Origin of the sequence: Polynucleobacter sp. MWH-Spelu-300-X4, from assembly GCF_018687515.1 — a bacterium.
GTDB lineage: Bacteria > Pseudomonadota > Gammaproteobacteria > Burkholderiales > Burkholderiaceae > Polynucleobacter.
The window spans coordinates 115,344-346,029 of the sequence record NZ_CP061294.1 but is presented as its reverse complement, the minus strand read 5'-3'; the positions used below and the strand labels follow the sequence as shown (position 1 = coordinate 346,029).

Sequence of the window (230,686 nt, the reverse complement as noted above, 5' to 3'; positions counted from 1 at the left end):
GAAACAAAGTTTTTCTCAATCAAACGCTGGTTGTTGTCGTGATTGCGTTTAGCCAAGATGTAATTAGCATCCGCTTGATCAAAACGAGCCTGCCATTCACGTGGGTCAATACGAGCAATCACCTGACCTTTCTTAACTTTGGCATTAAAGTCGACATAGATTTCTTGAATCATGCCCGAAACTTGGGTACCTACCTGCACCGACTTCACTGGATTTAAAGTGCCGCTTGCGCTAATACTCACGACCAAAGGACCTTCTTCAATAGCTACTGTTTTATAACTAGGTTGGTTCCACCCCAAGAGGCTAGCAGCCATCTTCCATAAAAAATACACCATCATGAGCGATAGCAAACTCCATAAGGTGCGACGCAACCATACGTGAGCATGAAGCTGACTTTTTACCCAAATTACATACTTACCCATTTTTTGAACCATGCTTTCATCTCATGCCTACAGCAATTATTTAAGGGGTTATTAACCAAGGCTTCTATTGTGATACAAAAAAATGATTCTGTTCAAACCACTGAAAGTAAAATAACTATCTAAATTATTAGCAATACATCCCATACTAGAAATAGCCACATGGGATTCAACAAGGAATACAGATGAGCCACGATTTTGAAGCCCTTCGTTATAAATTAATTGAACAACAAATCCGCCCTTGGAATGTGTCCAATTTAGAGGTTTTAGAAGCCTTGCGCCAAATTCCTCGCGAGACCTTTGTGCAGGAGAATCAAGCTGTTTTGGCCTTTGCCGATACCAAATTACCGCTTCCACAAGCCAAAACCCCTAGCCAAACGATGCTAGAACCGAAAATGGAGGCCCGTCTACTTCAAGCTTTAGCAATTAAGCGCACAGATAAAGTGCTAGAGGTGGGTGCGGGCTCAGGTTATATGGCAGCACTTTTAGCTAATTTTGCTAAATCTGTAACCTCGGTTGATATTGATCCTGAGATGGTGACTCTTGCTAAATCCAATTTAGCAAGAGCTTATATTTCCAATGTTCAAGTGGAGGTGGGTGATGCCTATACCGGCTGGGGCGATCAAAGTTACGACGTCATCTGTGTTTCTGGTGGCATGCCCAGCCTATATGAGGGTCTTAAACAGCAATTAGCCATCGGCGGTCGCCTAGTAGCATTTATTGGGGAGGCTCCTGTGATGAATGCTGTTTTAGTGACACGTCATGATGCGACTCGCTTTAGCGAAGAAGTGCTATTTGAGACGATGATTGCTCACATTCAGTCACCCAAAGTCAAGCACACCAGCTTCGATTTTTAAATATATTCTTAAGGGCCTGCAAAGGCCCTTCGTTTGGTGCAAAATGTCCCTATGAAAGCAAATATTTTGAGACAAAAGAAGATTGTTTTAGCCATGGCCCTTGCATTGGGCACACAAGGTTTTAGCGCAGCAGCTTGGGCACAAGATAAAGCTAATGGATCTAGCACTCCTAGCGCAGTTAGCGCTAAAGAAGTTGCCCCCACTCCTGCATTAGCTAACAATGATTTGTTATCACTCTATCGTGAAGCAGCGCTAAATGATCCTGTTTTTAATGCTGCCAAATATGGTTACTTAGCCGGCAAAGAAAAACTTTGGCAAGGGCTTTCTGTTTTATTACCCCAAGTTTCTGCTGTAGGTAGTGAAACTAAAAATAATGTGGTTAATAAAGCTACCTATGCTGAAAGCAGATACCTCAGCCGCGGATGGACCGTTAAATTAACTCAACCATTATTTAACTGGGATAAATGGGAGCAATTTAGACAGGGTGACATGGCCTCAGCAATTGCTGAAGCGCAATATGCTGCGGCAGAACAAGATTTAGTATTACGCGTGACAGAGGCTTATTTCAATGTGCTAAATGCACAAGATACTTTGAATCTAGCGCGCAATAAAAAAGTACTCATCAATGAACAATTAGAACAAGCTAAACGTAACTTTGAAGTAGGTACCGCTACGATTACTGATACGCACGAAGCTCAATCTCGTTACGATTTAGTGATTGCCCAAGAATTAGCCGCTGAAGCAGATGTGTTAATTAAGCGCAGCGCCTTAGAGCAATTAACCGGCAAACCCATTGGCAATATTAAAACCTTGAGTACACAAGCCAAGATCGAAGTGGTTGCTAAAGAGAGAAAGATTAAGCTCAAAAACAACACAAAACCTACCAAGGTGAATATTGAGAATGCTGTTGCTGTACAACCAGACCAAACGATTCAGGATTGGGTAAAACAAGCTGAAGAAGTGAGCTACAGCATCATCGCTAGCAAGTTAGCTTATGAAGTAGCTAATAAGGATACAAATCGTGCGATTGCAGGTCATGCACCTTCTGTTGATTTAATTGCGCAACGTGGCTACAACGACGCAGAAGCAGTCACTGGTCAATTAAGAACCTATAACAATCAAGCCATGATTCAAGTAACGGTGCCCTTATTTGCTGGTGGTTATACACAATCATTGGTACGTGAAAAGTCAGCGTTAGCGAGCAAGGCTTTAGCTGATTATGAAAATACTCGTCGCAGCATCGCTCAAGCAACACGTCAAGCTTACCTAGGCTTTAATAACGGTTTAGCACAAGTAAAAGCTTATGAAGCAGCTGAGATCTCAGCATTAAGCGCTCTCGAATCTAATAAACTAGGTTACGAAGTGGGTGTGCGCATCAATATTGACGTGTTAAATGCGCAAGATACTTTATTTACTACACGTCGCGACTTAGCCAAAGCTCGATATGACACCATTCTGAATGGGTTAAGACTTAAAGCTCAAGCTGCTGTTCTAAGCGATGAAGATTTGCAGTCTGTGAATGCACTCTTGAAGTAATAATCATTTAATTAGCGTGGAATGAAAGAACCACACTTAAGCAAAGACCGACTTGAATAAAGGATAGTCCCACCATCCATTTAATCAAGTCGTTTTTCATGGTGCTCTGCGAATTAAGCAACTTCGCTTCCAAAATATACAGATCTGTTTTGGTTGCAAGATTTTGAAAAGAATCCCTAACTGCCTCCGTTACTCCCTCTGCTTGATTCTGAGGCATCCCTACAGCGGTTAATTGTTTTTTAAATTTCAATGTATCAAATTGCGCGGTCATTGTGAGTCTCTTTTATATTTTTTAGAGACTCATTCTAAAACAAGCAAATAATCTTCTTATAAAAATTAGTATTAATTTTTCGCCTTCAACTTAGCAAAGGCTTCCGCAAAAGCCGTATTCCCTTGTGGCGCCGATGATCGATACGATCCCTGTCTATCTGACCCACTGGTATGAGGTCTTTGACGAGATGCATCTGCCCGAGAATCACCTCCTGATGCCTTACTAGAAGCGGCACTTAGTATAGAGTCATTTAACTTCATCGTTAAACCAATACGGCGACGCTTGGCATCTACCTCAAGTACTTTCACTTTCACAACCTGACCAGCCTTCACAACCTCATGAGGATCTTTCACAAACTTATCCGCTAAAGCTGATACGTGCACTAAACCATCTTGATGAACGCCAATATCAATAAAAGCACCAAAAGCGGCCACATTAGTCACCACCCCTTCTAAGACCATACCAGGTACTAGTTGTTGAATGTCTTCAACGCCCTCTTCAAAGGTCGCAGTTTTAAATTCTGGACGAGGATCACGCCCTGGCTTTTCCAACTCTTGTAAAACGTCTTGAATGGTTACTAGACCAAATTGGTCATCAATGAGTTCTGTTGGAGCCACTTTTTTAATGAGCTCTTTATTACCAATGACTTCCAAAACAGGCTTACCAATTTTTGCAAGAATTTTCTCGACCAATGGATAAGATTCTGGATGAACCGATGATTGATCAAGCGGGTTATCTCCGCCACTGATGCGCAAGAATCCCGCTGCCTGCTCAAAAGCTTTATCACCTAATCGAGGCACTTCTTTTAATGCCGCGCGATTATTAAATCGGCCTTTACTATCTCTAAAGCTGACGATGTTTCTAGCTAATCCAGCATTCAAACCCGATACCTTTGATAGTAATGGCACAGATGCTGTATTTAGATCAACACCTACAGCATTCACACAATCTTCCACAACGGCGTCTAAGGTTCTAGATAACTGGAACTGATTAACATCATGTTGATATTGACCAACCCCAATCGCTTTAGGCTCAATCTTCACTAACTCTGCTAATGGATCTTGCAAACGACGCGCAATCGACACCGCACCACGCAGCGACACATCCAAGTCTGGGAATTCTTGAGCAGCTAGCTCCGATGCAGAATACACAGAAGCACCTGCTTCTGAAACTACAATTTTTTGTAGAGCTAAGTTTGTTTTACCTGCAACTAACTTCATTAAATCTTTTACTAAGCGATCGGTTTCTCGACTCGCCGTGCCATTACCAATCGCAATTAAAGAAACTTGATGTTTAACGCATAGAGCTCCTAAAACAGCCAATGAACCATCCCAATCTTTGCGAGGTTCATGAGGGTAAATTGTCGTGGTTTCTAGCAACTTACCGGTTGCATCTACTACAGCAACCTTACAACCCGTCCGAATACCTGGATCAACACCCATTACGACACGAGGACCCGCTGGAGCTGCCAATAAAAGTTCATGCAGATTGCGTGCAAATACTTTAATCGCTTCTGTTTCAGCAGCTTCACGCAATTGCGTAAACAAAGCCATTTCTAATGAGAGTGCTGTTTTAACGCGCCAGGTCCAACGACATACTTCTGCCAACCATTTATCTGCAGGTCGACCCAAGGACTCAATGCCCATGTGCTTGGCAATCATGGTCTCACAGGGGTGTGGCACCAAAGCCTCTTGAGATTCTTCTAAGGAAAGTCTTAATTGCAAAACACCTAATTGACGGCCTCTAAATAAAGCTAAAGCACGGTGTGATGGCACTAAACGAATAGGCTCTGAATACGTGTAGTAGTCACGGAACTTTTCTTCCTCAGCCATTTCTTGACCATCAACCACTTTGGAGTTCAGGATACCTTGACTCCAAAGATGGTTTCGCAACTTGGCTAATAAATCTGCTGTTTCTGAGAATTCTTCAGCCAAAATGTCTCTTGCACCATCAAGCGCTGTTTTTACATCGGGCACTAAGGGTTGGGTTCCTTCATCGCCTGACTGAGATTTTTTAATTTGCTCTGGCGTTAAAGCTACATAAGCAGCTGCATCAATATTGATATATTTGACAGCTTCCTCTTGAGGGTCTAACTTGGGATTAGCCATCAAATCTCTTGCTAAAGGCTCTAATCCTGCTTCATGAGCAATCATGGCTTTGGTACGACGACGCGGCTTATAAGGCAAATATAAATCTTCTAAAGCCTGCTTAGTTTCAGCTGCAGTAATAGCTTTAACCAAAATGTCTGTGAGCTTACCTTGATCATGAATAGACTTCAGAATGGCGATACGACGATCTTCTAACTCTCTTAAGTAAATAAGGCGCTCTTCAATGGCACGCAATTGTGTGTCATCCAAACTACCCGTCACCTCTTTACGATAACGTGCAATAAAAGGAATGGTAGCCCCTTCATCCATCAGCGCAACCGTCACAGCAATCTGCTGTGGTCGCACATTCATTTCTTTAGCGATTTGGTTATTGATACGAAGAGCGATTTGCTCAGGCGTATCAAGATGTAATGCAGTTGTTTCAGTTGTGTTAGTTATGGCAGATGAAGTCATAAATTAATAAGCGGTAAAAAAATAATACAAAAAAATTATTCGATAAGAGATGAGTAATATGGGTCAACCCAATATCACTCAATAGAACATGAAAGCAATGAGTCTATTGCAGCCAATACCTCTTTGACATCAGGCGCCTGCCCTTTATCGCCCAGATTATGAATAGAGGATGACCAATAGCCCTCGGTTTTCCAACGAGGTGAATCACAATAGAGTTCAATAGTTGGTCTATTAAGGATAGCTGATAAATGAGTAAGTCCAGTATCCACACCAATGGTTAACTTAGCACCAGCCACTAGACCAAAGGCATCTGCAATCGAGAAAGCATTTGGCACAATGGCTTTAGCGCTTGCATCCTCATTATCAGAGTTTCTAGTAACTGCCTTATTTATTTGTTCCATTAAGGACTGACTCGCTTCTTTTTCTTTGTCATTACCCCAAGGGAGTATCACCTGAATACCCTTAGCAATTAAGGCTTGACCAACTTCTATCCAATAGTCATTTGCCCAACGCTTTGATGCACCAGCTGTCGCATGAAAGCACATGGCATAAGCTTGGGTGACATCAAAACCCAAATCAATACGCGTTGATGCGAAACCTAAATGAGCAGCCTCTAATAAGGATTGCACATAAGTGTCTGGGTAAAACTTGGGGGGCACCACTGCTTGATCCGGCACAGGGATATCCATGGCGGCTGCAGCCACCCAACGAGAGCGATCAACGGCATGACAATGAAACGGCACTTGTACGGAATCGGTATAAAACTTTCTAGCCCATGGCTCATATCCAGAAAACTCTGTTTGATTGGCTAAACCAAATATCTGAGCTGTCTTTTGCGAATTTGCTAATCGAGCAACCCAAGCAGACTTTAATAAGCCTTGGGTTTCGATAATGAGATCATAGGCAGTGGTTTGCAAATCAGCTGTAAACGCGATGTATTCCTGAATGCTTTTGATGAATTCACCACGTTTAAGCGCTTTTCTCCAGCGACGAAACGCCAAAGGAATAATACGGTCAATTCCTTTAAATTCAGCAGTTGTTTTTAGCGGCTCCAAAAGCCCCACATAAGCTTCTTCTACTACCCAATCAATTTGGGCGCTCGGATACTGAGCTCTTAGATCCCAAACAATGGGTAAATTATGTAAAACATCCCCTAATGAGGACAATTTAACGATCAAAATCTTCATAGAGCCTATTTTCGCCTAAACCAGGAACTAAGAGGTAGTTTTTACGTTTTGCCGGCCTGAAAAGATTAAAATCACGACATGACTACACAAACGATTCCAGCATGCCCAGTTTGTGGCATGGAAAACACCTACCCTGATGGCGACAATTTCATTTGCCCTGATTGCTCACACGAATGGTCAGCAGTTGCAATTCAGGAAGAAACTGAAGAAAAGCGCACTTACAAAGATGCGCACGGCAATATCCTGAATGATGGCGATACCGTGACACTGATTAAAGATCTCAAGGTCAAAGGATCTTCTTTGGTCATTAAAGGTGGTACCAAGATTAAGAACATTCGTCTAGTAGACGGTGGCCATGACATTGACTGCAAAGTAGATGGTCAAAGCATGTTGCTGAAATCTGAGTTTATGAAGAAGGCTTAATGAATTTAATCTATGAATCCATTAGGGTTCATAGATTGCCATCGCCAACTATCTTCACACATACGATTGAGATCGTATTCAACTGCCCAATCTAGTTTTTCTTTAGCTAAAGAAGCATCTGCGTAAAACGCAGCGATATCACCAGGTCTTCGATCAACAATTTGATAAGGTATGGTTTTATTTGATGCTTGCTCAAAGGATTTAACTAAATCAAGAACACTATATCCTTTGCCTGCTCCTAGATTAACTGTCAAAGATCCTTTGCCAGCAAGCAAATAGTTGACGGCCTTAACGTGACCACGAGCTAAATCAACCACATGAATATAATCACGAACCCCTGTGCCATCATGCGTTGGCCAATCCCCACCATAGACCGATAAAACCTCCCTCTTGCCAACAGCAACCTGCGTGACATAAGGCATCAAATTATTTGGAACACCTCTAGGATCTTCACCAATCAGACCGCTTACATGAGCACCCACTGGATTAAAGTAGCGTAAATAAGCCACTTTCCATTGAGGGCAAGCTACTTCCACATCACGCAACATTTGCTCACTCATATATTTTGTCCAACCGTAAGGACTCGTTGAGCCTAAAGGCATCCCCTCTTGATAGGGAATAGGATTGTCAGGGTGATAAACCGTAGCGGATGAGCTGAAAACAAAATTTGAACAAGCCTTATCACGCATAACTTGAGTCAATGTTAACAACCCACCTAAGTTATTTTGATAATACTCAATTGGCTTCTGGACAGATTCACCAACCGCCTTTAAGGCGGCAAAGTGAATAACAGCATCAATAGAATATCTTTCAAAAATTTGATTTAATAACTCGGTATTTCTGACATCACCCTCAAAAAGTAAAGGCTCTTGATTGGTAATCTCACGAATACGCGCAAGTACTTTGGGGTTGGAATTTGAGAAATTATCAACTCCTACAACTTGATGGCTGGCATTAATCAACTCAACCCATGTATGAGAACCAATGTAGCCGGTCGCACCAGTCAAAAGAATCATTAAATTAGCTTCTCCACCAAAGATAAGGCTGATGCAACTACCTGATCCATATTGTAGTAACGATATTGCGCTAATCGACCGACAAAATAGACGCCAGATTCAGAATCAGCTTTTTCTTGGTATTTCTTATACAAAGCTTCATTATTAGGATTAGGCACTGGATAGTATGGATCACCCTCTGCTTTTGAGTACTCTCGAACAATCGATGTTCCAGAAACATTTTGCCCCGTTAAATGTTTAAACTCAGTAATTCTCGTAAACTTTTCTTCATTAGGGTAGTTCACTGTCCCAACAGTTTGCGTAGACTCAACACTTGCGAGATGTTGATGCTCAAAACTCAAACTTCTGTATGGTAAACGGCCATAACAATAATCATAAAAGGCATCCACAGGTCCTGTGTAGATAAGTTTTTCATAACTCCATTGATCTCTATCAGCCAAAAAATCAACATTCAAATTAACATCTATATTGGCAGAGTCCAATATCTTTTCAAACATAACCGTATAGCCTTCTGCCGGCATAAATTGATAGGTATCCGTAAAATAACGATCATCATCATTAGTTCTTGTTGGAATACGCGCAGCAACTCCGGCAGACAATTCAGATAAATCAAGATTCCATTGCTTCTTTGTGTAACCTCTAAAAAACATTTCGCACAATTCTGGACCAACACTATTTAGAACAACATCTTCACTAGTTTTTACTGAATCTTTAGGGATGCGTTTAGCATCAAGAAATGCTTCAACATCTTCTTCTTTTAAATTCAAACCAAAAACTTTATTAATGGTTAACCTATTAATTGGAATAGGGTAATACTGTCCATTAACCCTTGCTAAAACCCTATGCTCATAAAAACGCCAATCAGTAAAATGAGAAAGGTACTCAAAAACTTTCTTACTATTAGTATGAAAAATGTGGGGGCCATAAGGATGAATTAAGACGCCATTCTCATCCTTTTCATCATAGGCGTTTCCACCAATATGTTGACGCTTATCAAGCACCAATACTTTTTTACCTGCGTCGGCCAACTGCCGAGCACACACAGCACCAGCATAACCAGCACCCACAATTAAAAAATCGTATTTTTTAGTCATAAACTCTATTTAAAATATTGTTTCAATTGCTCTCTAAATCTTTGAGGCTCACCCTTAATTAAACTCCGGTAATGATCAAAAGCTAAATAATGTTTAGGAAAATCATTAAACACATCTTTGACTAAAAGCCCAAACTGCTCAACAAAATCACTCTTAGAACTATCCAACTTATATTTAGGCTGAATTGGTAAGTCAATATTATTCTGGGCTGCTCCTAACTTACCTGTAATTACACAACAACCATGCATTGCCGCCTCACGCGGCATACGATCACGCCCAGGGTGATGTCCAAAATCAATATATAACTTAGCAGTTGAAAGTTTTTCACTTAACTGAATACGGTTAAACCCTTTTAAAGCAGTAAATTTAATTTCAGGGAACGCCCTCATTAACAATTCAGTTACTTTCTTACCCTTAACTGGGTTATATAGGATCTCATCAACTCGACCACTAAACCCAGGATTAATACCATCCGTCAAAAACTGTTCATTAATCGGCTCATAAAAAGGAACCACCTTCAAACCTTTGGACTCTAAATATTTTCCTGAATAATCACTTTGCGAAAAATGAATCAAATTCTTAAGTGCTTTTACTCCGGCCAAAGGTCTTTGCCCCTTAATAACTCGCTTTAGGTATCTAATTTTGTCACGCAAGGGGCTAATATGCCGGCGTTCTAAAAAATTATCTAAAGATAACCACCAAATAGCAGCCTTGGCATGGGTAACCGATAAAGCCATAGTGGGATTAACTTCAGGGAAAACAATAAGCGTACCCTCCTTATCTTCATACTGGCTAACAGGAGTATTAAATCTTGCATAAGGTAAAGGAACCTCATGATTTCCCCCTAAAGGTAAATACACAATATAGGCATCCAGATCTAAGCCTCTTAATACATGTACCAAATAATGCATAGCCTCTGGCCCACCAGTAACAGCTCCACCAGGGCACATAACAAGTATTTTTTTAAATTGATGATTGTTTGTTTGCATAAAAATACTAGATTTAAGTTAATTTCTCATACATTAAGGCATAATAATTGCTAATTACATCTTAGTCACTTACAAGCTACTCGCTCTCAAATCTTTAGAAAAATAATTTCTTAAAATCGTGGAAAATTTCAGAAAAAAATATTTGCTGGTAATTCTGATTTCATGGTTTCCAATTAGCTTTTTAATGATCAGGCATGGAGTGCATATTTCACTATATGCAATCTTTTTGCTATATGCCTATACGTCAATTAAAGGTATAGCCCCCAATTTACCCAGTAAAGAATCAATTTGTGTTGCGGCTTCTTTAGCTAGTATTTTTATAGCCACAATTACACAGCAAATAATCAGTACGCATGCCGACTTTAGCGCTTGGGATGGTCCATCGAGATTATTAATTGCAGGCCTAGTGCTACTTTATCTGCGGCAACAAAATATCAATTACACAAAAATTCTAGAATTTGCAATTCCCGCAGGCTTGATATTGCTCTGCATTTACCTAAGCATCAACTCAAAATATTATTGGGGACATCGCTGGGCTAATCTTTTTGTTGACCCCAATAGTTTAGGGAGTCAATCTACTATATTGAGCATGATTTGCCTACTATCTATTAGACTGACATCACAGTCATATATTAATATTTTAAAAATTATCGGGGCCATTAGTGGCTTTTATATCTCCATCAAAGCTGAATCAAGGGGTGGCTGGGCAGCCATACCATTAATGACTCTTTGCTGGTTCTTGATTCAACTAAAACAAATAAACTTCTGGTCTAACAAGAAGCACACCATAAAAATTATCAGCACATTAGCGCTATTAATTATTGGCATTACTGCTATAGTCATCTTCATTGATCCTGTTAAAAACCGCTTAGTGCATACGGTATTTGAAATAAATACTTGGTTTAAAGATCCCACCATTTACACATCAGCTGGAACTCGAATGAGCATGTGGATAGTTGCAATCCAGCTTATTCAAGAAAATTTTTGGGGATATGGTGATATTGCTATTAAAGAGATCTTAAGCAATCACCCCTTACACACCAGTATTTATTTGCATGGCGTCAACGATATGATTATGAATGGTCCTCATTCAGATATATTAAGTAAAGGCCTCTCTTTAGGTATCGCTGGAATTGCCGCATACCTCTTAACCATACTCACCCCAATTACTCTATTTTTCTCAAAAATTAAATCTCAAGATCTAGCCATTCAAAAAGCTGCTCATATAGGACTACTATATGTCACGGGCGTATTGGTGGTAGGTCTATTTAATGAAACACTCTCTTTAAAATATTTATGCTCTTTCTACGGCTTGATGATTGCTTGTTTAGCAGCTCAAGTCTTATACAAACCAAACATTGACCCAACTAGCAAAGCGCTGTAAACCCATGAACCCACAAGACTATTCCATTACTTTTGCTTGTTATAATGCAGTTCATTACACAAAGCTATGTGTTGATAGCTTTATCAAACATGGTACGCCCTTAGATCGTTTGATCGTGGTTGATAATGGATCAAGCGATGAAACTCGCGACTATCTGCAAACATTACCTCTAGGTGGTCGTATTTTTAATAAACAAAATTTAGGTTGTGGTGTTGCCTGGAACCAAGGAGCTTTAGTTCAACAAGCGGAATGGTCCATCATTATGAATAATGATGTATTGGTTTCGCCACAATGGGTTGAATCGCTGATTAATGCCGCCAAGAGAAATAATTTAAAAATTATTTCTCCAGCATTGATCGAAGGTCCACAAGACTACGACTTCGATGAATTCGCTATATCAGCCTCTTCAACAATGAAAGATGCCTTACGCCTTGGTAACCCTCATGCAGTGTGCCTAGCAGTTCACGAATCAGTATGGATGGATATTGGTTACTTCCAAGCAATGCCTAAACTTTGGGGATACGAAGATACGATGTTCTTCCATGCTGCAAAAAAGGCTGGCATTCCTATGGCAACTACTGGTGCCTCTTGGTTACACCACTTTGGATCTATTACGCAATCAGAAATGAAGCGTGAAAGAGGTCTGCAAGAAAAACAAGGTCTAGGTGGAAGACATAACTATCGCTACCTGAATCAAAGCTGGCTGGCCAGAAAAATTCAGAAACGCGAAAAAGTTAATAACTTAAGAAACTGGCGCAAACAAGAATTAGCACATTACAACATGACTATGCATGGTGTTCGTGAAAATGGCGAATTTAAGTGGCTTTAATTAACCCTCAAGAATCTTAACTAACTCTTGAGTATTTCTCACCATAGAAAACTTATTAATCACAAATAAATGCCCCTCTTTAGCCCAGGCCTGCATTTGAGGAAGATGCCCTAACGCCCAAATTATTTGTCGGGCCCATTCATTTGAATTGTTAGCCTCAACCAATAAACCTGTTTGTTCATGAATCAAGGTTTCAGGAACACCATCCACACGACTTGCGATAGTAGGAATCCCTAAATATTGCGATTCAATTTGAAACATCCCTAAAGGCTCCATTAAAGAAGGTAATATAGCCAGCGTACTAATTTTGAGCAAAGCGGAAATAGGCTGCACCATACCTGCAAAGTAAACATGTTCGTGAAGATGTAACTTTTCAACCAAGCTTTGCAACTCTTCTTTAGCCCCACCCTCACCAGCAATCACATATCTCACTTCAGGAAATTTTTGAAGAATTTTTGGAAGAGCCTGAAGAATCGTGGCATGCCCTTTTTCACCGCGCAACATAGCTCCATGAGAAATAATGGGGCCCGGATGTTCATCTAACCATATCAATAAATCTGGATTTAATCGACCGGTTGCCTCATCTAATTTTTGAAAGTTAATACCCGGATATAAGACACCAATTTTTGACTGATTAATTTTTTTATTCTTAAGTATTTTTTCTCTAAGATGCTCGCTAGGGGTATAGGTCTTATCAAATAACCAGTTATACGGGAAAGATGAGGGCATACCGGGTTGATAAGTTCTCATCCGAATAACTTGAGGGCGAACTTGAAATAAACCAATCAATTTTGCTGCAATAGCGGCGATAACTGCATCATGCCCACTATGACAAATTAATGCGGTTGGTTTTAATAAATAAATTGTTTGAATAACTAATCGAATACTTGGGATATGTAAAGCATTCCTAAAACCAACTGCTTGAACATCTATCCCTTGAGCAATTGCAAAATCATGAATACGGGCTTGAGGTCGACACAATAGCTTTGTTTTCCAACCTAAATTATTCAACTCTTGCATTTGCTGCAATAGCTGTAATTCTTGTCCGCCAATATTTTTAGAGCTCTCTAAAAATAAAACGGTTTTAGAATCTAAAATCATTATGCAAACTTAGAGGCTGCAGCCCAAGATAAGCCTGATTGATCTTTGGGATTAAGAATAGGTGACACATCCATTTTTGGCCACTCAATATTCAAGGTGGCGTCATTCCAAACAATACATTGCTCACTAGTGGCATGCCAATAATCAGTGGTTTTATACAAGAACTCCGCTTCATCCGATAGGACCAAGAAGCCATGAGCAAAACCTTCAGGTATCCACAATTGCTTTTTATTTTCAGCCGATAACTCCATACCAACCCATTTACCAAAAGTTGGTGAGGACTGCCGAAGATCAACCGCGACATCAAAGACTGCACCATAACAAACACGCACCAATTTTCCCTGCGTTTGCTCCATTTGATAATGAAGACCTCTCAAAACGCCTTTTTTAGAGGATGAGTGGTTGTCTTGTACAAATGTAATAGGTTGTCTTATTGCAGCAGCAAAGTCTTTTTCATTAAAAGACTCAAAGAACCAACCACGATCATCCCCAAATACTTTAGGTTCAATCACTAATACATCAGGAATTGCCGTTGGCGTTACAGTGATGGGCATTAGATTTTCTCCGTCAACATTTTTTCCAAATATTGACCGTAGGCATTCTTTTTGAGAGGTGCAGCCAGTCTTAAAACATGTTCTGCATTAATCCAGCCCTGGCGATAAGCAATCTCCTCTGGGCAAGCGACCATTAAACCTTGGCGCTTTTGTAAAGTGGCAATAAACCCCGCTGCATCTAATAAAGAATCATGTGTACCCGTATCTAACCACGCATATCCACGGCCCATGATTTCAACTTGTAGCTGACCTAATTCAAGATACTTGCGATTAACATCGGTAATTTCTAGTTCACCGCGCGCGCTTGGCTTGATATTTTTAGCGATATCACAGACTTGTTGATCATAGAAATATAAACCGGTTACAGCATAGCTACTTTTAGGTTTAGCTGGTTTTTCTTCAATAGATAACGCTTTAAACGCATTATCAAACTCCACTACGCCATATCGCTCTGGATCATTCACATGATAGGCAAACACAGTAGCTCCCGAAGTTCGGGCGTTAGCGGCATGAAGCTGATTCACTAACTCATGGCCATAGAAAATATTATCGCCAAGCACTAAAGCTGATGGATTTTTACCAACAAATTCTTCACCAATGATGAATGCCTGCGCCAAACCATCCGGTGATGGTTGCACAGCATATTGAATATTGATTCCCCATTGAGAACCATCACCCAATAACTCTGTGAAGCGCGGTGTATCTTGTGGCGTTGAAATCAACAAAATGTCTTTAATACCTGCCAGCATTAAAGTGGTTAATGGGTAATACACCATCGGTTTATCGTACACAGGCATGAGTTGCTTTGATACTGCCTGCGTCACTGGATAAAGGCGTGTACCAGAACCACCAGCAAGAATGATGCCCTTACGGTTTTTAAGATTAGTCATAGGTGTTTTATTTGTGTTTATTTTCTATTTTGTTATCTTAATAGAGTTAGCGAAAGTCCAATCAATATTTAGTATTCAACTGATCTTCATTAACTTTTGAGAGAGGCTGTCACATATTCTTTGACATAAGCCGCTACTTGTTCTTGCCAATGTGGATAGGTGCCCGTAAATGCCATTTCTGATAATGCTTGTTTGAGTTTTTGATTACTCAAACGAGAGTTATAAGGTCGTTTTGCAGGAAGTGGGTAGTCTGTCGCTGGAATTGCTTGCATATTTTCAGGTTTCACTTCAATACCTTCACCTGCTAAGGCTGCCGTTTCAATAGCAAATACTGCTAACCCATGCCAAGAAGTTTCACCATCAGGTACTGCATGATAAATACCTGACTCCACTCGTGAGCCGGTTAGCTGTATACCCACTTCTGCTAACCATTGTGCTGAACTAGGTACACCAATTTGATCAGCTACCACTTTTAATTGATCTCTCTCACCCGCCAAACGCAACATGGTTCTGATGAAATTACCACCATCACCATAAACCCAAGAAGTTCTTAAAATGAAATATCTAGAAAATTTATCTTTATAGCTTGTATGACCAGAGTCTTGAGCCAAGTTAAAAGCTTCCTCAATGGCTTGCTCACCTGCCAATTTACTTTGGCCATAAATACTTAGTTGTTCAACAGGTCCTGTTATATCTTCTTCTGAGTACGCTGTTTTCTTGGTATCTGCAAAAACATAATCTGTGGAGTAATGCACCAAAATACCATGAGCTACATTGGCGATGTAATACGCCATAACCTGTGGTGCTTTTGCATTAATAGCAAACGCGATCTCTTGTTCAGTTTCTGCTTTATCTACAGCTGTATAAGCTGCAGCATTAATAATGACTTGTGGTTGATAGCGATTAAGCATATCTCTAATAGCCGATGCATTTGATAAATCACAATCAGAGCGCCCCAGAAATACAACAGGTACTTGTAGATCTTTTAAACAAACCTGCAATGCTTTTCCTACTTGACCATCGCGACCAAACACCACAATGGGCTTACTTTGATCTAGCAGTTCAAATGATGAGAAAGACATATTTATTTTATCGGTAAGTTTAGTTATATTGTTTCTTAACCCAGTCACGGTAGGAGCCTGTTAACACACCCTCCGTCCACTCTTGGTTATCTAGATACCACTGTACTGTTTTCTGTATACCCGTCTCAAATGTTTCAGCAGGTTTCCAACCTAACTCGCGCTCTAATTTAGTGGCATCAATAGCATAACGACGGTCATGCCCTGGGCGATCTTTGACATAGGTAATTTGTGTTGAATATTCAGAACCATCGGCTTTAGGTCGTAATTGATCCAAGATACTGCAGATTGTATGAACCACATCAAGGTTGGGCTTTTCGTTCCAACCACCGACGTTATAAGTTTCGCCTAATTTACCAGCTTCTAATACACGACGAATCGCTGAACAATGATCTTTCACATAGAGCCAATCACGAATTTGTTGACCATCACCATAAATCGGCAACGGCTTCCCTGCGAGCGCATTCAGAATCACTAAAGGTATTAACTTTTCTGGAAAATGATAAGGGCCGTAGTTGTTAGAGCAATTGGTTGTTAATACTGGCAAACCATAAGTATGGTGCCAGGCTCTGACCAAATGATCAGAGGCTGCTTTAGATGCTGAGTAAGGACTATTCGGCTCATAAGGATTTGTTTCTGAGAAAGCAGGATCTGTTGGTGATAGCGATCCATACACTTCATCTGTTGACACATGCAAGAAACGAAACACTTGTTTCTCATTTTCAGGTAACTCAGTCCAATAAGCACGAACTGCTTCAAGTAAATTAAAGGTACCCAAGACATTAGTTTGAATAAAGTCCCCGGGGCCATGAATCGAACGATCAACATGAGACTCCGCAGCAAAGTTAACAACCGCACGAATTTGATGTTTTTTTAACAAAGAAAGTACTAAGTCATAGTCGCCAATATCACCTTGTACAAAAACATGACGAGTATCTTGTTCTAATGACTTGAGTGTGGCTAAGTTACCGGCATAAGTTAACTTATCTAAATTAACAACACCTTCAGCAGCAGGATTAGCTAACCAATCCAACACAAAGTTACCACCAATAAAACCTGCGCCACCAGTCACTAAAATCATAATGTTTATCTATTTAATAATTAGAAGTATTTTCTCATAAACGAGATAGAAAATAGGCTTTAAATTCAGACAACAAAACCTAATTAAATCTGGTAAGGCTATGCTTATCAAGCCTAAGTCAGGCTAAATGAAGCACCACTCCCCACCCTTCGAAATGAGAATTAGTCCGTTTTGTAAAATTAACTTAAGACTCGAGAGTCTTATTTTTCAGACGCCAATCTTGTTGCTTTCTCAGTTCATCAAGCACTTTAAAAAATGCTCTCGATAAATCTTGATATGCCCGAATCGGACCAGCGGATTCCATGAATGCTTTTAAACGACGATCACGTATGAGATTTTGAATATTGGTAATTTCTTTAAGATGTTTGTGAACATACAAAACTGATTCAGACCGCTTGATCATATTACCTAGTGATTTAGCAACATCTTCTGCAGAAAGTTCAGGCTCATCTTCTGTCTCACCAGCCCAACGGATAAATCTTATTTGCATCGCTGAACCTGAATGAAACTCAAAAACCTCCCTCTTTAAATGCATGTACAGATCTTCATCGTCTCTCTGAATTTGATTAATTTCTTCTTGCTTGAGCGTTCTTTTTTCAGCAGCTCTTGCCCAATTTAAATACCGTTGATGTTTTGCCACAAACCCCTCAGTCATGGCCGACAAGTCTTGCAATAACCAGATGATTTCCTCTTTTCTAGGTAAACCTGCAGCGAAATATTCCTCAGGAATTAGCGTTGCATTAAGAACACCATACAAATATTGATTTTCAACTCGCTCAAGACGTAACTTCTTCCATGCCAAGAGACTTATTTCATGAACTAGTGATGCTTCAACAACTCCAATAGGCTGAAAATCATCTATAAACATTTTATGAAGTTCTTCAAAATCCTCTTGGCGCTCACCTGGCAAAATTTGTTGAACAGAGTAGGCGCCAGTTTTTAGAGAATTCTTTGAAGATGCTAATTTTCCTAATTGTGTCTTTGGTCCACCTGTTCGATTACCCCTTGCCATATAAGTGCCTTATTTTTTAAAGCGAACTCCAGGCCTATCATCTGGAGCGCCAATGAATTCAACCCCAGCTTCCTCTAAGGCAAGCTGAATAGCACTTAGAACCCTAACCTGTCCGGTTGGTACGCCGTCTATAGTCTCAAATCTCCTCACTGTAGCTATACCTACACCAGCAGAATCAGCCAAGTCCTGAGCTGACCATTTCAACAGAGCTCTAGCCGCCCTTATTTGATCACTTGTAATCAATCGCTTTACAATCTATTTTGATTGCTTTAATATCAATTTATGACGTTAAAGCTAGGTTTATTGATATGAAACATACTAATCCAAAAGACCTTTTAAATCAAACAATTAAAAGAATGGATGGCGCATACGCCGACTCAACAATTAGAGCCTACCGTGTAGATTTTGAACATTTCATCAAATACTGCGAAGAGTTAGATGAAAGCCCTCTACCTACTACCCCAGAAACTATTTGTTTGTACATAAAGAGCCTTGTTCAAGATGGTAGAAGCTCTGCAAGCATAAGACGAGTCATGGCAGGCATGACAACCATTCATAAGTTAAATCGTTTTCCAGATCCAACCAAAGATCCAGATGTCATATTAGAAATAAGACGAATGCATCGAAAAATTGGACGATATCAAAAACAAGCTTTTGGTATTACTGGGGAAATATTAGAGAAGTTGCTACTTGCAACTGAGGCAGGCAATCGAGGTGCCAGAGATCGCGCACTTTTATTGGTGGCCTATGACACCATGTGCAGAAGAAGTGAATTAGTCTCTCTATTGATAGAGGATATTAGATACTCAGAAACTAATGGGGTAACTAAGGCTAGCGTTCTAATCCGAAAGAGTAAAACAGATCAATTAGCTAAAGGTAGAAGATTAAATCTAAGCCAACAAGCAACTGAAGCAATTAACTTATGGTTAGAAAGACTCAGAAATCCTAAAGAAGGGCAACTATTCAAAGGAGTTAATCGTGGTCAAAAAATTACTGGATCGCTAGGATCAGGTCAAATTAGTCGTATCTATAAAAGGTTAGCTAAACGAGCAGGATTAAATAAAGAATTAATTGAACAGATTAGTGGCCACTCATTACGAGTGGGACATGCTCAAGATATGGTGAATTCCGGTGAAAGTATGCCCATGATTATGAGCAAAGGTAGATGGTCAAAAACTGACACTGTGATGAGGTATGTGGAGCATATTAACTATAGACATAATTAGATTATGAAAATTGATGGTGGGCAGGCGACTAGTTTTGAACCAACTCTCTCAACGCCCGGGTTCTACTGGGAGTCAGTGAATAAAGATTCTGGGATTATCCAGTTCTCAGTAAACACACACTCAGACTTAGCCCCTACAGTGATCTACTCATAACAACCGGATCGGAAAATTGCAGATGCGACAGTGTTCATGCCTTCCCAGCTTGGGTCTTCAATATCTGAAGCATCTCAGCAGCCAATGATGACCGGTCATAGTGCTTAGCACCCAGAGGACCATTGGCTTTAAACCGAGCGAGCAATTCTGGATCGTCAGCCAGACGCCGAAGCCCATCGACAAGCGCTTCAGTGTTTTCGGGTTCAAACAACAAGCCAACGTCTTCCCGCTCCACAATGTCCGCGGACTCACCTTGAACACCGTGCAGCATCGGAATAGCCATGCCCATGCATTCAAATAACTTGGACGGGATAACCGTCGTGAAGAGTTTGTCTTTCTTCAGATGGATAATCGACGCGTCTAGTAGCGACCAGTAGCGCACCACTTGGTCCTTAGACACCGAGTCCACAAAGATGACGTTGTCCAGCCCTTCTGTTTCTGCGCGTTGGCGAAGGGAGGCTTTATTGGCACCATCGCCCAACAGAATAATACGGAACCGGTCCCCGTCGGGGGTTGCTTTAAGAGCCTTGGCGGCATCAAGCAGAGTGTCCAAGGCATGTGCCAGGCCGTGAGTGCCGATGTAGCCAGCCACAAACTTGCCTTGCAGACGGTGCAGTAGCAGCAATTCGGTGTCTTTGTCTCGTGGTGAAAACCGGCTGATATCCACTCCGTTGGTGACGACGCGAATCTTGTCACCGTTCACGCCGCGCCGCATCAGCGAAGTGCGAAACGCATGGGTGACTGACACAATTACACTGGCTTTACGATAAAGGAAAAGCTCAACTTTCTCCAGCAAGTCCAACACTTTTCTCTGCTTCATCGCACCAACCACGCGGATGGATTCAGGCCAGATATCACGCAACTCAAAAACCCAAGGCACTCGTTTAATCAGACTTGAGGCGTAAGCCGCACAAACTGTAAAGAACTGCGGCGATGTACCCACCACAATGTCCACACGGCGTACAAACAGACTAGCCAAAAAACCTGTGAGCATGTAGCTCAGATAGTCTAATGTGCGCTTGGAAAAACCCTCATTGGCTGTAATGTAAGTCCAAACACGGATCACTCGGATGCCCGCAACAATTTCTTGTTGCCAGAGACGGTTACAGTAGCCATCAAAAACCTTACCCTTAGGAAAATTAGGCGCACCGGTGATCACCGTAACTTGATGCCCAGCTTTGACCCACTCGCGGCAGTGCTCAAAGGTTCGGCTTGCGGGCGCATTGACCTCAGGAGGGAAATTGTCCGTCAGAAATAATATGTGCACGTTATTGAGCCCAAATAGCCGAACTCAAGATGAACCTAGTGCGCCGCAGAAATCTAATGCGGCCTTTGAGCTAAGTTGCTTCTGGACGTCTGGCGCAAAAAACTGACGATGCCTTACCAATACGGCAATCACATCTGCGCTTCCTAGAGCCTGCTCCAATCCCACAACAGTGAAGCTGTCATGTGAGTCGATATTCGGTTCCACTGCAATCACGTCGTAGCCTTGTGACTGCAAGGCCAGAGCAACATGCAGGGCTGGGGACTCTCGTAAGTCATCAATATCTGGTTTAAACGCCAAACCTAAACAAGCAATGGTAGGTTTCTTTCCAGATTTTGCTGTTGCATCGGCCGCAGCGATCTTGATTTTGTCGATGACCCAATCGGTCTTGCGGTTATTGACCTCTCGTGCAGTACGAATGAGCTTTGCATTTTCAACATCGCGCGCAACGATGAACCACGGGTCAACTGCAATGCAATGCCCACCCACACCCGCACTAGGCTGCAGGATGTTGACACGAGGATGACGATTAGCAAGTTGAATCAAGTTCCAAACATTGATGCGTTCTTTGTCACATATCAGCGACAACTCGTTGGCGAAAGCAATGTTGACATCGCGAAAGCTATTTTCAGTCAGCTTACACATCTCGGCGGTCTTAGCTTCGGTTTCAAGAACCTCACCACGCACGAAGGTACGGTAGAAATCTGCTACTACTTTGGTAGCAGCGGGGGTCACGCCCCCCACTACGCGATCATTTTCAACCAACTCGGTCATAATCTTGCCCGGCAAAACGCGCTCAGGGCAGTAAGCCATGTGAACTTCTTCGACCTTTACACCGGCTTCGCTCAGTACCGCTTGCATTTTTTCAGTGGTGCCAACTGGCGAAGTTGATTCCAAAATTACCAAGTCGCCAGGTTTTACGAACGGTGCAATGCTGCGCGTCGCAGCAAGTACGTAATCGATGTTGGGCTGAGGAATCGCACCACCTTCATGAAAGGGAGTTGGCACGCAAATCATGTATACATCACCTGCCTGCGGCAATGTTGACGCCTTCAATCGACCTGCTGTGACAGCAGATCGGACGAAGGCGTCTAGATCAGGCTCAACAATATGAATTTTCCCCTGATTGATGGTGTCAACAGCATGTTGACTGATATCCGTTCCCACAACCGTGTAGCCTTGACTAGCTAGCAAGGCGGCTGTCGGCAATCCTATATACCCAAGACCGACAACACTGATTAACTTGTTCTTCATCAATACAGTCCTATGTTTAATTCAAATATTTCGAAGTACAGCCAAAATTCGATCACAAGCTCTTCCATCACCATAGGGATTGTGAGCATACGACATTTTCAAGTAGTGGGCTTCATCTTCAAGTAGTCGCGATACCCCCGCGATAATCCGCTCTTTGTTTGCGCCTACCAACTCTACCGTTCCCGCATCCACAGCTTCGGGTCTCTCAGTCACATCTCGCATCACCAGAACGGGTTTACCCAAGCTGGGGGCTTCTTCCTGAATACCGCCGCTGTCCGTCAAGACTACATAGCTGTGTTTGAGCAGATATACAAATGGCTCATAATCAAGTGGCTCGACCAAATGCACATTCGAAAAATCTTCCAAAATGGTCCGAACTGGCTTTTGAACATTGGGGTTCAAATGAACAGGGTAGACAAAATGCAAATCATCAAACTTGAATGCCAGTTCGCGTAGGGCTTCACAAATTTGTAGAAACCCATCACCAAAGTTTTCGCGTCGATGTCCAGTGATCAAGACAAACCGGCCTGACTGCCAGTTGAACGGCAAGGTTTGGTTTAGCGACTGAGTCAACTTAGCAGATCGGTCACCATCGGCATCGATACGGTTCAGCACCCAATAAAGCGCATCAATCACCGTGTTGCCTGTTACCGTGATGTCCTCATCATCTACGCGTTCAGCGATCAAGTTGGCACGGCTAAGTTCGGTCGGTGCAAAATGCCATCGCGTAACCCTGCTCGCTACTTGCCGATTGAACTCCTCCGGAAAAGGTGCATAAAGGTTGTGAGTGCGTAGGCCCGCTTCAACATGCCCTACCGGCACACCTGCATAGAAACCAGCCATGGCCGTAGCAAGCGTCGTCGTGGTATCACCGTGCACCAAAACGGCATCAGGCTTGTTCTTGTCAAATACCCCTTTCATGGCTTGGAGAACGTTTGCGGTCACATCAAAGAGATCCTGCCCAGGCTTCATGACGTCCAAATCAATATCTGGCACGATATCAAAAATTCTTAATACCTGATCCAACATTTGACGGTGCTGTGCTGTCACGCAAACTTGAACATTAAAAATTTCTGGTTCGGCTTTGAGCTTATGCACAAGCGGCGCCATTTTGATAGCCTCTGGTCGAGTTCCGAAGACCAGCATGATGTTCTTTTTTTTACTCATCAATACTCCACGAAATTTCTACAGTCATATTGTTATCAGCTTCAATTCGGACAGCCAAACATTGACTTTTGAGGCGAATGCCAAACTCAGGTGCAAAATAACTCTGCTCAATGCTCGCTGCACCACTCAAGACAAAAAGTTGAATCTCTTGTCCGGAATCAGGTAGGTGAAGCGAATATCTACAATGATCTAAAGCAGTAACTTTTACATCTGGATGAAAATGGAAGAACGCAATGGCAGTTTCAAACTCGCCCACGACTCGATCGTGCACGACAAGCTTTCCAGGGTGGAATTGCCATGACCGTTTGTGCACAGGTTGTCCGTGCAAGCGCTTATAGCCATCGTGCGCGCAGTTCACAACAACTGATTGGCCGACTTGTTCAACCTCCAAGTCGATTGGATAAGCACGCCGGGCCACCCGAAATCCGGACCAAACCTCTGATGAGTTCTTGCCATTAATTGTAAGAGTGTTGTGTGCCTTAGTACCCCGTTCATCTAAACGTACCGGCCCATTGCCATATTGTGATGTACCTCCATTAACAAAAACTCGCTCACCGAATAACGAAAGCTCAAAAGACAGAGTGTCCGCATGCGAATGACCAGGGAGATAGTCTGGACCGATAGGTGCAACGTCAAGGAATGCGACCGCATTCAAAGTCTCTAACCGCATGTATCCGGTATCCGAAAATCGGCTTACGGTAAGTGTGCTAGATGATTTATCTATCTGGTCGGTAGAAATCCCAAGCTGGCATGCGTAGGCATTAATTTCCGCAGGAGATGGAGCAATTCCAATGGCGGCATCGTTAAAAAAGGTAATCTCGCCATCGGGGTGGCACATTGCCTGAAGCCAATCCAGCATCTTGATGGCTATAACACGCCACTCATCTACTCGTTCGCAACCAACCACGCCAGGATATGCAGTCGCCAAGTTGATCAAGTCGAGCAGGTCCTCCAGAAAAATGGCGTGGTACATCGGGCTACGCTCAAAATTTCCCCCATCTGGTAGCACTTGCTCGGGCAGCTCCTGAGTAATGATACCCAGACCAATCCCCAACCATTTCTGAGCCTCAGCACCCTCAAAAAAAAGCCCAGCAAACACCAGCGCTTTTGCATTGGCGAATAGATGGTTACCAAGAATGTGCCATTCAATTCGACGTGAGAGCCAACGCGTTTGGATGGCCAAGCTCTGCAAGCCCTCATCATCTAACGAGTGACCGGCTAGCAGGTATTTCACCCAATTAACAATTCTCAAAGACGTAGGGTACGGCTCCCAGCCTGCGCCCTGTCCTGGCTGATTTTCAATAATCCATCGTTTGATCAATGCTTGATGCCAGCCAACGCGTGCGGCGGCACCTGCTGCGTTCAGGTCATCGAAGTAGTGTTGGTTATATCGCCAGAGTTTTTCGCGCTCTGGACCGTCCCAACCGATTTCGGAAAGGCGCCCAGTTTCATTCAGAAAGCTGAAATTATCGCCGTCAGTAAGACTCTTATGCCGACGTGCAGCGGTCACCCAATGGCCGGTTACTACACGCAAATCAGGCCACGGAGAAGATTCCACACGAGGACGGGCAAGTCGGTACCAAAGACGCCTGTAAATTTGACCGGGCTTTAGGTAACGCAGCGTATGGATGTAAAGAGCGAGTTTAGAAGCCAAAACAAGTCAAATGCTTTTACTGTGCAATTTCGATGGAAACCCGACTTACTTCCAGTATTTCATCTATAGGTATCGGCGAAGCCCCGCCTGTAGAGACCGCATCAACAAAAACTTGTGCACAAACCTTCTGTCCTTTATCCTGCCGCCACAAATTCATTTTTTTGAAGCCAGGCCATCCAAAACCTGTCAACTTTCGATAGTTATCGAGCTGCAAAACACGTCCAGCTGCAAAAACTTCAAGTCGCTCTTTGGGGAAAGCTTTGGTTCCGTTCGCAAAATAGTGCACCGTGCCTATGGAACCATCATTAAATTTCAAGTTAATGGTCACCGTGTCATCGGTTGAGGCATCCATAAGTACCCGGTTATAACTCACTATCGGGCTTCCCGCCAAGAACCGCAACAGATCAATGAAATGGCAAGCTTCGCCAATAATCCGGCCACCGCCAACTTCGGCATCTTGAGTCCAATGGTCGGCAGGAATCGCCCCCGCGTTCACAGTTATGATGAAGCTTTTGGGTCCAGATACTCCGCTCAGCAGATGCTTTATTTTTTGAACCTGTGGAGCAAAACGTCGGTTAAAACCGACCATCAGAATAGGAGGATCTGCCAACAAACCGCAAGCCTTACTGTATGAAGACTCAATGTCGCTCAGCTCAGCAAGGGTGAGACACAAAGGCTTTTCAACAAAGATATGCTTGCCCACCTCCAATGCCTGCAAAACAAACCGAGCGTGGCTGTTATGCTGCGTCGTGATAACAATGGCATTGTTGGTGCTGTCAGAAAAAAGCCTGCTAGTATCAGTCGTGGTCTCGTCAAAACCAAATTTACGCCCCGCATGCAAACCACTTACCCCGGCGCTAGAGGCCACACTTCGCAAGTGGGCTCCCGCATCCTTAAAAGCGGGGATCAGCACAGCCGTCGCATAGTTACCGGAACCGACAAAGCTCACCATTGCCTTATTAGTATTTACCACCGATGAAGTCACCCTAGCGATTCTCAGGCTCACAGTCCTCGCTGCCGGAGTGATCTCTAGACCCGGATAGGCAAACAAAATACCAAGAGAAGACTCTGCGCCTCCGACCAAGTTGTATGCCTTCTGCGCTTCGCCGATGGCAAAGCGATGCGAAATCAGAGGTTTCACATCCAGACGACCATCGGCCATCATATCCAGCACTGCCTCAAAATTGCGCTGTTCCGTCCAACGAACAAAGCCCACGGGGTAGTCCTGGCCTTTTTCTTCATAGTTCGGGTCGTAACGGCCTGGGCCATAAGATGATGAAACCTGAAACGTCAGCTCCTTCTTGAAGAAGTCATCCCGCGACAGTTCAAGGCCGGTGACCCCCACTAAAATAATACGACCTCGTTTGCGGCACATCAACGCAGCCTGGTGAATTGGCTCACTACTCTTAGTAGCCGCCGTGACAATCACTGCATCCACGCCTCGACCACGAGAATAGAACTCTGCTATTTTGACAGGATCCTGGCCAGAAGCCAAATCAACTACCTCGGCACCGAACTGGCGTGCCAGCGCCAACTTCTCCTTGTCGAAGTCCAGGCCGAGCACGCGGCACCCATGGGCGCGCAAAAGCTGCACAGTCACCAATCCGATCAACCCGAGGCCAGTGACTACAACCGTCTCACCAAGGGTTGGTTGAGCCAACCGGATACCTTGCAAGGCAATAGCCCCCAGCACAGCAAAAGCTGCCTCTTCATCGGATACTGAGTCCGGCACTTTGGCACATAGGTTGAAAGGCACACTTACCACCTCAGCGTGCTTGCCATTGGAAATGACCCGATCACCTTCAGCAAATGCCGTCTCGCCAGCGCCGACTTTTGCTACGCGACCCACATTGCAATAACCCAAAGGTAAAGGTTGGTCGAGCTTGCTGAAAACCGCCTCAATCGTGGGCTGCAGACCATCTGTCTTAATCTTATCCAGCACCATTCGGACTTTATCTGGCTGCTGACGGGCTTTTTCGATCCATCCCGCTTTACCAAACTCCACCATCATTCGCTCAGTACCTGCGGATACCAAGGTATGAGAGGTTTGGATGAGTAGCTGACCACGCTTCACACTAGGCACTGGAATTTCTGCCAGTTCAGTAACGCCTGTTTTTAGGCTTTGCAAGATCTGCTTCATTTCCCACTCAAATACTATTCAATTCATTTACTACATTACTAATTAACGAATCTTCCAATCCGTACCATATTGGTAGACATAAATGTCTATTTGCAATCAATTCAGGATCAGGGCCTAATGAATAGTCGTAAACAGGTGATGTTCGAGATTTCAATTTATCGTAAGAAAAATCTTGGTTAGAAAGAACTATAAATTTATAATAATTACCTCGCTGTCCATTAATATTTTGGGCAATAAAATTTATTCCCTTATTTTTACAGATTTCAATGTATCTTTGAGCAATTAAAGATTTATTTTCAATAATATCTTCCGAATACTTGCAAACAGAATAAGATAATAGTGCCTGCACTTCAGAAACTCTAAAATTACATCCAATTAATTGGCGTTGATCAAATCTATCATAAATATTGAACCTACTAAGAAAATCATATAATTCACTATTATTTGATACCCACAACCCTCCTTCACCACCAGGAATAGATTTAGTAGCGTATAAAGAATAAATGCCAGCATCACCAAATGTTCCCGTATGTTGACCATTTAATGTTGCACCGTATGAATGAGCACAATCTTCAACTAGAATAACGCCAAAAAAATTACAAAGCTCAGCAATACGTACTATGTCAGGATTTGCAATCCCTCCAATATGAGTAAGCAAAAACACAGTTTCACGAGGATATTTTAATGATCTCAAATAACACTCGACCTGCTCTGCCGAAGGCATCAATGTAGCCAATGAACACGGAATAGAATCTAACACCTCAAGACCAGAGGTGTGAGCCATGACCTTGACGCCATACATAGTATTGCTCTGCACAAATACATACTTAAGGGATTTCAGTTGCTTTAACCCCATAAGTGTTGCCAAGATAGCGCTTCCGTTGGAATTAAAAGAAATGCAATGCGCAGCTGAAGTATATTTGCACGTTTGTTCAGCTAGAAGCTTATTCCATTTGCTCTCAGCCAAATTACCACTATCAAATATATCTTGAATATTTTCATAAAAGAAATTTTGAGCTTTGGCAGGAATCTTAATCATCCCCATTTTTTATCCTTAAAGTTTAATGAAGAAACAATTTTTTGCCATTGGCAAAAATCTAAAACATCAAAATTAGCAAAGCTAGTTTTTGAAGACACTGAAATAGGGGGGTTTTTATTGTAAATTCTACGATAAAACTCAGGGGCCAAACTAAAAAGTAAAGAAAACTTACCCAAAATAATTGAATAAACGCCGTCGTGTACTTTGTTTATATGATACAAATAATTTCTATTTTGCCCATTTGAAGTAAGCTCTTTTTTTAATCCGATATAAGAATCGACCACATTTATTTCAGGGTTTCTAGACATATGCTCTTTAATACAATAATTAAGATAATCATGAATATCAGATTCATTTTGAACAGTTATCCCACCTGCTAGACCATAACCATTTAACTTATTAATTAAATTTATACAATTTTTAGTTTTGTAATCTAATTCAACGAAACTCTCTTTTTTTGGAGATAAATTTTCCACAACAAACATTGGAGCATAACTAGTTTTAATAGACTCATTAGTAAATTTAGAGTTTTTATCTGCCGCACATAGTACAATATTCCTAGAATATATAATTCCACCGCTAGTTACAATCTCATAGACATCATTAGTAATTTTTTTATAGTTAAATAATTCAGTATCCAAAGAAATTTTTCCGTTATTTAAAACAAAATTATTTAATAAATCTCCGAGTAAAATTCTTGAATTCATTGTTATATCAGTACTTATCTGATGAAAAAATGAGACCCCATCACGAATAACAATATCAGGTTTTATTTGATGATAATCAAGTAACCAACTTTTAAAGTTTATAGATCCTCCACGTTTCCGCAACCAATCATGCGAGGAAATTTTATTTATTTTCCCAATAGATTGATTAACAAGAATATTCCACAAAAAATTAAATTTTCTATTTCGGTAATAAAAATTAATATTATGATTATTAAACCAACCATCGCCAATTACTGCTAGCCCTGTCTCCGTTGCAATAAAATTATTTCTTATAAAGTCAGAATAAAAAATAAATAGATCATCAATTGCTCCTAGTAGGTAAGATGTTGTATATGAAGCATCTGGAACTAAAGTAAATAGTGCTCCTGTATGCAACCATTCATGAAACCCTCCAGATGTTTCACCTGCCAACTTATTATTTTTTTCAATCAACAAAATAGAATTTTCAGGATTTCTTGATAAACATTCAGCGATACTAATTCCAGCGGCCCCTCCACCAACGATCACAAAATCATAAATATTAGATGAAATCATATAAAAATAATTATTTAATATCGCAGGACATTATCGTCTCAGATAAGCCTTTATCAATTGAATAAAAATTATACTCCCCAAATAATTTAATAAAAGCTTCTCTATCACATGAAGAAAATTCTGGATCACTTGGCGCCAGGGGTTTATATACTGGTATTATATTTTTATTCATTATCAAATTTATTTTATTAAATAAATTATCAATGCTAATTGAAAAACCAGTACCTAAATTTGAAATGTAATTTTTTGGGTTTTTATTTATAATGGACAATGATGATAATAATATATGTGCAACATCTTTCACATAAACAAAATCACGAGTTTGATATCCTCCATTTATAAAAATATCCAAGTCATTTTTTAATCTCTCAATAAAAATTGAAATAACACCTGAATAAGGACTGCTTGGATCTTGCCTAGGTCCATACACATTAAAAAATCTAAAGCCAAAACTTGGTACATTATATAAATAATAAGATACTTGGCAGTATAATTCCATCACATATTTATCGACAGCGTAAGGACTTAATAAATCAATAGCTTCAGACTCTTTAGAGATCGGTAAATTACCATATATTGCAGAACTTGAAGCGTATATTAATGGTGTTTTTTTTAACCTACAATATTCTAAAACTGCCAAAGATGATTCTAAATTATTTCTAGAGCTATTTTCAAAATCATCAACAGACTGAGGAACGCTAGCCTGTGCAGCAAGGTGAAATATTGCATCAAAATTGCTATATCTAATTTCCTTAAAATCCTGTATTTTTATTTTTTTAAACTCTATTCTTTTATTTTTTATATCTAAATTAGATAATTTACCAGTGGATAAATCATCAACCACAGTCACTCGCCCACCCGATTCAAGTAATAAGTCAACAAGATGGGATCCTATAAAGCCAGCGCCACCAGTTACAAGGTAGTGATTCAAAACTTTTTCTCCCATGGAAAAATATAGTATGGATAACCATTTTTATTATTATTTTTCAAAAAATTAATAAGATCTTTAGATTTACAAAAATATAAGTTTAATCCATTAATATTTTTATGTTTTAGTATTCCATTGCGTAACAATACTCTTTTTAAATTTCTTTCTGAGTATCTAATTGACCAATATGGCAATCTCTCATATATACGAATTAAATATGTTGAGTCACTATCTTTTACTCTAAAGTTTTTAATCCCATACCAATTATTAACAGGCCACTCATCAGGAAATGAATCTTCAACGACATGAATCATTGTCATGCTATGTGTTGGATCAACTCCTAGAAAAATGATTGTAGCATCGATACTATAACAAAAATACCAACCAGAATTAATCCCACATGGGTAAATAATATCCTTAATATTCTTTTGAATAACTTTATCTGCATAGTGTCCAACACCGACCATTGCGTTGATAGGGATATTACTTCTAACTGAATTAGGAATTTTGAGTAAAATTTTTGATATTAAACCAGTCCCAGTTGGAGTTTTATTAATATTGTATTCATAAATATTTTCATCAATATTATTTTTTTTTGTAAATTTAAATTCTTTATTTTTTATAATAGGAATAGCTGGCGCAAATACAGTTCCTTTGGGGCCAACTAAATTTATGAGTTTATCGACAAAAACATTAGGAGAAATACCAATTTTTTGGAGTTCGGTTGAGCTACTATGAATTAAGACTGAATTACTATCTGATAAATTAATTGAGATTAAATCCATAAGCTCATCAATTTTTGTTGAATTATATTTTTTAGATTTATCAGATGAAAGATATTTTTTTATTTTAAAAAAATATCTATTAAATATATTAAATTTACGAAGTATTAACCTTAAAAAAAATTCTAAAATTGGTGAAAAAGATAGTATGTTCTTAATCATTTAAAAACTTTAGGGTAAATGTTATTAATTAAAAATTCCATTTGTTTGAATTGGTCAAAACTCGCAATATCATGTTCATTTGGAATGAATTTATTATCAGACTTACTTATATCATGCAAAATTTTATTCAAATTCGAATGATTAATTTCACCAATTATGTAAACACTTTTTTTCATATTTTCAGTAAGTAAATCTATCCACTCTAACTGAGTTGTTATAACCTTTGCACCACAAAATATAGCTTCGTAAACAGATCTCGGAGAAGAATCTGAAGATGGAACTGAAATTACAGCTAAAGAATTAGACATATAGTTATATAAAGTTATTTTATCAACTCGCCCAACAATAATATCTCCATTAATTAAATTTGAATGTATTTTATTTAAATAATCTTCATGAAGGAATGGGTACACAAAATCAATATTATATTTTTTATTTGAATTATTACGAGCTATTAAAAATTTATTTATTTGATATAATTCAGTTAATGCTCTTATACTTAACAATCTATCAGATTTATTAAATTTATTAGAACTACATAAATTCAAAATTGATTGCACATCAATCCCATTTTGAATAATAAAAATATTTTTCACTGAAAAATCAGTTTCTAAAATTATTTTTAGCAAATTTGAATCAACTGTTACAGCTTTTGCACCTTTTACTGAAAATTTTGATAGGTATTTATAGATTATTGACTGCCTTGGCCTTACTAAATAATCACTACCCATAGGAGTAGCAACAAATGGTACCCTAGCAATTGCGCATATTAATATATAATAAAAAGAATGAGCATGGAAGACTATGCCATTTTTATTTCTTTTAATCCAAAATTTTCTAATCTGCCATGATTGAAATGGCACCGCTGCAAATTTAATCAAATTTCTATATCGATCACTAATTTTTGATTGCTTATTTAGCATTAAACAATCAATAGTAAAAATTGGGTCATCCGAAAATTTTTTAATTAATCTATTATGATTTTCACTCTCAAATAAATCACTAAATAATTTAACTGAAATATTTTTATTATTACTTATATATTTGATTGTCTTGTACCAATCTACAACATGATACGAACGTGCGTCACCAATTAAAACTATTTGATTCATTATCTACACACTTTTATAAACTTTGCTGGAATTCCAGCATATAAAGAATATTTTTCATCCATTTTTTTATTTAATAAAGAATTTGAACCTAAAATACTACCTTCTGGCAATCGTGAACCAGATAATATTGTTGTAATAGCACACACCCAACAATCTCGCTCTATATATATTGGAGATTGCATTCCTTCTCCCTGCAGAGAAATAGGCATCGTGCGTAACCTATATTCATGTGCCCCCCCAATAATATTTACTCGATCAGCTAATAATGCAAAATCACCAATATATATATTCGAAAAGCCAGTAGAATTAGTAGTAATTCTAGTCTCATCTCCAATAAAAATATTTTCACCAAAAATTATATTTCCTCTGGGAAATATTCTAACATTTTTACCAATATATATATTTTTTGGAATTTTACTAGGTGACTTTAGAAAATCAAAACTAAAATACCATCTATAAAATGATAGTAAAAATTTTCTGATTTTTAAAATTTTAATAATCATACATGTAAATTTAAAATTATCAGTTAATTAATTTAACCTTGCTCTCTTATATAAAAAAAATTATCACATTGGCCACAAAATTTATAAGTACCAAATCCAGAAATACCTGCAGGAATAAATGATTTTTTCTTCGATTGGATCTTAATCAGAGATTTTTTTGATAAATCAAAATTATACAGATAATAATAATTCATATTAAATGCGTAATTTTTACTAAAGTAATTGAAAACACTTCTATTTTTAAATTTTTTCGGCTCTACAACAGTTGAGAAATAAATATTATAATTACTTTTGAAAGAATAAATTGAACTTGATTCTAAAATAGCTAATTTAGATATAGATTTATTTTTAATATCTAAAGCAATTAAATAATTTTCATCTATCTGTGAATCCGTTGCATATATTAACTCGTCATTATACAAATAGCCCCAAGCAGCTCTATAAATTTGACTTCCCACTTTATAAGGGATGGGTTTGCTATAATTAAAGTAATCCTCCATTTTTATTATATATATACCAACCCTTTCCCCAAAATCTCCTGTTAATATAAATAATTGTTTTCTCTGTAAATCCGGGATAATTGAATGGATATGATTAATGAAGTTTTTATCAAAATTAGAAATTTCAATTGTAGTATTTTTATCTGAATAATACGCAAACAACTTAACAGGGCCCATAAGATCATTTCTCTTATACTCGCCAAAATATATTATAAATTTATTTTCATTATATCTTACCACTGAAAAATCTAAACATTTACATTGATTGAATGTTATTATTGTCTTTATTATCCAGTTGTTTGAATTATTGTTTTTATATAGCCATTTTATTTCGCGGTTAGAAAGTATAAATAAATCATTATTTGATTTTTTAACCAATTTAATACTTCCATGTAATAATCGGAATATTATTGGAAAAAAAATGCCTATATAACTTAAAAAAATGCCACATGAGCGGTATATTACCTTGTCATTTACAAGTAATTTACAATTATCATAATTTATTTTCATCTAATAATTCCAATCAACTTTTGATAAAATTATCATAGTTAATAATGGTGTTAGATAACCAGAACAAAAACCATAGCCAGTTAAACCAGAAATTGATATAAATAAAATTAATAAATTTTTCTTATAAAAAGAATAAAGCAAAGCCGTAATTGGAAATAATAAACCGCCATAACCGAAAGAATAACTTAAGGCGGATATATCAGAATCAAAGAATTCAACATTTACATTATTTATAACATTATCATAAACTTCAATTCGTTCACTTAATGAATCAAAATCAGAAAATAATCTTGTAATAAAAACATTATTATCAATCAAAAAACCATGATAGATCAAATACATAAAAACTGTTAAGCCCAAAAAGATTCCCAACTTAAATTTATTTCGCAGCACTACGATCATAGAACTTACCATCATAGTTCTACTTATATTTGTAAATGCCGACAGTATTTGAGAAATATAACTAACGAAAAGTACAACTCTATTTTTACTGTTTGCAATACAAGTGAATGAAAAAATACCAATAATAAATGCTGTCAAATTGGGATTTCCCCAAAAGCCAATAGTCCTTGAATAATATGTATCTGATAAAAATCCTGAATCTTTAAATACTGGACTATAAAAATCGACTGGTGTGAAATTTAAAAAATTTGTAACAGATGTTAATATCAACAATATAATTATTGAATTTATATTGATTTTCATCTTTTCCTCAGTAGCAATCAATGTCAGCCAATAATTTGATACATATATATATATAAATCCAACATATTTACTTTGATTCATGCTAAATATAATTGTTATAAAAAATAATATGGCTGCAATCAATATCTTATATTTTATTACCCTTACCCTAATATCTTTTTTAAATATTAGTATTGATATGCATGCTAGCTGCAATTCTATTGTATGCGATAAAATGCTGAAGGCACAAATAATTATTCCAAATGTGTGAAATATAGATTTTATATTTTTATTTGATATGGAAATCATTTTTTTTTATTTTAATAAATATAAACTCAACGATTAGCCATAGTAAAACACTAAAGAAAACTTTCCCTTTATATATTAAAAAAACTGTTGGCAACAATGCCAGTCTATGTAATACAATAACATTGTATTTATCGAGTTTTAAAAAATCATATTCTTTATTAACAGAATAAAATCTTATGATAAAAATCAATAGGATACTAAAAATAAACCCGATTTCCATATCTTTATCAAATGTTAAAATTATACTTCCCGATATAATTGTTAAAATAACAAATAATTTAAAATAAATATTAATTTTTTCTGAAGTAAAATTTCTTCGAATTATTGGAAAATATGTATAGAATATTGAGTGAATTGTTAAAATATATCCAATTGCTCTAATCTCTTTTGGACTCAATATACTCAATAAATGATGATAGTTAACCCATATTATAAACATAAAAATTGCTGATGAAACTGAATAACCATCAAAATTAATTAATATCCATTCAAGCTTTATTTTTTTATTATAAAATCCATCAACTATTACAGTTAAAATTATTGCAATTAATATATATAACACATTCTCAGAAAAAACTTCAGCCAAAAAAATTCCATTTATTATTATTATCAACCTTAATAATGCTGAAATTATTTTAGATATAAAATCTGTTTTAATTGACTCCGAATACCGGTTAGTAGTTGATAAATAAATAGATATTGCATACCCTATTACATTCGCAATTATTATTTCAGGCACCACAATTAAAATTATTGATATTTTTATATCTATTATTGTTTTTATTGTTAAAATTAATATGCTTGATAATGCAAGGTAAGCTACTCTATTGTAAAATAACTCGCGAAGATGGATACTTCTCTCCTGAACGATCGCTCGTGTTCTATATCCAAGATCCGCACAAATTGATGCGATTCCAAATGCAATCATATACTCTGAAAAATTAACTGGGTATATTGATAATAAGTAAAAATTTACTATGTAGGCTACTAATGACCCACTTACAATGATAAGTGGATATATATATTTTTTTTCTGGCATTAATTTATTTTAATTATTTTTTTGTTATATATTACTGAGTCTAAATTCATGCCTGACATAATCGTCTTTCCATATTGTTCAAAATTCATCCCACGCCTAATTTTAGCTTCATTTGTTATATCTACTATATAATCACATGATGCAATATATTTGCCGAGTACTTCATATGAGTAGCCTTTCTCTACATATATTTTTATTTTTTTTGACTCTTGTATTATTTTGGGTATGTCGCTCATACTATCAACAAGTACATTCAGCTCAACTTCACTATCACTAACAATTTTTATTAATTTTTTAAGTTTTTCAAACGAAATTCTTTGATCGTCAAGTCGACCATAAATTAATAACTTTTCATCACTATCAAAACCCCTATATATTTCAAAATTTGAATCTGGGTCAGAGATATATTTTGATAAATCTGAAATTTCTATTTTCTCTTTTAAAAACAATTTGTTGATTTCAGAGATATAACCAAATGGCTTCGCCATCTTTTTAAGATACCAAGTTATCAGATAATTTATTACTATAAAAAGAAAATATTTAAAGATATTTTTTAAGGATTTTTCTTTAATTTTTAAATATTTTCTTAAGCCAATATACTCACGCCCCAGAAATTGATTAGCGCAATGTATGCCGACATTAATATTCTTACCAAATATAAACCCAGCTGTAATTACAGCAATTGTTCTGAAGTCATGCCTAAATGTATTTATTATAATTTCATCATTTTTTTCTATTTTTCTTACATACTTAATGACCTCAATAAGACTTCGGCTTCCAGAATAAATTTTTATATTTATTTTCTTTTCAAGATATTTCTTTATAACTTCATGGTGCTGTGTTAATTCAATACTATGGTACATCTTAGGTTTGGTATAAATATTAAATATTTTTAAGTATTAGTCTATTGCTATTTATTATCTTGGCGCAAGTTAATCCATTCAACCATACGTGCTATACCATCCTGTATATTGATCTTAGGCTCCCAAGAGAATATTTTTTTTGCTTTATCTATATCAGCAATAAAAACACGCTGATCACTTTTACGAGCTGGTAATTTCATATATTCAAGATTTATTTCGATTGATTTTTCAAGTAATGCAAATAATTCTAGTAATGACAAGCTATTTTCAGAGCCACCACCGATGTTGAAAACTTGTCCAGAAGCTTTATCAATATGAATCAATGCATTTCCATAAAGCTGTTTCATATCCTCTGCATGAAGCACATCTCTGACCTGCTTCCCGTTCCCCGATATTGTAAATTTATCTTTCAGATTTCCCTTGCTAGTTTCTAGTGCCTTCATACAAAACCAACCTACCCAACCTTGATCATAAGTAGCAAATTGCCTCCCTCCATACATTGACGAGTGTCGGAAAACTACAGTCTTTATTCCAAAGGTGCGGGCATAGTCAAGCATATATTGTTCAGCCGCACCCTTAGAACATCCATATGGTGAATGAAAATCCAATTGCGTAAGCTCATCAAATCCATTTGGCTTTTCTACGCACTTATATCGTGTTGTAGTTTCAACATAAGAATACTGCTCTAAATCACCATACACCTTATTCGTTGAAGAATAAATCACTGCTGCATTTGGGCAATATTGGCGGACTGCTTCTAGTAAATTTACAGTTCCAAGAACATTAACTTCAAAATCCATTCTAGGATTCGCAATTGATGTTGTCATTGCTACTTGACCAGCCAAATGGAAGATCGCATCAGGCTGAAAATCCTGAATTACTCTAGTAATGTCATTCTGATTTCGAATATCTCCATGTTCAAATTTAAAATTACCTTGGGTTTGAAGCCATATTAGATTTTCTCTTGATCCATTTCTATATAGGCTATCAAACACAACCAATTCATCTCCACGAGCCAGTGCATCAGAAGCAAGATTGCTCCCTAAAAAACCACAACCGCCAGTAATCAATAATCTCATTTCGCCACATCCATTTCAATTGTTTTTTTGATTCCCGCTTCAAGATCAAACTTTGGAATCCACCCCATACTTTTTAGCTTATCTATATTAGCCACCATACACATAACATCATTTTCACGATAGGGTATTTGACCAAATAAAAGCTCCGTTTTCGAACTGGTCAATTTATGAACTGTTTCTACAAAATCTCTCAAACAGGGGGCTTCACCTGATCCCAATTCAATATGTTGAGCCTTCTCTAATTTTGATAAGTTTTCTAAAATCGTTATGTAAGCATCAACTACATCATCAATATAAACAAAATCCCTTGTTTGCTCACCGAGCGATAAGGGTAATTTGGATACGTTATTCCTGCATGCATTAATTACATACGAAGTAAATTTAGAGGCACTATCCCCCGGCCCATACATGTGCTGGAGTTTAATATTAATAAATTGGGTATTTCTATTTGAGTGCTTAGTTTCATAGATCCCCAACTCTTGAAACTGTATTTTTGTTAGAGCATACAAACTTACATCCCTAGATAAGACAGTCCCGGTATTGATAAAAGAAACTTTTTTCTCAAGGCTATTGATGACATTTAATATCAATGCACCGAACCGAAGATTGGAGTCAATGATTTTTATTATCGATTCTCCATTTCTCCCATAACAACAAGCAGTGTGAATGACGATATCAGGGTATACTTCTCTAATAAATTGAGTAATTTCCTGATCGGTCTCACATCTCCCTATCTTGTAGATAGATAAATCAGTTAATCGATAAAGATCGGTATTTTTTCTAACCAATAAAGATACCTGATGATCCATTTCACCAAGTCTACGTGCTAGAGCACTTCCCAAAAAACCACCTGCGCCAGTAATAAGAATATTCAAAACACTTCTCTTAGAAATTCACACCTAAGTAAGCCTCAATTTTCTCAACCACAAACTCCAACATCTCTCTGGTTAAAGCTGGCTGAACACCGATCCAGAAAGTATTATTCATTACTGTATCAGTATTAATTAATTCACCACTCACACGATACTTAGCGTTAATCATATAAGGCTGTCTTGTTAAATTACCAGCAAATAACAAGCGAGTCCCAATTTTGTTTTGATCTAAGTAGGTGGTTAAATCCAGGCGAGATACCGGACAGTCATCTTTCACCGTAATCGGAAATCCAAACCAAGAAGGATCAGATCCCTCAGCGATCTCAGGAAGCTGCAAAAATTCCTCGCAAGAGCTAAGACGCTCTTTTAAGAATTTGAAATTATCTTTACGAGCTTGAATAAACGCCGGTGCTTTTTCCAATTGTGCCAAGGCACATGCTGCCTGCATATCGCTAATTTTAAGGTTGTAGCCCAAATGGCTGTATGTGTATTTATGATCATAGCCTTCGGGCAAATTACCCAGCTTCCAGCAAAAACGCTTTCCACAAGTATTATCTTTTCCAGGAGGGCAGTAGCAATCACGACCCCAATCTCTAAAGCTTTCAGCAATTTGCTTTAATTCAAAATTGTTGGTAAAAACAGCACCGCCCTCACCCATGGTAATGTGGTGCGCAGGGTAGAAGCTCAGAGTTCCAATGTCGCCAAAAGTGCCAACCATTTGACCTTTGTAAGTACTACCTAAAGCATCACAACAGTCTTCTATAAGCCATAGATTGTATTTCTTGCATAGTGCCATTACGACATCTAAGTTAAAGGGATTTCCCAAAGAGTGAGCTAACATAACGGCTTTAGTTTTTGGACTAATCGCTACTTCAATTTTTGAGGCATCAATATTATGCGTGTACTTATCTACATCTACAAACACTGGGATTGCACCAAACTGAATGATGGGGTTAACAGTTGTAGGAAATCCTGCAGCAACACCAATCACTTCATCGCCTTGCTTAATTGCGCGATCACCCAGCTTTGGAGAAGTAAGTGTAGAGAAAGCTATTAAATTAGCAGATGATCCGGAGTTCACGGTAATGGCGTGCTTCACCCCAATAAATTCAGCTAGTTTTTTTTCAAATTGCTCGTTAAAGCGACCCGTGGTAAGCCATCCATCTAAGGAGGCATCCACCATATTTTTTAGCTCTTCACCACCAATTAATTTTCCAGATGGAGGGACAGCTGTTTGCCCGGGCTCGAATGCTTTTGGAGAAAACTCAATGGAGGCATATTGATCAACTAGCGCAGCAATTTGCTTGCGTAATTTTTCTTGCTCTAGTTTTTTAGTGTCGATAGTTTGTGCATTCATTATTTAAAACTCATATATTGATTTATTTGTGCGAGACTTACCTTTTGCATATTTTCGTTTAGCTGATAGGCTCTTTGCCATTCAACAATTTTTTGTATAGCAAGATCTATATCCCACGCCGGAATCCAGCCTAATTGGGCACGCGCCTTGGAACAATCTAGCTTCAAAAGATTAGCTTCATGCGGTTGTTCAAGCCCTTCCTTCTGCCAACGAGCCGAACTACCCCAATAAAAAATCAAAAGATCAATCACTTCTTGTACAGAGCGATTATCTTCATCACGCGGGCCAAAATTCCAACCCGAAGCAAAAGTTGACCCTTGCTCATAAACCGCTTGAGCCAAAATCAAATAACCAGAAAGGGGCTCTAAAACATGCTGCCAAGGACGCGTGGCTGAAGGGTTCCGAATCATTAACGGCTTATTTGATTCAAAAGCCTTAATCGCATCAGGTACCAAACGATCCTCAGACCAATCACCGCCACCAATGACATTGCCAGCTCTTGCAGAGGCTACTTTATTAATTGAATTAGAACTTGAAAAATAAGATTGACGGTATGCAGAAGTAACTAGCTCTGCACAACCCTTACTATTACTGTAGGGGTCGTAGCCACCCATAGGTTCATTCTCGCGATAACCCCAAACCCACTCTTTATTTTCGTAACATTTATCCGTAGTTACGATCACAGTAGCTCTCACTGAATCAATACTTCGCGTACTTTCCAAAACATGGACTGTACCCATTACATTAGTAGCATAAGTCTCCACTGGGTTAACGTAGGAATAACGCACTAATGGCTGAGCCGCCATATGAATAACTACATCAGGCTTTGCTTCTGACATCGCTTTTTGCAGAGATACTAAATCACGGATGTCAGCGATATGAGACGTCTCTATTAAAGAATCAATCTCTAATACATCAAATAAATTAGGCGTCGTATTGGGCGCCAATGCATAACCTGTAACGTTTGCCCCCATCGAAGATAACCACAAAGACAACCAACTACCCTTAAATCCAGTATGCCCAGTTAAAAAGACTCTTTTGTCTTTCCAAAACTGTGGATCAACTTTAGCGCTCTTCATTACCAAGATTTCCAAGGTGCATTACCAGAACCCCAAAGTTCCTCTAAATAATTTTTATCGCGTAAAGTGTCCATTGGTTGCCAGAAGCCATGATGTTGGTATGCCATCATCTCAGACTCTTGAGCTAAATTTTCTAAAGGCTCTCTTTCCCAAATAGTGGCGTCATCTTTAATTAAATCGATGACTTTAGGAGAGAGAACAAAGAAACCACCATTAATCATCCCGCCATCGCCTTTAGGTTTTTCTTTAAAAGATGTTATGTGGTGATCTTGATGAATATCGATAGCGCCAAATCGACCCGGCGGATAAACGGCCGTCAGTGTTGCTTTCTTACCATGACTTTTATGAAAATTAATGAGGTCAGTAATATTGACATCACTCACACCATCGCCATAAGTAAAGCAAAAAGCCTCTTCTTCTTTTACATACTGAGCAACGCGTTTTAAACGTCCGCCCGTCATAGTCTCGGGGCCCGTATCAATTAAAGTGATTTTCCAAGGCTCTGCATAACGATGGTGTACTTCCATTTTGTTATGAGCCATATCAAAAGTGACATCAGACATATGTAGAAAATAATTAGCAAAATATTCTTTAATGACATATCCCTTATACCCACAGCAAATGACAAAATCATTAACGCCATGAGCTGAATAAAGTTTAAGGATATGCCACAAAATTGGCATGCCACCAATCTCAATCATGGGCTTAGGTTTACTTTCAGTTTCTTCTGAAATTCTTGTTCCCAAACCGCCCGCTAGAATAACTGCCTTCATAAATGACTCTTTGAAATAATTTAATTACTTAATAAAACTCACGCCTGCTAATGCCCGATCCGGGGTGCAGTCTCTGCATCTCAACATAGACTCACTCTGCTCACTCATAACGCACCACCTCACGAGATGCCTGAGATACATCGCTGGTCGCCAAGGCTTGCTGTTCGGCTACAGCCACTTCTTGCCTCAAGGACTCAATCTCCTCACGAAGCTGCTGGTACTCCTGCATTTTACGTTTCAAAAAGGTAGCTGTTAAGGCTGTTTTTTCTGCGACGCCCTTGGGAGTTAATAAATAAGCATACACCCACTTATTTTTGTTGTTCCTGAAGTTCTGTATTTTGATAAGACCTGTGGAAATCAAGGCATTTAAGCAGTAATTAACCCCACCCAAGCTCACCCCCAAAGACTGAGAGAGCTCTCTTTGGGTCAAATGGGGATTGGATTCTAGCAATCGTAAAACCCGGAACTGGAGTTCAGTTGGCATTAGAAGGTATTTTTTAATTGTTAGTAATAATTAACAGAATTATTGTAGGCACGCTACCGCCCTGTCTAATCAAGCGACATTTGAAAATATTAATTAATTTTTATTTAAAAATCATATAGTTATTAACTATATGTTGCATAAAACATGTTTTAAAAATTTCATTAATGATGAATTTTTATGCGTTCAATTATGAACATTATAACTAATTAATGGAGTATTTAATGTATTTCTGCATCGCAAAAATTACAATATCGCCATGGAATACTTAATTCTGGCCTTTTTCTCAAGTTTGCTCGTCACCTTGGTTTTAATCAGGTACCAGCATCTTCACGAAAAAATCTCCCATGACCATGATTTATCTGGTCCACAAAAGTTCCATACCCATGCCGTCCCCAGAATTGGAGGCATCGGCATCTTCTTAGCACTCCTCATCAGTGGGGTCGTAGCACTTAATTTTTCAAATCCTGAAAAAGGTACTTTATTGCTTCAATTAAGTGCCTGCGCACTCCCAACGTTCTTCATTGGCCTCACAGAAGATCTCACTAAAAAAATTGGTGTGAAAATCAGGTTGTTAGCCACAGCGAGTTCCGCCCTTTTAAGTGGCTACGCGTTAAATGTCTGGGTCACCCAAATACAGATACCCGGTATTGATTGGCTATTAAGTATTGCTATCATCGCTATTATTTTTACAGTGATTGCCGTCACTGGTTTAGCCAATGCCTACAACATCATTGATGGCTTTAACGGCCTAGCCAGCATGATTGCCATCATTAGCTTATTAGCGATTGGTTATGTCGCCTTTAAAGCCAACGATCCAATCCTTGCCTCCATAGCTCTCATAGTGATTGGTGCTATCAGCGGGTTCTTTATTTGGAACTACCCACGAGGTCTTATTTTTTTAGGAGATGGTGGGGCTTATCTCATTGGCTTTTTAATTGCGACACTATCCATCTTACTAGTCAATCGAAACCCCAGCGTCTCTCCTTGGTTCGCCTTATTGGTCAACGCCTATCCTATTTTTGAAACACTCTTTACGATTTGGCGACGAAAAGTTCATCAAGGCAAAAATCCAGGACTTCCTGATGGGGCACACTTTCATTCGCTAATTTATAGAAGAATGATTCGTTGGGCTGAAGTCAGTGAATCCCAAGCAACTGCCTCATTTGCAAAAAATGCTAGAACCTCACCGTACCTTTGGTTACTGTCCAGCTTAGCTGTTTTTCCTGCGATTATTTGGTGGCAAACCACTTGGATCTTGCAATGCTTTGCGCTATTGTTCTGTGTATCTTATGTCTGGGTTTACGGCGCTATTGTGAAATTCAAGACCCCTAGTTTATTTAAGTTTTTCAAATAACCAATTTCTGGTTAGGTGATTAATTAAGCGCCTACTTTTTTCAGTTGCGGTAAGTTGATTTCTAGCTTCTGAACCGTTCCTAAAAGCTCTACTAAAACCAAAGCTCTCGATAAACCATCCGGTAATGTTTGCAGTTTTTTAAAGAACCCAAACAAACCTTTAAAAGGGCCTTGCGTAATTTCTAGCATCTCGCCTTGTTTAAATAACTCATGCAAAGGCTCTTCTTGAGTACAGCGTTCTTTTAAACAATGGACAACCGCATCAGGAATGGATACAGGCTCTACGCTGGCGCCAAATCTGAGTAGCTGGGCTACCCCTCGAGTGGAGCGTATCGGAAACCAATTACTCGTCACATCCGATAGCTTAATAAAAAGGTATCTCGCAAATAAGGGTTCAGTCACTAACTTAACTTTAGTCGATTGTCTTTTTTGAACTTGGCAAGTCGGCAAGAAGACTTCAAATCCTTGAGCTTGCAGATTCTCTAGAGCCCTAAACTCTTCTCGCACTTTCGTATGAATGACATACCATTTCATAAAACTATTTTTTAAATTAGTTACGATAAGCAACTAAAGCTTTTCGACCCATTGCCCATAAAATACCAAGAAAGATACCGCCCAATAAACCAACGAGTAAGCCAATTAATTTCTTAGGAGATACTGGTCTATCAGATACATAAATCGGAGAAATCAATTTAGCACGACGATTCTCACCAGCAGTAATGAAATCATTTAAATCCATAATCTCATCCGTTAACTGCCTCACCTCATCTCTTGTGGCTAAGTAAGCTGCAGATAAAGCGCTATTAGATTTATCTGCCCGAGCAATCACAGATTTAGATTCCTTCAATTTAGTTTCATAAGCCATTACTTTTTGTTTTGCTTCTTCCAAAAATGGTTCTTTAATAGCTTTCTGAGTCACTCGAATTTTCTCAAAAATACTCTCTAAACATTTCGTCACTTGCTCAACGGAAACATCCTGAATTTTCACCTCAAGAACAGAGTTATTACCCTTCAATTGAGTAGCGTTAATTTTCTTAACCAATATTTCTGACGCATTTGGCTTTCCAGAAAGTGAGCAAGCCTCAATATTAGCCTGATCGTAAATACTCGGCATCTTTAGGCGAGCTATCAGCACCAAAGGATCTTCAATATTGATGCCTAAAGGACTCACATTATTTTTACCAGACCCAGATGCTAATTGAGACATTTGCACTTGCATCGTTCCCTCATAAGAATTTGGAGTTACCCATATATAAGCTACTGCACCCGAAATACCTAAAAAGGTTGTTAACAGAATTGTTTTCCAAGACGCTATAAAGAAATCAAGAATATCTTTAATTGAGATTTCATCTTCTTGTGCTTCATTTAAGAATTGTTCTGACATAGCGTAATCAACCTAATGAGTTTTTATTGAAACATTTCTAATTATTATAACTTTAAGCGGCGCCAAAGCTCCCCGAGTATTTCATGCCAAATCCATCGATTTCTCTGAAAACCTTCATTACTAGGGTAAAAATCAAGGGGATTGAACTGATCTTTCTGATAAAAGCCTGTAGGAGCCTCTATTACTTGCAATCCCTCACTCTCAAAGAATTCTTTGGCTCTGGGCATATGCCAAAAGTGAGTGACTAAATAAATCTGATTAATATGTTCTTTTTTTAATATATTTGCTGAAAATTTTGCATTTTCTTGGGTCGTGGCTGATTGATATTCAATCCACTTAGCTGGAGAGCCCAATTCATGTTGAAGTACTTGAGCCATTAATTGAGCTTCAGGAATATCTTTAACACTCACTCGATCAGGTGCTCCACCTGTTACCAATACTGGTAAGTGAGTTACTTTTGCGAGTCTTGATCCTAATCGCAACCTCTCCATAGTGCTCGCACTAACATCTTGATTTTGGTACTGAGGTACATCTATCGCACCTTTTCTTCTACCACCACCCAAAATAACAATGGCTTGAGCTTTCTTATCTGATTCATGAATACTATTAATGTTTCTGATGCCACTGACACTTTTGATATCACTGAAATTTAAGGGCTCAGGCCAATGCATGAAGTGATCAGCCATGTGTGTTAATTGAATAGCCACAAAATTCGTACTGGTTACCCAAATCATGGCCACAGCCAACAGGACAACTGCTTTTTGAGATTTCTTGTAATTGTTAAGACAGATAAATGCTAAAACAATTAAAACAATCCAAATACCTGGCGGCATCAAAAGCTCAGCAATTAGATTCCTTAATGCCCAGGTAATCGACCAGGTGGCCATGATGAATATTTGGTCTTAGTTATAGTTTTGGTTTTAGATTGGTATTAACTTAAGTATTTATTGCTGTCAGTTTTAATTACCGGCCACGATCGACATGACTGCCATCCGTACGGCAATACCGAAGGTTACTTGTTTTAGGATGACGGCTTGCGGGCCATCAGCTACTTCGGAATCAATTTCGACCCCGCGGTTCATGGGGCCTGGGTGCATCACGATGGCATCAGGTTTAGCTAGCTTGAGTCTTTCAGGAGTTAACCCCCATTGCTTATAGAACTCATCACCTTCAGGAACCTGCCCTGCTTCCATACGTTCTTTTTGGATTCTGAGAGTCATCACCACATCAACACCTTTTAGACCTTCTTCGATGTTGTTGTAGATTTTGACGCCCATCATATTGAGATCTTTAGGCAATAAACTCTCTGGACCAATCGCCCGGATCTCTGGGCAACCCAAAGTCGTTAGCGCATGAATATTCGACTTAGCCACACGACTATGAACAATGTCGCCAATGATGGCCACTTTAATCTTGGTGAAGTCTTGCTTGAAGTGAAGCATGGTGTACATATCGAGTAAACCTTGCGTCGGGTGTTGGTTGGTACCATCACCCGCATTAATTACGTGCACATGCGACGGTAAATGAGCCGCTACTTCTACTGCAGCACCCGTTGTTTTATGACGCACCACAAAGATATCTGCTTGCATCGCCACCAAATTATCAATGGTATCTAAAAGTGTTTCACCTTTAGCCGTCGATGAAGTTTGGATATCTAAATTGATAACATCTGCTGATAGACGTTTAGCAGCGATCTCAAAAGTTGTTCTCGTTCTTGTGGAATTTTCGAAGAAGAGATTGAAAACATTTTTTCCGCGAAGAAGAGGTACTTTTTTTACTTCACGATCAGACTCACTAACCGCTACGAACTGCTTGGCTGTATCTAAGATATGAAGGATATGTTCTTTAGATAATCCCTCTAAGGTGAGTAAATGAGTGAGCTCACCTTGTTCATTGAGCTGGAGTTGGCTGGCAGTCTTAGCAGTCTTTGTCATCTTAGGTGGATATTTTAGTCTTTTCTGGCTCTATTTTTTATTATTTTCTTTGGTTTTTTCTTTAACTTTTTCTTTGATTCTTTTTGGTTTTCTGGATTCTTTATTTGGCTTCCGTTGTGAACAGGAATTTGCCATCATCTGCCTGATCTAAAACCAAAATTTGGTCATCAGCCACATTGACCTTGGCGCCTTTGAAAGTCGCATCGACGGGTAACTGTCTTCTATGACGATCAGCCAATACCGCCAAATCCACTTTAGAGGGTCTACCGTAATCAAATAACTCATTAAGGGCTGCTCGAACAGTTCTACCCGTATCCAAGACATCATCAACCAAAATAATGTGAGCCCCCTCCACATCAAATGGGAGCTTAGTGGCCATACCTTCAGCACTATTAAAAGCTTTTACACCTTTGTCAGCGTAATCATCACGGTGGAATGAGACATTAATGACACCATAAGCTAGCAGGTTTAAATCTTTAGCCAAACGTTCAGCTACCCAAGCACCACCGCTAGCCAAACCGGCTAATTGAAAGTTGTCACCCAAACTTTTCTGTTTTTTTAATTGATTGAGCAGAGCTTGATACAAGTCTTCTGCTTGAGGCATATTGGTCGTCATAAAAGAACTCATCGTTTTATCTTTATTTGGTAGATTAGTTTAGATCCGTTACAACCCATTATCTTGCATTGTTAATTTAAGTCTTTTTATTTTTTAAACAAAAGGTCACGCCAACTAACAAAATCAATTCCAGAACGCTCAAAACTTTCGTCGCCCCCATAGATTAATCTCAACTTAGCAGCCTCATCACCAGCAAATTGACCAGATTTTTTGCCTAATTTTACATAGTCGCTAGTTACTGTAGCACCTGATTTAATTTCTATAGTTTGTAATTTCTGAATAATCTGCTCTTCTTTTTTTTCTGTTATTTCATACACAAGATCTGCCTCAACACCATTACTATCTCGCCAAAAATGAATATCAGCGGAGTTACCTTGGTTATAAAAATTTTTCAAATGCTCAATAACAATATATGTCTCAAATAAGGCTCCGCGCATCGGGTGAATGTTTAGCATCTCCTTATCCCTAATACCTAATAGCCAAGCAGCCAACCCTGTATCAACAAAATACAATTTAGGAGACTTAACTAAACGTTTACCAAAATTACGATGATAAGGAGTTAGCAAATAAATTAAATCACTTGTCTCCAAGATAGATAGCCAAGCACTTCCTCTTGAAGCTGAAATGCCAGCCTCACTGGCTAATGCACTTATATTTAACAACTGCCCTGTTCTCGCTGCACATAATTTAATAAATCTTTGAAACACTCCAACATCGTGCACATTAATTAATTGCCTAACATCTCTTTCAATATAGGTCGTCATGTAACTAGCGAACCAATCTTGATGAGATACCGTACTTTCTAAATTATTTTTATGTGTCGTGTAGATAGCAGGATAGCCACCTCTTAAAAGATGTTCATCTAAATTGACACCTTCCTTAAACAAGCTTTTTATCTCAGGCCACTGCAAAGGTAACAAACGACTCATACCAATACGCCCGGCTAAAGACTGACTAATGCCAGCTAATAAACTAAATTGCTGAGACCCTGTTACAACAAATCTTCCAGGTCGTCTATCTTGATCAACCATTCCTTGTAAATAAGAAAATAAGTCTGGCCAACGTTGTGCCTCATCGAAAATAGCACCGTCTTCGAATCTTTTCAAAAATCCCCTAGGGTCCTCAAAAGCAAATGCTCTCTCATCAGGCTCCTCCAAGCTCACATAAGGCTTATCCCCAAATAATTCTCTGACCAACGTAGTTTTGCCTGATTGTCTTGGCCCGGTCACTCCCAAAATTGGGAATGTTTTGGAAAGTCGTAATAAGGTAGGGGTGATATTTCTATAAATCATGAGGATATTTTACCTTAATTTTTATGTAAATACACTTTTTAAAAGTGTATTTACATAAAAATATTAAAAAAATACTTATAAATCAATGTATTTAATAAATTAAACCTCTAAATACTGCTGCAGAATTAGCTGCGCTGCCAATGCATCATTGCCACCATCAACCGATACAGAGGTATAGCGCTCATCCACCCAAACCACTTGTTTTTGAAATCTCCCATTTAACTGATTACCAAAGCGCTTAGCTTTATGGGTCATGTCATGTTCAGCACCATCAGGATGTTTGGGCAAACCTACGATCAATATTTTTGGCTGCCACTCTTGAATGAGTTGCTCAATGGCTTTCCAACGTTCATCCTGATTTTTTTGCTGGATGATGGTGAGTGGCTCAGCTGTTTTGGTGATCGTATTGCCTACAGCCACTCCAATGCGCTTCTCACCATAATCGAACGCCAATAGTGTTTGAGTTGCTGTCATTAAGCGTGCCCAGCCTCACTAGATAAGAAACTAGCATCAATACCTAACAAAGCTAAAACTTTGTCATATTTATCTTCATTTGGGGTTTCAAAAATAATTTGAGCCATCTCATCGGTAGGCGCCTGAATATTCAACCAACCATTGCGGGAAATTTCATCTTCCAACTGGCCAGCACTCCAACCTGCATAACCCAAAGTCATTAAAAATCGTTCAGGACCATTTCCAGAAGCTACCGCTTCTAAGACATCTTTGGATGTGGTCATAGCTAAACCACCAGGAACTTTTAGAGAAGAACTGTAATCTGTTGATGCTTTTTGCTCATGCAATACAAAACCTCGATCGGTTTGTACAGGACCGCCAAAATAAACCGGTTTTTTGGCCAAAGGCTGAATCTCTAGCTGAAGATCAATTTTGTCAAAAACATTGGCCAAATCAACATCAGTCGGTCGATTAATCACCAAACCCATGGCGCCGTTATCGGTATGGTCACATAAATAGACCACTGTGCCAGCAAAAGTGTCATCCACCATGCCTGGCATCGCAATTAAAAATTGATTCGCTAAGTGTTTAGCATCGTCATGTTGAGTCATGCCTAAATTTTATCTGATTAAAGAAAAAAGCTAATTAAGAATTAAGCGATAGAGAGCGGGAAAATTAAGATATATTTTTCTTCAATTATTTTTTTGAAGGAATCAGAAATTTCAGAGAAAAGAACCAAATCAACCCTATATGGCAAATCTGACTCTGAGAACTCTTCAGCCAAAGCCGCCAATTTTTCTTGCCCAACTTCTAAAGAGTCTTTAATGAGCAAATCGAGATCTGAAAACTTCTTAGGCTGTCCGCTAACTCGAGAGCCAAATGCAAAGACTTGCTGGTAAATCAAATTGTTATTCAAGATATTTTGAATAATTGTCCACTCACTCTCGCTAACCAAAAGTTCTTTAGGCTTCAATTACTTTGATCTCTGGGTTAATTTCTCAAAAAGAAATTGTGCTTCTTTTAAAAATTGAGGAATGAATGTCACAACCTTTTCAGCAACTTCTTGGTCATATGTGTGGCTTGTCCTAGCTCTTTGATCTCGATAAACTCGCCAAATGGGCCAATCACCCAATAATAAACCTTGCTCATTAGCTGTTCTAATCAAGGTCTGAAAATCCATCTGATCAACTTCATCCGGATTAGCGCTCGTCATCTCAAGATATCTTTTTAACATCTTATGAGACAACTCATAGGTAAATTCAAAACGCTGGATTAAGCCATCACGTATTTGATCATCCGTTGTGTCAAGCTGAAAACGCAACAAACCACTTTCCAATTTTGATATAGCTTTTTGCAAAGAACTCAAATCAAGAATAGTCATGGCATTTGGATATTTGAATGAATGTTTTATTGTCACATATCTTTGCTTAATCAATACATATTTCCACTAAGGCAAATACCATTTATTAAGATGTTATTGACTATATTACTAGTAATAGCTCTATACAATAGCGTTAAAGGATATTTAACCATATGACAACTCTCTCAGGCTTAGTCTGGCTACGACGTGATTTAAGGCTTCACGATCACCATGCCTTGCGTATGGCACTCAAAACTTGCCAACAAGTCTGGGTAGCTTTTGTTTTTGATACGGACATCCTGTCTCATTTGTTAGAACGCGGTCTTACTAAAGATCGCCGTATTGATTTTATTTGGCAGTCTCTTCAAGAAATCGATACCGAGCTTCGTAGCAAAGGCGGTGGTCTGATTGTTCGCCATGGCAAACCCACTGAGATTATTCCTCGATTAGCCATCGATTTAGGTGTTCATCATGTATTTACGAATAAAGACTATGAACCAGCTGCTATTGAACGCGATAGCCAAGTATCCCTTGCTTTAGAAGAACGTGATATTGGTTTTCATAGTTACAAAGATCATGTCATTTTTGAAAATAAAGAAGTACTCACAGGACAAGGCGGGGTCTTTTCTGTTTTCACGCCCTATAAGAATGCCTGGCTTAAAAAATTAGAGGCTTCCGACCTGGATGCACATGCCGTCGATTTAGACCATGGCAAATTCTCACCTATTCCCAAAGCCTTAGACATCCCTTTCCCGTCACTAGCATCCATGGGGTTCGAGTCCACTGGAATTGAGTCTTATTTACCTGCAGGCATGTCCGGTGCCTCTGAGTTTTTTGAACACTTCTTAGAGCGTATTGACCACTATCACGCAACCCGAGACTTTCCTGCAGTTAAAGGCCCTAGTTACTTATCGGTTCATTCGCGTTTTGGTACGATTTCTATTCGAGCCTTGGTGCGTGAGGCACATACTCGTATGTTAGCCGGCAGTATGGGAGCAACTATTTGGTTATCAGAACTCATCTGGCGTGATTTTTATTTCATGATTTTGAGTAATCACCCACGCTTAGCACCTTTGGCATTAAGTTCAAAAAATAAGTCTTTACTTCATGGCACGATGGGTCATGAATCTTTTAAACCAGATTATGACAAAATCGTTTGGGAAAGTGGCCCTAAAGCACAAAAACTATTTAAAGCTTGGTGCGAAGGAAAAACTGGCTACCCTTTAGTTGATGCAGCGATGCATCAACTCAATCAAAGCGGTTATATGCATAACCGCTTACGTATGGTGGTTGCTAGTTTCTTAGTGAAAGACTTAGGGATTAATTGGCGTTGGGGTGAACAATACTTTGCTGATCATTTAAATGATTTTGATTTCGCAGCTAATAATGGTGGATGGCAATGGGCTTCATCTAGCGGTTGTGATGCCCAACCTTATTTCCGCATCTTCAACCCCATCACTCAATCAGAGAAATTTGATGCGGAAGGTAAATTCATTAAAAAGTATTTGCCTCAATTGGCGAAACTATCCAAGAAAACAATACATGCACCTTGGTTAGCGGGTGATATTGAATTAGATATCGCAGGTATTCGTTTGGGACGAGATTATCCTCATCCAATTATTCAGCACGATGAAGCCAGAAAAAATACTTTGATTCGTTATGCGGTCGTGAAAAAAGAGTAATTCTTTGAATAATTACTGCCACAAAAATTATTTATCTTCTAAATAATTTAAAACGTGGGTAATATTTGACAATTTTCCATCAAGAAATTCTGTTACTTGATCATTTGTAGCTTCAGCGAACTCAATATCAAACACAGCGCTCGCAGGAACAAAATACCCAATAAGCTCTTCACGGCTAGAAATGGCTACTGGCTGATTTCCAATCTTTGCAATTAATTGATGCACATCCGCTAGCTCTGATAAATCAAATGTTAGAGTGGTTAACGCAGTATTCATATCAGCTACTTTTCAAAATTAGACTCTAATTTTATAAACCTACTGGTTTTTGTAATCCTGGTACCTGCATAAATTCGGGCTTTTTACCCAAAGACATCGCCGTTAACTTACCACCCCATACGCAACCCGTATCAAGACCTACCGCATTTTTTTTCTTTAGTAAGCCCAAAGTAGACCAATGACCAAATATCACTTTGGCATCTTGAGTTTTGCGATTAGGCACATTGAACCAGGGCATATAACCGCGTGGCGCATCCCCAGCACCTTCTTTACTCTCAAACTCCATCACACCTTTAGCTGTGCAAAAACGTAAACGCGTAAATGAATTAATAATGACTCTTAGGCGCTCCGTGCCTTTGAGTTTGTCATTCCATTGGTTGGGTGTATTGCCATACATTTCCACTAATGATTTAGCATAATTCTTATGACGCAATACTTTTTCTAGTTCATGGGCCAATTCTAAGGTTTTAGTAATGTCCCATTGCGGCAAGATGCCTGCATGCACAAATAAAGTATTAAAGTTTTTCTGACCGCTATACAAAGTCATTGGGCGATGTCTTAACCAATCAATCAATTCTCTTCGATCAGGTGCTTTTAAGATGTCATCCAAAGTATCCAAAGATTTAGGTCCTCGAATACCTGCATCACGAGCCAATAAATGCAAATCGTGATTACCTAAGACACACTCAGCCTTACCAGCTTCTTGCAAAGCTTTGAGTGTTCGCAATGCACCTAATGAATCCGGTCCGCGATTAACCAAATCACCTACACAAATGATCTTGGCATCTTTAGGTAATTTTTTAATAAGTTGCTTAAGTTGTTGTCCACAACCCTGCACATCCCCAATCGCGAATATCTTATCCATGAGCTCAGTTTAAGACACCATTGCTGCAAAAGATTTTTCTGCGGCTATAAACATAGCATCTAACACCGCATCATCATGCGCCAAAGAAATAAACCCTGCCTCATAAGCAGAAGGCGCTAAATATACGCCGTTATCTAACATTAAGTGGAAGAAGCGCTTGAAAGCTTCAATATCACTGGCAGTCACATCCGCATAAGAAGTAGGAACCGCTTTGGCAAAGTACAGGCCAAACATACCACCCACGCTATCGACGGAGAAGGTCACGCCTGATTGCTTAGCTCTCACTTCTAAACCCGTCACAAATTTCTTTGTGTGGTTGCTTAAGTTTTCGTAAAAACCAGGTCTCGTAATAATGTCTAAATTAGCTAACCCCGCAGCGACTGCCAATGGATTACCAGATAGCGTGCCAGCTTGATAAACATTACCCAATGGCGCTAATTTATTCATAATATCTGTGCGACCACCGAAAGCAGCCATCGGCATACCACCACCCATGACCTTACCTAAGCAAGTTAAATCAGGTTTGATGCCATGTAAGCTTTGTGCACCACCTAAAGCAACTCTAAAACCCGTCATAACTTCGTCATAAATCAACACAGCGCCATCTTGAGTCGTTAAATCTCTCATTGCTTTCACAAACTCGCTACTCGGCTGAATCAAATTCATATTGCCAGCAATGGGCTCTACAATCACGGCTGCAATCTTGCCAGCGTGCTGTTTAAAGGCCAACTGAAGTGCTTCCACATCGTTATAAGGTAGAACCAAGGTGTGCTTTATCAAGTCTTGTGGCACACCACCTGAAGAAGGGGCATTCTGAGTATTGTCAGCGAAGGTCAACATGCCTGAGCCTGCTTTAACCAATAAGCTATCTGCATGACCGTGATAACAACCTTCAAATTTCACAATCAAGTCACGCCCTGTAAAACCACGTGCTAAACGCAAAGCGCTCATGGTCGCTTCCGTACCACTTGATACCAAACGAATCTGTTCAATGCTAGGCACTAACTGACAAATCCGCTCAGCCATTACTACTTCGCCTTCTGTTGGCGCACCAAAACTGAAGCTATGAGCAGCAGCTTCTTGCACCGCTTTCACAACTTCAGGGTGTGCATGCCCCACAATCATCGGCCCCCAAGAACCAATACAGTCGATATAACGTTTACCATCAGCATCCCAAAAATAAGCCCCTTGCGCGCGTGTTACAAAACGAGGTACACCCCCAACTTGGCGAAATGCACGCACAGGAGAGTTCACACCACCCGGTGTGGTTTTTTGGGCTCTTAGGAATAGTTCTTCGTTTTTACTCATTTCAATAACTTTATCGGAATCTCTAAAAATACGGTTTCAAAAACTTCAAAGCCACCCGAAGGTGGCTTGTTATGTTTTGATGACTTAGATGACAGTCATCTCAAAATCTTCTTTACGCGCACCACACTCTGGACAAGTCCAGTTCATCGGTACATCTTTCCACAATGTACCTGGGGCAATACCTTCCTCAGGCAAACCAGCCTCTTCTTCGTAGACCCAGCCACAAATCAAACACATATAAGTTTTAAATTCCATGATCTCTTTCCTATTTTCCCTATATTCTACTAGGGCTCAAGAAATAAGAAGAATTTTTAGATAGTAACTCTTTGAGATAGTTTGAGTTAAGTCAAGCGCGGTAACCAATACTCGCCGATAGACACTAAATTCGATGGCAAATATCGATCCACAAAAGTCATTAAGGTAATAGCGCCAATCATCATGCCACCCAGCATTTTTGTTTGTCGGTGCAGCACATCTGAAATCTTTTTATCTAATCTAGCCTCCAAGCAAGCAATATCCAACTTAGTTACATAGTCAGATGAATCATGACAATTCCTCAAGCCATCAGAAATAGCTTTTGCTTGGGCCTCAGGCATACCTTTATCTTGTAGCGTCTTGAGGAATGTGTATGTATCAAAATTTGTCATTGAATTCTCACGCAGTTATTTACAAATTTTATAAATAATTGCCAGTCAAATCAAATCGATAAAAATGATTACTTATATCCTTACACTAAACAATGCCATCAAGCCTTCTATTCTGGCTTTCTCATATCAAATCTAAATAAACGGCACTCCAAGGGGCCGTTATATAGAGGTGTGCGTTTAGATTCTTTCATGCGCAACTGCCCAGGCAAACCCATATCAGCGGTTAATACATCAACTTGCCAACCACCAAAGTTATCTTTGAGGTGTTTACCAAACTGATTTAAAAACTCCATGAACTCTGGAGAGTTATTGTTCTTTGGCAATGCATCTCTAGCGCCGCGTCCCTTGATCTCTAAACGCTCACCATAAGGCGGGTTAAATAACATCACGCCCGGTTCAGCAAATGGTGATTTAGCTACTAAGGCATCAATTTGTCGCACATTGGATAACACACCCGATTGAGCGGGCAAACCAGCACGCTTCCAATTATTTTTAACAATGGTGATCATGTTCTCATTAATGTCACATGCAGCCATTTTGAGTTTATTGGCATTAGCCAATCCAGCTTCAATATTTTTCTTAGCCACATCACATAAACCTTGCCATTGCTTTTTAAGGTCTGGCGTATTAAACGGTTTGAGTCGTTGAAAACCAAATCCCTGATCCGCTCCGACTAAATCAACACGTGTTGGACGATAGCGCATAAATTTGGTTTGCGGATTGCTAACCTCAGATTTCTCCGCTTTAGGAGAAGCCTCTACTGCCTTTTCAGGAGTAGCATTTAATAAGCCTGCACGAATAGATCCTGATGGAATACCTAAACCACGATAAGCAGCTTCAATTAAAAAAGTACCACTACCGCACATAGGATCGAACAATGGTCGCTCAGGCGTCCAACCCGTTAAAGCCAAAATACCAGCCGCTAAATTTTCTTTTAGTGGTGCAGCACCTTTATCGTCACGCCAACCCCGTTTAAATAGTGATTGGCCACTAGTATCCAAGTAAACCGTTGCATGCGTCGCTGTCAAATGCGCTTGCACACGCACATCGGGCAACTCCGTATCAATACTTGGGCGTGCACCTTTAACTTCTCTTAATCGATCACAAACCGCATCTTTAATTCTGAGGGTTACGAAATTTAAACTAGTCAGAGGTGAGCGATGTGCCGTTAAATCTACACGCATGGTTTGATCAGGTGTAATCCAATCTTCCCAAGATAAAGAACGTACAGCTTTATAAACATCATCTTCTTTGCGATAAGTGACATGCGTCATTTGCAGCAAGCAACGACTAGCAATACGAGAATGTAAGTTAATCGCTAAAGCAACCGCCATTGGCCCCGCCACACCTAAACCACCGGTATTGTTTAAAGGCGGAGGATCAATCACCCAAGCACCCAAAGCTTTTACTTCAGGTCGTTCAGCAATTTCTTTTAACTCATCAGCTAAAGGAATTTCTAGTCCACGTGGACAAACAATAAAAAATTTCATCGTAAAACCTCTTAAAGGTAACTGGTTAGAAAGGTTTTACAACCACAAGAATACTAATGATCAAAAAGATCACCACTGGTAATTCGTTAAACCAACGAAACCAAATATGTGAGCGTTTATTTTGACCAGCTTTAAATTTTTTCAATATCGAACCACAAGCATGGTGATAACCTAACAATACAAATACCAATGCTAGCTTGTTATGCATCCACAATGAATTAGGGCCTTGACCAATACCGTAGTACAACCAAAGTATTAAACCTAAGATGAGTGCCGGCACCATCAAAATCGTCATAAAACGGTATAAACGATGAGCCATCCCCAGAAGGCGTTCTAAAGCTTGGGGGTTAGTCTCTTGAGCGAGATTAACAAAGATGCGCGGCAAATAGAATAAACCCGCAAACCAGGAAGCCACAAACAAAATATGTAAGGCTTTCACATAAAGGTAACTATTACCCAAATTTAAACTTAATGTTTCACTCATCTCAACCATCCCTTTAGGTTTGAATGGAACTGTATTTTTAGATCCATGCTCCTCATCATTCATGCTGAATGATGAGGCTATTACTTATTGCCAACATTAACTGCTAATTAAGTCCTAACTTCGCCCTGACCAAACACGATGTATTTCATAGAAGTTAAACCCTCTAAGCCCACAGGGCCACGAGCGTGCAACTTATCATTTGAAATACCAATTTCAGCGCCTAAGCCATACTCAAAACCATCGGCAAAGCGAGAGCTAGCATTGATCATCACACTCGCGCTATCCACTTCTCTTAAGAAACGCATACCAGCTGAATAGTCTTCAGTAATGATGCAATCTGTATGGTGGCTACCATAGTGATTGATATGTTCCATGGCTTCATCCATATCTTTCACTAACTTAATAGACAAAATAGGAGCCAAATACTCTGTGGACCAATCTTCTTCTGTAGCATCAACTAAATTTTTAATACCTGCCGCTTCCAAAGCTTGTTTCGTTTTTTTGCAAACTCGCAACTCCACGCCTTTGTGTTGATAAATTTTGCACAAAGGTAATAAAGAATCTTTAACCGCTGCTTCGTGTACCAACAAAGTTTCCATGGTGTTACATGGGGCGTAGCGCTGTGTCTTGGCGTTATCACAAACCTTAATAGCTTTAGCAGAATCAGCCAACACATCGATATAGGTGTGACAAATACCATCCAAGTGTTTAATCATTGGCACGCGAGCTTCAGCCATTAAACGCTCAATTAAGCTCTTGCCACCACGAGGTACGATCACATCGATGTATTCGTTCATGGTGATCATAGCACCCACGGCTGCGCGATCAGTCGTCTCAACAACCTGCACGGCTTCCGCAGGCAAACCAGCAGCTGCCAAACTTTCTTGAATCAATTTAGCCAAAGCAGTGTTCGAGTCAATTGCCTCAGAACCACCACGCAAAATCGTGGCATTACCTGACTTTAAACAAAGTGCAGCTGCATCAATCGTCACATTAGGACGAGATTCATAGATGATGCCAATGACACCCAATGGCACACGCATTTGCCCCACACGAATACCTGATGGCATCGTTCTAATATTGGTCATTTCACCAATAGGATCAGCAAGCTTAGCAATTTGCTCTAAACCTTCTGCCATAGTGGCAATGGTTTTATCCGTTAGCGTTAAACGATCAATAAAAGCGGCATCTTGGCCATTCGCTTTAGCGCGTTCCACATCTTTGGCATTAGTAACTTTTAAGCTTTCAGCGTTTTTTCTAACTAAATCAGCCAAATGAAGTAAAGCCTGATTTTTGGCAGCGGTGTTGGCACGAGCCATCGCACGAGAAGCATTCCTCGCTTTTTGCCCAATTGCCTTCATCAAGGCAACGGCATCCGTATTGGTGGTGTTTTGATTACTCATAGGCCTTACTTTAAAGGAAATATCACTTTTTATTAAATCACTGATTAAGCTGCCACCAACTCTTGAAATACTCTCACTCTCGGCGCTATCTTTTTAGCCAGTGTTCGTTGCGCAATTCGAATATCGTACTCAGACTGTAAGTTGATCCAAAACCTTGGATCCATTCCAAAAAACAAACCTAAACGCAATGCTGTATCTGCCGTAATCGGGCGATGTCCGTGCACAATTTCACTAATGCGGCTAGGGGGCACATCAATATCAGCCGCTAATTGACGAGCCGTAATCTCCATAGGCCTCATAAAATCCTCTAATAAGATTTCGCCTGGATGAATTTCATCTAATAATTTGGTCATACTACCCCTCTCACACCTTTAGTGGTAATCCACTATCTCAACCTGATAAACACCATCTAGTTTCCAAATAAAACAAATGCGCCATTGATCATTAATACGAATACTATGCTGACCTTTACGGTCTTTCTTTAATGGCTCCAAATGATTACCTGGAGGAATTTTTAAATCTTCCAATCTTGTTGCTGCATGTAATTGCAATAACTTTCGCCTAGCCACCCTCTCGATATTTTTAAAACGCGCTACAGATTTACTCAAAAAAAGAGCTTGCGTATCAGAACATAAGAAAGAATGGATCATGAGATATATTATTCCGGATAACAGATTCTGTCAAACAGAATTTAAAGTTGTTTAAACGAACAACCGTCCCAACATCCTAAGACCATCCCAAGGGTCGCCTGGTAGTTTTTCAAGGATAGGCCCAGATCCCTTCTGAATCTGTAAACCCTTCGATTGTTTATCCAAGCCACTAACCACCATTAAAGCTTTGGTTAAACGGTCGGCACTTAATCGCTGCAATGCTTGTGGAATGAGTTTTTCTTTATTGCCCCAAATACGGTTGACTTTCATAAGCATCTGCAAGTTATCCCCACGGTCGACTGCCTGGCGTAAACGATTTAATAGACGCACCTCTTCGGTAACAGTCCATAAAATCAACACCAAAGCTTCACCCTCACCTTGCAAGCCATCAACCATACGATTAAATCTTGCTAAATCACCCGCTAATAAAGATTCGGTTAATTGGAATACATCGTAACGCGCCACATTTAAAACCGCATCTCGAATATTCTCTTCCGTGAGATCACCTTCTGGATATAGAAGGCCTAGCTTTTGTATCTCTTGATGAGCCGCAATCAAATTACCCTCTACCTGATTGGCCATGAACTGCAAAGCACGCTGACCAGGCTCACCAGCTTCAACCTGTTGTTTTTGTCTTTTTAGACGCTGCGCAATCCAACCTGGCAAATAACCACGCTCAATTGGATCAATACGTACTGCCGTACCCGCTTCATCCAAAGCTGTAAACCAAGCTGATTTTTGCGTCTGAAAATCTACCCTCGGTAAAAATAAACAAGTCACTGTATCAACAGGCTCTTTTGCTTTTTTTTGAGCAGCTACCTGAGAACAAAATTGTTTAATCGCATCAGCACCGTCACGCCCAGGTTTACCTGTTGGTATACGCAACTCCACATAACGCTTATCGCCAAACAAGGACATCGTTTGACCAGCATTCATGAGTGCTGACCAATCAAAACCTTTTTCATACACCATGACTTCACGCTCAGTATGACCATGAGCTACCACCATGGCGCGCAATTGATCTTGCAATTCCATCACCAACAAAGGTTCATCACCCGTTAAAACATAAAGGGGTTCTGGGCCATTTTTCTTAGCCTGCGCTAAATGCGCTTCAAAAGCATCTGCTTTTAGCATCTTACTTCGCTGGTGGTGTTGGGTTTGCTACTGGAGGGATGATTGAAGACCCTGAGGACGATTCGGCAGGAAGCTTCTTAATAGAAGCTAAGCGACGCATTAACTGAACAACGATATCCGTACGCATATTCGCCACATAATCGTTCACTTGCTGATCAAAGGCTTGAATATTTGATTGGTTAAATTCGAGATCGCGCATTTGATAGATATCAGACTCAGGCATGATTTCAATACCTGTAACCGGATCAAAAGTTCTAAAAACAATTCTAGAGATAATGCGATAAGAGGTAATTTGACCAGCCGTGTTGTAAGCAAGCACTTGTTTCGCATTTTGCTCACTCATGATCTCTAAAACAAGATCAGACTCTTTAGCTGCTTCAACCACCTGAATATCATTAACATTAAGCACCATCACCATCATGTTTTTGAGTTCAGGGGTCAAGGTACCGCTAATCAAAATCTTTTTATACGGCAGCTCGATTTTGCCGCGAATACGCCAACCGCAAGCGCCCAAACTAGCACTTAAGCCAAAAGCTACTGACAACATAGCCAAACCACCCAACCAATGACGCCTGGTCATTGATGTCGCTGGCAACTGGTTGTTTGAATGTTGAGTCATAAGAGCTTTAAATATGATTTTTATTACTGTAAGCGATTTAGCCTATTTTGATCCAATTAAGCCACAATATTTACCAAACGGCCTGGCACCACGATAATTTTCTTAGGTGCAGCACCATTTAAGGCTTTAACAGCGGCATCACTTGCCACAGCCAAAGATTCAATCGTTGCTTTATCGGCATCAGCAGGCACAACCACTTGGCCACGTAACTTACCGTTCACCTGAACCATCAGGGTAATTTCATTTTGAACCAGAGCAGACTCATCCACTTCTGGCCATGGAGCATCTAACAACTCGCCAAACTGCGCCACGTAGCCAGCCGACTGCCACAAAGTAAACGTAATATGTGGCACCACCGGGTAAAGAACCCGCAACAAAATACCAAAAGTTTCACGGCGCACTTCAGGACTAACTGTTTTTGCCTGTTCTACTGCATTTAACATCTTCATTGCTGCAGAAACAACCGTGTTGTACTGTTTGCGTTGATAGTCAAAGTTGGCTTGCTTTAATACACCATGTAACTCTAAACGTAGCGCTTGATCTGCTTCAGACAATTGTGTTGGCAAAGTATGTGCCGCCTGCCCAACCTCTTGCGCATGCGTTGCACCAAATACCCAAAGACGACGCAAGAAACGTGAAGCACCTTCTACGCCAGAACTAGACCACTCTAATTGCTGCTCTGGAGGCGCGGCAAACATCGTAAACAAACGAGCGGTATCAGCACCGTATTGATCAATCAATGATTGAGGGTCAATACCGTTGTTTTTACTCTTAGCCATTTTCTCCACGCCACCAATCTCAACTTTGGCGCCCGTGGTTTTGTGTTTGGCTGATAGAGGACGACCTTTATCATCTGTTTCCACCACAACATCATCAGGATTAACCCAAGTCTTACGACCATTAGGTTCATCGATGTAATAGGTGTCATTCAAGACCATACCTTGCGTGAGCAAGTTACTAAATGGCTCATCAAACTTCACCAAACCTAAATCACGCATCACCTTGGTCCAGAAGCGCGCATATAACAAGTGAAGAATCGCGTGCTCAATACCACCGATGTACTGATCCATTGGCATCCAGTAATCATTACGCGTATCGACCATGCTATTTGCATCAGGGCCTGTATAGCGCATGAAATACCAACTGGAATCCACAAAAGTATCCATAGTGTCTGTTTCACGGCGAGCAGGTTTGCCACACTTAGGGCATGTGCATACCAAGAAATCTTCGCGCTTATTTAGTGGATTACCTGAGCCATCTGGTACACAATCTTCTGGCAACACTACTGGCAAATCTTTTTCAGGAACAGGCACTTCACCACAGCTAGCGCAATGAATGATCGGAATCGGTGTCCCCCAGTAACGTTGACGAGAAACGCCCCAGTCACGTAAACGATAGGTTGTTTTCTTCTCACCTAAGGATTTAGCCGCGATATCGGTAGCAACTGCATCAACCGCTTGCGCGTGAGACAAACCATCATATTTGCCGCTATGAACGGCCACTACTTTTTCTTTATCGGCATACCACTCTTGCCACTTGGTCGCATCAAATGTTTCACCAACAATGCTCATCACTTGTTTAATCGTGATGTTGTATTTCAAGGCAAAAGCAAAGTCGCGCTCATCATGCGCCGGCACACCCATCACAGCGCCATCGCCATAAGTCATCAATACATAGTTACCCACCCACACTTCAACAGCTTCACCAGTCAAAGGATGAGTCACTTTTAACCCAGTTGGCATGCCCTCTTTTTCTTGAGTCGCCAAATCTGCCTCAATCACACTACCTTGCTTACATTTCTCAATGAAAGCCGCCAAAGCAGGATTGGTCTTAGCCGCGTGAGAAGCTAATGGATGCTCAGCAGCAACCGCGCAGAATGTAACCCCCATGATGGTGTCAGCACGTGTTGTGAACACATACATCTTGCCATCTTGAATCAAACTGCCAGTATCGTCTTTAATGTCATGTGTAAAAGCAAAGCGCACGCCAAAACTCTTACCAATCCAGTTTTGCTGCATGAGCTTCACACGCTCAGGCCAACCTAAACCTTCTAAACCACTTAATAACTCTTCAGCATAAGCTGTGATGTTCAAGTAGTAGCCAGGGATTTCACGCTTTTCCACCAAAGCGCCTGAACGCCAACCGCGTCCATCAATTACTTGTTCATTAGCTAATACTGTTTGATCGATGGGATCCCAGTTCACTACCTGAGTTTTACGATAAGCAATACCCTTTTCCAACATCTTTAAAAAGAGCCATTGGTTCCAACGGTAGTAATCAGGTTTGCAAGTAGCAACTTCACGAGACCAATCAATCGCTAGACCCATCGCATCCATCTGCTTTTTCATATAAGCGATGTTGTCGTAAGTCCAAGCAGCCGGCGGAACATTGTTATTCAACGCAGCATTTTCAGCGGGCATACCAAACGCATCCCAACCCATCGGCATCAATACGTTATAGCCTTGCATACGCAACTGACGTGTCATCACATCATTGATGGTGTAGTTGCGTACATGACCCATATGTAACTTACCGGATGGGTAAGGCAACATGGAACATGCATAGTATTTTTTCTTTAACTGCCCCTTCTGATCTTTAGCATGTTCATGAACACGATAAACATCACCTGCCTTCCACTGCGCATTCGCAGCAGACTCAATGGCACGGTGATCATATTCTTTACTTGGGGCTGTAACTTCTGAACTCAAAACAAATACCTTTAATTCTTAAATAAACGCTGAACTTAATTTTTTCTAGAATGGATAGATCTATTTAGATTTTGATATTTTTCAAATCCAACACATCTTGCATATCAAATAAGCCTTTGGTTTGCTTAGCCAAGAAACGACCGGCTCTAACAGAGCCTTGGGCATAAGACATACGACTTGCTGATTTATGAGTGACCTCTATACGCTCACCATCACCACAGAACATCACTGTGTGATCACCCACAATATCGCCACCACGAATAGTCGCAAAACCAATCGTACCTTCTTCACGAGGGCCTGTATGACCTTCACGCGCATACACAGCGCAATCATTTAGATTCTTACCTAAAGCTTTGGCAATCACCTCACCCATCCCTAAAGCGGTACCTGACGGGGCATCTACTTTATGTTTATGGTGAGCTTCCACAATCTCAATGTCATAACCCTGATTCAAAATCTTTGCAGCCACTTCTAATAATTTAAATGTGGCATTAACACCCACGCTCATATTAGGAGCAAATACGATAGCAATTTTGTCACTCGCTTTTTTTAGCGTTGCTTTTTGTTCATCGCTAAAACCAGTTGTGCCAATAATCATCTTCACACCCATCTCAGCTGCTACAGCTAAATGAGCTAAGGTTCCCTCAGGTCTTGTGAAATCGATTAAAAATTCAGCATCCTTCAAACCTTCCTTTAAGTCAGCGGTAATTTTGATACCGGTGTCCTTACCCAAGAATGCGGCAGGGTCTTGTCCTAAATAAGGACTTCCCGGAATATCTAAAGCACCCACTAACTGAGCATCAGGAGTATTTAAAACGGTCTCAATCAACATGCGACCCATACGACCTGAAGCACCAGCAATCGCGAATTTCAAAGTAGCCATTCTCTTAATCTCTATTCTTCTTTATTTTTCTGTATTTCTTATCTGTTTTATTTTTTTACTGCTTATCTATCTTTAGTTTCTAGTGTCGCCACGTGGAATACCAAGACCCTGGGTTGGGTTAGGCACAGTAGGAACCTGTTGAGTCGTAGTCTTGCCATCATCCAACTCTTTTGCAACAGGTGGACGCTGTGGACGACGAGCACCTTTAATACCGTCAATTTCAGCAATTAACTCGTACTCGGTTGGTAATTCATCAGCATCAACCTTAACCAATAGGTCTTTTTCAAAGTAAAGCGTTACGCGACGTTGCTCGACTAACTGAGTATCGCCACGCTTGTAGGCAAAAATATAGTCCCAGCGGTTGGCATGCATAGCACTTGTTAAAAGTGGGGTTCCTAGAATGACCTTTACTTCTTCACGGTCAGCCCCTAATTTCACCTTAGCGAGCTGCTCTTTGGAAATAAAGTTACCTTGAACCATATCGGGACGGTAAGGCTTAAAAACAGCTCCTAGCTTGCTTTTAGAGCCTTCTGAGATGGTTGTGAAGTTGCTGCAGGCGCTTAGAAGACCGCAAGCAACGAATACAAGGGCTCCTAGGCGGATGCCTGAGCTATTTTTTAGGGTTTTTAAACAAATTTGCATGGTAAGCCGTATCATGAGGAAAATTGATTTTAGCGCTATGACAAACACAGTATCTCCAAATAATTTAAGAGACATGGGTCTCAAGGTTACAGCCCCTCGGATGAAGATCCTGGAGTTCTTTCACCAGAACCGCCACAAACACTTCAGCGCCGAAGATATCTATCATGCCATGGTTGCCGAAGGCATGGATATCGGACTAGCGACAGTCTACCGTGTTCTGACCCAATTTGAGCAAGCCGGACTACTTTTACGCAATCATTTTGAATCTGGCAAAGCCGAAGGTAAGGCTATTTTCGAGCTCAACGAAGGGGATCACCACGATCACCTCGTTTGCATCGAATGTGGGCATGTTGAAGAGTTTGTAGACCCCGTCATCGAGAAAAGACAGCATGAAATCGCTGCAAACCTCGGTTTTGAAATCGTTGACCACGCCCTAGCTATTTACGGCACCTGCCATCAAAAGAACTGCACTAAGAAGAAAAAGCTTAAATAACCTTGTTTCATAGCAAAGCAGTAACTAAATCTATTTAATGATTGATAATTGCTGCCTCCGGGTAAAGGTTAGGTAATAAAAATTGCAAGCTATCCAAAGGGAAAGCAAATTGGACAGGCGATTTATGACCATCACTCATAACAAGCCCTGTCTCCAATAACCGTGAAAGCAATGACCTTGCCGTACGTTCGCCAAGCCCTGTCATCTGTAAAAAATCACCTCGCTTAGTTGGGCCAGCTAAATAAAGGTGATACAAGGGTGCAATAGCTTCCTTGCGAATTGCTTTATCTTGACTAGCCCGAAAAAAAATAAGTGCTTCAATATGCCTTCTCATCTCTGAAAGATTAAGCATTTTTTCCATAAACCCAACTTGGTCATTAGCAATGCCAATAAACCACTGGCACCACTCCCATAGCGTTTTTTCACTCAAATTACCCCTGCCATCCAGATCACCCTGCCTTGGTTGATCAGCTGCAGCAAGATACGCATAATAATCATCACGCTGACGGGCAAGACCCCGATTCATTGACCACAAACCCTTAGTTAAAGGCAATAAAGCTAAATGGGTTTGTAGACGAACAGCCCTACCATTTCCATCTAAAAATGGATGGACCCACATCATGCGCTGGTGCGCACAGGCAACTCTAATTAAACTTTGATTACTGCTTGCTGGTTGAGCATAGATTTGATCCATTCTTTTCAAGAAATCTGGGACACTCGTCCAAAGTGGTGGATCATGCCTACCCACAGTAACATTTTCTTGCCTCACTAGACCCGGCTCAATAACCCGACCTTCTTCAGTAGTCCTGTCTTCAGGTAACAAGCGCCCATACAAAGCTCGATGCGCCTCAAGCAAAATAGATGAGCGCAAGGTATTTTCCAACCCAAGACCACCAATCTTCTCAAGCTCTTTCTCAGCATTAATATAAGCGATTGCAATTCTCTGTAATTTTGCCGTACTAGGCATATCAGAGAAATCTTGAACCAAGGCCCGCTCAATATTCGCGGGATGTGTGCTTTGCCCCTCAATCCGATTAGAGTAGTACGAGTTCATGGAACGCACCAACCCCTGGATAGAACTGATAGTGCTTGAATGAATGCCGCCACCCAAGCGCGAAGACTTTTCCGCAACCTCTAAGGCTTGATCCTGCAATACATCAAGCTTCCTTTGTGGCAACAAAGGTTCAAATTGATGAATCTGGGAGTAATGATGAGTTATTTTATCAGCCATTTTTGCCGGTTAATTTTCCGGTTTAAATTTTAATTTATTTATAATAATAACAATAACTTAAATGAATAACAACGATTAATATAAATTAATTTTTGCCGGTTAATTTTCCACCTCAAATAACAAAACTCTTAAATAAAAATACCCCCTATTAACAGCTGTTAATAGGGGGTATCAAGATTCACCAAACCACTACGGCAATTTACTTAGCTTCCATTAATGCTTTTGTGGCATTCAACATCTGGCAGCTATAGCCCCACTCGTTGTCATACCAAGAAAGAATTTTCACCAATTTGCCGTCTTTAGATACGCGTGTTTGCGTGCTATCAAAAATACTTGGACGTGGGTCATGATTGAAGTCTACTGATACCAAAGGTAATGTGTTGTAGCCCAAAATACCTTTTAGAGCACCAACACTTGCCTTTTGAATCACGTCATTTACTTCTTCAACACTAGTAGCTTTTGTTGGCGTAAATGTTAAGTCCACTACAGATACGTTAATGGTTGGGACACGCATCGCAAAACCATCAAATTTGCCTTGTAATTCTGGCAATACCAAACCAACGGCTTTAGCAGCGCCTGTCTTAGTTGGGATCATGCTCATCGTTGCTGAACGAGCGCGACGCATATCCTTGTGATACACATCCGTTAATACTTGGTCATTGGTATAAGCATGGATCGTCGTCATCAAACCAGATTCAATACCAATTGAATCCAATAACGGTTTTACAACTGGCGCCAAACAATTGGTTGTGCAGCTTGCATTAGAAACAACTTGATCCGTCGCTTTTAAAACCTGATGGTTCACGCCATACACAATCGTTGCGTCCACATCTTTTTCACCTGGCGCAGAAATCAATACTTTCTTAGCACCTTGAGCGATGTGCACCATGGCTTTTTCTTTAGATGTAAAAGCACCAGAACATTCCAAAACAACATCCACACCTAAATCACCCCAATTGGTTTCCAATGGGTTGCGTGTTGAGAACATCTTGATACGGTCCCCGTTGATGATCAAATGATCGCCATCAACCGTTACAGTGCCAGGGAAACGGCCATGAGCAGAGTCATACTGAGTCAAGTGAGCATTGATATCAATACCGCCCAAACCATTGATGGCCACCACTTTAATGTCATCACGCTTCTCTTCGTAAATCGCACGAACAACCATGCGGCCAATACGACCATAGCCATTAATCGCAACTTTAATTGTCATAACTAACTCCCTTGATCTCTAAATATAAATTCTTTAAATACACTGACGCACAGTAGTAGCAACCGCATCCGCCGTTAAGCCAAAGTGTTTATATAAAACACCCGCTGGTGCAGATTCACCAAATGTATCCACACCGTGAACTGCCGCACAAGCGTATTTCCACCAGTAATCAGTAACACCTGCTTCAATCGCAATACGTGGCAAACCAGCTGGCAACACAGAGTCTTTATAAGCCTTTGTTTGTTTATCAAACACGGTTGTTGATGGCATCGAAACAATACGCACAGCAATACCTTCTTTTTTCAACAACTCAGCAGCTTCTAATGCAATCGCGATTTCAGAGCCTGTTGCCATCAATACAGCTTGCGCATGCTTGTCATCACGCAACACATAACCACCTTTGTAAATCGCAGCTACTTGCTTCGCATCACGTTTAACGAATGGGCAATTTTGACGGCTAAAAATTAAACTACTTGGACCATTAGCACGCTTCACAGCGCTTGCCCAAGCCACCGCACTTTCAGTGGTGTCGCATGGACGCCAAACATCCATATTTGGAATCAAACGCAAACTTGCTACGTGTTCCACAGACTGATGCGTTGGACCATCTTCACCCAAACCAATCGAGTCATGGGTGAATACGAAAATGCTACGAATTCTCATGAGCGCTGCCATGCGCAATGCATTACGGCTGTAATCAGAGAACGTTAAGAAAGTCGCACCAAATGGAATGTAACCACCATGCAAAGCAATGCCGTTCATGATGGCGCTCATACCAAATTCACGCACACCGTAATTGATATGGTTACCCCATTGATTGGCGCGAACGGCTTGGCACTTACTCCAGTTTGTTAGGTTCGAACCCGTCAAATCGGCCGAACCACCCATAAACTCTGGCAACGCTGGCGCTAATGCCTCAATCGCATTTTGACTGGCCTTACGCGTCGCTATTGTTTCCGCTTTTTCAGCACAACTCGCCAAATAAGCTTCAACTGTTTTATCAAAATCAGCCGATAGCGTGCCGTTCATGCGACGCTCTAATTCATCTGCTTCTTTTTTATATTTCGCACGATAAGCTGCAAATTGGCTATTCCAATCTGCTTCTAATTTTTGTCCCTTGCCGGTTGCATCCCACGCCGCATAAACATCAGCTGGGATTTCAAATGGCGGGTGATTCCAACCAATCGCAGCACGTGTTGCTGCAATCTCTGCGGCACCCAATGGCGCACCGTGAACTTTATCCGTACCGGCTAAATTAGGAGAACCCTGACCAATCGATGTTTTGCAGCAGATAAAAGTTGGCTTATCACTCTTCTTAGCAGCTTCAATTGCCTTGGCAACAGCGTTTGCATCATGACCGTTCACATTTCTAATCACATTCCAACCATAAGCTTCAAAACGCTTAGGTGTATCTTCAGCAAACCAGCTCACCACTTTGCCGTCAATAGAGATACCGTTGTCATCCCATAACGCGATTAATTTATTTAACTTTAATGTGCCGGCGAATGAACAAGCCTCGTGGCTAACACCTTCCATCAAACAACCGTCACCCATAAACACATAGGTGTAGTGATCAACAATATCTAAACCTGGCTTATTAAACTCTTGTGCCAATAGTTTTTCAGCCAAAGCCATGCCAACCGCATTGGTAATACCCTGACCTAGTGGACCAGTCGTCGTTTCCACGCCCGGCGTAATTGCATACTCAGGGTGACCTGGTGTCTTGCTATGCAACTGGCGGAAATCTTTCAAGTCTTGCATCGATAGGTCATAGCCTGTGAGATGCAATAAGGAATACAACAACATCGAGCCGTGACCATTCGATAAAACGAAACGATCGCGATTGATCCATTTTGGATTTTTAGGATTGTGGTGAAGATGTTCACCCCAAAGACCTACCGCAATTTCAGCCATGCCCATTGGCATACCTGGATGACCTGAATTAGCTTGCTGAACGGCGTCCATAGCCAAGGCGCGAATGGCGTTAGCCATATTTTGTTGCTTAGAAGACATTATTTTCCCTGCGGCACATTATTGAATTCGAGCCGATTTTTAAGTAAAAAGCCCGAATCCTTCAAAGAGTGACATTTTATCATTGGCGCCACCTCCCTTATCATTGTTTTATGTCACATTTTTATCTTCCTGGCCCTTGGCCAAAACCTGGGCAAGACTTCACCGATGAAATGGTCTTGGACGCCAAATTGGCGCACCATTTAAGGGTTCGTCGCTACCAACTCAATGAAACCTTTAAGGTTTTCGACGGCAAGGGCTTAAGCGCCAATGCTTGCTTGACGGTAATGGATAAAAAATCAGCGGCAGTTCGCTTATCGGAAATTCAAGAAAATCTGCGTACAGAAACCAAAGTCCCCATTACCTTGGCTCAAGGCATTGCTGGCGGTAACAAAATGGACTGGCTCATTGAAAAATCGGTTGAACTAGGCATTAGCCATGTCATCCCTTTACACACAGAACGCTCCGTTGTCCGATTGGATGGGGAGCGAGCTGCTAAAAAGCAGGTGCACTGGGAAGGTATTTTGATTGCCGCCTCAGAGCAGTCAGGCAGAACGGTGCTTCCTAGTATTGAAGCAGTCCAAAACATCCCTCTTTGGCTCTCCAGTTTGGACCCTCATGACAATAGCCTGCGGATCATGCTCTCACCTAGAGCTGAAAGTAGCCTATTAAGTGTTGTCAAACGTTGCACACCTCAAGCTCTAACCATCCTAATTGGCCCAGAAGGCGGGTTAAGTGACTCCGAAGAAGAACAAGCTAAAAGAGCTGGATTTACTCCTGTTTCAATGGGACAGCGCATCCTACGCACAGAAACTGCTGGCATCGTGGCCTTATCTGCGATCCATACGATTTGGAACCAGTTCTAAATTAGTTTGAAAGATTATTTTTAAACAACAAAAAAGCCGCTATTTAGCGGCTTTATTTTTTAGAGTTAACGTCTTTTACAGTATTTTTTACGCAAATGAGTAGAAAACACGGCAAGATACGCGACGATCAGCCCAGAACTCAACAGCATCACGGAACACATCTAAAAGTGTTTCGCGCGCTTCTTTGTCAAACTTATGCGTGCAAGGCAAACCTTCTAAAACAATCACAAAACCAGGTTGAGGACCGGAACGGTCAATCAGGGTTGTTAATGAATTGAGTAAACCATCAAAGTTTTTAGCTTGCTGTCTTGGGAAATAAAAGCCATTAGCAATACTTTCCAAAACTTCAGATTTAGTTAACGCATGGGTACTATTGGCGTAAATAAAATGCTGCCCCAATTCTCCAGCGGCTTCTACAAGATCTTCTGTACGGAAAGCTCTAATAGATTGAACAATATTGGTGCGCACCGCTCTTAAAGAAGCCGTTGGGCCGTCTTCACGAGCTGCCAACGCAATGCGCCAAGTTGGCGTTTTGGCAGGAGGTGCAGTTGAAGCGGACGAAGTCAGATCGCCCAAAAGAGGCTGACCATAAAGGTTGTTTTCTGAAATATTCGTCGTCATGATGGGGGCTAGAGTACCCTTTTTAGCCCCCAAAAACAAGTGTCACAAAGAGTTAATTATAGTAAGTCTTTGTTTTATATATAAATATAAATATGTGAGCGCACGCTCACTATCACTTTTTATGACTTATTTTTGCTGCGCTGCCTCCACAACAGCCAAGGTTGTCATATTCACAATACGACGTGGTGTCGCAGACGGCGTCAGGATATGAACTGGTTTTGCAGCACCCAATAGAATTGGGCCAATCGCAATACCGTTACCAGCAGCTGTCTTTAACAAGTTATAAGAAATATTAGCAGCGTCAATATTTGGTAAGACCAAAAGATTCGCGTCCCCAGTCAAAGTAGAGTCAGGCATGATGTTTTTACGAATCGCCTCATCCAAAGCGCAATCACCATGCATTTCACCATCAACCTTCATATCAGGCGCTTTTTCTTTCAAGATGGCTAACGTATCACGCATTTTTTGAGCAGAAGGTGCTTGGCTAGACCCAAAATTAGAGTGCGATAACAAAGCCACTTTCGGTTCAATACCCAAAGCACGCAATTCTTGCGCAGCCAAAATTGTTAACTCAGCCAACTGTTCTGCAGTCGGATCAACGTTAATGTGCGTATCCACCAAGAAAACTTGTCGGCCTGGCAATACCAAAGCATTCATCGCGCCATAAGTTTTTGCTCCAGGCTCATGCCCGATAACTTGATCGATGTAATGAAGATGTGCGCCTGTCTGACCAATCGTGCCGCAAATCAAACCATCCGCTTGACCTTTGTAAACCATCAAAGAACCAATCAAAGTATTGCGGCGGCGAACCTCTAGACGCGCATAAGATTCTGTAACACCTTTACGCTCCGTGAGCTTTTGATAAGTTTGCCAATAATCGCGATAACGCTCATCAAACTCTGGATTACAAATTTCAACATCAACACCTGGTGTCATACGCAAACCGAAACGCTCAATACGACGAGCAATCACAGCAGGACGACCAACCAAAATAGGATTAGCAATCTTTTCATCGATCACCACTTGAACTGCACGCAATACACGCTCATCTTCACCTTCACAGAAGACCACGCGTTTTTTAGCCATTGGCACTTTTTTCGCTACGGAGAACAACGGCTTCATTAAAGTACCTGAGTGGTACACAAATTGTTGCAACTGATCTTTATATGCCGTGAAATCTTTAATCGGACGAGTCGCGACGCCAGATTCCATCGCAGCTTTTGCCACCGCTGGGGCAATGATCGCAATTAAACGTGGGTCAAATGGTTTTGGAATCAAATACTCAGGGCCAAACGATAAATTACTAGCCCCATAAGCAGAAGCCACCACATCGCTTTGCTCTACCTGAGCCAAATCAGCAACCGCATTCACCGCGGCAATTTCCATTTCGCGAGTAATGGTCGTAGCGCCCACATCTAACGCTCCGCGGAAAATGAATGGGAAACACAAAACGTTATTAACTTGGTTTGGATAATCCGTGCGGCCTGTTGCAATAATCGCATCATCACGAACAGCCTTCACTTCTTCCGGCAAAATTTCAGGCGTTGGATTAGCCAGCGCAAAAACCAATGGCTTAGCAGCCATCTTCGCAACCATTTCAGGCTTTAATACGCCACCAGCAGACAAGCCCAAGAATACATCCGCACCTTCAATCACTTCTGCCAAAGTACGCTGAGTAGTTTCTTTCGCAAACGGCTCCTTATCCGGATCCATCAACTCTTTACGACCTTTGTAAACCACACCAGCCAAATCGGTTACCCAAATATTTTCAATAGGCATACCCAAATCAACCAATAAGTCTAAGCAAGCTAAAGCTGCCGCACCAGCGCCAGAAGTAACTAGTTTTACTTTTTTAATATCTTTACCAACAACCTTAAGGCCGTTACTGATTGCTGCGCCAACCACAATCGCTGTTCCATGTTGATCATCGTGGAAGACAGGAATCTTCATGCGCTCACGCAACTTGCGCTCAATATAGAAACAATCCGGCGCTTTAATATCTTCTAAGTTAATACCGCCAAATGTTGGCTCCATGGAGGCGATGATTTCAATTAACTTATCTGGGTCTTTTTCATTGATCTCAATATCAAAGACATCAATGCCAGCGAATTTTTTAAATAAAACGCCCTTACCTTCCATTACAGGCTTACTAGCCAAAGGCCCAATATCACCCAAACCAAGCACAGCAGTACCATTGGTTACCACACCAACCAAATTGCCACGAGAGGTATAACGGAACGCATTTGCTGGATCCACCACAATCTCTTCACAAGCCGCTGCCACGCCTGGCGAATAAGCTAAGGCTAAGTCACGCTGATTGGTTAATTGTTTTGTGGGAGCAATCGCAATCTTTCCCGGTGTTGGGAACTCATGATATTCAAGAGCTGCTTTACGTAAATCCGCCTTCTGTTGCTCACTAGAGCTTTTGGAATTTTTATCTGAAGCCATTTGTCGTTTAAACCTTCATCAATCCTTGGTATGTTGCAACCTGTCTCTGTTTTACCCCTTGTGGGGACTGTTATTTTTATTACTTATTGTTGTGATTCTATTCCTGTTCGCCAAAGAGGTAATAAATTACAAAAATAATGGTTTTTGAGAATCTTCAAATTAGTGTTTTTACCCCCTACAATGACTCATGGCTTCTTTGAATGATTCTTTAGGCGAATTTGACTTAATTAAACGTTTTTTTAAACGTGATTTACCACCTAACCCGTTGGTAACACTGGGGATTGGTGATGATTGCGCCCTCTTAGAGAATCTACCCTCCACATCCAATTGGGCCATCAGTACAGACATGTTGGTAGAAGGTCGACACTTCTTAGCCCATGCAGACCCTTATTTTTTAGGTCATAAATGCTTAGCCGTGAATCTGTCGGATCTAGCAGCTATGGGAGCAAAGCCGATTGGATTTACTCTATCACTTGCTTTGCCACATGCCAACGCCGATTGGTTAGAACCTTTTTCTAAAGGACTGTTAAGTCTTGCTGATGAGCATCATTGCACGCTAATTGGTGGAGACACCACGGCAGGACCTCTGACCATCAACATCACGATTTTTGGAGAAGTCCCTAAAGAAAAAGCCCTAAAACGTAGCAACGCAAAAATTGGGGATGACATTTGGGTTTCTCATACAGTTGGTGATGCAAGGCTTGCATTAGGCGCATTACGCCAAGAATGGGCACTACCCTCAGAAGAATTGGCCTTAGTTACACCACGCATGCATGCACCCACACCCCGAGTAGCTCTTGGACAACATCTATTAGGCCATGCACATGCAGCTATTGATATTTCCGATGGCCTACTCGGTGATCTAGCGCACATCCTTAAACAATCAAATGTCAGTGCAGATATCAACATAGACGATGTACCAGCTTCTGAAACACTCCAAAGTAAATCTGTGGAACTAAAACGCTTATGCACACTCATGGGTGGAGATGACTATGAGCTTTGTTTTACAGCGCCAAGTTATGAAGCTAGTTATATTTCTCAAGTTTCTGAAAAATTAAATCTAAAACTTACTCAAATTGGCAAAGTTACTGAAGCCAATGCCAATCAACTCATTCGGCTCATTGACCAAGAAGGTCAACAACTGCCGCCTAACTTAGCGAGTCAATATCTAAAATCGTTCGACCACTTCAAATAATTAAATTTGTAATTGCTAGCGCAATAAAAAAGCTCCTGTATAGGAGCTTTTTTATTTTTGCTTTTATTTAGATGCACTGTCTATTGGTTAACGCATCCAACCTTTTTTATAGAAATACGCTAAAGGTATTAAGGCTGAAATAAGCATCATCACAAGCGCAAATGGGTAACCCCATGTCAAGTGCAACTCAGGGATGTGTTCATAGTTCATACCCCAGATACTAGCTAGTAAGGTTGGCGGCATTAAGGCAACAGACACAACCGAGAAGATCTTAATAATTTTATTTTGGTTAATGTTAATGAAACCAACCGTCGCATCCATTAAGAAGTTGATCTTATCGAACAAAAAAGCCGTATGGTTTTCTAAAGAATCAATGTCTCGCAAAATCTGACGCGCTTCCTCTTGCTGTTCATCAGATAATAATTTGCTGCGCATCAAGAATGACAAAGCACGTCTCGTATCCATCACATTGCGACGCACACGACCATTCAAGTCTTCTTCACGAGCAATGGTTTCCAAAATATCAGCCGCATCCGCATCTGTGACGTTATCAGATAGCACTTGCTTACCAGCCTCTTCAAGGTTCTCATAAACCTCTTCCAATGCATCAGCTGAATACTCAGCATCTGTGGAGTAAAGATCCAATAAAACATCTTTCGCATTACGTACTGAACCAGGACGTAAACGAGCGCGTAAACGCACTAAACGGAATACAGGTAAATCTTGTTCATGAATCGAGAACAAAATGTTGTCGGTCAAAACAAAAGCCACACGAACGTTACGGGAATTTTCATCATCATCCAAGATGAAATCCGTACGGATGTGCAAATGGCCATCTTCCGCCTCAAAATAGCGCGCAGATGCTTCCAAGTCACCTAAATCTTCCAATTCAGGCAAAGAAACGCCAAAAGCTTCCTTAATCCATTGAAGCTCTTCTTCTTCAGGGTCGACCACATCAATCCAAATTGGATTATGGTGCTCTAATAGTTCTTTACGGTCATCTACCTGCTCTTGGGCTAGGCGACCTTTTTGTAGTACGAATAGGTTAATCATGCCGGGGCTCCGATCTTGTTTTTCAACTATTTCAGTTGAGGAGTTGGCCAGTTGGGTTCGCGGAGTTTATCCTATAGTCTGAGAAAACTAAAGCACTCTAACTGCGATTAATGAAAGATTAATGAAATACCGATGAAAAATCGCCCACTTTTCACAGAACAACTGGCTAATGCCTGGAGTCAACAAGACAGCATGCTATGCGTGGGCTTGGATCCAGACCCTAAACAATTCCCCGCATCCCTTAAGGGTGAAGGCGGCGCCATCTTGGCCTTTTGCCGAGAAATCGTGGATGCCACAGCTGATTTGGTCTGTGCATTTAAACCACAAATTGCCTACTTTGCAGCCCACGGAGCTGAAGATCAACTAGAGCAACTGATTGATCATATCCACCGCCAACACCCACAAGTGCCGGTTATTTTGGACTCCAAACGTGGGGATATTGGCAGTACCGCTGAGCAATACGCAGTAGAGGCCTTTGAACGCTATCAGGCAGATGCCGTAACGGTTAACCCATACATGGGCTTTGATTCTGTTGAGCCCTATCTTAAATACGCCAATAAAGGGGTTATTGTTCTTTGCAGAACATCCAACCCTGGCGGTTCAGATTTGCAATTTTTAGAAGTAAATGATCCCAATCACTCAGGTGAACTTCTGTATCAGCGTGTCGCGAGATTGGCTGCAAGCCAATGGAATAAAACTGGTCAATTGGGATTAGTTGTTGGCGCAACTTTCCCAGAAGAAATTGCCAAAGTTAGAAGTATTGTTGGTGATATGCCTTTATTGATTCCAGGTATTGGTGCTCAAGGTGGCGATATTCCGTCAACAGTTAAAGCGGGTACGGTAAGCAATGCACCAGGGACTGGCATGATCATCAATTCATCTAGAGCTATTTTGTATGCAAGCAAAGATACTAACTTTGCCGAGGCCGCCAGAAAAGTTGCCCTCGCAACCCGTGACGCTTTGCGAGCAGCTAAATAATCTATGCGCATCATTCCTCAAGCCTCTTGGGTTTGGTCACGACCTGAACGCGCTCTAGCATTTGGCTTTGGATCTGGCTTATCGTTATTTGCCCCAGGCACCATTGGCACTCTTTATGCCTGGGCCATCTATTTAGGCTTTCACGCTTTTCTAGAAAGCACCACCATCGCTTGGATTATTGGTATTGGTGCTATCGCAGGTATTTGGATTTGCGGGAAAGTAGGAGAAGAATTAGGCGTACCAGATCATGGCGGTATCGTTTGGGATGAGTTCGTTGCGTTTTGGATGGTGTTATTTATAGTCATGCCTACTAATTTCTGGGGACAAATTTGGGCATTTTTATTATTTCGCTTCTTTGATGCTGTGAAACCTGGCCCCATCAAAGCTATCGATTTATTTTTTAAAAATTGGCAACCACCCGTTGAAAGAGTAGATCAACCCAGAACTATTCCCACTTGGGCAATACGTGGCTTTGGCGTAATGATTGACGACGTGGCTGCAGCCATCTTCACATTAATGGTTATTGCCATCGGAATGCGACTATGGTGAAACCTGTTGTCACCAAGCTCGCTGAAGTTTTTCTAAAGAATCAATGGCGACTCTCTACAGCAGAGTCTTGCACCGGTGGTCTTGTCGCAGCAGCACTCACCACCTTAGCAGGATCGAGCGATTGGTTTGAGAGAGGTTACGTTACTTATAGCAATGAAGCAAAAACGCAAGATATTGGCGTAGATTCAAGGCTCATCCAACAACATGGTGCGGTTAGCGAAGAAGTAGCACAAGCGATGGCACAAGGAGCCAAAAAATCTAGCTCCTCTCATATCGCTCTATCTATCACAGGCATCGCAGGCCCTACCGGTGGCAGCGCAGAAAAACCTGTTGGTACCGTTTGGTTTGCATGGGCACTTCAAGATGGCTCAGTTGTTTCTGAGAAGAAATTATTCCCCGGTGATCGCGAAGCGATTCGATCACAAGCCTGTGACTACAGCTTAAATAGGCTTTTAGAATTTTGTAAATAAGTACTGGTAAGTAGCGGGTTAGTTAAGCGCTTATTTATTTAATCATTTATTCATTCTTTCCAGAATGAAATCAATTCTTGCTGAAAAATTAACACGCGCCTTAGAGCAATACTTCACCTTGTCATAACACTTAGGCGCCGGCAAAGCCGTTGCCAGAGATACCGCTTCTTCCATGCTTAACTGGGAGGGCTTTAATGCAAAGTAATGCTGTGAAGCCGCACCAACACCAAAGATACCCTCACCCCATTCAACACTATTGAGATAAATTTCAAAAATACGCTCTTTAGGCAAAGCTACTTCTAGCATCACCGTAATTAAAAACTCTTGACCTTTGCGTGCGTAACTCTTTTCGCTGGAGAGGAAGAGATTTTTAGCTAACTGCTGAGTAATGGTTGAGCCACCCCTTAAGTGCTTATTGTTTTTTTGATTTCTATCCCAAGCATCTTTCATGGCCTGAGGCTCAAAACCAGCATGGCGATAAAAATCACTATCTTCGCTAATGGTGATGGCACGTTTTAGATAAGGGGATATTTTTTTAAAATCCACCCACTCATGCTGTATCTCACACTTATCAAGATAAGGAATGCTCCAACCACACAAACGATAACGTTCAGCACGGGCAAAGGCAGTGGAATCTGGATTAATCCAACGCCAAGAAAGAATTTGTAAAAAGAAGAACGCCTGTAAAGCCAAAAAGGCTAGAAAAAATACCGTGAGGAAATAGCGTAAATATTTCACAAATATTTTATTTAATAAGTGGCTCTCGCCGCAACAATCGCCGCATTAATATCCAAAGACACTTGAGGCTTTCTCCATGTTATGAAAGCATCAGCTGCTTGCTCTACCAGCATACCCAAACCATCAACCGCCCTAATACCCAACTCAGCAGCATCTTTCATAAAACGCGTATCTTTGCCATACACCATGTCATAAGCAACTGATTTTGAATGCATCAATTTAGCCAACACATCTTTAGCGATAGGCGAGCTATCTCCCAAACCAGTAGCAGTAGCGTTAATAATTAAATCAAATTTTTGGGGCTCTGAAAAAGCCGCCAAATCTTCCATGCGCAAAGGCTTTAAAGATGGAAATTGCTGGGCCATCTGCTCTGCTTTTGAAAAAGTTCTATTAGCCAAGGATAAATCTGTAACACCCTCGTCCATCAAAGGCGCTACGACACCTTGCGCGGCACCGCCAGCACCTAAAATTAAAACCTTGGCACCGGATAACACTTGCCCCTGTTCTTTTAGGAGGCGCTTCAGATCCAAGATCAAACCAATACCGTCCGTGTTGTCACACCACAACTCACCATCTTGCATCCAAAGCACATTAGCAGCTTTAGCTAATTCCGCACGAGGTGTTTTCTTTTGGCCTAATTCATAAGCTTCCAATTTGAATGGCACCGTAATATTCATTCCCTTACCGCCGCGAGCAAAAAACTCAGTCGCTTTTTTCTTAAATTCATCCAACTCAGCAAAAATACGTCCGTAATAAATAGGTTCATTTGCTTGTTTAGCAAAAGTCATATGAATAATAGGGGAACGACTATGCGCAATAGGGTGCCCAATCACCGTATAAACATCTTTACCCGGATAGTCTTGCGGATTAACTTGATCTACTGTTGGTGTATTCATGCAAATAAGAAATAAAAGGTTTTATTCATTGTAAGGTTTTTACCGAGCCATTTTCTTTACTTGAGCTCAGCACCCTCACGCGTAAATTCAAAAGTGGATACCCAATCCAAAATATCAATCTGCTTTCTCATCCGATCTGTGAATCGACCAAATGGAGCAGCTGATCGAATAATAGCAATTGCTTGGCGATCTAACTCTTGATTGCCTGAAGATTTCATAACAGAAATCCCGTCCTTCACTAAGTGTCCCTGCTGATCAACGCTCACCATCAACACCACACTACCGTACAAAGCTTTCCCCTGAACCCTCGGGAAATGGGTTGTACCAAAAGCTTCAATTTGTTTACGCATCGCATCATAGTAATGAGCAAAAACAACAGCTTTTGCACTAGTTGCGGTTACAGCAGCACGCCTAGGTTGCTGACCATCTTTTTGAAGCCGTTTCGCAATTTCTGCTTCTAAAGGATTAGATTCTTTTTGAGATTGAGAGCTTTGGCTATTAAGCGTACTTTTATCACTAAAACGCCCCTCTTTGATTTGAGAAAGTAAGCGCTTTTGCTCAGCTTGCATCTTTTCCAATTGATTAGCCAACTGAGGATCAGCTCGACGCAATGCACTGGCTTGTGCATCTTTCAGTTCACCACCACCATTTAAATCAGCCTGAGCCAAACGCTTGGCATTTGCAGGCGCTTTAGCACTATTAGCATTAACCAAAACAACACTTAAAGGTGTTTTTAAACGACGTGCATGCTCATCATCTTGATGCCATTTAATGCCCAAAAAAACCATATGCAACACAAAAGATAGCCCCAATGCATAAACAATGGGCTGCTTCCACTGCGTCAAATTAGCAGCAACAAAACTATTCTTTGGGTTCATCAACGGAAACATGGCCATCTATTACTGCTGGGGCAACCTCAACATCTTCCACATCAGATCCAACAGCATCAACCAAACCAAGATAACGCACACTAGCCTCCAAAGCTAGAGGGTCTATATCCAATACCTCAACCTCAGCTCGCGCGCCCCTAGCTTGATCAGCTAACTCAGGAACTGTTAAACGCAAAGGTATCGGCTCCACACGAGCCTGACCGTCTTTTAGATGCCTCACAATGCCACGCCAAGGTAAACCCAATTGCTTCAAATACTGCAAACACCAATATCGTTCCATTTGATTTTGATGTTCACCATAAGCAGCATAAGTGCCATCAAAATCTGCAGCAATCGCCATTAAATCTGCGTCTTTTGGCTTAAAGGGTGCAACCAATTTAGCAGTCACACCATTCTGAGCCATAGCAATTAATTGCCATTGATTCACCAAATCAACATAGCGTCTTAAAGGTGATGTACACCACGCATAATTTTCAACACCTAAACCCTCATGCGGACCTGGCATGGTTTGCATACGTGTTCGTTGTGGGCCCCAACCTTTTTGAGTACGGTAAATACCTGGCACACTATGGGCCGCTAATTGATTACCCCAAGTACTGTTACAAAAGATCATCCACTCGGCAACAATCGAATCCATAATCGATCCTCGCTGACGCGGCGCAATCTCAACAACACCATCTACCACTTTAAAGTTAAAGTCTTTGGCTAACGCCTGAGGGTCGGGCAAACCCAATGCCTCAGCACGCAAACCACTTGCTACCCGCTGCTCTTGTCGTCTTGCATGTAACTTTTGTGCTGAATTCCACAACAATGCCAACTCTTGTTGATAGGGTAGTTGTTTAATATTTTGCTCTGATGAAAGCGCCTCTTCCGTTACAAGATTCTCTAAATCATCTAAACGTAAATTAGCACCCATGGGAATACGCTCAACTTTCGTTATTGGCGCATGAGGACCTTCCGCAATGGGTACGCCATCGGCATTAAGCGTGACATATAAAGAAACTGCTGGACGCAAAGGTTTAGCCTTGCTCACATCATTTGCCGCATGCAATGAAAAGATATCAATAACATGATCAGGCAGCATGGTGATCTTGCCACCAGGGTAATAAACGGTCGATAACCTTTGACGGGCAATCGCATCCAACTCGCTAGCGCGCTGAATCGCCAAAGCTGGTGCAGCGATATGAACACCTACTTTAAATAACGTACCTAAGGTTTCATCATGAATCTGCGTAACAGAAAAAGCATCATCAATTTCAGTGGTTGTTGCATCATCAATAGAAAATGCTTCCACTTCAGCTACCGGTAGCTTTTCTAAAGCCGCATCCCAAGCCGCCTGCTCATCAGCTTGCAACTGCACTTGAAAACCCGTGCCCTTTGGAAAGTGCTCTTTTAAAAATTTACCTTCGTGATAGGCTAAAGCCGAACCTAATACGCCACACTTCAGGAATAATTCTGCAACACCACCCTTTAAACCTTGGCTAGCATTTGCAACGGCTTTATAAGCAGTCGTATTTTTGTCCGGAGAAAATAGCAAGGCATTTACTTGAGGAGCAATTTCTTCCGGTAATTGACCTTGCCTTAAGTCGTTCTCCCACTGTTCTTGCTTAGCCAACTCCAGTTTCTTTCTTTCAACTGCTTGGATGGCTGCTTTTAATTGATCTTCTGGTGCACGTAAAAATTGTCCACGACCTTTACGTCTGAAATAAATGGGCGCACCCTGCAAAGCAATCGCTAAACCTGTTTTTTGAGCGACATCCGATGATTCACCAAAATATTCTTTAGCTAAATCTAGAAAATGGAACTCACCTGAGCCTGCGCACTCCCAAAGAAAATCTAAATCGATCTCTTGAGCAATAATTTGCGCTTCTTCTAGCATCTTGGTTGGATGCGCGTGTTCAAATTTAAGCCAAACATCTTTAGTCTTTAATTTGCCACGTTTACCACCAAGCGTTTCAACAGCCAATGCCTCTTTTTCGGAGTTCACATCACCTGATAACAGCGTGGCAATTTTGATATCGCCACCTTCTTCATGCAACAAATGCATTACAAAGACATCCCGCCGCTGGCTTCTAGCGCAATACCATTGATATAACTAGATTCATCACTAGCCAAAAATGCATAAACATTCGCCAACTCTTCAGGTTGACCTAGACGACGCAACCAAGAACGCTCTTGCATACCCTTTAGAACATCTTCCGGAATGGTTGCCAAAATACCGGTTTCAACAAAACCTGGGCATACCGCATTCACACGAATTCCTTTAGGGCCCAACTCACGCGCCCAAGTCATGGTCATGCCAATCACACCAAATTTTGTTGCCGCATAATTCGTTTGGCCAAAATTGCCATATAAACCAACCACGCTTGAAGCACTCACAATAGAGCCTTTACCAGCCTTCAACATATGTGGCACAACCGCTTGCGTGCAGTTAAATACGCCCTTTAAATTAACATCTACTACTGCGTCAAACTGTTGCTCAGTCATGTTAACCAAGCGCGCATCTTTTGTAATACCCGCGTTATTAATTAAGACATCAATGCGACCATGACGAGCCATCAACGCAGCCACCACCAAATCAATACTTGCTCTATCCGTTACATTTAGAACATAACCTTCCGCGCGACCACCAGCATCCACAATTTTTTTAACTGCTGCATCAACCTGTTCCTGGTTCATGTCGCAAATAATCGCTAAAGCACCTTCATTAGAAAATTTCTGAGCAGTTGCGAAACCAATGCCATTAGCGGCACCTGTAATGACGCAAACTTTATTCTCCAAACGCTTTGCTGGATTAGTCATATTTAGTCTCTTTTAAATTAATTTTTAATGTATAGGTTGTTAAATAAATTATTGGAGTTGCTCTAGTAGTTTTTTATGCACACCACCAAAACCACCATTACTCATTACCAAAATATGATCACCAGGTCGCGCTTGTTGTTTAACCGCAGCGATCAAACTATTCAAATCATTAAATGCTTGCGCCTTATTACCTAATGGAGATAAAGATTCCCCAAGGTCCCAGCCCAAAGCATCCTTACCCTCAGATGCCCCATAGCCAAACACTAAATCGGCATCTCGCAAACTATCAGGCAACTGGCTTTTCATAACACCCAATTTCATCGTATTAGAACGAGGCTCTAATACCGCCAATAAACGAGTGCCTTCAGCCCTACCTATTCTTCGGCGCAAACCATCTACCGTCGTTGTGATTGCAGTTGGGTGATGTGCAAAATCATCGTACACGGTGATGCCATTGACACGGCCAATCACTTCCATACGGCGCTTCACGTTTTTGAAAGACCCTAAAGCTTTTGCAGCATCTTTAGGTGACACCCCAATATGATGAGCAGCAGCGATGGCCGCCAACGCATTAAGTTGATTATGGCGACCAGTAACTGATGCATCTTGATCCCAGACAACTTCCGCAACTTCTTGGTTTTTATAAAAAACTCTAAATCCATCATTTTGCGTATCTTGCAAAGCCCAATCAGACTCTGAAGCTTCTCCGCCAAATTTTTCAGCAACAGACCAGCAGCCACGCTTTAAAACACGCTCTAAACTTTCTTCAGCAGCATTGACGACTAAACAACCACTACCCGGCACTGTTCTCACCAAATGATGAAATTGGGTTTCTATGGCAGTGATATCGGCAAAGATGTCGGCATGATCAAACTCCAAATTATTCAGAATTGCCGTACGTGGTCTGTAATGAACAAACTTACTGCGCTTATCAAAGAAGGCCGTATCGTATTCATCAGCTTCGATCACAAAATAATGCGCTTTTGCTGTTGGAACTTTGCTACCCAATCTTGCCGATACATCAAAATTATTAGGTACCCCACCAATCAGATATCCAGGCTCTAAACCGTTAGCCTGCAAAATCCAAGTCAACATGGCTGTTGTGGTTGTTTTACCGTGCGTGCCAGCTACAGCCAAAACATGCTTACCCTGCAAAACCTGCTCACCCAACCATTGGGGTCCAGATTGATAAGGCAAACCTTGCTCCAAAATAGCTTCCATCAATGGATTGCCACGAGAAACCACATTACCGATAATAAAAAGATCGGGGTTGAGGGCAATTTGATCAGGTGAAAAACCTTCGATCAATTCAATACCTTGCGCCTCTAATTGAGTGCTCATTGGAGGATAAACATTAGCGTCGCAACCTGTCACTTTATGACCAGCCTGACGTGCGATGGCGGCAATCCCGCCCATAAAAGTACCGCAAATACCTAGAATATGAAGATGCATGGCAAGATTTTATCTAATGATGAGTGCAAAATAAGCCAAATTATTGAAAAACAGAAAGAAAGATTGTGAATAAACGCCAATGGGCTTTGCTAATTTCCGCCGGACTTATTGCCGCCATCCTCGGAATCGGGTTATCTAGCTTTAAACATAGAACAACTGAGGCTAAAGATCAGGCTGTTGAGCTCTTCTTAAAAGAAGAATTAAAGGGGCCCGATGGCGCTATTCATGTAACAAAGGAATGGCGAAATAAAATTTTGGTGCTTAATTTTTGGGCATCCTGGTGCCCTCCATGCGTAGAGGAAATGCCAACCCTCGAAAAAGCTTATAGCCTATATAAAGATAAAAATGTTTTATTTGTCGGCATCGGTGTCGATTCACCATCTAATATTCGTCAATTTCTAGAAAAAACACCGATTAACTACCCGATCACAGTAAACCCCATAGAAGGCGTTAATTGGGCAAAAAACATGGGAAATCCAAGCGGAGGGCTACCTTTTACCGTTCTAGTGGATGGAAAAGGTGTCATTAAAAAGACAAAATTAGGAAAAATAAGCGAAGATGAGCTCAAATCATGGCTAGATAGCGCTATACTCCCATCCAAGTAAAAAACAACAGGAAGGGAATCATGGACTTACGAAAACTTAAAACTTTGATCGATTTAGTAGCCGAATCTGGCGTATCAGAACTAGAAGTTACTGAAGGCGAAGACAAAGTTCGCATCGTTAAGAATCCAGCCCCCATCCTAGCAGCACCTGCTCAACAAGTTTATGCACCAGCTGCAGCACCTGCTGCCGCAGCTCCCGCAGCTGCACCGGCTCCAGTTGAAGCTGCTCCAACAGCACCAACAGGTCACCCAGTTAAATCTCCAATGGTTGGAACTTTCTACCGTTCACCAACACCAGGCGCAGATGCGTTTGTGAAAATTGGCGATACAGTTAAAGAAGGTCAAACACTTTGCATTATTGAGGCGATGAAGCTTCTCAATGAAATTGAATCTGATAAATCTGGTGTAGTTAAAGAAATTCTTTGCGAGAACGGCCAAGGTGTTGAATTCGGTCAAGCTCTTTTTATTATTGGTTAATTAAAGAGGTTTCCGGATGTTTGAAAAAATCCTTATCGCCAATCGCGGCGAAATTGCTCTACGCATTCAGCGCGCCTGTCGCGAAATGGGCATTAAAACAGTAGTTGTCTTCTCTGAAGCCGACCGCGATGCTAAATACGTTAAGTTAGCTGATGAAGCTGTTTGTATTGGACCAGCTCCATCAGCGCAAAGTTACTTAAATATGCCTGCAATTATTTCTGCAGCTGAAGTAACCGATGCGCAAGCTATTCACCCTGGTTATGGATTCTTATCTGAGAATGCAGACTTTGCTGAGCGTGTAGAGAAATCTGGCTTTGCTTTTATCGGCCCAACAGCAGAATCCATCCGCATCATGGGTGACAAAGTTTCTGCAAAACAAGCCATGATTAAATCAGGTGTACCTTGCGTACCTGGCTCTGAAGGCGCACTGCCTGATAATCCAAAAGAAATTTTAGCGATTGCTAAAAAAGTAGGTTACCCCGTCATTATTAAAGCTGCCGGCGGTGGTGGTGGTCGCGGTATGCGCGTTGTACATACCGAAGCACACTTACTTAACGCGGTTAATATGACTCGCGAAGAAGCAGGTAGAGCTTTTGGCAACCCAGAAGTCTATTTAGAGAAATTCTTAGAGAATCCTCGTCACGTTGAAATTCAAATTCTTGCGGATACGCACAAGAATGCGGTTTATCTAGGTGAACGTGATTGCTCTATGCAGCGCCGTCACCAAAAAGTAATTGAAGAAGCGCCAGCCCCTGGTATTGACCGTCGCTTAATCGCCAAAATTGGTGAACGTTGTGCTGAAGCATGTCGCAAAATTGGTTATCGCGGCGCAGGTACTTTCGAGTTCTTATATGAAAACGATGAGTTTTATTTCATTGAAATGAACACTCGCGTTCAAGTTGAACACCCAGTCACAGAGCTAATTACTGGTATTGATATTGTTCAACAACAAATTTTGATTGCTGCTGGTGAAAAACTGGCTTTCCGTCAAAAAGATATCGAATTCAAAGGCCACGCCATTGAGTGCCGTATCAATGCGGAAGATCCAGTTAAATTTATGCCAAGCCCAGGTCGTATTCAGTCTTGGCATATGCCAGGCGGCCCTGGTATCCGCGTTGACTCTCATGCCTACGCTGGTTACTTCGTGCCACCAACTTACGATTCTATGATTGGTAAATTAATTGCTTATGGCGCAACCCGTGAACAAGCTATTCGCCGTATGCGCATCGCTTTGTCAGAGGTAGCAATTGACGGCATTTTGACCAACGTACCGCTTCATCGTGAATTAATGCTTGATCCTAAGTTTGAAGTAGGTGGCACAAGTATTCACTACCTTGAGCACAAACTCGAAGAACAAGCAGCTTCACGCCGCGGTAACGAGAAGTAATAGTTACTTAGGCAAATGGCATTTCGTGAATTAGTTTTTACGGTACCCGAGGATCTTGCAGAGAGCCTTGGGGATGCCTTAATGGAGCTAGGCTCCTTATCTATTTCTGTTAGCGATGCCGCCGCCGATACGGAACAAGAAAAACCTTTATACGGCGAACCCGGATTAACGCCTGATCGCAATGCTTGGGAACAGTCACAAGTTATAGCACTGTTCGATGAACAAGGCCTTAACGCCCAAGAAATCCTAAATGAATTAAGTGAAGCGGGTTTTCAAGTTGCTCCACCTACAGAAAGATCTGTCGAGGAACAAGACTGGGTTCGATTAACCCAATCTCAATTTGATCCAATCCGAGTAGGTCAACGTTTATGGGTTGTGCCCTCATGGCACGAAGCCCCCAACGATCCTAACGCTGTTTGTTTAGCAGTTGACCCCGGCCTTGCTTTTGGTACAGGTAGTCACCCAACCACGAAGCTATGCATGCAATGGTTAGAGGAACATCCAGATTTAGCATCTAAAACTTTATTAGATTACGGTTGCGGCTCAGGAATCTTGGCGATTGCAGCCAAACGCCTCGGTTGTGGGCCAGCAATTGGGGTTGATATCGATCCGCAAGCGGTTATCTCCGCCAAAGACAACGCTATCCGCAATGAAGTCACTGTTGATTTCTTCTTGCCTGAAGAAGATAAAGCTGACAGCCAACACGATGTGGTGGTTGCCAACATCCTAGCGAATCCTCTACAAGTTTTAGCACCAGCTCTATGTCAGCGCATTGCGCCTAATGGACATATTGTTCTTTCTGGTATTTTGGCAAGGCAAGCAGAAGAAGTTATTGCCACTTACCAACCTTGGCTAAAGTTACATATTTGGCGTGAATGCGATGGTTGGGTTTGCCTAACCGGCCAATTAATGCCATCTGATAATGCCTTAGCTCAAAAAAAAACTTTAAATAAAGAAGATTCTCAAAAACCTACCTGGGCAAGAGTAATTGCCGCTGTTGTATTAAGCCTACTCGTGTTAGCTCAAGTTAGCTATTTAGGGCGCAACGTCATCAAACATCTAATAGCAAAAACTCCCGAGAGCATTCAAGCGCCACTTCAAACTGTATTTACTTATGTAGATCAGGGAATTTGCGATTATTTACCCTGCCAAGACATACCTATTAAAGATTTTTCAGTTTGGGCAATTGAATTTGCCGACCTACAAATTGGCCACTCAAAACAAAGTCAGTTACAACTTCAAATCAGAAACAAGATAGCTGCGTCTGTTGCCTGGCCATCTCTTGAACTATCTGTTACCGATGCCAATGACACATTAATTGCGCAGCGCATCATTTTCCCTAGCGCTTGGTTACCAGATAACTTGAGAGCATCTCCTGAAAAGATAGCTCAGGGAGCAGATGGCAACTCTGAAATATCGAGCAACATCAATCTCACACTACCAGAAGAGTCTGCTGGTTATCGTGTACGAATACTTTACCCATAACACCTACCTTAAAGCTCTCAAGGAAATTTATGTCTAGTTTAATTTGTGGATCCATTGCCTACGACACGATTATGTCTTTTGAAGGTCGTTTTCAAGATCAGATTCTTGCAGACCAAATCCATATTCTGAATGTGGCATTTCTAGTACCTAGCATGCGTCGTGAATTCGGTGGATGTGCTGGAAATATTGCCTATAACCTCAAACTTTTAGGTGGCGAACCCGTCATCATGGCAACGGTTGGTGGTGATGCGGGGACTTACTATGATCAATTAGCAAAATACGATATTTCTTCAGATCATATTCGTGAGTTGCCAGAAGCATTTACAGCACAAGCGATGATCACAACAGACCGTGATAACAACCAAATCACTGCTTTCCACCCAGGTGCCATGAGTGAATCTCACCTCAACCAAGTTGCTGATGTGGTGGCTCACCGCCAATCCAAGAAATTAAACATCCCCAAGATTGCCATCGTTGCACCAGACGGCCGCCAAGGCATGGTTGAACACTGCCAACAATTAGCGGATGCCAAAATTGATTTTATTTTCGACCCAGGCCAAGGATTGCCGATGTTTGACGGCAAAGATTTGCTTGGCTTCATTGAACAAGCTACTTATGTCGCCGTTAATGATTATGAAGGTGAAATGCTTTCCCAAAGAACAGGCCTTAGCCTAAAAGAAATTTCTGAAAGAGTTGAAGCTTTAGTTGTCACTAAGGGTTCTCAAGGTGCTGAAATTCATGCAAAAGGCAAAAAAATTGATATTCCAGTAGTCCCCGTTGCAAAAGCTATCGATCCAACTGGTTGTGGCGATGCTTTTAGAGGCGGATTACTCTATGGTTTAGAACAAGGATTTGATTGGGAAACCACAGGCCGACTCGCAAGTCTCATGGGGTCGATCAAAATTGCTAGCCAAGGCCCTCAAAATCATCAACCTTCTCAAGAAGAGATCCAATCTCAATTCAAAAAAGCATTTAATTACAGCTTTTAATTTATTTAAGGCAAGAAAAAACCCGCTAGAGCCGAAACTTTAGCGGGTTTGTTTTCCTTTTGGGAGCCAGCTCTTAATAAATTAAGGGCGTGAACCTGTTGGGAAAGGCCAAGCAGCTGCTGGATTTAAAACTGTCTTAGCTTTAGAAGCTGGGGCAGCTTTAGCAGCTGGCTTTTTAGATGCTGCCGGTTTTTTGGCAGCAACTGGCTTACTTACTTTTTTTTTACTGCTTTTTTAACAGCTTTTTTAACTGCTTTTTTAGCGGCTGGCTTCTTAGCAGCTACTTTTTTAGCAGCTGGCTTCTTAGCAGCAGCTTTTTTAGCAGCAGGCTTCTTAGCAGCTACTTTCTTAGCAGCTGGTTTTTTAGCAGCAGCTTTTTTAGCAGCAGGCTTCTTAGCAGCTACTTTCTTAGCAGCAGGCTTTTTAGCAGCTACTTTCTTAGCAGCTGGTTTCTTTGCAGCTACTTTTTTAGCAGCTGGTTTCTTTGCAGCAGGTTTTTTCTTGGCAGTTGCCATAATTACACTCCTTCACGTGAAAGTGATTGATACATACTACTGATTAAAGAAACCCGACCACACCAACTTCGTGTGAGCGAGCCATTCATCGGCACGCCACTCACTACACGTCGCATGCTAATGAATCCCGAAAAAAAAGCCGCAACCTTCATAGGTAACGGCTTTTTAAATAAGTTAGAGAAACGTTTCGAACTATCGAAAGAAACAGATAACAACTCACTCTGATGATTCAGAGTATTGGTTTTTAATCCATGTTGTTGCCTATAACTACTCAACAGTTTTTTCTCCTAATGTTCATAACTTTCGTGATAGTACAACTTAAGAGATGCGTTGTCATCAAAAATATTAAAAAAATTACTCCCAGTTCAACGCACCACCAGTTTGATATTCAATCACACGTGTCTCAAAGAAGTTTCTTTCCTTCTTCAAGTCGATCATTTCACTCATCCATGGGAATGGATTTTCTTCATTCGGGAACATTGCTTCGAGTCCGATCTGCATGCAACGACGATTGCAAATGTAACGGAGGTAACCTTTGAACATTGGTGCATTAAGCCCTAGAACCCCACGTGGCATAGTGTCTTCAGCGTAGCGATACTCAAGCTCTACAGCTTTTTCAAACAAACTGCGCAATTCTTCTTTGAACTCAGGCGTCCATAAATGAGGATTTTCCAACTTGATTTGGTTAATCATGTCGATACCAAAATTACAGTGAAGAGATTCATCACGCAAAATGTATTGATATTGCTCAGCAGCACCTGTCATCTTATTTTGACGACCCATCGCAAGAATTTGCGTAAAACCAACATAGAAGAACAAACCTTCCATGATGCAAGCAAACACAATTAATGAGCGCAATAGCTTCTGATCATTCTCCATCGTGCCTGTTTTGAAAGATGGATCAGTCAAAACATCGATAAATGGGATCAAAAACTCATCTTTGTCACGAATCGAAGGCACTTCATGGTACGCATTGAAGATTTCTGCCTGATCAAGCCCCAAAGATTCAACAATATATTGGTATGCGTGAGTATGAATTGCCTCTTCAAAAGCCTGACGCAATAAATATTGACGGCACTCGGGCGCAGTAATCTGGCGATAAGTACCTAAAACAATGTTATTCGCAGCCAATGAGTCGGCTGTCACGAAAAATCCCAAGTTACGCTTAATAATGCGACGCTCATCTTCCGTTAAGCCATTTGGATCTTTCCAAAGAGCAATATCGCGCGTCATATTAATTTCTTGAGGCATCCAATGGTTAGCGCAACCAGCCAGATACTTTTCCCATGCCCACTTATATTTAAATGGCACCAACTGGTTCACGTCTGTTGAACCATTAATAATTCGCTTATCAGCGACGTTCACACGACGCTCTGCAGCATTTTCTGTATTTACTGCTGCAGAAGGTGCAAAAGCTGACGCCGTAGGTAGAGGCATCGGACGGTTAGGTAACAAATTGCTCTCAACCGCCGCTGCCGGTGTTACCACCGGTGCGGGCTTACTTAACGGCGCGGCTGGGGTTTCTTCATCCCAATTCAACATAATTTTCTCCGAACTTTCTGTTCTTAACTACTTTAATTACTGGCAAGCTTCACATTCATCAAATCCAGCGTCGCCAGGACGCATGGTGCAAACTGGGCCATCTGCTTCAACAGCAGGAGCTGCAGACAATGTTGGCTCACCATTTGAAACTGCATTCAAAGAACCACTCTTCACTGTAGATTTCTCAACGTGAGTCGCTGAAATCGTGCGCAAGTAGTAAGTTGTCTTTAAACCACGCAACCATGCCAACTTATAAGTGTCGTCTAGCTTCTTACCAGAAGCGCCAGCCATGTAGATATTCAATGACTGAGCTTGGTCAATCCACTTTTGACGACGTGAAGCAGCTTCAACTAACCATAAAGGCTCCACTTCAAAAGCTGTTGCATATAAATCACGTAAATCTTGAGGAACACGATCAATTTTTGACAATGAACCGTCAAAATACTTCAAATCAGCAATCATGACTTCATCCCAAAGGCCGCGAGCCTTCAAGTCACGCACCAAGTAGTCGTTAACCACTGTGAACTCACCTGAAAGGTTCGATTTCACGAACAAATTCTGATAAGTTGGCTCGATACATGCTGAAACGCCAATAATGTTAGAAATTGTTGCTGTTGGAGCAATCGCTACGCAGTTAGAGTTACGCATACCAAATTGTTTAATACGGTTACGTACTGGCGTCCAATCCATCTTAGAAGACATATCTACTTCTACATAGCCACCACGTTGCTCAGCCAATAACTTCACTGAATCTTGTGGAAGGATGCCTTGATCCCATAATGAACCTTTGTAGGTTGCGTATGTGCCACGTTCTTCAGCCAATTCTGTAGAGGCCAAATAAGCGTAGTAGCAAACTGCTTCCATAGACTCATCGGCAAACTGAACCGCAGCTTCGCTAGCGTATGGAATACGCAACATATGCAAGCAATCCTGGAAGCCCATGATGCCCATACCAACTGGACGGTGTTTCAAGTTTGAATTACGAGCTTTAGCAACCGCGTAATAGTTGATATCAATCACGTTATCCAACATACGCATCGCTGTACGGATAGTTTTTTGGAGTTTTTCATGATCAAGCACTAACTTACCACTCGCATCAGTCTTCAAATGAACGGCCAAGTTCACAGAACCCAAGTTACAAACAGCGATTTCTGATTCATTGGTGTTCAGAGTAATTTCTGTACATAAATTAGATGAGTGAACAACGCCAACGTGCTGTTGTGGGCTACGAACGTTACATGGGTCTTTGAATGTGATCCATGGGTGGCCTGTTTCGAACAACATGCCTAACATCTTGCGCCACATTTCCAACGCTCTTACCTTCTTAAATGGCTTTAACTCACCATTAGCCGCTTTTTGCTCATAAGCTAAATAAGCTTTTTCGAATTCAGCACCGAACTTATCGTGCAAATCAGGGCATGTTGAAGGCGTAAATAATGTCCACTCACCGTTTTCCATCACACGCTTCATAAACAAGTCAGGAATCCAGTTCGCTGTGTTCATGTCATGTGTACGACGACGGTCGTCACCTGTGTTTTTACGCAACTCTAAAAACTCTTCAACGTCTAAGTGCCATGTTTCTAGATAGGCACACACGGCGCCCTTACGCTTACCACCCTGATTAACCGCAACGGCTGTGTCATTCACTACCTTCAAGAATGGCACAACACCTTGTGACTTACCGTTGGTGCCCTTAATGTGGCTACCTAAAGCACGAACACTTGTCCAGTCATTACCTAGACCACCAGCAAACTTAGATAACAAAGCGTTTTCTTTCAAGCCTTCATAGATACCATCCAAATCATCTGGAATAGTTGTTAGGTAGCAGCTTGATAACTGTGAACGCAATGTTGCAGAGTTAAATAGTGTTGGCGTGCTTGACATGAAGTCGAATGTAGAAAGAATCTCATAGAACTCAATCGCACGTGCTTCACGGTTCACTTCATTCAAAGCCAAGCCCATCGCTACACGCATAAAGAAAGCCTGTGGCATTTCAATACGGTGGTCTTCAATATGCAAGAAGTAGCGGTCATACAATGTTTGTAAACCGAGGTAGTTAAATTGCAAGTCACGGTCGGCTTTTAGTGCAGAACCCAACTTCACTAGGTCAAAACTTAATAATTTTTGATCCAACAACTCTGCATCCACGCCCTGCTTAATAAATTGTGGGAAATAGTTAACGTACTCAGCAGCCATAGCTGCTTGAGGCACTTCACGACCCAAAATTTCTTTACGGATGGTGTGCATCAAAATACGAGCTGTTACTTGGCTATAAGCAGGATCTTTTTCAATTAATGTACGTGACGCCAAAATAGCTGAGTCATAGACTTGAGCCATTGGTACACCTTCGTACAAGTTCTTAATTGTTTCTTTAATGATTGGTTCTGCATTAACTGCGGCGCCCAAACCAGCACAAGCTGACTGAATCACATTTTGCAATGCCGCCATATCCAATGGTTTAACAACACCATTGTCACTAACGTTTAAACCAGGATGCTCAACCAATTGAGGAGCAGCAGCTTGGGCTGACACCATCGCAGCACGCTCCTGATTACGCTTTTCACGATAAAGAACATAAGCACGAGCAACGTTATGCTCACCGCTACGCATCAAAGCCAATTCAACTTGATCTTGAATATCTTCAATGTGGAATGTGCCACCATTTGGGCGGCTACGTAACAAAGCACGTACAACTACTTGCGTTAATTGCTCAACTTGCTCACGAACTCGTGCAGAGGCAGCACCTTGACCACCATTAACTGCTAAAAATGCTTTTGTTACAGCAATGGCAATTTTTGATGGCTCAAATGCCACTACTGAACCATTACGGCGAATGATTTTGTAATCTGACAACAAAGTGGCGTTTGAACCACCTACTCCACCAGCAACAAAATTGGCTGATGGATCTTGACTAACTTGACCAGCAGGTTGGCCTGCAAAAGGGCTTGGCGTTTGACCAGCGGCTTGTGGGTCTGCGTAGGACATTAGAACTCCTATATCTATATATATGTATTAATTAAGCAAAACTACGATTTTTATTAGGTAAAGCGACGGCTATTCGCGACAGATAACACTATATTTAGTGTTTCGTTTGCGACAACGGTACTAAGTATAGGATATTTGTTGTGTTTTTGATAAGCACTTTTTGCAAATAAATACCTATCGAAATCCCTAATTCAGGGCAAAAATAGGCCCCATTTTGGACACTTTTTTGAGATATCAGTCAGTAACAGGCTTAATTAGTTAGTGATCACTCACATAATTAATCTACCAAACTAGAAATTATCTTTTTTGAGTGCCATAAGGCATCTCTTTTTCTGGAATTTCTGCCAATTTTGAGAATAATTGCCAGTCAAAATGAATACCTGGATCTGTTTTTCTTCCTGGGGCAACATCACTATGCCCAGCATAAGCTGCAATAGGATATGTTTTTTTCAATGCAAAAACTAATTCTCTAAGCGATGTGTACTGAGCAGGTTGGAATGGCAAATCATCCGTACCCTCCAACTCAATACCAATCGAAAAATCATTACAACGTTCTCGACCAAAAAAATCTGATACTCCCGCATGCCAAGCACGATGATTGGCTGAAACAAACTGCTGTACCTGCCCATTTCTGCGAATCAGAAAATGACTAGACACTTGTCGATCGGCTATGGATTCAAAATAAGGGTGAGCCTTGGGATCTAATTTATTTTGAAAAAAGTCAGCAATGTAATTTCCGGAAAACTGCCCAGGCGGTAAGCTAATGTGATGAACCAGTACTAATTCAACAGGCATGTTAGCCGGACGCTCATCGTAATTAGGCGACTTAACCCATTCAGCCTCTCCCCACCAACCTCGTGAATCAATGGCTTTTTTATGTGCGACTGAACAGTAGCCGCCCACACCTTCATCACTAGGAAAACGCACGCCACAAAAAGGGCATTGGGACATTAATTTTGGCGTTATTGGAGTTTTCGGCTTTGGTTTAGCGGTTGAACGATTGTTTTGTTCAACATGGGCAGAACGCCACCAAATAATGAGTCCGGCCATGATGATGGCAAATAGTAACCATTTCATCGCTGCAGTAAAACCTCAATCACAAAGCGGCTACCCACATAGGCTAATAACAACATCGCAAAAGAACCTAACACCCAACGAATCGCGCTTAAGCCACGTAAACCAATGCGTTGACGGGCAATCAGTAGGCCTGCAAACATTAACCAGGACAAAATACCAAAAATGGTTTTGTGATCAAAAAATAGAGCTTTACCAAATAAGGTCTGACTGAAAAATAAGCCAGAAAACACAGTCAAGGTTAATAAAGCAAAACCAACCGTCAAAATTCTGAATAGAATTTTTTCCATCGTCATTAAAGGAGGTAAGCGATTCACCCATGATGTCAACAAGCCTGATGATTGATGAGTTTTATGCAAATACCTGTCTTGCCAATGCATCAAAATAGCATGCAAAGCCGCCAGACTTAATAATCCATAGGCGCTATTGGCAACAATAAAGTGACTTCTAAACCATGGATCATCCACTGCTCTTGAAGATAGTACGTAACCACCAAAAATAATTGGCAATAAACTACAAATACCTGCCGCCAAAAGAATAAATGCTTTTAGACCCCTCATAGGTAAGTACCAGCTCTCTACCCAGAAAAAGCAAACACCAATCCAAGCCATGGTTGAGAGCGCTTGGGCAAATCCAAAAATGAACCCTGCAGCGGTAAAAATGGACTCATGCAAGATAAAACCATGCAAGATCAATACAGGCAACAGAAGCCACTGCGAGCAACCTAAAGCAGAGGAAGAACTTAATTCCCCATCTTTTTGCTCGTCTTTTTTGCTATAAAACCTAACTTCCTGCCAAAAAAACAGGAAATATAGGATGCTGGGTAACCATGCAAGGCTGGGGTGACCTAAAATATTCATATCTACAGTTTAATGCTCATATGTTCCAAAATCTAACAGACCGTTTAAGTCGTGTGGTTAAAACCATGCGCGGCCAGGCAAGATTAACCGAGGCCAATACAGCAGACATGCTACGCGAAGTACGTCTCGCCCTTTTAGAGGCAGACGTCGCTTTACCTGTCATCAAAGAACTTATTGCCAATATTAAAGAAAAAGCGCTTGGCGTAGAAGTTCTTGATAGCTTAAACCCAGGACAAGCGTTAGTCAGCGTCGTACAAAAAGAGTTAGTCGCCATTATGGGCGACCCCACTGCTGGCAAACTTAATTTAGCTGCGCAGCCTCCTGCGATTATTTTGATGGCCGGCCTTCAAGGTGCCGGCAAAACAACTTCAGTCGGTAAATTAGCCAAATGGCTTAAAGAAACTCAAAAGAAAAAAGTATTAACTGTTTCTTGCGACGTTTATCGCCCTGCTGCTATCGCTCAATTAAAAACAGTTACGGAACAAGCTGGCGCAGAATTTTTCCCAAGCACTGAAAACCAAAAGCCTAGCGATATCACAAGAGATGCGCTTGATTGGGCAAAACGCCACTATCACGATGTCTTAATCGTCGACACGGCCGGTCGCCTAGGTATCGATGAAGCCATGATGCAAGAAATCAGTTCATTGCATCAACTACTCAACCCGGTTGAAACCTTATTCGTAGTTGATGCCATGCTTGGTCAAGATGCCGTCAACACTGCTAAAGCTTTTAATGAAACACTACCGCTAACTGGAGTCATCCTTACCAAATTAGATGGTGACGCTAGAGGTGGTGCAGCTTTATCTGTACGCCACATCACTGGAGTGCCGATCAAGTTTGCCGGTGTCGCTGAAAAGTTAGATGGCCTAGAACCGTTTGATGCGGAACGCATGGTCAGCCGCATCTTAGGCATGGGTGACATCCTAGCCCTTGTCGAACAAGCTCAAAAAAATGTTGATATCGAGCAGGCTCAAAAATTAGCTGAAAAAGTTAAAAAAGGCGGTTTCGATTTAAATGATTTCCGCATGCAAATTACACAAATGCGCCAGATGGGTGGCATGAGTTCTTTGCTAGATAAATTACCTGCCCAATTGGCACAAGCAGCTGCTAAAACAGATATGAATGTTGCTGATAAACAAGTACGTCGTACCCAAGGCATCATTGATAGCATGACGCCTCAAGAACGTTTAAAACCAGAGCTACTTAAAGCAAGTCGTAAACGCCGGATTGCCGCTGGTGCAGGCGTGCAAGTTCAAGAGGTTAATCGTGTACTAGCGCAGTTTGAACAAATGCAAACCATGATGAAGCAATTTAAAGGTGGCAAGATGTCACGCATGCTAACTGGCATGGCAGCCAAGGGCATGGGGAAAATGCTTAAACGCTAACAGTTAGATAAATAGTTAACAGTAAAAAAGGCCCGTGATGCTAGTAATCACTGGCCTTTTTATTTTATGTAAATTGAATGCTTATTTATTAATAATGCATTTGTGATTTACGAGTGCTGCAACTTAGCCTTCACTTCAGCAATCACCTTGGCAGCCATCTCTGCAACTGGCACAACCGTCGCTTCAGTATCCGTGCGCGCTTGGAATTCAAGGCCACCTTCTTTTAGACCACGATCACCAATCACCACACGGTAAGGCACACCAATTAATTCCCAATCGGCAAACATCGCCCCTGGTCGCTCACCACGATCATCCAAAATAACTTCAATGCCTGCGGCTTGAAGTTCAGCGTGTAAACGATCGGATGTTTCACGTACGGCTTCTGAACGGTCATACCCCATTGGACAAATCACTACTTGGAATGGCGCAATAGAAACTGGCCAAACAATACCGCGCTCATCAAAACATTGCTCAATCGCAGCACCTAAAACACGCGTCACACCCACACCATAGCAACCCATCACCATTGGTTGAGAGTGGCCCTTTTCATCTAGATAAACGCAATTCATAGCTTCTGAATAACGAGTCCCCAACTGGAAAATATGTCCCACCTCAATACCCCGGCAAATTTCTAATACGCCTTTGCCATCTGGTGAAGCATCACCTTCGACAACATTGCGAATGTCGGCTACTAATGGTTCTGGCAAATCACGACCCCAGTTCACGCCACTTAAGTGGAAACCTTCTTTATTGGCACCACAAACAAAATCACTCATATTGGCAACAGTGCGATCAGCCACAACAGTTAATGGTTTTTTCGTTTTAACAGGGCCTAAGTAACCAGGAGGCGTACCAAAATATTCAACAATTTCTGCTTCACTAGCAAAACGGAAATCAGTTAAACCTGACACTTTGCTAGCCTTCACTTCATTTAACTCGTGGTCACCACGAACTAACAACAGAAATAATTGAGCACCAGTTTCACCATCAACAGCTAAAACAATTGATTTCACTGTTCGATCTAATGGCAACTTTAAAAGCTCTGCCACTTCCTCGCATTTGTTTTTCCCAGGCGTCGCTACTTCAGTTAACGTTTCTTTTCCTGGTGCGCGCGCAGCAATTAATGACAAGGCTTCGGCAGTCTCAATATTTGCAGCGTAATCAGAGCTCGGGCAATAAGCAATTGCATCTTCACCAGTATCAGCAATTACGTGAAACTCTTGGCTACCAGTGCCACCAATAGCGCCGTTGTCGGCCGCCACCGCTCTAAACTTCAAGCCAAGTCTAGTGAAAATTCTGTTGTAAGCTTCAAACATCTTGGCATAAGACTGTTTCATTCCTTCAACATCTCGATCGAATGAGTAAGCATCCTTCATGCTGAATTCACGGCCACGCATGATGCCAAAACGAGGACGACGCTCATCACGGAATTTTGTCTGAATTTGATAGAAATTCACGGGTAATTGTTTGTAACTCTTGATTTCATGACGAGCGATATCAGTCACCACTTCTTCTGAAGTTGGCTGAATCAAGAAGTCTCTATCGTGACGGTCTTTAATACGCAATAACTCAGGGCCCATCTTGTCCCAACGACCAGTTTCTTGCCATAACTCAGCAGGCTGAATCACAGGCATTAACAATTCAACAGCACCCGCGCGATCCATTTCCTCGCGAATAATGTTTTCTACTTTTCTAATAACTTTCAAGCCCATAGGCAGATAGTTATAAATACCGGCGCCCAATTTACGGATCATGCCGGCTCTCATCATGAGCTTATGAGAAACAATTTCAGCGTCCGCAGGCGCTTCTTTAAGGGTACTAATAAAAAACTGAGTTGCTTTCATATTTATCTTTATAAAAAATGAGGGGTCTAAAGCTATAATCAATTCATTGATTTTAAAGGATTAAGAGATTAAGGCACGAATATGCTCGACAGAGAAGGGTATAGACCCAACGTCGGCATCGTTCTCCTCAATCAGCGCAACGAAGTTTTCTGGGGAAAACGTGTTGGCCAACACTCCTGGCAGTTCCCGCAGGGGGGCATACAACATGGGGAAACACCAGAACAAGCAATGTATCGCGAGTTGCATGAGGAGATCGGTCTAGAGCCGCAACACGTTCAAATTATTGGACGTACCCGCGAATGGCTGCGTTATGACGTGCCAGCTGAATTCTTGCGCCGCGGGAATGCTGCTAGATCTGCCAATGGCAAACCAGCACGCCATACTTACCGCGGTCAAAAACAAATTTGGTTCCTGTTACGCATGGTAGGTCGCGATAGCGATATCTGTCTCAGAGCAACCAGTCATCCAGAATTTGATGGGTGGAGATGGAGCCCCTATTGGATCCCTCTAGATGTGGTGATTGACTTTAAACGCGAAGTTTACGAGCTAGCCCTCTCAGAATTGGCGCGTTTCTTATCAAAAGGCCCAAGACTCATGATGATGCCCTGGGGATCAGCCCTTGATTTTCCTAAACCCCATCATAGAGACTCTAAAAAAGATTCTTCCGAGGATAACTCTTGAACTTGATTCATAAATTTCTAAAAGTAGGTGTTTGGTTATTTATCTCCACCAGCCTAATCGCTCATGCTCAATATAGAGCTGTTGATCCTGCTGATGAGAATGACCCTGATGCGCCTCGAGTTTGGATGGAATCGGAAGTCAAAATCCCTGATGCCGCGCCTTCAGCAGAGCTAAAACCATTTTTTGTTTCTGGCAATACACCGCTGACATTTGCGATTGATGCCAAATCACTGACTATTGGCAAAGATGATGTCATCCGTTACGTCATCGTTATCACTAGCCCAAGCGGCGCCAAACAAGTGAACTACGAAGGTCTTCGCTGCGAAAAGTATGAATGGCGCTTATACGCAACATTACAGGGCGATGATAAGTGGGTCAAAACACCTAATAGTCGCTGGCAAGCGGTTAGAGGAAATACTTATAACCGCTACCACTCAGCTTTAATCCAAGATGCTTTCTGTGAAAACTCGATTCCTCGCAAAGACCCGAAAGAAATCTTAAGGCTATTAAAACCTTAAATAATTTATTTCTTAGCGATTAATTGCGAACCAATTAATTCGCCTTGAGCTAAGCGCACGAGTACTTGATTTTCCAAACCAGAGGCAATCACCGTATCAGCACCACTCTTTGCGGCAAGTTTAGCGGCAAGCACTTTAGTCAACATACCACCCTTACCTAGACTACTGCCAGCACCACCGGCCATTGCTTCCAAATTAGCATCGCCCGCAATCGCTTCTTGAATCAATGTCGCATTCGCATCTTTACGTGGGTCGGCACTATATAAGCCACCTTGATCCGTCAAAATGACCAAAGCATCTGCTTCAATAAGATTCGTTACTAAGGCGCCCAATGTATCGTTATCGCCAAACTTAATTTCATCAGTAACAACCGTGTCATTCTCATTAATGATTGGTACCACACCCATTTTTAAGAGTGTCAATAAAGTCATGCGCGCATTTTGATAACGTTGCTCATCTGCTAAATCAGCATTGGTTAAAAGTACTTGAGCTGTACGAATGCCATGTTTAGCAAAACACGTTTCATATACTTGCACCAGACCCATTTGACCAACAGCCGCTGCTGCTTGAAGTTCATGAATATCCGTTGGACGTTGAGTCCAACCTAGGCGCTGCATACCTTCTGCGATGGCACCTGAACTAACCATCACTACTTGCTTACCCATTCCACGGAGTTCAGCCATTTGAGCAGCCCAACGACCAATGGCTTCATGATCAAGACCCTGACCATTATTAGTCACTAATGTTGATCCAACTTTCACCACGATGCAATTTGCATCTTGTATCGCTCTGGCCACCGACTCACTCCCTTATAACGAGAATATTAGTTTTAATTATTAATCGTTTACTTCTGAATCACTGTCTTCATCATTGCCATGAAAACGCACGTCCGCATCATGCTCTTCTTGATCATCACGTTCTTGGCGCTTCGCATCCAAATCTGTTTGAATCGCATAACAAAGCTGCTGACAACCTTCACCAGTTAAGGCGGAAATTTCAAATACTGGGCCTTTCCAACCATAAGCTTTGATGAAAGCTTTAATACGCTTTGCACGTTCCTCTTCAGGAATCATATCCACTTTGTTCAACACCAACCAACGTGGCTTATCGTACAAAGACTCATCGTATTTTTTTAGTTCATTAACAATCGCTTTAGCTTCAGCAACTGTGTCAATATTCTCATCGAATGGCGCCATATCAACCAAATGCAATAACAAGTTAGTTCGTTGCAAGTGACGCAAGAAACGATGGCCAAGCCCCGCACCTTCAGCAGCGCCCTCAATCAAACCTGGAATATCGGCAATCACAAAACTACGTTCTTGACCAACACGCACCACACCTAAATTAGGGTGCAAGGTTGTAAACGGATAGTCTGCAATTTTTGGTCGAGCATTTGATACTGCTGTGATTAATGTTGATTTACCTGCATTAGGCATCCCCAACAAACCAACATCAGCCAATACTTTTAACTCCAAACGCAACTTATGTTCTTCACCAGGTAAACCACTGGTTTTTTGTCTTGGCGCGCGATTGGTACTGCTCTTGAAATGCAAGTTACCCCAACCACCAGCACCACCTTTGGCCAAACACAAACGTTGGCCATGGTAAGTTAAGTCAGCAATAACTTCATTGGTATCCATGTCGTGAATAATGGTTCCAACTGGCATGCGCAATTCAATATCTTGACCTGCCTTACCATAACAATCCGATCCACGACCTGGCTCACCATTTTGAGCCAAATGTTTTTTAGCAAACCGGTAATCCACCAATGTGTTGATGTTGCGATCAGCAATAGCGTAAACGCTACCACCCTTACCGCCATCACCGCCATCAGGACCACCAAATTCAATAAATTTTTCACGACGCATAGATGCGCTACCGGAACCACCATGGCCGGCAACTACTTCAATACGGGCTTCGTCGATAAATTTCATAAATTCCAATAAAAAAGGCCTCGCTATTTGGCGAGGCCTTGTTCTGAGTGTTGAGTTTTACTTCGCTATCTCAGTAAGGCTAATTAAGCGCGCGGCAGCACAGACACGAATGCCTTCTTAGCTGCACCTTTAACGCCAAATTCAACATGACCATCTACCAATGCGAACAATGTGTGGTCTTTGCCACAACCAACGTTCACACCTGGGTGAACGCGTGTACCGCGTTGGCGAACGATGATGCCGCCTGCATTGATGGCTTGACCGCCATAAACCTTAACGCCTAAGCGTTTTGACTCTGAATCGCGACCGTTACGTGTGGAACCGCCGCCTTTTTTCTGTGCCATTTTTTACTCCGCCTCTGCCTATTAGGCCTTAATGGAATTAATCAAAATCTCAGTAAAGTTCTGACGATGACCTTGACGCTTTTGATAATGCTTACGTCTGCGCATCTTAAAAATCTTAACTTTGTCGTGACGACCCTGAGAAATAACAGTGGCTTTAACAGCTGCACCACTTACCAATGGCTCACCAAACTTCAGTGATTCACCAACGCCTACGGCGAGAACTTGGTCAAGAGTGATTTCGCTGCCTACATCCGCTGGTATCTGTTCTATTTTCAATTTTTCGCCAGCAGCAACTTTATATTGTTTGCCACCGGTTTTTATGACCGCGTACATATTGAAATCTTTCTATCTAATAATCTATCCGACCCCATGTCGAATAGAGCCTTAAATTATAGCTCTAGCTTAATTTCTAGTCAAAAAGTAGAATTAATGACTAAATTAGTGAATTGATACTGTTTTTTATAATAAAAACTATTTAATTCAATGAGTTAAACTAAAATACTATTAATAACTGCCTCCTTATAAAAGTTAATGAGCACTAACTTACAAACCATTCTTAGCCCAATTTCAGCGGATATGCAGTCCCTCAATGAGGTGATTCGCAATCGCTTAAGCTCAGAAGTAGCGCTCATTAACCAAATTTCAGGCTACATCATTGAGGCAGGTGGCAAGCGTATCCGCCCTGCACTTTTATTATTAACCGCCAAAGCCATTGCTAATGGCAAACCGCTCGCACACCATTTAGACATGGCTGCCGTTGTTGAATTTATTCATACAGCAACCCTTTTACATGATGATGTGGTCGATGAATCCGATTTAAGGCGCGGTCGCGCCACCGCTAATGCGGCATTTGGGAATGCGGCTAGTGTTTTAGTGGGTGATTTTCTATATTCGCGCGCTTTTCAAATGATGGTGGCGCCCAACGAGCTCAAGATTATGCAAATCTTGGCTGATGCAACTAATACGATTGCTGAAGGTGAAGTGCTTCAACTGATGAATATGCACGATCCAGATGTTAATGAAGAGCGCTACTTACAAGTTATTCACTATAAAACCGGTAAATTATTCGAGGCTTCTTCAGCATTAGGTGCTTTATTAGCTAAATCAACTCCAGAGCAATATGCGGCGGCTGAAGCTTATGGCCGTCATATTGGTACAGCCTTTCAATTAATTGATGACATCCTGGACTACACCGCTGATGCTGCGCAAATGGGTAAAAATGCAGGTGATGACTTAAGAGAAGGTAAACCAACCTTACCGCTTATTTATTTATTGGATCATGGTACACAAGCGCAAAAAAAATTAGTGCGCGGCGCCATTGAACAGGCCGAAGAGTTACCAGAGGATCTTTTCCAGCAGGTTTATCAAGCAATTATGGAGTCAGATGCACTAGCCTATACACAGGCTGCTGCTGAACGTGAAGCGCGCCTCGCAGAGGAAACACTCCAATGCTTCCCGATGAATGAAGCTAAACAAAGCCTATTAGATCTTTGCGCTTACTCCTTAAAACGCTCCACTTAATTAATATTTCAAAAATAAGACTTTTATGAGTCTTTTCATAAAGCTGTCAGATATTTCCGACAGCCTCTTCTGAATATTCTCCCAAAATTAGAGCACCAAGAGGACATACAAACCTTCATGGGTTTGCTATAGTGCTTCTCATGTTCTTAGCTTTTGAAAGCACTCATGGATTCGTGGCTTAATGATTGGCCCTGGTGGGCCCAATTTGCGCTCGTTGTTATTCTTTTGGCTGTATCTGCTTTTTTCTCGATTACTGAAACGAGCATGATGGCTGCTAATCGCCACAGAATTCGTCACTTAGCCAATCGAGGTCATCGAGGCGCTAAACATACACAAGAATTACTCGGGAAAACTGAAGCGCTTTTATCAGTCATTCTGATTGGCAATAATTTAGTTAACACCATTGTTCCTGTTTTGTTAACAGGTATTGCTTTACATGCATTTGGCAACAATGGCTCGGTGCTATCCATCAGCACAGGTATTGCTGCAGTTCTGATTATTATTTTTTGCGAAATCACGCCTAAGGTTATTGGCGCAACTTATCCCGAACGAATCTCCATCGTTACAAGTTGGATCATTCGTCCATTAATTGTGATTCTTAAGCCTGTCACTTGGCTCATCAATGTCTTTGTCACATTGTTATTAAAACTATTTAGAGTTAATACGGCTGCCAATAAAAATACACAAATGAGCCCAGAAGAATTGCGTTCGGTTGTTTTGGAATCTACGCACTTCATCCCCAATAAACATAGAAGTATTTTGGTGAACTTATTTAACTTGGAAAATATTCAAGTAGATGATGTGATGACACCACGCTCACGTATGGAAGTGCTAGATTTATCGAGACCCATTGAAGAAGTGATTCACCAACTTGAGACTTGTTATCACAATAAGTTACCTGTTTGCGAAGAAGATAGCGATAAAGTGATTGGCATTCTTGCAGTTCGAAAGGCTCTAAGCTTATTAGGCGATGAAGAATTAACACATGCCAACTTTAAAGATCTATTGAGTGAGCCTTATTTCATTCCAAGCGGTACCCCAGTGCTACAGCAACTCCAATATTTCCAAGAAAATCAGGAACGCGTTGGCTTAGTTGTTGATGAATACGGCATTGTTCAAGGTTTAGTGACCATAGAAGATATTCTGGAAGAGTTGATTGGTGAATTCACCACATCGATACCCGATCTTGCTATCAAAACAAAATGGTCGAACGAGGGTGATTATTTAGCTGATGGTTCTGCCAGCTTACGAGACCTCAATAGAACCTTGGGACTTAACTTATCGCTAGAAGGCCCTAAAACATTAAATGGTTTGCTACTTGAGACTCTAGAAGATATTCCAGATAACGATGTTAGCGTCAAAATTAATGATGTTGTAATGGAAATCATTCAGGTGGATGAACATACCATCAAAACTGTTCGTATATATAAGCCGAATGCGTGAAGATGATGAAATCATTCAATTCTGGCAAAACATTATCGAAACAGCAGTTGCATCCAATGCAAGCGATATTCACATTGAACCAGAAGAAGGCGCTAGCTCCGTTCGCTTGCGGGTGGATGGCCGCCTTAGCCATTTAGCGAGATCCCCTGCTTTATGGCATGACAGAATTGCCACCAGAATAAAGATTCTGTCTCGCTTAGATATTTCCGAGAAACGCCTGCCCCAAGATGGGCAAATGTTGGCTCATGTTTTAAACGTGGCTATTAACTGTCGCGTATCGACATTACCCACATTCAACGGCGAAAAAATTGTGGTGCGCTTATTAAATAAAAATAAGCACGATCTTCTTTTGGATAAATTAGGACTTCAAGATCAACAACTAGATGCTTTGAAAGCATCTCTTGATAAACCACAAGGATTTATTTTGGTAACCGGCCCAACCGGTAGTGGGAAAACACAAACACTCTATAGCTGTTTGCAGCATCTATCTCATGGTGATTGCAATATCACAAGCATTGAAGACCCTGTTGAGATTCAATTAGAGGGTATCAATCAAATCCAAGTGAATGAAAAGTCAGGCCTTAGTTTTCTTTTAGCCTTACGCGCACTGATGAGACAAGATCCTGATGTGATTATGTTAGGTGAAATTCGTGATTCAGTAACAGCCCAAACCGCTTTTCAAGCTGCTGAAACAGGCCATTTGGTTTTAGCCACCTTGCATGCCAATGATGCTCCAAGCGCCCTATGGCGTTTACGCCAATTAGGTATTGGATCAGATACCTTAGCCAACAATCTCGAGTGCATTACTGCTCAACGCTTGTTGAGATTATCTTGTACCTCATGTATGCCTAATATGGGAAACGACATCGCCCATACCTGTCCAAACTGTCATGGATCAGGGTTTAAGCATAGAAGAGCAGTTCATCAAGTGATGCCCATCTCAAATGAAATGAGATTACTCATTGAAAAAGATGCACCACTAAGCATGATTAAAAACCAATGCCAAACAGAAAATATTCAAAGCATGGCTGATAGCGCCGCAAAATTAGTCGCTAGTGGACTCACAACCTCATCAGAAGTTAAACGGCACCTAGGCTAATACAAGGTAGACATGATGAGCATGACAGATCAACAACAACTTGATATCACCAGAAAATTATTGACGCTTACAAAGTCAGGTCTACCTTTGCTAGATGCGGTAAAACTGATTGGCATTAAATCTATTGAGGAAGGGTTAACCACGGGTAGAAGTTTGTCCGTTATCATGGATCAATGCGGGTTTTATCCATTTTGCGTAGGCTTAATTCGATCAGGCGAAGCCACCGGCGACTTATTGGCAAGCCTTGAATCTATTAACCTACATCTTGATAAGAAAATAAAGCTTAAAAAGAAACTAAAAAAATCTCTCACTTACCCGTGCATTGTTGGCATAACAGCATGCCTTGTCTTATTTGTGATTTTCCAATGGGTCGTTCCCACCTTTGAAGTGATGTTTTCTAACTTCAATGCGGCGCTACCCTGGCCCACCCGATTATTGATTCAATACTCGCAATGGTTTCAGGCGTACTTTTTGTATGCCTGCCTAATTATTTTCTGCTTAACTGGCTTGATTGCGCTTTATTGGAAATACTCAGCTAATTTTCAAAAGAAATTTGATCGATTAATGATGTTGTTGCCGTTCTGGGGAAAAATCAGAATTGCAGCTGCTATTAGTCAATGGGGCAAAAGCATTGCGACCTTCCATCAACATGGCATTCCCATACTAGATGCTATTAAAGAAACAGCTTTAAATTCTAATGATTGGGTCATTTATCAATTCTGCATTGAATTAAAAAACTATTTATCCCAAGGTTGGTCGTTATCAGAATCCATTCGCATGACAACCCATGGGACTATGCTGATGAAGCCTGAACATCTACAATTAATTCGCGTCGGAGAAGCTTCTGGTGATTTAAGCTACGTACTAGATGTCATAGCCAACCAAGAAGAGGAAGCATTAGACCAGTTGATTGACCAACTCTCACAATCCATGGAACCAGTTTTAATGATTTTTATGGGCCTTATTGTTGGCACGCTCATTATTGCGCTGTATTTACCTATTTTTGAAATGGGCCAAATTCTTTGATACAAACTTTATCCCTTCTACTTGTTTTGATAACACTCCTAGTTCTATCTTGGATTGATTACAAAACTTTTAGATTACCCGACTCCATCACACTCCCCCTCTTAAGCTATGGGCTTATTGGCAATGGATTTGGATTTCTACACTGGGCCTCATGGGACTCGGCCATCTTAGGTGCAATTTTTGGTTGGAGCTCTTTATACGGCCTAAACGCTCTTTATAAAAAAATTAAAGGTATCAATGGCGTTGGCATGGGAGATGCCAAATTACTTGGAGCACTCGGCGCTCTCTTAGGCTGGCAACTACTCCCCTACATTATTTTGATTGCATCACTATCAGGTTTACTGGGCGGCTACCTTTTGCTAAAAATACAGCATAAAGATTTACATCAGGCGATTCCTTTTGGACCTTTTATCTCACTTGGTGGCATCATCACATTGTTATGGATGATTTAAATACGGCTCCCCACCAATCTATGGCCCAACTCATCAAAGTTGGCTTAACTGGTGGCATTGGTAGCGGGAAAAGCGCAGTCGCACAGATCCTAGAAAAACAAGGCGCTATTGTTATTGATACCGATGCGATTGCTCATGACATTACAGCACCAGGCGGAGCTGCTATGCCAGCTATTGAATCTTATTTTGGTCAGGATTTCTTAAATCCTGACAAATCCTTAAACAGAGCCAAGATGAGAGCCTTAGTTTTTAATGATGAAAAAGCCAAATTAGCTCTAGAGCACATTACTCACCCCCTAATTAGTCAGATAACCACTGAACGAGCTTATCAGGCTGCCGAGAAGCATCCGCCCTACCTTGTCCTAATGGTGCCTCTGCTTATCGAATCTGGCAAATGGCTAGATCAAACCCCATCAAAGATTGATTATTTGGTAGTGGTTGATTGCCCTGAAGCCGAACAAATCAGGCGAGTCCAGAAAAGAAATAGCTTGGATGCAGAAATCATCCAGAAAATTATGGCCAAACAAGCTACTCGTGAACAGCGACTTAGCAAGGCTGATTTTGTCATCAATAACGATGGGGATTTAGCCCATCTTGAAGACCAAGCGATAACGCTACATCAGCAAATTTTGGCTGATTTATCAAGAAAATAGTCACATTTCTCGTGTTTCAGTCTAGAATCACAAGATATGGTTATCTACGAATATCCCTTTAACGAACTCGTTCGAAGCTTGCTTCGACTAGAGTATTTGTTCGAGAGATTTCACTATTACGTAGAAAAAGATGATGCTAAAGATATGCATCCCGCCATTCCTCTTATTTTTGACTTAGGCGAGATTACTGCTCGCGCAGATTTGAAATCCAGTTTAATGAAAGAACTAGATCGTCAAAAACTAAGTCTTGAAGCATTAAGAAATCAAACTAGCATCAACCAAAATTTATTAGATTCAACTCTTAGTGAGATGAATGCTATTTGGCAAAAAATTAATCAAACAATGGGCAAACCTAATGCGTTAATTACAGATAGCGAATGGCTTAATACAATTCGTACGCGTTTAAATGTTCCTGGTGGAACAAGTCCTGTTGATTTGCCATCGTATTACTCTTGGCAATTTATTCCAGCCGAACAACGCCGCGCTATTCTAAAAAGTTACATTGCTCCACTAGAACCTTGGAATGATGCTTGCAGAATGTTCTTAAGACTTTTGCGCGAATCAGGCCAAGCAGTAAAAACCATGGCGCCTCAAGGTACTTTCCAACAAACCATGTCTGGAAAAACTTACCAACTTATGCGCGTGTACATTGAAGATCCAACAATCGTTCCAGAGATTAGCGCCAATAAATACATGTTGTGGGCACGCTTTATGGAATGCGATGGCTTAAGCAAGCCACGCCCGATTACTAAGGATTTTGAATTCCACATGTTCTTGTGTAATTTCTAAAATCAACTTGAGCTTTAGCTTAGTTACTAGTTTTCTAGACTTTATTCTTTAGTTTTTAATTCAAATAATTTCTTGTAGCTTTTTTAGAATCGGCAGCGTTGCAGGCAAAATAGGTTGCAACGAAAAACTATCTGCATCTGATAATTGCACAGACTCAAGCCAAGCCAACGATTGATTCTCGAGCCCCTTCGGCAAACCATCCCACTGTTTTACCAAGCAAACGTGCAATCTGACATATGCATGAGGGTAATCATGCTCGAGCGTCATAAATTCCTCAGCATCATGAATCTCTACGCCAATTTCCTCAATGAGCTCTCGACGTAAGGCTTCAAATAATGTCTCACCTGACTCGATTTTGCCACCAGGAAACTCCCAATAGCCCTCATAAGGTTTACCTTGGGGACGCTGACCTAACAACACAGAACCATCAGGCCTTACCAATACACCAACGGCTACTTCAACAATAGGACGTGATGTTGAGGATGTTGGCGATGCTGTTGATGGTCTGGACATCAGATATGTTGGCCGGCCCAATGACGCGCAAACTGCCAAGCCACACGACCAGAACGAGAACCTCTCTCCAAAGCCCAAATGAGTGCTTCGCCACGAGCACCTTCGATTTGCTTGGCGCTTAAACCCAAATGACTTAACCAGTGATTAACTATATCAAGATATTCATCTTGTTTAGGCGGATAAAAAGAAATCCACAAACCAAAACGCTCAGATAAAGAAATCTTCTCTTCTACAACCTCACCAGGATGTAACTCACCATCAGAGGTATGTTGATAAGACTCATTGTCTTTCATGTACTCAGGTAATAGATGGCGACGATTAGACGTAGCGTAAATCAAAATATTCTCAACCTGCGCTGCTACTGAACCATCCAACGCTGACTTTAAAGATTTATAACCAGATTCACCATCTTCAAACGATAAGTCATCACAGAAAATAATGAACTTCTCAGAGCGATTAGCTAATAGATCTGTCAAATCACCCAAATCAGTTAAATGCTCTTTATCTACCTCGATCAGCCTTAGACCCTTTGAGGAGAATTCATTTAAAGCCGCTTTAATCAGTGATGATTTACCAGTCCCTCTAGCACCCGTTAATAAAACATTATTAGCCGGCTTACCTTCTACGAAGTGCTGAGTATTAGAAAGAATTAGATCCTTCTGACGATCAATATGTTGCAAATCAGAAAATTGGATCTGAGATGTATGTTTTACTGCCTGTAAGTAACCTAACTTACCAAACAGCGTATCTTTGCGACGCCAACGAAAGGCTACTGCAGTTTTCCAGTCATCCTCAGTCAAAGGCTTGGGTACCCACTCATCTAACCTTGCCAATAATCGATCGAGGCGATCTAATTTATCTGACATCAGAATTCCTTAGTTAGAAATACTTCAATTAAGAACGGTAATCTGCGTTAATAGAAACATATTCGTGAGATAAATCACAAGTCCAAATAGTTTGACTTGCAGATCCACGACCCAAATGCGCACGCACCACAATCTCTGATTTTTTCATGACTGCTTGGCCATCTTCTTCTTTGTAATCAGGATTACGGCCACCATTTTTGGCAACCCAAACATCATCTAACCACAATTGAACCTGACTCACATCTAAATCAGTAATACCAGCATAACCAATCGCTGCCAAGATACGGCCTAAATTAGGGTCGCTTGCGAAAAATGCTGTCTTTACCAATGGTGAGTGCGCAATAGCTTCTGCAACCTGTTTGCACTCTTCATTTGTTTTGCCACCTTCAATTTGAATGGTGATAAATTTTGTAGCACCTTCACCATCGCGCACAATCATTTGAGCCAATGTTTGGCTAAGTTTGATAAGCGCTTGACGGAAAGTTTCATATTGTTCGCCAGAAGCAGGTATTTGAACACCGCTAACACCCGTTGCCATCACAATAAACGAATCATTGGTCGACGTATCACCATCAATCGTGATGGCATTAAATGAAACGTCCGCAGCTTCGGTTGTTAATGCCTGCAATAGATCTTGAGAAACCTGAGCATCCGTTGCAACGTAACCCAACATGGTGGCCATATTAGGATGAATCATCCCTGCACCTTTACTAATACCCGTTAAGGTAATGGCTTTGCCATCGATCATGACTTCTATAGAGGCAGCCTTCGGCTGTGTATCCGTGGTCATAATGGATTCAGCGGCATTAAACCAGTTATCAGCCTGCAAATTACCAATTGCGGCCGGTAAAGCAGCAACCAATTTATCAACTGGCAAAGGCTCAAGAATAACGCCAGTAGAAAACGGTAACACTTGTTCACGCTTTAATCCCATGAGTTGCGCTAACTCATCGCAAGTTTTAATTGCGTTCTGATAACCAGGCTCACCCGTGCCAGCATTAGCGTTACCTGTGTTCACGACAAGAGCACGAATCGGTAAACCAGACTTTAAATGCTCTCTACAAATAGAAACAGGCGCTGCACAAAAGCGATTTTTGGTAAATACGCCAGCAACACTAGAACCTTCAGCCAATTCCAGGACCAATACATCTTTACGATTCGCCTTACGAATACCAGCATGGGCATGCCCTAAACGAAGACCTGTAACAGGCTTTAGTTCACTAGCAATTGGTAGGGGCAAATTAACTGGCATATCGAGAATTATTTTTTAAGATTAATAAATGTGTATTAGCTTAGTTGACCATGACACTGCTTGTATTTTTTACCACTACCGCAAGGGCAAGGATCATTACGGCCAACTTTGACGCCCGCTTGCATTGGCTGCGATTTTGGCTGATCTTCCGCTGACTCTTCACCACCTGCGTGCTGATATTGAACATCTTTCAAATCTGCCAAATCACCCTGCATAGATTCAGAAGCTTCTTCTAATTCTTCCGCACTCTGAATCTTTACTGTTGTAATGGTGCGAGTGACATCCAACTTAACCGCATCCAATAAGCGAGCAAATAATTCAAAAGCTTCGCGACGATATTCTTGCTTAGGGTCTTTCTGAGCGTAACCACGCAAATGGATACCTTGGCGCAAATGATCAAGGGCTGCCAAATGCTCACGCCAATGTGTATCTAAACTGTACAAAGTGACAGAACGCTCAAAATTAGCGAATGAGTCACGACCCACTTGCTCTACTTTTGATTGATATGTTGCATGAGCAACTTCTAATACCTTGGCTAACAAATCATCAGGCTCAATTGAGTCAACCGCATCAATGATTGCTTGTACATTGATTTCTAGAGCCCATTCACCACTTAACGCTTGCTGTAAACCGGGCACATCCCACTGTTCCACAACGGACTCAGCAGGAACATAGTTGTAAAACAAATCTGTAAATAAAGATTCACGCAAATTAGCTATCAAATCACCAACATCTTTGCTTTCTAAAACTTCATTACGTAAACGGTAGACCTCTTTACGTTGATCATTAGCCACATCATCGTATTGCAAGAGTTGCTTACGAATATCAAAGTTACGGGCTTCTACTTTACGTTGCGCTGACTCAATCGAACGGGTCACCATACCTGCTTCAATAGGTTCACCTTCAGGCATACGTAGGCGGTCCATGATGGCCTTCAAACGTTCACCAGCGAAAATACGCAATAACGCATCATCTAAAGATAAATAGAAACGTGATGACCCTGGGTCACCCTGGCGCCCTGCGCGACCACGCAATTGATTGTCGACGCGACGGCTTTCATGACGCTCAGTACCAATAATATGCAAACCACCCACAGAAACAACGTGGTCATGCAAGCTTTGCCATTCATCATGCAATTTTTGAATGCGCGATTTTTTATCCGCATCAGCAATCGTTGCATCGGCTTCAATAATGGCAGCTTGTTTTTCAACATTACCACCCAAAACAATGTCGGTACCACGGCCTGCCATGTTAGTGGCAATCGTGATCATTTTTGGACGACCAGCCTGCGCAACAATCTCAGCTTCTCTAGCATGCTGCTTCGCATTCAAAACTTGATGAGGCAATGATGCTTTATCCAATAACGCAGAAATTAACTCTGAGTTCTCAATGGATGTCGTACCAACCAATACCGGTTGACCACGCTCATAACAACCCTGGATATCTTTGACAACAGCGTTGTAACGCTCCATGGATGTTTTATAGATTTGGTCTTGCTTATCAACACGTGCATTGATTCTGTTTGGAGGGATGATGACTGTTTCCAAACCGTAAATCTCTTGGAACTCATACGCCTCTGTATCAGCCGTACCAGTCATACCACCCAACTTACCGTACATACGGAAATAGTTTTGGAAAGTAATCGTAGCTAATGTTTGGTTCTCGTGCTGAATCGCCACACCCTCTTTAGCTTCAACCGCTTGGTGCAAGCCATCTGACCAACGACGCCCTTGCATTAAGCGTCCAGTAAATTCATCAACAATGATGACTTCACCATTTTGCACAACATAGTGTTGGTCTTTATTAAATAAAGTATGCGCTCTCAATGCAGCATAAACATGGTGCATCAAAGTGATGTTTTGCGGAGCATATAAAGAGTCGCCTTCTTTAATTAAACCTAATTTAATTAAAGCTGCTTCTGCTTTCTCATGACCACTTTCAGTCAAGAATACTTGATGAGATTTTTCATCAACTAAATAATCACCCGGCGTAATGACGCCAGTGCCATCGGCTTTCTCTTCACCAATTTGACGAGTCAAATACTCTGGCAAAGCATTCATCTTTAGATACACCTCGGTGTGATCTTCCGCTTGGCCAGAAATAATTAATGGGGTGCGCGCCTCGTCAATCAAAATGGAATCGACTTCGTCAACAATTGCATAAGCTAGGCTACGTTGAACACGTTGACCCAAGTCTTGAACCATGTTGTCACGAAGATAATCAAAACCAAATTCATTGTTCGTGCCGTAGGTAATATCTGATGCATAAGCGGCTTGTTTCGCTTCATGATCCATCTGAGATAAGTTAATACCTACTGTTAGACCCAAGAAGTTATATAACTTAGCCATCCATTCAGCGTCACGTTTAGCCAAATAATCATTCACCGTCACCACGTGAACGCCTTGACCTGTTAATGCATTCAAATAAACAGGTAAGGTTGCAGTGAGTGTCTTACCCTCACCTGTGCGCATTTCAGCAATCTTGCCTTCATGAAGGGCGATACCACCAATCATTTGAACGTCGAAGTGACGCATCTGCATGACGCGCTTACTCGCCTCGCGTACGACCGCGAAGGCCTCAGGCAAGATATCGCTCAAACTCTGGCCAGAAGCCAGTTTTGACTTGAATTCAGCGGTTTTTGCTTGTAGAGCAGCATCGTCTAAAGCAGCGACGCTATGCTCTAAGGCATTAATCTGAGCGACAATGCGCTTATATTGTTTTAAGAGCCGATCATTACGGCTACCAAATATTTTCTTAAGAAGACCAGTTACCATGACTTTTGCAGGGAAATTTAAGCCTCAAAGTTTAGCACCCAGACGTGTATCTGCGAACGCTCGCCCTGCTTTAGAGTGCATTGAAGAAAATACCCCTCTTAAGAGCCTTTTACAAAAAGCCGAAAATAGCCTTCAGCTACAAAAAGCTATTACCCTAAGCCTCAATAAAAATGGGCTTGAAAAGGCAGTTGACCTAGTTCAGGTAGGCGGTTTTTCAGAGTCAGATGGGCAATTAAAATTATTTGCGACTAATTCAGCGGTAGCCACCCGTTTGCAGCAAAAATTACCATCCATCCTATTTGGCATCCAAGAACAGGGTTGGCCAGTCCAAACTTTGCTCATTAAACAGGCACCAGGGGGCCTTAAAATTGATGCCCCACCCCCTCCAGAAAGACCCACTACGCCAGTGGTTTTTACCTCAAAAGCCAAAGAATCCTGGTCCAAGCTCTTAAAAACGCTCGAAGCAGACTCCCCACTTCGCAAAGCGGTAGAAAAACTCTTAAAAAATAAGTAATTTTGCCTATTTTTTAGGCAAATAAAGGACGGTCGCTCTGTAAATAGGCTTTTGGCGCATTTTGTTCTGTAAAAGTGCGCACTTCGTAACTACTTGGGTCTGCAAACATCGCTCTCAATAAAGCGTTATTCATCGCGTGACCTGATTTTTCAGCAACATAAGCACCTACTAAAGGATGCCCTGCTAAATAGAGATCACCAATCGCATCCAAAATCTTATGGCGTACAAATTCATCGTCATAACGAAGTTCTTCGTTATTCAAAATACGGTGTTCATCTAATACGATTGCGTTATCTAAACTACCACCACGAGCCAAGCCCATTTCTCTTAAGGCTTCCACTTCGTGAGCAAAACCAAATGTGCGAGCACGGCCAATTTCTTTTGCATAAATACTATCGGCAAAATCAATCACATACCGTTGACCTGTTTTATCAACAGCAGGATGTTTGAAGTCAATCGTGAAATCTAATTTGTAACCATCGAATGGTTCTAATCTCGCCAACTTTCCTGTTTCTTTAACTTCAATCGGTTTTTTAATTACGATGAATTTTCTTGGGGCGCTTTGCTCTTCCAAGCCTGCTGACTCGATTAAAAATAAAAACGAGGCAGCACTTCCATCCATGATGGGAATTTCTTCACAATCTAATTCAATAATTAAATTATCAATACCTAAACCAGCGCAAGCTGATAACAAATGCTCAACCGTTGAGACACGTGTATCACCATTTTGTAAAACAGTGGCAAGCCTTGTATCCGTTACGCCATGGGCATGTGCAGGTATACCAACGGAATCTTTTAAATCCACTCGGCGAAAAATAATGCCGGTATCTACAGGGGCTGGCAATAGTTGAAGCGTCACCTTACGGCCTGTGTGCAAGCCGATGCCAACAGTTTTAACTGGCGCTGCAATGGTGCGTTGCTTCAACATATTGCTCTTATTTATCCCTATTTTTCTTGTTTCTAGTTTTATTTCTAATCTTATTTAATTAGTATCTATAGCGTGTAATTAAAGTGCTGCAAGAGCAGATTCAGCATTGCTCACTTCAAATTTGCCTGGGCCTTCCACTGCCAAATGTTTCACTACGCCGTTATCAACAATCATCACATAGCGATCAGAACGAATACCCAAACCACGAGCAACTAGATCAAGCTCTAAACCAAGTTTTTTAGTAAATTCACCAGAGCCATCAGCCATCATGCGAACTTTTCCATTCACTTGCTGATCTTTGCCCCAAGCACCCATCACAAATGCATCATTAACTGATACACACCAAATCTCATCGACACCCTTAGCTTTAAGCGCATCATAATTAGCTACATAACCTGGCACATGCTTTGCTGAACATGTCGGTGTAAACGCTCCAGGTAAACCAAAAATAACAATTTTCTTACCAGCTGTTTCTTTGCTTACTTCAAATGCATTCGGTCCAATGGAGCAACCCTCTGTCGCCACATCTAAAAACTCATAAAGCGTTGCATTTGGTAACTGTTGTCCTTGCGCAATCATATTCATCTCCGTTTAAGTAAAGTCATTTATAAACAATAACTATTAGCATTTATATACTGAAGTACCGATGGTATCGCATGCGTCGTCATTTCGCAGGAGGCGCGTCACCATCGGCACCCATATGCCGTTGTTTCTAAAGACTTTTACTCAAATACTACGTATTTCAGTCAGCTTGCTTGCGCAAAAATGCTGGAATATCGTAGTAATCCGCGCCTTTATCCATCATGGCTTGCGCCTCTGGTGAACTATTGGCACCCAAACGTGGCTCAACTGATGAATCACGGTTGCTGCGGAAAACCTTAGGCACATCGTACTGAGCATAATCAACTGCGCCCATTGTTGGCATCGCTGTTGCCGCAACTGCTACTGGAGCTGCTGCACTAGCCATCGCCATGCTAGCAGTTGCGCTTTGCGGAGCAAATGTACTCAAATCAGCCATTGTTGGAACAGCATCATAAGTACCAGTTGCTTGCGTATTACGCCAGATCACTTCAGGTTGTTTTTCTTTACGCTTGCCACCATTCAAACCAGTTGCAACAACTGTTACACGTAAAGCATCACCTAATGAATCATCGTAAACAGTACCAAAAATAACTGTTGCATCTTCAGCAGCATAACCACGAATAGCAGCCATTACTTCACGTGTTTCAGCTAATTTGAGTGAGCGGCTTGCTGTAATGTTCACCAACACACCACGCGCACCAGACAAATCAACACCTTCTAATAATGGTGAAGCAACCGCAGCTTCAGCAGCTAAACGAGCGCGATCCATACCAGATACAGTTGCTGTACCCATCATGGCTTTACCCTGCTCACTCATCACAGTTTTCACGTCTTCAAAGTCAACGTTAATCAAACCTTGTTCATTGATGATTTCCGCAATACCCGCTACCGCGTTATGCAACACATCGTCAGCGCAAGCAAAGGCTTTATCCATCTCAGCATCTTCACCCATCACTTCGAATAGCTTCTCATTCAATACAACAATTAATGAGTCAACAAAGTTCTCAAGTTCATGTGCACCTGCTTCAGCAACTCTGCCGCGCTTAGCACCTTCAAAATCGAAAGGTTTGCTAATAACGCCAACAGTTAGGATGCCCATTTCTTTTGCCACTTGAGCAACGATTGGACCAGCGCCTGTACCTGTACCACCACCCATACCTGCAGTGATAAATACCATATGAGCACCTTGCAAAGCATCTGCAATACGCGCTCTAGCTTCTTCAGCAGAAGCAGCGCCTACTTCAGGCTTAGCACCAGCACCCAAACCTGTCGCACCTAACTGGATATTTAAACCAGCTTTAGAACGTTGTAATGCACCTGCATCTGTGTTCATGCAAATGAATTCAACACCTTGAACGCCACGACGGATCATGTGTTGTACTGCGTTACCACCCGCACCACCAACACCCACCACTTTAATGATAGTTTTACCCGCTGGTTCAGCATCTAACATTTCAAATTCCATATAACTACCTCCTATTTACTACGGTTGACGACGACAAAAATAAAACTAAAAAATCAATAAAAATTCTTAACTTAAATGTTCTTAACTTAAAAATTTCCAGTAAACCATTCGCGCATTCTCGCCAGCACGTTTTGCCAAGTGCTAGATTGCGCAACACGACGGCCACGCACCAACTGCGCACGACCTTCCATTAACAAACCTAATCCTGTTGAATATCTTGGGCTCTTTAAGATTTCACTTAAATGACCTTTGTACTCAGGCACACCCATACGCGCAGGCTTGGCAAATACTTGCTCAGCTAACTCCACCACACCAGGCATCAAAGCTGTACCACCAGTTAACACCACGCCAGATGCGGCCAAATCTTCCATACCTGACTCACGCACCACTTGGCGAACCAAGCTTAATAATTCTTCAACACGCGGCTCAATCACAGCAGCCAAAGATTGACGTGAAATCGAACGCGCCTCACGATCACCAACACCTGGCACCTCAATCATTTCATCTGGATTAGCCATGCTCTGAAGGGCGATACCAAAATGTACTTTTAAGTCTTCCGCTTCAATAGTTGGTGTACGCAATGCCATGGCAATGTCATTGGTAATTTGGTCACCGGCGATAGGAATCACTGCCGTATGGCGGATTGCGCCTTGACTGAAAATAGCGATGTCAGTTGTGCCACCACCGATGTCTACCAAAACAACACCTAATTCTTTTTCATCTTCAGTGAGCACGGCATAGCTAGAAGCGATTGGCTGAAGAATTAAATCATTCACTTCCAAACCGCAGCGGCGTACGCATTTCACAATATTTTGCGCAGCGCTAACCGCGCCTGTCACAATGTGTACCTTCACCTCTAAACGAATACCGCTCATACCAATTGGTTCACGCACATCTTCTTGGCCATCAATGATGAATTCTTGGGTCAAGATATGAATAATCTGTTGGTCTGTCGGGATATTGATCGCTTTTGCTGTTTCAATTACACGCTCAACATCGGAAGGCGATACTTCTTTATCCCGAATCGCCACCATGCCACTGGAATTAAAGCTATGAATATGGTTACCTGCGATTCCAGTAAATACTTGAGCAATGCGACGATCCGCCATCACTTCAGCTTCTTCTAAAGCTTTCTGAATGGATTGCACAGTCGACTCAATATTAACGACCACACCCTTTTTAAGCCCCTTAGAAGCAACCTGACCTAGACCTACTACATTGAATTGACCATCTGGCATTAACTCAGCAACCAAGGCTACAACCTTGGAGGTACCAATATCCAATCCAACAATTAAGTCTTTAGTATCTTTACTGATTACGCTCACAATTTTTTCCCTATATGTATTGCATAGCCGTTGGCATATCTAAGATCAATTGAATCAACTCGCTGACCCCATTTTTCTTGAACTTGAGGCCAAGTTTTCATCAAACGCTCAACACTTAATTCAATCTGCTTGCTATCTCTTTCATCAAGATCACGACCTAAATCAATCGTCATACCGTTATCTAACTTCGCTTTCCATGCATAGCGAGAGGAAAGTTCTAAACCAGTCACTTTCGTATTCCAAACGCCAAACCAGTCGTTAATTGTTTTTAGTTTTTTAAATACTTCTCTATTACTACCTTCTGGACCTGAAAACTTAAGTAAGGCCGCGCCATCTTCTGCTTCAGCCATATTGGCCACAAACAATTCGCCATAGGTATTCATTAACTTAGGGGTACTAGACCCTGTCCACACACCCATCGCTTGATGCTCTTCAATGGCAACCACAATACCGTTCGGCCAATCACGTCTTACGCTCGCTTTTCTAACCCAAGGCATCGTTTCAAAAACTTGACGAGCTTGATCCAAGCTCACCGTAAAGAAATTACCGCCAATTTGTTCACCTACTCGAGAACGAATCGCAGGTAAATGAATATGCTTTAACTCACGACCATCTAATGATTCAACGTTGATGTGATTCAAGGAGAAAATCGGCCTTTGCCCAATCCATCCAAAAACCAAAGCGGTAATAGATAAGAACGCAATAACAAACAATACGTTTGACAACATACGCAAAATCTTCGCGTGATTCCAAACTGGAGAAAGCGCGCCTCCAAGCACAGACATCACGATAGAGAAAAATTGGCGTATGAATTTCATCAGTTAACGCTCGCTTTGCTTAATAACCACAAAACTAATTCTGGGTAGGCTACGCCAGCAGCCTTAGCAGCCATTGGCACTAATGAATGACTCGTCATACCTGGCGCCGTATTCATTTCCAATAAATAAGGTTGGCCTGTTTTGTTATCAATCATCACATCCGCACGCCCCCATCCACGGCAACCCAATGCCTGATATGCAGCCAATGCCAATTCTTGAACTTTTTTCTCAACAGAAATATCTAAACCCGTTGGGCATAGGTACTTCGTATCATCTGAAAAATATTTATTGTGGTAATCGTAATTAGAATCAGGAGCCACGATTCGGATAACTGGTAAAGCTTGAGCAGTCAAACCTTCACCAACAATTGGGCAGGTCAATTCTTCACCCACGATGCATTGCTCAGCCATGACATCACGATCCAACTTTGCGGCTAACTCAAAAGCTTTAGGTAAATCACTAGCAACCGTCACTTTGCTAAGCCCCAAGGATGAGCCTTCTCTTGCAGGTTTCACAATAATCGGCAAGCCTAAATCTTGAACCACTGCATTCCAATCACTTTTAGCATGTAGCATTTGGAATTTAGGTGTTGCTAATTCAAAACTAGACCACAAGCGTTTAGTAGCTTGCTTATCAATTGCTAAGGCGGATGCTAAAACCCCGCTACCCGTATACGGAATAGCTAATTGTTCCAATACACCCTGCATCGTGCCATCTTCACCAAAACGACCATGCAAAGCGATGAAAACACGATCAAATTTTTGCGCGGCCAAATCAGCAATCGACTGTTCACCTGTATCGAATGCATGTGCATTAACACCCTTAGATAAAAGAGCTTCCAATACACCTTTACCAGACATGAGTGAGATTTCTCGCTCACCAGACTTACCACCTAGCAAAACACCGACTTTGCCTAGCTTAGATACATCAACTTGCGCCAAATCCGACTGAACGCGCTCACCCCAGTTACTCATTATTTGATTCTTGTTTGTATGATTAGACATGTGCACGCTCCACCAACTTACCAGGAACTGCAGAAATAGAACCCGCACCCATGGTGATAATCACATCACCATCTTTTGCCATCGATAAAACCAACTCTGGCAAAGTAGCCACATCTTTAGCTAGCTCGATAGCTTGACCATCCAACAAACGGCCAGCATCTTTAGCTTTAGATAAAGCTTTAATTAAGCTCTCGCTATCAGCACCAGGGATACGAGCTTCACCCGCTGGATACACTTCCGTCAAAGCTAAAGCATCAACCCCTTGTAATACTTTCACAAAATCACCAAAACAATCACGTGTTCTCGTGAAGCGGTGTGGTTGGAAAGCCAACAACAAACGGCGACCTGGATAAGCACCTCTTGTAGCGGCAATCGTTGCCGCCATTTCGACTGGGTGATGACCATAATCATCCACCACGGTGCATGTGCCACCTTGCGGCAATTTAATTTCCCCATACTTCTGGAAACGACGGCCCACACCTCTAAATTCAGCTAAAGCTTTCACAATCGCTTCGTCAGAAACACCTAATTCCGTAGCAATTGCAATTGCAGCTAACGCATTGCGCACGTTATGCAAACCTGGCAAATTCAAAGTAATCATTAGTGGGCCCGGTTGAGCACCATGGCGACGCACCGCGTGACGGTGGGCGGTAAATTGCATTTGCGCACCGACAGCTTTCACATCGGTTGCACGAACGTCAGCGCCTTCAGATAAACCATAACGTAATACTGGTCGAGACACGAACGGCAGAATATCTCTCACATTGGCATCATCCACACACAAAACAGCAATGCCATAAAACGGCATACGTTGTGTAAATTGCACAAATGCGTTTTTCAATCTCGCCATATCGTGCTGATAGGTATCCATATGATCAGCATCAATATTGGTGATAACTTCAATCACTGGCAATAAATTCAAAAATGATGCATCAGACTCATCAGCTTCAGCAACAATAAAGTCACCCGTACCCAATCTTGCATTAGCACCGGCAGAATTGAGTTTTCCACCAATCACAAACGTAGGATCCAAACCACCTTCTGCTAAAACAGACGCTAATAAACTCGTCGTCGTTGTTTTGCCATGAGTGCCTGCAATAGCAATACCTTGCTTTAAGCGCATCAACTCGCCCAACATCACAGCACGCGGCACAATCGGCACCTTTGCCGCTCTAGCAGCTAAAACCTCTGGGTTATCTCCCGTCACAGCTGTGGAAATCACTACCGCTTCAGCGCTACCAATATTTTTCTCATCATGGCCGATATGAATTTCAGCGCCACATTCTCTTAAACGCTTCGTAGTCGCACTCTCAGCCACATCAGAGCCTGTCACGCGATACCCAAGATTCAATAAGACCTCGGCAATACCGCTCATACCAGCACCGCCAATACCTACAAAATGAATTTGATGAAGAATATGTTTCATGACTTCTTCACTCCCTTTTGTAGCTGTTCACAAACATCAGCAACATCTTGAGTTGCATGTGGCTTTGCTTGACTCAATGCTTTTTCTGCCATCTTCATTAAATCTGTTCTTGATTGAGTCTTTAAAAATTCTGTCAAGGATGCTGGGGATAAATCTTTCTGATTAACCAATGTGGCAGCACCTGCATCTGATAAAAAGCGCGCATTAAATGTTTGATGGTCATCTACCGCGTATGGGAATGGCACCAAATAAGAAGCCACACCTGCTGCAGATAATTCAGCAATCGTCATAGCACCCGCGCGGCAGATCACCAAATCAGCGTCTGCGTAAGCTGATGTCATATCTTCAATAAATGGTTTTACTTCAGCACTCACCCCGTATTGCGCATAACTTTGGCGCAATTGCTCTAGATGTTTCTCGCCAGACTGATGAACCACATGAGGCCTTTGCGCCTCAGGAATCAATGCTAAAGCAGCTGGCACAGTTTCATTTAAAGCTGCAGCACCTAAACTACCACCCACCACCAAAATACGTAACGGTCCTTGTCTTGATTCATAACGAATCGCAGGCGCTGGCAAAGTAGTCAAACCTGCACGCAATGGGTTGCCTACCCATGTAGCACCCGCTAACGCGCCTGGGAAAGCACATAGTGTTTTATCTGCTACTTTAGCTAAAACTTTATTAGCTAAACCAGCAATTGAATTTTGCTCATGCAATACCAAAGGCTTACCTAACAATACACTCATCATGCCGCCAGGAAACGTTACATAACCGCCCATACCTAAAACTACATTGGGACGTACGCGTCTAACCACTTGGATGCTTTGCCAAAACGCTCTTAATAAATTAAATGGCAACAACAATAAAGTTTTCAAACCTTTGCCGCGTAAACCACCGAACTGAATGCCTTCAAATGAGAAACCCTTAGGCGGCACTAAACGATGTTCCATACCCTGAGGATTACCCAACCAAGCAACCTTCCAACCTTTGTCACGCAAATACTCTGCTACAGCAAGCCCTGGGAAAATATGTCCGCCAGTACCACCGGCCATAACTAATAAAGTTGGCTGGGTTTGATTGAGTTGCATTTGATTAAGCTGCATTTGATGGAGTTGGGTCATAACTTACCCCCTCTCATCATGATGCGGTTCTCAAAATCAATCTTTAACAAAATAGCAATTGCTACCGCATTCATGACTAAACCTGAACCGCCAAAACTTACCAAAGGTAGTGTCAAACCTTTTGTTGGCAATAAACCTAAGTTCACGCCCATATTGATAAATGCTTGCCAACCAATCCAAATAGCAATGCCTTTAGCGACTAAACCTGCAAAGCTTCGATCTAATTGCAATGCAGTTCTGCCGATCAAGAAAGCTCTTCTAACAATCCAGTAAAAGATGGCGATGACAACAGCCACGCCCAAGAAGCCAAGCTCTTCGCCAATCACAGCCAAAATAAAGTCTGTGTGGGCTTCTGGTAAGTAATGTAGTTTTTCAACGCTACCACCAAGCCCCACACCAAACCATTCACCACGGCCAAACGCCATTAATGAATGGGTTAATTGGTAAGCTTTACCTGCAGCAAAATCATCGCGCCAAGGATCTAGATAAGCGAAGATTCGTTCGCGACGGAATGGCGAGAAAATAATAATGGCCGCAAAACTGCTAAGCGCTAAACCAATCAAAGCACCAAATAACTTTCCGCTAATACCACCTAAGAACAAGAGGCCCATCGCGATCATGGCAATCACCATGAACGCACCCATGTCAGGTTGTAAAAGTAACAACACACCGACTGCAATAACGGCGGCGCCCATCGGAGCTAAACCTTTTACAAATGAATGTAAATAATCTTGGCGTTGAACCGTGTAATAAGCAGCGAACAATACAACCGCCAATTTCATTAACTCTGAAGGTTGGAAGTTCATCACTAATAATGGAATCCAACGACGCGCACCATTCACGCCTTTACCCACACCGGGAATTAAAACGATGATGAGCAACACAAAAGCTAAACCAAAAATAGCTGGCGCCAATCGATCCCAAACTTTAAGAGGTACTCTAAACGCCAACATACCCGCACCAAATGCCATTGCAATCGAGATCAAATGACGCACCAAGAAATGGCTACTGCTGTATTTGGCATATTTAGGGCCATCAGGCAAAGCGATGGATGCTGAATAAACCATCACCAAACCAAGTGCCACTAACAATAAAGTTGCCCACAATAAAGGTTGGTCATATTCCATCATGCGTGAACGCGTTGGCTTAACAACCGTTGTAGCGTCACGCAAGCCCAAACGGAAATCATCAAAGCCTTCTTTAACGCTACCTTTAAAGCCCTTGAAGCCAGAGATGCTGAAGTTTTTAAATCGTTCGATCATGCACTCACCTGTCCACGAAGAACTGCCAACTCATTAACTGCATCTACAAATACTTGGGCGCGGTGCGCATAATCCTTAAACATGTCAAAACTGGCGCAAGCTGGAGATAACAAAACCACATCGCCACTTTGAGCCATAGCTTCAGCTTGATTAACCGCATCCGTTAAATCTGTCGCATCAACAATTTTTACGTTTGTTGCAGCAATCGCATCTTTAATTAATGGTGCGTCTTTACCAATCAAAATAACGGCTTTGGCATGCAAACCAATAGGTGCGGATAACGGGCTAAAGTCTTGCCCCTTACCATCGCCACCGGCAATTAATACGATACGGCGAGAGCTCGCATTAGATTCACCTAAACCATTTAAGGCTGCAATCGTTGCGCCAACATTAGTGCCCTTACTATCATCAATGTACTCAACGCCATCAATAATAGAAACGCTTTGAACGCGATGAGGCTCACCTTTGTATTCGCGCAAACCATGTAATAGCGGCCCCATTGGCAAACCAATTGAACTGGTTAACGCAAGCGCAGCCAATGCATTACTAGCATTGTGACGACCCTTAATGCGTAGCGCATCAGCGGGCATTAAACGCTTTAATCTAAGTGGCGCATCATCGTCGCTGGATTTTTTACGACGGCGTTTTGCTTTTAATTCAGCAGCTTCCCAATCAGGCTCAGCCCATACCAACCAATCAATACCGCCAGCTGCAGCATCATGGAAGATGCCAAAAGCATCTTCTTCTTGAGGAGCACTCACGCCAAAAGTAATGACTCGCGTATTTAATTGAGCACCCATCTCAAGCACTTGCTCATCATCACGATTTAACACAGCTACCGTATCTGGCCCAAAAATCTTTGCTTTTGCTAAAGCATAGTGAGTCATATCACCATGCCAATCAAAATGATCTTGCGTGACATTAAGAACAGTCGCAGCATCTGGATTTAAGGTATAGGTATGCTCTAACTGGAAGCTAGATAACTCCAAAACCCATACATTTGGCAATACTTCAATATCTAACAAACGATCCAATGCCGCTGGACTAATATTGCCAGCCACACCAACAGTCATACCAGCACGCTCACACAACAAACCCGTTAATGCCGTTGTTGTCGTTTTACCGTTAGTACCAGTAATAGCCAATAACTTAACTTGGTAATTTTGTTCTCTTCTTAATGCGGCAATCGCCTGGGCAAAAAACTCGATTTCGCTCCAAACAGAAATTTCTTTATCTTTCGCCATTGCCAAGAATGATTGAACTGGTTCTTGTAGTGGTGATAAACCTGGGCTAATTGCAATAATCTGAATACCCTCTAATAAATCAGCAGATAACTGACCTAAATGAATATCCGTCACACCCAAATCTCTAACTGCTTTTTCGTATTTTTTAGCTGAATCAGACAAAGCCTCTGCAGCACGCGTATCAGCAACTCGAACATCAGCGCCTTGCGTTTTGCACCAACGAACCATAGCAGCGCCAGACTCTCCCAAGCCAAGCACCAACACGCTAATATTTTTAGCGAGTTCTAAGCCAAATGGTTGCTGTAATTGAATCACTAATAACCTATCGCAATTTGAGACTTGATAAACCAATCAACACCAACAAAATGGTGATGATCCAAAAACGCACAACAACTTGTGTTTCTTTCCAACCTGTTAACTCAAAGTGATGATGCAGTGGTGCCATTTTGAAAATACGACGCCCTTCTCCATACATTTTTTTGGTTAACTTGAACCAAGTTACTTGCATAATTACTGAGACAGTTTCGGCAACGAAAATACCGCCCATCACAAATAGAACAATTTCCTGTCTAACGATGACAGCTACCGTTCCTAATGCACCACCCAAAGCCAAAGCACCCACATCTCCCATAAAGACTTGCGCGGGGTGAGTGTTAAACCATAAGAATGCGAGACCAGCCCCACTCATGGCGCCACAGAAAATCATGAGTTCACCAGCGCCAGGGATATAAGGGAATAAAAGGTATTTGGCATAAATCGCATTACCCATCACATAAGCAAATGCGCCTAAAGCCGCTCCCACCAAAATCACAGGCATGATGACCAAGCCATCTAAACCATCTGTCAAATTAACCGCATTAGAACTACCCACAATGACTAGGTAAGTTAAAACGATGAAACCCAAAACACCTAATGGATAACTAATTTCTTTGAAGAACGGTACATACAAATTTGATTTGGCTGGTAAGTTAATCGAGAACCCGCTCTTAACCCACGCCATAAACAATTCAAAAACCTTGAGGTTATTTACTTCAGATACTGAAAATGCCAAATACACAGCAGCAAAAATACCAATCATGGACTGCCAGAAATACTTCTCTCTTGATGACATTCCTTTAGGATCGCGGTAAACCACTTTCCGATAATCATCAACCCAACCAATCGCACCAAAACCTAGCGTCACAATCAACACAATCCAAATAAAGCGATTGCTTAGGTCCGCCCAAATTAATGTTGAAATAGCGATACCCAACAAAATCAATACGCCACCCATTGTTGGCGTACCTGTTTTTACCAAATGTGTTTGCGGGCCGTCTGTACGAACAGCTTGCCCCACTTTCATAGCAGTTAGTTTGCGAATGACCCAAGGGCCAAAAAATAAGCCGATCAAACCAGCCGTCAAAGTAGCCATCACCGCTCTAAAAGTGATGTAATTAATAACTCGGAAAAATCCGTAGTCACTTTGTAACCACTGCGCTAACCATAAGAGCATTAATGAATCTCCTCTGTCAAAGACTTAACTACTTGTTCCATACGCATAAAACGAGAGCCTTTTACAAGAACAGTCGTTGACTCATTAGATGGTCGATTAACTAAAGCAGTTTTGATATCTGCGCATAAATCCGACATATGATCAAAATGCTTAGCGCTACCACCAGAAGTTATTTTTGCTAAATAAGCACTCACAGCAGACTTGCTTAGTTCACCAGTAGCAAATAATTTTTTGATGCCTTTTTCTCCGGCATAAGCTCCTACCTCATGGTGGAACTCAGGGCCTTTTTCACCCACCTCGCCCATATCACCCAAGACAAGCCATGCAGGCTTGCCTGCTGAAGACAAAACATCAATCGCAGCTCTTACTGAATCAGGATTAGCGTTATAGCTATCATCAATCAACATGGTGTTTGAATTAAGCTGATGTTGTTGCATACGGCCAGATACTGGTTGGAATGCTTCCAAACCACGTTGAATGACCTGAAGAGATACGCCAGCTGCCAACGCAACCGCAGTAGCAGCTAATGCATTTTTAGCGTTATGCTCGCCCAAGATATTTAAAGTAAGAGTAAAGCCACCTTGTGGCGTCATCACCTTAACTTGGCTAGCCACTTCATTTTTCCAAGAGCCAGTAACTGCTGCTTTTTGAGCATCTTGCGTCCAAGCAAAATCGATCACAGATCTTGAGCCAGCTGTTGATCTCCAATAAGGGGTATATTCACTATCAGCCGGGAAAACAGCCACGCCATTTGCTGGTAATGCCGTAATCGCTAAAGCATGTTCTTTTGCCACTACTTCTACGTTCACCATGAACTCTTGATGCTCACGTTGCGCGTTATTAATTAATGCAATGTTTGCTTGAGCGATTTCAGCCAATTGCTTTGTTTCACCAGGATGATTCATGCCTAACTCAACAACGGCTAATTGATGCTGTTGATTTAAGCGCAATAAAGTTAAAGGCAAACCAATATCATTATTAAAGTTACCTTGTGTTGCTAATGCACAAGAATCGCCAACCGCCGCACTAAAAATACTAGCAATCATGCCTTTGACAGTTGTTTTGCCATTACTACCTGTAACAACTGCCAAATGTTTTAAATTTTGTTTACCGCAGGCTAATCGCCAGGCTTTAGCCAAATCTTGAAGACCTCGCAATGTATCTGGAACAACAACCCCTGGGAGATTCTTAGGCAACTGACTTTCTGAGCTAACAAGAGCTGCAACAGCGCCTTTAGCCGCTACATCATTTAAGAAATCATGCGCATCAAATTTTTCACCTTTAAGCGCAATAAAAAGATCACCTGCTTGAATTTGGCGGCTATCACTGATGATGCATTGAATAGCTACATCTTGATGAGCGACATGAACCAACTTAGCTGTTGGCAACAATTGCTGCACTTGCGCGAGGGTCATCAGAGTCGCTAAGCTCATCTAGCTGATCCTTCCATCGCTAATTGCAAATGCATTTGATCGGAAAACGGTGTTTTTTTACCAGCAATTTCTTGGGTATCTTCGTGACCTTTGCCCGCCACTAAAACGACATCTTCTGGTTTTGCTTGACGAATCACTTGCAGAATCGCTGTCGCGCGATCCACATTGGTTAAGGCACCACTGGCATTAGTAAACCCACTCAAAATTTGCGCGATGATTTGCTGAGGATCTTCGCTGCGTGGATTATCACTCGTTACCATCACATGGGTAGCGTAACGCTCAGCAATACCACCCATCAAAGGTCGTTTAGTGACATCTCTATCACCGCCACACCCAAATACACACCACAAATCACCATGACGCTTATCAGCAACAGGTTTTAATGTTTTTAAAACTTTTTCTAATGCATCTGGTGTGTGGGCAAAATCAACCACAGCCAATGGCGCACGACTTGATTTACCCTCAATCAATTCCACTCTGCCTTTAACAGGTTGCAATTTTTCAATAGCTTGCTTGACCTGCTCAACAGCCATACCGCCACCCAATAAAGTAGCGGCAACTGCTAAAGCGTTACTTACATTGAAATTGCCAATAAATTTAGTTTTTACATATCCCGCATTATTGCCATCAACAATGAGTTCAAATTCCATACCATGTTCAGTTGCCTGAATATGACTAGCTAATACTTTTCTAAATCTAGAGTTCATTTTGGTATTAGCAAAGCAAGGTAAGGCCAATAGATTTTCAGGCAAGGTGGCATAAGCCCAAACAGTTGGGGCATTTTCTTGCAATAAAGATGAGCCTAATTCTTTGAGACAATCTTGACCAAACGCATCGTCTGCATTAATCACCACATGTTGAACACCTGGTAACGCCAAAATTTTCTTCTTGGCATCCGCATACTCAACCATATCACCGTGGTAGTCCAAATGATCCTGGCTCAAGTTGGTCACAATCACTGTATCTAAGTAAGTGCCATTAATGCGGCCTTGATCTAATGCGTGTGAAGAAACTTCCATCGCCACACTTGTAGCGCCTTTATTTTTAATTTCACTTAACAAAGACTGTAAACGAGGGGCATCAGGCGTTGTAAATCCAGTAGGAACCACATCAGCTAATAAGCCAGCACCCAAAGTTCCAACTATTGCAGCTGGTTGTCCTTTTTGGTTGAGTGCTTCAGCAACCCACTGCGCAACACTTGTTTTTCCATTAGTGCCAGTCACACCAATAACGCGCATAGCTTGCGATGGCTCTCCATACCAATGAGCCGCAATGCTGCCCGCTTTATTTGCAAGATCATCAATAGCGACACAACGCTCATCTTTGCAAATATTTGCTAATTCAGCAGTTAGTCCTGTTGGCTCGTACAAGACAACTGCGGCACCTTTGTTTAGAGCTTCTGCGATAAATGAACGGTTATCCGTTAATTGCCTTTGATTACCAACAGGGTAAGCCATCATCACATCACCAGCTTTTAATGCGCGTGTATCACCAGTCATTTTTGCGCCAGCTTTAACAAGCTTTTGCAAAATGATTTCTAGTGGCAAGGCATTTACTGGCAACATGGCATTCATCTGCTTAACGACACCTTATGAGCAACACCAACTGGTGCAGCTTGTAAATCTTTATCTACCATCTGCTTTACTGCTGAGTCCGGCAAGATGTTCATTGAACGCAAAGTGCCAGCAACAATATTTGAGAACGCTGGGGCAGCAACTTCACCACCGTAGTGACCGCCTGCTGAAGGTTCATCAACCATCACAGCCACCACAATACGCGGCGCACTCATCGGCGCCATACCAACAAAGAAACCCCGGTATTTATTACCGGCATAACCTTTACCCTCAACCTTATGAGCTGTGCCTGTTTTACCGCCCACGCGATAACCTATAGTCTGAGCTTTAGTTGCTGTACCACCCGCTTGCGTTACCGTTTCTAACATTTCGCGCATCTGAATCGCGGTCTTCGCTGAAAGCACACGCGTTCCTTTGGGAATCGCATTGCTCTTATAGATGGTTGCAGGCACCAATTCGCCATCACGCGCAAAAATTGTGTAGGCGCGCGCCATCTGGAATAAGGAAGCCGATAAGCCGTAACCAAACGACATAATCGCCTGATCCATCGGCACCCAGTTCTTATAAGGGCGTAAGCGACCAGCGACCGCGCCAGGGAAACCGATATTAGGCGCTTGACCTAAACCTACTGACTGGAACATTTCCCACATATCTTGTGGCTGCAACTGCATGGCCATTTTTGCAGTACCAATGTTGCTAGACTTTTGAATCACTTCTGCAACTGTTAACGCGCCATACGGATGAGTATCAGTAATGGCTTTTTTACCCACCACATAACTCTTACCAATTGGCATCGATGTATTAGGCTGAACAATGCCTTTTTCTAAAGCAGTAGAAATCGTAAATGGCTTGATTGTTGAGCCAGGCTCAAACGTATCTGTTAGCACACGGTTTCTTAATTGCTCACCACTTAAATGCGCACGTGAATTAGGGTTATAAGTTGGCCAATTAGCCAAAGCCAAAATTTCACCAGTCTGCGCATCCAAAACAACTGCACCAGCAGCTTTTGCATGGTGCTTTTCTACGGCATCTTTAATTTCATTGAATGCTAAAAATTGAACTTTGCTATCAATCGATAATTGAATATCAGCGCCGTCTTTCGGTGGATGAATGACACCCAAACCTTCAACATAGCGACCCAAACGATCCTGAATCACCCTGCGGCGACCTGGCTGACCTGCTAGATCTTTTTCTCTAGCTAACTCCATACCCTCTTGGCCCTTATCTTCCACGTTGGTAAAACCAACAACGTGAGCCATAGCCTCACCCTCAGGGTACAAGCGACGGTACTCATTGTTTTGAGCAATACCTGGAATACCTAGCTCTTTAATTTGTTTAGCGACTTCTAGATCAACTTGGCGCTTTAAGAAAACTTGTGTGCGCTCTGACGATAATTTTTTCTTCAATTCAGCATCACTCATTTCTAACAAATGAGCTAATTGAGATAGTTTTTCTTTAGATAAATCTTCTGGAACAGCATCTGGGAAAGCAATAATCGCTTTCGCTAACAAGCTGGTCGCCAACACTTCACCATGACGGTCCAAGATTTTTCCACGGCTAGCAGGCATCTCAATAGAACGTAAGGTGGCTTTATTACCTTTTTCTTCATAGAAAGAGTTACCAAAACCTTGTACCCAAACAGCGCGCACACTTAATGCGATAAATCCAACAAAGATTAAAAATAAAACGAGCCTTGAACGCCACATAGGTAGACGCAAGACTAAGTTAGGTGTGGATGAAAAAGATATTTGCGGCATTAGTCCACCGTTACGTACTGAGTACGCCCTGGATTAATCGGTTGCATATGCAATTGCTTGCGAGCAATTTCTGTAACACGTGCTGCTTTAGATAAATTTCTTTGCTCATATTCAAGACGTAACCATTCTTGATTTAAGCGGCGCTCTTCTGTTTGAGCACGCTCTAGCGCAACATATAAGGAACGAGTTTTTTGTTGCGCGGCAACTAAGGACAATGCGCACAACATCAAAATAACCAAGAGGATGACTGTGGATCGATTCATCATCTCGCACCACCTTCTTGATTTTTAATTTTTCTCATCACGCGCAAAATGGCAGAACGTGCGCGTGGGTTCTCCTTAACTTCTTCCGCACTTGGTTTAATGCGCCCCAATAACTCTGCCATTGGCTTAGGCATTTGAGCTTCAGTTAACGGCAACCCTCTTGGTACGGAAATTTGAGACAAGCCTTGCATGAATTGTTTAACAATTCGATCTTCTAAAGAATGAAAGCTAATCACGGCCAATAGACCGCCTGGCTTTAAACAATTAAAAGCGGCGCTCAACCCACCCTCCAAGTCGGCAAGTTCTTGGTTGATATAAATCCGTATAGCTTGAAAGGTGCGCGTGGCCGGATCTTGGCCCGCTTCGCGGGTGCGGACGACACTAGCCACGAGCGTCGCGAGTTCTCTTGTCCTAGTGAGGGGCTCGCCTTGCTCTCTGCGAGCAATAATCGCCTTTGCAATCTGTAGAGCAAACCGTTCTTCCCCATAGTCTTTAATTACCCTCGCTATATCTTCTAGTTCTGCTACTGCTAACCATTCCGCTGCGCTCTGCCCGCGTGTCACATCCATGCGCATATCGAGTGGCCCGTCGTGACGAAATGAAAAGCCACGATCTGGATCGTCGATTTGCGGAGAGCTGATACCCAGGTCTAACAAAATGCCATCGACTGATGACTCCGGAATGTGCTCCGCCATTGAGGCAAAGCTCTCGTGAATAATCTGAAATCTTGGATCCGCAATCGTCTTCGCTTCTTCGATCGCAAATAGATCTTTGTCGAACGCGATTAACTTCGCTTGAGGCGGCAAGTTTTTTAAGATCTCTCTGGTGTGCCCACCACGTCCAAAGGTTCCATCGATGATGACAGGAGATAGATTTTCTGAAGTCAAATCTCCTAATACCGCGGTGACTGCCTCGGCCAGCAAAACTGGGCGATGGGTGTATGTCATGGTCGGCCAACATCAGAAAGTGAACTGTTTGAGAGCATCGGGCATGCCTTGTGCAATGGCTTTCTGCTCTTTTTCTGCGTAAGTAGATGCATCCCACAATTCAAAGTGACTACCCATGCCTAACAACATGACATCACGTTCAATATTTGCAGCGGCACGTAACTCTGGACTCACCAAAATACGACCCGAACCATCCATCTCAACATCAAAAGCATTACCCAAAAAAATACGGCGCCACCAATGAGCATCCATCGGTAACTGTGCAATGCGGCTTCTAAATGCTTCCCACTCTGAACGAGGGAATAAAAGTAAGCAGCCGTCTGGATGTTTTGTGAGCGTGACTCTGCCTTCGCCCTGTAACTGAAGGGCGTCACGATGCCTTGAGGGAATCGACATGCGACCCTTGGCATCGAGAGTTAATGCAGAAGCACCTTGAAACACTGAAATTTCCCCACTTTTTCACACTTTTCCCCACTTTAGAGGATGGCTAATTAATGGTCAAGTGTTTTGGGTACTTTTTTTGAAAATTCTTTATTTAGAACAAGCACTTAGAGCAACATGTTGAGAGAATTTTACACCTAAAATTCCAATAAAAACATAGCCCTGGAATGCACTCTTAAGAAGTTAGCTGAAGGTTTAAAGGCGATACGCCGTAGAGGTCATAACTTTCGACATGATTTTCATGGATTTTTTGATGAATTGAGGTAGTTCAGCCCCACCTTCTTGAATGGCCATATGGCCATGGGCTATCTCATCTGTGCGCATTTGATCAACAATAGCCCTTGATTTGTAGTCATTTGTAGGCAACTCCTGCAAATGACCATCCAAATGATGCTCAACTTGTTTTTCGGTCTCAGCAACAAACCCTAGGCTAACTTTATCGCCCGCCAAACCAGCCAAACTACCTAAAACAAAGGAGCCGGCATACCAAAGAGGATTAAAAACACTCGGGCTCGCGTTTAATTCTTCAAGTCTATGAGCACACCACGCCAAATGATCTTCTTCCTCTAGCGCCGCATGATCTAACTTTTCTTTTAAATCATCACTTTTTGCGTGGAGTTTTTGAGATTGGTACAAAGCTTGAGCACATACTTCGCCCACATGATTAATGCGCATCAAACCAGCAGCATGTTTTTTCTCTGCTTCAGTCAAAGAAGTTTCTGAAGTTGCCTCAGAGAGATGAGCAGGCGCAGGCACTGCTCTTCTCATAGGCGTACTACCAACAACTGATCTCAACGCGCGATCAAACTCAACAATGAAGTTATCTACCAAATAGGTGGAAGAACTTTTTGAAGAAGTCATGCGTTAATTTATTTTTTAAACTAAAACTTCTGCCTTGCACGCAGTCTTAGTTTTTAAACCCAACTCTGCCAACAACTCACGATCAGCATCTGCTTCTGGGTTATCAGTTGTTAATAATTTATCGCCGTAAAAAATTGAATTAGCACCAGCCATAAAGCACATTGCTTGAACTGCACGACCTAACTCCTGACGACCAGCTGATAAGCGTACGCGGGCAGTTGGCATGGTGATACGAGCAATTGCAATCGTACGCACAAACTCAAGAGGATCCACACCCTTTTGATCTGCTAAAGGTGTGCCTGCAACAGGAACTAAATGGTTAATAGGCACAGACTCTGGATAAGGATTTAAGTTCGCTAACTTCGCAATAAAAGCTGCGCGTTGACGACGATTCTCACCCATACCAATAATGCCGCCACAACAAACAGACATGCCGGCACTACGCACGCTTTGCAATGTATCTAAACGGTCTTGATACTCACGCGTCTGAATCACAGAGCCGTAAAAATCTTCGCTCGTATCTAAGTTATGGTTGTAGTAATCCAAACCAGCATCACCCAAGGCCTTTGCTTGCTCAGGCTCTAACATCCCTAAAGTTGCGCAAGTTTCCAAACCAAGATCTTTAACACCCTTAATCATCGCAACCACTTTTTCGATATCGCGATCTTTGGGTTCACGCCAAGCAGCGCCCATACAAAAACGATTAGAGCCAGCTGCTTTAGCAGCCTTTGCGGCCTCAAGCACTTCTTCAACATCCATCAGCTTAGTGGCTTTGACATCTGTGTGATATCTGGCCGCTTGAGGACAGTAGCCACAGTCTTCTGGGCAACCACCGGTCTTGATCGATAAAAGCGTTGCTAGCTCAATATCACCCTCAGGAAAATTTTCACGATGAACTGCGGCAGCGCGCGCCATAAGCTCATTCATTGGTAATTCGTAAAGTTCTAGTACTTGATCAACAGTGGTAGACATAAGGCTTTTCAAAAAATCTTGGTAATAATTGCTAATGATACAGGTCGAAGTGGTCAAATAGAGCCTATGCGAAACATCATCTCATTCATATTCTTGTTAGTTTTGAGTCAAATCAGCCATGCTGATAAATCTTGGCCCTATGCAAGCCATGAACCAGTCAAAATTATCGTTACCTTTACCCCTGGCGGCGCCCCGGATATTTTGGCTCGTGTCTTAGCCGAAGGTTTCCAAAAAAACTTTAATAATCAAGTGATTGTGGAAAATAAACCAGGCGCTGGCGGCAATATTGGTACGGAAATGGTAGCTAAAGCAACGCCCGATGGCTACACGCTTTTAATTGGAACTGTCGGCACGCTGACGATTAATCCTTACTTATATAAAAATCTAACGTATGACGCCCACAAGGATTTAGAACCCATTACTTTTTTAGCAAGCACCCCCAATGTGTTGGTGATTAATAAAAATGTTCCTGCGAATGATTTAAAAAGCCTTGTGGCATTCATCAAATCAAAACCAGACCAATTAAGTTACGCATCATCAGGTATTGGTACATCGATTCATCTATCGGGTGAACTATTTCAAGATCTGACTAAAACAAAAATGCGGCACATTCCCTACAAAGGGAGAGCCCAAGCTATTCCAGATCTACTCGCTGGCAGAGTTCAAATGAGTTTTGATAATTTAACCTCCGCCATGCCATTGATTAAGTCGGGCGATTTAAAAGCGATTGGCGTAACCAGTCTGCAACGCTCACCTCACGCACCAGATATTCCTAGCTTAAGTGAGCTAGGTGTTCCACAATTAAAAAACTTTAATGTCACATCCTGGTTCTCGTTAATGGGTCCTGCAGGCATGCCTAAAGAAGATGTGGCAAAAATAGCGGCTGAAGTAAAACGCATTTTGAATACCCCTGAAACGAAAGAGCGCTTATTGGGTCTAGGTCTTGAGCCAAACCCTCAAGGCCCTCAAGCTCTTAATCGTTTGATACAAGCAGATTCAAAACGTTGGTCGAAGTTAATTCAAGAAACAGGTATAAAGGCTGAATGAGTCAGAACCATAGTTCACAGTCGCAAAAATGGATAGAACGCAGCTTAAAGTCTGTGTGGCATCCATGCACGCAAATGAAACACCATGAGCAATTTCCCTTGGTGGCGCTTTCTCATGGAAAAGGTGTTTGGCTCTACGATCAAGACGAGAAAAAATACCTTGATGCGGTGAGCTCTTGGTGGGTGAACTTATTTGGGCATGCCAACACCAGCATTAACCAAGCACTTAAAGACCAATTAGATACGCTTGAGCACGCGATGCTAGCCGGCTTTACGCATCCGCCTGTTGTTGAGCTATCAGAGCGCTTAAGTGCTTTAACCAATCATCAGCTAGGCCACGCATTTTTTGCGTCCGATGGCGCCTCAGCCATTGAAATCGCTTTAAAGATGAGCTTTCATTACTGGCAGAACATTGGACAACCCAATAAAAAAGAATTTATTTGCTTAAAGAATAGTTATCACGGCGAAACACTAGGCGCTCTTGCAGTGACTGATGTAGCTATTTTCAAAGATGCTTATGGTCCATTAATTGGTCAAGCGCATATCGTTGAAAGCCCAGCCTCACCATCTCAAGAAAAAGAGCTCATGGCTCGTCATACGCAAAATGCATTATTAGCGCTTGAGGAAACCTTAAAAAAACATTCTCAGAATATTGCGGCGCTCATTGTTGAACCTTTGGTTCAGTGCGCAACGGGCATGGCCATGTATGACCCTAGCTATTTATCTGGCGCAAGAAAACTTTGCAATCAATACCAAATTCATTTGATCGCCGATGAAATTGCTGTTGGCTGTGGTCGCACAGGCACCTTCTTCGCGGTAGAGCAAGCCAATATTTGGCCAGACTTTATTGCGTTATCAAAAGGTATTAGCGGCGGTTATTTACCACTATCGTTAGTTTTAACAACGGATACCATTTATCAAGCTTTCTATCACGACGATGTCACTAGAGGTTTCCTGCACTCACATTCATACACAGGGAACCCACTTGCTTGTCGTGCAGCATTAGCAACATTAGATATTTTTGACAAAGAAAATATCATCGAAAAGAACAAACTATTAGCGCAAGAAATAGCGCAAGCATTTAGCTGGGTACAACAAGATCGACATATCGAACATATTCGACAACAAGGCATGATCTTTGCGTTTGATGTCAAAGAAGCATATGCCCCTGCAGGTTTTGCAAAGAAATTTTTCAGTGAAGCGCTCAACCAAGGCGTATTAGTACGCCCAATTGGCAACACGATTTACATCATGCCCCCATACATCATCAATACAGAGGAACTTGCATTCTTATCCAAAGGCATTCAAGTGAGCCTGCATGCTGTTTTAAAAGAGCCTACCTAAACTATGAGCAATCGATACATTCGCCATTACTCATCTCTTTTAGAAGATTTAGAGAGCGATTCTTTACGTAGAAAACTCAAAGTAAGTGAAAGTGCTAGCGCGCCACTAATGAAAATTAATGGCCGTCAAATGTTAACTTTCTGTAGCAACGATTACTTAGGTTTAGCGAATCACCCTGAATTAGCAACAGCACTTAAAAAGGGTGTTGATCTTTATGGTGCAGGTAGCGGTGCGTCACACATGATTAGTGGCCATAGCCTTGCACATGAACAACTAGAGTTAGCTCTCGCAAAAACACAAAGCGCTCACATACCGGAAGTCAAAGCCTTATTTATCAGCACTGGCTATATGGCCAATGTGGCCTGCATTACTGGGCTAAGCGCGGGGCTCAATGCCAAATCTACAACAACAGATAAAAACAATGCCGCCGCTCACATGAGCATTTATTCAGAAGAACTGAATCATGCTTCGCTGATTGATGGCGTTCGTTTAGCTCATAAGCAAAATCACGCGGCCATTCATGTATACCCACATCAAGATTTAAACACTCTTGAAAGTCTTTTACAAAAAGACAGCAATCCATTTAAGTTAATCATTACAGATGCCGTATTCAGCATGGATGGCAATATTGCCAAAATTGATCAGTTACTTCAGTTAGCTGAAACATACGATGCGCTACTCATGATTGATGATGCTCATGGTTTCGGAGTGCTTGGGCAACATGGTCATGGTGCGCTAGAACACTTTGGCATTACAGCCAATGATCCACGCGCCTCTAGAATTATCTATATCGGCACCTTAGGTAAAGCAGCAGGACTAAGTGGTGCTTTTATCGCAGCTCACCCATCATTAACTGAATGGGTCATGCAAAAAGGTCGCGCCTACATTTATACAACTGCCAGCCCACCTAGTACTGCTTATGGTTTACTAAAAAGTCTAGAACTCATGGCTGATGAAAGTCACAGAAATAATCTAAATAGCAATATTGCCTACTGGAAAAAGAATCTCCGCTTAAAGCAATGGCAACTCATGCCATCTAATACAGCCATTCAACCAATCGTTATTGGCAGCAATGAAGCTGCATTACAAGCAGCAAAAGCTCTAGATACATTAGGTATTTGGGTGCCCGCCATCAGGCCACCAACAGTTCCTGCAGGTAGCGCACGTCTACGTGTGACTTTATCTGCAGCACATACGCATCAACAAATCGATACTTTGATAAAGTCATTACATGACATCGAAAATCAATAATCCAAGCACGAATTTGAAACCAAACTCAAAACCTGGTTTCTTTGTAACAGGCACCGATACAGAAGTTGGTAAAACACTGGTATCTGGTGCACTGCTTTTATTGTTGAGTAAAAAACATGCTTTGGTTAGCGGCTATAAACCTGTTGTCGCAGGGTTAAGCGACATCGGTGGTCAATTACAAAATGAAGATTTAGTAACACTACAACTAGCATCAAGTTATCAGGCTAAGAACATTTCTGAAATTTGTCCCTATCAACTAGAAACGCCTGCCGCACCTCATTTGGTTGCGAAAAAACTTAATGTCACTCTCAGCTATCAACGCATGCTGGATGGTTATTTGTCTTTGCGCGACCGAGTAGATGCGATAGTCGTTGAAGGTGCTGGAGGATTTTTAGTGCCGTTTCATGAAAACAAACATAGCGGTGACTTTGCTAAAGACATCGGCTTACCAGTTATTTTGGTGGTTGGTATGCGACTAGGCTGCATCAGCCACGCCTTGTTAACAGCAGAAGCGATTCGTCAAAGAGGTTTAACCATAGCAGGTTGGGTAGCCAATACATTGGCACACCCTATGAATATGCTTACTGAGAATATCGAGACACTTAATCAGTTACTAAATGCGCCACTATTGGGTACTATTCCAACACTAGAACAAGATCTTGCAAAAACACCTTATAGCAAAACAGCCCTCGAAAGGGCTGCTAGCTATCTTCACTTACCGAACTAAACTTTAGTTAGTTCTTAATTCTCGACGAAGAATTTTTCCCACATTTGTTTTAGGCAACTCAGCTCTAAATTCAATATATTTAGGTCGCTTGTAGTTCGTTAGATTTTCTTTGCAATGAGCCATCACTTGCTCTTCTGTTAAATGAGGGTCTTTTTTCACAATAAAGACTTTTACTACCTCACCAGAATGCTCGTCTGGCAAACCAACCGCGGCACATTCTGATACACCAGGCATCATCGCCACCACATCTTCCACTTCATTGGGATACACATTAAATCCAGATACCAAGATCATGTCCTTCTTACGATCAACGATCTTTACGTAACCTTTGTCATTCATGTAACCAATGTCGCCCGTTTTAAAGAAACCATCAGCTGTCATCACTTTGGCAGTTTCATCCGTACGATTCCAATAACCTGCCATTACTTGTGGTCCACGAATACAAATTTCTCCCGGGGTTCCATAGGGCACATCATTACCAGCATCATCGCGTATAGCGGCATCTGTACCAGGCACTGGTAAGCCAATATGGCCTGTGTATGACTCGATAAGAGGTGTATTGCAGCACGCCACAGGAGATGTTTCGGATAAACCATAACCCTCAGCGATAGGTTTACCAGTCAGAGCCTGCCAACGATCAGCCACAGCCTTCTGCACCGCCATGCCTCCACCGATGGTGACTAATAGTGTTGAGAAATTGATTTTTCCAAACCCTGGATGATTCATCAACGCATTAAATAAAGTATTAACCGCTGGGAAGATATGGAACACCTTCTTTCCAGTTAACAACTTAATAAACCCTGGAATATCTTTAGGATTAGGCACAAGAATATTCAAGCCACCCTCACGAATGCCAAACATGCAACAAGCCGTTAAAGCGAAGATGTGATACAGCGGCAACGCGCAAATGAAGATCAACTGATCTATCTGTTTACCTCTTAAACCAGGCTCTAGCCATGCTTCCGTTTGTAGCAAATTCGCCAAAATGTTCCGGTGTATCAAAGTTGCACCTTTTGATACACCGGTCGTCCCGCCCGTGTATTGCAAGAAGGCGATGTCATCATGACCAACATGAGGTGGGATCAAGGTATGAGACGCCCCCTGACTTAACGCATCTTTAAAATTTGAAGACTTAGGTAAATGCCAAGCAGGCACTAATTTTTTAATTTTGCGCACAACAAAATTAACAATCTTGCCTTTGAATCCCATCAGCTCGCCCATGCTAGTCACAACAACATGCTGAACCGGCACAGTTTTCTGTATTTGCTGATACACATGCGCAAAGTTTTCTAAAACAACAATTGCTTTAGCGCCACTATCTTTTAACTGATGCTCTAACTCTCGAGGGGTATAGAGTGGGTTGACATTAACCACCACCAAACCTGCACGTAATACCCCAGTGATAGCAATTGGGTACTGCAAGACATTCGGCATCATTAAAGCGACGCGATCACCTTGCTTAAGTCCAAGCGATTGAAGATATGCCGCAAATTGCTGCGAGGCAGCATCTAATTCGCGATAAGTCATATTGACTCCCATACATTCAAAAGCGTTTCTATCCGCATATTTACGGAAAGACTCTTCAAACATATGATTCAAAGACGTGTATTGCGCATAATTCACCTGATGCGGAACCCCTGCCGGATAGCTATCTAACCACGGCTTAGCTTGGTTCGTCGTCTGACTCATCGCTTATCTCCTTTATAAATTATTAAAATTAAGCGGATATGTGAAATACTGCACCAAAATGTCATGAATACCAAGCATACTCAATAACCCTTATAAGAGATATGATTTAGGTTGAGCAGCTAATATAAAACTTATGAAACTATTACCCGAGATTCTCCAATCAGCAGCAGTCATTCAAGCGATTCGCAGAGATATACACGCGCATCCAGAGCTTTCTTTTGAAGAAAAACGTACCTCAGATGTGGTTGCTGAAAAACTTCAAGCTTGGGGAATCGCTGTTCATCGAGGTCTTGGTAAAACCGGTGTTGTTGGCACCATCGAAGGTACACAAGGTAAAGGACAATCTATCGGCTTAAGAGCTGATATGGATGCCCTACCTTTACAGGAACACAATCGTTTTGATCATGCATCAACGCATGATGGAAAAATGCATGCTTGTGGTCATGATGGCCATGTTGCGATGTTGCTAGGTGCTGCAGAATATTTATCTAAACACCGTGACTTTAAAGGTACGGTTCATTTCATTTTCCAACCAGCTGAAGAAGGTGGTGGTGGCGCTCGAGAAATGATCAAAGATGGTTTATTTGATTTATTTCCTTGCGATGCCGTATTTGGTATGCATAACTGGCCAGGTTTAGCTGTTGGTGAATTTGGCGTGACCCCAGGCCCGATGATGGCTTCTAGTAATGAGTTTGTCATTACGATCACCGGCAAAGGTGGTCATGCTGCACTTCCCCACAACAGCGCGGACCCAGTTTTTGCAGCAGGTCAAATGTTAAGTGCGTTACAAGGGATCATTACCCGTAATAAACGCCCAATTGATGCGGCCGTTTTATCAATTACACAGTTTCATGCGGGAGATGCCAGCAACATCATTCCAGATAGCGCTTGGATTGGCGGCACAGTAAGAACTTTCACGCACGAAGTGCTAGATTTAATTGAAAGCAGATTGCATCAAATCGCAGCATCTGTTGCAGGTGCATTTGATTGCAAGGCGGAAGTTGAGTTTTTGAGAAACTACCCACCAACGATTAACCACGAAAAAGAAACCGCTTTCGCTGTTGAAGTCATGAAAGACCTAGTGGGTGAACATCGCGTTAATCCACGCATCGACCCAACGATGGGTGCGGAAGACTTTGCTTATATGCTGCAAGCAAAACCAGGCTGTTATGTGTTTATTGGTAACGGTGATGGCGATCACCGCTCTCAAGGACATGGTCTAGGACCATGCCAATTACACAACCCATGCTACGATTTTAATGATGAATTGCTACCTTTGGGATCCAGCTATTGGGTGCAATTAGCGATGCGTTATTTATCTCGATAAGGCGATAAAGCAATATCGCCATAAATGGCATTAACTTGAGTGCGGGTGTTATCACTATCGGTTAATAAACCCAAGCCAATCACCTGACCGGGCTCTTCATGGAATGCAGCCTTATAGTCTTTAGCTAAATCGCGGTGATGTTTTTGCCACTCGCCAATAGCCGTTTGACCACTATTAACCACAATCATTTTGATGCGTGAAGTTCTTGAGCTAGTGATGATGGTTTCAACAGGACTTTTAGCCGCCCATACATACATCAAACTGGCATAAGGCATATCGTGGCCACTAACAATTTTGGCTAACTCAAAAACCATTTGATCGCGAAGCGGCAAGCTACTTTTATCCCCATCAAATGCCACCAAAATTCTTAAAGGGGCATCATCTCTATGAGAGTCCGTAAGATCTGCTCCAGGAATATAACTCAGCGCCTTCCACTCCCAACTCAAAAACAAATCTTTAGTTGCTCTTGGCTTTAACGGCAAGACCAATCCAGAAGCAGATATATTGGCATCCGCATGCAAGACGGTTTTACCATCATGCTTTTTTAAAGTGTATTCAGTGTGATTTTTCTGAGGCGTAATACGCCAAATTTGCCACGCTTTCGGTAAACGGCCGCCCTGATTTAAATCAGAAAATTTACCAATATCTTCTGTAAGTGGCGCTTCTTTATCGCCACTCTCAAAGACTGCGCAGGACGTTAAAACTAAAGTCACTATTAACAATAGTGACTTTAGTTCTTTTAACAACTTTAGTGATTTCAACTTAATCCGTATTACTTATTTACTGATTCACTGGTTTACTGATTTTTAAAGTTAGCTGGGCGCTTTTCAACAAAAGCCGCCATACCTTCTTTTTGATCTTCCGTAGCAAAACATGAATGGAAGAGACGACGCTCAAAATGAACACCTTCATTTAATGAAGTTTCATAAGCAGCATTCACGCTTTCTTTCACCATCATGATGACTGGCAAAGACATCTCAGAAATTGTTTTCGCAACAGCCATGGTTTCTTCTAATAACTTATCTGCAGCAACAATGCGCGACACCAAACCAGCACGCTCAGCTTCAGCTGCATCCATCATGCGCGCTGTTAAACACAAATCCATCGCTTTAGCTTTTGAGACAGCTCTAGGCAAACGCTGTGTACCACCTGCACCAGGAATGATGCCTAACTTCACTTCAGGCTGACCAAACTTAGCTGTATCAGCAGCAATGATGAAATCACACATCATGGCAAGCTCACAACCACCACCCAATGCATAACCAGCAACTGCTGCAATCACAGGTTTGCGAATCTTGCGAATAGTTTCCCAATTACGCGTGATGTAGTCACCCTTATATACATCTGTAAAGCTGTATTTAGCCATCATGCCAATATCAGCACCAGCAGCAAAAGCTTTTTCACTACCAGTAATCACGATACAAGAAATGTTTTCATCCGCATCAAAACCAGTTAAAGCATCACCCAATTCATCCATTAATTGATCATTTAAGGCATTCAATGCTTTGGGGCGATTTAATGTAACTACACCCACACGACCTTCAACAGTTTTAATAATTGTTTCGTAGCTCATAGCGCTTCCTTCGTTCCCTTTAACTTCTATTGATGTCTTTTATAGATCTCATATGAGATTTAAGGCAAAACAAGAGCTTACCCCTAAACTCTGACAAGATGCTAGCATCTCAACGACAAACATTTGTAATCGGGCTAAAAATGAGCAAAAAAGAATTTGCGGAAGTCATTTATGAATCTAACCAAGGGATCGCGACCATTACCCTTAATCGTCCAGCAAAAATTAATAGCCTGACCTATCAAATGCATGCGGATCTACGATCCGCATTAGATTTAGTAGAACAGGATCCCGCCATTCGCGTGGTCTTAATAACAGGTGCTGGCAGAGGATTTTGCGCAGGCCAAGATTTAGCCGATCCAGCTACATCCCTAGATGATTTATCTGACACGCTAGAAAAAAATTACAACGTGTTGGTCCGCCGCATGGCCAATTTGAAGCAGCCCATTATTGCTGCCGTGAATGGTGTAGCTGCTGGAGCAGGCGCGAATTTAGCACTTGGTGCAGATTTAACATTGATGGGTAAAAAAGCGGTGATGACACAAGCCTTTGTCCGCATTGGCCTACTACCTGATGCAGGTGGCACTTGGCTCCTACCAAGACGCGTGGGCCTTCAAAAGGCATTGGGATTAGCCATGACGGGTGAGACCATTACCGGTGAAGAAGCTGAGCGCATGGGGCTCATCTGGAAAGCGATTGATGATGAATCATTAATGGCAGAGGCAGAAAAATTGGCGCAACATTTAGCGAATCTCCCCGCCCTTGCACTAGCTGAAATGAAACAAGCTATTCGCGCTGCCTTTACAAATACGCTTGATCAACAATTGGATGTGGAGCGTGATGCTCAAGTCAGACTTGGTAAAACAAAAGATTTCAAAGAAGGTATTGAAGCCTTCTTAGAAAAACGCCCTGCTAAATTTATTGGTGAGTGATAAAGATAAGCGCGCCATGTGTAGAAGTAATGATTTAACGCGGCAACAATAGCCACATTCTGCCTTGTTGCTTCATTCTGCCGGCGTACTCACCCGCCTGCTCCCCAGTACCCCAATAGAAATCAGCGCGTACCGCACCAATGATGGCACTACCTGTGTCCTGCGCCATCATTAAACGACGCAAAGGTTTCTCGCTCAAAGGATAGGTGCTTGCCAAATACACAGGCGCGCCAAGCGGCAATAACTTGGTATCAATCGCAATACTTCTTTCCGCGGTTAAAGGAACGCCTAAGGCGCCAATAGGCCCAACATCCACACCTTGAGCAGGCAACTCTTTAAAAAAGACATAACGAGGGTTAGCGTTCAACATTTCTTGAACACGTGATGGATTTTTATTCGCCCAACTTTGAATGCCTTGCATGGTTGCATTCGCTCGCGTAATTTCTTTGCGATCTAACAACCACTGAGCAAATGACTGAAATTTATGGTCATTAGTTCCCGCAAAACCTAAACGCACCATCGTGCCATCTTTCATACGAATACGACCCGATCCCTGAATATGCATGAATGCAGCAGCAACTGGGTCATCCACCCACACAATCTCTTGGCCTTTTAATTGACCACTGGCTAATAGCTCTGCGCGACTTGGCAACTCTGTTGGCTTTTTCTTTTTCCAAGCATCTGGGTATCGATGCAATGGTGTTTGAAAGGCACCACCACGCTCACGCGCCCCATTTAAGTAGGGCTCGTAATATCCAGTAATCAAACCATTAGAACTGCCAGCTGAAGGACCACTTTGATGCCTAATTTCCATCACCTTCATGTAGCTTTCAAAATAGCGGCGAATAGCACTTGGATCTGAAGCATTAACCTTATTGCTAGCACTACAAGCAGGCTTCCAATCAATGTCACTGGGGTTCCTTCTCATAAACCCCTGACAACTTCTTTGCCAAGCAGGCCAAGCTTGCGTTAAATCATCCTCTTGCCAACCAGGCAACTGACTCCAAGCCACTTGCTGTAGCTGGGCACCGCTAGATGTGTAGGATGAGCTTTTTGATGAAGTACTTCTATATTCAGGTGCACTGGCGCAAGAAAATAGCACTGCCGCAACCGTAATACCTAGAACATACCGAACAACCCCTCTTATGCCCCAAAAAGCACTATCCTTACCCCATATGTAATGACATTTACCCCAAAGGAACTTGAAATTGGCTGATTTATTTGATGAATATCCCATGCTTTTATTTGCTCTAGAGGCTGGCGTAGCTTTATTAATATTGGTAATTATCGTTGTTTGGACCATGATGGGTCGCAAAGACCAATAATTCGCCTTAAGAACCCCTCTAAAAACCTTTTAATGCAAGGTTCTTGGCATCACCAAGGCAAATTCGGGAATAGGTGCTTGGAAGAACTGGGCATCTTCGCTCACGCAGAAGAAATCTCCTCGCATGGTGCCCATAGGGGTTGGTAAGGTGGCCCAACTGGTGTACTCAAACTGCTCGCCAGGGCGCAATAAAGGCTGTTGCCCCACAACCCCTAGGCCACGAACCTCTTGAACATCGTTATCACCATCTGTAATGATCCAGTGTCTTGCTATTAACTGAGCCGGCAGTTGCCCTACGTTCTTAATAGTCACCGTATAAGCAAAGGCAAACTGCCTATTTTCGGGGTCTGATTCATCCGCCAAATAGGTTACTTTTACCTGAACATTGAATTGATGTTGTTCCATGGCACCAATTCTGCGCTATAGAAGACGCTACTGCAAGCCAGACCACGATAGAATCACACTATGGCTAAAACAAATACCCCAAATTCATACCTCATTGCCCCCTCTATTTTGTCGGCGGACTTTGCCCGTTTAGGCGAAGAAGTCAAGAATGTATTGGCTTCTGGGGCTGATTGGATTCACTTTGATGTGATGGATAACCACTATGTGCCCAATTTAACGATTGGCCCTTTGGTTTGTGAGGCTATTCGTTCTTACGCAGTAAAAGACGGTCAACCGGCTTGTATCGATGTTCACTTAATGGTGGAACCGGTAGATCGTATCGTCCCTGATTTTGCAAAAGCAGGCGCTAATTTAATTAGCTTTCACCCAGAGGCCAGCTCACATATTGACAGGACATTAGGTCTTATTCGTGACAATGGCTGCCAAGCTGGCTTGGTATTTAATCCAGCCACGCCTTTGCACTACCTCGACCATGTTTTAGATAAATTAGATTTAGTACTTCTCATGTCAGTGAACCCTGGCTTTGGCGGTCAATCTTTTATCCCCAGCACATTAGATAAGTTACGCGAAACTAAGGCGAAGCTTTTGGCTCATGAAGCTAAAACTGGTAAGAAGATTCGCTTAGAAATTGATGGTGGCGTTAAAGTCGACAACATCCGAGAAATCGCGGCAGCAGGCGCTGATACTTTTGTTGCAGGTTCTGCTATTTTTGGCAAACCTGATTACAAAGCCATCATCGACAGCATGCGTGAGGAGCTAGGAAAAGTCTAATGCAACGCGCAGATTTTGATGCTCTAGCCCAACAAGGCTATAACCGTATTCCTTTAGTTTCTGAGGCACTGGCAGATCTAGAGACGCCTTTGTCTCTGTATCTCAAACTAACTCAAGCTCACGGCACTTTAAATACATTTTTATTGGAATCCGTTGTAGGTGGCGAGCGTTTTGGGCGCTACTCGATCATTGGCTTGCAAGCAAAAACTTTAATTAAAGTGAGTGGTGGTGCTCATCAACCTGTGACGCAAGTCATCACGGACGGAAAAGTTGTAGAAACAGATCACGGCAATCCGTTAGATTTTATTTCGAACTATCACAGCAGATTCAAAGTGGCATTAAAGCCTGGCCTACCTCGTTTTTGCGGTGGCTTGGCAGGTTACTTTGGTTACGACACTATTCGCTATATCGAGCCTCGTTTAGCAAAACATCAATTACCTGATGAAACAAATCTGCCAGACATTCAATTAATGCTGACAGAAGAGTTAGCGGTGATTGATAACCTAGCAGGCAAACTATATTTAATCGTCTATGCGAACCCAGAGGAAAGTGGTTCCTATGAAAATGCTCAAGCAAGATTAAAAGCCTTACGCCAAAGTTTAGATACAGCTATACAAACACCAAGTACGGCTCCAACTAAAAAAACAGAAGCCATTCGCAAATTTGCGAAAGCTAATTTTATGGATGCGGTCAAACGCACCAAAGAATATATCTTAGCTGGTGACTGTATGCAGGTGGTGATTGGCCAGCGCATTAGTCAACCCTATACCGATTCACCGCTATCGTTGTACAGAGCCTTGCGTTCACTAAACCCATCGCCTTATATGTATCTTTACGACTTTGGCGATCATCAAATTGTTGGCTCTTCGCCTGAGATTTTGGTTCGCCAAGAAACTAGACAAATTGATGGTGAGAAAAAGCGCTACGTCACGGTTCGTCCAATTGCTGGTACAAGACCTCGCGGATCCAATCCCGAACAAGATGAACAGTTAGCAAAAGAGTTATTAGCTGATCCAAAAGAAATTGCGGAACATGTGATGTTGATTGATTTAGCTCGTAACGATATTGGCAGAATTGCTAAAAATGGTTCAGTCAAAGTAACTGACCGCATGGTGATTGAGAAATATTCACACGTTCAACACATTGTGAGTTCTGTTGAAGGTGAGCTTAATGATGATGCCAATAATATGGACGTATTAAGAGCCACTTTCCCAGCTGGTACTTTGTCGGGAGCTCCAAAAATTCGCGCGATGGAAATCATCGACGAAATGGAGATTGTGAAACGTGGCGTTTACGGCGGTGCTGCAGGTTATTTGTCATTCTCTGGCGACATGGATGTGGCAATTGTGATTCGCACAGGCATCATTAAAGATGGATTGGTCCACTCTCAAGCGGGAGCTGGTGTAGTAGCAGATTCTGATCCAGAATCAGAATGGAAAGAAACAGAAGCCAAAGCTCGCGCAGTACTGCGCGCAGCTGAAATGGTTCAAGGAGGTCTCGATGTTAGTAATGATTGATAACTATGACTCCTTTACCTATAACTTAGTTCAGTATTTTGGTGAACTAGGCGCAGATGTGCGCGTGTTTCGTAATGACGAGATTACTATTGCTGAAATTGAAGCATTAAAGCCAGATCATATTTGCATTTCACCTGGGCCTTGCAGCCCTAAAGAAGCCGGCATCTCGGTTGCCGCTATTCAACACTTCTCGGGTAAAGTCCCTCTACTGGGTGTTTGCTTAGGCCATCAAGCGATTGGTGAAGCTTTTGGCGGGAAAGTTATTCGCGCTAAGCGTGTGATGCACGGCAAAACAGATACAGTTCACACCACACAACAAGGTGTCTTTAAAGATTTACCCAAAGACTTCACGGTAACTAGATATCACTCTCTAGCGATTGAGAAAGAATCTCTGCCAGCTGATTTAGAAATTACCGCATGGACTGATGATGGTGAAATCATGGGTGTGCGTCACAAAAAATTAGCCGTAGAAGGTGTGCAGTTCCACCCTGAATCCATTTTGTCTGAATACGGTCACGAATTACTCAATAATTTCTTAAAGACAAAATAGTCTAAAGATTACAAAGGTTAAGTATGTCTATTACGCCTCAAGATGCTCTGCAACGTTGCATTGAGCAACGTGAAATTTTCCATGATGAGATGTTGCACATCATGCGCTTAATCATGAATGGCGAACTATCACCCGTCATGACTGCCGCAATCCTAGCTGGCCTTAGAACCAAGAAAGAAACCATTGGTGAAATCACAGCGGCGGCAACGGTGATGCGAGAGTTTGCAACCCATGTCAAAGTAAATGACAACAGTCACTTTGTTGATATCGTTGGCACAGGTGGCGATGGCGCACAAACTTTTAATATTTCCACTACGGCTATGTTCGTAGCAGCAGCAGCCGGTGCAAAAGTTGCGAAACATGGCGGCCGTAGCGTTAGTAGCAAGTCTGGTGCGGCTGACGTTCTTGAAGCTTTAGGTGTGCAAATTACGCTTCAAGCACCTGAAGTAGCCACATCATTAAATACTTGTGGCATGGGCTTTATGTTTGCCCCAAATCATCACCCAGCCATGAAAAATGTGGCTCCTATCCGCAAGGAAATGGGTGTACGCACCATTTTTAATATTTTGGGTCCACTAACCAACCCAGCTGGAGCACCTCATATGCTGATGGGTGTTTTCCACCCAGACTTAGTAGGTATCCAAGTACGTGCTCTACAGCGCTTAGGCACCAAACAAGCTTTGGTTGTTTATGGCAAAGAAGGTTTAGATGAGATTTCTTTAGAAGGCCCTACCATGATTGGGGAATTAAAGAATGATCAAATCAAAGAATATGAAATTCACCCATCAGACTTTGGCTTAAAAACAACCAAGACGGATACTTTCAAAGTAGCTGACGCAGAAGCATCTAAAAAGATCCTTTTAAGTGTTTTAGATAATCAAGCAGGTCCAGCACTTGATATTGTTTGCTTGAATGCGGGGGCAGCTCTTTATGCCGGTAACTTGGCAAAAGATATTGGCGAAGGATTGCAAATGGCTAAAGCGGCGATTGCTAGCGGTAAAGCTAAACAAAAACTTGAAGAGTTTATTAAAACAACTCAAAATTTAGCAAAGTAGTAATTTAAAGATAACTAGCAGGTAATTAAAAGCAATGAGCGATATTCTTAAACGTATTTTGGCCACTAAATTTGATGAAGTAGGCAAATCCTCTTCTCAAGTCCCCATGCATACGCTAAGAGCTGATGCTGAGGCCAGTCTAAAAGAAACGAGTCTAAAACCTCGTGGCTTTGCTCATGCTATTGAAAAGAAAATTGCTGCTGGCTTTCCCGGTGTTATTACAGAAATCAAAAAAGCTAGCCCAAGTAAAGGCGTTTTTAGAGAAGATTTTGATCCTGCCAAAATTGCAAAAAGCTATGAACTCAATGGGGCGGCTTGTTTATCTGTTTTAACGGATAAAGATTACTTTCAAGGATCCGAAAAATATCTAAGGGAAGCGCGCCATGCTTGCAGCATCCCTGTTCTTAGAAAAGATTTTCTAGTGGATCCTTATCAAGTATATGAAGCTAGGGCGATGGGGGCTGATGCCATCCTATTAATCGCGGCAGCACTCGATGATGCCCAGATGCAAGATTTTGAAAGCATTGCCACTGAATTACATATGGATGTTTTAGTTGAAGTGCATGATGAAGCGGAACTTCAACGCGCACTGAGATTAAACACATCTTTATTAGGTATCAATAACCGTAATTTACGCACCTTTGAAGTTAGCCTAGATACCACCTTGAAGATGCTAAAAGATATTCCAACAACTAAACGAGTCGTCACTGAAAGCGGCATCCTCACCAAAGATGACGTGAAGAAAATGCGTGATGCGAATGTTCAAGCATTTTTAGTCGGTGAAGCATTTATGCGCCAAGATGACCCTGGCTTAGGTCTCAAAGAATTATTTTTTAGTTAAACCTAAGGGTTCATCGGGTAGCCACGGCCTTCGTAATCAAGGCCACCGATCCGATGATGAGAAACCCCTTGATGGGTTGGGCAAGCATAGTAGGCTCTAATTTCTTGAATCTTCCCATCAGAGGTAAATTGGTACCATTCATCACCTCTTAAAATTTGACCTACCTTTTTCTTAAAATGACTCCATTCAATAACAGCCTTACCTGTTTCTGGGTCACCAACAAAATTATCAACAGTCCAAAAAGAACCTAACTCAGCCACACATTTAGCCCAACAATCACCAATCGCTTGAGATCCTCTTAAAGCCCCAAACGGACTGCCCTCCGGGAAATAATGAGTCCCATCTGCTGTGAAAAATTTCTGAATAGCTTGTGAATCGCCTGTATTGCAAGCAGAAAAATAATCTCGAATCGTTTGCTCCATGAATGCTTTAGTCAACATCGCGATTCCTTTATTTTTTATTTCATTCAATATTTACTGAAAATATTTTCAAAAAATAGCTACGCAAAATGTGCTTTCACCACACCTAATCCACCAAACTCAGCGACAAAGCTTTGTTGTGGTTTGGCTGGATGAGCTTTTGATAAGCCACCCGTCATGATGATGGATCCCGCTGGAATAGCTTGTTCTTTTTCAGCTAAAAAGTTAGCCAACCAAACAATCGACAATAACGGGTCACCCATGGAGTTAGCGCCAATGCCATTATCAATACAACGACCCTCCGTCCAAAGCAATACCCCACTTAAACGTAAATCACCTGCTTGAGATAATTTTTTGGGTGGCCCCAAAACAACTCTTGAAGCTGAGCTGTTATCTGAAATATTGTCAAATAACGTAAATTTGTATTCTTTATATCGGGTATCCACAACCTCTAAAGACGGCATCACAGCTTCGATATGACTCAAAATACTTTGGCGTGTTTGATTGCCACCTTCAATCTTTCTATTAATCAAAATAGAAATCTCTGGCTCTACCAAAGGATGCATTAATTCATTGCTTGGAACTAAACCATCTAACTGACCACCTTCGCTATCTAGAAGATGATCGCTAGTTAAAACGCCATAATTAGGCCTAGCGATATTCATTTGAGCACGCATAGCTGGACTGGTATAGCCCAACTTAAACCCAACTGTTTGCGCATTGTTATGGGCTTGCCTACGCTTAAGGGTTGCTGCAGCAATCGCGTACGCATCCTGCTCATCTAAATCAGGATGCGCTGCCGTTAAAACATCAACGGGTGTTTTTGTTATTTCAGCCTGCCAGAGCTTTTCTGAGCAGGCCTCAATGATTTCTTTAGAAACCATAAACTGGTTTAAGCCCCTGCCTTTGCGCGCGCTTCAATTTCAGCTTTACGCAAAATCGCTGCTGCCGTACCGCCAATACCCCAGTTATCAGGCTTGCAATTAGCAATATGCACGCGAATACGGCCACGATCAGTACCCAAATGCTGCACCAAAATATCTGTGATAGTTGTAATGATCTTATGGTGCTGCTCTAAAGGACGACCTTCCATCAGAACCATTTCAACATAGGGCATTTCAACTTGACCACGAGGCTTGGTCTTCATGACCTCGCTAGCAGGCTCACCTTCAACACCCCATAAATCTGGATCAATCTCTGTTACCCAAACTTCTAGACGATCTTTTGGCGCAGAAAGAATATCCGCCATAGCCATAGAAACATCATGAATCACTTTCTTTAAAGTTTCTTTGGAATGACCTTGTAAAACATTGATATGTGCTACTGGCATCGTTATTCCTTTTCTTAATTAAGGTAGACCATGTCTACGACCAGAATCCAACATGAGTGACGAACCGGCCATCGCATCAGCTTCTGGAGCCAATAATAAACAAATACCCCAAGCCACTTGCTCAGGGGTCGTAAATGCATGAATCGCTGATTCTTGTTTCAACTCATTGAACACTTCCTCAACCGATACACCGCGCTGCGCAGCACGCGCATTAGCAACATTGCGTAAACGTTCCGTATCAGCAGGGCCAGGAGCTACTAAATGAGCAGTAATTCCTCGCTCACCCAATGCCCAACTAAATTGACGCATTAAGTTGGTTAAACCTGCATTGGCTACACCAGCAGTTGCTGCATAAGCAGTTGGCTCAAAACCATAGTGACCACCAACAGCCACTAATCTAGAGCCACGCACCAAGTGCGCATCGGTTGCACGATGCAAACGCAACATACCGCCAGCTTTAATGTTGATAGCTTGAGATAGCGCCAAAGGGCTAGCTTCTAAAACACCACCTGCCACAGGCACGCCTGCTGCATGCACAACCATACGAACAGTTGCATCAATTTTGGCTTTAATTATTTCAATAGCAGAATCATCACCAATATCAGCGATGACATAGCTAATGTGTTCTGAGGTAGCAGCCAGAGCTTTTAGCTCATCTTCTCTGCGACCAATAGCTAATAAATGAAGACCGGCATCTACAAGACGATGAGCCACGGTAGTACCTAAAGCACCCGTGGCTCCGACCATAACTGCCAGCTCGCGTTTTTTATTTTGAGCTGTCATGAATGATTAATTTAAATTAACTAACAATGGTTAAGAAAGATTCGTGCAACTTACCAGTTGTATGGTCTAAACCGTAACCAAACTCATCAAATGTCCACTTAATCGGTTCCCAATCTGGATACGGCTCATAGCTACCGCAGAATGTTTCAAAACGGTTACCGGATGGGTCCCATGCGTAAATGGTTGTGCCACGAGTCACGCCGTGACGAGTTGGGCTGATATCCACAGGCACCTTGTTCATACCGATGATATCTGCTGCACGCAATACTTTTTCCCATGACTCTAAACGGTATGAAACGTGGTGCAACTTACCTGGCTCTGGGTGCTCAACAAACGCGATATCGTGAGCCTTATGTGAACAGCTCAAGAAGTAAGCAGCTGTGTGCTCGCCATCAGGAGCAACCACATACTCAACCACTCTAAAACCTAATACTTTAGTAAATAACTCTTTGTTACCTTCAATGTTTGGACCATACAACAAACAGTGGTCCATACGAATCGGAGCAATACCGTGCTCAGCAGTCTTCGTATTCCAAGGAGCTGGGTTAACTAAACCAGAACCGTTACCAACGTGATTCTTCTCAGCATATAACTCAAAGAAATGACCTGTTGGTGCTTGGAAACGAACGCGCTCACCAGTTTCTAACAACTCACCAGCAGGGATACGCTCAGTTTTAACACCATAAGCATTTAAATCTTTTTCTAATTGATTCAAAGTTGGTACATCCAATACTCTGAAACCAAAGAAATCAATACCAGCACGATCTGCTTGACGAATAATCACGCTGTTGTGATCACGCTCATCCCAACCTTTGAAGTAGTGACGACCTGATGCATCTTTACCAGTCTCAACTAAACCCAAAACATTTCTGTAAAAGTGCAGAGCTTCTTCCAAATCCAATACGCGAATCTGCGCATGTCCTGGTCTTAATACGCCTGTCATTGCCATGTTTATTTCCCCTTTTGTTCACTTAAAGAAAGATGTCTTTAAGCATCTATTAAAACTCGTTTTTAGTGAGACTGATTTTGATATTTCTATCTCATGAATGCAATGGGCAGTTACCCTATAAGCCAAAATATATAAGCCTTCCAGCCCCCTCAAATGTCACTTAAATGACTAATCGGGAAGATTAGGTAAGCAACCCCCTTAGCCGTCAGATAAATCCAAAAGCATGCGTGATGGCTATGGCTAGCCTGCCACCTCAGGCTAGCCATTCCACTCTATTAAATTGTTAAAGAAGATCGTGTTTTTAACGAGAAAAACACGTAACTACAAAATACTAACTACTTGATTTAGCTTGTGAATTTGGCATTTCGTTTCGATTTTTTTGACCTAAACGAAGTGCGTCATCCTGAGCTTGTTGCAACTTGCTGTAATTCATCATTAGCTGAACAGCTGACCTTGTCGCATTCAACTCCTTATCTAAGCGTTGCTGTAACTTAGTCAGAGTTGCTGAATGGCTAGCACTCAACCTCTGAAAAAAATCTATACGTTGCTTTTCCAGATAAAACTGCAGCTGAGGCTTGATCGATTCAAAAATAGTCTGATAAAAATACTGGGCATGAATTTCATCTAACTTCCAAGATAGGCCATCCAAACAAATTGACTCCACGTCATTCGTGTTACTTAAGTCCACCGTCAACTCTGAGTCCATCTCATCACAAGCACCAAAACGATTTAGCAAAACTTGTTTAAGTTCTGGGTAGCTGGCATCTAATTCTGCTAGTGAAGGCTTATTAGGTAATCGATCTTTTAGATCCATAATTTGGTCGCAAATCAGTTGTGCATGATCTCCCTCAGCCTTAGAGATCTGATGATTAGGATTAACGAAATATATAGGCGCTTTAGAAATTAAAGCATCAGGCACACCCAAAAATTTCGCAAACTCAATCGGTGAAGCACTCTGATACAGGTCATGCTCCATGGCTACAATTTGGCACTTCAAACGACGCGCGACCCACTGATGATCTAATACCATATCGGATAGATCCCGCGCCAGCTCATCCTTGGCTCGAAACGATTTCTGATACTGACGACGTTTCTTCTCATAAGCATGAGCATCTTCTGACGGCAATACAGCCGTCTTACTGTAAGCACCATGTTTCAGGGCATTCATCGAAGAGTTCCGCTTACCCTGACTGGATCTAGGACCAGTCTGACCTTTATTTAATTTTTGCATAAGCAACCTTCTGCCAATTTGGCGGAAATATCAAAATGGATACTGGCGCATGCCAGCTCGATTGGTGAAACGTTGCAACGCTATTAGGGAGGTCGCGTGAAACCTTGCAAGGCTAAGCTTATCGTCGATAAGAACCCACTAGCCTGATGATGGGTTGCTTGCTTTTTAGCAAGCCAGGGTTGGCAGCGCTGTAAGTGCAACAGTTGGCGCGCGAACTCAACTGCGAGGCTCTAGTCTACATGAAAAATATGATTCTTGCTAAGCTCATCATGAAATAATTAAATAAGCTTGGCAGGCGATTTAATACAAAACAACACTAAAGTACACTAAGCTACACTAAGTTATAACAAACACCACTAGCTATAGCTATCGTTACAAAATTTATTAATCGAAGAGAATACCTTCAACTAAATTTAGATGTGAAGATCGACATTGAGGGCATCGATACTGAACTCGCTGATCCCATTCCGGAATTAATTGACCGCCACAATCACATGAAGCTGTTAGCTCATGCATGAGTTTGGTTTCATCTGAATCGAAGCCGCCACCATGACGAGACCACTCACTTGGTGTATTTAAATGATGTAATAACTCTTCTTTCGTTAAGGTCTTTCCCTCAACAAAATTAGCCGGGCCTTTACGTGGGACATTTTTAATAGTGCCACATAGAGCACATACTTTTTGATAAGAAGTCCACCCACCACCTTTTGTCAAAGTGAACTGGTGTTTGCAATCAAGACATGTGCATTGGCATCGTGAACCCATGCCAATCACTTTAAACCAAAATTAAAACTGGTCTATGGTTAAAAAAAGACAAGTTATTTTTTAGGGTAGTAGCGTACGCCCGGACCATCTTCTGGTGTGCCGATGAACTCAATGCCAGCTTCTTCAAATATTTTTCTCAAGGTATTAAATGTAGAAAGATTTCCATTTGGAACGCCATCTGCAGACTCAAACCGCTTGAGAGTGGTTGTACCAACCCCTGACCTTTGGGATAACTCCTCCAAGGACCATTTCAGCGTTGCTCTAGCTGATCTAAGTTGAGCACTTGTAAACAATCTAATTTAGACCTATAATGGTCTTAAATAGACCATTTATTACAGTTGAAAGGGATAAAAATGCTTAATAATCAAGATTTTGCACTGTTACGGGCTAAAAGTCTAGGCGGATCAGACATTGGCGCCATCTTAGGGCTATCTAGGTACAGAAGTGCTGTGGATGTCTGGATGGAGAAGACGGGCAAGGAAGTAGCTGTTAGGGATTCCTTGCCTTTGCGCTTTGGCCAGTTTGCTGAAGAATTTGTTGCATCTGAATATGCCCTAGCGACTGGATTGTCTTTGGTTACTCATGATGATGCAGTTGTTCATCCACACTATGAATACATGCATGGGCATATTGATCGCTTTGTTCTATCAGGTGATTTATCTCTAATAGATAGCGATGGTCGTATTACAGCTTCTCGTATCTTAGAGTGCAAAACCGCTAATCCGTTCGCTCAATCAGAATGGGGAGAGTCTGGTAGTGATCAAGTACCTCTATCGTATTTGGTGCAGTGCGTCTGGTACATGATGCTCACCAATATCGATCGAACGGATTTAGCGGTCTTATTTGGTAATGCGGATTTTAGGATTTATGAGATTACTAGAGATCTTGAATTAGAGGCCATGGTGTTAGAGCGTGCCGTATCCTTTTGGGAAAATCATGTGCTAACCAATACCCCGCCTTTAGCTACTTCCGAGTATGACTATAAGACCCTCTTTGGTAAATCAACAGTGAGTAAATCTGTTGAGGCGCCTGTAGAGACCTGTGAACTGATTAAAAAATTAAAAGCGCTTAATGAGCAAGTGGAGCAATATGAAGCAGAAATTAGTCAGATTAAACAAAGCATCATGGGACAGATGCAAGATGCAGAAGTGCTGACTTTTCATGGCCAAACCTTAGCGACTTGGAAAGCACCGAAGCCCTCCGTCAGATTAGATGCCAAACGTCTCACTGAAGAACATCCTGAATGGGCCAGTCAATATCAAATAGCGGTACAGAATAGCCGTCGCTTAGTGATTAAGGAGCTCTCATGAAAGCCCTTCAATCAGCGATTGATAAAACTAGTCAGAGTCTAAATATTGATCCTGAAGAATTACAGCTATGGCTTGATGAATATTTAGGGGTGCCACTCTACCCTCAAATACAACTATTAAGACTTGCTAGCAAATATCAACTAGATCCACTATCTGATGAAATTAGCTTGCTACCAAGTGAAGATGGTAATTACAAACCATTTATAACGATTGATGGATGGTCCAAACTCATCAACAACCATCCTCAATATGCTGGAATGAGCTTAAGAGACTCTACCGAGCTAGTAGATAACGTTCCGACTTGGATGGAATGCACGATCTACAGAAATGATCGCATCCTACCAATCGTGATTAAAGAATATTTAGAAGAAGTTAGAACCGATCACCCATCTTGGCAACAGATGCCAAGGCGTATGCTCAGACATCGAGTGATACAGCAATGCGCGAGGTTAGCTTTAGGGATTTCAGCAAATGAAGGAACATCACGATCCACAAAGGCTATCCCAGAAAATATCATTCTGACCAAAGACTCAACATCAACAACTCCACCAAAAAAGCAAACAGTTCTGTTGAAAGAGAAACTGGCACGTTAATAATTAAGCTACAGATGACTTCACCATAAAAAAGGCGCCGAAGCGCCTTTTTTATAACTGCTCTAAATTAATTTAGAAGCAAATACCAAACAAACCATCCAAACCAGGAGTCTGGAAACGGATACAGTCTTTATGACCCAATCCATTTTCAGCCAATGATTTGTCATAGTCAGGTTTCCATGGCTTATTGTCTTTCAACCAATTCACCTTTGACCAATCGATTTTTTCAAAGTCAGGATGTTGGCTGTAATACTGGGCCAAAGGACCACCAAACAAATCACTAAATTTCATGACAGGTGGTAATGGGAAGGCTGCTGTTCCGTAAAACATCAAGTGCTTATCCCAACCAACATAAAGAAGTTGGTTGCCATGGAATTTATCCAATGAATCCCTGCCAGGGATCTTATATTCTGAAATTGCTGCTACTGGCATATGTTCTCCAATTAGTTCTTAGTGGCTTGATCACGCCACATTGCAAAGTTTTTCTGATCCTGTGATCCTTCGAAAGGTCCGTTTTCAACACCCCAATTTAATTGGTAGTAATCGGCAACGGCTCTAATTGGATCAAAGCCTTCAACTGTTGGGTTCGTACCTTCAGGGAAATTATTTCCTTGGAAGATTTGATGAACAGGTAACCAAGCTTGGATATATTTCTCAGGCTCATTATCAAAAATCTTATGGCAATGTGTTGAGCAGAACTGGAACTTCTCACCCATATAGGTGCCCTCTTCATATACCAATTGTGTTGGATCATCAGGCTCAGTGTAGAACACAGGAATCTGACAAACTTGACACAAACGTGGCAAACCTTTTGTGAAGAATGGCTTGCCTTCGTCTTCCAATTTTTGGAAGTATTCGTAACGAGGACGATAGTATTTAGGGAATGTATCTGGATACTTAGCATCCAACCAATCCAACTCTTCTTTACTTGGAATCCAAGTGTGGAAGTTCGTCAAGAAGTTGGCACTATTAAATGTCAACCAAGCTTGGTGAGAAATATGTCCCTTTTCTTTACGGATTTGATCGATGCAATCAGGAACCTTGATGCCGTAACGTGCCAAGTCGTTAAACAAAGCCATACCGTTACCTTCAAAGTAAATTTCCCAAGCTTCTTTCCAGCTCATCACACGTTTTGGCAACATGTAGTCTTGCATCATGCCAACAATCGTTAAGAGACGTACACCACGCCATGTCCACTTATCAATCCATTTTTGAACGATAGGTACGTTGCCTGGATCTTGTTCCAACATGAACTTAATCACTTCAAGACCTAAAGTCATGTGACGTGATTCATCAGACTGAGCTGAGAAACCAAATGTCATCGCAGCCATGTCGCCGTTATAAGCAGCACCTGATACAAATGGTACGAATAACAAGTTTGTTAAAACATACTCAAATGAGAATGAAATAGCTGTAATAAATTCAAATGGACCAGCAGTCAAAGCATCTTCGAAGTATGACTTAGGTACTGAGTAGTACCAGAAGTGGTCTTGGGCATGATGCCAGTTATCTAAACCGTTGTAGAAACGGTTGTAGTTAGACATAGAGTGAATCTGAGTTTGAGCATGACGCAATTCATCAATTGATTGCATTTGGCAAGCAACCGCAGCACCCACACCTTTGAACTCACGGCCTAAACGTGCGTAACCTTTATGAGCTTCATACTCTAAAGGTGTAATCGCGTTTAACCACAATTTCAATGCGTTTACATAACGCGCATCAGTCACAGTTAAGTGACCATTGTTTTGTGTAAAGCCGTCGATGATCGCGTAAAGTTTGCGCTCTTTTTCAGCTTGATATTTCCAGTAAGCATCTACTGTTAAACGGAATGGATCTTCCCATTTTTCCCAGTCATGAATCTTGATACCTTCATAAGCTAACTGAGGATAAATTTCCTCTTCTTTTTGATAGCTTGGTTCCCAAGCTAAATCACGAGTCATTAGGTGATAACGTTCTTTTAAACCTAACTTCTTCTTTGCATTCATATCCATGATTAATATCTCCTGATATTTATTACAAGCTTAATTCAAGACCGCTTTTCTTTGCGCGCTCTTGTAAATTTAAAATAACATCGGCCATTGCAGCGTCAGCCTCAACGCCTAGTGCAATTGCAGCCACTGGTTTTAACGCAGCAATCGCTTGCTTAGCCCAGTCACTAGCCCATTGACTTAACAACGCTTTGTTTTCTGCTGATTCAGCGGCAGCTGGTTTCAAAACAGCATCCACCCACTTAGCAGTTTCAGCTTGCCAGTCAGCCATGAACACAGTCATCATGCCAATCGTTGGACCACTCTTAGCTGCCCAAACACCATCCACAGCTTCTTTGTAAATTAATGGATACAACAAACCATCTAATACAAAGTTTTGAGCTACAAATAATTCCATCACATCACGAGTCACCAACATTTTTTCAACATATTGGCGTAATGGTTGCCAGTTGGCGTCTTTTTCCCAAGCAACCTTTCCGGCTTTAAGGTCTTCTACATCGCCAAGTGCTAAACCCACGCGTGTTAAATATTGAGCAATACCTAAATGGTCAAAACTTGCAAAAGTACAAGCTTGATTCAACGCTGTACCGTAGGCATAAGCAGCCATACAAGTGTTGTTCATATTCGCACCCCACGCAACGTGGCGGAGTGGCATCAATGTTTTAAGTGCAACTTCTTTAATTTCTGGGCTAAGAGCGTGTTCTAAACCGCGCTCTTCGATAAAGTCAAAACTCTTTTCAATCGCATCTTGTTGACGAGCACGCGCTTGTGTATATGTGCCGTAGTAGAACTGACGCGGATCTTTTAATACATACCAGTCTTTTAGAACAATCTTCGTGCGCTTAGCATCATGTACCTCACGTGACGGATCCCAAGTTGGTTTGTAGTGAAAGTTATGAGTTGGCTGTAAATCGTATGTAGCCTCTTGATAACGAGTGGCAACTTTGTCACCAAAACGCTTTTCAATGTGCTTAAACGTATTTCTTAGAGGCTTTAAGGCCACCGTTTGTAAATCAATTTGCATATTTCTGCTCCAAAATTGTGAAGACTTGCACTAAAAGTAAACAATTACGCATTCAGTAAATGCAAAATGCGTGCCAAATATTCTTTTAGCTAATATACATAAGGGTCAGAGGTCCGTCTTTCAGGGAAAACCATTAACTTTCCGAGAATTCTATAAGTTACAAATTTGTAACTTATGTAAACAAGGTTTTAACAAATTTGTAACAATTTTAAGTTTATACGGCTTAAAGCTTACTTTTTATCTTCTTTTTCTAACCGATAAGCAATTTGACGACGAGTAACGCCAAGCAGTTCTGCAGCTTTTGCTAGGTTACCGCCCGTCTTTCTAACTGCAGCCTCCATGAGCATTAATTCATGGTCTTCTAATGAAATGCCTTGCTTAAGAATTTCTTCAGCCAATGCCTCGGAAGATTTAGAGTGAGAATCCACTACTCGGCCGTAGGGGTTTAATTCAACCTCACTGGTAAATACATCAGATACACCAGCAAATAAATGCTTGAGCTCAATACGATCGTCTGAGGCAGTTAATAAAACACCACGCTCCATCATATTTTCAAGCTCACGTATATTGCCTGGCCAGTCGTAACTCATGAGCATCCGCATAGCCTTATCAGTCACTCCCGGAATACGCTTATTGTGTAGCAAAGCATATTTCTTAATAAACGCATCTAATAACAATGGAATATCCGCTCTACGATCACGCAATGGCGGAATATTGACTGGATAAGCATTTAATCGGTAGTACAAGTCCGCTCTAAATTTGCCGTCTTTAACTGCTTGTTGCAAGTTAACGTTAGTAGCGGTGATTAATCGAACATTGACCTGTCTAGTTTTAATATCACCCAAGCGCTCTAACTCGCCACTCTCTAAAACACGGAGTAGTTTTACTTGGGCAGCTAGTGTAAGGTCTCCAACCTCATCTAAAAATAATGTTCCGCCATTGGCGCGTTCAAATCGACCAGGACGTGATTGTTGCGCGCCAGTAAACGCGCCTTTTTCCACACCAAATAATTCTGACTCCAACAAATCATTCGGAATCGCTGCACAGTTCAATGCAATAAAGGGTTGTGAGGCACGATCGCTGTTGTCATGTATCCAATGTGCAAAGACCTCTTTACCAACACCTGTCTCACCCAACAACAAAACAGTAATCGGGTTGGATGCAGCAGTAGAAGCCAAATTAAGAGCTGTTTTAAAAGCTTCAGATTCACCAATAATGTTATCTGGCAAACTCACCTTACTCAAAGAAGCTCTTAAACTTGCCACTTCTTCTTGCAAGTCAATCAATTTACTCGCAATGTTGTCCGGCTTGTAGTAACGCAAGTAGTCATCAGAGTCTTCCCAGTTTTCTAAAAGACGTCCTTCAATATAACAATTGTGATCACCCTTACAAACGCACTTAGTTTCTTTAAAAATCACAGGGCGACCAACGAAGGTAGAAACATAACCAGAGGCGTAACCCACCTGACTCCAACACTCGACATCATCACCAATACCAAATTTTTCTAAGTGCGTTTGAGCTTCCCAAGAGTTTTCCCAAAGAAACTCTCCCGTGAACTTACCCTTAGATAAGTCCATCGATAATTTTTTCTTTTCGACCCGAACCATGCCTTTGAAGGAGTGCAGCATCGGGCCCAACATAATGCCATCTTCAGGAGAATCATTACTGGGTAGTGTCTTAGCTAACTCTGCATCACGTACGCCGGATGCATACCCCATGCGCACTAAAAGACCGCGCGCACGCTCCATACCTAAAGATTCAATGATTTCATTACGCAAGGCGCCTAATGCGGCCACGTGCATAAGAACCATGCGGTTCTCACCCAACCAAATCTCACCCGTCTCAAATGAGAATTTAAGCTGATGACGTAATTGAACAAGTTCTGAATCAGGAACTTTTTTCACCAAATCTCCAAATAAATCTATTTCTAATAAGTGACATTTTCGTCTATTTTTATTTTTTTAGGCATTAAAAAACCCTCAAATACCAAAAGGTACTTGAGGGTTGAATTGGATCAGCTTAAATAATTAAGCTAATTCCACACAGAGCTTAGTCACCGCCGCGCATGAACTGAACTTGGAACATACGTGGTGGGTTCAACTTAACATCAACTTGTCCCTTGAATTGACCTGTTGTGCAATGCTTAGCTTGCAAGTCAACCATTGAGAATGAGTCGTCGATAGGAATACCTGAACCTTTGTTCACAGCTAAGTGTGAGTCTGGGTGTGATTTACCAATAGTAAATGTCTTCCAGATTTCACCTTTCTTATCGTAGATCACGCTACGGTTAATGTTGTTAGCCTGAGCATCGATGTAAATCAAACGCTTGCTAATTGGGCTCGCATCAACTGGTGAACCCTCAACAATGTAAACCTTACGCAACTGCCATGTAATGTTTTGGAAACAGTTACCTTGACCACCGAAGTCAACATACTTGTAGCCGTCTGCTTCAGCAGGCATATCAGTCGCTAGCTTCAATTGGTTATGGTAGTAGTAAGGCATCAACACATTCTTAGTAGCTACGTATTTCCACTTGTAAGCTGATAGACGGTCGTTGTAACCCTCAAAGTCTTGAATCATCAAGTCAGCGCCCAAGAACGCGTCAGTCACTTGACCAGTTGCCAAACGACGTACGCGACGTTGGAAACCTAAGTACAAGTAAGCATCATCAGATTTCAAGTCATCTTCATAACGCTGAATCAACAACTGAGTACCCTTCAAGTCTTGTGGCTCCATGATGTTCATGTAGATACCACGGAATAACTTAGATGGGTTAGGCGTTACTTCTGGTTTTGGTTCGTCTTGAATACGATGTGTGAAGTTCAAGAAGTGAAGGTTTAACTTCAATGTCTTCTCTAACTTACCTGAAGTCATATCGCGATATTTCCAGTAGAACGGATAAATCGCAGCATTGTCACCCCAGTTAACGCCGTACTTGTAGTTCCACATAATCTTCTCACCCGCACGTGGGTCAGAAGCAGATGGCTCTTCAGGGAACGGACGACCAGCAACGAAGCCTTCGATCTCGCCTGGCTTAGCACCAAGCTTAGTCTTGTTCAAGTTAGCACGTGTTGCTTCAACGTAAGCCTTGTTCATGTCGAATGATGTTGTTTTACCAACAGTCACGTCTAACCAACCACGTTTGATCATGTCAAACAAAGCTGGGTCAACGACATCTTTGAACTGATCTACGTTTTTAGAACTAACAACAGTACCTTCATTCAAACCAGGGAATGTAGGAACACCACTCTTATACGGGAAGAATGATCTTTCTACGTCTGCCTCTGTAGCTGCGAATGCTGAACCAACAGCACCCACTGCCAACAGAGCCATTAATAGTGCGGAAAATTTCGTTTTCATTATTAATTAACTCCTAAATTAAAACTTGTAGCGCAATGTTGCGTAGATCTCATTTTGGCCAAATGCTGTACCAATCGGACCTGCACGGAAACGACCTAGAGGCTCCATACCACCAAGACCTGTGTCATACAAAGTTGCATAAGGTGTATCTGTTGGCCCAGTATTATGATATGCATCAGCGGCGGCGGCATGACTCCACTTCCATTGATTTTGCTCATGACCAAACTTCACATTTGCGCCAAACTTCAATTTCAAATTATCTGTATATAACCACTCAACTGCTGGAGCAATCACATTAGCTTGTGCACGGAAATCACGAGCAAAGATAATTTCTGGGCTCAAACGGTCATTCATCAAGAATGCTTTCATCAACAATGTAGCGATTGCATTGTCTTTCCAATCAGGCATGCCTGCCATACCCCATGGTCTTTGTTCTTGTTGATGATTAAAAATATGTTGATAGAATAATTGCCCCGAGAATAAGACTGTGCGTTCTGTGCTAATAAATGGCACGAATGTTGGACGGTCAAAGCCAATCACAGAGCGCCAAACTGGGTTTTTCGAATACATACTTGAATTAAGTGTATTTGCGAATTCTTCACCTCGTGTGTAAGCACCTTCTAAACGCATTGCTGCACCTAATGACTCAACTTGGAAGTCCATAGAACCACCAACTAAATTTACACGCGGATAAACCATATCAAAAGCGGGCACATAAGCACCATTTGTTGCCGACATAGTATTAGTCAAGAATGGATCAAATACAGGAATTCCCCCGCGCAATGAAGGCAATTGAGATCTATAAGTTAATCCATTCAAAGAAAAACTAAGTCCTTCTTTAGTAACACCTTCAAACTTAATACCTAGTTGTGTATTTGCAAGACTCCAATTTGGCAAATCAACATTACGAATACCAAGCTGCCCAGGGCCAAAGTTGAAGGCAGCACCACCTAATGGGTTGTCAGCACCAAAAGCGCCGACAGTACAACCATTAACCCAGCAATTTCTCAAACCGCGGAATAAGTTACCCGCATCAAGAATGCTGTTAGGTGTACCACCTTGACCTAGATTATTTGGACGGAATTGGTCAAAATTCCAAACAACTGATAAGTTACGGTCTTGCATATTCTCACTAGCACCCATACGGTACTCAGCTTGAGCGATCCACATCGGGATACGGATATCTTGCAATTCATCGTAAATATTATTACGTGAGTAATCAACTGGGTTGATAACATCTAGCACGCGGAATAAGTCTGTACGTCCCCAAACAACTTGTTGCTTACCAAGCTTTAGGAAAACATCACCACCATCAGCTTTGAAAGTGTTTGTTACATAAGCCTCACGAATAAAATCCAAACGGCTGTTAAATTCTGGTGCGGCTAACTGAGCCTGTGTTTTATTACCATAACCACCAAAATCCATACAACCACGAGAGTCATAATTACAAGGGCGCACTGGAGTAGCTAAGCTAATAGCACCCGCAGTGGTATTTGCTGTATTCCAACCTGAACCAACAATTTGCAAACCTTCATTTCTATAAGCATATACACCCGCTGCGTTAGCTGGGGCACCAAAAGCTGCGCCCAAACCTGCAGTAGCTTGAGCGCCTGCTGTTCCAGCCTGAGGTGAATTGTCAGCAGCTAAAAAAGCTCCACCATAAGCAACGGAAGCTGGTAAAACAACTCCAAGAGCGCCAGATGGCCCCAAAGTATTATTCATTGTTACTGAACCACCAGCATTCTTACCGTACTCACTCTTGTTTAGGTCATACACACCGTCGTATGTACCACGCAAGATACCGCGGAATCTCCAACCATCGTTAAGATTCTTAGACATCTCTGACTGGAGAGTATTACGGAATTTTGACAAACCGGCTTTGTCACGCAAAGCTGTATGGTTTTCATAGTAAAGCTCTGCATTCCATGGATCACCACTTGTCAAACCTAGGTCTGGCAAGTTCTGCGCTACTGCGCTTACACCGGCAACAGCTAATACAGTCGCAAGAACTACGTTCTTAGGCTGTAAGGCTTTGCGCCATTTTTTATTAAACATAACTACTCTCCTTAACAATCGGACTTACTAAATGAATACACAAAAACACAAATTTATTACCGTTAAAATAATGGTTTCTCGAGATTTCTTATGTAGGGAGTTTTCCCATTAGGAAAAACCCCTAACTATCTCGAGATTTTCTTATCTCATTGTTTTCATTTGTCTTTTTGTTACTTTCTTTCTTTTTTTACCGTTGCACTACTGTTTCTCTACTACTTGTTTATTAATAGTGTTGTTTTTTTTCCACTATTTATATTTCTTAGTTCTTTCTTGCTTTGGTTTTGCTTCAATCGTTTTGCAAGATGCCGTCTTCATCACGGTGAATGCCCGTGATGAATTTAGGTTTAAATGCCATGACCCAAGCCGGTACTAAAAGAACCGCCGCTACAGCATTCAAGGCCAACATCACTGTTAACAATAGAGCAGCGTCTGATTGGAAACGTAGGTCAGATAGGATCACCCACATAATCACACCAGCAATCAATGTCGCCGCAGTGAAGCCAACCGCTAAACCTGTTGTGCTCAATGCACGTAGAACAGCTTCACGAAGATCATGTAACTCTTCATACTCTTCACGAATACGGTCCATGATGTATACAGCGTAGTCAATACCAACACCCACACCCACCGCAATCACAGGAATCGTGTTCACGCTAATACCAATGTTCATGAAGCCCATATAACCGTAAGTCAAGATCGTTGCGTATAACATCGGCAAAATCATTAACCAACCAGCATGCAATGACTCGTAATAGATCATCACGAAGATAAAGGCCATCAACATCACGATTGGTGTAATCAACATCGTGTCATGGAAGTTTTCTTCGTCGATCGCAGCGCTCACACCAATGATGCCGCCACCTAATAAGAGCTCGAAGTTTTCAACAGTACCGTTGATACCTTTGATGAACTCTTTAGAGTTATCAACCACACGCTTCAATGTTGTTGCTTGGTGGTCTTTATAGAAGAAAGCTAAAACAGCATCTGTACCTTCTGGATTCATGAACTCTTTCATCGCACCAGGAATCGGGCTAGATAGTTCATAAGCAGACATCAAACCAGCAACTTCAATTTGTGTATCAGGAATTTGTGCCCAACGTGGATCACCACTGTGAGTCAACATGTTCACTTGACGAATCAAACCAGGAACAGCTTTGTATCCACCCAACTCTGGATCTCTAGCCATCATTTGATCGCCAAATTTTTCCATCGCGTGAACAACTTCTGGTCTTTGAATACCGTTCTGATCTTTTGTTCTTGCTACAACGAATAACTCTTCTGAACCAGGGAAATGTTCGTTAATAGATTTAGCAGAAATGTTGTAGTCATGAGTGCGGTTCAATATTGGAGAACCTGGCTCAGACTCACCAAACTTCACTTGAGCTACGAAGAAGCTAGCCACAACTACTGCTAACGCTGTACCAATCAAACCAATCTTCACATTCAATGGGTTAACAATAAATTTAGCCATGTTGTAAAGAACAGCAGTCGTCGCTGAACGATTGTTTTCTTTCTTCTTAGGCTCTGGCAAAATCGTCAAGAACAATGGAACCATGAAGTGAACTGTGAAGATCACAGAGAAGCCCCAGAATCCAGCGTAGTAACCTAACTTGATGTTAATCGGTGCTGCGCCCAAACAAATAACGAAAATACCAATCGCGTCAATCGTAATCGCCAATGAACCAGGTCTAAACAAAGCGTCCAATGCATTACGCGCTGCTTTTTTACCGCTCTTCGTAATTTCTAATTCGTAGTAGTAACGCTCTACTAATTGCACACCGTGCGATGTCGCACGAGCGGCAATCAAGAATGGGATTGGCATAGACAATGGGTCAAGCGTGTAACCCAAAATTGTCATGAAGCCCAAGCCCCAAGCTGATGATAAACAGATGCCTAACAAAGGCAATGCCACACCGTAGAAACGACGGAAGTAAACAACCAATAAACCAAAAATTAATGCAGCTGTATAAAGCAAAATCTGCAAAATTTGATTTAAGTATGTGTAAACCCAACCTGTTAGAACTGGCAAACCAGTTGCGTGAATTTTTGCTTTGTCATTCGCGTATTTAGCGCGCAACTCAGATAACTCAGCAAATGTTTTACGGTAGTCAATATCACCGCCTTCGTTCATCTGACCTTTGATGATGGCTGACTTCATGTCTGGAGAAACCATCAAACCATAGACGCGTGGATTAGCCATCACATCACGACGCATTTGATCTAGTTCTGCAGGTGATAAATTTGGTGAAGCTGGATCAAAATACAGAGCAGACTTAATGTTGCCTGTTTCATCCAATGTGATCTTACGAGTCGTACGGTGTGTCAAACTGCTAACCAAGTTATGGTTAACACCAGGCAAACTATCAACACCTTGCGTCAAGTTATCAATCAAACTTAGTGTGTCATTAGTGAAGATATCGCCATCTTTAACTTCAACACTCACTACAACCGCACTTGCACCACCAAAGTCACCTTTGATTTGGTTATGCAATTGAATGAATGAATGGTTTTGCGGTAACAGATCATCAAAGTCTGTGCCCATGCGCAAATTAGGTAGCAATGAAGCAAAGGCAACACTAATAGCAAAGATAATTGAAAGAACAATCTTAGGGTTAGCGAATAGCCATTCTTCGCCAACGTGGAGTATGTGGGTTAGTTTCTTTTTCACTTTTTAATTCCTAATCTTTATCTTTGCTGATTACTTAACAGTTACTACTTTCCATGCGCCGTTACCACCAGCCACAAGGAAGCCACCTTTAACTGCTACAACACCTTTTAAGAAAGGCGCGCCAAAACCTTCAATCTTCACAGGCACCCATTGGTTGCCATCCAAACGCAACACAACACCACCTAAGCCAACGCTGTAAACACGTCCGCCAACATTAGCTAAACCAAACTGTGAAAGACCGGTGTCATTTTTTGTTTTTTCCCAAGAACCACCACCATTTTTAGTGCGCATGATCGTGCCAGTTAAGCTTGTGACATAACCTTCTTGTGGAGATACGAACAACGCTGCGTATGGATAGAACTCTGGGCCAATGCTGCTAGTTACCCAAGACTTACCACCATCGCTACTGCGTTTAACTGCGCCGAACTCGCCTGTTACAACAGCGTTTTGCGCATCAATAAATTGAACTGTATTAAACATGGCATCTTCACCAGTTGAATCAGTTTTCCATGTTGTGCCACGATCGCTACTATTAGCAATCGTTGAATTGCTACCAACGACCCAATAGCTGTTAGCAGGGCCACAAGTAACGCCTAATGGTCTCCATGTACCTGGCGTTGCTTTAGATGTCCATGATTGACCGTCATCCGTTGAAGTCCAAACTTTGCGATAAAAATCAAGCGCGACAAAACTGCCGTCTGCACAGGTAGCCACATCGATTAAAGATGCAGTACCTTTAATCTCAACACGTGTTGGCTTAGCACCATCGTGAGGAATCACTCCCACAATATCTTTGCCAACAATGACAGCTACTTTTTGATTAGCAGCTGCGCCTTGGAATTGATCTACACGAGTAGAAAGTGTTTCTGGAGTAACTTCTTTTGCAGAAGTTTCAGACTTGCTTCCGCATGCAGAAAGCAAAGCACTTGCCATTAATATGGCACCAGTAGTTTTTAAAAATTCATAGTTCATAAAAATTCCGACTTATTGACTTAATCTCGAGATTATTTTTCTATTTTTTGGGGTTTGCAACAATGCGTATATACCCTAAGAACTGCCGTTTTTAGCTAATAAAACCCTTGTTTTTCAAGGAAATCTCACCCTTTGAACACTTCAAAAACTTAAATTCTTACTAAAAATCATAATTGACTGTTTTTTAAGCATTTTTGGTTATTCATTCAGCTTCTGAATCAATTATTACTACTGATACTTAGTATTTCTAGATATTAAAAAGGCTAACCCCTCGGTTAGCCTTTTTAAATAGGTATAACTACCCTACTGTTTTATTGGTGGCTTTTTTAAACAGACTCTTTAAAAATAATGCCACGCTCTTTAGCCATTGTCATCGCCGTGTCTTCGATCATGTCTTCCTGACCGCCGATCATTTTCTTGCGACCCAACTCAACCAAAATGTCACGAGCAGGAATGCCATAACGCTTACTTGCGCGTTCAGCATGTAACAAGAATGTTGAATACACGCCCGCGAAACCTAAAGTTAATGATGAACGATCCACACGCACCATGTGATCCATCATCGGTACGATGATTTCTTCAGCGATATCCATGAGTTTGAATAAGTCGCAACCAGTTTCAATACCCATACGCTCACATACAGCAGCAAATACTTCTAATGGTGTATTACCAGCACCAGCACCTAAACCTGCTACTGAACCGTCAATACGCGTAGCGCCTTCTTCAATCGCAGCGATCGAGTTAGCGATACCCATACCCATGTTGTGGTGACCATGGAAACCAATTTCTGTTTCAGGCTTTAATGCTTGACGTAATGCATGTACACGCGCTTTCACATCATTCGGCAACATGTAACCAGCTGAGTCGGTGATGTATACCGTTTGCGCACCATAAGATTCCATTAACTTAGCTTGTTGCACTAAACCCTCAACAGTGTGCAAGTGAGCCATCATCAAGAAACCTGTTGTATCCATACCCAACTGACGCGCATAAGCGATATGTTGAGGAGATGTATCAGCTTCAGTACAGTGTGTTGCCACGTGCACGCTACGAGCACCCGCTTCATAAGCAGACTTCAACTCTCTCATCGTTCCCAAACCAGGAATCAATAGAACTGATACAACTGCTTTTTTCATTTTTGATGCAACAGCACTGATGTACTCTTCATTAGGGCTTAATGCAAAACCGTGTTGCAAAGAGTTACCACCTAAACCTGCACCGTGAGTAACTTGGATGTACGGCATACCTGCCTCATCCATCGCAGTTGCCACTTTAACCATTTGCTCAACGCTGATTTGTTCACGCTTAGCGTGCATACCATCGCGAAGACACATGTCATGAAGAATAACTTTCTTACCCTTGAGGTGATCGATCTCAAACATTATTTTGCCTCCACAGATTTAGTCGCTTTTAGTTGAACTTTGCCAGACATGATGTTCTGAGCAAACAATTCAGCAGTTCTTGTAGCTGCCGCTGTCATGATGTCTAAGTTACCTGCGTATTTAGGCAAGTAATCACCAAGACCTGCTACTTCCATAAATACAGAAACTTTATTGCCATCAAATACCGGGCCATTAACTAATTTATATCCAGGTACATATTTCTGCACTTCACCAATCATGCGCAAAATAGACTCTTTGATTTCTTCACGCTTTGGCTCACCATCTGTCAAACAGTAAATGGTGTTACGCATAATCATAGGAGGATCCGCTGGATTAATAATCGCTAAGGCTTTACCTTTTTTAGCGCCACCTACTTTACATACGGCATCTGATGTTGTGTAAGTGAACTCATCCAAGTTGGCGCGTGTACCAGGACCGATGGATTTAGAAGCCAAGCTGGCCACAATTTCTGCATAAGGAACTTCTTGCACACGTGATACGGCGTAAACGATAGGAATCGTCGCCTGACCAGCGCAAGAAATCATGTTCACGTTCATCTCGCCGCTAGCAGCGTGTTGCTCTAGGTTAACTGTAGGGCAGCACAAAGGTCCAATCGCCGCAGGTGTTAAGTCCACCATTAACACGCCTAGCTCATTTAACTTGCGTGAGTTTTCAGCATGGACATAGGCAGAAGTTGCATCAAATGCAATTTGAATGCCATCGGCCAAAACGTGTGGCAATAAACCATCTACGCCTTCAGCGGTTGTTTTAAGACCCATATCACGGGCTCTTGCTAAACCTTCAGATTCTGGGTCAATACCCACCATCCATACTGGTTCTAAAAACTCACTACGCTGCAATTTGTAAATTAGATCTGTACCAATATTTCCAGATCCAATTAATGCGCATTTAATCTTTGCCATCTTGTTTATCCTTTAGTTGACTACCGTACATCGACACTCTAACTACTATCTCTTGCGTTTTATGTCATTTATGCGACAAACGTCATAGAGACATTCCCTAATACTTCAAACTCCGCAGTGATTTCATCACCGGGTTGAACTGCAAACGCTTCCGTAATACCACCACTCATAACAAAACTACCAGCTGGCAAGTATTCATCTTGCTCAGCCAAAATATTGACCAACATCGCAATCGCTTCAGCAGGGTTTCCCAAAACAGCAGACGAATCACCCCTAGCAATTTCTTGGCCGTTCTTTTTCATAACTACGCCAATTTTTTGCAAATTAAGCCCTTGTGGGTTTACTTTGTTTTTACCTGTAACAAATCGCGCAGAAGAACCGTTATCAGCAACAACGCTCGCTAAATCAAATTTGAATCCTGAAAATCTAGAGTCAATGATTTCAACTGCTGGCAATACATAGTCTGTTGCTGCCAATACATCTAATAATGTGCAGTTAGGGCCTTTAAGATCTTTGTTCGTCACAAAAGCCACTTCGCACTCAACGCGTGGATGAACCATTTCAGATGTTTTGATACCCACATCCTCTGTTCTAGTCATTTTGTCAGTCAAGAAACCAATCGATGGCACATGTACACCCATTTGCTCCATCTTAGCTCTTGAAGTTAAACCGGCTTTCCAACCAACCAACTGATGACCCTTAGCTAAATAGCGTTTTCTTAACTCAGCTTGAACAGCATAACCATCATCGATGGTCATACTTGGATAGTCATCCGTTAATTTTTGTATGGCATAGGCGCCCTCTTGCGCACCTTCAACACGATCACACAATGTGTTGATGTCATCTTGATTAATAGTTAGCGTTAATGCCACGTGTATTCCTTTGATCTGGTCTTTATTGATGTTCTTTATTTTTTATTTGGTTTTTTGCTTATTGATTTTTTAAAGCTTCACGCAAATGTTGCGAGTCTCTGTGTAGAACTCAAGAGAATGCACGCCACCTTCGCGACCAATACCTGATTGTTTAGAACCACCAAATGCAGTTCTTAAGTCACGCAAGAACCAACTATTAACCCAAGTAATACCCACATCTACTTTTGCGGCAACTGTATGAGCTCTAGCCAAATTCGTTGTCCAGATAGTTGTTGCTAAACCATATTTAGTGTCGTTCGCTAATTTGATAACTTCTTCATCTGTATCAAATGGGCGGATGTGGCAGCATGGTCCAAAAATTTCTTCCTGAACAACTGAAGCTGTTTCTGGCAATCCTGTCCAAATCGTTGGTTGAACCCAGTGACCTTCTTTAAGATCAGCTGACATATCTGGCACGCCACCACCTGTTACAACAGTCGCACCTTCATCAACAGCTTTCTTATAGTAAGACATCACTTTTTGTTTGTGCTCTGCTGAAATCAAAGGACCGTAGTCTGAACCATGATCTTCTGGACGACCATATTTAACGTGTTCAGCTTTAGCTTTTAATGCAGCAACAAATTTATCAAAAATAGGACGTTCTACATATACACGCTCAGTACCTAAACAAACTTGTCCTGAGTTTAAGAAGGCTGAACGGAAAATACCATTCACAGCATCATCAAAATTAGCATCTGCGAAAACGATACCGGCATTCTTACCACCTAATTCAAATGAAATGTCGCGCATACCTTCTGCAGCAGCTTTCATGATCGCTGTACCTGTGCGTGTTTCACCTGTGAAGGTGATCGCATCCACCAATGGGTGATGCGTTAAGAACTCACCAGCAGAATCAGGACCGAAACCGTTCACCACGTTAAACACACCTTTAGGCATACCCACCGCATTCATGACTTCACCTAACAAAGCAGTTGTCATTGGTGTTTCTTCAGAAGGTTTTACAACCACTGTGTTACCGCAAGCTAATGCTGGACCCACTTTCCAAGTCATCAACATGAATGGCGCATTCCATGGAGAAATCACACCCACCACACCTTTAGGATTACGAACAGCGTAGTTCACAGCACCACGGCCATCAGGCGTAGACATTGTGAAAGCTTCTGTTGCAACGTTTTTAACCACGTCCGCAAATACTTTGAAGTTAGCCGCGCCACGTGGAATAAATACATGACGCATCACATGATTAGGTTGACCCGTATCAGCCATTTCAGCAGCCACGAAATCTTCAAAACGACGAGTAATCTCATTAGCAACGGCGTACAACATTTCAACACGTTGATCGACTGTCATCTTTCCCCACTCGCCGTTCAACGCGTCATGAGCAGCTCTCACAGCAGCATCGACGTCAGCTTGATTGGCTTCAGCAATCTGAGCAATCACTTTGTTATCAACTGGTGAGCGTTTATCAAAAAATTTATTACCACTACCAACAACAAATTCACCGTTAATGAAATGTTTAACTTGTTTCATAGCTTCCTCTTAATAAATGTTTGTTTCTGTTGTTCTTAACTAGCTAGGCTAATGTCTTTTCCCTGAAAAACATCTTCAGGCAATCCTTCAAATAATTGATACGTAATCCTGATGTGTTCTGCCAAGATGTCAGAACACAGCGATGCGTTTCTATCTAACGCAGCATTTTTTAGCGCTTCATGCTCAGCATGTAAGTCACGCTTCAAATTGGTGCCATATTTAATCCCTAAGGAGCGATAACGTTCAGATTGGTGATACAAGATGCCAATGAACTGCAATAACCAACGTGACTCACAAGCGGATACCAATGCGGCATGGAATTCAGCATTACGCTCTTCCCACACATTAAATTGAGCGTTGCGTTCTTTGATATCTTCAAGATTCAGCTTTTTCTCAGCTAAAGCTAAGCGGTGATAGGCTGCCATCACGTCTGCTTCCCATTTATCTGAACCTAGCTCAATCGATTGAGTGAGTGCTTGAGTTTCTAAGGTCACTCGTAGTTGCGTGATGTCTTTGAAGTCTCGCAATGACATCGGGCTCACAAAGAACCCCTTTTGACCTTCGGCGTAGACCAAACTGTCTGCCACCAATAAAGCCAAGGCTTCTCTTAATGTTCCACCACTAACAGAGTAGACGTCTTTTAAGTGCTCAACTTTTAATTTACTTGATGGGGCATGAACGCCCGTAATGATGTCATTTCTTAAAGCAAGATAAGCCCCTTCAACCAAGGTCTTTGGTGCTGGCTTTTCAATCTCAAACCTTTGAAGTCTCGCAATGACATCGGGCTCACAAAGAACCCCTTTTGACCTTCGGCGTAGACCAAACTGTCTGCCACCAATAAAGCCAAGGCTTCTCTTAATGTTCCACCACTAACAGAGTAGACGTCTTTTAAGTGCTCAACTTTTAATTTACTTGATGGGGCATGAACGCCCGTAATGATGTCATTTCTTAAAGCAAGATAAGCCCCTTCAACCAAGGTCTTTGGTGCTGGCTTTTCAATCTCAAACGATGGTTTTGAAACTAGGCGCATTTTTTGCTTTCTTTATTTGGGGTTATTAGGAATAAGTCCTAGCAAACCTCTGAAATTTATATTAACATTGTATCAAAATATCGAGATTTATGCAAAAAATTGATAAAAAGGTGAGAAATGCTTAATACCAACCCCGCCATGCGACTAGTTCATAGCAAAGCTAAAGAAGGCTGCGCTCAAGCCTATGAAGCCTTAATCCTAGGCATGTTTGAATCCATGAAACATTTCCCGGGGTTTTTGGGTGCTGAATTGCTCCCCCCAACGGATTTAAATGATACATATCAAGTAGTTACGAAATTTGCATCCGAGGCGGATCTTGAGCGCTGGGATATTTCTCCTGAGAGAAAGTTATGGCATCAACGACTAAAGCCCTTATTTAATGGAGACCCTGAATACAGTCTAATGACAGGTCTTGAAGCATGGTTTTCTTTACCTGAAGCCCCGGTGATGCAAAAACCAATTCGCTCAAAGATGGCTTTGATTACTTGGTTAGGTATTTGGCCAACCGTTTCATTTTTACTGTTCTTTATTGCCCCCTATTTAGAAGGCTTACCTTTTTTAGCAAAAACTGGGCTTATTACTGGGGCTGTGGTTGTGATCATGACTTATTTGGTGATGCCACAGCTAGCCAAGAAATTTAGTCACTGGCTACACACCCATTAATTGAAGATTTACTTCCTAAGTAAATTTAAAAAACTGATTTTTATTTAACTATTCTTTAAAGAGCTCTATCTTGAAAAAAATTCGCAGCATCTTAATTGCTAACCGATCAGAAATTGCTATCCGCGTGATGCGCGCCTCAAGCGAGCTAGGTATTAAAACGGTTGGTATTTATGCCAACGAAGATCGCTTTGCTTTGCATCGTTTTAAATGTGATGAGAGCTATTTAGTGGGTGAAGGTAAAAAACCTATCTCTGCTTATTTAGATATTGATGACATTCTTCGCATTGCTAAAAAAGCAAATGTGGATGCGATTCATCCAGGCTATGGATTTCTTTCTGAGAACCCAGACTTTGCTGAAGCCTGTCGTGAAAATGGCATTATTTTTATCGGACCTCAACCAAGCGTGATGCGCACATTAGGTAACAAAGTGGATGCGCGCAATGCCGCAGTTAAAGCTGGCGTTCCTGTAATGCCTGCTACCAAACCATTACCTACTGATTTAGCCGAGTCTAAAAAACTAGCGCTCGCTGTTGGTTACCCATTGATGTTGAAAGCTAGCTGGGGTGGCGGCGGTCGCGGTATGCGCGTGATTGAAAATGAACAAGCGCTCGAATCAGAATTACCGGTTGCAAGACGCGAAGCTTTAGCCGCGTTTGGTAACGACGAAGTGTATTTGGAAAAATTAGTTACAAATGCGCGTCACGTTGAAGTGCAAATCATGGGGGATCAACACGGCAATGTGGTTCATTTATTTGAACGTGACTGCTCCGTACAACGTCGTAATCAAAAAGTGGTTGAGCGCGCACCAGCACCTTACTTATCAGAAGAACAAAGAAGTTCTTTGTGTGACTCAGCGATTCGTTTAATGAAAGCCGTTCAATATACCCACGCGGGTACTGTTGAATTTTTAATGGATGGTGATTCTGGTGAGTTCTACTTTATTGAGGTCAACCCTCGTATTCAAGTGGAACATACCGTTACAGAACAAGTGACTGGCATTGATATTGTTAAAGCACAGATTCATATTAGTGAAGGTGCCAAAATTGGCACTCCTGAATCTGGCGTTCCTACCCAAGACCAAATCAAACTGAATGGCCACGCTTTGCAATGTCGAGTAACGACTGAAGATCCAGAGAATGGCTTTTCTCCTGACTACGGCAAGATTTCCACTTACCGAAGTGCTGCCGGCTTTGGCATTCGCTTGGATGCGGGTACTGCGTATGCCGGTGCTGTTATTACACCGTACTACGATTCTTTATTGGTCAAAGTAACCGCATCAGCGCCTACTGCGAAAGAAGCTATTTCTCGTATGGATCGTGCTCTAAGAGAATTTAGAGTTCGTGGTTTAAATACCAATTTGCAGTTTTTAGAGAACGTCATTAATCACCCATTATTTATTTCCGGTGAATGCTCAACTCGTTTCATTGACTCAACCCCTGAACTGTATAAGTTCCCAAAACGTCGCGACCGTGCCACACGCTTATTGAACTTTATTAGTGAAGTGGCTGTTAATGGCAATCCAGAGGTGGCCGGCAGAACATTACCCGCTTTACCCTTGGCTCATCCAGTTTTACCAAAAGAGGATTTAACAGGTTCATTAGCGGTAGGTACGAAAGATCGTTTAACTGCATTAGGTCCTCAGAAGTTCAGCGAGTGGATGAAGAACGAGAAACGTATCTTGTTAACGGATACAACCATGCGTGATGCGCATCAATCATTATTTGCCACCCGTATGCGTACCGATGACATGGTCAACATCGCTCCTCACTACGCACATCATTTACCGCAACTATTCTCATTAGAGTGTTGGGGCGGTGCCACATTTGACGTTTCCATGCGTTTCTTAAATGAAGACCCATGGGAGCGTTTAAGAAAAATTAGAGCTGCTGTTCCTAATATTCTTTTACAGATGTTGTTGCGCTCATCGAATGCAGTGGGTTACACCAATTATCCAGATAACGTAGTGCGTTATTTCATTGAACAAGCAGCTAAAAATGGCATCGACTTGTTTAGAGTATTTGACTCATTAAATTGGGTAGAGAACATGCGCGTCTCGATGGATGCCGTTTTAGAAAATAACGCCCTTTGTGAAGCTGCGATTTGCTACACAGGCGATATCCATGATCCAAAACGAGCTAAATACAATCTTAAGTATTACGTCAATATGGCCAAAGAACTACAGAAGGCCGGCGCTCACATTATTGGTATCAAAGATATGGCAGGTGTTTGCAGACCTTTAGCAATCACTGCTTTAGTTAAAGCGATTAAAGAAGAGGTGGGCTTACCGGTTCATTTCCACACACACGATACCAGCGGTGCATCAATTGCTTCTGTCGTTGCTGCGATTAATGCGGGCGTGGATGCTGTTGATGGTGCTATGGACTCAATGAGTGGCTTAACTGCTCAACCTAGCTTGGGTGGCATTATTGCTTCGACTGAAGGCTCCGATCGAGATTCAGGGATTCATTTAAACCAAATCAGACCTGTATCAACTTACTGGGAAGGTGTACGCAAGTTCTACTCTCCATTTGAAGCAGATATCCGCTCTGGTACTTCTGATGTTTATCTTCATGAAATGCCTGGTGGTCAGTACACCAACTTAAGAGAACAAGCTCGTTCTTTGGGTATTGAACAACGCTGGTCAGAAGTCTCACAAGCTTATGCAGACGTGAACCAGTTGTTTGGCGACATCGTTAAAGTGACCCCGAGCTCTAAGGTAGTTGGAGATATGGCACTTTATATGGTGACGAATGATTTAACGCCCGCAGAAGTGTTAGATCCTGCTAAAGAAATCAATTTCCCTGAATCTGTTATCTCTCTATTTAGAGGTGAAATGGGTTATCCAGCTGATGGTTTCCCTAAAGAATTAGGTAAAAAAATCCTAAAAGATAAAGTGGCAATTGATGGCCGTGCTGGTGCACATTTACCACCCGTTGATTTAGAAGCAATTAAAAAAGAAGCGGAAGATAAAGTAGGTCGTCATTTAACCGATGCGGATTTAGCTTCCTATTTGATGTATCCAAAAGTATTTAGCACTTTTGCTAATCATCATAAACACAATGGTGATGTTTCTTTATTACCAACACCTGTGTTTTTCTACGGCCTCAATATTGGTGAAGAAATCGCTATTGAGATTGATCCAGGCAAGACTTTAGTTATTCGCTTGCAAGGTATGACGCAAGTCGATGAAGAAGGTCTTGTACGTGTTTTCTTTGAACTCAATGGTCAACCTCGAACTGTCAAAGTTAAGAAGAGTGGTGCTGTTGCCACCAAAGTTGGTCGCACTAAGGCGGAAACTGGCAACAATAAACATGTTGCAGCACCTCTACCAGGCATGATTGCCACCCTAGCAGTTAAAGAAGGGCAATCTGTTCAAAAAGGTAGCCCTTTAGTGTCTATTGAAGCCATGAAGATGGAAACCATGATTACAGCCAATGAAGATGGCGTAATTAAGAAAATTCATATTTCTTCTGGCAATCAAGTGGATGCCAAAGATCTCTTAATTGAAATGGCCTAATGCAATGTTAAGTAACAGCTTTATTAATAACTTTCCATGGCTTAAATGTTTAAGCCCTGATGAGCTTGACCGAGTTCACGCAGACCTAACGATTAAACAAGTTCAGAAACATGAGTATGTTTGCCGTAAAGGTGAAACACCTGAACTTTGGTATGGCGTGATGTCAGGTCTGATCAAAGCGAATAATGTTTCACCTACTGGAAAGTCTATTACTTACATGGCGATACCTTCTGGTGGCTGGTTTGGAGAAAGTCCTTTAGTGCGTGGTGACACGCCAAGGTCTTATGATGCCATCGCCATGCGAGATTCTGTTTTAGCCTGCCTACCTAAAGAAACATTTCAGTGGCTACTTAGTAAAAATATTAAATTTAATCACTACATCATTAATCAAATTAATGAGCGGATGTTTCACTTCCTCTCCATGATTGAATCCGAACGTTTCTTAGATACCAACTCAAGAGTTGCGCAAATATTAGCTGGTATGTTCAATGAACAGCTATATCCAGGTCAGAGCACTGCGTTAAAGATTTCTCAAGAAGAGATTGGATTTTTAACCGGCTTATCAAGACAGAGAAGCAATATGGCGCTTAAAAAGCTTGAGGAAGATGGTCATATCAAGATCAACTACGGTGAGATTGAGATTATTAATCTCGATGCTTTACGCAAAATGGGTAATGAACCCCAATAGCCATCATTTAAAAGGTTAATCAATGAAAGTTTTAATTATTCACGCACATCCAGAACCACAGTCATTCTGTAGCGCTATGAAAGATACCGCTGTTGAGACCCTCACTCAATTAGGTCATGAAGTTAAGGTATCTGATTTACATGCTATGAACTGGAACCCAGTGGCTAGCGAAAAAGATTTTAAAAAGAGAAGTCAGGAAGATTACCTTGTTTACGCACTAGAGCAACGTGAAGGCTTTAAGCATGGTCAATTAGCGGATGATATTCAAGGAGAACTTGAGAAGTTGCAATGGTGTGATGTATTAATTTTTAATTTCCCGATGTATTGGTTCTCTGTGCCAGCTATTCTTAAAGGTTGGATAGATCGGGTATTTGTTTCTGGCTATTGCTATGGCGGGAAACGCTTTTATGACCAAGGTGGCTTAAAAGGCAAAAAAGGCATGCTAGCGTTTACATTAGGTGGCAGAGAACACATGTTTGGAGAAGACGCCATTCATGGGGATATGAATACGATTCTTCGCCCAATCCTACGCGGCGCCATGGCTTATGTTGGCTTAACAGTTTTGCCACCATTTATCGGATGGCATGTTCCTTATATCAGCCAGGAAGAGCGCACAGCACTTTTAGAGTCATATAAAGATAGGCTAAAAAATCTTGATTCATTACAAGCTTTAGAGTTTCCAGTATTAAGTGACTATGACGATACGATGAGGCGCATCAACAAATAATAATCTGACAGTCAATAAAAAAGCCCTTCATTGAAGGGCTTTTTTATTATTTATTTTTATGCTTAACTTAATCAAAACTAGGCACAGTCGTAATTAACATTTCATCTGCTGTTTTCTTTTGGCTATCGCTTAAAGATTCATAGAGCTTCTTAGATGCATCAAAGATATTTTCCATTGCTGCATATCTGTTTTGTGTAATACCTAAAACCTGACCAATTTGTTGTGGTGCAGTTGAACCACCAACCCTAGCTTTAGCTTTTTTAAGATCTAAAAATAAAGCAGATACTTGCTTTTCGTAATCAGCCCACAAAGCTTGTTGAGGATCTGTTAGTTTTAGCTTTTTCTTAACAGCGTCCAAACGTTCCATGTAGTAGTCATAAGAAGCCAATGGACTTCTATCAATCTCATACTTTTGGCCACCCAAACCACGCTTTTTAAAGTCCTGATTCATTTCTTCACGAGCTGTTGGCTTGGAATCTGCCATTGCTGATAAAGAAAATACTGAACCTAAGCTAGCTAAGGCTAGAACGATTACAGCTTGTACAAATTTAGTGTTCAACACTAGGAACCTCATATTTAATTAACTAGCTTCTGAAAAGAAGTTCAATAATAGCTGATTAAATCTTGCCGCGTGTTCAATTTGAGTCCAATGACCACACTGACCAAAGACATGCAGTTGCGCCTTAGGAATTAACTCAAGTAATTTATAACTAGCTGATAAAGGAATAATCGCATCATCTCTACCATGCACAATCAAGGTCTCATGAGGCAATTTTCTAATTGCTTCCTCGGGACTCGATAAAGCATCTACCCAACGTTGACGAGGAGCCGGGAACATCGCAGAAAAAGCTTCTTGGAAACCTGGGCGAATACTTGCTTCGTAACGCAATTTAGCTAAATCGTCATTAACCAGATTTTTATTAAAAGCAAATAAGTTAACTAACTCCTTCATGTGCTCCAAGGTGCCGCGATAACCCCATACTTCATCTAAACCATGAGTTAACTCAAACTTGGTACCAGCCGGCCCCATTAAAGCTAAACGATTAACGCGATCAGGATTTCTGATGGCTAAAGCTAAAGCCAAGCCACCACCAAAAGAGTTACCAACTAAATTAGCTTTATCAATCTTGAGAGCATCCATTAAGGCAAGAGCGTGAGATACCCACATATCCATACCGTACTGAACACCAGCAGGTCTTTCAGTAAATCCAAAGCCCACCATATCTGGCGCAATGACTCTGAATTTTTCAGATAAGACTGGCATTGTTAAACGCCAGTTGGCATAAGCAGTCACACCTGGACCAGAACCGTGTATCAAAAAGGTTGGGTAACCCTCACCAACATCGTGATAGTTAGTTTTAATACCACCCGCAACAATCGACTGAGCAATCTCTAGATTTGACATAGATATAAACTTATATTTTAAATTTATCGACCCATGTCTTTGGCGCTAACGCCTGCAATACCCCAGTTTTCTTTAGGCATATCGTGAATCCAAACGCGCACGTTTTGCTGAGGAGCATCTAAAGCTTCAACCAATGCCTTAGTTACTTTTTCAATCACAGCACGCTTTTGTTCTTCAGTACGACCTTCTAATAAATAGATTTGTGCGAATGGCATATTTAACTTTCTATGTGTTGAGTAAAAATGGATTAAACGAAACGTAAGCTCGTGCTACCCATTCCTTGAATCTTCAATGTCACGTTATCGCCAGCAGCAACAGCTACCGCTTCAGTCACGCCACCAGAAAGAATCAATGTGCCAGCAGGAATTTCTTCACCGCGAGCGCCTAAGTGATTAGCCATCATGGCAATCGCTGCTGCTGGGTGACCCAACACAGCTGCACCAGCGCCAAAAGCTACCGGCTCACCATTTTTCTCAAGCACGATACCCACTGTACGTAGATCAACTTCAGATACGGCTACTGGATTGCCACCAATCACGAAACGTGCTGCTGATGTGTTGTCCGCAATCACGCTCTTTAAGTCAAACTTAAAGTCGCGATAACGAGAGTCAATCACTTCAATACCTGGAATCACAAAGTCAGTTGCAGCCAAAACGCTACCAATATGGCAACCTGGGCCTTTTAGAGCTTTCTTCAAAACGAAAGCAATCTCTGGCTCAACTTTTGGATGAATTAATTCTGATACTTTGCACTCGCCACCATCAGGAAGAGCGTAGTAATCAGCCATGAAACCAAAACATGGTGTCTCAACACCCATTTGTTTCATTTTGGCGTGAGATGTTAAACCTGCCTTTAGGCCAGCAATCTTAGAACCACGCGCGATTTTGCGACGCTTAATCTCATCTTGAATGGCGTAAGCATCATCCCAATCCATATCAGGATGATCATCAGTGATCTTAGTTGTGTCTTTAGCGTTTAGCTCACAATTTTCTAAATGTTCTGCTAATTTTTTAATCGTTGCCTGATCTAACTTCATTTGTTTTCCTTTAATTAAATAAGACCACGAGCTTTTGCTAAAGTCATCGCTGTATCTTCAATCATATCTTCTTGTCCACCAACCATGCCTTTACGGCCTAGCTCAACTAGAAGTTCACGAGCTGAAATACCGTACTTCTTCTCAGCGCGCTTAGCAAACAATAAGAATGATGAATAAACACCAGCGTAACCCAATGTTAATGAATCACGGTCAATACGAATTACGTGATCCATGATAGGCACCACTAAGTCTTCAGCCACGTCTTGAATCTTAAATACATCAACGCCTGTTTCAATACCCATGCGATCACACACAGCAATGAATACTTCCATTGGTGTATTACCAGCACCAGCACCTAAACCAGCCGCAGCAGCATCAATACGTGTCGCACCACATTCAACAGCAGCTAATGAGTTGGCAATACCCATCGCCATATTGTGGTGACCGTGGAAACCAAGTTCAGTTTTTGGATCTAATGCTTGACGCACAGCTGTCAAACGCTCTTTCACATCATCTGGCAACATATAACCAGCTGAGTCTGTAACGTAGACGCAATTAGCGCCATAAGATTCCATCAATTTAGCTTGCTCTACCAATTTCTCTGGTGAAGCTTTATGAGCCATCATCAAGAAACCAACCGTATCCATCTCCAACTTACGACCCATGCCGATATGTTGTTCTGATACGTCAGCTTCTGTACAGTGCGTTGCCACACGAATGGTATGAACACCCAACTCATGAGCCATTTTTAAATGGTCAACTGTTCCCATACCTGGCAATAACAATGCAGAAACCTTCGCATTTTTCATTTTAGGAATAACAGCAGACAAATACTCTTCATCTGTATGTGCTGGGAAACCGTAGTTCACAGAAGAACCACCCAAGCCATCACCGTGCGTTACTTCGATTAGCGGCACGCCAGCGGCATCCAAACCACAAGCGATTGTTTCCATTTGCTCCAAAGTCATTTGATGACGCTTTGGGTGCATACCATCACGCAATGTCATATCGTGAACGGTTACTTTTTTACCTTTTAAGCTACTCATGCTCATATTCCTTTTAACTAATTCTTTTTAGCCGTTGATTAGTAAACCAACTTACCTGACAACATTTCTTCAGCAAACATTTCAGCAGTTCTAGCGGCTGCAGCTGTCATGATGTCTAGATTGCCAGCGTATTTAGGTAGGTAATCTCCCAGACCTTCAACTTCCATAAATACGGATACGCGGTTACCTTCAAAAACAGGGCCGTTAACCAATCTATAACCAGGCACATATTTCTGTACTTCTTTAATCATGTCATGGATAGAGGCTGTGATCTTCGCTTGGTCTGGCTCGCCCTCTACTAAGCAGTGAATCGTGTCACGCATCATCAATGGAGGTTCAGCTGGGTTAACGATGATGATGGCTTTACCTTTTTGCGCGCCACCCACTTTTTCAACAGCACCCGCTGTTGTGCGTGTGAACTCATCGATGTTCTTACGTGTACCAGGACCAATTGAACGGCTAGAAACTGTTGCAACAATTTCACCGTAAGTAACTTTTTGTACGCGTGATACCGCAGCCACCATTGGAATAGTCGCCTGACCACCGCAAGTAACCATATTCACGTTCATTTCTTTTTTACCCAAGTGCTCTTTCAAGTTCACTGGAGGAATGCAATATGGACCAATCGCCGCTGGCGTTAAGTCAATCATCAATACGCCTAGCTCATTTAACTTGCGTGAATTCTCAGCGTGAACATAAGCGGAAGTCGCATCAAAAGCAATTTGCACGCCATCTGCTTTAACGTGTGGCAACAAACCATCCACACCATCAGAAGTTGTCTTAATGCCCATCTCGCGAGCACGCTTCAAACCGTCAGACTCAGGATCAATACCCACCATCCATACTGGCTCCAGAACTGGACTTCTTTGTAATTTAGCCAATAGATCGGTACCGATGTTACCTGGACCAATCAATGCACATTTAATCTTTTTCATTACAACACCTTTATTCAATAAACTTCACTAACCAAATCTAATTAATCTAACCAATCCTACTAAACAATACTTCTCACAACACCACCATCCACATGCAAAGCTGCTCCATTAGTAGCAGCCGATAATGGACTACAGATATAAGCAACCATATTGGCCACTTCATCTGGTTGGATAAATCTCTTTAACAAAGAAGTTGGTCTAGCTTCTGCGAAAAATTTACGCTCAGCCTCTTCCATAGAAATACCTTGAGCAGTTGCCAAGCTTTGGAAGAAATCCACCGCGCCTTCTGTCTTTGTTGGACCTGGCAATACAGAGTTAACTGTAACTGCTGTACCAGCAGTTACTTCAGCCAATCCTCTAGATACCGATAACTGCGCAGACTTTGTCATACCGTAATGAACCATCTCGGCAGGAGGACAAATACCAGACTCGCTAGAAATAAATACCACGCGACCAGAGTTACGAGCAATCATTTTTGGTAAATAGTGACGTGATAAACGTACACCACTCATCACATTCACTTCAAAAAATTTAAACCATGCGGCATCATCGATATTCTCAAACGGCACAGGATCAAAAATGCCCAAGTTATTCACCAAAATATCTACATCGGGACATTGCTTAAGCAAATTAGCAACACCTTCTGCGTTGGACAAATCAGCAATAACACCCTGAATTAAATTAGCTGGCACACGCTCGCTTAATTTGGCAACCGCTTTATCAACAGAAGTCTGCGTGCGACCATTCAAAACAACGCGAGCGCCATTTTCAGCTAGAGTTTTCGCAATGGCATAGCCAATACCGGCTGTAGAGCCGGTAACTAAAGCTGTTTTGCCTGCTATCTTAAGATCCATGGCGACTATTAACTAAAACGCACTGAACAGCTACCTAAGCCGCCAATAGTTGCTCTGAAGTTATCACCTTTAGCGATTGGCGCCATAGCTGCCAAAGCACCAGACAATACAACTTCGCCAGCTTTTAAGCCAACACCCAAGCTACCTAATGTATTAGCCAACCATGTAATTGAGTTCACCGGTGAACCAAGCGCAGCAGCGCCAGCGCCAGTTGCGAAAATGTCGCCATTACGCTCAAGAATCATGCCGCAAGTATTTAAGTCAATTTTCTTAGGATCCACTGCGTTGTCGCCCAAAACGAATACACCACATGAAGCGTTATCAGCAACGGTATCTTGAATCTTGATCTTCCAATCACGAATACGTGAATCCACAATCTCAAAACATGGCATCACACATTCTGTAGCAGCCAAAATATCAGCATTGCTAAGACCAGGGCCCATTAAATCTTTCTTCAACACAAAAGCAATCTCACCCTCAGCTTTTGGCTGAATCATGCTGTCAAACTCAATAGACTCACCTTCGTTGTAGATCATGCCATCTAGCAAGTAACCGAAGTCTGGGCGATATACACCCAACATATTCATCACCACTTTAGATGTCACGCCAATTTTCTTACCAACAATGCGCTCACCAGCTTCAATACGACGAGCAATCATGCGCTCTTGAACAGCATAAGCATCTTCTACTGTCATATCAGGATATCTTGAGCTTAACGGGTCCACCACTTGACGATTTTTTAACGCGTTATATAACTCGTCGCCTAAATCGGTGATGATTTTTTTATCCATTGCCATGTTTATTTCTTTCTTTAAAAACTTCTAATTTGTATTAAAGCTTCACGCAAACGTTGCGTAATTCTGTGTAGAACTCTAATGAGTGAACACCACCCTCACGACCAATACCTGAACCTTTAGCACCGCCAAAAGCTGTGCGCAAATCACGCAAGAACCAGCTATTAATCCAGCAAATACCAACATCAATCGCTTCAGCCATACGGTGAGCACGACCAAGGTTTTCTGTCCAAACACTAGTTGCTAAACCGTAATCAGTATTGTTAGCCAATTCAATCACTTCTTCTTCTGTATCAAATGGGCTGATGTGGCAGCATGGTCCAAAAATCTCTTCACGAACAACGGTTGCTGTCTGTGGCAAGCCTGTCCAAATAGTTGGCTGAACCCAGTGACCATCTTTGTATGCATCAGCCATTGGAGGAACGCCACCACCTGTAACAATAGTTGCGCCCTCTTCTTTAGCTTTTGCATAGTAAGACAACACTTTTTGCTTATGCTCAGCAGAAATCAATGGGCCTAAACCAACACCCGGCTCATTAGATGGGCCAACTTTAAGACCTTCCGCTTTTTCTTTAAGAGCGGCTACAAATTTATCGAAAATTGGACGTTGTACATAAACACGCTCAGTGCCTAAACAAACTTGACCGCAATTTTCAAAAGCTGAACGTGTAATACCTGCTACAGCTTTATCAAAATCAGCATCAGCAAATACGATACCGGCATTCTTACCACCCAACTCGAAAGAAACTGGGCGAACACCTTTAGCGGCAGCAGCCATAATGGCCTCACCTGTGCGTGTCTCACCTGTGAAGGTAATACCATTCACACCTGGATGACGAGTCAAGAACTCACCAGCAGAATTAGGGCCAAAACCATGAATCACGTTGTAAACACCTTTAGGCACACCGACCTTTTCAAATACTTCACCTAGCAATGTCGCTGTAGCAGGTGTTTCTTCTGACGGCTTCACAATCACCGTGTTACCGCAAGCTAATGCCGGACCTACTTTCCATGTCATCAATAACAATGGCAAGTTCCAAGGACAAACAACGCCGATCACACCCAATGGCTTACGAATCGCGTAGTTAACCGCACGACCACCATCTGGCGTATCCATTTGGAAAGTTTCATTTGGCACATTTTTAATAATGTCGGCAAACACTTTAAAGTTTGCTGCACCACGTGGAATATCAATATGAGAAGCTAAAGAACGTGGCTTACCAGTATCCGCAATTTCTGCTTCCAAGAAATCATCAAAACGGCGATTGATTTCATCCGCTACCGCATACAACATTTCTACACGTTTAACGGTTGTTAATTTACCCCAGTCACCTTTTAACGCAGCGCGCGCGCCTTTAACTGCCAAATCAACTTCAGCAGCACCAGCTTCATGAACCATACCAATCACTTGATTGTTAACTGGTGCGCGTTTTTCAAATGTCTTATCAGTAGCGATAAATTCGCCATTAATGTAATTTAGAAATTGCTTCATGTTCTTTTTCTATTTCTCTATTGTTTGATTATTAAATCTTTGAAATACCAGCTAAAGCGCAAATTTCATCTTCTTCTGCAGAACCACCTGATACGCCGACCCCACCAATGAGGTCATCACCTACGCGCACAGGTACGCCACCGCCAAAAATAACCAATCTTGGTCTTTGAACAATACCTTCTCTTAACGCAGGATCGTTCTCGATAATGCTCATCCACTGGCTTGTTGGGAACCCAAAGCTAGCTGCCGTGTATGCCTTATCAATTGAAATATCAATCGAATGCAAAAAGGCGCCCGGCATCCTCAAAAAAGCCATAAGGACTCCACTGGAGTCCGTTACGGCCACATTAATTTTGATACCTAATTCTTCTGCTTTTTGAATCGCGCCTTGCGCGATTTTTGCAGCGGCATCGCAATTAATGCTTTTTTGAGAAACAAACGCGCTCATTAGGTCACCACTGACAAGAAGGCTTCGTTTAATTTGCGATCGTGATAGAAAATCGCGCGACCTACTTCTTCGATTGGCCAAACGATTTCAGGCATATCTGGGTAACACTCATAACCACCGCAGAATGTTTCTAAACGGTTACCAGATGGATCGAAGAAATAAATTGTCGCGCCACGTGTAATACCGTGACGAGTAGGACCAATATCAATTGATACGCGATTCATACTCATGATGTCAGCAGCACGCAACACTTGCTCCCAAGTCTCTAATAAGAAAGAAACATGGTGCAATTTGTCATCTTCACTGTGACGCACAAGCGCCAAGTCGTGAGCTTTTGTAGAACATGTAATAAAGGCTGCCAAGTCAGTTGTTTTATCTTCTAACTTAACGCGCTCTGTTAGCGTGAAACCTAAAACATCTTCAAATAACTTTCTTGTGCCGTCGATATCTTTACCGTATAACAAAGCATGGTCCATACGGATTGGTGAAATACCTTTTTGATCAGGATTCCAAGCCTCTGGAGCGATATCACCTAAGCCATTACCTACATAGCCTTTTTCAGCATACAACTCAAATGTATGACCTGTTGGGGCTTTAAAACGAACACGCTCACCAGTTTCTAATAAGTCACCAGCTGGCATACGCTCAGTCTTCACGCCATAAGCTTGCAAAGCTTTATCAAGCTTCTCAAGCTCTTCTTTGCTCTCAACTTTAAAACCAAAGAAATCTAAACCAGCACGATCTGCTTGACGCAGAATCACACTGTTGTGATCACGTTCATCCCAAGTCTTAAAGTAAACACGACCGCTTTTATCGCGACCTGTTTCTTTCAAACCCATCACGTTGGTATAAAAATCTACGGACTCATCCATATCTAACACGCGAATTTGAGCGTGTCCTGGACGCAAAACACCGGTCATTGCCATTTATGATCTCCTTAATTGGTTACAACACACGTTTAATCTTTTTGATACAACTTATTTACTTAATTTAACTTCAACTATTTATTTAGTTTCCGCACCACGAACTACATTTTTCTTCATCAACCCAACCACTTTTAAAGTGATATCGGATTTAGGTTTCACTCGACAAGCCAACACACAACCGCGGGCTTCGTCTTCAACAGTCACGTGATCACGACTCATCACTCTTTTCGTGTACTCGCCACTAGTAATTTCAATTTTGCAAACGCCACAACCACCACCACGACATCCAACAGGAATGCCTTTACGACCAAGAGCTTCCATACCAGCAAGTAAATGCTGATCTTCTCTGCATTTATATTCTTCCTGGGTATCTTCTATTAAAACCTTGAAGCTCATTTTTATCTCGATTGTAACAAGTAATCTCGAGATTATTTTTGAATATCCTACGGTTTACTGCAATGAGTGTTTTCCCTAAATTTACTTAAATTCTCTAGAAAATGGCTCAACAAATCAGAAAATATCGATATTATTAGGAAAACGAAACAAATTATAAAAATCATGCATTTAGTTCCCCAATCCTCTTTTGTTCCCAAAGAACCAGAACCTAAAACCCTTGTTGAAGGTGCGTATTTAAAACTACGCCGAGACATCATTAATGGCGTCCATCCACCATCAACCAAACTAAGGGTGGAGCATTTAAAAGATAGGTACAACGTAGGTGCCGGCACATTGCGTGAAGCGCTTGCCTTATTGGTGGCAGATAGTCTTGTTTTTACACAAGGTCAAAAAGGCTTTACGGTAAGCCCAATGTCCATCGCTGACTTTGAAGACATTACCCAAATGCGCGTGATGCTTGAAACCCAAGCGATTACCCAATCGATTACGAATGGCAACGATAAATGGGAGGCTGACGTCATTGCAGCCTATCACCGCTTAACTCTAGCTGAGAAAAAATTAGGCAAAACAGCAGAAGACGAAGCTGACAGCTTTTTCGAAGAATGGGAACAACGCAATGAAGAGTTTCACTCTGCATTAGTTTCAGCTTGCCACTCTCGTTGGATTTTGCAATTCATTGGTATTTTGTATCACCACTCAGAGCGTTATCGCCGCATTGCGATGCGCTATCGCAAGGATAACGAGCGCGATGTTCACGCTGAACATGAAGCGCTTAAAACAGCCGCTCTTAATAGAGATACCAAGCTATGCACGAAGCTTTTAGGCTCGCACATTTCCATGACCTATGACCTGGTGTCTAAATTGCCTGACAGTATTTTTAGTAAACCTTAAAAACTTAAGCTAAATTAAAAAAGGCCTGTAAAAATACAGGCCTTTTTATTCCTTGCTCAAAGAGTTAACTTGTTAAATCTTCTTAAAGAGCGGACTACGTACTGTGTTCGCAGCATCTACTGCAGAGATAAATTTCTCTGTATAGATATCGCGTTCAAATAAGCTGCCTTGCATTAATGTTGAGATCACCGCATCAATCATTGGAGGCGGGCCACATAAGTAAGCTTTTTGACCACTAAAGTTATTGTTAAAGTGCGCTTTAGCAGCTTCATTAACAAAACCTCTCGCGCCAGTCCAACCAGAATCTGCTGGCTCATCTGAAAGTGCAGGTACATAAGTAAAGTTAGGATGCTTAGCAGCTAACTCTGTGAACTCTTGGTGGTAGTACAACTCATCTTGAGATCTTGCGCCGTACATCAATGTAATTGGCAAGGTGCAACCTTCAAATAAAAGATCTTCAATCATGCTCTTAGGACTAGACAAACCTGATCCACCTGCAACGAACAACATAGGCACATTGGCAGATTTTTTCACGAAGAAACGACCATAAGGCCCGCTAAGCTTTAACTTGTCGCCCACTTTTAGCTGCTCATGAATCCAAGTTGTGACAACACCACCAGGAACAATACGAATGTTCAATTCAACTTCATCATCTTGAGGAGAATTAGCTAAAGAGAAAGCACGGCTTTGCGCAATTGCTGGAATATCTAAATTGACATACTGACCAGCTTGAAAATCAATTTTCTTGCCGCCATCTAACTTAATCCAAATACCTTTAATCGTTGGCGTTAAGTTTTCAATACGGCTAACAGTGCCTTCATAGTCAGAAACAGGAATAACACGCGCATCCGGATCTTCCTCAATATCGGCTTCAATCGTTACATCACTTTGTAAAGTGGCGCAGCAAGCCAAGCATTTATTTTCTTCACGCTCAAAGTCCATCAAAGCAAAACCTGATGCTTCACCATGATCCACTTCACCATCAACCACTTGAACTTTACAAGTCGCGCACAAGCCATGGCAGCAAGCATGCGGAATATAAATACCTGCTCTTAGCGCAGCATCCAAAATAGTTTGACCATCTTCAACTTCAATCGTTTGGCCAAGTGGTTCAATGGTTAGTTCGTATGACATAAATACTCGTAAAAAATATAAGCTGTAGATGCCTACAGCGATAATTCAAAATCTAGCTTGCTATAAAGAAAAGCTATTAAGCCTTCCACTCCAACACAAACTGCTCATCATCTTCGTCCACGTTACCAGACAAAGTAATTAAGTGCATGTGCATTTCTTGCAATTCAAAATCATCGCGGCCCATTTTTTCAGCAATTGTTTCGCGCTTAATTACCATCTTTTGTGGCACGTCTACTTTAACCATCGCAGGTTGCTCATCAACAATAGCGCCTGGGTTATCTTCAACGATTGCTTCAACAATGTAACGACTTTCTTGATTTGCTTGAAAAGCGATAAATACGTTTGCCATAATTTTTCCTAAACTGATTAAAACTTAATTACATTCTCTTATGAGTAGCATCACGCATGCGCCACTCAAACCCATTGTCATGATCGATAGGATTTGAGTTCTCATCAATCATCACGACCTTATGCGTTTCGCAGAATTCTTTAAAGTCTTCTGCAGATAACATCATTTCGGCAAAAATCTCTGGTTCGCCAACAGAAAACTCAAACTCAACAAAACCATCCTCCCGTTTTTCAATTAAACGGACGAATTTTTTAGACGTATCAAATTCTTCTGCCATATGGTTTACCTGTTTAAAGCTGTATCTTATAAGAGCTATGTACCGAATATTATCTTAATTTTTCCCGAAATAATCATATTTTCTCGAGATTTAAGGGTAAGCACTAACCCTTAGAGCTAGGATGCTCCGCGGGCCAGGGCTTCACTATCAGGGTTTACCCTAGATCTCTAGATATATATCAAAAACTACTCAATCAATCGCCTGATCGAAGGTTTTGTACTTGGAAAAGGGATGGTGGATTATTTTTTAAATCTAAATAACCTTTAAATTGACCCGTTGTGCAATGTTTAGACTGAATGTCTACCGCTGAGAAAATATCGTCAATCGGCATACCAACCCCTTTGTTTTGAGGAAGATGGGCATCAGCATGCGTCTTACCCAAAGTGCCTACCTTCCATAGTTCACCTTTGCGGTCATATACCAAGGTACGCACAATGTGCATCGACTGAGCATCTAAATAAAAGATTCTTTTACTAATAGGGTGCTTGGGATCCAAGGGCTCAGCTTCAACAATGAATGTTTTACGTAACTGCCAAGTGATATCGGGGAAACATCCGCCCTGTCCGCTCACATTCAAAAACTTATAGCCATCTGTCTCAGGAGGCAAGTCATTAGCAAGACTCATTTCATTATGATTGAACATCGGCAACATTAAGTTTTGCGCACCCTTATAGGTCCACTTCATATCTGCAATTTTGCCGTTAAATCCTTCAAAGTCTTCCACCATCACATCAGAGCCTAAGAAGGCATCGGTGTACTGACCTGGGGCCATACGTCTAACGCGTCTTTGGAATCCAAGATACATATAACCATCTTGCCCCTTGCGATCATCATCTGCATGAAGAATCAAGATTTGTGTATTTTTCAAATCAGGTGGATCAAATACTTTTCCATAAATCGCTACTGCGAGATCAGCAGGATTTGGTGTGATGTTTGGCTCTGGATCATAAATTCTATGTTTGAACTTCAAAAAATTGAAGGAGAACTTAACAGTTCGCTCCACTTTGCCACTCATCAAATCTCTATATCGCCAATAGAATGGGGCAATCACAGCGTTGTCCCCAATACCGGCGCCCGCTCTAAAGTTCCACGCCAACTTCTCACCAGCACGCGGATCTTTTAAATCAGGTTCTTCAACAAAGGGGCGACCCGTTAAGTAATTCTGAATATCACCAACCTCAGCCCCCAATGCTGCTTTATTGAGATTAGTTTTACTGGCTTCAACAAATTTAGAATTAATTAAAAACTGAGTGGTTGGTCCAACTTTTAATTCATACCACCCGTTAGCAATGACTTGCTGCAATCCAGGATCCAGCACAGCCTTAAATTGATCGAGATTACTTTTTTGTATGACGACGCCCGGCTTCAAACCATTAAAACTTGGAAAACCTTTAGCGTAGGGGTTAAAACTATTTTCAACATCTTGCAGCGTTGCAGCTGTTACATGGCTAGCTAATAGAGCCAAACCTAATGATGTGATGACTGCGGATAATCGGTTCATAGGTTTAACTCTATCAGTTTTTATATTTACTTAATTAGGCCTTCAGCTTTTAACGCGGCTTGCACAGCAGGTCTAGCGCCAACGCGCGCTACCAAGGCTTGTACGTTTGGATAAGCATCTGTTGGCATACCCAAAAAGCCCATCCAACCAATCACCGTAAATAGGTAAGCATCCGCAACTGAAAATTGCTCAGCGACTAAATATTGTTTACCGGCTAATTGGTTGTTCACATAAGTTAAGCGATTAGCAATCGCATCCTTTGCTTGTTTCTTGGCGTCATCTGTACTGCCAGGTCTAAATAGTGGTGAGAAAGATTTATGTAACTCTGTGCCAATAAATGTTAACCATGACTGCAAGCGTACGCGATCTAATGTGCCATTCGCTGGAGCTAGTTTTTTCTCAGGAACCAAGTCTGCTAAATATTGGTTAATAGCAGGACCTTCTGTTAATAATTCGCCGCCATCTAATTGCAATGCAGGCACATAGCCCTTGGCATTGATTGCTGAAAAATCTGCGCCACCCGCTGTTTTTTTAGTGGCAAGATCTACAGATTCTTTATCAAAAGGTAATCCTGTTTCGCATAGCGTGATGTGAACTGCTAAGGAACAAGCACCTGGTGAGTAATAAAGTTTCATGAATATCTCCCTTTCACTGTAATTAGATAAGAGAGATATCCTATAACAAATATTCCCGAAATAAATTAAATTTCTCGAGATTTAGTGGAAACCCCTAACTAGTTTCAAAGTTAGGGGGTTATTGAAAGCTCAGAAGATTTTTTGAGCTTGCTTTTAAACGTTGAATAAGAAGTTCAAGACATCACCGTCTTTAACGACATACTCTTTACCTTCAGCGCGCATCTTGCCAGCTTCTTTCGCACCTGATTCGCCCTTATAGGTAATAAAGTCTTCATAAGAAATTGTTTGCGCACGAATAAAACCACGCTCAAAGTCAGTATGAATCACACCAGCGGCTTGTGGGGCCGTATCTCCAATATGAATCGTCCAAGCGCGAACCTCTTTAACACCGGCCGTGAAATAAGTCTGTAGGCCCAATAAATTAAAACCAGCACGAATAACACGGTCTAGACCAGGCTCATCCATCCCCATATCAGCAAGGAACGCCTTCTTATCATCGTCTTCCAGTTCTGCGATTTCAGCTTCAATAGCGGCACAAACAGCCACCACTGGTGCTTTTTCCTTAGCAGCATGGGCTTTGACAGCATCCAGATGAGGGTTATTTTCAAAACCATCCTCTTTAACATTGGCCACATACATCACTGGTTTTGCAGTGATTAAGCAAAAAGGCTTTAACAAAGCGAGGTCTTCATCACTCAAGCCCATGGCTCTCACAGGCTTAGCTTCATTTAACTGAGCTTGCACTTTAGCCAACAAAGGCGCTAAAGCATTGGCTTCTTTATCGTTGCCAGATTTAGCCGCTTTTGAATACCTAGCATAAGCTTTATCAACTGTTCCCAGGTCAGCAAGCGCTAACTCCGTATCGATAACGCCGATATCTGAAATCGGATCCACCCTACCCGCTACGTGAATCACGTTGCCATCTTCAAAGCAACGAACCACATGGGTAATGGCATCGGTTTCGCGGATATTGGCTAGGAACTGATTTCCCAAACCCTCACCCTTGGAAGCTCCGGCCACCAAACCAGCGATATCCACAAACTCCACCACAGCGGGCAGAATGCGTTCAGGTTTGACAATCTCAGATAGCTTTTGCAGACGCGGGTCAGGAACCTCCACGACGCCCACATTAGGCTCAATTGTGCAGAAAGGATAATTCTCCGCGGCAATACCAGCTTTGGTAAGCGCGTTAAATAAAGTTGATTTGCCGACGTTAGGCAGGCCGACGATGCCGCATTTCAATGACATAGGGCGCTATTATTCCATGTATGACGAATTATGACGCTATTGTTGTAGGAGCCGGTATTGCCGGCAAGGCAACTTCGCTACGTTTAGCGCAGTTGGGAATGAAGATTTTACATATTGCCCCAAGCTTTGATACAGGATTTAATTCCATTGATCAAAATGCTTGGGATAGCCGTATTTACGCGCTCTCAGCCAGCACGCAACAATTATTAAACGATATGAATGTGTGGGAATCGATGGACCAGTCACGCATCCAAGTCGTGAGTGATATGCGTATTTTTGGCGATGTCAGTGATAAAAATAATGAGCTTCATTTTTCTGCTTATAGCGCAACAGTTCCTCAATTAGCATGGATTGTGGAATCTGGGCACATTGAAAAAACCTTGGATATGGCTTGTAAATTTTCAGGCAATATCCAAAGAGTCAGTGATTTAGTAGCGGATTTTCTGGTGAGCGCTGATTCGGTGAGTGTTACAACCCAATCCGGTCAACGATTTGAAGGCAAATTGTTGTTAGCCGCTGATGGCGCAAAATCCCCCATCCGTGAAAAGCTTCAAATTGAAACAACTAGCAATGTCTACGATCAAACAGCTGTTGTCGCCAACTTCAAATGTGAAAAACATCACCAAGGCACAGCCTGCCAATGGTTCTTACCTAACGGTGAAATATTGGCGCTACTACCATTGCCAGATAAAAAACTCTCCATGGTTTGGTCAGCAAGACCAGCCCATGCTGAAAAACTAAAAAATATGTCTGGAGAAGAGTTGTGTGAGGCCATCTTGCAAGCTCATGCTCAAATGAAAGAGCGCACAGGTCTTCTAGAAATGATGACACCGCCTCAATCATTCCCACTCAGAAGAATGAAAGCCAAACGTATTTTGGGGCCCGATAACAATCCTAAAGTTAATCCTCGCGTGGTCTTAATTGGAGATGCAGCACACGTGATGCATCCTTTAGCAGGTCAAGGCCTTAACCTGGGGTTACGAGATGTAGCCACCCTAGGAAATATCTTTAAATCCAAAGAGGATTTCCGATCAATTGATGATCCTGTTTTATTAAGACGTTACGAAAGATCGCGCCACGGCGATACCGATGCATTACTGTTCACAACCGATCAATTACAAAAATTATTTATCAGTGAAAGTAATCATCTAAAAACTGTTAGAAATTTTGGCCTGAAACTGGTCAATCGCAGCGCCTTCTTAAAACGACAATTAATTAAAAAAGCGTTAGCCTAAAAACGCCTCAAACACCGAAAGAAAGTATTTATGAAAAAACTTAGCCGACATCTCTTCAAAGTAATTGGTCTTTCATTGATGGGGCTAGCATTAACTAGCTCGGTTGCATCTGCGCAAAATGCCACAGAAAAGAAAGTCAAAGAAGAAATTCAAAAACAATTGGGTGCAAGAGCAAAAGTAGATGCTGTGCGCGCAACACCTCTATCGGGTGTTTACGAAATCAGCATTGGCAATGATGTGGTCTACACAGATAGCACTGCGAGATATTTAATTCAAGGAGAGATTGTTGACCTAAAAACGGGCGTTAATCTAACTGAACAACGCAGTAATGATCTCAACCGTATTCGTTGGGCAGATTTACCGTTAAACGATGCAGTCAAAGTAGTTAAAGGTAAAGGCACTCGTCAATTAGCTGTTTTCGTAGACCCTAATTGTGGGTTTTGTAAAAAATTAGAAAAGTCATTTCAGCAACTAGATGATGTGACGATTTACAACTTTTTGATTCCGATTCTATCGGCAGACTCATTAACCAAATCTCAGCAAATCTGGTGTTCTTCCGATAAAGCAAGCGCATGGACGAACTGGATGGTGAATGGTCAAGCGCTATCTGGAAAAACTGATTGCGCCACACCACTCGATCGCAATTTGGCCTTAGCGAAGAAATGGGGCATCACAGGTACTCCAGCAATCTTCTTTGCCGATGGCTCTCGTATTGCTGGCGCCGTACCGCTTGCTCAAATTGAAAAGAAATTGAAATAACTCAAAAGAAATTAGTAATGAATTCACGCCACATACGCTACACCGTAGATTTCAGTGATTTGCAAGGTCATCATTTTGATGTTTGCCTGCGCATTCCAAAATCCGTTCATCTTGGAAAACCACTAAAACTGCAGTTACCCGCCTGGATTCCTGGCAGCTATATGTTGCGTGACTTTTCAAAACATCTAGAACGTTTATCAGCAAACGCTTTCATCAAGAAGGTTGATAGCCATACCTGGGTGACGGTTGGTGCTCATCACGACATTGAAGTCAATTATTCTATTTATGCGTTTGATACTTCTGTTAGAACAGCTTACTTAGATCAAACTCGTGGATTCTTTAATGCCACCAGCTTATGTCTACAGGTGTTAGATCACGCTGATAAAACATGTGAACTAGAACTCATTCAACCAAACTTATCTGCAACAAAACAGTGGCAAGTTGAAACAACGCTTAAACCTTTAAAAACAGATAAGCATGGTTTTGGCATTTATCAAGCCAACGACTACGACGTCCTGATTGATCACCCCATAGCATTAGGTCACTTCCAAACGGTTACCTTTCAAGCGCATGGGGTTCCTCATGCAATGGTGATTCAAGGAGCCATCAATGAGGTAGATAAGAAGCAGCTCACTAAAGATTTAAGTGCGATTTGCGAAGCTCATATTGCTTTTTTTGAACCAGAATCTAAGTACGCTCCATTTAGGCAATATAAATTTATCGTTAATGCTGTGGGGGATGGTTATGGTGGCCTAGAGCACCGTGATAACACCGTCTTGCTATGTAAACGAGATGACTTACCTTATCCAGGCCAAGCAATTGCCACTCACTCAGGTTACGAAGATTTTCTAGGTTTATGTAGCCATGAATATTTCCACGCTTGGATGGTCAAGCGTGTTAAACCCAAAGCATTCCAACCCTATGCTTTAGATCGCAGCAATCACACAAGCTTGCTTTGGTTATTTGAAGGTTTTACAAGTTACTACGATGATCTTCAATTATTCAGAAGTGGTCGAATTAACTTTTCTACCTACTTAAAACGCATTGAGAAAACCTGGAATATGGTCCTGAAATCTCCAGGCCGTCACCAACAAAGTGTTGCTGATAGTTCCTTCGATGCCTGGACTAAGTATTACCAAATGGATGAGAACACTCCAAACTCCGGAGTCAGTTATTACGCTAAAGGATCTCTCATCGCATTAGGACTTGATTTACTGATTCGACAACATACACGCAACAAACAATCACTTGATGATGTGATGCGTCACTTATGGCAGATGTATCAATTAACCGAAGAAGGTATGGGTGAACATGACTTTGATAGAGCCATTGAATTTATCTTAGGTAAGTCTTTTGAAAAAACTTGGCATCACTTTAGAAATAATTATATCGATGGCACCACAGACCTACCACTACAAGATTGGCTATCAAAGCAAAAGGTCACTGTTACCCTCAAGAAAAATTTAGCCCGAGAAGATGCGGACTCTAGCAAGCAATTACTAGGCATCAAAACTACAACAACTAATGGTTGGGTGAAATTAACGCATGTTTTAAACAATGGGTTGGCGCAATTAGCAGGCCTTGCCGCAGGCGATGTTTTATCTAGCATTGATAGCGAACGAGTCACCCCTGGCAGAGCTGATAAATTATTTGTTCATTTATCTCAAAAAATTGCTAGAGGAGAAGATGTTGCCGTTGCTGCATTTAGGCATGAAGCGGCTTTCATCGCCACCATTGAAGCCAAGCATCTTAAAGATACGCCATTAATTGAGCAGTACTCATTAGTGCCAGCAAAAAATTAAATACGCAACTACACCAAGCAAACAATGATCGAGTTATCAAAGTTACTCCCTGATGATTGGGCCTCATTGATGGAGGCTGAATTGCGTAGCGGCCGATTTAAGGGTTTGGAAGACAAGCTCTCTACAGCTTATACAAATTTAGGCGAGTTAATTCAACCTCAACCAGACAATATTTTTAGAGCTCTAAGAGAAACGCCTGTTAAAAATGTCAAAGTAGTAATTCTTGGTCAAGACCCTTATCAAACACCGGGCTTGGCTCAAGGTTTAGCATTTTCAATCCCGAAAGAAATCAAACCAGGTTGGCGCGCATTTCCTAGCTCGCTTAGAAACATCAGTAAAGCAATTGCTTTGGATGGCTATCAAGCGCTCGCTCATGGTGACCTAAGTCACTGGGCACAACAAGGGGTTTTGCTATTAAACGCATCTCTAACAGTTCAGCTAGAGCTTGCGGGATCTCACGCCAATATCGGCTGGCAAGAATTTACCGATGCTCTCATTAACGAACTCGCCTCTCAGAAAGACCAAATCATTTGGCTTTTATGGGGCGCTCATGCACAAAAGAAAAAGCCATTGATTGAATCAGCCATGGCCAAGCATCATAAAAATCATTTAATCCTTTGCGCATCCCACCCATCTGGCCTAAGTGTTTACAAAACAAATGAGCCATTTATTTACCCAGGAGACAGCCATAGCTGTGGACACTTCAAACGCGTCAATCAAATCCTAGAAGAACGCGGTAAAACAGCCATTGCTTGGAATAGCCTCAATTAACTCAATTGATTCACTTTTTATTTATTAAAGGCTCTAAAAAGAGCGACTATCAACATAGTGGCCAAAATAGAGCTAATCCACTCCAACATCTGACCTGACTTAAAAACCCCCAAAGTTTGGCCAAAAAACGAGCTAAAAGCACTAACAAGCACCCCTAAAAGGGCATAAAGGGGAAATTGGGACTTTTTAGGTCTTTTTTTGGGATAGAAATAGGCAGATAAGACGCCTAAAACGCTACCAAATATTAAAAAAGCCAGAATGCTCACCTAACCCCCTGAAAAAACTATAATTTCACCTATGCAGATTTTGACATTAGGCATTAATCATCACACCGCACCGCTTTCGGTGCGTGAACAGGTTGCTTTCGCACCTGAGATGATTCAGCCTGCCTTGCATCATCTGAAAGATCACCTAGCAAATGTATCAGAAACGAAGTTGCCTGAGGCAACGATTTTGTCGACCTGTAATCGTACTGAGTTGTATTGCGCAGCCAACGATGCTCACTCCACACACGAACAGTCGGTTCTAAAAAATACAGCGATTGAATGGTTAGCCCAATCAAGAGGTATACGTAGCGATGAATTACTGCCTCATGTGTATGTTTTACCTCAATCACAAGCAGTCAGACACGCTTTTAGAGTTGCATGCGGTCTAGACTCGATGGTGGTTGGTGAGACTCAAATTTTGGGTCAATTAAAAGATGCGGTTAGAACAGCTGATGAAGCTGGCTCACTAGGCACTTACCTTAATCAACTTTTTCAAAAAACTTTTCAGGTAGCAAAAGAAGTTCGCGGCAATACAGAAATTGGCGCTCACTCAATTTCCATGGCCGCAGCAGCGGTACGCTTATCTGAAAGAATTTTTGAAAGTGTTTCCGATCAAAAAGTGTTGTTCATTGGCGCTGGTGAAATGATCACTTTATGCGCCACACATTTTGCAGCCCGCAAACCTAAGCTAGTGGCCGTAGCGAATCGCACACTAGAACGCGGACAAGAATTAGCAGATGAACTGGCAGAGCAAGGTTTACAAACCGAGTCACTTCGCCTCTCCGATTTACCAACGCGCCTACATGACTTCGACATCATTGTTTCTTGTACGGCTAGCACCTTGCCAATCATTGGCTTAGGCATGGTTGAAAATGCTATCAAAACACGTAAACATCGCCCTATGGTGATGGTGGATTTAGCGGTACCTCGCGATATTGAAGTGGAGGTTAGCCGCCTAAACGATGTGTATCTTTACACAGTTGATGATTTAGGCGAGATTGTTCAAACGGGTGCCGACTCCCGTAAAGCTGCCGTAGGCCAAGCCGAAGCCATTATTGAGACACGCGTCTCTCACTTTATGCACTGGCTAGAAGGTCGCGGAACAGTACCGTTAATACAAGACTTACGCCAACGCGGTGATGACTTACGCGCTTTTGAAGTCGAACGCGCTAAAAAATTACTCGCTAAAGGGGAAGACCCTCAAGCGGTGTTAGATGCTTTAGCTCAAGGCCTAACCAATAAATTTTTACATGGTTCTTTACATGCACTACAACACGCGCAAGGCGAAGAACGCGAAGCTCTCATGAAAATCCTGCCCGGTTTATTCCGCGCACATCACTCAGATAAATAGATGAAACCTAGTATGAAAGCTAAGCTCGAGCAATTAGATGCTCGACTAGCAGAATTGAACTCGCTTTTGGTGCAAGAAGAGATCACCAAAGATATGGATCAATACCGCAAACTTAATCGTGAGCATGCGGAGATATCCCCTGTTGTCGAACAATTCCAGGCTTACCAGCAAGCAGAGGCCGATGAACAAGCCGCACTTGCCATGCAAACTGATCCTGAGATGAAAGAGTTTGCGGAAGAAGAGATTAAAGATGCCCGCGCCCGCATGGAAAACATGCAGGCTGATTTGCAACGCCTACTTTTACCTAAAGATCCCAATGATGACAAAAATATCTTTTTGGAAATTCGTGCGGGGACAGGTGGAGATGAGAGTGCTTTATTTGCGGCAGATCTTTTCAGAATGTATACCCGCTATGCTGAACGTCAACGTTGGCAAGTAGAAGTTGTTAGCGCCTCAGAGTCTGATTTGGGTGGTTATAAAGAAGTTATTTTGCGCGTTGTGGGTCAAGGCGCTTTTTCAAAACTTAAGTTTGAGTCTGGTGGTCATCGCGTTCAACGCGTTCCACAAACAGAGACTCAAGGTCGTATTCATACATCAGCTTGCACGGTAGCGGTCATGCCTGAAGCTGATGCAATTAGTGATATTGAAATCAATCCTGCCGATTTACGAATTGATACTTTTAGAGCTTCAGGTGCTGGCGGTCAGCACATTAATAAAACAGACTCGGCTGTTCGTATTACCCACCTTCCTACTGGAACTGTAGTGGAATGCCAGGATGATCGCAGCCAGCATCGTAATCGTGAGCAAGCCATGAAGGTTTTGGTCTCACGCATTATGGATGCCAAGCGCCGTGCCGCTCACGATAAAGAAGCTGAGACTCGTAAGAGCCTTGTTGGTTCGGGCGATAGAAGCGACCGTATTCGTACCTACAACTTCCCACAAGGTCGCATTACCGATCACCGCATCAACCTAACCCTATACAAGATTGATGCCATGATGGATGGTGATATCCAAGAATTATTAGGTGCTTTAGCGGCGGAACACCAAGCAGAGCTTTTAGCTTCTCTAGGTGAAAATTAATACATGCCCTGCATTAAGGAACTTTTAGCAGCATCCACCTTAGATAAGGTGGATACAAAAGTTCTCTTAGCTCATTTAATTGAGAAACATCTGAACTGGCCTAAGAGCTCTTTAATCAGCAGAGATACGGATGCTCTACCCAAAGAGTTAATTGCTGAATGGCATTTGTTAGAAGCTCGCAGGAATAGCGGTGAACCCGTTGCTTATATCCTTGGCAAAAAAGAGTTTTACAACATTGAACTAAAAGTGGCTCCAGGGGTTTTAATTCCAAGACCAGAAACAGAGCTTTTAGTTGAGTTAGCTATTGAACATATTCACCAAGAAAAACTTACTGCGCCACGTATCCTTGATTTAGGTACCGGCAGCGGTGCGATTGCGCTAGCAATTGCTAAAAATCTAGCTGATGCAAAGGTAGTGGGTATTGATTTAAGCGAATCCGCTTTAGCGATTGCCAAAGAAAATGCTCAGTTACTAGGTCTTGATCAACAAGTTAGTTTTTCTCAAGGCAACTGGTTTGAAGCGCTCTCCAAAATTGCTCATGGGCAAAACGATGGCCTATTTGATCTGATTGTGAGCAACCCACCCTATATAGCCTCTGGAGATCAACATCTATCTGAAGGCGACCTTCGTTTTGAACCAGATACCGCCCTAACCGACTTTAACGATGGCTTAAGCGCTTATCGGTTAATTATTGGCTCTGCCAAAGAATATCTGAATAAAAATGGTCTGATTGCTCTAGAACATGGATATGACCAATCAGCAGCAGTCAGAAATTTATTACAAGAGCATGGTTTTGTGGATATAAAAGTCCATCATGACCTTGCGGGTATTGCCCGAGCAGCAAGTGCTAAGCTTCGTTAAAATTAGGTCTTCATATAAGGAAACATCATGGACGCACAAGCAAAAATTAAAACGATCGTTGAAGGACACCCAGTTGTTCTATTTATGAAGGGCACTGCGCAATTTCCGCAATGCGGCTTCTCAGGTAGAGCCATTCAAATTTTGCAAGCCTGTGGCGTTAATGAGCCGTACACCATTAATGTTTTAGAAGATGATGCCATCCGCCAAGGCATTAAAGAATTTTCCAACTGGCCAACGATTCCTCAGCTCTATGTCAAAGGTGAATTCATCGGTGGTTCAGACATCATGACTGAGATGTATCAAAGCGGCGAATTACAACAAGTTTTAGCAGGCTAAAACTAGCTAAGTAATAGAGCTATGCTCTATGTGCCGCAATAAGTGACTGTTTGCGGCACCCCATCAGGTCTTGGGAAAGCTAATGTGTGACCGCTGAACTCTTCGGAAAAAGGATTTTTAATTATTTCCAGTAAATCTAGAAATGGTTTTAAATCCCCTGAAGTTTCAACATCCTCAATTACCGATGCAACCACATGGTTTCTAGGAATAACCACAGGATTATTTACCTGCATCAGTTTCGAGGTGCTCGTTAAGTCACGGTTAGATTCCAACAACTCTAATTGCCAAGCCTTTACCCAATCTTGCAACGCAGGGTGATTTAAAGTTCCGCGGGCTAGTTGACGGAATGTGATTGTGAAATCCAACCGTTGATCATGCATTATTTCTAATAGCTCACTCACTAACTGCACCGCATTAGCCGTCACCGAATCAAAACCTATTTTTTTACAAAAAACCTGCTGCCAATAAGCTTCATAAATATTTGGGAATGTTCTTAATATGTCCTGCGCCACCTGAATCGATAAATCAATATCATTGGGATATAAAAGCGGCAGCAAAGACTCAGCAAATCTGCAAATATTCCAGTACATTATTTTCGATTGATTGCCATAAGCATATCGACCACGTCTATCAATAGAACTAAACGTTGATCGCAAATCATACTCATCAATAAATGCGCACGGGCCATAGTCAATCGTTTCGCCAGAAATGCTTATATTGTCAGTATTCATGACGCCATGGACGAACCCAACACTCATCCATTGCGCAACTAAATAGGCTTGCTGATCTATCATTTTTTTCAAAAATTCTATGTAAGGATTTTCTATATTTATAAGCTCAGGGTAGTGTCTTTTAATTGCGTAGTCAGCCAATTCTTTTAGCGTCGAAACATCGCCTCGACAAGCAAACTCAAAGGTCCCGATTCGAATATGACTGGATGCAATTCGAGTCATCACTGCCCCTGGTTGCAACTTCTGACGTTGCACATATTCACCAGTTCCGACTACAGCCAAAGTGCGGGTTGTCGGAATTCCCAAAGCATGCATGGCTTCGCTAAAAATATATTCTTTAAGGACTGCCCCCAAGATTGCAAGCCCATCACCATTACGAGAATAAGGTGTACGACCAGCCCCCTTTAACTGAACATCCACAATTTTTTCATCAGAGACTCGGTGTTCACCCAAAAGAATTGCCCGACCATCTCCTAAGTTTGTAAAGTTACCGAACTGATGGCCTGCATAGGCTTGCGCTATAGGAACAGCCCCTTTAGGTAGTGTATTGCCGGATAGACTGTCTATTCCAGCAGCACTCATTAAGCTATCAATATCGAGATTGATTGAGCTCGCTAACTGTTCATTGAATATTAATCCCTTAGGAGATTTAACTTTTCTCGGGTAAGCCGGCTCAAACAGATTTGACGGTAACTTCTGGTAACTATATTCAAATTTCCATCCTGGTTGTTCCATAAGCGCTTCCGAAAATAAGCCTCTAAAAATCTAATTTAAGGCCACTCTTCAAACCTCTCCTAACAGTAAATATTATTTACTTGATGTGTTTTTTATCTTCAAAACTAAAATAGTTAATGCCAGTAACAAGGTGATTCCATTAGCAATCACCATTGGCCAAGCATGAATTAATGCCCCATAAATAAACCACAGAAAAACACCAATACTGAACATTAAGTACATTGATAAAGATATAGCGCTAGTGTCTCTTGTTTTATATATATGCGTAACCTGCGGCAAAAAAGAAACCGTTGTTAATACCGCCGCTATATAACCAAGAATTGATTCAGAGCTCAAGAGAAACCTCTTTTTATTTAAAAATAAGTTATTAGATTATATGTACATAAAGACTATCCCAGTACTTCGAAACAATAGTCCATATAGTTAAAATATTTTCAAATTAAACCTTGCTAGCTCATCCAAAGAGCCGCTCATGGTTTAGCATGGCGGTATGGATACAACGATCGCATTTTTACTCTTAGGTCTTTTCTGCATTATTGCTATTGCCAGCCTGTTCTATGCCTGGAATCAAGGGCAAGCTCGCGTCAAAGCGGAAACTGAATTAGAGGCTGAGCGCCGCCAAAGCGCTGATAAATTGGCTACCTTGCAGCAGTCTGCTCAAGATGCAAAAACTGCTCTATCCGATCAGTTTAAAAATCTAGCCAATGAGATTTTGGAAGAAAAGTCACGTCGTTTTGCCGAGCAAAATCAGCAAAATTTAGACACGCTTTTAAAGCCACTTCAAGAAAAATTGACTGATTTCCGTAAACAGGTTGATGAGACTTACCAATCAGAAGCAAGAGAGCGTTTTGCTTTAAAACAGGAAGTGGAAAAATTAGCTGGCCTAAACCTACGCATGACCGATGAAACCAGGGCTCTGACCAATGCACTTAAAGGTGAATCTAAAACCCAGGGGGATTGGGGTGAGTTGGTACTAGAAACGATTCTAGAAAATTCTGGGTTACGCAAAGGTGAAGAGTATGTGGTTCAAGATACTCACACGATCAGTGATGGCTCACGTTTACAACCCGATGTGGTGATTCGCCTTCCAGAATCTAAACACCTGGTGATTGATAGTAAGGTTTCGATTACAGCTTATACACGCTACATGCAGGCTGATGACGAGAGCACCAAAACGGCCGAACTCAATAGTCATGTTCAATCGATTAGGCAACATATTCAAGGTTTATCCAGCAAAAACTACCAAGACCTATATGGCGTTGGATCAATTGATTTTGTGTTGATGTTTATTCCAGTTGAACCTGCCTTTTTATCTGCCATGCGCCATGCGCCAGACATTTATCAAGAAGCACTAAAGAAAAATATTGTGATTGTGTGCCCAAGTACATTACTAGCAACCGTAAGAACCGTAGCTCACCTATGGCGCCAAGAGTATCAAAACAAAAATGCTCAAGAGATTGCCCGTCAATGTGCCATGCTCTATGACAAATTTGTTGGGTTTGTTGAAGACTTAGATAAAGTAGGTCAACGCTTAGAGCAAGCTCAAGTTAGTTATAACGATGCGGTAGGTAAGTTAAAAACTGGTCGTGGCAATCTGATTCGCACAGCTGAGAATGTTAAGAAGCTTGGCGTTAAACCAAATAAATCATTACCTAGCAAACTTACCGATGTTGCTGATGATGAGTAATTTCTGTCATTCTCAATTCTAGAATTCAGAATATTTAATTAAATTTAAGTAATAAAAAACCCGCTGTCTTTACAGATAGCGGGTTCAGTTCTCAGGCTCTAGGCCTGCGAAAGGTAACTAATTACTTACGTGTACGACGAGCAGCTGTTTTCTTAACTGTACGTGTTGCACGTGCAGCTGGCTTAGCAGCAACTGTTGTAGCAGCTGATTTAGCTTGCTTAGCAAAACCTTGGAAAGCTTCAACAGCTTGCTCAGCATTTTGCTCAGCAACAGCAGCAGCTTCTTTAGCAGCTACTTGGAACTGCTCGAAACCTTGCAATGCTGTACCAACTGAAGTTTTCAATGCGTTAACAAAAACGTCTGAACCTGCTGGTGCGTTAGCAGCGAATGTGTCAACCCAGTTTTGTACGCCAGCTTGGAATTGTTCGATTTGAGCTTCAGCAACTTCTGCCAACTCAACATTACCTTCACGAACTAATTTAGCTACAGCACGTTGATGAGCAGCCAATTTGTTACCTAAAGGTGCAAATACGTCAGCTTGTACTAAAGAAGCAAAAGCTTGTGGATCTTTGATTGTCAAAGCTTGCTCTAAACCGTCTTGAGCTTCTTCTAAAACTGCTTTGCTAGCTGCAAAGTTGATGTCAGCTAATTGTTGAGCGCGCTCAACTGCTTTAGTTGTCAATGCAAATGCTGTGTTTAAACCTTCAGTAGAAATTTCTGCAAATTTTGCTGTGATTTGATCTTGGTTCATTGTGTACTCCAAATAGGTTAGTTAATAAGATTCGCAGCACACTTATTGCACTGCACAAACTCTATTTTAGGGTAAACCAGTAGGATTTCAAGGCATTTTTGTTGCAATGCAGTAAAAATGCTGATTTTCTCACGATGAGAAATTATATGATTGATTTATATGGGAATTTTTTGGTGCCCCCTGACAGAATCGAACTGCCAATCCATGATTACAAGTCAAGTGTTATACCATTTAACTAAGGGGGCCAACCTATTCTGCGTATTTTTGCGTACTCAATAAAGAACGCCACAGAATTACTTCTAAGCCCGATATTCTAACTTATTTCACTAGCTTTAGGCTAGGCCTTCCTTTAGAAATCGGTGTATTTTTTTCCTCCGCCGGCGCAGAAGGTGGCGTTCTATCAACTGGGAAAGACATACCCTGACCATTTTCTTTGGCATAAATTGCCATGACATTGGTTAGGGGAACATGAATCTCTCTAGGAACACCGGCAAAGCGTGCTTTAAACGCAATCCACTCATTGTCCATATGCAACTCCTGACAAGCTTCAGGACTGATATTAAGAATGATTTCGCCGTTATTCACATAGTCCATAGGAACATGAACCTGCTCTGTGACAAAAACAGCTAAGTAAGGAGTAAACCCATGATCCACACACCACTGATGTAGTGCGCGGACCAAATAAGGTTTAGTACTAGGGACGTCGTTCATAAACTTCACTAAATTAGTTAAAGAACTAATTAGCGACGCATGACCTTCTCAGATGGGGTCAACGCTTCAATGTACGCAGGACGGCTGAAGATACGCTCTGCATATTTCATTAAAGGTGCAGCATTGCGAGATAAATCAATACCGTAGTGCTCTAAGCGCCATAGCAATGGAGCAATCGCCACGTCTAGCATTGAGAAATCATCACCCAACATGTATTTGTTTTTAATGAAAATAGGCGCTAACTGAGTTAAACGATCACGAATAGCTAAACGCGCTCTTTCATGATTTTTTTCTGCAGCTTTACCTTTTTCATTTTCCAAAGTTGATACGTGTACGAATAGTTCTTTTTCAAAATTGAACAAGAACAAACGAGCACGAGCACGCGCAACCGGGTCAGGCGGCATCAACTGTGGATGAGGGAAACGCTCATCAATGTATTCATTAATGATGTTTGACTCATAAAGAATTAAATCGCGTTCAACCAAGATAGGTACTTGGCCATAAGGATTCATGACAGAGATGTCTTCTGGTTTATTGAAAAGATCAACGTCACGGATTTCAAAGTCCATGCCTTTTTCAAATAGAACCAAACGGCAACGCTGAGAGAACGGGCAGTTAGTGCCCGAATATAAAACCATCATAGGGTAAATCTCCTAATTATTTTTTTAGTGGATGTCTTTCCAATATGACTTGTTTAAACCCCAAGCCAATACTGTAAATACTGCCAAGAACATCAATACCCAAACGCCTAAACGCTTACGATCCAACTGCGCAGGCTCACCCATCCACTGGAGATAAGCAACTAAGTCACCCATAGCATCATCAAACTCTTGCGGTTTTAATTTGCCTGGTGTTACTTGTTCAAAGCCTTTGAAAACATGATGCGTCTTAGACGCGTCATGTGGATCTTTTTCTTCTACATACTTAGCGGTACGAACACCTTGTAGCTCCCACATCACGTGAGGCATACCAACGCTTGGGAAAGCCATGTTATTCCAACCAGTTGCTTTCGTATCGTCTTTGTAGAACGTACGCAAATATGTGTAAAGATAGTCCGCACCTTTAGCGCGAGCAATCACTGATAGATCTGGAGGTGTTGCACCAAACCATGCTTTTGCATCTTTAGGTGCAATCGCCACAGTCATCATGTCACCTACTTTTTCACCAGTAAATAACAAGTTTTGTTTGATTTGCTCGTCTGTTAAACCAATATCGCGCAAACGGTTGTAACGCATGCTCACTGCACCGTGGCAATTCAAGCAATAGTTAACAAATAATTTAGCGCCATTTTGTAGAGCAGCTTCGCTATTAACACGCTTAGGTGCAGCGTCTAATGGGAACTCACCAGTGTTAGCTTGTACTGAGTTCATTGTGGCGGCTACTACTAAGCCCCCAATCATTTGCCATACGAATTTTTTCATTTTCATTTTCCTTATGGGTGCTCGCGATTAATGCGCAACAAAATTAACGCGACTTGGAACTTGCTTGAACTCACCCATACGGCTCCACCAAGGCATTGCTAGGAAGAAACCAAAATAGATGATGGTGCAAATTTGAGAAACCTTCTCACCAATTGGTGATGGAGGTTGAATGCCCAAGTAGCCCAAAATAATGAAAGCAACAACAAATACACCATAGATGTATTTGTGGAACTGTGGACGGTAACGAATCGACTTAACAGGTGAGTTATCTAACCATGGCAAGAAGAAGAAAATTACCACTGAGCCACCCATCACGATCACGCCCCAGAACTTCGCATCAAATAGAACGAAGCCCACGGCTAATACTGCCAAGATACCTGCACAGATACCTTTTACTTTTTTGTCTTCAGTACTACGAATCACTTTACCTAATAACAATGCAGCAAAGATCCACATTGGTAATAAGAACTGTGATGTTGTAGCGCGCAACATAGAGTAGAAAGGTGTGAAGTACCAAACCGGCGCAATGTGCGGAGGAGTCTTCAACGGATCTGCAGGAATAAAGTTATTGTGTTCTAAGAAATAACCGCCTACTTCAGGCATAAAGAACACGATAAATGCAAAGATCATCAAGAACACGCCAACGCCTAGTAGGTCATGTACTGAGTAATATGGATGGAAAGGAATACCATCAACAGGTACGCCATTTGCATCTAAGTTTTCTTTGATTTCTACGCCATCAGGGTTGTTAGAACCTACTTCGTGCAAAGCAACGATGTGAGCAGCTACCAAACCGATCAATACCAATGGAACAGCAATCACGTGGAATGAGAAGAAACGGTTCAAGGTTGCATCACCCACCACGTAGTCACCACGAATCCATAAAGATAGATCTGGGCCAACCAATGGAATAGCAGCAAACAAGTTAACAATCACTTGAGCGCCCCAATAAGACATTTGACCCCATGGTAATAAATAACCCATGAACGCTTCAGCCATTAGACACAAGAAGATAGCGCAACCGAATACCCAAACTAATTCACGTGGCTTGCGATATGAACCGTAGATCAAACCACGGAACATATGTAGGTAAACCACTACGAAGAACATAGAAGCGCCGGTTGAGTGCAAGTAACGCACCAACCAACCCCAAGGCACTTCGCGCATGATGTATTCAACAGACTGGAATGCTTTTTCAGCATCAGGCTTGTAATGCATCACCAAGAAAATACCGGTAATGATTTGAATAGCCAAAACTAGAATCGCTAAAGAACCAAAGAAATACCAGAAGTTAAAGTTCTTTGGTGCGTAGTACTTAGTTAAGTGACCTTCAATAGTCGCTGTTAATGGGAAACGTGAGTCAACCCAAGCTAATAATTTTTGTCCGCGCGAGGCGTTCGCTGGAACTTCTTTTTCATGAAATGCCATGTTTTACCCCTTACGCTTTCTTGTCTTCACCAATGATCAACTTTGTGTCGCTCACATACATATGTGGTGGCACTTCTAAGTTGTCTGGCGCAGGTTTGTTTTTAAATACTCGACCAGCCAAGTCAAATGTAGAACCGTGGCATGGGCACAAGAAACCACCTTCCCAGTTGTCTGGCAAAGATGGTTGTGCACCTGCTTGGAATTTTGCAGTTGGTGAGCAACCTAAGTGTGAGCAAATACCAACAGCTACCAAATACTCAGGCTTGATAGAGCGGTATTCGTTACGTGCGTATTCTGGTGTTAAAGAGTCTGCGTTGCGTTCTGACTTTGGATCAGCCACTTCAGCATCTGTCTTTTTAAGTGACTCAACCATTTCAGGTGTACGACGAACAACCCAAACTGGTTTGCCGCGCCACTCAACTGTGCGTAATTCGCCTGGCTGCATACCAGCGATATCCATTTCAACAGGAGCACCGGCTGCTTTTGCTCGCTCAGACGGAGCAAATGTGTTTACCAAAGGTAATACAACTGCCGCACCACCAACACCGCCTGCAACTGAAGTCGCGATGATCCAGTTACGACGGCTTTTATCCATGCATTGATCACTCATTACTGATTTCCCTCTTGTAAGGCTTTATTTTTGACGTCAACGGGCAATTATAGCGAAGGCGACCCCCTGATTTAAACCCCATAAGCTTAAAAAATAGGCAAAACCTATAAAAAAGTTATCAACTTACAAAGGCTTACAGTTGTTAACCAATCGATAACTTTTAAACAGGATTAGGGATATCCACAAAGGTATGCTTTAAACCGAACTTGTTGGCTAGATGCTCACCTAGCGCCTGAATGCCATAACGCTCAGTAGCGTGATGCCCAGCAGCTATGTAAGCAATACCCATTTCTCTTGCAATATGGACGGTTGGCTCAGAAATCTCACCACTGATGTAAGCGTCCACTTTCATTAAAATAGCTTCATTTATATAAGATTGAGCAGCGCCAGTACACCAGGCAACCGTTTTAATCGGCTGATTAAGGTCCCCAATGACCAAAGGGTCACGCCCTAAACGACTACCCACACTTCTTGCTAATTGCCCTAGAGTTTTCTGAGAAGCATTTGGTTTCCCCTGCCAAATGAGGCCATCAATCCCCTTAGAGCTGGCCACAGACCACCCCATGATTTTGGCCAATTGAGCGTTATTACCCAATTGAGGGTGCAAGTCCAAAGGTAGGTGGTAAGCCAACAAATTGATGTCATGCTCCATTAAAAGCTTTAGGCGGGCATGTAACTGTCCAACAATGGCAGGATCATCACTTTTCCAAAACCAACCATGGTGAACCAAAATAGCGTCGGCTTTTTGAGCAATAGCCTCCTCGATTAAAGCTTTGCTTGCGGTAACCCCAGTAACGATTTTTTTAATCGATGCCCTGCCCTGAACTTGCAAACCATTCGGACAATAGTCTTTGACGCGGTCCACTTGTAATAAGTCAGATAAGTGACTAACGAGCAAATCTCTAGCAATCGATCCCTTACTGGATTTAATAGCTTTCAGAGCTTTTTCTTTTTTCAGGGGTGTCTTTAAACTTGGCTGGCTTTTTTTTGGCATTCGGCTAATCTATCACTATGTTGAAACGACTTTGGTTACTCTTCGCACAGATTGTCACTCTTTTATTGGCAATTTTGTTTATCTTAAGTACTTTTAAGCCAAATTGGCTAGATGGTATTGGTTTTAATGGTGTTAGCAGCATCACCATTAATGAATCTTCCATTGATCCAAGCACACCCAACCCAGGCTCACATCACGAAGCGGTTAAACGCTCTATGCCAGCTGTGGTCAATATTTTTACGAGCAAGAACGTCGTTAAACAAAAGAGAAATAAAAAAGACTCCAATAGCTCGCAATCCAATGATCCTTGGTTCCAATTTTTCTTCGGAGATCAAGCACCTAATAAAGAAGAAGAGTCTTCAAGTCTTGGTTCAGGTGTAATTGTTAGTGCAGAAGGGTTAATACTGACCAACCACCATGTGATTGAAGGTGCTGATCAGATTGAAGTGGCATTAGCTGATGGCAGAAAAACAAAAGCAACTGTTATCGGTAGCGACCCAGATACCGACATCGCCGTTTTAAGAATTAATATCCCGAACCTCCCCAAACCCATTACCTTTGCAAAAATAGAGTCTGTCAAAGTCGGCGATATTGTTTTAGCAATCGGCAATCCATTTGGCGTTGGTCAAACCGTGACATCTGGCATCGTTTCTGCATTAGGTAGAGATCATTTGGGCATCAATACCTTCGAGAACTTTATTCAAACCGATGCCGCCATTAACCCAGGTAATTCTGGTGGCGCATTAGTGGATACAAGAGGCCATCTCATTGGCATTAATACAGCGATTTACTCACGCAGTGGCGGCTCCATGGGCATTGGATTTGCTATTCCAATTAGTACTGCAAAAGAAGTGCTAGAAGCCATTACAAAGAACGGCGGCGTTACTCGCGGATGGATTGGTGTTGAGCCACAAAATATCAATCAAGAGCTGGCTGATACTTTAAAAATTAAACCTGAAGGCGTACTGATTATCGGCACTCTTCAAAATGGTCCCGCAGATAGAGCCGGCATCAAGCCTGGTGATGTGCTTAAAAAAATAGATGGCAAACCTGTTAAAGATATTACTCAGCTACTCAATAAGATTTCAGCAGTAAGCCCAGGTCAAAAGATTAAAGCCGAGATCAGCAGAAAAGGTAAAGACCTAGAGATTGAGATACAAGTAGGTAAGAGGCCAGGGCCGAAGAGGCAGAAGTAACTGTCTTACAAAATCGATCTAATGAATAAAAAAGGCCTCATATGAGGCCTTTTTACTAAGAACCACAAAAGTTAGAAGGCTCTTGAATATTGAAGGCCGAATAACCAAGCACTAGATTTATATGATCCATTTACTAACCCACGAGCAGGTCGTTGATCATTATTAACATCTGAATTTTTAATAAATACTCTTGCTAACCCAATGTCTACAACGCTATCTTTATCATACTTCCACTGAGTTCCAACAGTTAACCATGTTCGATCATTATCGGGTAATGAAACCAACCTAGTATCAGGACTTTTTACTGGCGTTTTATCATAAGCAACACCAGCCTTCAACTTTAAATTAGATGCATATTGATAATTTGCCCCTAAAGCAAAACGCCAACTATCTTTGAAATCAGTCACCAAAGTTTGAGCTAGAGATGATGATGCAAGGTTATACACATCAATCTTTGGAATTGAGCTCCATCCCGTCCAAGAAACATCGCCAAGAATCTCAACTGTATCGTTATATTTATGAACAACACTTAAAAAAGCCATGTCAGGTAATTTGACATTGGCTGAACCAGGTCCAGTTCCTGTAGCATCAACAGCTCCCCCAATACCAGGCGTTGTTGAGCTAACACCTGAAGTTGTCAAAGAGCCTGACAAACTATGCTTTATAGCAGACCTATAAGAAATACCGATTTTTGTTCGATCATCTAACTTAAATAGAGCACCAGCATTCCAACCATATGAAGAGTTATCAGATAAATCCATATGAGTCAAACCAGTTGTTAAATTTGCATAAAATGTCGAGTTGCCCACCGCAACTGGATAAGTTGTAATTGTTCCAGTTATTCTTTTGTAATCAGCATCTAATTTCTGAAAATTTAAACCAAACCCTAGCGATACCACTTCGTTCAATTTATAGGCAATGGAAGGGTTTAGATTTATTGTCTTAATATTAAACTCAAGCGCTTGAGCACCACCCACCCATGCCCCATCATATTTTGAATGAGAGCCAAAGGGAGCACCAATGCCCATACCAAAGGTCAGCTTCTCATCAATTTGCGATGTGAAATATCCATTAGGAATTAAAGGAGTTGTACCAGCATTACCCCCATTACCTGCACTTGCTAATCCACTCACAGAAGAACTACCGTTTGTAAATTTAATGCTTGCATCAGTTACATTTAAACCAACAGATACATGATTGCCTTTTAGCTCGGTCATGCCAGCTGGGTTATAAAAAACTGTACTGGCATTATCTGCAACAGCAGCAGAGCCAGCATAAGCATTACCTAAGCCACTAGCGTTTTGTTGAAATACCTGAAATCCAGCTGAAAAAGAGGCTGTTGAGACCCCACTTAAAGCAATAGCTAGAACTAATGGTTTTAGTTTCATGTTTTCTCCTCAATTATTAGAACGACTGTTTTAATTTAATTCAGCATCTACAAAATTAATCTAAGTATTTCCCCTTATAAGGAGTGATTTTAGCGCCCTAATCTATCTCTTCATTCCTAAATTATGGAGATTTACGAATGAAAAAATCACTTATCGCTTTAGCAGCATTGGCTTCAGTAGCTGGTGTAGCACAAGCTCAATCATCAGTAACTTTATCTGGTAACATCGATTTAGGTATGCACTCATTGAAAAATACTTTCACTGACGGTACAGATACAGTCACGCGCAAACAAACTGGCCCTAACGGCAACGGTGCAGCAAGCTGGACATCCAGCGCCATTGGCATTGACGTTAAAGAAGATCTAGGTAGTGGCATGCGAGCTGGTTATTCTGCTGCCATGAACTTAAGCTCATTTGGCGCCTCTGCTGACTTAGCGACACAATTATTAGGAACAGGTCGTCATTCATACGCTTTTGTGGGTGGCAATTTTGGTGAACTACGCATTGGTTACCAATATGTTCTTGAAGATCAAATTTCTGGCGGCATTGGTCGCGCCTCCCCGACAGGCAATATTGCTGGCCGCATCCATAACTACTCATTTGCATTTGGGGAGACTGTAAGTGCAGCATCGCCAGCAGGAGCACTTACATCTGGCGCATTCACACGCGGCAATATGGTTGAGTACTCTTCTCCAGTTATGGGTGGTCTACAAGTAATTGGTCAATGGGGTAAAGTCACTGATGACTTAACTACAACTGTAGTAGCAGGCGCAAATGCTGGTGAAGCAGATGCTCAATTATTTGCTATTGGCGCAAAATATTCAGCAGGTGCATTAAATTTAGGTATGTCATATCAAACTGTTGATAGCAAAGCGCAAACTATTGGCGCAGCAAGCACAACAACACGCTCAGATACAGATCGTACTACTTGGACTTTTGGCGGTAATTATGATTTCAAAGTAGCGAAAGTATTTGCTTCTTATGGCACCCGTAAAAATGAGACAACAGGTAATGTGCCTGCTTCATTTGCTAATTTAACAACAACAGCCAATGAACTTAAACGTGATGGTTGGGATTTGGGAGCTACTGTACCCGTAGGTGCAAATGTGACTTTGACAGCAAACTATGGCCAAGGCTCATGGAAATACACACAAGGCGGAGATACAACAAAGTTTGACGTTGATGCTTACCAAGTTGCAGCAACATATGCTTTAAGTAAGCGTACTTCAGCTACAGTCTTCTACGGTATGGCCAAAGCTTCAGGCGATACAGCTGATGTGGCTAACTCAGAAATTAAAAATACACAGTATGGCTTTGGTTTGCGTCACACGTTCTAATCTATATTGGTTTAGCTAATTAATGATTAGTGCTCCATTAAATCAAACCGCCCCTCGGGGCGGTTTTTTATTTCTACACCTCTAATTTTTAGGGGTAATAATTAAATGTTTATAAATTCTGTATATTTCCAGTTTTGGAATGAGCAATCATGGATTCTCAAAACTCAAAACATAAGCTAGCTGCCAATGATCCGGCTTATGGGGAGTTTTCGCCAAAATTTCAAAAAATACTTATAAATCAAACAATTAATAATTTTAAATTTTCAAATATTGATAATTTAATTAAAAATCTACTGACTAAAGAAAATGCTTTATTAATTAGAAATAAGCTTTCAAAGAAGTCTTATGAGATGCTTGCAAGCCGTTTGCAAAGCCATATTCTTCCCTATTTCTCAGGATATGCAATTGATGAAATTGATTTTGAAAAATTAAATTCTTTTAAGAATTACTTAAGAGAATTCAATTTAGCTGATGTAACAATTGATCAATATTTCAATGCACTTAGAAAGGTATTTAAGTTAGCTCTTACAAAAAACCTAATTACAAAAATTCCAGAATTTCCCGAGCTAAAAAAAGAAAGTACGCCACGTGGGGGATTTACAGCAAAAGAGTATTTGCAGATCCTTAAGCATTCAAAACATCTTAGAACATGTAAGCACTCTTATATTTATGAACCTACTCATAGAGATACTAAAGGGGGCATTTATTCATCTAATCAAAATTTTCCACATGAATTTGTCTGGCTTATTGGATTCATGGTTAATAGTTTTGTCAGGCCAGTAGATATCAAGTTAATTCAACATAAACATGTAGAGGTTATACGAGGAAGACATATTTATCTCAGGCTATCTCTTCCAGAAACAAAGAAACATAAATTACAGATTGTTACTTTAAGACCGGCTGTTAGGATTTATGAACGATTATTCGATTACATGAGTCAAAAAAATCTAGCTTCCCCAGAGGATTATCTTTTTTTACCGGAAATAAAAGATCGAGAAGCTGCGAGCTATTTAATTACTAAGCATTTTAGAGAAATACTAATTGATTTAAATTTACGGCAAGGGCCTCTTGGTCAAAACAGAAGTCTTTATAGCCTTAGACATACAGCAATAACTTTTAGGCTTTTGTATGGGAAAGGCATTGATTTATTGACTTTGGCAAAAAATGCACGCACATCAGTAGAGATGATAGAGCGCTTTTACGCTTCGCAACTGACCCCTGAAATGAACATAGACCTTCTGCAAAGCAGAAGGTCTATATAGGTTTCTTTTTTTAATTTAAATTAGTTAGTGCGCCAAGATCTTTGATAAAAATTCTTTAGCTCTTGGTGAGCGCTCATCAGGCTTATTAAAGAAATCATCCTTCGTACAATCTTCAACAATCCTACCTTGATCCATGAAAATCACGCGATTACTTACTTTTCTAGCAAAACCCATTTCATGAGTAACGCACATCATGGTCATACCCTCATTAGCAAGCTGTACCATGACATCTAATACTTCACCCACCATTTCTGGGTCAAGCGCTGATGTAGGCTCATCAAATAACATAACGATTGGATCCATACTCAAGGCCCTAGCAATCGCTACTCGCTGTTGTTGTCCACCTGACAATTGACCTGGGAACTTATCTTTATGCGCTGAAAGACCTACACGTTCCAAATATTTAAGCCCGTGTTTTAAGGCTTCTTCTTTACTGCGGCCCAATACCTTGATTTGAGCTAATGTTAAGTTTTCGGTGACAGATAAGTGCGGGAATAACTCAAAGTGTTGGAAAACCATGCCAACACGTGAACGCAGTTTAGGCAAATTTGTTTTAGGGTCATGAACAGCAATTCCATCTACTGTAATTTCGCCTTTTTGAAATGGCTCCAAGGCATTGATTGTTTTAATTAAGGTTGATTTACCTGAGCCGGATGGGCCACACACCACCACAACTTCACCTTTTTTAATATCAGTAGTGCAATCAGTAAGAACCTGAAAATTGCCATACCACTTGGAGACGTTTTTCATTTCAATCATGGGGGTCTCTTTATCTTATTTATAGTTCTTATTAATCAACGAATAATTGCAACGCGTTGTTGCAAGATTTTTACCAGCCTTGAAAGACCAAAGCAGATAAGGAAATAAATAACAGCTGCAGCTAAGTAAGTTTCAATTGGTCGGCCATAATTTTTACCCGCCACCTCAAAACCTTTGAGCATGTCATACGCACCAATGGCATAAACCAAAGATGTATCCTGAAACAGGATAATCGTTTGCGTTAATAACACTGGGATCATATTTCTAAAAGCTTGAGGCAATATAACTAAACGCATATTTTGCGAATATGTCATGCCCATAGCTTGCCCTGCATAAATTTGACCTCTGGGTATTGATTGAATGCCTGAACGCATGATTTCACAAAAGAAGGCTGATTCAAAAGCAATAAATGTAATGATGGCCGATGCTTCTGCACCAATAGGTCGCCCCAAAATACTTGGCATCAATAAGAAGAACCACAAAATCACCATGACCAATGGGATCGAGCGCATCATATTGACATAGGCACCCGCAGGAATAGTTAATGCAGGCTTACCAGATAGCCTCATTAAAGCTAGCAAAGTACCAAAAAAGATACCGCCAACTGTTGCTATGACTGTTAACTGAAGGCTGAATAGGAAACCATTCAGCACATACTGGCGAATCATTTCTAAGCTATAAAAGGAAAGATCAATATTCATATTTTTCCTTTAATGCCCGCCAGTACTGGCAGAAGCGATAAATCCAGGCACTCGTGTTCTTGACTCAATCAAAGCCATCACTCTATTAACTGCTAATGCAGAAATGACGTACAAAGTAGTGACGCCTAGGTAAATTTCAATACCTCTAGAAGTTTCTTCTTGAGCTTGCATAGCAAATAAAGTTAAATCTGCTACAGACACAGCAAACGCTACTGAAGAGTTTTTAATAATATTCATTGACTCTGAGGTTAGCGGCGGAATCACAATACGTAATGCCATCGGGAGAATCACATAACGATATGATTGAGCTGTTGTTAAGCCCATTGCTAAAGCAGCAAAACGCTGACCTCTTGGTAATGCCCCAATACCAGCCCTCACTTGCTCAGCAATACGTGAGGATGTAAAAAAGCCCAAAGCAAGACTAACTAAAATGAATGAAGGTAAACCCTTCATAACCGGAATGATGGCAGGTAATACGTGATACCAAAGAAATACCTGAACTAATACAGGAATGTTTCTGAATAGCTCAACCCAAACATTACCTATAGCAGCTAATAGCCGAGTAATTACATTATCTGGCGGCAATGTTCTTAGAGTACCCATCAGGATCCCGAGAATCATTGCAATCAAAAGACCAAGGGCTGAAACCGATAAGGTCCAGCCCCAGGCAGATAGCATCCAATCTAAATAAGTAGTTTCTCCACCTGTACCAAAACATACAGGGGAGAAATCTTCTTCTAAAGTGCTTTTACAAAATACTTCCCAATTCCAAGACATGTAGCTCTACTTTCTTGATTAGGAATTATTTCTTCGCATACTCTTCAGCAGGTTTGTCATTTGGATGAGCCCAAGCATCTTTAGTACTTGCTGATAAAGCTAGTCCAACCTTATTGCCTTTTGGTGGGATTGGTTGCAAGAACCATTTATCCCATAACTTAGCCAAAGTGCCATCCTTCATCATTTTCTTAATGCTGTCATCAACAGCTTTTTTAAATTCAGGATCGTCCTTACGTAACATAATGGCGATTGGCTCAACAGCAATTACCTCACCAACAATTTTAAAGTCTGCTGGATTTTTTGCATTGGCAATATTGCCAGCCAAAATAGAGCCATCCATCACGAAGGCATCAGCGCGTCCTGATTCCAATAATAAGAAACTATCAGCGTGGTCTTTACCAAATACTTCATTGAAATCTACACCGCTAGCTTTTTCATGCTTACGCAATAATTGGACAGATGTTGTACCAGTTGTTGTTGCAACTTTCTTACCATTTAATTGGTTCAGAGAAGTAATTCCTGAATTTGCTTTAACAGCAATACGCACTTCTTCAACATAAGTTGTTACAGCAAACGCCACATCTTTTTGACGAGTTGCATTATTGGTTGTAGAGCCACACTCAATATCTACTGTGCCATTAGCAACTAAAGGTAGACGATTTTGTGATGTAACGGCCTGATAAGTAATATCTAATTTTTTTAACTTCAACTGTTTTTGAATATCACCTAAAACACGTTGACAAATCTCTACATGGTAACCAGCATATTTGCCATCACCCACCGTATATGACAAAGCACCTGAAGATTCACGAACACCCATTGTTACGGCACTAGATGATTTAATCTTATCCAAAGTACTTGCAGCTTGAGCTGCAGAAATTAAACCTAAACCAAGCATTGCTGCAATTAATAAATTCTTTTTCATTTTTGCTCCTGTGTATGTTTACCTAAGCCATAAAACTAGAAATAAAGAAAACTTCCAGTAATTAGCTAGATTTGTACTTTTTAGCAGATTTTGAGAATAAAAGGGAGGGTATTTGCCCTTATTTAGGGAATAAAGGGCTAACATTTGAGAATGAATTTATTCGTAAATAGTGAAAATTTTGGTATTTTTATTAATTAGATGCTCTAAGTTAATATCTTGAAATGTCTGATACCAACCAATTAGCCTCTGCAATCTCCCTATACAGAGAGAATCGCCTTAATGAAGCTGCGGCCGCATTCAATCAAATGATTGAAGAAAAATCTGCCATTGAGCCAAGTAGATACTATTTAGGGCTAATTTCAATGGCAGAAAATAATTTTTCTGTTGCAATAAATCACTTAGATCAAGCAATTACGATTAACCCTAAAAAACCAGAATATCTATTTAATAAAGCAATTTGCTTTGGGCAACTTGGCAACTACAAAGATTGCCTTTATTTATTAGATGAAATACAGCAACTTCTTCCAAACTCACTGCCAGTTCTTTTCAACCAAGCCGTAGCATTGGGAAAGCTTGGCAAAAAAGATTCTGAGTTAACAATCTATAAAAAGATCTTATCTCTTGAACCCTCCAATCAAGATGCGCTCAATAATATTGCAGTTTGCTGTAATGAGCTGAACGACTCTAAACAAGCTTTAAATTACATCAATTTTTTACTCAGCATCAACCCTAACCACTTGTCTGCACTCAAAACAAAGTCTGATATCGTTCAGAAAATTGGTCTTCTAGATGATAGCTTTGAATGTTTAAGTCAATACCTAATACACTCATATAAAAATAATTTGATATCAAATGATGTGCGTCTTTTTTGTGAACAAATTATCCAATTAATAAAAATTCCCTCTAATTACAACAGTACATCAGAGATAGATATTGCAAGGGAATCTGTACAAACTTCTCTGAATAATGCTATTTCATTGGTAAATCTAATAAGTTCGTTAACCAATCAAGAATTTGAAATCATTATTTCAGTTCTCTTAAGGGTAAATTTGTTTTATTTGGCATATCAACAAAAAAATGATCGCCAAATTAACGAAAATATCTGCCAAATTATTAGCCAAATACTGAGCCATAGAATCCCCAAGTTTGAGAAGAAGATTAATCAAGATTCTTGCAAGATAAAACTGGGCGTCCTATCCCGATTTAGATATCACGTAGATACAGACATCTTGGCCTGGATCAAGCAATTACCAGCAACAGATTATGAGATATTTTTTATAAGGATAAACGGTGAACCCACCAATCATTACCTGAATCAACTGCAACAATTAGGCTCACTAATTGATATCCAATTAGATGAAACCAATCTCATCGATGTGGTTGATCAAATTAGAGACCTTCAATTAGACGCCTTATTTATGCAAGATATTGGCATGACCTCTGACGGAAAGTTTTTGGCTAACATTAGATTTTCACCGCTCCAATTTACAAACTGGTCTCATCCTGTAACTTCAGGATCTAAAGTTGTTGATTACTATCTTTCTAGCGATTTGATGGAACCAGAAAATGCCGAGAACCATTACACCGAGAAGTTAGTTAGATTACCTAATTTAGGGCTCTTTATCCCACCATACCCTACCTTAAAAGAGAAGGTTCTTAAAAAATTAAACTCTGATTTTTTCAATATAGGCTGCTTACAATCATTATTCAAATATTTGCCACACGATGATGATATTTTTATAGAAATTTGCAAAACAATCCCAAATGCAAAACTTGTATTTATTGAAGATGTAACTAAACCATCGACCGACTCATTTATTACTAGGTTGAAGAACCAATTTAAGCTTCATATGCTTGACTTTAATAAACATGTGCACATCTTCCCAAGAATGCCGCACGAAGAGTTTATGGCATTAATGAATGAAACCGATATTGAGCTTGATTCAATTGGTTGGACAGGTGGAAACACTAGCCTGCAAGCCCTATTCCTAGGAAAACCAATTCTCACTATTCAGGGTGAATATATGCGTGGGAGGCATACTGGCGCTATGCTCAATATTCTTAAAATTGAAGAGCTACCCCCACTGAAATCTAAAAATGAACTTTATTCAAAAGCTGAATATTTATTTAAAAATAAAGACAAATTGGAAGCAATTAGCTCTGAAATTTTAAGAAAAAATCACGCCCTCTTTAATGATCAACAATCAGTTATTGCAATAGATAACTTTATTAGAGAGCACATTTAATGGCTATATTATTAACAGGTGGCGCAGGATACATTGGCTCTCATGTACTAGTTAAGCTATTGCAGGCTAGAATTAATGTTGTAGTTATTGATAACTTCTCCAACAGTAACCCTGAAGTCTTTAACCGTATAAAAGCAATAACTAACCAAACAGTAAATTTTATTCATGGAGATATTCGTGATGCTGAATGCCTCAAGAATATTTTTCAAAATTTCAAGATTAATTCAGTCATGCACTTTGCTGGTTTAAAGTCAGTTCGAGAATCTGAAGAAAATCCAGCAATTTATTTCGACAATAACCTCATTGGTAGCAAAAACTTACTTGAGAAAATGTCATTGGCAAATATTAAATCTATTGTTTTTTCATCTTCAGCCACTGTTTATGGGGCGCCAAACAACTAGATACCAAAGAGCAAGAGTGCTGTAGAAGTTGCCAACTTAGATCAAGTCATCACCGCACTAGAAAAGATTAAACAAGCTGTGGATTTAGGTGAGCTAGATGAACAAAAATAGAGTTAGCTAGTGGCGCACTACGAGCTGGGTTTAAGAAATAGTTAAGGAGTGGCTGTAGATACGTATAAGTGTCCAGTTACTGGACGCTTGACGCTATAAATATGTGTATAAACAAGTATCTCGTTACAGTACGTATTAAAGGACAGCCAGTAAGAACAACAGTAGAAGCTGGCGAACCATCCACGCAAAACTATTAGGTGAGTGGCATTACGGCATAGGTAGTGTGGCAACTACAACTAGATTAACGGAAACAACGACACCTGAACAACAGCGTGTTAATCAACTTAAACAGCAACTGGATACAGCCAAGCTACAGCAAAAGCGTACTAAGTTAAATCAACAACAAATCAAGCTCAATCAGCAACGAGCTGACTTAAACAAATCCAACAAATAACAGACAAGAAAAAACCCACCCTGTTGCCAGAGTGGGTTTCAATACAACTTAGTACTACGTACTAATCTTTAACTGGCTAAGCCAGCGTGTGATTAGAATGAGTGACGTACGCCAACCATTGTTTGAGTTTGCTTAACTGAAGCTGCACCTGTTAATGCATTTGAGCTAGCTTTATCAAACTTAGTTTGACCATTGATCAAGTAAACATTAGTACGCTTGCTCAATGTGTAAACAGCTAACAAGTCATAAGCTTTTGTATCCCAAAGCTTTGCGCCGTCAGCTTCAAGCTTACCATCAGTATAAGCACCACCCAACGATAAAGTAGCAGTCACAGGAACTGTGAATGACACTGAATCTTGTGTGCTCTCAAACTTACCGAAAACAAGTGAAGTGGCTGTGCCATTGCCGTTCGTTTGAACTTTGTATTTAGCTTCATTCAAACCAACAGTAGCAAAGCCAAAGTTGTATGAGCCGCCAAATACGTTATATGTTAAATCAGCATTAACGCTTGCGCCAGCACCAGAACCAATTTGGATGTTGTTGTCGTTGTCTGAACCAATTAAACCAGTAAAGGCAAATTTAGGAGCTGCCGCGGCAGTTGCTGTACCTGCTGCTGAAACTGTACCTACAGCTGCAGCTGCAACGCTTGCATTCTTGATTTTTTCGTAAGCGTAACCAGCTTTTACAGGACCTTGAGCATAGTCAAGAGCCCAGATAGTTGCGCCGTTAGTCTTAGCAGAACCGTTAACTTTTACGTTTTCAGCTTGTTGTGTACCAACTTTAGCTGTCAAACCAGCAAATGTTGGTGATACATAAGCAATACCGTTAGCTGCGCGAGCATTTTGACCATACTTGAACAATGATGCTGCACCAGTGCCCCAGTTTGTGCCACCGTGAGCTTGTGCACCAGCTAATGAGCCAGATGTCGCATCAATTGGGCTGTAGATAGTGCCAGCAACAACTGTACCTAATTTAGCATTGCTCAAAGACACAAAACCTTGACGCAAGTTAGCCATTGCTTGACCTTTAACAGCGTCAGCAGTTGCTGGATCTTCAGCAGCTGTCAAGTTAACACCGTATTCCATAACGAAGCCAGCTTTAGTGCCGCCACCTAAATCTTCAGTGCCACGGAAACCTAGACGTGTACCGTTCAATGTA

227 protein-coding genes, 1 tRNA gene and 2 pseudogenes (2 of these 230 only partly in view) are annotated in these 230,686 nt (G+C 41.7%); 64 read left to right on the top strand and 166 right to left on the bottom strand.

Annotated elements, in window-relative coordinates; genetic code table 11:
- Positions 1–434 carry the 5' portion of an efflux RND transporter periplasmic adaptor subunit gene (locus ICV01_RS01785; RefSeq protein WP_215288026.1) on the bottom strand. It extends 865 nt beyond the left edge of the window, so only the first 434 of its 1,299 coding nucleotides appear in the window; its start codon is at positions 432–434; the stop codon falls past the left edge of the window.
- Between the two features lie 170 nt (positions 435–604).
- On the opposite strand from ICV01_RS01785, the gene ICV01_RS01780 reads away from it, so the two are divergent.
- On the top strand, positions 605–1,276 hold the full coding sequence (locus ICV01_RS01780) for a protein-L-isoaspartate O-methyltransferase (RefSeq protein WP_215288024.1): 672 nt from the start codon (positions 605–607) through the stop codon (positions 1,274–1,276).
- A gap of 51 nt (positions 1,277–1,327) precedes the next feature.
- Positions 1,328–2,812 carry a TolC family protein gene (locus ICV01_RS01775; RefSeq protein ID WP_215288022.1) on the top strand — a complete coding sequence of 495 codons (1,485 nt, stop codon included), beginning with the start codon at positions 1,328–1,330 and terminating at the stop codon, positions 2,810–2,812.
- A 7-nt stretch (positions 2,813–2,819) separates the two neighbouring features.
- Here the strand turns inward: ICV01_RS01775 and ICV01_RS01770 are convergent, their stop codons facing one another.
- The 3 genes from ICV01_RS01770 to waaC all read right to left on the bottom strand — a co-directional run bounded on the left by ICV01_RS01770 (position 2,820) and on the right by waaC (position 6,831).
- Positions 2,820–3,083: a CCDC90 family protein gene (locus tag ICV01_RS01770; protein ID WP_215288020.1), complete on the bottom strand. Its 264-nt coding sequence runs from the start codon at positions 3,081–3,083 to the stop codon at positions 2,820–2,822.
- Positions 3,084–3,154: 71 nt separating this feature from the next.
- Positions 3,155–5,644 (bottom strand): Tex family protein, encoded by a 2,490-nt coding sequence (locus tag ICV01_RS01765; RefSeq protein WP_215288018.1) that lies wholly within the window; start codon positions 5,642–5,644, stop codon positions 3,155–3,157.
- A 74-nt stretch (positions 5,645–5,718) separates the two neighbouring features.
- Entirely contained in the window at positions 5,719–6,831 is a 1,113-nt protein-coding gene (gene waaC, locus ICV01_RS01760) for a lipopolysaccharide heptosyltransferase I (protein WP_215288016.1), read from the bottom strand.
- A 78-nt stretch (positions 6,832–6,909) separates the two neighbouring features.
- Between waaC and ICV01_RS01755 the strand changes: the two genes are divergently transcribed.
- Positions 6,910–7,254: a zinc ribbon domain-containing protein YjdM gene (locus ICV01_RS01755; RefSeq protein WP_215288014.1), complete on the top strand. Its 345-nt coding sequence runs from the start codon at positions 6,910–6,912 to the stop codon at positions 7,252–7,254.
- 5 nt (positions 7,255–7,259) lie between these two features.
- Here ICV01_RS01755 and galE read toward each other — a convergent pair whose 3' ends face one another.
- Genes galE through ICV01_RS01740 form a run of 3 tightly spaced genes read right to left on the bottom strand, consistent with a single transcriptional unit; the run spans position 7,260 to position 10,353 of the window.
- Positions 7,260–8,270 (bottom strand): UDP-glucose 4-epimerase GalE, encoded by a 1,011-nt coding sequence (gene galE, locus ICV01_RS01750; protein WP_215288012.1) that lies wholly within the window; start codon positions 8,268–8,270, stop codon positions 7,260–7,262.
- Positions 8,270–9,364: a UDP-galactopyranose mutase gene (gene glf, locus ICV01_RS01745; protein WP_215288005.1), complete on the bottom strand. Its 1,095-nt coding sequence runs from the start codon at positions 9,362–9,364 to the stop codon at positions 8,270–8,272. The genes galE and glf overlap by 1 nt, the downstream gene beginning before the upstream one ends.
- A 5-nt stretch (positions 9,365–9,369) precedes the next feature.
- Positions 9,370–10,353 (bottom strand): hypothetical protein, encoded by a 984-nt coding sequence (locus ICV01_RS01740; RefSeq protein WP_215288004.1) that lies wholly within the window; start codon positions 10,351–10,353, stop codon positions 9,370–9,372.
- A 118-nt stretch (positions 10,354–10,471) separates the two neighbouring features.
- Between ICV01_RS01740 and ICV01_RS01735 the strand changes: the two genes are divergently transcribed.
- Both ICV01_RS01735 and ICV01_RS01730 read left to right on the top strand, forming a co-directional pair.
- Positions 10,472–11,737, top strand: coding sequence for an O-antigen ligase (locus tag ICV01_RS01735; RefSeq protein ID WP_215288002.1), 1,266 nt, complete (start codon positions 10,472–10,474; stop codon positions 11,735–11,737).
- A 4-nt stretch (positions 11,738–11,741) separates the two neighbouring features.
- Positions 11,742–12,566 (top strand): glycosyltransferase family 2 protein, encoded by an 825-nt coding sequence (locus ICV01_RS01730; protein ID WP_215287999.1) that lies wholly within the window; start codon positions 11,742–11,744, stop codon positions 12,564–12,566.
- Here the strand turns inward: ICV01_RS01730 and ICV01_RS01725 are convergent, their stop codons facing one another.
- The 7 genes from ICV01_RS01725 to ICV01_RS01695 form a co-directional block, all read right to left on the bottom strand.
- Positions 12,567–13,667, bottom strand: a complete 1,101-nt coding sequence (locus tag ICV01_RS01725) for a glycosyltransferase family 4 protein (RefSeq protein WP_215287997.1) — start codon at positions 13,665–13,667, stop codon at positions 12,567–12,569.
- Complete coding sequence (gene rfbC, locus ICV01_RS01720) at positions 13,667–14,221, bottom strand: dTDP-4-dehydrorhamnose 3,5-epimerase (RefSeq protein ID WP_215287995.1); 555 nt, start codon at positions 14,219–14,221, stop codon at positions 13,667–13,669. Before rfbC ends, ICV01_RS01725 begins: the two co-directional genes overlap by 1 nt.
- Positions 14,221–15,111, bottom strand: a complete 891-nt coding sequence (rfbA, locus tag ICV01_RS01715; protein WP_215287993.1) for a glucose-1-phosphate thymidylyltransferase RfbA — start codon at positions 15,109–15,111, stop codon at positions 14,221–14,223. Before rfbA ends, rfbC begins: the two co-directional genes overlap by 1 nt.
- A gap of 89 nt (positions 15,112–15,200) precedes the next feature.
- Complete coding sequence (gene rfbD / locus ICV01_RS01710) at positions 15,201–16,193, bottom strand: dTDP-4-dehydrorhamnose reductase (RefSeq protein ID WP_215287991.1); 993 nt, start codon at positions 16,191–16,193, stop codon at positions 15,201–15,203.
- Between the two features lie 19 nt (positions 16,194–16,212).
- The gene (gene rfbB / locus ICV01_RS01705; protein ID WP_215287989.1) at positions 16,213–17,271 is read right to left on the bottom strand and encodes a dTDP-glucose 4,6-dehydratase; all 1,059 of its coding nucleotides are present in this window, start codon (positions 17,269–17,271) and stop codon (positions 16,213–16,215) included.
- A 184-nt stretch (positions 17,272–17,455) separates the two neighbouring features.
- Positions 17,456–18,283 carry a hypothetical protein gene (locus ICV01_RS01700; RefSeq protein WP_215287987.1) on the bottom strand — a complete coding sequence of 276 codons (828 nt, stop codon included), beginning with the start codon at positions 18,281–18,283 and terminating at the stop codon, positions 17,456–17,458.
- A 9-nt stretch (positions 18,284–18,292) separates the two neighbouring features.
- On the bottom strand, positions 18,293–18,487 hold the full coding sequence (locus ICV01_RS01695; RefSeq protein WP_215287986.1) for a hypothetical protein: 195 nt from the start codon (positions 18,485–18,487) through the stop codon (positions 18,293–18,295).
- Between the two features lie 104 nt (positions 18,488–18,591).
- Between ICV01_RS01695 and ICV01_RS01690 the strand changes: the two genes are divergently transcribed.
- A complete protein-coding gene (locus ICV01_RS01690) occupies positions 18,592–19,509 on the top strand; it encodes a site-specific integrase (RefSeq protein ID WP_215287984.1) in 918 nt (305 codons plus the stop codon).
- A gap of 187 nt (positions 19,510–19,696) precedes the next feature.
- Here the strand turns inward: ICV01_RS01690 and ICV01_RS01685 are convergent, their stop codons facing one another.
- From ICV01_RS01685 to ICV01_RS01585, 21 genes are all read right to left on the bottom strand, one after another.
- Complete coding sequence (locus ICV01_RS01685) at positions 19,697–20,929, bottom strand: glycosyltransferase family 4 protein (protein ID WP_215287982.1); 1,233 nt, start codon at positions 20,927–20,929, stop codon at positions 19,697–19,699.
- 24 nt (positions 20,930–20,953) lie between these two features.
- Entirely contained in the window at positions 20,954–22,180 is a 1,227-nt protein-coding gene (gene wecC / locus ICV01_RS01680) for a UDP-N-acetyl-D-mannosamine dehydrogenase (protein ID WP_215287980.1), read from the bottom strand.
- A 21-nt stretch (positions 22,181–22,201) separates the two neighbouring features.
- Complete coding sequence (gene wecB / locus ICV01_RS01675) at positions 22,202–23,347, bottom strand: non-hydrolyzing UDP-N-acetylglucosamine 2-epimerase (RefSeq protein WP_215287978.1); 1,146 nt, start codon at positions 23,345–23,347, stop codon at positions 22,202–22,204.
- Positions 23,340–25,001 (bottom strand): heparinase II/III family protein, encoded by a 1,662-nt coding sequence (locus ICV01_RS01670; RefSeq protein WP_215287977.1) that lies wholly within the window; start codon positions 24,999–25,001, stop codon positions 23,340–23,342. Before ICV01_RS01670 ends, wecB begins: the two co-directional genes overlap by 8 nt.
- Positions 25,002–25,017: 16 nt before the next feature.
- Positions 25,018–27,141 carry a bi-domain-containing oxidoreductase gene (locus tag ICV01_RS01665; protein WP_215287976.1) on the bottom strand — a complete coding sequence of 708 codons (2,124 nt, stop codon included), beginning with the start codon at positions 27,139–27,141 and terminating at the stop codon, positions 25,018–25,020.
- A gap of 7 nt (positions 27,142–27,148) precedes the next feature.
- Positions 27,149–28,180 carry a DegT/DnrJ/EryC1/StrS family aminotransferase gene (locus ICV01_RS01660; RefSeq protein WP_215287974.1) on the bottom strand — a complete coding sequence of 344 codons (1,032 nt, stop codon included), beginning with the start codon at positions 28,178–28,180 and terminating at the stop codon, positions 27,149–27,151.
- Positions 28,177–29,442 (bottom strand): FAD-dependent oxidoreductase, encoded by a 1,266-nt coding sequence (locus ICV01_RS01655; protein ID WP_215287972.1) that lies wholly within the window; start codon positions 29,440–29,442, stop codon positions 28,177–28,179. The genes ICV01_RS01660 and ICV01_RS01655 overlap by 4 nt, the downstream gene beginning before the upstream one ends.
- A 10-nt stretch (positions 29,443–29,452) precedes the next feature.
- Positions 29,453–30,388, bottom strand: a complete 936-nt coding sequence (locus tag ICV01_RS01650) for an NAD-dependent epimerase/dehydratase family protein (protein WP_215287970.1) — start codon at positions 30,386–30,388, stop codon at positions 29,453–29,455.
- Positions 30,370–31,314 (bottom strand): AAC(3) family N-acetyltransferase, encoded by a 945-nt coding sequence (locus tag ICV01_RS01645; protein WP_215287969.1) that lies wholly within the window; start codon positions 31,312–31,314, stop codon positions 30,370–30,372. The genes ICV01_RS01650 and ICV01_RS01645 overlap by 19 nt, the downstream gene beginning before the upstream one ends.
- Positions 31,311–32,426 carry a glycosyltransferase gene (locus tag ICV01_RS01640; protein WP_215287968.1) on the bottom strand — a complete coding sequence of 372 codons (1,116 nt, stop codon included), beginning with the start codon at positions 32,424–32,426 and terminating at the stop codon, positions 31,311–31,313. Before ICV01_RS01640 ends, ICV01_RS01645 begins: the two co-directional genes overlap by 4 nt.
- Complete coding sequence (locus tag ICV01_RS01635; RefSeq protein ID WP_215287966.1) at positions 32,426–32,929, bottom strand: acyltransferase; 504 nt, start codon at positions 32,927–32,929, stop codon at positions 32,426–32,428. The genes ICV01_RS01640 and ICV01_RS01635 overlap by 1 nt, the downstream gene beginning before the upstream one ends.
- Before the next feature lie 32 nt (positions 32,930–32,961).
- Positions 32,962–33,807, bottom strand: coding sequence for a hypothetical protein (locus ICV01_RS01630; RefSeq protein WP_215287965.1), 846 nt, complete (start codon positions 33,805–33,807; stop codon positions 32,962–32,964).
- Between the two features lie 132 nt (positions 33,808–33,939).
- The gene (locus ICV01_RS01625) at positions 33,940–34,725 is read right to left on the bottom strand and encodes a hypothetical protein (RefSeq protein ID WP_215287964.1); all 786 of its coding nucleotides are present in this window, start codon (positions 34,723–34,725) and stop codon (positions 33,940–33,942) included.
- A gap of 187 nt (positions 34,726–34,912) precedes the next feature.
- A complete protein-coding gene (locus ICV01_RS01620; protein ID WP_215287963.1) occupies positions 34,913–35,971 on the bottom strand; it encodes a hypothetical protein in 1,059 nt (352 codons plus the stop codon).
- Positions 35,971–36,834, bottom strand: coding sequence for a hypothetical protein (locus ICV01_RS01615; protein ID WP_215287962.1), 864 nt, complete (start codon positions 36,832–36,834; stop codon positions 35,971–35,973). Before ICV01_RS01615 ends, ICV01_RS01620 begins: the two co-directional genes overlap by 1 nt.
- Before the next feature lie 47 nt (positions 36,835–36,881).
- On the bottom strand, positions 36,882–37,913 hold the full coding sequence (locus ICV01_RS01610) for a GDP-mannose 4,6-dehydratase (RefSeq protein ID WP_215287961.1): 1,032 nt from the start codon (positions 37,911–37,913) through the stop codon (positions 36,882–36,884).
- Positions 37,910–38,788 carry an NAD(P)-dependent oxidoreductase gene (locus tag ICV01_RS01605; RefSeq protein ID WP_215287960.1) on the bottom strand — a complete coding sequence of 293 codons (879 nt, stop codon included), beginning with the start codon at positions 38,786–38,788 and terminating at the stop codon, positions 37,910–37,912. Before ICV01_RS01605 ends, ICV01_RS01610 begins: the two co-directional genes overlap by 4 nt.
- Positions 38,789–38,798: 10 nt before the next feature.
- Positions 38,799–40,142 carry a lipopolysaccharide biosynthesis protein RfbH gene (gene rfbH / locus ICV01_RS01600; protein ID WP_215287959.1) on the bottom strand — a complete coding sequence of 448 codons (1,344 nt, stop codon included), beginning with the start codon at positions 40,140–40,142 and terminating at the stop codon, positions 38,799–38,801.
- The gene (gene rfbG / locus ICV01_RS01595) at positions 40,142–41,221 is read right to left on the bottom strand and encodes a CDP-glucose 4,6-dehydratase (protein ID WP_215287957.1); all 1,080 of its coding nucleotides are present in this window, start codon (positions 41,219–41,221) and stop codon (positions 40,142–40,144) included. Before rfbG ends, rfbH begins: the two co-directional genes overlap by 1 nt.
- The gene (gene rfbF / locus ICV01_RS01590; RefSeq protein ID WP_215287953.1) at positions 41,221–41,994 is read right to left on the bottom strand and encodes a glucose-1-phosphate cytidylyltransferase; all 774 of its coding nucleotides are present in this window, start codon (positions 41,992–41,994) and stop codon (positions 41,221–41,223) included. The genes rfbG and rfbF overlap by 1 nt, the downstream gene beginning before the upstream one ends.
- A gap of 100 nt (positions 41,995–42,094) precedes the next feature.
- Positions 42,095–42,478 (bottom strand): MarR family EPS-associated transcriptional regulator, encoded by a 384-nt coding sequence (locus ICV01_RS01585; protein WP_215287951.1) that lies wholly within the window; start codon positions 42,476–42,478, stop codon positions 42,095–42,097.
- Positions 42,479–42,734: 256 nt separating this feature from the next.
- Between ICV01_RS01585 and ICV01_RS01580 the strand changes: the two genes are divergently transcribed.
- A complete protein-coding gene (locus tag ICV01_RS01580) occupies positions 42,735–43,832 on the top strand; it encodes a glycosyltransferase (RefSeq protein WP_215287949.1) in 1,098 nt (365 codons plus the stop codon).
- Between the two features lie 23 nt (positions 43,833–43,855).
- Here the strand turns inward: ICV01_RS01580 and ICV01_RS01575 are convergent, their stop codons facing one another.
- The 10 genes from ICV01_RS01575 to ICV01_RS01530 all read right to left on the bottom strand — a co-directional run bounded on the left by ICV01_RS01575 (position 43,856) and on the right by ICV01_RS01530 (position 50,927).
- Positions 43,856–44,365, bottom strand: a complete 510-nt coding sequence (locus ICV01_RS01575; protein WP_215287947.1) for a transcription termination/antitermination NusG family protein — start codon at positions 44,363–44,365, stop codon at positions 43,856–43,858.
- A 16-nt stretch (positions 44,366–44,381) separates the two neighbouring features.
- Positions 44,382–45,215: a Wzz/FepE/Etk N-terminal domain-containing protein gene (locus tag ICV01_RS01570; protein WP_215287945.1), complete on the bottom strand. Its 834-nt coding sequence runs from the start codon at positions 45,213–45,215 to the stop codon at positions 44,382–44,384.
- Between the two features lie 44 nt (positions 45,216–45,259).
- A complete protein-coding gene (locus ICV01_RS01565) occupies positions 45,260–46,102 on the bottom strand; it encodes a YdcF family protein (protein ID WP_215287943.1) in 843 nt (280 codons plus the stop codon).
- 72 nt (positions 46,103–46,174) lie between these two features.
- Positions 46,175–47,149 (bottom strand): aspartate carbamoyltransferase catalytic subunit, encoded by a 975-nt coding sequence (locus ICV01_RS01560; RefSeq protein WP_215287941.1) that lies wholly within the window; start codon positions 47,147–47,149, stop codon positions 46,175–46,177.
- Between the two features lie 100 nt (positions 47,150–47,249).
- Positions 47,250–47,777, bottom strand: coding sequence for a bifunctional pyr operon transcriptional regulator/uracil phosphoribosyltransferase PyrR (pyrR, locus tag ICV01_RS01555; protein WP_251369367.1), 528 nt, complete (start codon positions 47,775–47,777; stop codon positions 47,250–47,252).
- Positions 47,778–47,851: 74 nt separating this feature from the next.
- On the bottom strand, positions 47,852–49,057 hold the full coding sequence (locus tag ICV01_RS01550; protein ID WP_215287939.1) for an ATP-binding protein: 1,206 nt from the start codon (positions 49,055–49,057) through the stop codon (positions 47,852–47,854).
- A 99-nt stretch (positions 49,058–49,156) separates the two neighbouring features.
- The gene (gene ruvX, locus ICV01_RS01545) at positions 49,157–49,531 is read right to left on the bottom strand and encodes a Holliday junction resolvase RuvX (protein WP_215287938.1); all 375 of its coding nucleotides are present in this window, start codon (positions 49,529–49,531) and stop codon (positions 49,157–49,159) included.
- Positions 49,531–50,121 (bottom strand): YqgE/AlgH family protein, encoded by a 591-nt coding sequence (locus tag ICV01_RS01540; RefSeq protein ID WP_215287929.1) that lies wholly within the window; start codon positions 50,119–50,121, stop codon positions 49,531–49,533. The genes ruvX and ICV01_RS01540 overlap by 1 nt, the downstream gene beginning before the upstream one ends.
- 41 nt (positions 50,122–50,162) lie before the next feature.
- On the bottom strand, positions 50,163–50,483 hold the full coding sequence (locus tag ICV01_RS01535) for a nucleotidyltransferase family protein (RefSeq protein WP_215287927.1): 321 nt from the start codon (positions 50,481–50,483) through the stop codon (positions 50,163–50,165).
- The gene (locus tag ICV01_RS01530) at positions 50,484–50,927 is read right to left on the bottom strand and encodes a nucleotidyltransferase substrate binding protein (RefSeq protein ID WP_251369366.1); all 444 of its coding nucleotides are present in this window, start codon (positions 50,925–50,927) and stop codon (positions 50,484–50,486) included.
- A gap of 116 nt (positions 50,928–51,043) precedes the next feature.
- On the opposite strand from ICV01_RS01530, the gene ICV01_RS01525 reads away from it, so the two are divergent.
- On the top strand, positions 51,044–52,552 hold the full coding sequence (locus ICV01_RS01525; RefSeq protein ID WP_215287925.1) for a deoxyribodipyrimidine photo-lyase: 1,509 nt from the start codon (positions 51,044–51,046) through the stop codon (positions 52,550–52,552).
- 27 nt (positions 52,553–52,579) lie between these two features.
- On the opposite strand, the gene ICV01_RS01520 is transcribed toward ICV01_RS01525, so the two are convergent.
- From ICV01_RS01520 to ICV01_RS01450, 15 genes are all read right to left on the bottom strand, one after another.
- A complete protein-coding gene (locus tag ICV01_RS01520) occupies positions 52,580–52,828 on the bottom strand; it encodes a hypothetical protein (protein ID WP_215287923.1) in 249 nt (82 codons plus the stop codon).
- Between the two features lie 31 nt (positions 52,829–52,859).
- Entirely contained in the window at positions 52,860–53,693 is an 834-nt protein-coding gene (locus ICV01_RS01515) for a symmetrical bis(5'-nucleosyl)-tetraphosphatase (RefSeq protein WP_215287921.1), read from the bottom strand.
- A gap of 9 nt (positions 53,694–53,702) precedes the next feature.
- Positions 53,703–55,001 carry a glutamate-1-semialdehyde 2,1-aminomutase gene (hemL, locus tag ICV01_RS01510; RefSeq protein WP_215287919.1) on the bottom strand — a complete coding sequence of 433 codons (1,299 nt, stop codon included), beginning with the start codon at positions 54,999–55,001 and terminating at the stop codon, positions 53,703–53,705.
- An 84-nt stretch (positions 55,002–55,085) separates the two neighbouring features.
- On the bottom strand, positions 55,086–55,256 hold the full coding sequence (locus tag ICV01_RS01505) for a rubredoxin (protein WP_215287917.1): 171 nt from the start codon (positions 55,254–55,256) through the stop codon (positions 55,086–55,088).
- Positions 55,257–55,342: 86 nt separating this feature from the next.
- Complete coding sequence (locus ICV01_RS01500; protein ID WP_215287915.1) at positions 55,343–55,648, bottom strand: CCDC90 family protein; 306 nt, start codon at positions 55,646–55,648, stop codon at positions 55,343–55,345.
- Positions 55,649–55,755: 107 nt separating this feature from the next.
- Positions 55,756–57,138, bottom strand: coding sequence for a class I SAM-dependent RNA methyltransferase (locus ICV01_RS01495; protein WP_215287914.1), 1,383 nt, complete (start codon positions 57,136–57,138; stop codon positions 55,756–55,758).
- 25 nt (positions 57,139–57,163) lie between these two features.
- The gene (locus tag ICV01_RS01490) at positions 57,164–57,622 is read right to left on the bottom strand and encodes a CopD family protein (RefSeq protein WP_215289079.1); all 459 of its coding nucleotides are present in this window, start codon (positions 57,620–57,622) and stop codon (positions 57,164–57,166) included.
- A 107-nt stretch (positions 57,623–57,729) separates the two neighbouring features.
- Positions 57,730–59,025 (bottom strand): glutamate-5-semialdehyde dehydrogenase, encoded by a 1,296-nt coding sequence (locus ICV01_RS01485; protein WP_251369365.1) that lies wholly within the window; start codon positions 59,023–59,025, stop codon positions 57,730–57,732.
- A 44-nt stretch (positions 59,026–59,069) separates the two neighbouring features.
- Positions 59,070–59,378, bottom strand: a complete 309-nt coding sequence (locus tag ICV01_RS01480) for a HigA family addiction module antitoxin (RefSeq protein ID WP_215287913.1) — start codon at positions 59,376–59,378, stop codon at positions 59,070–59,072.
- Between the two features lie 18 nt (positions 59,379–59,396).
- Complete coding sequence (locus ICV01_RS01475; RefSeq protein ID WP_215287912.1) at positions 59,397–59,675, bottom strand: type II toxin-antitoxin system RelE/ParE family toxin; 279 nt, start codon at positions 59,673–59,675, stop codon at positions 59,397–59,399.
- A gap of 51 nt (positions 59,676–59,726) precedes the next feature.
- Complete coding sequence (gene holA, locus ICV01_RS01470; protein ID WP_215287905.1) at positions 59,727–60,809, bottom strand: DNA polymerase III subunit delta; 1,083 nt, start codon at positions 60,807–60,809, stop codon at positions 59,727–59,729.
- Between the two features lies 1 nt (position 60,810).
- Positions 60,811–61,428: an LPS assembly lipoprotein LptE gene (gene lptE / locus ICV01_RS01465; RefSeq protein ID WP_215287904.1), complete on the bottom strand. Its 618-nt coding sequence runs from the start codon at positions 61,426–61,428 to the stop codon at positions 60,811–60,813.
- A 56-nt stretch (positions 61,429–61,484) separates the two neighbouring features.
- Positions 61,485–64,088 (bottom strand): leucine--tRNA ligase, encoded by a 2,604-nt coding sequence (leuS, locus tag ICV01_RS01460; RefSeq protein WP_215289075.1) that lies wholly within the window; start codon positions 64,086–64,088, stop codon positions 61,485–61,487.
- Positions 64,089–64,200: 112 nt separating this feature from the next.
- Positions 64,201–65,010, bottom strand: coding sequence for a 4-hydroxy-tetrahydrodipicolinate reductase (gene dapB / locus ICV01_RS01455; protein WP_215289073.1), 810 nt, complete (start codon positions 65,008–65,010; stop codon positions 64,201–64,203).
- Between the two features lie 81 nt (positions 65,011–65,091).
- Positions 65,092–65,661: an outer membrane protein assembly factor BamE gene (locus tag ICV01_RS01450; RefSeq protein WP_215287903.1), complete on the bottom strand. Its 570-nt coding sequence runs from the start codon at positions 65,659–65,661 to the stop codon at positions 65,092–65,094.
- Between the two features lie 37 nt (positions 65,662–65,698).
- Between ICV01_RS01450 and fur the strand changes: the two genes are divergently transcribed.
- Positions 65,699–66,154, top strand: a complete 456-nt coding sequence (fur, locus tag ICV01_RS01445; protein ID WP_215287902.1) for a ferric iron uptake transcriptional regulator — start codon at positions 65,699–65,701, stop codon at positions 66,152–66,154.
- 34 nt (positions 66,155–66,188) lie between these two features.
- On the opposite strand, the gene ICV01_RS01440 is transcribed toward fur, so the two are convergent.
- The 3 genes from ICV01_RS01440 to tkt form a co-directional block, all read right to left on the bottom strand.
- Positions 66,189–67,385 (bottom strand): Fic family protein, encoded by a 1,197-nt coding sequence (locus ICV01_RS01440; protein WP_215287901.1) that lies wholly within the window; start codon positions 67,383–67,385, stop codon positions 66,189–66,191.
- A gap of 199 nt (positions 67,386–67,584) precedes the next feature.
- The gene (gap, locus tag ICV01_RS01435) at positions 67,585–68,598 is read right to left on the bottom strand and encodes a type I glyceraldehyde-3-phosphate dehydrogenase (RefSeq protein WP_215287900.1); all 1,014 of its coding nucleotides are present in this window, start codon (positions 68,596–68,598) and stop codon (positions 67,585–67,587) included.
- A 33-nt stretch (positions 68,599–68,631) separates the two neighbouring features.
- Complete coding sequence (gene tkt / locus ICV01_RS01430) at positions 68,632–70,611, bottom strand: transketolase (RefSeq protein ID WP_215287899.1); 1,980 nt, start codon at positions 70,609–70,611, stop codon at positions 68,632–68,634.
- 110 nt (positions 70,612–70,721) lie between these two features.
- On the opposite strand from tkt, the gene ICV01_RS01425 reads away from it, so the two are divergent.
- Positions 70,722–71,474, top strand: coding sequence for a 16S rRNA (uracil(1498)-N(3))-methyltransferase (locus ICV01_RS01425; RefSeq protein ID WP_251369364.1), 753 nt, complete (start codon positions 70,722–70,724; stop codon positions 71,472–71,474).
- 87 nt (positions 71,475–71,561) lie between these two features.
- Here ICV01_RS01425 and ICV01_RS01420 read toward each other — a convergent pair whose 3' ends face one another.
- On the bottom strand, positions 71,562–72,095 hold the full coding sequence (locus ICV01_RS01420) for a barstar family protein (RefSeq protein ID WP_215287898.1): 534 nt from the start codon (positions 72,093–72,095) through the stop codon (positions 71,562–71,564).
- A gap of 126 nt (positions 72,096–72,221) precedes the next feature.
- Positions 72,222–74,543, bottom strand: a complete 2,322-nt coding sequence (locus ICV01_RS01415) for an NADP-dependent malic enzyme (protein ID WP_215287897.1) — start codon at positions 74,541–74,543, stop codon at positions 72,222–72,224.
- 187 nt (positions 74,544–74,730) lie between these two features.
- Here ICV01_RS01415 and thiL point away from each other — a divergent pair, with 187 nt between their 5' ends.
- Entirely contained in the window at positions 74,731–75,738 is a 1,008-nt protein-coding gene (gene thiL, locus ICV01_RS01410; protein ID WP_215287896.1) for a thiamine-phosphate kinase, read from the top strand.
- An 87-nt stretch (positions 75,739–75,825) separates the two neighbouring features.
- On the opposite strand, the gene corA is transcribed toward thiL, so the two are convergent.
- On the bottom strand, positions 75,826–76,791 hold the full coding sequence (corA, locus tag ICV01_RS01405) for a magnesium/cobalt transporter CorA (RefSeq protein ID WP_215287895.1): 966 nt from the start codon (positions 76,789–76,791) through the stop codon (positions 75,826–75,828).
- A gap of 132 nt (positions 76,792–76,923) precedes the next feature.
- Here corA and pyrF point away from each other — a divergent pair, with 132 nt between their 5' ends.
- From pyrF to ICV01_RS01390, 3 genes are read left to right on the top strand one after another with little or no spacing between them, the layout of a single operon-like run.
- Entirely contained in the window at positions 76,924–77,769 is an 846-nt protein-coding gene (gene pyrF / locus ICV01_RS01400; RefSeq protein ID WP_215287894.1) for an orotidine-5'-phosphate decarboxylase, read from the top strand.
- 3 nt (positions 77,770–77,772) lie between these two features.
- Complete coding sequence (locus ICV01_RS01395) at positions 77,773–78,318, top strand: phosphatidylglycerophosphatase A (protein WP_215287893.1); 546 nt, start codon at positions 77,773–77,775, stop codon at positions 78,316–78,318.
- Entirely contained in the window at positions 78,312–78,788 is a 477-nt protein-coding gene (locus ICV01_RS01390) for a CinA family protein (protein ID WP_215287892.1), read from the top strand. The genes ICV01_RS01395 and ICV01_RS01390 overlap by 7 nt, the downstream gene beginning before the upstream one ends.
- A 42-nt stretch (positions 78,789–78,830) precedes the next feature.
- Here the strand turns inward: ICV01_RS01390 and mtgA are convergent, their stop codons facing one another.
- Genes mtgA through mpl form a run of 6 tightly spaced genes read right to left on the bottom strand, consistent with a single transcriptional unit; the run spans position 78,831 to position 85,566 of the window.
- A complete protein-coding gene (gene mtgA, locus ICV01_RS01385; RefSeq protein ID WP_215287891.1) occupies positions 78,831–79,526 on the bottom strand; it encodes a monofunctional biosynthetic peptidoglycan transglycosylase in 696 nt (231 codons plus the stop codon).
- Between the two features lie 11 nt (positions 79,527–79,537).
- Positions 79,538–80,422 carry a shikimate dehydrogenase gene (aroE, locus tag ICV01_RS01380; protein ID WP_215287890.1) on the bottom strand — a complete coding sequence of 295 codons (885 nt, stop codon included), beginning with the start codon at positions 80,420–80,422 and terminating at the stop codon, positions 79,538–79,540.
- A gap of 56 nt (positions 80,423–80,478) precedes the next feature.
- The gene (locus ICV01_RS01375) at positions 80,479–81,318 is read right to left on the bottom strand and encodes an energy transducer TonB (protein WP_215287889.1); all 840 of its coding nucleotides are present in this window, start codon (positions 81,316–81,318) and stop codon (positions 80,479–80,481) included.
- Complete coding sequence (locus ICV01_RS01370) at positions 81,284–83,359, bottom strand: ribonuclease catalytic domain-containing protein (RefSeq protein ID WP_215287888.1); 2,076 nt, start codon at positions 83,357–83,359, stop codon at positions 81,284–81,286. The genes ICV01_RS01375 and ICV01_RS01370 overlap by 35 nt, the downstream gene beginning before the upstream one ends.
- Positions 83,359–84,114 carry a 3-oxoacyl-ACP reductase FabG gene (gene fabG, locus ICV01_RS01365; RefSeq protein WP_215287887.1) on the bottom strand — a complete coding sequence of 252 codons (756 nt, stop codon included), beginning with the start codon at positions 84,112–84,114 and terminating at the stop codon, positions 83,359–83,361. Before fabG ends, ICV01_RS01370 begins: the two co-directional genes overlap by 1 nt.
- A 48-nt stretch (positions 84,115–84,162) precedes the next feature.
- The gene (gene mpl / locus ICV01_RS01360; RefSeq protein WP_215287886.1) at positions 84,163–85,566 is read right to left on the bottom strand and encodes a UDP-N-acetylmuramate:L-alanyl-gamma-D-glutamyl-meso-diaminopimelate ligase; all 1,404 of its coding nucleotides are present in this window, start codon (positions 85,564–85,566) and stop codon (positions 84,163–84,165) included.
- A gap of 65 nt (positions 85,567–85,631) precedes the next feature.
- Here mpl and ICV01_RS01355 point away from each other — a divergent pair, with 65 nt between their 5' ends.
- From ICV01_RS01355 to ICV01_RS01335, 6 genes and pseudogenes are all read left to right on the top strand, one after another.
- A complete protein-coding gene (locus ICV01_RS01355; RefSeq protein WP_215287885.1) occupies positions 85,632–86,171 on the top strand; it encodes a TlpA disulfide reductase family protein in 540 nt (179 codons plus the stop codon).
- 20 nt (positions 86,172–86,191) lie between these two features.
- Positions 86,192–86,647 (top strand): acetyl-CoA carboxylase biotin carboxyl carrier protein, encoded by a 456-nt coding sequence (accB, locus tag ICV01_RS01350; protein ID WP_215287884.1) that lies wholly within the window; start codon positions 86,192–86,194, stop codon positions 86,645–86,647.
- A gap of 16 nt (positions 86,648–86,663) precedes the next feature.
- Positions 86,664–88,034, top strand: coding sequence for an acetyl-CoA carboxylase biotin carboxylase subunit (gene accC / locus ICV01_RS01345; protein WP_215287883.1), 1,371 nt, complete (start codon positions 86,664–86,666; stop codon positions 88,032–88,034).
- Positions 88,035–88,049: 15 nt separating this feature from the next.
- Positions 88,050–88,937: pseudogene (prmA, locus tag ICV01_RS09095) on the top strand (50S ribosomal protein L11 methyltransferase); the annotation flags it as partial.
- Positions 88,938–88,943: 6 nt separating this feature from the next.
- Positions 88,944–89,519 carry a DUF3426 domain-containing protein gene (locus ICV01_RS09090; protein WP_251369397.1) on the top strand — a complete coding sequence of 192 codons (576 nt, stop codon included), beginning with the start codon at positions 88,944–88,946 and terminating at the stop codon, positions 89,517–89,519.
- A 29-nt stretch (positions 89,520–89,548) separates the two neighbouring features.
- On the top strand, positions 89,549–90,508 hold the full coding sequence (locus tag ICV01_RS01335; protein WP_215287881.1) for a carbohydrate kinase family protein: 960 nt from the start codon (positions 89,549–89,551) through the stop codon (positions 90,506–90,508).
- 212 nt (positions 90,509–90,720) lie between these two features.
- On the opposite strand, the gene ICV01_RS01330 is transcribed toward ICV01_RS01335, so the two are convergent.
- The 5 genes from ICV01_RS01330 to ICV01_RS01310 all read right to left on the bottom strand — a co-directional run bounded on the left by ICV01_RS01330 (position 90,721) and on the right by ICV01_RS01310 (position 97,484).
- On the bottom strand, positions 90,721–91,023 hold the full coding sequence (locus ICV01_RS01330) for a hypothetical protein (protein ID WP_371817465.1): 303 nt from the start codon (positions 91,021–91,023) through the stop codon (positions 90,721–90,723).
- 354 nt (positions 91,024–91,377) lie between these two features.
- The gene (locus ICV01_RS01325; protein ID WP_215287880.1) at positions 91,378–92,565 is read right to left on the bottom strand and encodes a ribonucleotide-diphosphate reductase subunit beta; all 1,188 of its coding nucleotides are present in this window, start codon (positions 92,563–92,565) and stop codon (positions 91,378–91,380) included.
- A 36-nt stretch (positions 92,566–92,601) separates the two neighbouring features.
- Positions 92,602–95,550: a ribonucleoside-diphosphate reductase subunit alpha gene (locus ICV01_RS01320; RefSeq protein WP_215287879.1), complete on the bottom strand. Its 2,949-nt coding sequence runs from the start codon at positions 95,548–95,550 to the stop codon at positions 92,602–92,604.
- Between the two features lie 297 nt (positions 95,551–95,847).
- Positions 95,848–96,627 carry a 1,6-anhydro-N-acetylmuramyl-L-alanine amidase AmpD gene (gene ampD / locus ICV01_RS01315; protein WP_251369363.1) on the bottom strand — a complete coding sequence of 260 codons (780 nt, stop codon included), beginning with the start codon at positions 96,625–96,627 and terminating at the stop codon, positions 95,848–95,850.
- Positions 96,624–97,484: an inner membrane protein YpjD gene (locus ICV01_RS01310; RefSeq protein WP_215287878.1), complete on the bottom strand. Its 861-nt coding sequence runs from the start codon at positions 97,482–97,484 to the stop codon at positions 96,624–96,626. The genes ampD and ICV01_RS01310 overlap by 4 nt, the downstream gene beginning before the upstream one ends.
- 20 nt (positions 97,485–97,504) lie before the next feature.
- Between ICV01_RS01310 and ffh the strand changes: the two genes are divergently transcribed.
- Positions 97,505–98,869 carry a signal recognition particle protein gene (ffh, locus tag ICV01_RS01305; protein WP_215287877.1) on the top strand — a complete coding sequence of 455 codons (1,365 nt, stop codon included), beginning with the start codon at positions 97,505–97,507 and terminating at the stop codon, positions 98,867–98,869.
- Positions 98,870–98,976: 107 nt separating this feature from the next.
- On the opposite strand, the gene ICV01_RS01300 is transcribed toward ffh, so the two are convergent.
- Positions 98,977–100,713, bottom strand: coding sequence for a proline--tRNA ligase (locus tag ICV01_RS01300; protein WP_215287876.1), 1,737 nt, complete (start codon positions 100,711–100,713; stop codon positions 98,977–98,979).
- An 81-nt stretch (positions 100,714–100,794) separates the two neighbouring features.
- Between ICV01_RS01300 and ICV01_RS01295 the strand changes: the two genes are divergently transcribed.
- Positions 100,795–101,394 (top strand): RNA pyrophosphohydrolase, encoded by a 600-nt coding sequence (locus ICV01_RS01295; protein ID WP_215287875.1) that lies wholly within the window; start codon positions 100,795–100,797, stop codon positions 101,392–101,394.
- A complete protein-coding gene (locus tag ICV01_RS01290) occupies positions 101,391–101,912 on the top strand; it encodes a CNP1-like family protein (RefSeq protein ID WP_215287874.1) in 522 nt (173 codons plus the stop codon). The genes ICV01_RS01295 and ICV01_RS01290 overlap by 4 nt, the downstream gene beginning before the upstream one ends.
- 11 nt (positions 101,913–101,923) lie before the next feature.
- Here ICV01_RS01290 and proB read toward each other — a convergent pair.
- The 4 genes and pseudogenes from proB to rplU form a co-directional block, all read right to left on the bottom strand.
- Positions 101,924–102,709, bottom strand: a pseudogene (gene proB, locus ICV01_RS01285) (glutamate 5-kinase); the annotation flags it as partial.
- 39 nt (positions 102,710–102,748) lie between these two features.
- A complete protein-coding gene (gene obgE, locus ICV01_RS01280; protein ID WP_215287873.1) occupies positions 102,749–103,846 on the bottom strand; it encodes a GTPase ObgE in 1,098 nt (365 codons plus the stop codon).
- An 83-nt stretch (positions 103,847–103,929) separates the two neighbouring features.
- On the bottom strand, positions 103,930–104,190 hold the full coding sequence (gene rpmA / locus ICV01_RS01275; protein ID WP_215287872.1) for a 50S ribosomal protein L27: 261 nt from the start codon (positions 104,188–104,190) through the stop codon (positions 103,930–103,932).
- A 21-nt stretch (positions 104,191–104,211) separates the two neighbouring features.
- Complete coding sequence (gene rplU, locus ICV01_RS01270; RefSeq protein WP_215287871.1) at positions 104,212–104,523, bottom strand: 50S ribosomal protein L21; 312 nt, start codon at positions 104,521–104,523, stop codon at positions 104,212–104,214.
- Positions 104,524–104,721: 198 nt separating this feature from the next.
- Between rplU and ICV01_RS01265 the strand changes: the two genes are divergently transcribed.
- The 7 genes from ICV01_RS01265 (at position 104,722) to zapD (ending at position 111,173) form a co-directional block, all read left to right on the top strand.
- Positions 104,722–105,711: a polyprenyl synthetase family protein gene (locus ICV01_RS01265; RefSeq protein ID WP_215287870.1), complete on the top strand. Its 990-nt coding sequence runs from the start codon at positions 104,722–104,724 to the stop codon at positions 105,709–105,711.
- Between the two features lie 165 nt (positions 105,712–105,876).
- Positions 105,877–107,154 carry an HlyC/CorC family transporter gene (locus ICV01_RS01260; protein WP_215287869.1) on the top strand — a complete coding sequence of 426 codons (1,278 nt, stop codon included), beginning with the start codon at positions 105,877–105,879 and terminating at the stop codon, positions 107,152–107,154.
- Positions 107,147–108,253 carry a GspE/PulE family protein gene (locus ICV01_RS01255; protein ID WP_215287868.1) on the top strand — a complete coding sequence of 369 codons (1,107 nt, stop codon included), beginning with the start codon at positions 107,147–107,149 and terminating at the stop codon, positions 108,251–108,253. Before ICV01_RS01260 ends, ICV01_RS01255 begins: the two co-directional genes overlap by 8 nt.
- A 15-nt stretch (positions 108,254–108,268) precedes the next feature.
- Complete coding sequence (locus ICV01_RS01250) at positions 108,269–109,279, top strand: type II secretion system F family protein (protein ID WP_215287867.1); 1,011 nt, start codon at positions 108,269–108,271, stop codon at positions 109,277–109,279.
- Positions 109,280–109,305: 26 nt separating this feature from the next.
- Complete coding sequence (locus ICV01_RS01245; protein WP_215287866.1) at positions 109,306–109,731, top strand: A24 family peptidase; 426 nt, start codon at positions 109,306–109,308, stop codon at positions 109,729–109,731.
- On the top strand, positions 109,719–110,384 hold the full coding sequence (gene coaE / locus ICV01_RS01240; RefSeq protein WP_251369362.1) for a dephospho-CoA kinase: 666 nt from the start codon (positions 109,719–109,721) through the stop codon (positions 110,382–110,384). The genes ICV01_RS01245 and coaE overlap by 13 nt, the downstream gene beginning before the upstream one ends.
- A 36-nt stretch (positions 110,385–110,420) precedes the next feature.
- The gene (zapD, locus tag ICV01_RS01235) at positions 110,421–111,173 is read left to right on the top strand and encodes a cell division protein ZapD (protein WP_215287865.1); all 753 of its coding nucleotides are present in this window, start codon (positions 110,421–110,423) and stop codon (positions 111,171–111,173) included.
- A gap of 60 nt (positions 111,174–111,233) precedes the next feature.
- Here the strand turns inward: zapD and ICV01_RS01230 are convergent, their stop codons facing one another.
- Genes ICV01_RS01230 through secA form a run of 4 tightly spaced genes read right to left on the bottom strand, consistent with a single transcriptional unit; the run spans position 111,234 to position 116,578 of the window.
- The gene (locus tag ICV01_RS01230; RefSeq protein WP_215287864.1) at positions 111,234–111,686 is read right to left on the bottom strand and encodes an NUDIX domain-containing protein; all 453 of its coding nucleotides are present in this window, start codon (positions 111,684–111,686) and stop codon (positions 111,234–111,236) included.
- Entirely contained in the window at positions 111,686–112,552 is an 867-nt protein-coding gene (locus tag ICV01_RS01225) for an ATP-binding protein (protein ID WP_215287863.1), read from the bottom strand. Before ICV01_RS01225 ends, ICV01_RS01230 begins: the two co-directional genes overlap by 1 nt.
- A 28-nt stretch (positions 112,553–112,580) precedes the next feature.
- A complete protein-coding gene (argJ, locus tag ICV01_RS01220; RefSeq protein WP_215287862.1) occupies positions 112,581–113,804 on the bottom strand; it encodes a bifunctional glutamate N-acetyltransferase/amino-acid acetyltransferase ArgJ in 1,224 nt (407 codons plus the stop codon).
- Positions 113,805–113,839: 35 nt separating this feature from the next.
- On the bottom strand, positions 113,840–116,578 hold the full coding sequence (gene secA / locus ICV01_RS01215; protein ID WP_215287861.1) for a preprotein translocase subunit SecA: 2,739 nt from the start codon (positions 116,576–116,578) through the stop codon (positions 113,840–113,842).
- Between secA and ICV01_RS01210 the strand changes: the two genes are divergently transcribed.
- A complete protein-coding gene (locus tag ICV01_RS01210; protein ID WP_215287860.1) occupies positions 116,577–117,092 on the top strand; it encodes a hypothetical protein in 516 nt (171 codons plus the stop codon). The genes secA and ICV01_RS01210 overlap by 2 nt on opposite strands.
- A 13-nt stretch (positions 117,093–117,105) precedes the next feature.
- Here ICV01_RS01210 and lpxC read toward each other — a convergent pair whose 3' ends face one another.
- From lpxC to bioB, 19 genes are all read right to left on the bottom strand, one after another.
- Positions 117,106–118,020 (bottom strand): UDP-3-O-acyl-N-acetylglucosamine deacetylase, encoded by a 915-nt coding sequence (gene lpxC, locus ICV01_RS01205; RefSeq protein WP_215287859.1) that lies wholly within the window; start codon positions 118,018–118,020, stop codon positions 117,106–117,108.
- A gap of 78 nt (positions 118,021–118,098) precedes the next feature.
- Positions 118,099–118,599: a peroxiredoxin gene (locus ICV01_RS01200; protein WP_215287858.1), complete on the bottom strand. Its 501-nt coding sequence runs from the start codon at positions 118,597–118,599 to the stop codon at positions 118,099–118,101.
- Positions 118,600–118,762: 163 nt separating this feature from the next.
- Positions 118,763–120,067, bottom strand: a complete 1,305-nt coding sequence (ftsZ, locus tag ICV01_RS01195) for a cell division protein FtsZ (RefSeq protein ID WP_215287857.1) — start codon at positions 120,065–120,067, stop codon at positions 118,763–118,765.
- An 86-nt stretch (positions 120,068–120,153) separates the two neighbouring features.
- A complete protein-coding gene (ftsA, locus tag ICV01_RS01190) occupies positions 120,154–121,383 on the bottom strand; it encodes a cell division protein FtsA (protein WP_215289066.1) in 1,230 nt (409 codons plus the stop codon).
- Positions 121,384–121,388: 5 nt separating this feature from the next.
- Positions 121,389–122,210, bottom strand: a complete 822-nt coding sequence (locus ICV01_RS01185) for a cell division protein FtsQ/DivIB (RefSeq protein ID WP_215287856.1) — start codon at positions 122,208–122,210, stop codon at positions 121,389–121,391.
- On the bottom strand, positions 122,210–123,184 hold the full coding sequence (locus ICV01_RS01180) for a D-alanine--D-alanine ligase (RefSeq protein WP_215289065.1): 975 nt from the start codon (positions 123,182–123,184) through the stop codon (positions 122,210–122,212). Before ICV01_RS01180 ends, ICV01_RS01185 begins: the two co-directional genes overlap by 1 nt.
- A gap of 22 nt (positions 123,185–123,206) precedes the next feature.
- A complete protein-coding gene (murC, locus tag ICV01_RS01175) occupies positions 123,207–124,640 on the bottom strand; it encodes a UDP-N-acetylmuramate--L-alanine ligase (RefSeq protein ID WP_215287855.1) in 1,434 nt (477 codons plus the stop codon).
- Complete coding sequence (gene murG, locus ICV01_RS01170; protein WP_215289064.1) at positions 124,637–125,728, bottom strand: undecaprenyldiphospho-muramoylpentapeptide beta-N-acetylglucosaminyltransferase; 1,092 nt, start codon at positions 125,726–125,728, stop codon at positions 124,637–124,639. The genes murC and murG overlap by 4 nt, the downstream gene beginning before the upstream one ends.
- 29 nt (positions 125,729–125,757) lie before the next feature.
- Positions 125,758–127,023: a putative lipid II flippase FtsW gene (gene ftsW, locus ICV01_RS01165; protein WP_215287854.1), complete on the bottom strand. Its 1,266-nt coding sequence runs from the start codon at positions 127,021–127,023 to the stop codon at positions 125,758–125,760.
- Positions 127,020–128,582 carry a UDP-N-acetylmuramoyl-L-alanine--D-glutamate ligase gene (gene murD / locus ICV01_RS01160; RefSeq protein WP_256440717.1) on the bottom strand — a complete coding sequence of 521 codons (1,563 nt, stop codon included), beginning with the start codon at positions 128,580–128,582 and terminating at the stop codon, positions 127,020–127,022. The genes ftsW and murD overlap by 4 nt, the downstream gene beginning before the upstream one ends.
- 7 nt (positions 128,583–128,589) lie before the next feature.
- Complete coding sequence (gene mraY / locus ICV01_RS01155) at positions 128,590–129,759, bottom strand: phospho-N-acetylmuramoyl-pentapeptide-transferase (protein WP_215287853.1); 1,170 nt, start codon at positions 129,757–129,759, stop codon at positions 128,590–128,592.
- Positions 129,759–131,192, bottom strand: a complete 1,434-nt coding sequence (gene murF, locus ICV01_RS01150) for a UDP-N-acetylmuramoyl-tripeptide--D-alanyl-D-alanine ligase (protein WP_215287852.1) — start codon at positions 131,190–131,192, stop codon at positions 129,759–129,761. The genes mraY and murF overlap by 1 nt, the downstream gene beginning before the upstream one ends.
- A complete protein-coding gene (locus tag ICV01_RS01145; RefSeq protein ID WP_215287851.1) occupies positions 131,189–132,766 on the bottom strand; it encodes a UDP-N-acetylmuramoyl-L-alanyl-D-glutamate--2,6-diaminopimelate ligase in 1,578 nt (525 codons plus the stop codon). The genes murF and ICV01_RS01145 overlap by 4 nt, the downstream gene beginning before the upstream one ends.
- Positions 132,763–134,523 carry a penicillin-binding protein 2 gene (locus ICV01_RS01140; protein WP_215287850.1) on the bottom strand — a complete coding sequence of 587 codons (1,761 nt, stop codon included), beginning with the start codon at positions 134,521–134,523 and terminating at the stop codon, positions 132,763–132,765. The genes ICV01_RS01145 and ICV01_RS01140 overlap by 4 nt, the downstream gene beginning before the upstream one ends.
- Positions 134,523–134,789, bottom strand: coding sequence for a cell division protein FtsL (gene ftsL, locus ICV01_RS01135; protein WP_251369361.1), 267 nt, complete (start codon positions 134,787–134,789; stop codon positions 134,523–134,525). The genes ICV01_RS01140 and ftsL overlap by 1 nt, the downstream gene beginning before the upstream one ends.
- Complete coding sequence (gene rsmH, locus ICV01_RS01130) at positions 134,786–135,733, bottom strand: 16S rRNA (cytosine(1402)-N(4))-methyltransferase RsmH (RefSeq protein WP_215287849.1); 948 nt, start codon at positions 135,731–135,733, stop codon at positions 134,786–134,788. Before rsmH ends, ftsL begins: the two co-directional genes overlap by 4 nt.
- A gap of 12 nt (positions 135,734–135,745) precedes the next feature.
- The gene (mraZ, locus tag ICV01_RS01125; RefSeq protein WP_215287848.1) at positions 135,746–136,174 is read right to left on the bottom strand and encodes a division/cell wall cluster transcriptional repressor MraZ; all 429 of its coding nucleotides are present in this window, start codon (positions 136,172–136,174) and stop codon (positions 135,746–135,748) included.
- Between the two features lie 195 nt (positions 136,175–136,369).
- Entirely contained in the window at positions 136,370–137,035 is a 666-nt protein-coding gene (gene coq7 / locus ICV01_RS01120) for a 2-polyprenyl-3-methyl-6-methoxy-1,4-benzoquinone monooxygenase (RefSeq protein WP_215287847.1), read from the bottom strand.
- A gap of 15 nt (positions 137,036–137,050) precedes the next feature.
- Positions 137,051–138,007 carry a biotin synthase BioB gene (bioB, locus tag ICV01_RS01115; protein WP_215287846.1) on the bottom strand — a complete coding sequence of 319 codons (957 nt, stop codon included), beginning with the start codon at positions 138,005–138,007 and terminating at the stop codon, positions 137,051–137,053.
- Between the two features lie 66 nt (positions 138,008–138,073).
- On the opposite strand from bioB, the gene ICV01_RS01110 reads away from it, so the two are divergent.
- The 4 genes from ICV01_RS01110 to bioD are packed head-to-tail and all read left to right on the top strand — an operon-like array spanning position 138,074 to position 142,375.
- On the top strand, positions 138,074–139,054 hold the full coding sequence (locus tag ICV01_RS01110) for a tripartite tricarboxylate transporter substrate binding protein (protein ID WP_215287845.1): 981 nt from the start codon (positions 138,074–138,076) through the stop codon (positions 139,052–139,054).
- The gene (gene bioA, locus ICV01_RS01105; RefSeq protein WP_215287844.1) at positions 139,051–140,397 is read left to right on the top strand and encodes an adenosylmethionine--8-amino-7-oxononanoate transaminase; all 1,347 of its coding nucleotides are present in this window, start codon (positions 139,051–139,053) and stop codon (positions 140,395–140,397) included. Before ICV01_RS01110 ends, bioA begins: the two co-directional genes overlap by 4 nt.
- 3 nt (positions 140,398–140,400) lie before the next feature.
- A complete protein-coding gene (locus ICV01_RS01100) occupies positions 140,401–141,648 on the top strand; it encodes an 8-amino-7-oxononanoate synthase (RefSeq protein ID WP_215287843.1) in 1,248 nt (415 codons plus the stop codon).
- Entirely contained in the window at positions 141,629–142,375 is a 747-nt protein-coding gene (gene bioD / locus ICV01_RS01095) for a dethiobiotin synthase (RefSeq protein WP_215287842.1), read from the top strand. The genes ICV01_RS01100 and bioD overlap by 20 nt, the downstream gene beginning before the upstream one ends.
- Positions 142,376–142,378: 3 nt before the next feature.
- On the opposite strand, the gene ICV01_RS01090 is transcribed toward bioD, so the two are convergent.
- Positions 142,379–144,064 carry a long-chain-fatty-acid--CoA ligase gene (locus ICV01_RS01090; RefSeq protein WP_215287841.1) on the bottom strand — a complete coding sequence of 562 codons (1,686 nt, stop codon included), beginning with the start codon at positions 144,062–144,064 and terminating at the stop codon, positions 142,379–142,381.
- A 133-nt stretch (positions 144,065–144,197) separates the two neighbouring features.
- Between ICV01_RS01090 and ICV01_RS01085 the strand changes: the two genes are divergently transcribed.
- Positions 144,198–145,391, top strand: coding sequence for a M20 aminoacylase family protein (locus ICV01_RS01085; RefSeq protein ID WP_215287840.1), 1,194 nt, complete (start codon positions 144,198–144,200; stop codon positions 145,389–145,391).
- On the opposite strand, the gene ICV01_RS01080 is transcribed toward ICV01_RS01085, so the two are convergent.
- Positions 145,376–146,104: a DUF3047 domain-containing protein gene (locus tag ICV01_RS01080; protein ID WP_251369360.1), complete on the bottom strand. Its 729-nt coding sequence runs from the start codon at positions 146,102–146,104 to the stop codon at positions 145,376–145,378. The genes ICV01_RS01085 and ICV01_RS01080 overlap by 16 nt on opposite strands.
- 83 nt (positions 146,105–146,187) lie before the next feature.
- Positions 146,188–146,964, bottom strand: coding sequence for an enoyl-CoA hydratase (locus ICV01_RS01075; RefSeq protein WP_215287839.1), 777 nt, complete (start codon positions 146,962–146,964; stop codon positions 146,188–146,190).
- A 140-nt stretch (positions 146,965–147,104) separates the two neighbouring features.
- On the opposite strand from ICV01_RS01075, the gene ICV01_RS01070 reads away from it, so the two are divergent.
- Positions 147,105–147,893 carry an enoyl-CoA hydratase-related protein gene (locus ICV01_RS01070; RefSeq protein ID WP_215287838.1) on the top strand — a complete coding sequence of 263 codons (789 nt, stop codon included), beginning with the start codon at positions 147,105–147,107 and terminating at the stop codon, positions 147,891–147,893.
- A 34-nt stretch (positions 147,894–147,927) separates the two neighbouring features.
- On the opposite strand, the gene ICV01_RS01065 is transcribed toward ICV01_RS01070, so the two are convergent.
- Positions 147,928–149,130, bottom strand: coding sequence for a murein transglycosylase A (locus ICV01_RS01065; protein WP_215287837.1), 1,203 nt, complete (start codon positions 149,128–149,130; stop codon positions 147,928–147,930).
- A gap of 117 nt (positions 149,131–149,247) precedes the next feature.
- The gene (gene apaG, locus ICV01_RS01060) at positions 149,248–149,622 is read right to left on the bottom strand and encodes a Co2+/Mg2+ efflux protein ApaG (RefSeq protein WP_215287836.1); all 375 of its coding nucleotides are present in this window, start codon (positions 149,620–149,622) and stop codon (positions 149,248–149,250) included.
- 60 nt (positions 149,623–149,682) lie between these two features.
- On the opposite strand from apaG, the gene rpe reads away from it, so the two are divergent.
- From rpe to trpC, 5 genes are read left to right on the top strand one after another with little or no spacing between them, the layout of a single operon-like run.
- Positions 149,683–150,393 (top strand): ribulose-phosphate 3-epimerase, encoded by a 711-nt coding sequence (gene rpe, locus ICV01_RS01055; RefSeq protein ID WP_215287835.1) that lies wholly within the window; start codon positions 149,683–149,685, stop codon positions 150,391–150,393.
- Positions 150,393–151,910: an anthranilate synthase component I gene (gene trpE, locus ICV01_RS01050; protein WP_215287834.1), complete on the top strand. Its 1,518-nt coding sequence runs from the start codon at positions 150,393–150,395 to the stop codon at positions 151,908–151,910. Before rpe ends, trpE begins: the two co-directional genes overlap by 1 nt.
- Positions 151,894–152,460 (top strand): aminodeoxychorismate/anthranilate synthase component II, encoded by a 567-nt coding sequence (locus tag ICV01_RS01045; protein ID WP_215287833.1) that lies wholly within the window; start codon positions 151,894–151,896, stop codon positions 152,458–152,460. The genes trpE and ICV01_RS01045 overlap by 17 nt, the downstream gene beginning before the upstream one ends.
- A 23-nt stretch (positions 152,461–152,483) precedes the next feature.
- On the top strand, positions 152,484–153,515 hold the full coding sequence (gene trpD, locus ICV01_RS01040) for an anthranilate phosphoribosyltransferase (RefSeq protein WP_215287832.1): 1,032 nt from the start codon (positions 152,484–152,486) through the stop codon (positions 153,513–153,515).
- Between the two features lie 34 nt (positions 153,516–153,549).
- The gene (gene trpC / locus ICV01_RS01035) at positions 153,550–154,356 is read left to right on the top strand and encodes an indole-3-glycerol phosphate synthase TrpC (RefSeq protein WP_215287831.1); all 807 of its coding nucleotides are present in this window, start codon (positions 153,550–153,552) and stop codon (positions 154,354–154,356) included.
- A gap of 2 nt (positions 154,357–154,358) precedes the next feature.
- Here the strand turns inward: trpC and ICV01_RS01030 are convergent, their stop codons facing one another.
- The 8 genes from ICV01_RS01030 to ICV01_RS00995 form a co-directional block, all read right to left on the bottom strand.
- Positions 154,359–154,796, bottom strand: coding sequence for a nuclear transport factor 2 family protein (locus ICV01_RS01030; RefSeq protein ID WP_215287830.1), 438 nt, complete (start codon positions 154,794–154,796; stop codon positions 154,359–154,361).
- 59 nt (positions 154,797–154,855) lie between these two features.
- Entirely contained in the window at positions 154,856–155,659 is an 804-nt protein-coding gene (locus ICV01_RS01025; RefSeq protein ID WP_215287829.1) for a 2-keto-4-pentenoate hydratase, read from the bottom strand.
- An 8-nt stretch (positions 155,660–155,667) separates the two neighbouring features.
- Positions 155,668–156,105, bottom strand: a complete 438-nt coding sequence (locus ICV01_RS01020) for a tautomerase family protein (protein ID WP_215287828.1) — start codon at positions 156,103–156,105, stop codon at positions 155,668–155,670.
- Between the two features lie 18 nt (positions 156,106–156,123).
- Positions 156,124–156,888, bottom strand: coding sequence for an SDR family NAD(P)-dependent oxidoreductase (locus ICV01_RS01015; protein ID WP_215287827.1), 765 nt, complete (start codon positions 156,886–156,888; stop codon positions 156,124–156,126).
- A 16-nt stretch (positions 156,889–156,904) separates the two neighbouring features.
- Positions 156,905–157,837: a catechol 2,3-dioxygenase gene (locus ICV01_RS01010; protein WP_215287826.1), complete on the bottom strand. Its 933-nt coding sequence runs from the start codon at positions 157,835–157,837 to the stop codon at positions 156,905–156,907.
- 331 nt (positions 157,838–158,168) lie between these two features.
- Complete coding sequence (locus ICV01_RS01005; protein ID WP_215287825.1) at positions 158,169–159,068, bottom strand: hypothetical protein; 900 nt, start codon at positions 159,066–159,068, stop codon at positions 158,169–158,171.
- Positions 159,069–159,452: 384 nt separating this feature from the next.
- Complete coding sequence (locus ICV01_RS01000; protein ID WP_215287824.1) at positions 159,453–159,833, bottom strand: hypothetical protein; 381 nt, start codon at positions 159,831–159,833, stop codon at positions 159,453–159,455.
- A 53-nt stretch (positions 159,834–159,886) separates the two neighbouring features.
- Positions 159,887–160,126, bottom strand: coding sequence for a helix-turn-helix transcriptional regulator (locus tag ICV01_RS00995; protein WP_215287823.1), 240 nt, complete (start codon positions 160,124–160,126; stop codon positions 159,887–159,889).
- A gap of 60 nt (positions 160,127–160,186) precedes the next feature.
- On the opposite strand from ICV01_RS00995, the gene ICV01_RS00990 reads away from it, so the two are divergent.
- Both ICV01_RS00990 and ICV01_RS00985 read left to right on the top strand, forming a co-directional pair.
- A complete protein-coding gene (locus ICV01_RS00990; protein ID WP_215287822.1) occupies positions 160,187–161,143 on the top strand; it encodes a YqaJ viral recombinase family protein in 957 nt (318 codons plus the stop codon).
- Positions 161,140–161,736, top strand: coding sequence for a recombinase RecT (locus tag ICV01_RS00985; RefSeq protein ID WP_215287821.1), 597 nt, complete (start codon positions 161,140–161,142; stop codon positions 161,734–161,736). The genes ICV01_RS00990 and ICV01_RS00985 overlap by 4 nt, the downstream gene beginning before the upstream one ends.
- A gap of 72 nt (positions 161,737–161,808) precedes the next feature.
- Here the strand turns inward: ICV01_RS00985 and ICV01_RS00980 are convergent, their stop codons facing one another.
- From ICV01_RS00980 to ICV01_RS00915, 14 genes are all read right to left on the bottom strand, one after another.
- Positions 161,809–162,168: a phenol hydroxylase subunit P4 gene (locus ICV01_RS00980; RefSeq protein WP_215287820.1), complete on the bottom strand. Its 360-nt coding sequence runs from the start codon at positions 162,166–162,168 to the stop codon at positions 161,809–161,811.
- Between the two features lie 11 nt (positions 162,169–162,179).
- Positions 162,180–163,727, bottom strand: a complete 1,548-nt coding sequence (locus tag ICV01_RS00975; protein WP_215287819.1) for a YHS domain-containing protein — start codon at positions 163,725–163,727, stop codon at positions 162,180–162,182.
- A gap of 22 nt (positions 163,728–163,749) precedes the next feature.
- Entirely contained in the window at positions 163,750–164,748 is a 999-nt protein-coding gene (locus tag ICV01_RS00970; protein WP_215287818.1) for an aromatic/alkene monooxygenase hydroxylase subunit beta, read from the bottom strand.
- Between the two features lie 230 nt (positions 164,749–164,978).
- Positions 164,979–166,652, bottom strand: coding sequence for a sigma-54-dependent Fis family transcriptional regulator (locus tag ICV01_RS00965; protein WP_215287817.1), 1,674 nt, complete (start codon positions 166,650–166,652; stop codon positions 164,979–164,981).
- 145 nt (positions 166,653–166,797) lie between these two features.
- A complete protein-coding gene (locus tag ICV01_RS00960; RefSeq protein ID WP_215287816.1) occupies positions 166,798–168,108 on the bottom strand; it encodes a DUF1329 domain-containing protein in 1,311 nt (436 codons plus the stop codon).
- Positions 168,109–168,126: 18 nt separating this feature from the next.
- Complete coding sequence (locus tag ICV01_RS00955; protein WP_215287815.1) at positions 168,127–170,163, bottom strand: DUF1302 family protein; 2,037 nt, start codon at positions 170,161–170,163, stop codon at positions 168,127–168,129.
- A gap of 286 nt (positions 170,164–170,449) precedes the next feature.
- Complete coding sequence (locus tag ICV01_RS00950; protein ID WP_215287814.1) at positions 170,450–172,831, bottom strand: RND family transporter; 2,382 nt, start codon at positions 172,829–172,831, stop codon at positions 170,450–170,452.
- Between the two features lie 30 nt (positions 172,832–172,861).
- Positions 172,862–173,803: a YCF48-related protein gene (locus tag ICV01_RS00945; RefSeq protein ID WP_215287813.1), complete on the bottom strand. Its 942-nt coding sequence runs from the start codon at positions 173,801–173,803 to the stop codon at positions 172,862–172,864.
- 326 nt (positions 173,804–174,129) lie between these two features.
- Positions 174,130–175,185 (bottom strand): 4-hydroxy-2-oxovalerate aldolase, encoded by a 1,056-nt coding sequence (dmpG, locus tag ICV01_RS00940; RefSeq protein WP_215287812.1) that lies wholly within the window; start codon positions 175,183–175,185, stop codon positions 174,130–174,132.
- Positions 175,185–176,108, bottom strand: coding sequence for an acetaldehyde dehydrogenase (acetylating) (locus tag ICV01_RS00935; protein WP_215287811.1), 924 nt, complete (start codon positions 176,106–176,108; stop codon positions 175,185–175,187). Before ICV01_RS00935 ends, dmpG (ICV01_RS00940) begins: the two co-directional genes overlap by 1 nt.
- Before the next feature lie 68 nt (positions 176,109–176,176).
- Positions 176,177–176,980, bottom strand: a complete 804-nt coding sequence (dmpH, locus tag ICV01_RS00930) for a 2-oxo-3-hexenedioate decarboxylase (RefSeq protein WP_215287810.1) — start codon at positions 176,978–176,980, stop codon at positions 176,177–176,179.
- A gap of 69 nt (positions 176,981–177,049) precedes the next feature.
- Complete coding sequence (locus tag ICV01_RS00925; protein WP_215287809.1) at positions 177,050–178,510, bottom strand: 2-hydroxymuconic semialdehyde dehydrogenase; 1,461 nt, start codon at positions 178,508–178,510, stop codon at positions 177,050–177,052.
- Between the two features lie 35 nt (positions 178,511–178,545).
- Positions 178,546–179,238 carry an FCD domain-containing protein gene (locus ICV01_RS00920; protein WP_251369359.1) on the bottom strand — a complete coding sequence of 231 codons (693 nt, stop codon included), beginning with the start codon at positions 179,236–179,238 and terminating at the stop codon, positions 178,546–178,548.
- Entirely contained in the window at positions 179,211–179,540 is a 330-nt protein-coding gene (locus ICV01_RS00915; RefSeq protein WP_215287808.1) for a GntR family transcriptional regulator, read from the bottom strand. The genes ICV01_RS00920 and ICV01_RS00915 overlap by 28 nt, the downstream gene beginning before the upstream one ends.
- Before the next feature lie 117 nt (positions 179,541–179,657).
- Between ICV01_RS00915 and ICV01_RS00910 the strand changes: the two genes are divergently transcribed.
- From ICV01_RS00910 to ICV01_RS00895, 4 genes are all read left to right on the top strand, one after another.
- On the top strand, positions 179,658–180,203 hold the full coding sequence (locus ICV01_RS00910) for an antibiotic biosynthesis monooxygenase (RefSeq protein WP_215287807.1): 546 nt from the start codon (positions 179,658–179,660) through the stop codon (positions 180,201–180,203).
- A gap of 67 nt (positions 180,204–180,270) precedes the next feature.
- Positions 180,271–183,720 (top strand): pyruvate carboxylase, encoded by a 3,450-nt coding sequence (locus ICV01_RS00905; protein ID WP_215289058.1) that lies wholly within the window; start codon positions 180,271–180,273, stop codon positions 183,718–183,720.
- A 4-nt stretch (positions 183,721–183,724) separates the two neighbouring features.
- Positions 183,725–184,408: a Crp/Fnr family transcriptional regulator gene (locus tag ICV01_RS00900; RefSeq protein ID WP_215287806.1), complete on the top strand. Its 684-nt coding sequence runs from the start codon at positions 183,725–183,727 to the stop codon at positions 184,406–184,408.
- A 22-nt stretch (positions 184,409–184,430) separates the two neighbouring features.
- A complete protein-coding gene (locus tag ICV01_RS00895) occupies positions 184,431–185,135 on the top strand; it encodes an NAD(P)H-dependent oxidoreductase (RefSeq protein ID WP_215287805.1) in 705 nt (234 codons plus the stop codon).
- A 67-nt stretch (positions 185,136–185,202) separates the two neighbouring features.
- Here ICV01_RS00895 and ICV01_RS00890 read toward each other — a convergent pair whose 3' ends face one another.
- The 12 genes from ICV01_RS00890 to ICV01_RS00835 form a co-directional block, all read right to left on the bottom strand.
- Positions 185,203–185,697, bottom strand: a complete 495-nt coding sequence (locus ICV01_RS00890) for a Spy/CpxP family protein refolding chaperone (RefSeq protein WP_215287804.1) — start codon at positions 185,695–185,697, stop codon at positions 185,203–185,205.
- A gap of 18 nt (positions 185,698–185,715) precedes the next feature.
- Positions 185,716–186,540: an alpha/beta fold hydrolase gene (locus ICV01_RS00885; RefSeq protein WP_305848912.1), complete on the bottom strand. Its 825-nt coding sequence runs from the start codon at positions 186,538–186,540 to the stop codon at positions 185,716–185,718.
- Positions 186,541–186,563: 23 nt separating this feature from the next.
- Positions 186,564–186,788 carry a 2-hydroxymuconate tautomerase gene (locus ICV01_RS00880; RefSeq protein WP_256440726.1) on the bottom strand — a complete coding sequence of 75 codons (225 nt, stop codon included), beginning with the start codon at positions 186,786–186,788 and terminating at the stop codon, positions 186,564–186,566.
- Complete coding sequence (dmpH, locus tag ICV01_RS00875; protein ID WP_215287802.1) at positions 186,788–187,576, bottom strand: 2-oxo-3-hexenedioate decarboxylase; 789 nt, start codon at positions 187,574–187,576, stop codon at positions 186,788–186,790. The genes ICV01_RS00880 and dmpH (ICV01_RS00875) overlap by 1 nt, the downstream gene beginning before the upstream one ends.
- A 14-nt stretch (positions 187,577–187,590) precedes the next feature.
- Complete coding sequence (dmpG, locus tag ICV01_RS00870) at positions 187,591–188,622, bottom strand: 4-hydroxy-2-oxovalerate aldolase (protein ID WP_215287801.1); 1,032 nt, start codon at positions 188,620–188,622, stop codon at positions 187,591–187,593.
- Positions 188,623–188,660: 38 nt separating this feature from the next.
- Complete coding sequence (locus ICV01_RS00865; RefSeq protein ID WP_215287800.1) at positions 188,661–189,557, bottom strand: acetaldehyde dehydrogenase (acetylating); 897 nt, start codon at positions 189,555–189,557, stop codon at positions 188,661–188,663.
- Between the two features lie 59 nt (positions 189,558–189,616).
- Positions 189,617–190,411 carry an SDR family NAD(P)-dependent oxidoreductase gene (locus ICV01_RS00860; protein ID WP_215287799.1) on the bottom strand — a complete coding sequence of 265 codons (795 nt, stop codon included), beginning with the start codon at positions 190,409–190,411 and terminating at the stop codon, positions 189,617–189,619.
- 8 nt (positions 190,412–190,419) lie between these two features.
- Complete coding sequence (gene dmpE / locus ICV01_RS00855; RefSeq protein WP_215289056.1) at positions 190,420–191,202, bottom strand: 2-oxopent-4-enoate hydratase; 783 nt, start codon at positions 191,200–191,202, stop codon at positions 190,420–190,422.
- 40 nt (positions 191,203–191,242) lie between these two features.
- On the bottom strand, positions 191,243–192,697 hold the full coding sequence (locus tag ICV01_RS00850; protein WP_215287798.1) for a 2-hydroxymuconic semialdehyde dehydrogenase: 1,455 nt from the start codon (positions 192,695–192,697) through the stop codon (positions 191,243–191,245).
- Positions 192,698–192,728: 31 nt separating this feature from the next.
- Positions 192,729–193,145 carry a heme-binding protein gene (locus ICV01_RS00845; RefSeq protein ID WP_215287797.1) on the bottom strand — a complete coding sequence of 139 codons (417 nt, stop codon included), beginning with the start codon at positions 193,143–193,145 and terminating at the stop codon, positions 192,729–192,731.
- The gene (locus ICV01_RS00840; protein WP_215287796.1) at positions 193,145–194,071 is read right to left on the bottom strand and encodes a catechol 2,3-dioxygenase; all 927 of its coding nucleotides are present in this window, start codon (positions 194,069–194,071) and stop codon (positions 193,145–193,147) included. Before ICV01_RS00840 ends, ICV01_RS00845 begins: the two co-directional genes overlap by 1 nt.
- Positions 194,072–194,149: 78 nt before the next feature.
- Positions 194,150–194,467 carry a 2Fe-2S iron-sulfur cluster-binding protein gene (locus tag ICV01_RS00835; protein WP_215287795.1) on the bottom strand — a complete coding sequence of 106 codons (318 nt, stop codon included), beginning with the start codon at positions 194,465–194,467 and terminating at the stop codon, positions 194,150–194,152.
- A gap of 162 nt (positions 194,468–194,629) precedes the next feature.
- Here ICV01_RS00835 and ICV01_RS00830 point away from each other — a divergent pair, with 162 nt between their 5' ends.
- Complete coding sequence (locus tag ICV01_RS00830) at positions 194,630–195,358, top strand: FCD domain-containing protein (RefSeq protein ID WP_215287794.1); 729 nt, start codon at positions 194,630–194,632, stop codon at positions 195,356–195,358.
- 72 nt (positions 195,359–195,430) lie between these two features.
- On the opposite strand, the gene ICV01_RS00825 is transcribed toward ICV01_RS00830, so the two are convergent.
- From ICV01_RS00825 to ychF, 6 genes are all read right to left on the bottom strand, one after another.
- A complete protein-coding gene (locus ICV01_RS00825; RefSeq protein ID WP_215287793.1) occupies positions 195,431–196,492 on the bottom strand; it encodes an NADH:ubiquinone reductase (Na(+)-transporting) subunit F in 1,062 nt (353 codons plus the stop codon).
- 76 nt (positions 196,493–196,568) lie between these two features.
- Positions 196,569–196,841 (bottom strand): MmoB/DmpM family protein, encoded by a 273-nt coding sequence (locus tag ICV01_RS00820; protein WP_215287792.1) that lies wholly within the window; start codon positions 196,839–196,841, stop codon positions 196,569–196,571.
- Between the two features lie 28 nt (positions 196,842–196,869).
- Positions 196,870–197,118, bottom strand: coding sequence for a phenol hydroxylase subunit (locus ICV01_RS00815; protein WP_215287791.1), 249 nt, complete (start codon positions 197,116–197,118; stop codon positions 196,870–196,872).
- A gap of 193 nt (positions 197,119–197,311) precedes the next feature.
- The gene (locus ICV01_RS00810; RefSeq protein ID WP_215287790.1) at positions 197,312–198,619 is read right to left on the bottom strand and encodes a DUF1329 domain-containing protein; all 1,308 of its coding nucleotides are present in this window, start codon (positions 198,617–198,619) and stop codon (positions 197,312–197,314) included.
- A gap of 26 nt (positions 198,620–198,645) precedes the next feature.
- Positions 198,646–199,254 carry a glutathione transferase GstA gene (gene gstA, locus ICV01_RS00805; RefSeq protein WP_215287789.1) on the bottom strand — a complete coding sequence of 203 codons (609 nt, stop codon included), beginning with the start codon at positions 199,252–199,254 and terminating at the stop codon, positions 198,646–198,648.
- A 153-nt stretch (positions 199,255–199,407) separates the two neighbouring features.
- Complete coding sequence (gene ychF / locus ICV01_RS00800) at positions 199,408–200,502, bottom strand: redox-regulated ATPase YchF (protein ID WP_215287788.1); 1,095 nt, start codon at positions 200,500–200,502, stop codon at positions 199,408–199,410.
- A 20-nt stretch (positions 200,503–200,522) separates the two neighbouring features.
- Between ychF and ICV01_RS00795 the strand changes: the two genes are divergently transcribed.
- From ICV01_RS00795 to grxD, 8 genes are all read left to right on the top strand, one after another.
- Positions 200,523–201,737 carry a UbiH/UbiF family hydroxylase gene (locus ICV01_RS00795; protein ID WP_215287787.1) on the top strand — a complete coding sequence of 405 codons (1,215 nt, stop codon included), beginning with the start codon at positions 200,523–200,525 and terminating at the stop codon, positions 201,735–201,737.
- 30 nt (positions 201,738–201,767) lie between these two features.
- A complete protein-coding gene (locus ICV01_RS00790; RefSeq protein WP_215287786.1) occupies positions 201,768–202,496 on the top strand; it encodes a DsbC family protein in 729 nt (242 codons plus the stop codon).
- Between the two features lie 17 nt (positions 202,497–202,513).
- Positions 202,514–204,298 carry a M61 family metallopeptidase gene (locus ICV01_RS00785; RefSeq protein ID WP_215287785.1) on the top strand — a complete coding sequence of 595 codons (1,785 nt, stop codon included), beginning with the start codon at positions 202,514–202,516 and terminating at the stop codon, positions 204,296–204,298.
- A gap of 24 nt (positions 204,299–204,322) precedes the next feature.
- Positions 204,323–205,069: a uracil-DNA glycosylase gene (locus ICV01_RS00780; protein WP_215287784.1), complete on the top strand. Its 747-nt coding sequence runs from the start codon at positions 204,323–204,325 to the stop codon at positions 205,067–205,069.
- Between the two features lie 297 nt (positions 205,070–205,366).
- The gene (hemA, locus tag ICV01_RS00775; protein WP_215287783.1) at positions 205,367–206,686 is read left to right on the top strand and encodes a glutamyl-tRNA reductase; all 1,320 of its coding nucleotides are present in this window, start codon (positions 205,367–205,369) and stop codon (positions 206,684–206,686) included.
- On the top strand, positions 206,687–207,766 hold the full coding sequence (gene prfA / locus ICV01_RS00770; protein WP_215287782.1) for a peptide chain release factor 1: 1,080 nt from the start codon (positions 206,687–206,689) through the stop codon (positions 207,764–207,766).
- A 3-nt stretch (positions 207,767–207,769) separates the two neighbouring features.
- Complete coding sequence (gene prmC, locus ICV01_RS00765) at positions 207,770–208,627, top strand: peptide chain release factor N(5)-glutamine methyltransferase (protein ID WP_215287781.1); 858 nt, start codon at positions 207,770–207,772, stop codon at positions 208,625–208,627.
- A gap of 27 nt (positions 208,628–208,654) precedes the next feature.
- Positions 208,655–208,963, top strand: a complete 309-nt coding sequence (gene grxD / locus ICV01_RS00760) for a Grx4 family monothiol glutaredoxin (protein WP_215287780.1) — start codon at positions 208,655–208,657, stop codon at positions 208,961–208,963.
- A gap of 26 nt (positions 208,964–208,989) precedes the next feature.
- On the opposite strand, the gene ICV01_RS00755 is transcribed toward grxD, so the two are convergent.
- Positions 208,990–210,429: a YdiU family protein gene (locus tag ICV01_RS00755; RefSeq protein WP_215287779.1), complete on the bottom strand. Its 1,440-nt coding sequence runs from the start codon at positions 210,427–210,429 to the stop codon at positions 208,990–208,992.
- 72 nt (positions 210,430–210,501) lie between these two features.
- Positions 210,502–210,765, bottom strand: a complete 264-nt coding sequence (locus ICV01_RS00750) for a SemiSWEET transporter (RefSeq protein WP_215287778.1) — start codon at positions 210,763–210,765, stop codon at positions 210,502–210,504.
- A 154-nt stretch (positions 210,766–210,919) separates the two neighbouring features.
- Here ICV01_RS00750 and rmuC point away from each other — a divergent pair, with 154 nt between their 5' ends.
- Complete coding sequence (gene rmuC, locus ICV01_RS00745) at positions 210,920–212,116, top strand: DNA recombination protein RmuC (RefSeq protein ID WP_215287777.1); 1,197 nt, start codon at positions 210,920–210,922, stop codon at positions 212,114–212,116.
- Positions 212,117–212,237: 121 nt separating this feature from the next.
- Here the strand turns inward: rmuC and ICV01_RS00740 are convergent, their stop codons facing one another.
- The 8 genes from ICV01_RS00740 to ICV01_RS00705 all read right to left on the bottom strand — a co-directional run bounded on the left by ICV01_RS00740 (position 212,238) and on the right by ICV01_RS00705 (position 217,947).
- The gene (locus tag ICV01_RS00740) at positions 212,238–212,867 is read right to left on the bottom strand and encodes a phasin family protein (protein ID WP_215287776.1); all 630 of its coding nucleotides are present in this window, start codon (positions 212,865–212,867) and stop codon (positions 212,238–212,240) included.
- A gap of 171 nt (positions 212,868–213,038) precedes the next feature.
- Positions 213,039–213,112, bottom strand: a tRNA-Thr gene (locus ICV01_RS00735).
- A gap of 73 nt (positions 213,113–213,185) precedes the next feature.
- Positions 213,186–213,578, bottom strand: coding sequence for a ClpXP protease specificity-enhancing factor (locus ICV01_RS00730; RefSeq protein ID WP_215287775.1), 393 nt, complete (start codon positions 213,576–213,578; stop codon positions 213,186–213,188).
- 29 nt (positions 213,579–213,607) lie between these two features.
- A complete protein-coding gene (locus ICV01_RS00725; RefSeq protein WP_088812637.1) occupies positions 213,608–214,219 on the bottom strand; it encodes a glutathione S-transferase N-terminal domain-containing protein in 612 nt (203 codons plus the stop codon).
- A gap of 24 nt (positions 214,220–214,243) precedes the next feature.
- The gene (locus tag ICV01_RS00720) at positions 214,244–214,978 is read right to left on the bottom strand and encodes a cytochrome c1 (RefSeq protein WP_251369394.1); all 735 of its coding nucleotides are present in this window, start codon (positions 214,976–214,978) and stop codon (positions 214,244–214,246) included.
- Between the two features lie 48 nt (positions 214,979–215,026).
- Positions 215,027–216,427, bottom strand: coding sequence for a cytochrome bc complex cytochrome b subunit (locus ICV01_RS00715; RefSeq protein WP_215287773.1), 1,401 nt, complete (start codon positions 216,425–216,427; stop codon positions 215,027–215,029).
- Between the two features lie 10 nt (positions 216,428–216,437).
- Positions 216,438–217,037 (bottom strand): ubiquinol-cytochrome c reductase iron-sulfur subunit, encoded by a 600-nt coding sequence (gene petA, locus ICV01_RS00710; RefSeq protein ID WP_215287772.1) that lies wholly within the window; start codon positions 217,035–217,037, stop codon positions 216,438–216,440.
- A 160-nt stretch (positions 217,038–217,197) separates the two neighbouring features.
- Complete coding sequence (locus ICV01_RS00705) at positions 217,198–217,947, bottom strand: Nif3-like dinuclear metal center hexameric protein (RefSeq protein ID WP_371817472.1); 750 nt, start codon at positions 217,945–217,947, stop codon at positions 217,198–217,200.
- Positions 217,948–218,048: 101 nt separating this feature from the next.
- Here ICV01_RS00705 and ICV01_RS00700 point away from each other — a divergent pair, with 101 nt between their 5' ends.
- The gene (locus ICV01_RS00700; protein WP_215287770.1) at positions 218,049–219,227 is read left to right on the top strand and encodes a trypsin-like peptidase domain-containing protein; all 1,179 of its coding nucleotides are present in this window, start codon (positions 218,049–218,051) and stop codon (positions 219,225–219,227) included.
- Positions 219,228–219,298: 71 nt separating this feature from the next.
- Here ICV01_RS00700 and ICV01_RS00695 read toward each other — a convergent pair whose 3' ends face one another.
- Complete coding sequence (locus ICV01_RS00695) at positions 219,299–220,615, bottom strand: OmpP1/FadL family transporter (protein WP_215287769.1); 1,317 nt, start codon at positions 220,613–220,615, stop codon at positions 219,299–219,301.
- A gap of 137 nt (positions 220,616–220,752) precedes the next feature.
- Between ICV01_RS00695 and ICV01_RS00690 the strand changes: the two genes are divergently transcribed.
- Both ICV01_RS00690 and ICV01_RS00685 read left to right on the top strand, forming a co-directional pair.
- The gene (locus tag ICV01_RS00690) at positions 220,753–221,952 is read left to right on the top strand and encodes a porin (RefSeq protein WP_215287768.1); all 1,200 of its coding nucleotides are present in this window, start codon (positions 220,753–220,755) and stop codon (positions 221,950–221,952) included.
- 149 nt (positions 221,953–222,101) lie between these two features.
- Positions 222,102–223,214 (top strand): phage integrase SAM-like domain-containing protein, encoded by a 1,113-nt coding sequence (locus ICV01_RS00685; RefSeq protein ID WP_215287767.1) that lies wholly within the window; start codon positions 222,102–222,104, stop codon positions 223,212–223,214.
- A 24-nt stretch (positions 223,215–223,238) separates the two neighbouring features.
- On the opposite strand, the gene ICV01_RS00680 is transcribed toward ICV01_RS00685, so the two are convergent.
- From ICV01_RS00680 to ICV01_RS00665, 4 genes are read right to left on the bottom strand one after another with little or no spacing between them, the layout of a single operon-like run.
- Positions 223,239–223,973, bottom strand: coding sequence for an amino acid ABC transporter ATP-binding protein (locus ICV01_RS00680; RefSeq protein WP_215287766.1), 735 nt, complete (start codon positions 223,971–223,973; stop codon positions 223,239–223,241).
- 35 nt (positions 223,974–224,008) lie between these two features.
- Positions 224,009–224,674 (bottom strand): amino acid ABC transporter permease, encoded by a 666-nt coding sequence (locus ICV01_RS00675; protein WP_215287765.1) that lies wholly within the window; start codon positions 224,672–224,674, stop codon positions 224,009–224,011.
- Positions 224,675–224,683: 9 nt separating this feature from the next.
- Positions 224,684–225,451, bottom strand: a complete 768-nt coding sequence (locus ICV01_RS00670; protein WP_215287764.1) for an amino acid ABC transporter permease — start codon at positions 225,449–225,451, stop codon at positions 224,684–224,686.
- A gap of 25 nt (positions 225,452–225,476) precedes the next feature.
- Positions 225,477–226,376 (bottom strand): amino acid ABC transporter substrate-binding protein, encoded by a 900-nt coding sequence (locus ICV01_RS00665; RefSeq protein ID WP_215287763.1) that lies wholly within the window; start codon positions 226,374–226,376, stop codon positions 225,477–225,479.
- A 221-nt stretch (positions 226,377–226,597) separates the two neighbouring features.
- Here ICV01_RS00665 and ICV01_RS00660 point away from each other — a divergent pair, with 221 nt between their 5' ends.
- The 3 genes from ICV01_RS00660 to ICV01_RS00650 all read left to right on the top strand — a co-directional run bounded on the left by ICV01_RS00660 (position 226,598) and on the right by ICV01_RS00650 (position 229,528).
- Complete coding sequence (locus ICV01_RS00660; protein WP_215287762.1) at positions 226,598–228,622, top strand: glycosyltransferase family 41 protein; 2,025 nt, start codon at positions 226,598–226,600, stop codon at positions 228,620–228,622.
- Positions 228,622–229,023, top strand: a complete 402-nt coding sequence (locus tag ICV01_RS00655) for a GDP-mannose 4,6-dehydratase (RefSeq protein ID WP_215287761.1) — start codon at positions 228,622–228,624, stop codon at positions 229,021–229,023. Before ICV01_RS00660 ends, ICV01_RS00655 begins: the two co-directional genes overlap by 1 nt.
- Positions 229,024–229,357: 334 nt before the next feature.
- Entirely contained in the window at positions 229,358–229,528 is a 171-nt protein-coding gene (locus tag ICV01_RS00650; protein ID WP_215287760.1) for a hypothetical protein, read from the top strand.
- A 92-nt stretch (positions 229,529–229,620) separates the two neighbouring features.
- Here ICV01_RS00650 and ICV01_RS00645 read toward each other — a convergent pair whose 3' ends face one another.
- Positions 229,621–230,686: the 3' portion of a porin gene (locus ICV01_RS00645; RefSeq protein WP_215287759.1), read on the bottom strand. 179 nt of this gene lie beyond the right edge of the window; the window shows 1,066 of its 1,245 coding nt (coding positions 180–1,245); its start codon lies beyond the right edge, outside the window — the gene reads right to left on this strand; it ends in the stop codon at positions 229,621–229,623.

Excerpts from the sequence above, each read along its gene's own strand:
- ICV01_RS01780 (WP_215288024.1), top strand. The coding sequence starts at position 605 with ATGAGCCACGATTTTGAAGCCCTTCGTTATAAATTAATTGAACAACAA.
- ICV01_RS01775 (WP_215288022.1), top strand. The coding sequence starts at position 1,328 with ATGAAAGCAAATATTTTGAGACAAAAGAAGATTGTTTTAGCCATGGCC.
- ICV01_RS01770 (WP_215288020.1), bottom strand. The coding sequence starts at position 3,083 with ATGACCGCGCAATTTGATACATTGAAATTTAAAAAACAATTAACCGCT.
- ICV01_RS01765 (WP_215288018.1), bottom strand. The coding sequence starts at position 5,644 with ATGACTTCATCTGCCATAACTAACACAACTGAAACAACTGCATTACAT.
- waaC (WP_215288016.1), bottom strand. The coding sequence starts at position 6,831 with ATGAAGATTTTGATCGTTAAATTGTCCTCATTAGGGGATGTTTTACAT.
- ICV01_RS01755 (WP_215288014.1), top strand. The coding sequence starts at position 6,910 with ATGACTACACAAACGATTCCAGCATGCCCAGTTTGTGGCATGGAAAAC.
- galE (WP_215288012.1), bottom strand. The coding sequence starts at position 8,270 with ATGATTCTTTTGACTGGTGCGACCGGCTACATTGGTTCTCATACATGG.
- glf (WP_215288005.1), bottom strand. The coding sequence starts at position 9,364 with ATGACTAAAAAATACGATTTTTTAATTGTGGGTGCTGGTTATGCTGGT.
- ICV01_RS01740 (WP_215288004.1), bottom strand. The coding sequence starts at position 10,353 with ATGCAAACAAACAATCATCAATTTAAAAAAATACTTGTTATGTGCCCT.
- ICV01_RS01730 (WP_215287999.1), top strand. The coding sequence starts at position 11,742 with ATGAACCCACAAGACTATTCCATTACTTTTGCTTGTTATAATGCAGTT.
- ICV01_RS01725 (WP_215287997.1), bottom strand. The coding sequence starts at position 13,667 with ATGATTTTAGATTCTAAAACCGTTTTATTTTTAGAGAGCTCTAAAAAT.
- rfbC (WP_215287995.1), bottom strand. The coding sequence starts at position 14,221 with ATGCCCATCACTGTAACGCCAACGGCAATTCCTGATGTATTAGTGATT.
- rfbA (WP_215287993.1), bottom strand. The coding sequence starts at position 15,111 with ATGACTAATCTTAAAAACCGTAAGGGCATCATTCTTGCTGGTGGTTCT.
- rfbD (WP_215287991.1), bottom strand. The coding sequence starts at position 16,193 with ATGTCTTTCTCATCATTTGAACTGCTAGATCAAAGTAAGCCCATTGTG.
- rfbB (WP_215287989.1), bottom strand. The coding sequence starts at position 17,271 with ATGATTTTAGTGACTGGTGGCGCAGGTTTTATTGGTGGTAACTTTGTG.
- ICV01_RS01700 (WP_215287987.1), bottom strand. The coding sequence starts at position 18,283 with ATGGCAAGGGGTAATCGAACAGGTGGACCAAAGACACAATTAGGAAAA.
- ICV01_RS01690 (WP_215287984.1), top strand. The coding sequence starts at position 18,592 with ATGAAACATACTAATCCAAAAGACCTTTTAAATCAAACAATTAAAAGA.
- wecC (WP_215287980.1), bottom strand. The coding sequence starts at position 22,180 with ATGAAGAACAAGTTAATCAGTGTTGTCGGTCTTGGGTATATAGGATTG.
- wecB (WP_215287978.1), bottom strand. The coding sequence starts at position 23,347 with ATGAGTAAAAAAAAGAACATCATGCTGGTCTTCGGAACTCGACCAGAG.
- ICV01_RS01665 (WP_215287976.1), bottom strand. The coding sequence starts at position 27,141 with ATGAAGCAGATCTTGCAAAGCCTAAAAACAGGCGTTACTGAACTGGCA.
- ICV01_RS01660 (WP_215287974.1), bottom strand. The coding sequence starts at position 28,180 with ATGATTAAGATTCCTGCCAAAGCTCAAAATTTCTTTTATGAAAATATT.
- ICV01_RS01655 (WP_215287972.1), bottom strand. The coding sequence starts at position 29,442 with ATGATTTCATCTAATATTTATGATTTTGTGATCGTTGGTGGAGGGGCC.
- ICV01_RS01650 (WP_215287970.1), bottom strand. The coding sequence starts at position 30,388 with ATGGGAGAAAAAGTTTTGAATCACTACCTTGTAACTGGTGGCGCTGGC.
- ICV01_RS01645 (WP_215287969.1), bottom strand. The coding sequence starts at position 31,314 with ATGATTAAGAACATACTATCTTTTTCACCAATTTTAGAATTTTTTTTA.
- ICV01_RS01640 (WP_215287968.1), bottom strand. The coding sequence starts at position 32,426 with ATGAATCAAATAGTTTTAATTGGTGACGCACGTTCGTATCATGTTGTA.
- ICV01_RS01635 (WP_215287966.1), bottom strand. The coding sequence starts at position 32,929 with ATGATTATTAAAATTTTAAAAATCAGAAAATTTTTACTATCATTTTAT.
- ICV01_RS01625 (WP_215287964.1), bottom strand. The coding sequence starts at position 34,725 with ATGAATCAAAGTAAATATGTTGGATTTATATATATATATGTATCAAAT.
- ICV01_RS01620 (WP_215287963.1), bottom strand. The coding sequence starts at position 35,971 with ATGCCAGAAAAAAAATATATATATCCACTTATCATTGTAAGTGGGTCA.
- ICV01_RS01615 (WP_215287962.1), bottom strand. The coding sequence starts at position 36,834 with ATGTACCATAGTATTGAATTAACACAGCACCATGAAGTTATAAAGAAA.
- ICV01_RS01610 (WP_215287961.1), bottom strand. The coding sequence starts at position 37,913 with ATGAGATTATTGATTACTGGCGGTTGTGGTTTTTTAGGGAGCAATCTT.
- rfbH (WP_215287959.1), bottom strand. The coding sequence starts at position 40,142 with ATGAATGCACAAACTATCGACACTAAAAAACTAGAGCAAGAAAAATTA.
- rfbG (WP_215287957.1), bottom strand. The coding sequence starts at position 41,221 with ATGAAGAGCGCTAAAGTTGATCCACAGTTTTGGAAAGACAAAAGAGTC.
- rfbF (WP_215287953.1), bottom strand. The coding sequence starts at position 41,994 with ATGAAGGCAGTTATTCTAGCGGGCGGTTTGGGAACAAGAATTTCAGAA.
- ICV01_RS01585 (WP_215287951.1), bottom strand. The coding sequence starts at position 42,478 with ATGCCAACTGAACTCCAGTTCCGGGTTTTACGATTGCTAGAATCCAAT.
- ICV01_RS01580 (WP_215287949.1), top strand. The coding sequence starts at position 42,735 with ATGGAATACTTAATTCTGGCCTTTTTCTCAAGTTTGCTCGTCACCTTG.
- ICV01_RS01575 (WP_215287947.1), bottom strand. The coding sequence starts at position 44,365 with ATGAAATGGTATGTCATTCATACGAAAGTGCGAGAAGAGTTTAGGGCT.
- ICV01_RS01570 (WP_215287945.1), bottom strand. The coding sequence starts at position 45,215 with ATGTCAGAACAATTCTTAAATGAAGCACAAGAAGATGAAATCTCAATT.
- ICV01_RS01565 (WP_215287943.1), bottom strand. The coding sequence starts at position 46,102 with ATGGCCACCTGGTCGATTACCTGGGCATTAAGGAATCTAATTGCTGAG.
- ICV01_RS01560 (WP_215287941.1), bottom strand. The coding sequence starts at position 47,149 with ATGACAAAGACTGCTAAGACTGCCAGCCAACTCCAGCTCAATGAACAA.
- pyrR (WP_251369367.1), bottom strand. The coding sequence starts at position 47,777 with ATGAGTTCTTTTATGACGACCAATATGCCTCAAGCAGAAGACTTGTAT.
- ICV01_RS01550 (WP_215287939.1), bottom strand. The coding sequence starts at position 49,057 with ATGATTTATAGAAATATCACCCCTACCTTATTACGACTTTCCAAAACA.
- ruvX (WP_215287938.1), bottom strand. The coding sequence starts at position 49,531 with ATGACAGCAACTCAAACACTATTGGCGTTCGATTATGGTGAGAAGCGC.
- ICV01_RS01540 (WP_215287929.1), bottom strand. The coding sequence starts at position 50,121 with ATGACTCAACATGACGATGCTAAACACTTAGCGAATCAATTTTTAATT.
- ICV01_RS01525 (WP_215287925.1), top strand. The coding sequence starts at position 51,044 with ATGACAACTCTCTCAGGCTTAGTCTGGCTACGACGTGATTTAAGGCTT.
- ICV01_RS01520 (WP_215287923.1), bottom strand. The coding sequence starts at position 52,828 with ATGAATACTGCGTTAACCACTCTAACATTTGATTTATCAGAGCTAGCG.
- ICV01_RS01515 (WP_215287921.1), bottom strand. The coding sequence starts at position 53,693 with ATGGATAAGATATTCGCGATTGGGGATGTGCAGGGTTGTGGACAACAA.
- hemL (WP_215287919.1), bottom strand. The coding sequence starts at position 55,001 with ATGAGTAAAAACGAAGAACTATTCCTAAGAGCCCAAAAAACCACACCG.
- ICV01_RS01505 (WP_215287917.1), bottom strand. The coding sequence starts at position 55,256 with ATGGAATTTAAAACTTATATGTGTTTGATTTGTGGCTGGGTCTACGAA.
- ICV01_RS01500 (WP_215287915.1), bottom strand. The coding sequence starts at position 55,648 with ATGACAAATTTTGATACATACACATTCCTCAAGACGCTACAAGATAAA.
- ICV01_RS01495 (WP_215287914.1), bottom strand. The coding sequence starts at position 57,138 with ATGAAATTTTTTATTGTTTGTCCACGTGGACTAGAAATTCCTTTAGCT.
- ICV01_RS01490 (WP_215289079.1), bottom strand. The coding sequence starts at position 57,622 with ATGAGTGAAACATTAAGTTTAAATTTGGGTAATAGTTACCTTTATGTG.
- ICV01_RS01485 (WP_251369365.1), bottom strand. The coding sequence starts at position 59,025 with ATGAGTAATCAAAACACCACCAATACGGATGCCGTTGCCTTGATGAAG.
- ICV01_RS01480 (WP_215287913.1), bottom strand. The coding sequence starts at position 59,378 with ATGACCAAATTATTAGATGAAATTCATCCAGGCGAAATCTTATTAGAG.
- ICV01_RS01475 (WP_215287912.1), bottom strand. The coding sequence starts at position 59,675 with ATGATCCATTCTTTCTTATGTTCTGATACGCAAGCTCTTTTTTTGAGT.
- holA (WP_215287905.1), bottom strand. The coding sequence starts at position 60,809 with ATGCTAAAAGCAGATGCTTTTGAAGCGCATTTAGCGCAGGCTAAGAAA.
- lptE (WP_215287904.1), bottom strand. The coding sequence starts at position 61,428 with ATGACTCAACATTCAAACAACCAGTTGCCAGCGACATCAATGACCAGG.
- ICV01_RS01450 (WP_215287903.1), bottom strand. The coding sequence starts at position 65,661 with ATGCAAATTTGTTTAAAAACCCTAAAAAATAGCTCAGGCATCCGCCTA.
- fur (WP_215287902.1), top strand. The coding sequence starts at position 65,699 with ATGACAAACACAGTATCTCCAAATAATTTAAGAGACATGGGTCTCAAG.
- ICV01_RS01440 (WP_215287901.1), bottom strand. The coding sequence starts at position 67,385 with ATGGCTGATAAAATAACTCATCATTACTCCCAGATTCATCAATTTGAA.
- gap (WP_215287900.1), bottom strand. The coding sequence starts at position 68,598 with ATGACAATTAAAGTTGCGATTAATGGCTATGGTCGTATTGGCCGCATG.
- tkt (WP_215287899.1), bottom strand. The coding sequence starts at position 70,611 with ATGTCTTCTAAGCAACAAAATATGGCTAACGCCATTCGCGCCTTGGCT.
- ICV01_RS01425 (WP_251369364.1), top strand. The coding sequence starts at position 70,722 with ATGTCACATTTTTATCTTCCTGGCCCTTGGCCAAAACCTGGGCAAGAC.
- ICV01_RS01420 (WP_215287898.1), bottom strand. The coding sequence starts at position 72,095 with ATGACGACGAATATTTCAGAAAACAACCTTTATGGTCAGCCTCTTTTG.
- ICV01_RS01415 (WP_215287897.1), bottom strand. The coding sequence starts at position 74,543 with ATGGCTTCAGATAAAAATTCCAAAAGCTCTAGTGAGCAACAGAAGGCG.
- thiL (WP_215287896.1), top strand. The coding sequence starts at position 74,731 with ATGGCTTCTTTGAATGATTCTTTAGGCGAATTTGACTTAATTAAACGT.
- corA (WP_215287895.1), bottom strand. The coding sequence starts at position 76,791 with ATGATTAACCTATTCGTACTACAAAAAGGTCGCCTAGCCCAAGAGCAG.
- pyrF (WP_215287894.1), top strand. The coding sequence starts at position 76,924 with ATGAAAAATCGCCCACTTTTCACAGAACAACTGGCTAATGCCTGGAGT.
- ICV01_RS01395 (WP_215287893.1), top strand. The coding sequence starts at position 77,773 with ATGCGCATCATTCCTCAAGCCTCTTGGGTTTGGTCACGACCTGAACGC.
- ICV01_RS01390 (WP_215287892.1), top strand. The coding sequence starts at position 78,312 with ATGGTGAAACCTGTTGTCACCAAGCTCGCTGAAGTTTTTCTAAAGAAT.
- aroE (WP_215287890.1), bottom strand. The coding sequence starts at position 80,422 with ATGAATACACCAACAGTAGATCAAGTTAATCCGCAAGACTATCCGGGT.
- ICV01_RS01375 (WP_215287889.1), bottom strand. The coding sequence starts at position 81,318 with ATGGCCATGTTTCCGTTGATGAACCCAAAGAATAGTTTTGTTGCTGCT.
- ICV01_RS01370 (WP_215287888.1), bottom strand. The coding sequence starts at position 83,359 with ATGCATTTGTTGCATGAAGAAGGTGGCGATATCAAAATTGCCACGCTG.
- fabG (WP_215287887.1), bottom strand. The coding sequence starts at position 84,114 with ATGACTAATCCAGCAAAGCGTTTGGAGAATAAAGTTTGCGTCATTACA.
- mpl (WP_215287886.1), bottom strand. The coding sequence starts at position 85,566 with ATGCATCTTCATATTCTAGGTATTTGCGGTACTTTTATGGGCGGGATT.
- accB (WP_215287884.1), top strand. The coding sequence starts at position 86,192 with ATGGACTTACGAAAACTTAAAACTTTGATCGATTTAGTAGCCGAATCT.
- accC (WP_215287883.1), top strand. The coding sequence starts at position 86,664 with ATGTTTGAAAAAATCCTTATCGCCAATCGCGGCGAAATTGCTCTACGC.
- ICV01_RS09090 (WP_251369397.1), top strand. The coding sequence starts at position 88,944 with ATGCCATCTGATAATGCCTTAGCTCAAAAAAAAACTTTAAATAAAGAA.
- ICV01_RS01335 (WP_215287881.1), top strand. The coding sequence starts at position 89,549 with ATGTCTAGTTTAATTTGTGGATCCATTGCCTACGACACGATTATGTCT.
- ICV01_RS01330 (WP_371817465.1), bottom strand. The coding sequence starts at position 91,023 with ATGGCAACTGCCAAGAAAAAACCTGCTGCAAAGAAACCAGCTGCTAAA.
- ICV01_RS01325 (WP_215287880.1), bottom strand. The coding sequence starts at position 92,565 with ATGTTGAATTGGGATGAAGAAACCCCAGCCGCGCCGTTAAGTAAGCCC.
- ICV01_RS01320 (WP_215287879.1), bottom strand. The coding sequence starts at position 95,550 with ATGTCCTACGCAGACCCACAAGCCGCTGGTCAAACGCCAAGCCCTTTT.
- ampD (WP_251369363.1), bottom strand. The coding sequence starts at position 96,627 with ATGAAATGGTTACTATTTGCCATCATCATGGCCGGACTCATTATTTGG.
- ICV01_RS01310 (WP_215287878.1), bottom strand. The coding sequence starts at position 97,484 with ATGAATATTTTAGGTCACCCCAGCCTTGCATGGTTACCCAGCATCCTA.
- ffh (WP_215287877.1), top strand. The coding sequence starts at position 97,505 with ATGTTCCAAAATCTAACAGACCGTTTAAGTCGTGTGGTTAAAACCATG.
- ICV01_RS01300 (WP_215287876.1), bottom strand. The coding sequence starts at position 100,713 with ATGAAAGCAACTCAGTTTTTTATTAGTACCCTTAAAGAAGCGCCTGCG.
- ICV01_RS01295 (WP_215287875.1), top strand. The coding sequence starts at position 100,795 with ATGCTCGACAGAGAAGGGTATAGACCCAACGTCGGCATCGTTCTCCTC.
- obgE (WP_215287873.1), bottom strand. The coding sequence starts at position 103,846 with ATGAAATTTATCGACGAAGCCCGTATTGAAGTAGTTGCCGGCCATGGT.
- rpmA (WP_215287872.1), bottom strand. The coding sequence starts at position 104,190 with ATGGCACAGAAAAAAGGCGGCGGTTCCACACGTAACGGTCGCGATTCA.
- rplU (WP_215287871.1), bottom strand. The coding sequence starts at position 104,523 with ATGTACGCGGTCATAAAAACCGGTGGCAAACAATATAAAGTTGCTGCT.
- ICV01_RS01265 (WP_215287870.1), top strand. The coding sequence starts at position 104,722 with ATGAGCACTAACTTACAAACCATTCTTAGCCCAATTTCAGCGGATATG.
- ICV01_RS01260 (WP_215287869.1), top strand. The coding sequence starts at position 105,877 with ATGGATTCGTGGCTTAATGATTGGCCCTGGTGGGCCCAATTTGCGCTC.
- ICV01_RS01255 (WP_215287868.1), top strand. The coding sequence starts at position 107,147 with ATGCGTGAAGATGATGAAATCATTCAATTCTGGCAAAACATTATCGAA.
- ICV01_RS01250 (WP_215287867.1), top strand. The coding sequence starts at position 108,269 with ATGAGCATGACAGATCAACAACAACTTGATATCACCAGAAAATTATTG.
- coaE (WP_251369362.1), top strand. The coding sequence starts at position 109,719 with ATGGATGATTTAAATACGGCTCCCCACCAATCTATGGCCCAACTCATC.
- zapD (WP_215287865.1), top strand. The coding sequence starts at position 110,421 with ATGGTTATCTACGAATATCCCTTTAACGAACTCGTTCGAAGCTTGCTT.
- ICV01_RS01230 (WP_215287864.1), bottom strand. The coding sequence starts at position 111,686 with ATGTCCAGACCATCAACAGCATCGCCAACATCCTCAACATCACGTCCT.
- ICV01_RS01225 (WP_215287863.1), bottom strand. The coding sequence starts at position 112,552 with ATGTCAGATAAATTAGATCGCCTCGATCGATTATTGGCAAGGTTAGAT.
- argJ (WP_215287862.1), bottom strand. The coding sequence starts at position 113,804 with ATGCCAGTTAATTTGCCCCTACCAATTGCTAGTGAACTAAAGCCTGTT.
- ICV01_RS01210 (WP_215287860.1), top strand. The coding sequence starts at position 116,577 with ATGACTTTTGCAGGGAAATTTAAGCCTCAAAGTTTAGCACCCAGACGT.
- secA (WP_215287861.1), bottom strand. The coding sequence starts at position 116,578 with ATGGTAACTGGTCTTCTTAAGAAAATATTTGGTAGCCGTAATGATCGG.
- lpxC (WP_215287859.1), bottom strand. The coding sequence starts at position 118,020 with ATGTTGAAGCAACGCACCATTGCAGCGCCAGTTAAAACTGTTGGCATC.
- ICV01_RS01200 (WP_215287858.1), bottom strand. The coding sequence starts at position 118,599 with ATGATTGCGCAAGGACAACAGTTACCAAATGCAACGCTTTATGAGTTT.
- ftsZ (WP_215287857.1), bottom strand. The coding sequence starts at position 120,067 with ATGGAATTTGAAATGTTAGATGCTGAACCAGCGGGTAAAACTATCATT.
- ICV01_RS01185 (WP_215287856.1), bottom strand. The coding sequence starts at position 122,210 with ATGAAATTCATACGCCAATTTTTCTCTATCGTGATGTCTGTGCTTGGA.
- ICV01_RS01180 (WP_215289065.1), bottom strand. The coding sequence starts at position 123,184 with ATGAGTAACTGGGGTGAGCGCGTTCAGTCGGATTTGGCGCAAGTTGAT.
- murC (WP_215287855.1), bottom strand. The coding sequence starts at position 124,640 with ATGAAACATATTCTTCATCAAATTCATTTTGTAGGTATTGGCGGTGCT.
- murG (WP_215289064.1), bottom strand. The coding sequence starts at position 125,728 with ATGCAACTCAATCAAACCCAGCCAACTTTATTAGTTATGGCCGGTGGT.
- ftsW (WP_215287854.1), bottom strand. The coding sequence starts at position 127,023 with ATGATCGAACGATTTAAAAACTTCAGCATCTCTGGCTTCAAGGGCTTT.
- mraY (WP_215287853.1), bottom strand. The coding sequence starts at position 129,759 with ATGCTCTTATGGTTAGCGCAGTGGTTACAAAGTGACTACGGATTTTTC.
- murF (WP_215287852.1), bottom strand. The coding sequence starts at position 131,192 with ATGAGCTTAGCGACTCTGATGACCCTCGCGCAAGTGCAGCAATTGTTG.
- ICV01_RS01145 (WP_215287851.1), bottom strand. The coding sequence starts at position 132,766 with ATGAATGCCATGTTGCCAGTAAATGCCTTGCCACTAGAAATCATTTTG.
- ICV01_RS01140 (WP_215287850.1), bottom strand. The coding sequence starts at position 134,523 with ATGCCGCAAATATCTTTTTCATCCACACCTAACTTAGTCTTGCGTCTA.
- ftsL (WP_251369361.1), bottom strand. The coding sequence starts at position 134,789 with ATGATGAATCGATCCACAGTCATCCTCTTGGTTATTTTGATGTTGTGC.
- rsmH (WP_215287849.1), bottom strand. The coding sequence starts at position 135,733 with ATGACATACACCCATCGCCCAGTTTTGCTGGCCGAGGCAGTCACCGCG.
- coq7 (WP_215287847.1), bottom strand. The coding sequence starts at position 137,035 with ATGACTTCTTCAAAAAGTTCTTCCACCTATTTGGTAGATAACTTCATT.
- bioB (WP_215287846.1), bottom strand. The coding sequence starts at position 138,007 with ATGTCTACCACTGTTGATCAAGTACTAGAACTTTACGAATTACCAATG.
- ICV01_RS01110 (WP_215287845.1), top strand. The coding sequence starts at position 138,074 with ATGCGAAACATCATCTCATTCATATTCTTGTTAGTTTTGAGTCAAATC.
- bioA (WP_215287844.1), top strand. The coding sequence starts at position 139,051 with ATGAGTCAGAACCATAGTTCACAGTCGCAAAAATGGATAGAACGCAGC.
- ICV01_RS01100 (WP_215287843.1), top strand. The coding sequence starts at position 140,401 with ATGAGCAATCGATACATTCGCCATTACTCATCTCTTTTAGAAGATTTA.
- bioD (WP_215287842.1), top strand. The coding sequence starts at position 141,629 with ATGACATCGAAAATCAATAATCCAAGCACGAATTTGAAACCAAACTCA.
- ICV01_RS01090 (WP_215287841.1), bottom strand. The coding sequence starts at position 144,064 with ATGAGTCAGACGACGAACCAAGCTAAGCCGTGGTTAGATAGCTATCCG.
- ICV01_RS01085 (WP_215287840.1), top strand. The coding sequence starts at position 144,198 with ATGAAACTATTACCCGAGATTCTCCAATCAGCAGCAGTCATTCAAGCG.
- ICV01_RS01075 (WP_215287839.1), bottom strand. The coding sequence starts at position 146,964 with ATGAGCTACGAAACAATTATTAAAACTGTTGAAGGTCGTGTGGGTGTA.
- ICV01_RS01070 (WP_215287838.1), top strand. The coding sequence starts at position 147,105 with ATGAGCAAAAAAGAATTTGCGGAAGTCATTTATGAATCTAACCAAGGG.
- ICV01_RS01065 (WP_215287837.1), bottom strand. The coding sequence starts at position 149,130 with ATGGGATATTCATCAAATAAATCAGCCAATTTCAAGTTCCTTTGGGGT.
- apaG (WP_215287836.1), bottom strand. The coding sequence starts at position 149,622 with ATGGAACAACATCAATTCAATGTTCAGGTAAAAGTAACCTATTTGGCG.
- rpe (WP_215287835.1), top strand. The coding sequence starts at position 149,683 with ATGGCTAAAACAAATACCCCAAATTCATACCTCATTGCCCCCTCTATT.
- trpE (WP_215287834.1), top strand. The coding sequence starts at position 150,393 with ATGCAACGCGCAGATTTTGATGCTCTAGCCCAACAAGGCTATAACCGT.
- ICV01_RS01045 (WP_215287833.1), top strand. The coding sequence starts at position 151,894 with ATGTTAGTAATGATTGATAACTATGACTCCTTTACCTATAACTTAGTT.
- trpD (WP_215287832.1), top strand. The coding sequence starts at position 152,484 with ATGTCTATTACGCCTCAAGATGCTCTGCAACGTTGCATTGAGCAACGT.
- trpC (WP_215287831.1), top strand. The coding sequence starts at position 153,550 with ATGAGCGATATTCTTAAACGTATTTTGGCCACTAAATTTGATGAAGTA.
- ICV01_RS01030 (WP_215287830.1), bottom strand. The coding sequence starts at position 154,796 with ATGTTGACTAAAGCATTCATGGAGCAAACGATTCGAGATTATTTTTCT.
- ICV01_RS01025 (WP_215287829.1), bottom strand. The coding sequence starts at position 155,659 with ATGGTTTCTAAAGAAATCATTGAGGCCTGCTCAGAAAAGCTCTGGCAG.
- ICV01_RS01020 (WP_215287828.1), bottom strand. The coding sequence starts at position 156,105 with ATGCCAGTAGCACATATCAATGTTTTACAAGGTCATTCCAAAGAAACT.
- ICV01_RS01015 (WP_215287827.1), bottom strand. The coding sequence starts at position 156,888 with ATGACAGCTCAAAATAAAAAACGCGAGCTGGCAGTTATGGTCGGAGCC.
- ICV01_RS01010 (WP_215287826.1), bottom strand. The coding sequence starts at position 157,837 with ATGGCAATGACAGGCGTATTAAGACCAGGACATGCGCAGATTCGCGTA.
- ICV01_RS01005 (WP_215287825.1), bottom strand. The coding sequence starts at position 159,068 with ATGCAAAAATTAAATAAAGGTCAGACTGGTCCTAGATCCAGTCAGGGT.
- ICV01_RS01000 (WP_215287824.1), bottom strand. The coding sequence starts at position 159,833 with ATGGGTTCACGATGCCAATGCACATGTCTTGATTGCAAACACCAGTTC.
- ICV01_RS00990 (WP_215287822.1), top strand. The coding sequence starts at position 160,187 with ATGCTTAATAATCAAGATTTTGCACTGTTACGGGCTAAAAGTCTAGGC.
- ICV01_RS00985 (WP_215287821.1), top strand. The coding sequence starts at position 161,140 with ATGAAAGCCCTTCAATCAGCGATTGATAAAACTAGTCAGAGTCTAAAT.
- ICV01_RS00980 (WP_215287820.1), bottom strand. The coding sequence starts at position 162,168 with ATGCCAGTAGCAGCAATTTCAGAATATAAGATCCCTGGCAGGGATTCA.
- ICV01_RS00975 (WP_215287819.1), bottom strand. The coding sequence starts at position 163,727 with ATGGATATGAATGCAAAGAAGAAGTTAGGTTTAAAAGAACGTTATCAC.
- ICV01_RS00970 (WP_215287818.1), bottom strand. The coding sequence starts at position 164,748 with ATGCAAATTGATTTACAAACGGTGGCCTTAAAGCCTCTAAGAAATACG.
- ICV01_RS00960 (WP_215287816.1), bottom strand. The coding sequence starts at position 168,108 with ATGAAAACGAAATTTTCCGCACTATTAATGGCTCTGTTGGCAGTGGGT.
- ICV01_RS00955 (WP_215287815.1), bottom strand. The coding sequence starts at position 170,163 with ATGTTTAATAAAAAATGGCGCAAAGCCTTACAGCCTAAGAACGTAGTT.
- ICV01_RS00945 (WP_215287813.1), bottom strand. The coding sequence starts at position 173,803 with ATGAACTATGAATTTTTAAAAACTACTGGTGCCATATTAATGGCAAGT.
- dmpG (WP_215287812.1), bottom strand. The coding sequence starts at position 175,185 with ATGTTTGAGATCGATCACCTCAAGGGTAAGAAAGTTATTCTTCATGAC.
- ICV01_RS00935 (WP_215287811.1), bottom strand. The coding sequence starts at position 176,108 with ATGGCAAAGATTAAATGCGCATTAATTGGATCTGGAAATATTGGTACA.
- ICV01_RS00925 (WP_215287809.1), bottom strand. The coding sequence starts at position 178,510 with ATGAAACAAGTTAAACATTTCATTAACGGTGAATTTGTTGTTGGTAGT.
- ICV01_RS00915 (WP_215287808.1), bottom strand. The coding sequence starts at position 179,540 with ATGCGCCTAGTTTCAAAACCATCGTTTGAGATTGAAAAGCCAGCACCA.
- ICV01_RS00910 (WP_215287807.1), top strand. The coding sequence starts at position 179,658 with ATGCTTAATACCAACCCCGCCATGCGACTAGTTCATAGCAAAGCTAAA.
- ICV01_RS00900 (WP_215287806.1), top strand. The coding sequence starts at position 183,725 with ATGTTAAGTAACAGCTTTATTAATAACTTTCCATGGCTTAAATGTTTA.
- ICV01_RS00895 (WP_215287805.1), top strand. The coding sequence starts at position 184,431 with ATGAAAGTTTTAATTATTCACGCACATCCAGAACCACAGTCATTCTGT.
- ICV01_RS00885 (WP_305848912.1), bottom strand. The coding sequence starts at position 186,540 with ATGTCAAATCTAGAGATTGCTCAGTCGATTGTTGCGGGTGGTATTAAA.
- dmpH (WP_215287802.1), bottom strand. The coding sequence starts at position 187,576 with ATGAAGTTAGATCAGGCAACGATTAAAAAATTAGCAGAACATTTAGAA.
- dmpG (WP_215287801.1), bottom strand. The coding sequence starts at position 188,622 with ATGAGTAGCTTAAAAGGTAAAAAAGTAACCGTTCACGATATGACATTG.
- ICV01_RS00865 (WP_215287800.1), bottom strand. The coding sequence starts at position 189,557 with ATGAAAAAGATTAAATGTGCATTGATTGGTCCAGGTAACATCGGTACC.
- ICV01_RS00860 (WP_215287799.1), bottom strand. The coding sequence starts at position 190,411 with ATGGATCTTAAGATAGCAGGCAAAACAGCTTTAGTTACCGGCTCTACA.
- dmpE (WP_215289056.1), bottom strand. The coding sequence starts at position 191,202 with ATGGATAAAAAAATCATCACCGATTTAGGCGACGAGTTATATAACGCG.
- ICV01_RS00850 (WP_215287798.1), bottom strand. The coding sequence starts at position 192,697 with ATGAAGCAATTTCTAAATTACATTAATGGCGAATTTATCGCTACTGAT.
- ICV01_RS00845 (WP_215287797.1), bottom strand. The coding sequence starts at position 193,145 with ATGAGCGCGTTTGTTTCTCAAAAAAGCATTAATTGCGATGCCGCTGCA.
- ICV01_RS00840 (WP_215287796.1), bottom strand. The coding sequence starts at position 194,071 with ATGGCAATGACCGGTGTTTTGCGTCCAGGACACGCTCAAATTCGCGTG.
- ICV01_RS00835 (WP_215287795.1), bottom strand. The coding sequence starts at position 194,467 with ATGAGCTTCAAGGTTTTAATAGAAGATACCCAGGAAGAATATAAATGC.
- ICV01_RS00830 (WP_215287794.1), top strand. The coding sequence starts at position 194,630 with ATGCATTTAGTTCCCCAATCCTCTTTTGTTCCCAAAGAACCAGAACCT.
- ICV01_RS00825 (WP_215287793.1), bottom strand. The coding sequence starts at position 196,492 with ATGTCATACGAACTAACCATTGAACCACTTGGCCAAACGATTGAAGTT.
- ICV01_RS00820 (WP_215287792.1), bottom strand. The coding sequence starts at position 196,841 with ATGGCAAACGTATTTATCGCTTTTCAAGCAAATCAAGAAAGTCGTTAC.
- ICV01_RS00815 (WP_215287791.1), bottom strand. The coding sequence starts at position 197,118 with ATGGCAGAAGAATTTGATACGTCTAAAAAATTCGTCCGTTTAATTGAA.
- ICV01_RS00810 (WP_215287790.1), bottom strand. The coding sequence starts at position 198,619 with ATGAACCGATTATCCGCAGTCATCACATCATTAGGTTTGGCTCTATTA.
- gstA (WP_215287789.1), bottom strand. The coding sequence starts at position 199,254 with ATGAAACTTTATTACTCACCAGGTGCTTGTTCCTTAGCAGTTCACATC.
- ychF (WP_215287788.1), bottom strand. The coding sequence starts at position 200,502 with ATGTCATTGAAATGCGGCATCGTCGGCCTGCCTAACGTCGGCAAATCA.
- ICV01_RS00795 (WP_215287787.1), top strand. The coding sequence starts at position 200,523 with ATGACGAATTATGACGCTATTGTTGTAGGAGCCGGTATTGCCGGCAAG.
- ICV01_RS00790 (WP_215287786.1), top strand. The coding sequence starts at position 201,768 with ATGAAAAAACTTAGCCGACATCTCTTCAAAGTAATTGGTCTTTCATTG.
- ICV01_RS00785 (WP_215287785.1), top strand. The coding sequence starts at position 202,514 with ATGAATTCACGCCACATACGCTACACCGTAGATTTCAGTGATTTGCAA.
- ICV01_RS00780 (WP_215287784.1), top strand. The coding sequence starts at position 204,323 with ATGATCGAGTTATCAAAGTTACTCCCTGATGATTGGGCCTCATTGATG.
- hemA (WP_215287783.1), top strand. The coding sequence starts at position 205,367 with ATGCAGATTTTGACATTAGGCATTAATCATCACACCGCACCGCTTTCG.
- prfA (WP_215287782.1), top strand. The coding sequence starts at position 206,687 with ATGAAACCTAGTATGAAAGCTAAGCTCGAGCAATTAGATGCTCGACTA.
- prmC (WP_215287781.1), top strand. The coding sequence starts at position 207,770 with ATGCCCTGCATTAAGGAACTTTTAGCAGCATCCACCTTAGATAAGGTG.
- grxD (WP_215287780.1), top strand. The coding sequence starts at position 208,655 with ATGGACGCACAAGCAAAAATTAAAACGATCGTTGAAGGACACCCAGTT.
- ICV01_RS00755 (WP_215287779.1), bottom strand. The coding sequence starts at position 210,429 with ATGGAACAACCAGGATGGAAATTTGAATATAGTTACCAGAAGTTACCG.
- rmuC (WP_215287777.1), top strand. The coding sequence starts at position 210,920 with ATGGATACAACGATCGCATTTTTACTCTTAGGTCTTTTCTGCATTATT.
- ICV01_RS00740 (WP_215287776.1), bottom strand. The coding sequence starts at position 212,867 with ATGAACCAAGATCAAATCACAGCAAAATTTGCAGAAATTTCTACTGAA.
- ICV01_RS00730 (WP_215287775.1), bottom strand. The coding sequence starts at position 213,578 with ATGAACGACGTCCCTAGTACTAAACCTTATTTGGTCCGCGCACTACAT.
- ICV01_RS00725 (WP_088812637.1), bottom strand. The coding sequence starts at position 214,219 with ATGATGGTTTTATATTCGGGCACTAACTGCCCGTTCTCTCAGCGTTGC.
- ICV01_RS00720 (WP_251369394.1), bottom strand. The coding sequence starts at position 214,978 with ATGATTGGGGGCTTAGTAGTAGCCGCCACAATGAACTCAGTACAAGCT.
- ICV01_RS00715 (WP_215287773.1), bottom strand. The coding sequence starts at position 216,427 with ATGGCATTTCATGAAAAAGAAGTTCCAGCGAACGCCTCGCGCGGACAA.
- petA (WP_215287772.1), bottom strand. The coding sequence starts at position 217,037 with ATGAGTGATCAATGCATGGATAAAAGCCGTCGTAACTGGATCATCGCG.
- ICV01_RS00700 (WP_215287770.1), top strand. The coding sequence starts at position 218,049 with ATGTTGAAACGACTTTGGTTACTCTTCGCACAGATTGTCACTCTTTTA.
- ICV01_RS00695 (WP_215287769.1), bottom strand. The coding sequence starts at position 220,615 with ATGAAACTAAAACCATTAGTTCTAGCTATTGCTTTAAGTGGGGTCTCA.
- ICV01_RS00690 (WP_215287768.1), top strand. The coding sequence starts at position 220,753 with ATGAAAAAATCACTTATCGCTTTAGCAGCATTGGCTTCAGTAGCTGGT.
- ICV01_RS00685 (WP_215287767.1), top strand. The coding sequence starts at position 222,102 with ATGGATTCTCAAAACTCAAAACATAAGCTAGCTGCCAATGATCCGGCT.
- ICV01_RS00680 (WP_215287766.1), bottom strand. The coding sequence starts at position 223,973 with ATGATTGAAATGAAAAACGTCTCCAAGTGGTATGGCAATTTTCAGGTT.
- ICV01_RS00675 (WP_215287765.1), bottom strand. The coding sequence starts at position 224,674 with ATGAATATTGATCTTTCCTTTTATAGCTTAGAAATGATTCGCCAGTAT.
- ICV01_RS00670 (WP_215287764.1), bottom strand. The coding sequence starts at position 225,451 with ATGTCTTGGAATTGGGAAGTATTTTGTAAAAGCACTTTAGAAGAAGAT.
- ICV01_RS00665 (WP_215287763.1), bottom strand. The coding sequence starts at position 226,376 with ATGAAAAAGAATTTATTAATTGCAGCAATGCTTGGTTTAGGTTTAATT.
- ICV01_RS00660 (WP_215287762.1), top strand. The coding sequence starts at position 226,598 with ATGTCTGATACCAACCAATTAGCCTCTGCAATCTCCCTATACAGAGAG.
- ICV01_RS00655 (WP_215287761.1), top strand. The coding sequence starts at position 228,622 with ATGGCTATATTATTAACAGGTGGCGCAGGATACATTGGCTCTCATGTA.